At 62.2% G+C, this 222,510-nt stretch carries 225 protein-coding genes, 2 tRNA genes and 2 pseudogenes (1 of these 229 cut by a window edge); 109 read left to right on the plus strand and 120 right to left on the minus strand.

Annotated elements, in window-relative coordinates; all coding sequences use genetic code 11:
* The 6 genes in view from YH62_RS09410 to YH62_RS09435 are tightly spaced (at most 33 nt apart) and all read left to right on the plus strand, a layout consistent with a single transcriptional unit that may run on beyond the window.
* Positions 1–818: the 3' portion of a type II and III secretion system protein family protein gene (locus YH62_RS09410; protein WP_082118322.1), read on the plus strand. 703 nt of this gene lie to the left of the window's left edge; the window shows 818 of its 1,521 coding nt (coding positions 704–1,521); its start codon lies off the left edge, out of view; the stop codon is at positions 816–818.
* A gap of 19 nt (positions 819–837) precedes the next feature.
* On the plus strand, positions 838–1,494 hold the full coding sequence (locus YH62_RS09415; RefSeq protein WP_245282071.1) for a CpaD family pilus assembly protein: 657 nt from the start codon (positions 838–840) through the stop codon (positions 1,492–1,494).
* 24 nt (positions 1,495–1,518) lie between these two features.
* Positions 1,519–2,808, plus strand: a complete 1,290-nt coding sequence (locus tag YH62_RS09420) for a hypothetical protein (RefSeq protein ID WP_046793944.1) — start codon at positions 1,519–1,521, stop codon at positions 2,806–2,808.
* Between the two features lie 33 nt (positions 2,809–2,841).
* Positions 2,842–4,341, plus strand: coding sequence for a CpaF family protein (locus YH62_RS09425; RefSeq protein WP_046793945.1), 1,500 nt, complete (start codon positions 2,842–2,844; stop codon positions 4,339–4,341).
* A 13-nt stretch (positions 4,342–4,354) separates the two neighbouring features.
* Positions 4,355–5,368: a type II secretion system F family protein gene (locus YH62_RS09430; protein WP_046793946.1), complete on the plus strand. Its 1,014-nt coding sequence runs from the start codon at positions 4,355–4,357 to the stop codon at positions 5,366–5,368.
* A gap of 10 nt (positions 5,369–5,378) precedes the next feature.
* Positions 5,379–6,359 (plus strand): type II secretion system F family protein, encoded by a 981-nt coding sequence (locus YH62_RS09435; RefSeq protein WP_046793947.1) that lies wholly within the window; start codon positions 5,379–5,381, stop codon positions 6,357–6,359.
* Positions 6,360–6,372: 13 nt separating this feature from the next.
* Here the strand turns inward: YH62_RS09435 and YH62_RS09440 are convergent, their stop codons facing one another.
* Positions 6,373–6,930, minus strand: coding sequence for a dual specificity protein phosphatase family protein (locus tag YH62_RS09440; RefSeq protein ID WP_046794314.1), 558 nt, complete (start codon positions 6,928–6,930; stop codon positions 6,373–6,375).
* Between the two features lie 45 nt (positions 6,931–6,975).
* Positions 6,976–7,845, minus strand: a complete 870-nt coding sequence (locus tag YH62_RS09445) for a tetratricopeptide repeat protein (RefSeq protein ID WP_046793948.1) — start codon at positions 7,843–7,845, stop codon at positions 6,976–6,978.
* A 150-nt stretch (positions 7,846–7,995) separates the two neighbouring features.
* Here YH62_RS09445 and YH62_RS09450 point away from each other — a divergent pair, with 150 nt between their 5' ends.
* The 7 genes and pseudogenes from YH62_RS09450 to YH62_RS09480 all read left to right on the plus strand — a co-directional run bounded on the left by YH62_RS09450 (position 7,996) and on the right by YH62_RS09480 (position 15,862).
* Positions 7,996–9,387, plus strand: a complete 1,392-nt coding sequence (locus YH62_RS09450) for a leucyl aminopeptidase family protein (RefSeq protein WP_046793949.1) — start codon at positions 7,996–7,998, stop codon at positions 9,385–9,387.
* Positions 9,388–9,518: 131 nt separating this feature from the next.
* Positions 9,519–9,644, plus strand: a pseudogene (locus tag YH62_RS30455) (MarR family transcriptional regulator); the annotation flags it as partial.
* A gap of 6 nt (positions 9,645–9,650) precedes the next feature.
* A complete protein-coding gene (locus YH62_RS09460; RefSeq protein ID WP_046793950.1) occupies positions 9,651–10,502 on the plus strand; it encodes an NlpC/P60 family protein in 852 nt (283 codons plus the stop codon).
* A gap of 94 nt (positions 10,503–10,596) precedes the next feature.
* Positions 10,597–10,956, plus strand: a complete 360-nt coding sequence (locus tag YH62_RS09465) for a hypothetical protein (RefSeq protein ID WP_046793951.1) — start codon at positions 10,597–10,599, stop codon at positions 10,954–10,956.
* A gap of 145 nt (positions 10,957–11,101) precedes the next feature.
* Positions 11,102–12,250 (plus strand): isovaleryl-CoA dehydrogenase, encoded by a 1,149-nt coding sequence (locus YH62_RS09470; protein WP_046793952.1) that lies wholly within the window; start codon positions 11,102–11,104, stop codon positions 12,248–12,250.
* Entirely contained in the window at positions 12,250–13,857 is a 1,608-nt protein-coding gene (locus tag YH62_RS09475; RefSeq protein ID WP_046793953.1) for a carboxyl transferase domain-containing protein, read from the plus strand. The genes YH62_RS09470 and YH62_RS09475 overlap by 1 nt, the downstream gene beginning before the upstream one ends.
* 10 nt (positions 13,858–13,867) lie before the next feature.
* Complete coding sequence (locus YH62_RS09480) at positions 13,868–15,862, plus strand: acetyl/propionyl/methylcrotonyl-CoA carboxylase subunit alpha (RefSeq protein ID WP_046793954.1); 1,995 nt, start codon at positions 13,868–13,870, stop codon at positions 15,860–15,862.
* Here YH62_RS09480 and YH62_RS09485 read toward each other — a convergent pair whose 3' ends face one another.
* The 8 genes from YH62_RS09485 to YH62_RS09520 all read right to left on the minus strand — a co-directional run bounded on the left by YH62_RS09485 (position 15,863) and on the right by YH62_RS09520 (position 22,425).
* Positions 15,863–16,186 (minus strand): hypothetical protein, encoded by a 324-nt coding sequence (locus YH62_RS09485; protein WP_046793955.1) that lies wholly within the window; start codon positions 16,184–16,186, stop codon positions 15,863–15,865.
* 15 nt (positions 16,187–16,201) lie between these two features.
* Complete coding sequence (locus tag YH62_RS09490; RefSeq protein WP_082118323.1) at positions 16,202–17,107, minus strand: 2-hydroxyacid dehydrogenase; 906 nt, start codon at positions 17,105–17,107, stop codon at positions 16,202–16,204.
* Between the two features lie 69 nt (positions 17,108–17,176).
* Positions 17,177–17,890 (minus strand): amino acid ABC transporter ATP-binding protein, encoded by a 714-nt coding sequence (locus YH62_RS09495; RefSeq protein WP_046793957.1) that lies wholly within the window; start codon positions 17,888–17,890, stop codon positions 17,177–17,179.
* A 105-nt stretch (positions 17,891–17,995) separates the two neighbouring features.
* The gene (locus tag YH62_RS09500) at positions 17,996–18,799 is read right to left on the minus strand and encodes a transporter substrate-binding domain-containing protein (protein WP_046793958.1); all 804 of its coding nucleotides are present in this window, start codon (positions 18,797–18,799) and stop codon (positions 17,996–17,998) included.
* A 50-nt stretch (positions 18,800–18,849) separates the two neighbouring features.
* Positions 18,850–19,509: an amino acid ABC transporter permease gene (locus YH62_RS09505; protein WP_046793959.1), complete on the minus strand. Its 660-nt coding sequence runs from the start codon at positions 19,507–19,509 to the stop codon at positions 18,850–18,852.
* Positions 19,510–19,518: 9 nt separating this feature from the next.
* Positions 19,519–20,187 carry an amino acid ABC transporter permease gene (locus YH62_RS09510; RefSeq protein ID WP_046793960.1) on the minus strand — a complete coding sequence of 223 codons (669 nt, stop codon included), beginning with the start codon at positions 20,185–20,187 and terminating at the stop codon, positions 19,519–19,521.
* A gap of 113 nt (positions 20,188–20,300) precedes the next feature.
* The gene (locus YH62_RS09515) at positions 20,301–21,335 is read right to left on the minus strand and encodes a LacI family DNA-binding transcriptional regulator (RefSeq protein WP_046793961.1); all 1,035 of its coding nucleotides are present in this window, start codon (positions 21,333–21,335) and stop codon (positions 20,301–20,303) included.
* A gap of 112 nt (positions 21,336–21,447) precedes the next feature.
* Positions 21,448–22,425, minus strand: a complete 978-nt coding sequence (locus YH62_RS09520; RefSeq protein WP_046794316.1) for an AraC family transcriptional regulator — start codon at positions 22,423–22,425, stop codon at positions 21,448–21,450.
* A 111-nt stretch (positions 22,426–22,536) separates the two neighbouring features.
* Here YH62_RS09520 and YH62_RS09525 point away from each other — a divergent pair, with 111 nt between their 5' ends.
* Positions 22,537–23,736, plus strand: coding sequence for an MFS transporter (locus YH62_RS09525; protein WP_046794317.1), 1,200 nt, complete (start codon positions 22,537–22,539; stop codon positions 23,734–23,736).
* A 48-nt stretch (positions 23,737–23,784) separates the two neighbouring features.
* On the opposite strand, the gene YH62_RS09530 is transcribed toward YH62_RS09525, so the two are convergent.
* From YH62_RS09530 to YH62_RS09560, 7 genes are all read right to left on the minus strand, one after another.
* Positions 23,785–24,699: a TIM barrel protein gene (locus YH62_RS09530; RefSeq protein ID WP_046793962.1), complete on the minus strand. Its 915-nt coding sequence runs from the start codon at positions 24,697–24,699 to the stop codon at positions 23,785–23,787.
* Positions 24,700–24,722: 23 nt separating this feature from the next.
* Positions 24,723–25,805 carry a sn-glycerol-3-phosphate ABC transporter ATP-binding protein UgpC gene (ugpC, locus tag YH62_RS09535; RefSeq protein WP_046793963.1) on the minus strand — a complete coding sequence of 361 codons (1,083 nt, stop codon included), beginning with the start codon at positions 25,803–25,805 and terminating at the stop codon, positions 24,723–24,725.
* A gap of 12 nt (positions 25,806–25,817) precedes the next feature.
* Entirely contained in the window at positions 25,818–26,735 is a 918-nt protein-coding gene (locus YH62_RS09540) for an ABC transporter permease subunit (protein WP_046793964.1), read from the minus strand.
* A gap of 10 nt (positions 26,736–26,745) precedes the next feature.
* A complete protein-coding gene (locus tag YH62_RS09545) occupies positions 26,746–27,630 on the minus strand; it encodes a sugar ABC transporter permease (protein WP_046793965.1) in 885 nt (294 codons plus the stop codon).
* Positions 27,631–27,703: 73 nt separating this feature from the next.
* The gene (locus YH62_RS09550; protein ID WP_046793966.1) at positions 27,704–29,044 is read right to left on the minus strand and encodes an extracellular solute-binding protein; all 1,341 of its coding nucleotides are present in this window, start codon (positions 29,042–29,044) and stop codon (positions 27,704–27,706) included.
* 246 nt (positions 29,045–29,290) lie between these two features.
* Positions 29,291–29,377: transfer RNA gene (locus YH62_RS09555), tRNA-Leu, on the minus strand.
* Between the two features lie 104 nt (positions 29,378–29,481).
* Entirely contained in the window at positions 29,482–29,781 is a 300-nt protein-coding gene (locus YH62_RS09560) for a SelT/SelW/SelH family protein (protein WP_046793967.1), read from the minus strand.
* Positions 29,782–29,929: 148 nt separating this feature from the next.
* Between YH62_RS09560 and YH62_RS09565 the strand changes: the two genes are divergently transcribed.
* Positions 29,930–30,379: a DoxX family protein gene (locus tag YH62_RS09565; protein WP_046794318.1), complete on the plus strand. Its 450-nt coding sequence runs from the start codon at positions 29,930–29,932 to the stop codon at positions 30,377–30,379.
* A 47-nt stretch (positions 30,380–30,426) separates the two neighbouring features.
* Here YH62_RS09565 and YH62_RS09570 read toward each other — a convergent pair whose 3' ends face one another.
* Positions 30,427–32,367 (minus strand): FAD-binding monooxygenase, encoded by a 1,941-nt coding sequence (locus tag YH62_RS09570; RefSeq protein WP_046793968.1) that lies wholly within the window; start codon positions 32,365–32,367, stop codon positions 30,427–30,429.
* 205 nt (positions 32,368–32,572) lie between these two features.
* On the opposite strand from YH62_RS09570, the gene YH62_RS09575 reads away from it, so the two are divergent.
* Positions 32,573–33,055, plus strand: a complete 483-nt coding sequence (locus YH62_RS09575) for a MarR family transcriptional regulator (protein ID WP_046793969.1) — start codon at positions 32,573–32,575, stop codon at positions 33,053–33,055.
* Positions 33,056–33,180: 125 nt separating this feature from the next.
* Here the strand turns inward: YH62_RS09575 and YH62_RS09580 are convergent, their stop codons facing one another.
* The gene (locus YH62_RS09580) at positions 33,181–34,224 is read right to left on the minus strand and encodes a class I SAM-dependent methyltransferase (protein ID WP_046793970.1); all 1,044 of its coding nucleotides are present in this window, start codon (positions 34,222–34,224) and stop codon (positions 33,181–33,183) included.
* Between the two features lie 313 nt (positions 34,225–34,537).
* On the opposite strand from YH62_RS09580, the gene YH62_RS09585 reads away from it, so the two are divergent.
* Positions 34,538–36,526 carry an EAL domain-containing protein gene (locus tag YH62_RS09585; RefSeq protein ID WP_046793971.1) on the plus strand — a complete coding sequence of 663 codons (1,989 nt, stop codon included), beginning with the start codon at positions 34,538–34,540 and terminating at the stop codon, positions 36,524–36,526.
* A 36-nt stretch (positions 36,527–36,562) separates the two neighbouring features.
* Here YH62_RS09585 and lepA read toward each other — a convergent pair whose 3' ends face one another.
* Positions 36,563–38,386, minus strand: coding sequence for a translation elongation factor 4 (lepA, locus tag YH62_RS09590; RefSeq protein WP_046793972.1), 1,824 nt, complete (start codon positions 38,384–38,386; stop codon positions 36,563–36,565).
* A gap of 181 nt (positions 38,387–38,567) precedes the next feature.
* On the opposite strand from lepA, the gene YH62_RS09595 reads away from it, so the two are divergent.
* The 3 genes from YH62_RS09595 to YH62_RS09605 all read left to right on the plus strand — a co-directional run bounded on the left by YH62_RS09595 (position 38,568) and on the right by YH62_RS09605 (position 41,317).
* A complete protein-coding gene (locus tag YH62_RS09595) occupies positions 38,568–40,121 on the plus strand; it encodes a VOC family protein (RefSeq protein ID WP_046793973.1) in 1,554 nt (517 codons plus the stop codon).
* 88 nt (positions 40,122–40,209) lie between these two features.
* A complete protein-coding gene (locus YH62_RS09600) occupies positions 40,210–40,776 on the plus strand; it encodes an XRE family transcriptional regulator (RefSeq protein ID WP_046794319.1) in 567 nt (188 codons plus the stop codon).
* A gap of 22 nt (positions 40,777–40,798) precedes the next feature.
* Complete coding sequence (locus tag YH62_RS09605; RefSeq protein ID WP_046793974.1) at positions 40,799–41,317, plus strand: GNAT family N-acetyltransferase; 519 nt, start codon at positions 40,799–40,801, stop codon at positions 41,315–41,317.
* Between the two features lie 12 nt (positions 41,318–41,329).
* On the opposite strand, the gene YH62_RS09610 is transcribed toward YH62_RS09605, so the two are convergent.
* A complete protein-coding gene (locus tag YH62_RS09610) occupies positions 41,330–42,403 on the minus strand; it encodes an alpha/beta hydrolase (RefSeq protein ID WP_046794320.1) in 1,074 nt (357 codons plus the stop codon).
* Positions 42,404–42,613: 210 nt separating this feature from the next.
* Between YH62_RS09610 and YH62_RS09615 the strand changes: the two genes are divergently transcribed.
* Positions 42,614–43,129: an anthrone oxygenase family protein gene (locus tag YH62_RS09615; RefSeq protein WP_046793975.1), complete on the plus strand. Its 516-nt coding sequence runs from the start codon at positions 42,614–42,616 to the stop codon at positions 43,127–43,129.
* On the opposite strand, the gene YH62_RS09620 is transcribed toward YH62_RS09615, so the two are convergent.
* The 3 genes from YH62_RS09620 to YH62_RS09630 are packed head-to-tail and all read right to left on the minus strand — an operon-like array spanning position 43,110 to position 45,453.
* Entirely contained in the window at positions 43,110–43,529 is a 420-nt protein-coding gene (locus YH62_RS09620) for a GNAT family N-acetyltransferase (RefSeq protein ID WP_052760376.1), read from the minus strand. The two genes, YH62_RS09615 and YH62_RS09620, sit on opposite strands and share 20 nt — an antisense overlap.
* A 51-nt stretch (positions 43,530–43,580) precedes the next feature.
* Positions 43,581–44,783, minus strand: coding sequence for an MFS transporter (locus YH62_RS09625; RefSeq protein WP_046793976.1), 1,203 nt, complete (start codon positions 44,781–44,783; stop codon positions 43,581–43,583).
* 49 nt (positions 44,784–44,832) lie between these two features.
* Entirely contained in the window at positions 44,833–45,453 is a 621-nt protein-coding gene (locus YH62_RS09630) for a TetR/AcrR family transcriptional regulator (RefSeq protein ID WP_046794322.1), read from the minus strand.
* Between the two features lie 167 nt (positions 45,454–45,620).
* Here YH62_RS09630 and YH62_RS30460 point away from each other — a divergent pair, with 167 nt between their 5' ends.
* Complete coding sequence (locus YH62_RS30460) at positions 45,621–45,791, plus strand: hypothetical protein (protein WP_170986297.1); 171 nt, start codon at positions 45,621–45,623, stop codon at positions 45,789–45,791.
* Positions 45,792–45,825: 34 nt separating this feature from the next.
* Here YH62_RS30460 and YH62_RS09635 read toward each other — a convergent pair whose 3' ends face one another.
* Positions 45,826–46,638 carry a nucleotidyltransferase domain-containing protein gene (locus YH62_RS09635; protein ID WP_052760377.1) on the minus strand — a complete coding sequence of 271 codons (813 nt, stop codon included), beginning with the start codon at positions 46,636–46,638 and terminating at the stop codon, positions 45,826–45,828.
* Between the two features lie 250 nt (positions 46,639–46,888).
* Between YH62_RS09635 and YH62_RS09640 the strand changes: the two genes are divergently transcribed.
* A complete protein-coding gene (locus YH62_RS09640) occupies positions 46,889–48,097 on the plus strand; it encodes an MFS transporter (RefSeq protein ID WP_046793978.1) in 1,209 nt (402 codons plus the stop codon).
* 52 nt (positions 48,098–48,149) lie between these two features.
* Here the strand turns inward: YH62_RS09640 and YH62_RS09645 are convergent, their stop codons facing one another.
* From YH62_RS09645 to YH62_RS09665, 5 genes are all read right to left on the minus strand, one after another.
* Positions 48,150–48,371 (minus strand): hypothetical protein, encoded by a 222-nt coding sequence (locus YH62_RS09645; RefSeq protein ID WP_046793979.1) that lies wholly within the window; start codon positions 48,369–48,371, stop codon positions 48,150–48,152.
* A gap of 45 nt (positions 48,372–48,416) precedes the next feature.
* The gene (gene rpsU / locus YH62_RS09650; RefSeq protein WP_046793980.1) at positions 48,417–48,653 is read right to left on the minus strand and encodes a 30S ribosomal protein S21; all 237 of its coding nucleotides are present in this window, start codon (positions 48,651–48,653) and stop codon (positions 48,417–48,419) included.
* Between the two features lie 54 nt (positions 48,654–48,707).
* Positions 48,708–48,995, minus strand: a complete 288-nt coding sequence (locus YH62_RS09655) for a hypothetical protein (RefSeq protein WP_046794323.1) — start codon at positions 48,993–48,995, stop codon at positions 48,708–48,710.
* A 125-nt stretch (positions 48,996–49,120) separates the two neighbouring features.
* Complete coding sequence (locus tag YH62_RS09660; protein WP_046793981.1) at positions 49,121–49,330, minus strand: cold-shock protein; 210 nt, start codon at positions 49,328–49,330, stop codon at positions 49,121–49,123.
* Between the two features lie 364 nt (positions 49,331–49,694).
* On the minus strand, positions 49,695–50,801 hold the full coding sequence (locus tag YH62_RS09665) for a TRAP transporter substrate-binding protein (protein ID WP_046793982.1): 1,107 nt from the start codon (positions 50,799–50,801) through the stop codon (positions 49,695–49,697).
* A gap of 231 nt (positions 50,802–51,032) precedes the next feature.
* On the opposite strand from YH62_RS09665, the gene mbfA reads away from it, so the two are divergent.
* Positions 51,033–52,016 (plus strand): iron exporter MbfA, encoded by a 984-nt coding sequence (gene mbfA / locus YH62_RS09670; RefSeq protein WP_046793983.1) that lies wholly within the window; start codon positions 51,033–51,035, stop codon positions 52,014–52,016.
* A gap of 184 nt (positions 52,017–52,200) precedes the next feature.
* Here mbfA and YH62_RS09675 read toward each other — a convergent pair whose 3' ends face one another.
* Positions 52,201–52,815: a transglutaminase-like cysteine peptidase gene (locus YH62_RS09675; RefSeq protein WP_046793984.1), complete on the minus strand. Its 615-nt coding sequence runs from the start codon at positions 52,813–52,815 to the stop codon at positions 52,201–52,203.
* Positions 52,816–52,949: 134 nt separating this feature from the next.
* Positions 52,950–53,750: an alpha/beta hydrolase gene (locus tag YH62_RS09680; RefSeq protein WP_137326625.1), complete on the minus strand. Its 801-nt coding sequence runs from the start codon at positions 53,748–53,750 to the stop codon at positions 52,950–52,952.
* Between the two features lie 184 nt (positions 53,751–53,934).
* Between YH62_RS09680 and infC the strand changes: the two genes are divergently transcribed.
* The 6 genes from infC to YH62_RS09710 all read left to right on the plus strand — a co-directional run bounded on the left by infC (position 53,935) and on the right by YH62_RS09710 (position 59,702).
* The gene (gene infC / locus YH62_RS09685; protein ID WP_245282079.1) at positions 53,935–54,471 is read left to right on the plus strand and encodes a translation initiation factor IF-3; all 537 of its coding nucleotides are present in this window, start codon (positions 53,935–53,937) and stop codon (positions 54,469–54,471) included.
* Between the two features lie 198 nt (positions 54,472–54,669).
* The gene (gene rpmI / locus YH62_RS09690) at positions 54,670–54,873 is read left to right on the plus strand and encodes a 50S ribosomal protein L35 (protein WP_046793986.1); all 204 of its coding nucleotides are present in this window, start codon (positions 54,670–54,672) and stop codon (positions 54,871–54,873) included.
* A gap of 38 nt (positions 54,874–54,911) precedes the next feature.
* The gene (gene rplT, locus YH62_RS09695) at positions 54,912–55,316 is read left to right on the plus strand and encodes a 50S ribosomal protein L20 (protein ID WP_046793987.1); all 405 of its coding nucleotides are present in this window, start codon (positions 54,912–54,914) and stop codon (positions 55,314–55,316) included.
* 167 nt (positions 55,317–55,483) lie between these two features.
* Positions 55,484–56,566 carry a phenylalanine--tRNA ligase subunit alpha gene (gene pheS / locus YH62_RS09700; RefSeq protein ID WP_046793988.1) on the plus strand — a complete coding sequence of 361 codons (1,083 nt, stop codon included), beginning with the start codon at positions 55,484–55,486 and terminating at the stop codon, positions 56,564–56,566.
* A 16-nt stretch (positions 56,567–56,582) separates the two neighbouring features.
* Positions 56,583–59,006 carry a phenylalanine--tRNA ligase subunit beta gene (gene pheT, locus YH62_RS09705; RefSeq protein ID WP_046793989.1) on the plus strand — a complete coding sequence of 808 codons (2,424 nt, stop codon included), beginning with the start codon at positions 56,583–56,585 and terminating at the stop codon, positions 59,004–59,006.
* A gap of 78 nt (positions 59,007–59,084) precedes the next feature.
* The gene (locus YH62_RS09710) at positions 59,085–59,702 is read left to right on the plus strand and encodes a hypothetical protein (protein WP_046793990.1); all 618 of its coding nucleotides are present in this window, start codon (positions 59,085–59,087) and stop codon (positions 59,700–59,702) included.
* 12 nt (positions 59,703–59,714) lie between these two features.
* Here YH62_RS09710 and YH62_RS09715 read toward each other — a convergent pair whose 3' ends face one another.
* Genes YH62_RS09715 through YH62_RS09725 form a run of 3 tightly spaced genes read right to left on the minus strand, consistent with a single transcriptional unit; the run spans position 59,715 to position 62,122 of the window.
* Positions 59,715–60,074: a nuclear transport factor 2 family protein gene (locus tag YH62_RS09715; protein ID WP_046793991.1), complete on the minus strand. Its 360-nt coding sequence runs from the start codon at positions 60,072–60,074 to the stop codon at positions 59,715–59,717.
* Positions 60,075–60,134: 60 nt separating this feature from the next.
* Entirely contained in the window at positions 60,135–61,130 is a 996-nt protein-coding gene (locus YH62_RS09720) for an aldo/keto reductase (protein WP_046793992.1), read from the minus strand.
* A gap of 41 nt (positions 61,131–61,171) precedes the next feature.
* Complete coding sequence (locus YH62_RS09725; protein ID WP_046793993.1) at positions 61,172–62,122, minus strand: aldo/keto reductase; 951 nt, start codon at positions 62,120–62,122, stop codon at positions 61,172–61,174.
* Between the two features lie 193 nt (positions 62,123–62,315).
* Between YH62_RS09725 and YH62_RS09730 the strand changes: the two genes are divergently transcribed.
* Entirely contained in the window at positions 62,316–63,302 is a 987-nt protein-coding gene (locus YH62_RS09730) for a Gfo/Idh/MocA family oxidoreductase (protein ID WP_046793994.1), read from the plus strand.
* Between the two features lie 5 nt (positions 63,303–63,307).
* Here YH62_RS09730 and YH62_RS09735 read toward each other — a convergent pair whose 3' ends face one another.
* Positions 63,308–63,682, minus strand: a complete 375-nt coding sequence (locus YH62_RS09735; RefSeq protein WP_046793995.1) for a GtrA family protein — start codon at positions 63,680–63,682, stop codon at positions 63,308–63,310.
* Entirely contained in the window at positions 63,679–64,680 is a 1,002-nt protein-coding gene (locus YH62_RS09740) for a glycosyltransferase (RefSeq protein WP_046793996.1), read from the minus strand. Before YH62_RS09740 ends, YH62_RS09735 begins: the two co-directional genes overlap by 4 nt.
* Before the next feature lie 117 nt (positions 64,681–64,797).
* On the opposite strand from YH62_RS09740, the gene YH62_RS09745 reads away from it, so the two are divergent.
* Positions 64,798–66,636 (plus strand): hypothetical protein, encoded by a 1,839-nt coding sequence (locus tag YH62_RS09745; protein WP_137326626.1) that lies wholly within the window; start codon positions 64,798–64,800, stop codon positions 66,634–66,636.
* A gap of 11 nt (positions 66,637–66,647) precedes the next feature.
* On the opposite strand, the gene YH62_RS09750 is transcribed toward YH62_RS09745, so the two are convergent.
* Positions 66,648–66,878 carry a hypothetical protein gene (locus YH62_RS09750; RefSeq protein ID WP_046794326.1) on the minus strand — a complete coding sequence of 77 codons (231 nt, stop codon included), beginning with the start codon at positions 66,876–66,878 and terminating at the stop codon, positions 66,648–66,650.
* Between the two features lie 212 nt (positions 66,879–67,090).
* On the opposite strand from YH62_RS09750, the gene xseA reads away from it, so the two are divergent.
* Entirely contained in the window at positions 67,091–68,698 is a 1,608-nt protein-coding gene (gene xseA, locus YH62_RS09755) for an exodeoxyribonuclease VII large subunit (protein ID WP_046793997.1), read from the plus strand.
* A 24-nt stretch (positions 68,699–68,722) separates the two neighbouring features.
* Here xseA and YH62_RS09760 read toward each other — a convergent pair whose 3' ends face one another.
* The 5 genes and pseudogenes from YH62_RS09760 to YH62_RS09780 all read right to left on the minus strand — a co-directional run bounded on the left by YH62_RS09760 (position 68,723) and on the right by YH62_RS09780 (position 71,499).
* Complete coding sequence (locus YH62_RS09760) at positions 68,723–69,010, minus strand: addiction module antidote protein (protein WP_046794327.1); 288 nt, start codon at positions 69,008–69,010, stop codon at positions 68,723–68,725.
* Positions 69,010–69,298 (minus strand): annotated as a pseudogene (locus YH62_RS09765) (type II toxin-antitoxin system RelE/ParE family toxin). Before YH62_RS09765 ends, YH62_RS09760 begins: the two are co-directional and overlap by 1 nt.
* A gap of 51 nt (positions 69,299–69,349) precedes the next feature.
* A complete protein-coding gene (locus YH62_RS09770; protein ID WP_046793998.1) occupies positions 69,350–70,603 on the minus strand; it encodes an aminopeptidase in 1,254 nt (417 codons plus the stop codon).
* A 72-nt stretch (positions 70,604–70,675) separates the two neighbouring features.
* Positions 70,676–71,152 (minus strand): Cys-tRNA(Pro) deacylase, encoded by a 477-nt coding sequence (ybaK, locus tag YH62_RS09775; protein WP_046793999.1) that lies wholly within the window; start codon positions 71,150–71,152, stop codon positions 70,676–70,678.
* Entirely contained in the window at positions 71,152–71,499 is a 348-nt protein-coding gene (locus YH62_RS09780; RefSeq protein ID WP_046794000.1) for an ArsC family reductase, read from the minus strand. Before YH62_RS09780 ends, ybaK begins: the two co-directional genes overlap by 1 nt.
* A gap of 173 nt (positions 71,500–71,672) precedes the next feature.
* Here YH62_RS09780 and YH62_RS30465 point away from each other — a divergent pair, with 173 nt between their 5' ends.
* Positions 71,673–71,840, plus strand: coding sequence for a hypothetical protein (locus YH62_RS30465; RefSeq protein WP_170986298.1), 168 nt, complete (start codon positions 71,673–71,675; stop codon positions 71,838–71,840).
* A gap of 65 nt (positions 71,841–71,905) precedes the next feature.
* Here the strand turns inward: YH62_RS30465 and YH62_RS09785 are convergent, their stop codons facing one another.
* The 4 genes from YH62_RS09785 to YH62_RS09800 all read right to left on the minus strand — a co-directional run bounded on the left by YH62_RS09785 (position 71,906) and on the right by YH62_RS09800 (position 75,228).
* A complete protein-coding gene (locus YH62_RS09785) occupies positions 71,906–72,910 on the minus strand; it encodes a Gfo/Idh/MocA family oxidoreductase (protein WP_046794001.1) in 1,005 nt (334 codons plus the stop codon).
* Positions 72,911–72,932: 22 nt separating this feature from the next.
* Complete coding sequence (locus YH62_RS09790) at positions 72,933–73,496, minus strand: methylated-DNA--[protein]-cysteine S-methyltransferase (RefSeq protein WP_046794002.1); 564 nt, start codon at positions 73,494–73,496, stop codon at positions 72,933–72,935.
* Positions 73,497–73,579: 83 nt separating this feature from the next.
* Positions 73,580–74,584, minus strand: coding sequence for an inorganic phosphate transporter (locus YH62_RS09795; protein ID WP_046794003.1), 1,005 nt, complete (start codon positions 74,582–74,584; stop codon positions 73,580–73,582).
* Entirely contained in the window at positions 74,584–75,228 is a 645-nt protein-coding gene (locus YH62_RS09800) for a DUF47 domain-containing protein (RefSeq protein WP_046794004.1), read from the minus strand. The genes YH62_RS09795 and YH62_RS09800 overlap by 1 nt, the downstream gene beginning before the upstream one ends.
* Before the next feature lie 301 nt (positions 75,229–75,529).
* Between YH62_RS09800 and YH62_RS09805 the strand changes: the two genes are divergently transcribed.
* Positions 75,530–76,447: an arginase family protein gene (locus YH62_RS09805; RefSeq protein ID WP_046794005.1), complete on the plus strand. Its 918-nt coding sequence runs from the start codon at positions 75,530–75,532 to the stop codon at positions 76,445–76,447.
* Positions 76,444–76,959, plus strand: a complete 516-nt coding sequence (locus YH62_RS09810) for a hypothetical protein (protein WP_046794006.1) — start codon at positions 76,444–76,446, stop codon at positions 76,957–76,959. Before YH62_RS09805 ends, YH62_RS09810 begins: the two co-directional genes overlap by 4 nt.
* 71 nt (positions 76,960–77,030) lie before the next feature.
* Here the strand turns inward: YH62_RS09810 and YH62_RS09815 are convergent, their stop codons facing one another.
* Positions 77,031–77,927, minus strand: coding sequence for a LysR family transcriptional regulator (locus YH62_RS09815; RefSeq protein WP_046794007.1), 897 nt, complete (start codon positions 77,925–77,927; stop codon positions 77,031–77,033).
* A 268-nt stretch (positions 77,928–78,195) separates the two neighbouring features.
* Here YH62_RS09815 and YH62_RS09820 point away from each other — a divergent pair, with 268 nt between their 5' ends.
* Complete coding sequence (locus YH62_RS09820; RefSeq protein ID WP_046794008.1) at positions 78,196–78,930, plus strand: SDR family oxidoreductase; 735 nt, start codon at positions 78,196–78,198, stop codon at positions 78,928–78,930.
* A gap of 30 nt (positions 78,931–78,960) precedes the next feature.
* The gene (locus YH62_RS09825; RefSeq protein WP_046794009.1) at positions 78,961–79,563 is read left to right on the plus strand and encodes an NADPH-dependent F420 reductase; all 603 of its coding nucleotides are present in this window, start codon (positions 78,961–78,963) and stop codon (positions 79,561–79,563) included.
* 117 nt (positions 79,564–79,680) lie between these two features.
* On the opposite strand, the gene guaA is transcribed toward YH62_RS09825, so the two are convergent.
* The 12 genes from guaA to YH62_RS09885 all read right to left on the minus strand — a co-directional run bounded on the left by guaA (position 79,681) and on the right by YH62_RS09885 (position 92,521).
* On the minus strand, positions 79,681–81,258 hold the full coding sequence (gene guaA / locus YH62_RS09830) for a glutamine-hydrolyzing GMP synthase (protein ID WP_046794010.1): 1,578 nt from the start codon (positions 81,256–81,258) through the stop codon (positions 79,681–79,683).
* Positions 81,259–81,298: 40 nt separating this feature from the next.
* The gene (locus tag YH62_RS09835; RefSeq protein WP_046794011.1) at positions 81,299–81,952 is read right to left on the minus strand and encodes a 5'-methylthioadenosine/S-adenosylhomocysteine nucleosidase; all 654 of its coding nucleotides are present in this window, start codon (positions 81,950–81,952) and stop codon (positions 81,299–81,301) included.
* Positions 81,949–82,398: a PaaI family thioesterase gene (locus YH62_RS09840; RefSeq protein ID WP_046794012.1), complete on the minus strand. Its 450-nt coding sequence runs from the start codon at positions 82,396–82,398 to the stop codon at positions 81,949–81,951. Before YH62_RS09840 ends, YH62_RS09835 begins: the two co-directional genes overlap by 4 nt.
* A gap of 80 nt (positions 82,399–82,478) precedes the next feature.
* Positions 82,479–83,564, minus strand: coding sequence for a DUF1513 domain-containing protein (locus YH62_RS09845; protein WP_046794013.1), 1,086 nt, complete (start codon positions 83,562–83,564; stop codon positions 82,479–82,481).
* A gap of 6 nt (positions 83,565–83,570) precedes the next feature.
* Positions 83,571–84,674, minus strand: a complete 1,104-nt coding sequence (locus tag YH62_RS09850; protein WP_046794014.1) for an imelysin family protein — start codon at positions 84,672–84,674, stop codon at positions 83,571–83,573.
* Complete coding sequence (locus tag YH62_RS09855; RefSeq protein ID WP_046794015.1) at positions 84,674–86,215, minus strand: di-heme oxidoredictase family protein; 1,542 nt, start codon at positions 86,213–86,215, stop codon at positions 84,674–84,676. The genes YH62_RS09850 and YH62_RS09855 overlap by 1 nt, the downstream gene beginning before the upstream one ends.
* Before the next feature lie 46 nt (positions 86,216–86,261).
* Positions 86,262–87,539, minus strand: coding sequence for an imelysin family protein (locus YH62_RS09860; protein WP_046794016.1), 1,278 nt, complete (start codon positions 87,537–87,539; stop codon positions 86,262–86,264).
* Positions 87,540–87,670: 131 nt separating this feature from the next.
* Positions 87,671–88,960: an RsmB/NOP family class I SAM-dependent RNA methyltransferase gene (locus tag YH62_RS09865; protein ID WP_046794017.1), complete on the minus strand. Its 1,290-nt coding sequence runs from the start codon at positions 88,958–88,960 to the stop codon at positions 87,671–87,673.
* Positions 88,961–89,048: 88 nt separating this feature from the next.
* Positions 89,049–89,372: a septal ring lytic transglycosylase RlpA family protein gene (locus YH62_RS09870; RefSeq protein ID WP_245282080.1), complete on the minus strand. Its 324-nt coding sequence runs from the start codon at positions 89,370–89,372 to the stop codon at positions 89,049–89,051.
* A gap of 419 nt (positions 89,373–89,791) precedes the next feature.
* On the minus strand, positions 89,792–90,664 hold the full coding sequence (locus tag YH62_RS09875) for an SDR family oxidoreductase (protein ID WP_046794019.1): 873 nt from the start codon (positions 90,662–90,664) through the stop codon (positions 89,792–89,794).
* Positions 90,664–91,848, minus strand: a complete 1,185-nt coding sequence (gene queG, locus YH62_RS09880; protein WP_046794020.1) for a tRNA epoxyqueuosine(34) reductase QueG — start codon at positions 91,846–91,848, stop codon at positions 90,664–90,666. The genes YH62_RS09875 and queG overlap by 1 nt, the downstream gene beginning before the upstream one ends.
* Positions 91,829–92,521, minus strand: a complete 693-nt coding sequence (locus YH62_RS09885) for a glutathione S-transferase family protein (RefSeq protein ID WP_046794021.1) — start codon at positions 92,519–92,521, stop codon at positions 91,829–91,831. The genes queG and YH62_RS09885 overlap by 20 nt, the downstream gene beginning before the upstream one ends.
* A 143-nt stretch (positions 92,522–92,664) precedes the next feature.
* Here YH62_RS09885 and YH62_RS09890 point away from each other — a divergent pair, with 143 nt between their 5' ends.
* Complete coding sequence (locus YH62_RS09890) at positions 92,665–93,471, plus strand: undecaprenyl-diphosphate phosphatase (RefSeq protein ID WP_046794022.1); 807 nt, start codon at positions 92,665–92,667, stop codon at positions 93,469–93,471.
* 9 nt (positions 93,472–93,480) lie between these two features.
* On the opposite strand, the gene YH62_RS30470 is transcribed toward YH62_RS09890, so the two are convergent.
* The 11 genes from YH62_RS30470 to dnaN form a co-directional block, all read right to left on the minus strand.
* Positions 93,481–93,645: a hypothetical protein gene (locus YH62_RS30470; protein WP_170986299.1), complete on the minus strand. Its 165-nt coding sequence runs from the start codon at positions 93,643–93,645 to the stop codon at positions 93,481–93,483.
* 68 nt (positions 93,646–93,713) lie between these two features.
* A complete protein-coding gene (locus YH62_RS09895; protein ID WP_046794023.1) occupies positions 93,714–95,132 on the minus strand; it encodes a TRAP transporter large permease subunit in 1,419 nt (472 codons plus the stop codon).
* Positions 95,129–95,713 (minus strand): TRAP transporter small permease subunit, encoded by a 585-nt coding sequence (locus tag YH62_RS09900; RefSeq protein WP_046794328.1) that lies wholly within the window; start codon positions 95,711–95,713, stop codon positions 95,129–95,131. Before YH62_RS09900 ends, YH62_RS09895 begins: the two co-directional genes overlap by 4 nt.
* A 125-nt stretch (positions 95,714–95,838) precedes the next feature.
* Positions 95,839–96,975 carry a TRAP transporter substrate-binding protein gene (locus tag YH62_RS09905; protein WP_046794024.1) on the minus strand — a complete coding sequence of 379 codons (1,137 nt, stop codon included), beginning with the start codon at positions 96,973–96,975 and terminating at the stop codon, positions 95,839–95,841.
* A gap of 157 nt (positions 96,976–97,132) precedes the next feature.
* Positions 97,133–97,300 (minus strand): hypothetical protein, encoded by a 168-nt coding sequence (locus tag YH62_RS30475; protein ID WP_170986300.1) that lies wholly within the window; start codon positions 97,298–97,300, stop codon positions 97,133–97,135.
* A gap of 256 nt (positions 97,301–97,556) precedes the next feature.
* A complete protein-coding gene (locus YH62_RS09910; RefSeq protein WP_046794025.1) occupies positions 97,557–98,537 on the minus strand; it encodes a complex I NDUFA9 subunit family protein in 981 nt (326 codons plus the stop codon).
* Between the two features lie 111 nt (positions 98,538–98,648).
* A complete protein-coding gene (locus YH62_RS09915; RefSeq protein ID WP_046794026.1) occupies positions 98,649–98,936 on the minus strand; it encodes a DUF1330 domain-containing protein in 288 nt (95 codons plus the stop codon).
* Positions 98,937–98,963: 27 nt separating this feature from the next.
* The gene (gene pyrF, locus YH62_RS09920; RefSeq protein ID WP_046794027.1) at positions 98,964–99,656 is read right to left on the minus strand and encodes an orotidine-5'-phosphate decarboxylase; all 693 of its coding nucleotides are present in this window, start codon (positions 99,654–99,656) and stop codon (positions 98,964–98,966) included.
* Positions 99,643–100,242 carry a histidine phosphatase family protein gene (locus tag YH62_RS09925; RefSeq protein WP_046794028.1) on the minus strand — a complete coding sequence of 200 codons (600 nt, stop codon included), beginning with the start codon at positions 100,240–100,242 and terminating at the stop codon, positions 99,643–99,645. The genes pyrF and YH62_RS09925 overlap by 14 nt, the downstream gene beginning before the upstream one ends.
* Before the next feature lie 6 nt (positions 100,243–100,248).
* The gene (gene pmtA, locus YH62_RS09930) at positions 100,249–100,842 is read right to left on the minus strand and encodes a phospholipid N-methyltransferase PmtA (RefSeq protein ID WP_046794029.1); all 594 of its coding nucleotides are present in this window, start codon (positions 100,840–100,842) and stop codon (positions 100,249–100,251) included.
* A 127-nt stretch (positions 100,843–100,969) separates the two neighbouring features.
* A complete protein-coding gene (gene dnaN, locus YH62_RS09935) occupies positions 100,970–102,088 on the minus strand; it encodes a DNA polymerase III subunit beta (protein ID WP_046794030.1) in 1,119 nt (372 codons plus the stop codon).
* A gap of 93 nt (positions 102,089–102,181) precedes the next feature.
* On the opposite strand from dnaN, the gene YH62_RS09940 reads away from it, so the two are divergent.
* From YH62_RS09940 to YH62_RS09985, 10 genes are all read left to right on the plus strand, one after another.
* Positions 102,182–102,322, plus strand: a complete 141-nt coding sequence (locus YH62_RS09940; RefSeq protein WP_156176940.1) for a hypothetical protein — start codon at positions 102,182–102,184, stop codon at positions 102,320–102,322.
* Positions 102,323–102,347: 25 nt separating this feature from the next.
* Positions 102,348–103,262, plus strand: coding sequence for a 16S rRNA (cytidine(1402)-2'-O)-methyltransferase (rsmI, locus tag YH62_RS09945; protein WP_046794032.1), 915 nt, complete (start codon positions 102,348–102,350; stop codon positions 103,260–103,262).
* Positions 103,249–103,617, plus strand: coding sequence for a YraN family protein (locus YH62_RS09950; RefSeq protein ID WP_046794033.1), 369 nt, complete (start codon positions 103,249–103,251; stop codon positions 103,615–103,617). The genes rsmI and YH62_RS09950 overlap by 14 nt, the downstream gene beginning before the upstream one ends.
* Positions 103,618–103,755: 138 nt before the next feature.
* Positions 103,756–105,054 (plus strand): extracellular solute-binding protein, encoded by a 1,299-nt coding sequence (locus YH62_RS09955; protein WP_046794034.1) that lies wholly within the window; start codon positions 103,756–103,758, stop codon positions 105,052–105,054.
* A 175-nt stretch (positions 105,055–105,229) separates the two neighbouring features.
* Positions 105,230–106,111: a sugar ABC transporter permease gene (locus tag YH62_RS09960; protein ID WP_082118312.1), complete on the plus strand. Its 882-nt coding sequence runs from the start codon at positions 105,230–105,232 to the stop codon at positions 106,109–106,111.
* Positions 106,112–106,121: 10 nt separating this feature from the next.
* Positions 106,122–106,964, plus strand: coding sequence for a sn-glycerol-3-phosphate ABC transporter permease UgpE (gene ugpE / locus YH62_RS09965; RefSeq protein ID WP_046794035.1), 843 nt, complete (start codon positions 106,122–106,124; stop codon positions 106,962–106,964).
* Positions 106,965–106,975: 11 nt separating this feature from the next.
* Positions 106,976–108,079 carry a sn-glycerol-3-phosphate import ATP-binding protein UgpC gene (locus YH62_RS09970; RefSeq protein ID WP_046794036.1) on the plus strand — a complete coding sequence of 368 codons (1,104 nt, stop codon included), beginning with the start codon at positions 106,976–106,978 and terminating at the stop codon, positions 108,077–108,079.
* A gap of 117 nt (positions 108,080–108,196) precedes the next feature.
* On the plus strand, positions 108,197–108,700 hold the full coding sequence (locus tag YH62_RS09975; RefSeq protein WP_046794037.1) for a cupin domain-containing protein: 504 nt from the start codon (positions 108,197–108,199) through the stop codon (positions 108,698–108,700).
* Positions 108,701–108,769: 69 nt separating this feature from the next.
* Positions 108,770–109,720: a glutathione synthase gene (gshB, locus tag YH62_RS09980; protein WP_046794038.1), complete on the plus strand. Its 951-nt coding sequence runs from the start codon at positions 108,770–108,772 to the stop codon at positions 109,718–109,720.
* Between the two features lie 218 nt (positions 109,721–109,938).
* Positions 109,939–111,504, plus strand: coding sequence for a YifB family Mg chelatase-like AAA ATPase (locus tag YH62_RS09985; RefSeq protein ID WP_046794039.1), 1,566 nt, complete (start codon positions 109,939–109,941; stop codon positions 111,502–111,504).
* 90 nt (positions 111,505–111,594) lie between these two features.
* On the opposite strand, the gene cysK is transcribed toward YH62_RS09985, so the two are convergent.
* The gene (gene cysK / locus YH62_RS09990; RefSeq protein ID WP_046794040.1) at positions 111,595–112,563 is read right to left on the minus strand and encodes a cysteine synthase A; all 969 of its coding nucleotides are present in this window, start codon (positions 112,561–112,563) and stop codon (positions 111,595–111,597) included.
* Between the two features lie 99 nt (positions 112,564–112,662).
* Positions 112,663–113,127 carry a dUTP diphosphatase gene (dut, locus tag YH62_RS09995; protein WP_046794041.1) on the minus strand — a complete coding sequence of 155 codons (465 nt, stop codon included), beginning with the start codon at positions 113,125–113,127 and terminating at the stop codon, positions 112,663–112,665.
* A gap of 86 nt (positions 113,128–113,213) precedes the next feature.
* Between dut and YH62_RS10000 the strand changes: the two genes are divergently transcribed.
* Positions 113,214–114,797 carry a peptide chain release factor 3 gene (locus YH62_RS10000; RefSeq protein WP_046794042.1) on the plus strand — a complete coding sequence of 528 codons (1,584 nt, stop codon included), beginning with the start codon at positions 113,214–113,216 and terminating at the stop codon, positions 114,795–114,797.
* Positions 114,798–114,870: 73 nt separating this feature from the next.
* Here YH62_RS10000 and YH62_RS10005 read toward each other — a convergent pair whose 3' ends face one another.
* Together YH62_RS10005 and YH62_RS10010 are read right to left on the minus strand one after the other, a co-directional pair.
* Positions 114,871–115,818 (minus strand): threonine/serine dehydratase, encoded by a 948-nt coding sequence (locus tag YH62_RS10005; protein WP_046794043.1) that lies wholly within the window; start codon positions 115,816–115,818, stop codon positions 114,871–114,873.
* A gap of 45 nt (positions 115,819–115,863) precedes the next feature.
* Complete coding sequence (locus YH62_RS10010) at positions 115,864–116,760, minus strand: LysR substrate-binding domain-containing protein (protein WP_046794044.1); 897 nt, start codon at positions 116,758–116,760, stop codon at positions 115,864–115,866.
* Between the two features lie 116 nt (positions 116,761–116,876).
* Here YH62_RS10010 and YH62_RS10015 point away from each other — a divergent pair, with 116 nt between their 5' ends.
* Complete coding sequence (locus YH62_RS10015) at positions 116,877–117,584, plus strand: glutathione S-transferase family protein (RefSeq protein ID WP_046794045.1); 708 nt, start codon at positions 116,877–116,879, stop codon at positions 117,582–117,584.
* Between the two features lie 47 nt (positions 117,585–117,631).
* Here YH62_RS10015 and YH62_RS10020 read toward each other — a convergent pair whose 3' ends face one another.
* Positions 117,632–118,582, minus strand: coding sequence for a choline ABC transporter substrate-binding protein (locus YH62_RS10020; protein ID WP_046794046.1), 951 nt, complete (start codon positions 118,580–118,582; stop codon positions 117,632–117,634).
* 100 nt (positions 118,583–118,682) lie between these two features.
* Between YH62_RS10020 and YH62_RS10025 the strand changes: the two genes are divergently transcribed.
* Positions 118,683–119,585, plus strand: coding sequence for a LysR family transcriptional regulator (locus YH62_RS10025; RefSeq protein WP_046794047.1), 903 nt, complete (start codon positions 118,683–118,685; stop codon positions 119,583–119,585).
* A 19-nt stretch (positions 119,586–119,604) separates the two neighbouring features.
* Here YH62_RS10025 and otsA read toward each other — a convergent pair whose 3' ends face one another.
* Positions 119,605–120,981: an alpha,alpha-trehalose-phosphate synthase (UDP-forming) gene (gene otsA / locus YH62_RS10030; protein WP_046794048.1), complete on the minus strand. Its 1,377-nt coding sequence runs from the start codon at positions 120,979–120,981 to the stop codon at positions 119,605–119,607.
* Entirely contained in the window at positions 120,978–121,817 is an 840-nt protein-coding gene (otsB, locus tag YH62_RS10035) for a trehalose-phosphatase (RefSeq protein ID WP_046794330.1), read from the minus strand. Before otsB ends, otsA begins: the two co-directional genes overlap by 4 nt.
* Positions 121,818–122,005: 188 nt before the next feature.
* Between otsB and YH62_RS10040 the strand changes: the two genes are divergently transcribed.
* A complete protein-coding gene (locus YH62_RS10040) occupies positions 122,006–122,818 on the plus strand; it encodes a class II glutamine amidotransferase (RefSeq protein ID WP_046794049.1) in 813 nt (270 codons plus the stop codon).
* On the opposite strand, the gene YH62_RS10045 is transcribed toward YH62_RS10040, so the two are convergent.
* Positions 122,802–123,167 carry an MmcQ/YjbR family DNA-binding protein gene (locus YH62_RS10045; RefSeq protein WP_046794050.1) on the minus strand — a complete coding sequence of 122 codons (366 nt, stop codon included), beginning with the start codon at positions 123,165–123,167 and terminating at the stop codon, positions 122,802–122,804. The genes YH62_RS10040 and YH62_RS10045 overlap by 17 nt on opposite strands.
* Complete coding sequence (coaBC, locus tag YH62_RS10050; RefSeq protein ID WP_046794051.1) at positions 123,164–124,369, minus strand: bifunctional phosphopantothenoylcysteine decarboxylase/phosphopantothenate--cysteine ligase CoaBC; 1,206 nt, start codon at positions 124,367–124,369, stop codon at positions 123,164–123,166. Before coaBC ends, YH62_RS10045 begins: the two co-directional genes overlap by 4 nt.
* A 271-nt stretch (positions 124,370–124,640) precedes the next feature.
* On the opposite strand from coaBC, the gene YH62_RS10055 reads away from it, so the two are divergent.
* Positions 124,641–125,189 carry a glyoxalase superfamily protein gene (locus YH62_RS10055; protein ID WP_046794052.1) on the plus strand — a complete coding sequence of 183 codons (549 nt, stop codon included), beginning with the start codon at positions 124,641–124,643 and terminating at the stop codon, positions 125,187–125,189.
* Here the strand turns inward: YH62_RS10055 and YH62_RS10060 are convergent.
* The 9 genes from YH62_RS10060 to ubiE all read right to left on the minus strand — a co-directional run bounded on the left by YH62_RS10060 (position 125,186) and on the right by ubiE (position 136,960).
* Positions 125,186–125,917: a periplasmic protein gene (locus YH62_RS10060; RefSeq protein WP_046794331.1), complete on the minus strand. Its 732-nt coding sequence runs from the start codon at positions 125,915–125,917 to the stop codon at positions 125,186–125,188. The genes YH62_RS10055 and YH62_RS10060 overlap by 4 nt on opposite strands.
* A gap of 62 nt (positions 125,918–125,979) precedes the next feature.
* Positions 125,980–127,275 (minus strand): hypothetical protein, encoded by a 1,296-nt coding sequence (locus tag YH62_RS10065; protein WP_046794053.1) that lies wholly within the window; start codon positions 127,273–127,275, stop codon positions 125,980–125,982.
* Between the two features lie 66 nt (positions 127,276–127,341).
* Complete coding sequence (locus YH62_RS10070) at positions 127,342–129,003, minus strand: urocanate hydratase (protein ID WP_046794332.1); 1,662 nt, start codon at positions 129,001–129,003, stop codon at positions 127,342–127,344.
* Positions 129,004–129,142: 139 nt separating this feature from the next.
* Positions 129,143–130,252 (minus strand): DUF917 domain-containing protein, encoded by a 1,110-nt coding sequence (locus YH62_RS10075; RefSeq protein WP_046794054.1) that lies wholly within the window; start codon positions 130,250–130,252, stop codon positions 129,143–129,145.
* A 1-nt stretch (position 130,253) separates the two neighbouring features.
* Positions 130,254–131,501, minus strand: a complete 1,248-nt coding sequence (locus YH62_RS10080; protein ID WP_046794055.1) for a Zn-dependent hydrolase — start codon at positions 131,499–131,501, stop codon at positions 130,254–130,256.
* Entirely contained in the window at positions 131,498–132,880 is a 1,383-nt protein-coding gene (locus YH62_RS10085) for an amidohydrolase family protein (protein ID WP_046794056.1), read from the minus strand. Before YH62_RS10085 ends, YH62_RS10080 begins: the two co-directional genes overlap by 4 nt.
* A gap of 21 nt (positions 132,881–132,901) precedes the next feature.
* Complete coding sequence (locus YH62_RS10090) at positions 132,902–134,482, minus strand: aromatic amino acid lyase (protein ID WP_046794057.1); 1,581 nt, start codon at positions 134,480–134,482, stop codon at positions 132,902–132,904.
* A 97-nt stretch (positions 134,483–134,579) separates the two neighbouring features.
* Entirely contained in the window at positions 134,580–136,142 is a 1,563-nt protein-coding gene (ubiB, locus tag YH62_RS10095; protein WP_046794058.1) for a 2-polyprenylphenol 6-hydroxylase, read from the minus strand.
* Between the two features lie 41 nt (positions 136,143–136,183).
* Entirely contained in the window at positions 136,184–136,960 is a 777-nt protein-coding gene (ubiE, locus tag YH62_RS10100) for a bifunctional demethylmenaquinone methyltransferase/2-methoxy-6-polyprenyl-1,4-benzoquinol methylase UbiE (RefSeq protein WP_046794059.1), read from the minus strand.
* A 147-nt stretch (positions 136,961–137,107) separates the two neighbouring features.
* On the opposite strand from ubiE, the gene mutM reads away from it, so the two are divergent.
* The 5 genes from mutM to YH62_RS10125 all read left to right on the plus strand — a co-directional run bounded on the left by mutM (position 137,108) and on the right by YH62_RS10125 (position 142,167).
* Entirely contained in the window at positions 137,108–137,998 is an 891-nt protein-coding gene (mutM, locus tag YH62_RS10105) for a bifunctional DNA-formamidopyrimidine glycosylase/DNA-(apurinic or apyrimidinic site) lyase (RefSeq protein ID WP_046794060.1), read from the plus strand.
* A gap of 226 nt (positions 137,999–138,224) precedes the next feature.
* Positions 138,225–138,491: a 30S ribosomal protein S20 gene (gene rpsT / locus YH62_RS10110; protein ID WP_046794333.1), complete on the plus strand. Its 267-nt coding sequence runs from the start codon at positions 138,225–138,227 to the stop codon at positions 138,489–138,491.
* A gap of 855 nt (positions 138,492–139,346) precedes the next feature.
* A complete protein-coding gene (gene dnaA, locus YH62_RS10115; RefSeq protein WP_046794061.1) occupies positions 139,347–140,918 on the plus strand; it encodes a chromosomal replication initiator protein DnaA in 1,572 nt (523 codons plus the stop codon).
* A 16-nt stretch (positions 140,919–140,934) separates the two neighbouring features.
* A complete protein-coding gene (locus YH62_RS10120; RefSeq protein WP_046794062.1) occupies positions 140,935–141,552 on the plus strand; it encodes a LysE family translocator in 618 nt (205 codons plus the stop codon).
* A 12-nt stretch (positions 141,553–141,564) separates the two neighbouring features.
* The gene (locus tag YH62_RS10125) at positions 141,565–142,167 is read left to right on the plus strand and encodes a class I SAM-dependent methyltransferase (RefSeq protein WP_046794063.1); all 603 of its coding nucleotides are present in this window, start codon (positions 141,565–141,567) and stop codon (positions 142,165–142,167) included.
* A gap of 73 nt (positions 142,168–142,240) precedes the next feature.
* Here YH62_RS10125 and hemW read toward each other — a convergent pair whose 3' ends face one another.
* The 5 genes from hemW to rph form a co-directional block, all read right to left on the minus strand.
* Positions 142,241–143,431: a radical SAM family heme chaperone HemW gene (gene hemW, locus YH62_RS10130; protein WP_046794064.1), complete on the minus strand. Its 1,191-nt coding sequence runs from the start codon at positions 143,429–143,431 to the stop codon at positions 142,241–142,243.
* 4 nt (positions 143,432–143,435) lie between these two features.
* On the minus strand, positions 143,436–144,080 hold the full coding sequence (gene rdgB, locus YH62_RS10135) for an RdgB/HAM1 family non-canonical purine NTP pyrophosphatase (RefSeq protein WP_046794065.1): 645 nt from the start codon (positions 144,078–144,080) through the stop codon (positions 143,436–143,438).
* Positions 144,081–144,142: 62 nt separating this feature from the next.
* Positions 144,143–144,448, minus strand: a complete 306-nt coding sequence (locus YH62_RS10140) for an antibiotic biosynthesis monooxygenase (protein ID WP_046794066.1) — start codon at positions 144,446–144,448, stop codon at positions 144,143–144,145.
* Positions 144,449–144,528: 80 nt separating this feature from the next.
* Entirely contained in the window at positions 144,529–144,936 is a 408-nt protein-coding gene (locus YH62_RS10145; protein WP_046794067.1) for a VOC family protein, read from the minus strand.
* Positions 144,937–145,032: 96 nt separating this feature from the next.
* On the minus strand, positions 145,033–145,749 hold the full coding sequence (gene rph, locus YH62_RS10150) for a ribonuclease PH (protein WP_046794068.1): 717 nt from the start codon (positions 145,747–145,749) through the stop codon (positions 145,033–145,035).
* A 175-nt stretch (positions 145,750–145,924) separates the two neighbouring features.
* On the opposite strand from rph, the gene hrcA reads away from it, so the two are divergent.
* A complete protein-coding gene (gene hrcA, locus YH62_RS10155; RefSeq protein WP_046794334.1) occupies positions 145,925–147,013 on the plus strand; it encodes a heat-inducible transcriptional repressor HrcA in 1,089 nt (362 codons plus the stop codon).
* 93 nt (positions 147,014–147,106) lie between these two features.
* On the plus strand, positions 147,107–147,766 hold the full coding sequence (gene grpE, locus YH62_RS10160) for a nucleotide exchange factor GrpE (RefSeq protein ID WP_046794069.1): 660 nt from the start codon (positions 147,107–147,109) through the stop codon (positions 147,764–147,766).
* A 175-nt stretch (positions 147,767–147,941) separates the two neighbouring features.
* Here the strand turns inward: grpE and ptsN are convergent, their stop codons facing one another.
* The 6 genes from ptsN to lptC all read right to left on the minus strand — a co-directional run bounded on the left by ptsN (position 147,942) and on the right by lptC (position 153,078).
* Positions 147,942–148,406 (minus strand): PTS IIA-like nitrogen regulatory protein PtsN, encoded by a 465-nt coding sequence (gene ptsN, locus YH62_RS10165; RefSeq protein WP_046794070.1) that lies wholly within the window; start codon positions 148,404–148,406, stop codon positions 147,942–147,944.
* A gap of 67 nt (positions 148,407–148,473) precedes the next feature.
* A complete protein-coding gene (gene raiA, locus YH62_RS10170; protein ID WP_046794071.1) occupies positions 148,474–149,049 on the minus strand; it encodes a ribosome-associated translation inhibitor RaiA in 576 nt (191 codons plus the stop codon).
* A gap of 246 nt (positions 149,050–149,295) precedes the next feature.
* A complete protein-coding gene (gene rpoN, locus YH62_RS10175) occupies positions 149,296–150,861 on the minus strand; it encodes an RNA polymerase factor sigma-54 (RefSeq protein WP_046794335.1) in 1,566 nt (521 codons plus the stop codon).
* A gap of 157 nt (positions 150,862–151,018) precedes the next feature.
* On the minus strand, positions 151,019–151,813 hold the full coding sequence (gene lptB, locus YH62_RS10180) for an LPS export ABC transporter ATP-binding protein (RefSeq protein WP_046794336.1): 795 nt from the start codon (positions 151,811–151,813) through the stop codon (positions 151,019–151,021).
* Positions 151,814–151,833: 20 nt separating this feature from the next.
* Positions 151,834–152,397, minus strand: a complete 564-nt coding sequence (locus YH62_RS10185; RefSeq protein ID WP_046794072.1) for an LptA/OstA family protein — start codon at positions 152,395–152,397, stop codon at positions 151,834–151,836.
* Between the two features lie 12 nt (positions 152,398–152,409).
* Positions 152,410–153,078, minus strand: a complete 669-nt coding sequence (lptC, locus tag YH62_RS10190; RefSeq protein WP_046794073.1) for an LPS export ABC transporter periplasmic protein LptC — start codon at positions 153,076–153,078, stop codon at positions 152,410–152,412.
* A 203-nt stretch (positions 153,079–153,281) separates the two neighbouring features.
* Between lptC and sppA the strand changes: the two genes are divergently transcribed.
* From sppA to YH62_RS10205, 3 genes are all read left to right on the plus strand, one after another.
* Positions 153,282–154,238 (plus strand): signal peptide peptidase SppA, encoded by a 957-nt coding sequence (gene sppA, locus YH62_RS10195; protein ID WP_046794074.1) that lies wholly within the window; start codon positions 153,282–153,284, stop codon positions 154,236–154,238.
* A gap of 26 nt (positions 154,239–154,264) precedes the next feature.
* Positions 154,265–154,570 (plus strand): integration host factor subunit beta, encoded by a 306-nt coding sequence (locus tag YH62_RS10200; protein WP_046794075.1) that lies wholly within the window; start codon positions 154,265–154,267, stop codon positions 154,568–154,570.
* A gap of 122 nt (positions 154,571–154,692) precedes the next feature.
* Positions 154,693–155,037, plus strand: a complete 345-nt coding sequence (locus YH62_RS10205) for a lipopolysaccharide assembly protein LapA domain-containing protein (protein ID WP_046794076.1) — start codon at positions 154,693–154,695, stop codon at positions 155,035–155,037.
* An 18-nt stretch (positions 155,038–155,055) separates the two neighbouring features.
* Here YH62_RS10205 and YH62_RS10210 read toward each other — a convergent pair whose 3' ends face one another.
* The gene (locus YH62_RS10210) at positions 155,056–155,511 is read right to left on the minus strand and encodes a carbon monoxide dehydrogenase subunit G (protein ID WP_046794077.1); all 456 of its coding nucleotides are present in this window, start codon (positions 155,509–155,511) and stop codon (positions 155,056–155,058) included.
* Positions 155,512–155,620: 109 nt separating this feature from the next.
* Here YH62_RS10210 and YH62_RS10215 point away from each other — a divergent pair, with 109 nt between their 5' ends.
* The 5 genes from YH62_RS10215 to YH62_RS10235 all read left to right on the plus strand — a co-directional run bounded on the left by YH62_RS10215 (position 155,621) and on the right by YH62_RS10235 (position 160,837).
* Complete coding sequence (locus tag YH62_RS10215; RefSeq protein WP_046794078.1) at positions 155,621–156,712, plus strand: class I SAM-dependent methyltransferase; 1,092 nt, start codon at positions 155,621–155,623, stop codon at positions 156,710–156,712.
* On the plus strand, positions 156,709–157,569 hold the full coding sequence (locus YH62_RS10220) for an RNA methyltransferase (RefSeq protein ID WP_046794079.1): 861 nt from the start codon (positions 156,709–156,711) through the stop codon (positions 157,567–157,569). The genes YH62_RS10215 and YH62_RS10220 overlap by 4 nt, the downstream gene beginning before the upstream one ends.
* Positions 157,566–158,057, plus strand: a complete 492-nt coding sequence (lspA, locus tag YH62_RS10225; RefSeq protein WP_046794080.1) for a signal peptidase II — start codon at positions 157,566–157,568, stop codon at positions 158,055–158,057. The genes YH62_RS10220 and lspA overlap by 4 nt, the downstream gene beginning before the upstream one ends.
* Before the next feature lie 154 nt (positions 158,058–158,211).
* Positions 158,212–159,867, plus strand: a complete 1,656-nt coding sequence (locus YH62_RS10230) for an ATP-binding protein (protein ID WP_245282072.1) — start codon at positions 158,212–158,214, stop codon at positions 159,865–159,867.
* A gap of 97 nt (positions 159,868–159,964) precedes the next feature.
* Positions 159,965–160,837, plus strand: a complete 873-nt coding sequence (locus YH62_RS10235) for a GNAT family N-acetyltransferase (protein WP_245282081.1) — start codon at positions 159,965–159,967, stop codon at positions 160,835–160,837.
* 65 nt (positions 160,838–160,902) lie between these two features.
* Here the strand turns inward: YH62_RS10235 and YH62_RS10240 are convergent, their stop codons facing one another.
* Positions 160,903–163,200 (minus strand): NADP-dependent malic enzyme, encoded by a 2,298-nt coding sequence (locus YH62_RS10240; protein ID WP_046794082.1) that lies wholly within the window; start codon positions 163,198–163,200, stop codon positions 160,903–160,905.
* A gap of 213 nt (positions 163,201–163,413) precedes the next feature.
* Here YH62_RS10240 and mutS point away from each other — a divergent pair, with 213 nt between their 5' ends.
* From mutS to murJ, 6 genes are all read left to right on the plus strand, one after another.
* Positions 163,414–166,059, plus strand: a complete 2,646-nt coding sequence (gene mutS, locus YH62_RS10245) for a DNA mismatch repair protein MutS (RefSeq protein WP_245282082.1) — start codon at positions 163,414–163,416, stop codon at positions 166,057–166,059.
* 61 nt (positions 166,060–166,120) lie between these two features.
* A complete protein-coding gene (locus YH62_RS10250) occupies positions 166,121–166,414 on the plus strand; it encodes a type II toxin-antitoxin system ParD family antitoxin (protein WP_046794084.1) in 294 nt (97 codons plus the stop codon).
* 5 nt (positions 166,415–166,419) lie between these two features.
* The gene (locus YH62_RS29440) at positions 166,420–166,788 is read left to right on the plus strand and encodes a type II toxin-antitoxin system RelE/ParE family toxin (RefSeq protein ID WP_082118314.1); all 369 of its coding nucleotides are present in this window, start codon (positions 166,420–166,422) and stop codon (positions 166,786–166,788) included.
* A gap of 85 nt (positions 166,789–166,873) precedes the next feature.
* A complete protein-coding gene (locus YH62_RS10260; RefSeq protein ID WP_052760380.1) occupies positions 166,874–167,902 on the plus strand; it encodes an AraC family transcriptional regulator in 1,029 nt (342 codons plus the stop codon).
* A gap of 72 nt (positions 167,903–167,974) precedes the next feature.
* Positions 167,975–170,830, plus strand: coding sequence for a [protein-PII] uridylyltransferase (locus YH62_RS10265; RefSeq protein ID WP_280950053.1), 2,856 nt, complete (start codon positions 167,975–167,977; stop codon positions 170,828–170,830).
* Between the two features lie 190 nt (positions 170,831–171,020).
* Positions 171,021–172,601: a murein biosynthesis integral membrane protein MurJ gene (gene murJ, locus YH62_RS10270; protein WP_046794088.1), complete on the plus strand. Its 1,581-nt coding sequence runs from the start codon at positions 171,021–171,023 to the stop codon at positions 172,599–172,601.
* 13 nt (positions 172,602–172,614) lie between these two features.
* On the opposite strand, the gene YH62_RS10275 is transcribed toward murJ, so the two are convergent.
* Positions 172,615–173,058, minus strand: coding sequence for a DUF882 domain-containing protein (locus tag YH62_RS10275; protein WP_046794089.1), 444 nt, complete (start codon positions 173,056–173,058; stop codon positions 172,615–172,617).
* Between the two features lie 345 nt (positions 173,059–173,403).
* Here YH62_RS10275 and YH62_RS10280 point away from each other — a divergent pair, with 345 nt between their 5' ends.
* The 16 genes from YH62_RS10280 (at position 173,404) to YH62_RS10355 (ending at position 188,047) form a co-directional block, all read left to right on the plus strand.
* The gene (locus YH62_RS10280; RefSeq protein WP_046792615.1) at positions 173,404–173,691 is read left to right on the plus strand and encodes a GIY-YIG nuclease family protein; all 288 of its coding nucleotides are present in this window, start codon (positions 173,404–173,406) and stop codon (positions 173,689–173,691) included.
* 758 nt (positions 173,692–174,449) lie between these two features.
* Positions 174,450–175,514, plus strand: coding sequence for a tryptophan--tRNA ligase (gene trpS / locus YH62_RS10285; RefSeq protein ID WP_046794090.1), 1,065 nt, complete (start codon positions 174,450–174,452; stop codon positions 175,512–175,514).
* 126 nt (positions 175,515–175,640) lie between these two features.
* Positions 175,641–176,132: a universal stress protein gene (locus tag YH62_RS10290; protein WP_046794091.1), complete on the plus strand. Its 492-nt coding sequence runs from the start codon at positions 175,641–175,643 to the stop codon at positions 176,130–176,132.
* Between the two features lie 125 nt (positions 176,133–176,257).
* Positions 176,258–176,824 (plus strand): NifU family protein, encoded by a 567-nt coding sequence (locus tag YH62_RS10295; RefSeq protein ID WP_046794092.1) that lies wholly within the window; start codon positions 176,258–176,260, stop codon positions 176,822–176,824.
* Positions 176,825–176,842: 18 nt separating this feature from the next.
* On the plus strand, positions 176,843–177,487 hold the full coding sequence (gene tsaB, locus YH62_RS10300) for a tRNA (adenosine(37)-N6)-threonylcarbamoyltransferase complex dimerization subunit type 1 TsaB (protein WP_046794093.1): 645 nt from the start codon (positions 176,843–176,845) through the stop codon (positions 177,485–177,487).
* Between the two features lie 17 nt (positions 177,488–177,504).
* Positions 177,505–177,999 (plus strand): N-acetyltransferase, encoded by a 495-nt coding sequence (locus YH62_RS10305; RefSeq protein WP_046794094.1) that lies wholly within the window; start codon positions 177,505–177,507, stop codon positions 177,997–177,999.
* Positions 178,000–178,037: 38 nt separating this feature from the next.
* Positions 178,038–178,466 carry a Fur family transcriptional regulator gene (locus YH62_RS10310; RefSeq protein ID WP_046794095.1) on the plus strand — a complete coding sequence of 143 codons (429 nt, stop codon included), beginning with the start codon at positions 178,038–178,040 and terminating at the stop codon, positions 178,464–178,466.
* Complete coding sequence (locus YH62_RS10315) at positions 178,463–179,266, plus strand: lysophospholipid acyltransferase family protein (RefSeq protein ID WP_046794096.1); 804 nt, start codon at positions 178,463–178,465, stop codon at positions 179,264–179,266. Before YH62_RS10310 ends, YH62_RS10315 begins: the two co-directional genes overlap by 4 nt.
* Before the next feature lie 43 nt (positions 179,267–179,309).
* Positions 179,310–180,722, plus strand: coding sequence for a tRNA (N6-isopentenyl adenosine(37)-C2)-methylthiotransferase MiaB (gene miaB, locus YH62_RS10320; protein WP_046794097.1), 1,413 nt, complete (start codon positions 179,310–179,312; stop codon positions 180,720–180,722).
* Positions 180,723–180,743: 21 nt separating this feature from the next.
* Positions 180,744–181,799, plus strand: a complete 1,056-nt coding sequence (locus YH62_RS10325; protein ID WP_046794098.1) for a PhoH family protein — start codon at positions 180,744–180,746, stop codon at positions 181,797–181,799.
* A gap of 14 nt (positions 181,800–181,813) precedes the next feature.
* Positions 181,814–182,323, plus strand: a complete 510-nt coding sequence (gene ybeY, locus YH62_RS10330; protein WP_046794099.1) for an rRNA maturation RNase YbeY — start codon at positions 181,814–181,816, stop codon at positions 182,321–182,323.
* A 9-nt stretch (positions 182,324–182,332) separates the two neighbouring features.
* Complete coding sequence (locus YH62_RS10335; protein WP_046794100.1) at positions 182,333–183,496, plus strand: hemolysin family protein; 1,164 nt, start codon at positions 182,333–182,335, stop codon at positions 183,494–183,496.
* 157 nt (positions 183,497–183,653) lie between these two features.
* Positions 183,654–185,255 (plus strand): apolipoprotein N-acyltransferase, encoded by a 1,602-nt coding sequence (gene lnt, locus YH62_RS10340; RefSeq protein WP_046794101.1) that lies wholly within the window; start codon positions 183,654–183,656, stop codon positions 185,253–185,255.
* 146 nt (positions 185,256–185,401) lie between these two features.
* Positions 185,402–185,818 (plus strand): helix-turn-helix domain-containing protein, encoded by a 417-nt coding sequence (locus tag YH62_RS10345; RefSeq protein WP_046794102.1) that lies wholly within the window; start codon positions 185,402–185,404, stop codon positions 185,816–185,818.
* 184 nt (positions 185,819–186,002) lie between these two features.
* Positions 186,003–187,262: a methionine adenosyltransferase gene (gene metK / locus YH62_RS10350; protein ID WP_046794103.1), complete on the plus strand. Its 1,260-nt coding sequence runs from the start codon at positions 186,003–186,005 to the stop codon at positions 187,260–187,262.
* An 83-nt stretch (positions 187,263–187,345) separates the two neighbouring features.
* Complete coding sequence (locus YH62_RS10355; RefSeq protein ID WP_046794338.1) at positions 187,346–188,047, plus strand: tRNA (guanosine(46)-N(7))-methyltransferase TrmB; 702 nt, start codon at positions 187,346–187,348, stop codon at positions 188,045–188,047.
* Between the two features lie 13 nt (positions 188,048–188,060).
* Here YH62_RS10355 and YH62_RS10360 read toward each other — a convergent pair whose 3' ends face one another.
* Together YH62_RS10360 and YH62_RS10365 are read right to left on the minus strand one after the other, a co-directional pair.
* Complete coding sequence (locus YH62_RS10360) at positions 188,061–188,318, minus strand: DUF1150 family protein (protein ID WP_046794104.1); 258 nt, start codon at positions 188,316–188,318, stop codon at positions 188,061–188,063.
* Positions 188,319–188,363: 45 nt separating this feature from the next.
* Positions 188,364–188,792, minus strand: a complete 429-nt coding sequence (locus tag YH62_RS10365; protein WP_046794105.1) for an Hsp20 family protein — start codon at positions 188,790–188,792, stop codon at positions 188,364–188,366.
* A 205-nt stretch (positions 188,793–188,997) separates the two neighbouring features.
* On the opposite strand from YH62_RS10365, the gene YH62_RS10370 reads away from it, so the two are divergent.
* Positions 188,998–189,942, plus strand: coding sequence for a nucleoside hydrolase (locus tag YH62_RS10370; RefSeq protein WP_046794106.1), 945 nt, complete (start codon positions 188,998–189,000; stop codon positions 189,940–189,942).
* 79 nt (positions 189,943–190,021) lie between these two features.
* Here the strand turns inward: YH62_RS10370 and YH62_RS10375 are convergent, their stop codons facing one another.
* From YH62_RS10375 to rmuC, 3 genes are all read right to left on the minus strand, one after another.
* The gene (locus YH62_RS10375) at positions 190,022–192,364 is read right to left on the minus strand and encodes a methyl-accepting chemotaxis protein (protein ID WP_046794107.1); all 2,343 of its coding nucleotides are present in this window, start codon (positions 192,362–192,364) and stop codon (positions 190,022–190,024) included.
* Positions 192,365–192,553: 189 nt separating this feature from the next.
* Complete coding sequence (locus YH62_RS10380; protein WP_046794108.1) at positions 192,554–193,453, minus strand: ribokinase; 900 nt, start codon at positions 193,451–193,453, stop codon at positions 192,554–192,556.
* Positions 193,454–193,500: 47 nt separating this feature from the next.
* Entirely contained in the window at positions 193,501–194,661 is a 1,161-nt protein-coding gene (rmuC, locus tag YH62_RS10385; RefSeq protein ID WP_245282083.1) for a DNA recombination protein RmuC, read from the minus strand.
* Between the two features lie 166 nt (positions 194,662–194,827).
* On the opposite strand from rmuC, the gene def reads away from it, so the two are divergent.
* The 3 genes from def to truA are packed head-to-tail and all read left to right on the plus strand — an operon-like array spanning position 194,828 to position 197,071.
* Entirely contained in the window at positions 194,828–195,343 is a 516-nt protein-coding gene (gene def / locus YH62_RS10390) for a peptide deformylase (protein WP_046794110.1), read from the plus strand.
* A 37-nt stretch (positions 195,344–195,380) separates the two neighbouring features.
* Entirely contained in the window at positions 195,381–196,316 is a 936-nt protein-coding gene (gene fmt, locus YH62_RS10395) for a methionyl-tRNA formyltransferase (RefSeq protein ID WP_046794111.1), read from the plus strand.
* On the plus strand, positions 196,316–197,071 hold the full coding sequence (gene truA / locus YH62_RS10400) for a tRNA pseudouridine(38-40) synthase TruA (protein WP_046794112.1): 756 nt from the start codon (positions 196,316–196,318) through the stop codon (positions 197,069–197,071). Before fmt ends, truA begins: the two co-directional genes overlap by 1 nt.
* Before the next feature lie 3 nt (positions 197,072–197,074).
* Here the strand turns inward: truA and YH62_RS10405 are convergent, their stop codons facing one another.
* Genes YH62_RS10405 through dapD form a run of 3 tightly spaced genes read right to left on the minus strand, consistent with a single transcriptional unit; the run spans position 197,075 to position 199,715 of the window.
* Positions 197,075–197,671: a hypothetical protein gene (locus tag YH62_RS10405; protein WP_046794113.1), complete on the minus strand. Its 597-nt coding sequence runs from the start codon at positions 197,669–197,671 to the stop codon at positions 197,075–197,077.
* Positions 197,658–198,851 carry a succinyl-diaminopimelate desuccinylase gene (gene dapE / locus YH62_RS10410; RefSeq protein ID WP_046794114.1) on the minus strand — a complete coding sequence of 398 codons (1,194 nt, stop codon included), beginning with the start codon at positions 198,849–198,851 and terminating at the stop codon, positions 197,658–197,660. Before dapE ends, YH62_RS10405 begins: the two co-directional genes overlap by 14 nt.
* A gap of 9 nt (positions 198,852–198,860) precedes the next feature.
* On the minus strand, positions 198,861–199,715 hold the full coding sequence (gene dapD / locus YH62_RS10415; protein ID WP_046794115.1) for a 2,3,4,5-tetrahydropyridine-2,6-dicarboxylate N-succinyltransferase: 855 nt from the start codon (positions 199,713–199,715) through the stop codon (positions 198,861–198,863).
* A gap of 137 nt (positions 199,716–199,852) precedes the next feature.
* On the opposite strand from dapD, the gene YH62_RS10420 reads away from it, so the two are divergent.
* Positions 199,853–200,713: an LOG family protein gene (locus tag YH62_RS10420; protein ID WP_046794116.1), complete on the plus strand. Its 861-nt coding sequence runs from the start codon at positions 199,853–199,855 to the stop codon at positions 200,711–200,713.
* 85 nt (positions 200,714–200,798) lie between these two features.
* Here YH62_RS10420 and YH62_RS10425 read toward each other — a convergent pair whose 3' ends face one another.
* Both YH62_RS10425 and YH62_RS10430 read right to left on the minus strand, forming a co-directional pair.
* A complete protein-coding gene (locus YH62_RS10425) occupies positions 200,799–201,389 on the minus strand; it encodes an EF-hand domain-containing protein (RefSeq protein ID WP_046794117.1) in 591 nt (196 codons plus the stop codon).
* Between the two features lie 107 nt (positions 201,390–201,496).
* Positions 201,497–202,210: a pyrimidine 5'-nucleotidase gene (locus tag YH62_RS10430; RefSeq protein ID WP_046794118.1), complete on the minus strand. Its 714-nt coding sequence runs from the start codon at positions 202,208–202,210 to the stop codon at positions 201,497–201,499.
* 100 nt (positions 202,211–202,310) lie between these two features.
* On the opposite strand from YH62_RS10430, the gene YH62_RS10435 reads away from it, so the two are divergent.
* Together YH62_RS10435 and YH62_RS10440 are read left to right on the plus strand one after the other, a co-directional pair.
* Positions 202,311–203,213: an EamA family transporter gene (locus tag YH62_RS10435; RefSeq protein WP_046794119.1), complete on the plus strand. Its 903-nt coding sequence runs from the start codon at positions 202,311–202,313 to the stop codon at positions 203,211–203,213.
* Positions 203,214–203,314: 101 nt separating this feature from the next.
* Positions 203,315–204,088, plus strand: a complete 774-nt coding sequence (locus YH62_RS10440) for an isocitrate lyase/phosphoenolpyruvate mutase family protein (RefSeq protein ID WP_046794120.1) — start codon at positions 203,315–203,317, stop codon at positions 204,086–204,088.
* A gap of 12 nt (positions 204,089–204,100) precedes the next feature.
* Here the strand turns inward: YH62_RS10440 and argB are convergent, their stop codons facing one another.
* Positions 204,101–204,988, minus strand: coding sequence for an acetylglutamate kinase (gene argB, locus YH62_RS10445; protein ID WP_046794121.1), 888 nt, complete (start codon positions 204,986–204,988; stop codon positions 204,101–204,103).
* 171 nt (positions 204,989–205,159) lie between these two features.
* Here argB and YH62_RS10450 point away from each other — a divergent pair, with 171 nt between their 5' ends.
* On the plus strand, positions 205,160–205,519 hold the full coding sequence (locus YH62_RS10450; RefSeq protein ID WP_046794339.1) for a hypothetical protein: 360 nt from the start codon (positions 205,160–205,162) through the stop codon (positions 205,517–205,519).
* A 94-nt stretch (positions 205,520–205,613) separates the two neighbouring features.
* Here the strand turns inward: YH62_RS10450 and yihA are convergent, their stop codons facing one another.
* The 4 genes from yihA to rpmH all read right to left on the minus strand — a co-directional run bounded on the left by yihA (position 205,614) and on the right by rpmH (position 208,745).
* Positions 205,614–206,258 (minus strand): ribosome biogenesis GTP-binding protein YihA/YsxC, encoded by a 645-nt coding sequence (gene yihA / locus YH62_RS10455; RefSeq protein ID WP_137326726.1) that lies wholly within the window; start codon positions 206,256–206,258, stop codon positions 205,614–205,616.
* Positions 206,259–206,397: 139 nt separating this feature from the next.
* Positions 206,398–208,188 (minus strand): membrane protein insertase YidC, encoded by a 1,791-nt coding sequence (gene yidC / locus YH62_RS10460; RefSeq protein ID WP_046794122.1) that lies wholly within the window; start codon positions 208,186–208,188, stop codon positions 206,398–206,400.
* On the minus strand, positions 208,188–208,580 hold the full coding sequence (gene rnpA / locus YH62_RS10465) for a ribonuclease P protein component (protein WP_046794123.1): 393 nt from the start codon (positions 208,578–208,580) through the stop codon (positions 208,188–208,190). The genes yidC and rnpA overlap by 1 nt, the downstream gene beginning before the upstream one ends.
* A gap of 30 nt (positions 208,581–208,610) precedes the next feature.
* A complete protein-coding gene (gene rpmH, locus YH62_RS10470) occupies positions 208,611–208,745 on the minus strand; it encodes a 50S ribosomal protein L34 (protein WP_046794124.1) in 135 nt (44 codons plus the stop codon).
* Between the two features lie 512 nt (positions 208,746–209,257).
* Here rpmH and YH62_RS10475 point away from each other — a divergent pair.
* The 3 genes from YH62_RS10475 to YH62_RS10485 all read left to right on the plus strand — a co-directional run bounded on the left by YH62_RS10475 (position 209,258) and on the right by YH62_RS10485 (position 213,196).
* Positions 209,258–211,312: a methyl-accepting chemotaxis protein gene (locus YH62_RS10475; protein WP_046794125.1), complete on the plus strand. Its 2,055-nt coding sequence runs from the start codon at positions 209,258–209,260 to the stop codon at positions 211,310–211,312.
* 237 nt (positions 211,313–211,549) lie between these two features.
* Positions 211,550–212,980: a HAMP domain-containing sensor histidine kinase gene (locus tag YH62_RS10480; RefSeq protein ID WP_245282084.1), complete on the plus strand. Its 1,431-nt coding sequence runs from the start codon at positions 211,550–211,552 to the stop codon at positions 212,978–212,980.
* Between the two features lie 139 nt (positions 212,981–213,119).
* Positions 213,120–213,196 (plus strand) — tRNA-Arg (locus YH62_RS10485).
* A gap of 420 nt (positions 213,197–213,616) precedes the next feature.
* On the opposite strand, the gene YH62_RS10490 is transcribed toward YH62_RS10485, so the two are convergent.
* Positions 213,617–214,936 carry an O-antigen ligase gene (locus YH62_RS10490; RefSeq protein ID WP_170986328.1) on the minus strand — a complete coding sequence of 440 codons (1,320 nt, stop codon included), beginning with the start codon at positions 214,934–214,936 and terminating at the stop codon, positions 213,617–213,619.
* A 449-nt stretch (positions 214,937–215,385) separates the two neighbouring features.
* Here YH62_RS10490 and YH62_RS29085 point away from each other — a divergent pair, with 449 nt between their 5' ends.
* The 6 genes from YH62_RS29085 (at position 215,386) to YH62_RS10525 (ending at position 220,221) form a co-directional block, all read left to right on the plus strand.
* Complete coding sequence (locus YH62_RS29085; protein WP_052760381.1) at positions 215,386–216,087, plus strand: hypothetical protein; 702 nt, start codon at positions 215,386–215,388, stop codon at positions 216,085–216,087.
* Between the two features lie 82 nt (positions 216,088–216,169).
* Entirely contained in the window at positions 216,170–216,643 is a 474-nt protein-coding gene (locus tag YH62_RS10505) for a carboxymuconolactone decarboxylase family protein (RefSeq protein WP_046794129.1), read from the plus strand.
* Positions 216,643–217,500, plus strand: coding sequence for a sigma-70 family RNA polymerase sigma factor (locus tag YH62_RS10510; protein ID WP_046794130.1), 858 nt, complete (start codon positions 216,643–216,645; stop codon positions 217,498–217,500). Before YH62_RS10505 ends, YH62_RS10510 begins: the two co-directional genes overlap by 1 nt.
* Positions 217,501–217,601: 101 nt before the next feature.
* Positions 217,602–218,360, plus strand: coding sequence for a YbaY family lipoprotein (locus tag YH62_RS10515; protein ID WP_046794342.1), 759 nt, complete (start codon positions 217,602–217,604; stop codon positions 218,358–218,360).
* Between the two features lie 95 nt (positions 218,361–218,455).
* Complete coding sequence (locus YH62_RS10520; protein ID WP_046794131.1) at positions 218,456–219,169, plus strand: SDR family oxidoreductase; 714 nt, start codon at positions 218,456–218,458, stop codon at positions 219,167–219,169.
* A 14-nt stretch (positions 219,170–219,183) separates the two neighbouring features.
* Positions 219,184–220,221, plus strand: coding sequence for a proline racemase family protein (locus YH62_RS10525; protein WP_046794132.1), 1,038 nt, complete (start codon positions 219,184–219,186; stop codon positions 220,219–220,221).
* Between the two features lie 10 nt (positions 220,222–220,231).
* Here the strand turns inward: YH62_RS10525 and YH62_RS29090 are convergent, their stop codons facing one another.
* Positions 220,232–221,158, minus strand: a complete 927-nt coding sequence (locus tag YH62_RS29090; protein ID WP_052760383.1) for a tetratricopeptide repeat protein — start codon at positions 221,156–221,158, stop codon at positions 220,232–220,234.
* Positions 221,159–221,390: 232 nt separating this feature from the next.
* Between YH62_RS29090 and pyrC the strand changes: the two genes are divergently transcribed.
* Positions 221,391–222,431 carry a dihydroorotase gene (gene pyrC, locus YH62_RS10540; protein ID WP_046794134.1) on the plus strand — a complete coding sequence of 347 codons (1,041 nt, stop codon included), beginning with the start codon at positions 221,391–221,393 and terminating at the stop codon, positions 222,429–222,431.
* Positions 222,432–222,510: the final 79 nt, after the last annotated feature.

The following is a 222,510-nucleotide window of genomic DNA, read 5'->3' on the forward strand; positions in this document are numbered from 1 at the left end:
GGACCAGCGGCGACGGTGTGTCCTTCGCCAACCCGGCCAATCTCGGCAACATCATGGGATCGGTCGGCCGGATTGCCGGGACGATCGGTTCCGGCTCGATGAATTTCACGAGCTATCTCAATGCCATGGAACAGGCAGGCGTCATGCGGACGCTCGCGGAGCCCAGCCTGACGGCGATCTCCGGCGAGCAGGCGAATTTCTATGTCGGCGGAGACTTCCGCCTGGCCGCCGAGCAGGAAGTCTCGATCGACAAGGACACCAATGTCCCAGTCGTGACCAACAGTTTCGAGACCGTGGAATACGGCATCTCGTTGAACTTCAAGCCTGTCGTCCTGTCAGCCGGCCGCATAGCGCTTCGGATCGATACCAGCGTTTCCGAGCCCACATTCCAGGGCAGCGTGACGACCGGAAATTCTCCGGGTTCCATCCCGGGCAATACTTATCTCGGCATTCGCAAGAGAGAAGCCTCGACTTCGGTCGAGCTGCCGTCCGGCGGCTCCATCGTCATCGCAGGTCTCGTTCAGGATGATATCCGTCAGGCCATGTCCGGCTTTCCGGGCGCATCCAAGATACCGATTTTCGGCACGCTGTTCCGCAGCAAGGACTTCGTGCGCAACGAAACCGAACTGGTGATCATTGCGACGCCCTATCTGGTGCGCCCGGTTGCGCGAAATCAGATCGCCAGGCCGGACGACAACTTCAATCCGGAGAACGATGCGGCGACCTTCTTCCTGAACCGGGTCAACAAGATTTACGGCCGCAAGGAGACCGTCGATGCCGGGCAATACCATGGCGCCGTCGGGTTCATCTACAAATGAGGGGCCGGGGGCCAAGACCATGATGAGACAGATATCCTCCGCCGTCCTCGTCGCGTCTTTGACGCTGCTTGCGGGCTGCGGCTCGCGGGAGCTCACCACGGGCTCGATCCCCGACGACTATCGCACGCGCCATCCCATCACGCTTTCGGAGGCCGAGCACACGCTCGATATCCCCGTTTCCTCCGGTGACTACCGGCTATCCACGGGCATGAAGGACACGATCCGAGGCTTCGCGCAGAATTTCGCGGCCTCGCCCGCCGGCATCATCCAGATACAGATGCCGCATGGCTCCCATAACGCAGGAGCGGCGTCTCATCTGGGCGGCCAGATCCGCAAGGTGCTGACGGAGACCGGTATCCGTCCGGGCCAGATCGTGATGGGCAGCTATCAGGCCTATCCCAACGGTGATGCAGCACCGGTCCGCCTTGCCTATGTGGCGACCAAGGCCATGACGTCGGCGTGCGGAGAATGGCCGGAAGACCTCTCCGATGCCACCTTCGGGAACAGGAACTGGTACAATTTCGGCTGCGCCAGCCAGAACAATCTTGCCGCCCAGGTCGCCAATCCCACCGATCTCATCGCCCCGCGCGGGATGACGCCGATCGATGCTGCACAGCGCACGGCGGTTATCGAAGCTTATCGTAAGGCGCCGAGCGGCGACGGCGGCGATGATTGAGGCCGCGGCACCGGAGACAGACAGATGAGTGCGATCAACTACGAAATCCGCACTGGCGCTGAAGGCGGGCGATACGTGGAAGAGGCAGACCGCCTCGGCGACATCGAAGCGCTTCGCCCGTTGCCGCGCATATCCATTCATGCCTTCTGCGAAAGCGAGGCGATGCTGCGGCTGATGGATCGCATGTCGCGCGATCGCCGCATGGCCAAGGTCAACATGCGGATCACGAGCGGCGCCATCGATGCGGCCGCCAAGATGTTCACCTCCGCGCCGACGCCCAACCTCATCATCCTGGAAACGGATGCCGAACCGAAGAACCTGCTCGGCGAGCTGGCGCCGCTTGCGGAGGTCTGCGATCCCTCCACTCGGGTTATCGTCGTCGGGCGCTATAACGATATCGCACTCTATCGCGAACTGATCCGCAACGGCATTTCCGAATATCTGGTCGGCCCTGTGCAGATGGCCGATCTGCTCGCCTCGGTTTCGGCGATCTTCGTCGACCCGGATGCCGAACCGCTCGGCAAGTCGATAGCCTTTATCGGCGCCAAGGGTGGGGTGGGCGCGTCGACCATCGCGCATAACTGCGCGTTCGGTATTTCCAGCCTGTTTGCCACCGAAACCATTCTTGCCGATCTCGATCTGCCCTTCGGCACGGCCAATATCGATTTCGACCAGGACCCTGCCCAGGGGGTGGCGGAGGCCGTCTTCGCCCCCGAACGCCTGGACGAGGTCTTCCTCGACCGCCTGCTCACCAAATGCTCCGAGCATCTGTCGCTGCTCGCCGCGCCCTCCCTGCTCGATCGCGCCTATGACTACGATCGGTTCGCGTTCCAGCCGGTGATAGACATACTCCAGCGCAGCGCGCCCATGGCGGTGCTCGACATGCCGCACGGCTGGTCGGAATGGACGCGGGCGGTGCTCGCCGATGTCGATGAAGTGGTGATCTGCGCGGCCCCCGATCTCGCCAATCTCCGCAACACCAAGAACATGCTGGATGCCTTGAAGAAGCTCCGGCCGAACGATCGCCCGCCGCATCTGGTGCTGAACCAGATCGGCATGCCGAAACGTCCGGAGATCGCGCCCTCCGACTTTTTCGAGCCGCTGGAGCTGGAGCCGATCGCCATTCTGCCTTTCGACGCGCAGCTTTTCGGAAACGCCGCCAATAGCGGCCGGATGATCGCCGAGATCGACGCGAAATCGCCCGCTGCCGAAACCTTCTCGCAGATCGCCCATGTGGTGACGGGGCGCGTGGCAGCGAAGAAGGCAAAGCGGAGTGGCCTGGGCAAGGTGCTGGCAATGCTCGGGCGAAAGTGATCTCACCTCTCTCGGTGAAGACTGGATAGACCGATGTTTGGAAAACGTGGAACTGACGGATACGGAAAGAGCGGCACCGCCGCTCCTGCGCCGCCGCCTGCTGCGTCGGCTCCGGCATCCTCTTCGGGCAGGTCTGCCGCTCCCGAAATTTTTCCCGAACCTCTGCAGGAGCCGCATGGCCAGCGTCAGGCCGTGATGCCTCCGCCGTTAAGCCCATCCGCGAGTGCCGCGCGCAAGCGTCCGCCACGCAACGAGCAGTATTACGATACGAAAAGCCAGGTCTTTTCCGCGCTGATCGACACGATCGATCTCTCGCAGCTCGCAAAGCTCGACGCCGAAAGCGCGCGCGAGGAAATCCGCGACATCGTCAACGACATCATCACCATCAAGAATTTCGCGATGTCGATCTCCGAGCAGGAGGAACTGCTCGACGATATCTGCAATGACGTTCTGGGTTACGGACCGCTCGAGCCCCTGCTTGCAAGGGATGACATCGCCGATATCATGGTGAACGGCGCGGGCCAGACCTTCATCGAAGTCGGCGGCAAAACGATCGAGTCCGACATCCGCTTTCGCGACAACGCGCAACTGCTCTCCATATGCCAGCGGATCGTCAGCCAGGTCGGCCGCCGGGTGGATGAATCCTCGCCGATCTGTGATGCGCGCCTGCCCGACGGTTCACGCGTCAACGTGATCGCGCCGCCGCTGGCGCTCGATGGACCGGCGCTCACCATCCGCAAGTTCAAGAAGGATAAGCTCACCCTCGAACAGCTCGTGAAGCTCGGCGCCATTACGCCGGAAGGCGCGATCCTGCTGCAGATCATCGGCCGGGTGCGCTGCAATGTCGTGATCTCGGGCGGCACGGGCTCCGGCAAGACGACGCTGCTCAATTGCCTGACACGCTATATCGATACCGACGAACGCGTCATCACCTGCGAAGACACCGCCGAATTGCAGCTTCAGCAGCCGCATGTGGTGCGCCTCGAAACCCGTCCGCCGAACATCGAGGGCGAGGGCGAGATCACCATGCGTGATCTCGTGAGGAACTGCCTGCGCATGCGGCCCGAACGCATCGTCGTCGGCGAGGTGCGCGGACCGGAGGTCTTCGACCTTCTGCAGGCGATGAACACCGGCCACGACGGTTCGATGGGCACGATCCACGCCAACTCGCCGCGCGAATGTTTAAGCCGTATCGAATCGATGATCGCCATGGGCGGTTTCAGCCTGCCGGCCAAGACCGTGCGCGAGATCATCTCCGGCTCCGTCGACGTCATCATCCAGGCGGCACGCCTGCGCGATGGCTCGCGTCGAATCACCCAGGTCACCGAAGTGGTCGGTATGGAAGGCGACGTGATTCTCACCCAGGACCTGATGCGCTACGAGATCCACGGCGAAGACGCCAATGGGCGCCTCATCGGTCAGCACGTGTCCACCGGTATAGCCAAGCCGCATTTCTGGGAACGCGCTCGTTATTACAATGAGGAGCGTCGCCTGGCGTCCGCGCTGGATGCAATGGAAAAGTCCTCTGGCTAGGAGCTAACGGGAGATGTTCGGGCTCGACATGACGGTTCTCGCGATCATCGCACTGGTGGCGGTCTCCGCCAGTGCGATCTGCTATGGGCTGCTCTTTTCCCGTATCGAGGTGGAAAAGAAGACCGATGCGCGCTTGAGCCGCGTCAAGTCCGCCGAGACCGATCTCACCAAGGTGAAAGCGGCGCGCGATCGCGTCCAGGAACTCTCCAAGCGCCGCAAGTCGCTGCAGGATTCTCTCAAGGATCTGGAGAAGAAGCAGGAAGAGAAATCCCGCAAGCTGGGGGAAGGGAGCCTCAAGGCGAAGCTCGGCCAGACAGGCATCACGCTTTCGCTCGGCCGTTTCTATATGCTGAGCGTCTTTCTTGGCCTCGCATTATTCCTGCTGGCGCTATTGGCCGGCATGCCGCTGCTGGGCGCTCTTGGGGCGAGTTTCGCGGCCGCCGCCGGTCTGCCGCGCTGGATGGTGAATTTCCTGATCAAGAAACGGCAGAAGAAATTCCTCGAGGAATTTCCGAACGCCCTCGATGTCATGGTCCGGTCGATCAAATCCGGCCTGCCGCTCCACGACGCGCTCCGTCTGATCGCTTCCGATGGCCAGGAGCCGGTGAAGGGCGAATTCCGACGCGTGGTGGAATCCCAGCAGGTCGGCTTGAGCGTTCCGGAGGCCTGCGCGCGCATGATGCAGACCATGCCTCTGTCCGAAGTCAACTTCTTCTCGCTCGTCATCTCCATCCAGAGCCAGGCCGGCGGCAACCTCTCCGAGGCTCTCGGCAATCTGGCGAAGGTATTGCGCGAGCGCCGCAAGATGAAGGCCAAGGTCAGCGCGCTCTCCATGGAGGCGAAGGCTTCCGCGGTCATCATCGGCGCTCTGCCCTTCATCGTTTCGCTGCTCGTCTATCTCACGTCGCCCGATTACATGATGGTGCTGTTCACCGATCCGCGCGGCCACATCATCCTGTTGTTCTCCGCAATCTGGATGTCCATAGGCATTCTCGTCATGCGCAACATGATCAACTTCGAGATATGAGGGCGCCCGTATGACGAAGGATCTCGCCGCGACATTGACCGATCCGGCAATACTCCTGGCCGTGCTCGTGGCGGTGGCGGTGTTCGCTACGCTCTACACGCTGGCGAGCCCGCTTCTGGAACGGGGCAACCTGGAAAAACGCATGAGGGCGGTTTCCACCGAGCGCGAGCAGATCCGTGCGCGGGAGCGGGCGCGGATGAACGCGGAACAGTCCAGGGCCTCGCTGCGCACCCAGAACAACCGGTCGGCCCGCCAGATCGTGGAGCGCTTCAACCTGCGCCAGGCGCTGGTCGACGAGAACACGGTCAACCGGCTGAGAGCGGCGGGCCTGCGCTCGCAAAACGCGCTCAACATCTTTCTGGCCGCGCGCTTCCTTCTGCCTTTCCTGTTCCTGGCAATGGCGGTGGTCTGGATCTTCGTTCTCGGAAATCTCGAAGGGCGCCCTTTCCCCATTCGCCTGCTGGCGGCGATCGGCTTTGCCTATATCGGCTTCTACCTGCCGAACATCATCGTCACCAACCGGATGAACAAGCGCCAGCTTTCGATCAAGCGCGCCTGGCCGGATGCGCTGGACCTGATGCTGATCTGTGTCGAATCCGGCGTCTCGATGGAGGCGGCCATGCGCCGGGTGGCGGAGGAGATGGCGCATCAATCGCCGGCGCTTGCCGAGGAGATGGTGCTGACGACGGCCGAGCTTTCCTTTCTGCAGGATCGGCGCACGGCGCTCGAAAATCTGGGCAACCGCACCCAACTCGACATCGTGAAAAGCGTCACCCAGGCACTCATTCAGGCGGAGCGTTACGGCACGCCGATCGCCCAGGCGCTCAGGGTGCTGGCGCAGGAAGGGCGAGACGAGCGCATGAACGAGGCGGAAAAGAAGGCCGCCGCCTTGCCGCCTAAACTCACCGTGCCGATGATCCTGTTCTTCCTGCCGGTTCTCGTCGCCGTCATTCTCGGCCCGGCAGGCATCCAGGTCGCCGACCGGTTTTAAGGCCCGTACCCAATCAGCTCGGCAGGCCGAAGATCTTTTCAAGACCTTCCCAGGTCTCGTCCATCGCATAGACGCCGAGGAAGGGCAGGCCGACATGCCCGTATAGGAGCGACAACTGCCATTCGGCGGTCTCTTCGTCCACATTGGCGATCTGCTGGAGATAGATCACGGAAGCAAGTCCTGTGCGATCTGCTCCAGCCTGGCAATGGATGAGGATGGGTTTCGGCGCGTCGCGGAGCAGCGCGATCAGCCTTTCGCTTTGCTCCGTGGTGAGTTCGCGGCGGGCCGACATGCGGAAATCGATGTGCTGGACACCGAGGCGCTGGCTGACGGCAAGTTCGTCGCGATACCAATGCTGCCCGCTCTGGCCACGCAGGTTGATGACGGTCTTGATGCCGTAGTGCCTGATATAGCTATCGAGCTGGGCGGCCGTCGGCTGGGCCGAGCGATAAAGTTCGCCGGCAATGACCTCGTGGAAATTTCCGGTGGTATGCAGGAAGCCGAGATAGCAGCCGATCGAAATCAGGCTTGCGCCGGCCAGCTTTCCCGCCCGCTTGAAGAACCGACGCATGAGCTCCATTCCTTGCAGAGCATGTTGTTCGACGATCTTCTAAGCTCAATTGCGGCGAATTTCGAACGACCCGATACGATCGGCGCTTGATGGCTTCGACTTTTCCTTTTCGGCAAGCTTTGCCCATGAATTCTGCTGGGAGAGCATGCTGCGCAGATAGGTGATATTGGCATCGGCCTGCTGTTGAGAGAGCTCGTGCCGGGCGATCTGCTCGGCTTCGGCGAAGCGGCCCTGCAGCCCCACGACCAGGGCGAGGTTCTGCCGTACCCGGCTGTCGGCAGCCGGCTGCTGTGCGGCCGAGCGCATATAGGTTTCCGCCGTGCGGAGATCTCCGCTCAACACGTAGGACATGCCAAGGTTGGACATCACGCTCGGTTCGTTCGGCTGGGCATCGAGCGCCATGCGGTACTTCTGGCGCGCTTCGTCCGAACGGCCGAGCTGGTCGAGTACCGCACCCTCGGCGGAATAAAGCCGCCAGTCCGGGCGGTCCGGCGTCTGGGCACGGGTGATGGTCGCAAGCGCCTGTTCGAGCTGGCCGGCCGCCGCCTGCGCCTTGCCGTAGGCCGCCAGCACGTCGCGGTCGGCCGGATGCGCGATCGCGACCTGCTGCATCACAGCGAGCGCCTGGGCGTTCTTGCCGGTCATGCGCAGCACATTGGCATAGCGCAGGCCGGTCGCCTTGTCCTTGGGATTGCGATCGTAGGCAGCCCCGATCGCTTTCTCCGTACTGGCAAGCTCGGCGGCATTCATGGTTTCGAACGAGCCGGAGAATTGCGGGATGGAACCGGTCGTCACGTTGTCGGGATGCTGCTTCCTCGTGCTGGAGCAGCCGGCAAGTGCAATCGTCAGCAGGCCGATACAGGCAAGCTCCGCAAGCCGGACCTCGCGGAAGGCGGAATGGACTGAACCGGTCATGACGTGATCCCCGAAACCCCCGGCGCCGAAGCCTGCCGCCGCCGTCGGAAATCTTCGGAGGCATCTGGCGCAATCTTGCCCTCAGCAATAAACTGTTAACCCTAACAGACCGTTAAGCCACTCTTTCCAGATACCTTCCCGAAGGCTTCCATGACCCCCTATCAATATATCGAAAGACCCTCGCCATTCGCCGAAGCGGACAGTGCCGCTCGCACCATCCGCCTTGTCGCGCCCGCAGATATGGAGGAGGGGAAGATCGATCCGACGGTGCTCGCCTGGGTGCGGGCGGCTGGCTTCAAGGCGGAACAGGGCGTGCTTCTGCTCGTTCCCAATGAGGCGGGCGAGGTCGGCGGCGCCTTGTACGGGCTCGGTCCTGATCCTGCCGAAGCGCCCTTCATCGCCGGCAAGCTTTCGAAGCTCCTGCCCGCAGGCGATTGGCACATCGAAGGCGGCAAGCTCCCGGCTGAAAAGCTGGCCCTTGGCTTCGGGCTCGGAAGCTATGGCTTCAACCGCTATCGGTCGGACAAGGCGAAGGAGGTGCGGCTGGTCCTTCCGGAAGGTGTCGACCAGGATGATATCCTCCGCCAGCTTGCCGCGATCTTCCTTGTGCGCGATCTCATCAATACGCCGACCAACGATCTCGGTCCGGATGAGCTGGAGGCAGCGTTGCGCCGGCTTGCGGAGCACTATGGCGCGTCGGTGACCTCGATCGTCGGCGAGGATCTCCTTGCGCAGAATTTTCCGCTCGTTCATGCCGTCGGCCGCGCAAGCGACCGCAAGCCGCGGCTTGTCGAAATGCGCTGGGGCGAGAAGGGTAATCCCCGCGTCACCCTCGTCGGCAAGGGGGTTTGCTTCGATACCGGCGGTCTCGATATCAAGGGGGCCGCCAATATGGCACTGATGAAAAAGGACATGGGCGGCGCGGCCAATGTCCTGGCGCTGGCGTTGATGATCATGGATGCCGGATTGAAGATCGAGTTGCAGGTGCTCGTGCCGATGGTCGAGAACTCCATTTCCGGCAGTGCCTTCCGTCCCGGCGATATCTACAGGAGCCGCAAGGGCATCACGGTGCAGATCGACAACACCGATGCGGAGGGCCGGTTGATCCTGGCCGATGCGCTTGCCTATGCCGACGAAAACGCGCCGGACCTGATGATAGACATGGCGACCTTGACGGGTGCAGCCCGCACGGCGCTTGGGCCCGAACTCGCGCCGTTCTTCACCGATGACGAGGATTTGGCAGGCCGAATTGGCGCCGCCGGCAAGACGGAAGACGATCCGCTTTGGCGGCTGCCCTTGTGGATGGGCTACGACAAGGATCTGCGCTCGCGCGCGGCCGATATCACCAATGCGCCGGGCGGCGGCATGGCGGGCGCGATCACCGCGGCCCTTTTCCTGAAACGCTTCGTCACCGCCACCAAGAGCTGGGCGCATTTCGACGTCTATGGCTGGAATCCGGCGGAAAAACCCCATGCACCCGTGGGCGGCGAGGCCCACGCTATCCGCGCGCTCTATCGCTGCATTCAGGCAATGGTGAAATGATCTGGTAAGGCTTCCCGCATACCCTCCGTGTTTCGATCCGAAGAATTCGGAAATGATCGGCCGGGCGAAATTTCGGAGTAGGTATGCCGGTTGAACTGACGGCGACTGAGGCGCTGGGGCTATGGCATCGGGTGGAGCGGGTGCGCGACGAGCGCGACCGGCGTAATGTGGTGATCAAGAGAACAGTCGCCGGCGCGCTTTACCTGGAGAAGTTGGGCGATCTCATCATGCTCGAAGGCCGCGGCCGGCCACCATGAGGAAACATGACCAAGACACTGGATAGACGCCTTCATGCCTTCCGTCCGGACCTCGCGGACGAGACCCTGCGCGGCAGCATAGAGGCTGCGAACTTCGTGCGCGGCGAGCCGGCCCGTATCGCCGTTCCCGTTACCGCCTTGCGCCCCGCACCGGATCTTGCCCGCGGCATCGATACCGAGCTTCTGCTTGGCGAGACGGTGCGCGTCTTCGATCGCGCCGGCGGCTGGGCCTGGCTGCAGGCCGACGAGGACGGCTACGTGGGCTATCTGCCGGAGACGCATCTGGGCGAACCTGAAGAGCCCACCCACCGCATCGCCGTGCCACGCACCTTCCTCTATCCGGAGCCCGAACTCCGCAAGCCCCCGGTCGCGGCGCTCTCCATGGGAAGTCGTGTGACCGTGACGGGAGAGGCGGAAACCCGCGGCACGCGCTATTTCGTGCTGGCGGACGGCAGCGCCGTGATCGCCGGTCATTGCCTGCCCATCGGCGAAACGCTCGGCGACGACTACGTGTCGGTAGCCAGCAGGTTCATCGAAACGCCCTATCTCTGGGGTGGCCGCTCCGGCTTCGGGCTGGATTGCTCTTCCCTAGTCCAGCTCTCGCTGATGATGGTCGGAAGGCCGGCGCCGCGCGACTCCGATATGCAGGCGGCCTTCGGCACGGCGATTGCCCGCGAGGAATTGCGTCGCGGTGACCTCGTCTTCTGGAAAGGGCATGTCGGCATCATGGAAGATGCCGAAACGCTGCTGCATGCCAATGGCCACACAATGAGCGTCGCCCGCGAGAATTTCGAGGCGGCGGTCAGGCGGATCGGTTGGCTTTACGACATGCCGAACGGTTACCGGCGGATCGTGTGAGCGATCACGCAAATGTGCCGGACAGCTTATGGAAACGGCATCCTGCAGACCGTATCTAGAAATCATCCGCTGATTTGCGGCTGAGGAGTAGACGATGCTGAAAGGTGCCTGGCTGTTGCCCGTCGTGATGCTGATGGCGATCCTGCTGGCGGCGCTTGCGCCGGCGGCATCCTTCGCCGCGGACGACGAGTTCCGCCGGTCCCGCCCGATGGCATTCAAGGACCTGCCGGGCGTCGTGCCGGAGGAGGAGCGTGTCCAGCAACCCTCCTATACCTGCACCACCGATATCGTCGAGGTGCATCGGTGGCGGGGAAGGTACGACATTCTCTATGGCGATACGGCGCCGCGTCGGGTCTATCGTTGCAAGACCGAAGGCGGCCCCACCTATACCGGCACCAATGTGCCGAACACCCAGTGGGTGCCGGGTCTCAACCCGCATCATCTGCCCCGATAAGGAAATCTTTTTTCAAGCGGCGTGTCCGAAAGGACTGGATCTTGCGATCTTGTTCCGGGTCATTGACGAGACCGCGTGGCTGCCCCACAACCTTTCGATAGATAATCTTGGCGCACCGGGAGGAGACGAGGTGTTCCACGCATCCATGAAGTTCGCGCTCGGCGAGGAGGTCGAGGCCGTGCGCGAGACCGTTCACCGCTTCGCGCAGGAGCGGTTGGCCCCGCGTGCCAACGAGATCGACCGCAGCAACGAATTCGCCCGCGATCTCTGGCCGGAACTCGGAAATCTCGGCCTGCTCGGCATCACCGCCGATCCTGAGTTTGGCGGCTCCGGTTTGGGCTATCTCGCCCATGTCATCGCCGTCGAGGAACTGGCCCGCGCGTCGGCCTCCACCTCGCTCAGCTACGGCGCCCATTCCAATCTCTGCGTCAACCAGATCAACCGCAACGGCAATGCGCAGCAGAAGGCGCGATACCTGCCGAAGCTTTGCTCGGGCGAGCATGTCGGTGCGCTGGCCATGTCGGAGCCCGGAGCGGGGTCCGATGTGGTCTCCATGAAGTTGAAGGCGGAGAAACGCGACGATACCTATGTGCTGAACGGCAGCAAGATGTGGATCACCAACGGGCCGGACGCAGACGTACTGGTCGTCTACGCAAAGACGGACCCGGCTGCCGGCCCGAAAGGCATCACGGCCTTCCTGATCGAGAAGGGCTTCAAGGGCTTCTCGACCGCCCAGAAGCTGGACAAGCTCGGTATGCGCGGTTCCAACACCTGCGAACTGGTCTTTCACGATTGCGAAGTGCCGGCCGAAAACGTCATGGGTGCCGAAGGCGGTGGCGTGAAGGTCCTCATGTCGGGGTTGGATTATGAGCGCGTGGTTCTCGCCGGCATCGGCATCGGCATCATGCACGCCTGCCTCGACGTGGTGATGCCCTATGTGCATGAGCGTAAGCAGTTCGGGCAAGCGATCGGCGAATTCCAGCTCATCCAGGCGAAAGTGGCCGATATGTACACGGCGATGAACTCTGCCCGAGCCTATGTCTATGCGGTTGCCGGCGCCTGTGACCGGGGTGAGGTGACCCGGCAGGATGCCGCTGCCTGCTGCCTCTATTCTTCCGAACAGGCCACCCAGCAGGCATTGCAGGCGATCCAGGTGCTCGGCGGCAACGGTTACATCAACGACAATCCCACCGGCCGGCTGCTGCGTGACGCCAAGCTGATGGAAATCGGCGCCGGCACCTCCGAAATCCGCCGCATGCTGATCGGCCGCGAGCTTTTCAGGGAGACGGCCTGATGGCTGTCATCCGGTCTCAGGTCAATCTCAGAAGCGAGGCGGCGCAAGCGAACCGCGCCGCGATGCAGGCAAAACTCGCGGGGGTGGAAGCGGCCGTCGCATTGGCTGAAGCCGGCGGGGGCGAGGAAGCAAGGGCGCGGCATGTGGGCCGTGGCAAGCTCCTGCCGCGAGATCGTATTGGCCGGCTCCTGGATCACGGCTCGCCTTTTCTGGAAATCGGCGCTACGGCGGCGCATGGGCTTTACGGTGGCGCAAGCCCCTCGGCCGGCATCGTCACAGGCATCGGCAGGATAGAGGGCCGCGAGGTGATGATCGTCGCCAATGATGCGACCGTCAAAGGCGGCACCTATTACCCGATGACGGTGAAGAAGCATCTGCGCGCCCAAGAGATCGCGGAGGAAAACCGGCTGCCTTGCGTCTACCTCGTCGATTCCGGTGGCGCCAACCTGCCGAACCAGGACGAAGTGTTTCCCGACCGCGATCATTTCGGCCGCATCTTCTACAACCAGGCGCGCATGTCGGCGAAAGGCATTGCGCAGATCGCCGCTGTCATGGGCTCCTGTACTGCAGGCGGTGCCTATGTGCCAGCCATGTCCGATGAGGCGATCATCGTGAAGGATCAAGGCACGATCTTCCTCGCCGGTCCGCCGTTGGTGAAGGCGGCAACAGGCGAGGAGGTGAGCGCCGAAGATCTCGGCGGCGGTGATGTCCACACGCGCCTCTCCGGCGTTGCCGATCATCTCGCCCGCGACGACGCCCACGCGCTCGCATTGGTGCGCCGGGCCGTCGCCGGCCTCAACACCCGCAAGCCGGAAACGGTGGCGCTCGAAACGGCGGAAGAGCCGCTCTACGATCCGGAAGAAATTGCGGCGATCGTGCCGGCTTCGCTGACCACGCCTTATGACATTCGCGAAGTCATCGCTCGCGTGGTGGACGGTTCGCGGTTCGACGAGTTCAAGGCGCGCTACGGAACGACGCTGGTGTGCGGTTTCGCACATGTCTTCGGCATCCCTGTCGGCATCGTCGCCAATAACGGCGTGCTCTTTTCCGAGAGCGCCCAGAAGGGCGCGCATTTCATCGAACTCTGCTCGCAGCGGAAAATTCCGCTTGTCTTCCTGCAGAACATCACCGGTTTCATGGTCGGAAGGCGGTACGAGGCGGAGGGCATCGCCAAGCACGGGGCGAAGCTGGTGACCGCCGTGGCGACGACTTCCGTGCCGAAGATCACGATTCTCGTCGGCGGTTCCTTCGGCGCCGGCAATTACGGCATGGCGGGGCGGGCCTATTCGCCGCGCTTTCTCTGGACCTGGCCGAACAGCCGCATCTCGGTCATGGGAGGGCTACAAGCGGCCGGTGTGTTGGCCGCAGTGAGGCGGGACGCGGTTCATCGCAGCGGTAAGGTCTGGAGTGCTGAAGAGGAGAAAGCCTTCAGGCGGCCGATTCTCGAACAATTCGAGGAACAAAGCCACCCGCTTTATGCTTCAGCCCGGCTTTGGGACGACGGCATAATTCATCCGGCGAAAACGCGTCAAATTCTCGCTTTGAGCTTATCGGCGGCACTCAATGCGCCAATCGAAGATACGCGCTTCGGCGTGTTCCGGATGTAGAGGCCTGAAGATGCTGAAAAAGGTCCTCATAGCCAATCGCGGTGAAATTGCCTGCCGCATCATCCGCACTTGCCGCAGGCTGGGCGTCGCGACGGTTGCGGTCTATTCCGATGCCGATCGCGACGCGCTGCATGTGGAGCTTGCCGACGAGGCTGTGCATATCGGGCCGTCACCTGCCGCCGAAAGCTATCTACGGAGCGAGAAGATCATCGAAGCCGCGCTCAAGACCGGTGCCGATGCAATCCATCCCGGCTATGGCTTCCTCTCGGAAAATCCTGGCTTTGCCGAAGCGGTCGCTGCCGCCGGCCTTCGCTTCATCGGACCGCCGGCAGAAGCCATCCGCGCCATGGGCCTGAAGGACGCCGCCAAGGCATTGATGGAAGAGGCGGGCGTGCCTGTCGTGCCCGGCTATCACGGCATCGAGCAGGACGCGGATTTCCTCGCGAGCGAGGCGGAGCGTATCGGTTTCCCGGTGCTGATAAAGGCGCGCGCCGGCGGCGGCGGCAAGGGCATGCGGCGTGTGGAAAGCGCAGCCGCCTTCAAGGAGGCTTTAGCCTCCGCTCAACGTGAAGCCCTGGCTGCCTTCGGCGATGCCTCCTGCCTTGTCGAGAAATACATCACCCATCCACGCCATATCGAAATCCAGGTCTTCGGCGACGACCACGGCAATGTCGTGCATCTTTTCGAACGAGACTGCTCAGCCCAGCGCCGCCACCAGAAAGTCATCGAGGAGGCGCCGGCACCCGGCATGCCGGAGGAGATGCGCCACGCCATGGGCGAGGCTGCGGTGAGGGCCGCCGAGGCGATCGATTATTCCGGCGCCGGCACGATCGAATTCATCGCGGACGCCTCCGAAGGCCTGAAAGCCGATCGCTTCTGGTTCATGGAAATGAACACGCGCCTGCAGGTCGAGCATCCGGTGACGGAGGCGGTCACCGGCATCGATCTGGTCGAATGGCAGCTTCGGGTGGCGTCCGGCGAGCCGCTGCCGAAGGGGCAGGAGGAGCTTTCGATCGACGGCTGGGCCTTCGAGGCGCGGCTTTACGCAGAAGATGCGGAGCGTGGTTTCCTGCCCGCGACCGGCACACTTTCCCATCTTGCGCTGCCGGGAGGCGTGGCGCGCGTCGACAGCGGCGTGCGGGCTGGCGACCATATCTCGCCTTTCTATGATCCGATGATTGCCAAGGTCATCACCCACGGGTCGGATCGCGCCACCGCTCTCTCACGGCTCTCCACGGCCTTGGAAGAGGTTCGTGCCACCGGCCTCACGACCAATGCCGCATTCCTTTGCCGGCTAACAAAGCAGGCGGATTTCGTTGCTGGCAATCCGGATACCGGCCTTATCGACCGCCATTTGACAGAGCTGACGATGGCGCGGGAGGCTTCACCTGAGATCATCGCTCTCGCGGCCCTTGAGCTTTCCGGCGTGCTGGAGTCGAAAATCCCGAAAGACCCCTGGACCGCTCTGTCCGGCTTTCGCCTGTGGTCGGAAGCTTCCGATTTCGTCGAGCTGGAACATCGCGGCCGGCATGTGCCGGTATCGTTTCACTCGAAGGGGCAGGGCTCGTACCGGTTCACTGTCGAAGGTCGCGATATCGAGCTGCGCCTTTCCGGCTCAAAATGGGCCTACGATCTGGAGTTCGACGGTCGCAGGCACCCCGCGGAGGTCATTCGGGACGGTAACGGGGTGACGGTCTTCCAGAATGGTGAAAGCTGGCACTTCGGGCTCATCGATCCCCTTGCCGCCGAAGACGAGGCGGCGGCCGGTGGAGACCGCATCCTCGCGCCGATGCCGGGCCTCGTGAAACTCCTGCGCGCCGTACCGGGCGCGGCCGTCTCCCGTGGGGAGACGCTGGCTGTCATGGAGGCGATGAAAATGGAGCTTTCGCTTTCTGCCCCCAGAGACGGAACGATCGCCGAGGTTCTCATTGCCGAAGGCGAGCAGGTGCTCGAAGGCGCCGTGCTGCTGACGCTGGAGGCGGCCTCTCCCCCGCCTCTCGCTTGATCAGCCGTGGGCGAGATCGAAGACGTGATGGTGGATGCGGCCCTCGAACATTTCGAGCAGACCCTTGGTCATCTCGCGGCTCTCGTAACGCACCGGTGATTCCAGCGCGGCTGCCAGCGCCTCCCGGCTTTCGTACATGGTGGAAAGCACCATCGGATAAGATGGCGCGCCTTCGTCGCGCTCGACGGCATAGAGAACGCGTACTTCCTTGACGCCCGGAAAGGCGAGCCACATGGGCATCAGCTTCTCGGCCACATAGGATTTGAAGTCCGCCTCGCGGCCGGCATGGATCGTGCCCTCGAAGAGAGCCTGACGGATGATCATGGAACTGCTTTCGGTTCAGTTGACTGTGGTCGGCGGCTTTTCACCGGCGAAATGGGCGGCGATATTGGCCAGCACCATCTCACCCATGGCGATGCGGGTTTCGACCGTGGCGCTGCCCTGATGCGGCATTAAAACCGTGTTCGGAGCGGTGAAGAATTCCTGCCGGATGTTCGGCTCGTTGACGAAGACGTCGAGGCCGGCGGCCGCAATCGTTCCCTCATTCAATGCGGCAAGCAGCGCGTCCTCGTCGATCACGCTGCCGCGCGCGACGTTGACGATCACCCCCTGTGGCCCAAGTGCCTTCAGCACGTCCGCATTGACGATGTTCTGGGTTGCTCCGTTGGCGGCAATGCAGACGGCCAGCACGTCGCTGTCCTCGGCAAGCTCGAGCGGCGACGCGCAGGATTTCCAGTTCGTGTCGGTGATCGTGGAGCGGTTCCAGTAGCGCACCGACATGCCGAAGGCTTCGGCGCGGCGGGCAAAAGCCTTGCCGATCTGCCCCAGGCCAAGAACGCCGACGCGCTTGCCCTTGGGGCTATTGCCCAGCGGGAATGGTTCCTTGCCCCAGCGGCCTTCGCGCACGAAGTTGTCGCCCTTCACGACATGACGCAGTACGGCCAGCATGAGTGCGACCCCGGTGTCTGCCACATCGTCCGTCAGCACGCCCGGCGTGGTGGTCACGTCGATATTGCGGCTGCGGGCGAACGCCAGATCGACCTTGTCGGTGCCGACGCCGTTGATGGCGATCACGCCGAGTGCCGGCAGCTTCCCGATCCATTCGTTGGAAAGCCCGGTGGCCCCGCCGGTCGCGACCGCGCGAATGGAGCCCGCGGCGGCTTCGATCGTGGGAAACGCGGCAGGGTCATAGAGGCGATGAACCGTATAGGCTTCGTCGAGCCGGTCCTCGATAAGCTTCATCATCGGCTCGACGAGCAGGATATCTGGCTTCATGTGGGCAATTCCGTCTTGGCTGGACTTGGCGGGCAAGGTTCAGGAAATCTGGCCGAGGAAGTTCTTCAGGCGCTCGTTCTTCGGATTGCCGAAGAATTCGTCCGGAGTGTCCATTTCGAGGATTTCGCCGCGATCCATGAAGATCACCCGGTCGGCGACCTGCCGCGCGAAGCCCATTTCGTGGGTGACGCAGAGCATGGTCATCCCCTCCTTGGCGAGATCGATCATGGTATCGAGCACTTCCTTGACCATTTCCGGATCGAGCGCGGAAGTCGGCTCGTCGAAGAGCATGATCTTGGGGCTCATGCAGAGCGCCCGCGCGATCGCCACGCGCTGCTGCTGGCCGCCGGAAAGCTGCGCCGGATATTTCTCGGCCTGCTCGGGAATACGCACCCGCTCCAGGTATTTGCGCGCGGTCTTTTCCGCCTCCGCCCTGGAGATGCCACGCACCTTCATGGGCGCCAGCGTGCAGTTCTCGAGCACCGTCATGTGCGGAAAAAGATTGAACTGCTGGAAGACCATGCCGGTCTCCTGCCGCACGATGTCGATGTTCTTGCCGCCGGCGGTCAGGTCGTGTCCATCGACGACGATGCGGCCCTTCTGGATCGTTTCGAGCTGATTGATGCAGCGGATCAGCGTCGACTTGCCGGAACCGGAAGGTCCGCAGATAACGATGCGTTCGCCGCGGTTGACCGACAGCTCGATATCCTTGAGAGCGTGGAAGGCGCCGTACCACTTATTGACGCCTTCCATGTGTACGGCTGAAGGGGAAGTAGTGTCGGAAGCCCCCCGCACGTCCGCTGTCGATGCGTTTGCGTTAACCTCAGTCATTGCGAGGAACTCCTTCGATCTTGTCTCTTACTGCTTGGCTTCGCTGACGAATTCCGGCAGCGGCGAGCCGAGCCACTTTTCGTGGATCTTGTTCAGTTCGCCGTCGGCCTTCATCTTCTCAATGAACTGGTTGACGGCCGTGAGCAGTTCGGAAGAACCCTTGCGGACGGCGATGCCCTGCACCTGCTGGCTGAGCTCAAGCTTCTGGTCGAAACGGCCTGGAGCGGCCGTCTCGATCTGGGTGGCGACGACGTTCGAGACGCCGATCAGCTCGACCTGGCCGGAAAGCAGGGCCTGGACGGCGCTTGCGTCATCGTCGAAGCGCTGGATTCTGGCATCCTGCGGAGCGATCTTGGTGACCGCGGTATCCTGCGTGGAGGCGCGCGCGACGCCGATCGTCTTGCCGGAGAGGTCTTCGGGCTTGGAAACTTCCACGTCGGTCGCTCCGAAGACACTGATAGAGATGCCGGCATAGGGCTCGGAGAAATCCACGTTCTTGGCGCGCTCTTCCGTGATGCCGAGCGAGGCGACGAGCAGATCCACCTGGTTGCTCTGCAGGTAGGGAATGCGGTTCGGGCCGGTAACCGGCACGATCTGCAGTTCGACGCCGAATTCCTTGGCGAGCAGCTTGGCAACGTCCGCGTCGTAGCCGTCGGGCTCGTTGGAAGTGTTCATGATCCCGAAGGGCGGGAAATCGACCATCATGCCGATCTTCACCGTGCCTGCGGACTTGATGCTCTCGACAGTCTGAGCCGTTGCCGTGGAGGCCATCGCCCCCATCATCAGGCCGGCGCCGATCGCGGCCATAACCATGCGTCTGGAAATGTTCATGTTCCTACCCTTTCTGTTGCGCCGGTTTCCTCCCTCCGGCAGGGATCCCGTCAACGCGCCGTTGCCCGGGAGAATTTCAGTTCCATCCGTCGCGCCAGCACCGAAAGCGGCCAGCAGAGGATGAAGTAGACCGCCGCTACCGTTCCGAAGACGAGGAAGGGGCTGAAGGTTGCGTTGTTGATGATCTGCCCCTGGCGGGTGAGTTCGGTGAAGCCGATGATCGCCGCGAGCGAGGTGCCCTTGATGAGCTGCACCAGGAAGCCGACCGTCGGCGCGACTGCGATACGGGCGGCCTGCGGCAGGATCACGTAGCGCATGCGGTTGAAGTAGCGCAGACCCAGTGCGGTCGCCGCTTCCTTCTGGCCTGGCGGGATCGCCTCGATGCAGCCCCGCCAGATCTCGCCGAGGAAGGCGCTGGCATGCAGCGTCAGCGCGATCGTGGCGGCGATCCACGGATTGATCGCAAAGCCGAAGATGTTCATGCCGAAGAACACGAGGAAAAGCTGCATCAGCAGCGGCGTGCCCTGGAATATGCGGATGAAGCCGGTGGCAAGGAGGCGCGGCAGCTGCAGATCCGAGACGCGCGCAAGCGCGATCACGAGACCTCCGATGCCGCCGCCGATGAAGGCGATCGCCGAGAGCGCGATCGTCCAGCGCGCCGCATAGACGATGATCCAGAATTCAGGCCATCCGAAAGCTCTGATTAGCATGTCTCTACCTCACCGGCTCAGCGGATATTTGAAGGCTCTTTTCTCGATCACCGAGAAGAGAGCCGAGAAGCCAATGGACATCACGAGGTAGATCAGGGTGACGGTGATATAGACCTCGAAGCTTGCGAAGGTGGCCGATTGCAGGTCGTTGCCGGCCGCCGCCAGATCGTCGGCGGAAATGACCGAGACGACGCTGGTATTGAGCATCAGGTAGATGAACTGGCTGGTGAGCGCCGGATAGACGGTTCGCAGCGCCGGCTTCATGATGATGTAGCGGAAAATCTGCACCTTGGAGAGGCCAAGCGCAGTGCCAGCTTCGACCTGGCCTTTCTGCACGGATTCGATACCGGCGCGGATGATCTCGGTGCCGTAGGCGCCAAAATTGACCACCAGCGCGAAAAGAGCCGCGCTGTTGGGGGAAAGCCTCAAACCCAGCGAGGGCAGGCCGAAGAAGATGAAGAAGATCTGCACCAGAAAAGGCGTGTTGCGGATGATCTCGATATAGGCGTCGATCACCAAGCGCAGCGGTGTCGGGCCGGATGTCTTGCCCCAGGCGCAGAAGATCGACACCACGAGCCCGATCAGCATCGCGCCGACCGAAAGCTGGATCGTTAGCCATGCGCCGAGCAGAAGCTGATTGAAGCCCGCGAGCACCGGCTCGAAGTTGAAATTGTACAACTTGGGTCCTCCCCGATGTGGTTCGGGAGAGACGACGCTCCTCTGCGCGTCCCTTAATTTAGATCGATCTAAAAACTTTCAGCGAAGCCGTCAACGGGCAATCCGCAATTATTTTATAGGGCGAACTTGGGCACGGGCACACAAGACTGGCGTATATGCAGCTTGGGCTGCTTCACAATCTTGCGAGGTGAACGCGTGGGTTCTTCCAGTCTTTCGATCAGAAGCTTGGCGGCATTTTCGCCGATTGCCACCGGCGCCGTGGACACCGAGGTAAGCCGCGGGCGCATGGTTTCCGCATCCGTAACATCGTCGAAGCCGACCAGGGAGAAATTCTCGCCGACCTTGAAACCCAGATCGTGAAGCCCGGCGGAAAGACCGAGCGCGATCACATCGTTGAAGCAGATGACGGCCGTCGGCTTTTCGGTCTGCTCGAACAGGAGCTGCGCGGAACGGGGTATTTCGGCCGTCTGATAGGGAATGCGGACAATCCTTTCGGCGCTCAGGCCGCGCGAGCGCATGGCGTCGCAAAATCCCTCGATACGTTCGTTGTAAGCCGAATGGATCGGCCCGTGGACCGCGAAGGCAATTCTCTCGTGACCGAGGGAGGCGAGATAGTCGACCGCCTGGTGCATGCCGGCAGCATAGTCGACACCCGCGTAGTCGACCTCGTCGGTGATGTGGCGCAACGCCTGTACGAGCGGGAGGTCCCATTCCAGAAGCCGGGTCAGGAATTCGCGCTCCGTGCCGGCCGCCGGGCAAAGGATCACGCCGTCGACGCCGTGCTCTCGCATGCGGCGCATCACCATATCCTGCCGGTCGACGAGATCGCCGCTGTTGGCGAGGATGACCACCATACCGGCGGCATCGATCACCGCCTCTATGCCGCCGAGGAGTTCGGCGAAGAAGGGATTGGTGAGGTTCGGAACGATGACCCCGACGGTATGGCTGCGCTCGGCCCTGAGCCTTGCCGCACCCATGTTGTAGACATAGCCGAGCTCCCGCATCGCTTCCTCGACACGGCTGCGGGTCTCGGCGCCCACCAGCGGGCTCTTGCGGATGACGAGCGAGGCCGTCGCCCGCGAGACATTGGCTCGCCGGGCCACGTCGAGGAGCGTCACGCGGCTTTTCTTTCGGTCTTCGGAGGGCATGTTCGTCACTTGTCGAAGGCAGGGTGATCCCCGGAAATCTACCGGGGCGATTCTTCCCTATATTCGTGCCAGACCGCAGGGCGGATCAAGTGGGCTTCTTCGGATGACGACGTTACTCGGCCGCGATCGGCGGCACCAGTCCGGGCAGGATACGCAAATCCATCCCGCCCGGCGGGTGGTTCTTTTCCCGGAATTGGCTCGGCGGCGCTCCGACCACCCGCTTGAAGGCGCGGCTGAACGAGGCCTCGGAATCATAGCCGAGCCGTTCGGCGACCACGGCGACGCGCTGGCCCTCCCGAAGCCACAGGCGGGCCTGGTGCATGCGCATGCTGGCTACATATCGGGCGGGCGTTTCTCCCACCACCTCGGCAAACCGCTGGGCGAAACCGGAACGGGACGCACCCATCAGCCGGGCCATTTCCTCCACGGTCCAGTCATGCGCGGGATCGAGATGGATGGCCGCCAGCACGCGTCCGACCTCCGGGTTGCGCACAGCCGCGAGCCAGCCGGTGGAATCGCCGCAGCCATGCTCGACCCAGGTGCGGATGAGGGTTGCCGTCAGCACGTCCGCTAACCGCGCGAGGATGCCGCCGGCACCCACACGGTTCATTTCCACCTCCCGCGCCATGGCATCCAGCAGAGCTGGTATCGCAGGTTCGCTGGCCGCAAGATCGTCGGTGCGCATTACATCGGGCATGAGTTGCAGCAACGGATGCAGCCGGTCGACGTTGAATTTCATCAAGGCGAAGAACAACAGGTTCCGTCCGCCCGGGCGAGGGCATTCGAGATCGAAAATGCCTTCGCACACCTGTTTTCGGGCGATATCGTCAACCCGTCTCGGTGGGACGCCCGGTTCACTTGCCAGAACATGCGCATCGCCGCGCGGAAGCAAAAGCGCATCTCCGGCATTGAGCTTCATCCATTCGCCGGAAGGCGCCTGCAGCCAGCACTTGCCGGCGGCGACGAAATGGAACCGCGCCGCCTCCTGCGCGGGAAAGGCCGTCGCCCATGGCTCGCAGGGTTGGCAACGGCCGTATTCGACACCGTCGAGCCGCAGCCCCCGCAGCATTTCGCTAAGGGGATCGGCAATTGTGCTTCGCAACATTTTGGACGAATTGTCAAGCATTCTGGATTTCCTAGCATAGAAACTCCAGCCTGTCACGCGTAGTTTCCGCCTCCAATTTCAAGGAGACGAAGCATGATGGACTCTCTACCAAGTGATTCCGATAGTTTTGATGACGGCCGCCGCGATGCTGCCTGGGCTGCGGTGGTCTCTCTCGCGCTCGGCGTCTTCGGTCTGGTAACTGCGGAATTCCTGCCGGTCAGCCTCTTGACGCCGATGTCGCAGGATCTCGGCGTCAGCGTCGGCGCTGCGGGCCAATCCGTGACCATGACCGCCGTCGTGGGGGCGATCGCCGGGCCGGGCGTGGTGATCGGCATGCGCAACATAAACCGCCGCTGGACGCTGCTGGGCCTCACTTCGCTGCTGATCATTTCCAGCTTGCTTGCGGCTTTCGCCAATGGTCTTCCGATGCTGCTTCTCTCCCGCGTGCTTCTCGGCATCGGTCTCGGCGGTTTCTGGGCCATGTCGGCGGCACTTGCCATGCGTCTCGTACCGGGAAGGCTGATGCCGCGGGCCATGGCAGTCATCCTGACCGGCGTATCGGTCGCCACCGTCACTGCGGCGCCGGTCGGGGCATGGATCGGTGCGACGCTCGGATGGCGGGCCGCCTTCCTCATCGCAGCCGGCGTCGGCGCGTTCACGCTCGTGGTTCAGGCGCTGACTATCCCATCCCTGCCGCCGGCCGGAGCTCCAAGCATCAATACGCTTTTCGCGCTCCTGCGCCGCCCGCGGGTCAGGCTCGGACTTGCCACGACGCTGCTGGTCGTTGCCGGGCACTTCGCCGGGTTCACCTATGTCCGGCCGTTCCTCGAACAGATCCCGCGGTTCGGCGTCGAGGCGATCTCGCTTACGCTGCTCGCCTACGGCATCGGCGGCTTCTTCGGCAATCTCTTCGGCGGCTTCCTGGCCGAGCGCAACACCGGCCTCGCCGTGAGCATTGCGGCAGCCGGGATTGCGATCACCGCGTTCATCCTCGTCGCGGTGGGAATTTCGCCGATTGCGACCGTGCTGGCGGTGACCGCCTGGGGCTTTGCCTTCGGTGCTCTGCCGGTGAGCGTTCAGAGCTTCACCACCCGTGCAGCTTCCGATGAAGCCGAAAGCGCGGGTGCGCTGCTCCTGACGACCTTCCAGATCGCGATTTCCAGCGGCGCTATCTTCGGCGGGCTTCTGGTGGAATCTCAAGGGCCGCTCGGTGTCTTCGCCTTCGCCGGCATTGCCTCGCTTCTCGGCGCATCGCTGATGACCTTCAGTGGCCGTGCGCGACTGCAGCAGGCGTGACGGCAACCGGCCGGACCTGATCCCAGGTCCGGCCGGTTTTTTCAGTTCCTACTCGGCGGCGAGCGTCTGACGACCGCTGTTGATGTCGATGAGACGCCGTGCGCGCTCGAGGCTTGCAGGCTGTTCGTTACGGTGGCGCGAGCCGATTTCCATCATCAATACCGTATCGGGCAGGAAGGTGAGCTCGGAGAAGATCTCTTCCCAGGCGATGTCGCCCCAGCCGAGCGGCATATGCAGGTCGCCGAGCCCCATGGCGGTCAGTTCCTGCGGATGGAAGCCCTTGTAGAAGCCCTGCGGCCGGCCGAAGGAATCGTGCACATGCAGATGGCCGGTGACAGGCGCCATGGCGCGTAGCTCTTCCCGGAAATCCAGGCCCCGATAGGTGGATTCGATATAGGCGTGGCTGAAATCGATGAGCGCCACGAGGTTGGGATGGTTGACCGCCTTGACGGTCTCGGCGATCTGGGCCGGTGTCTGGCGATACTGGCCGAGCTCGGTGGTGAAGATGTTTTCGAGCGCGACCCGCACGCCGTAGCGCTTGGCGAACTCGGCGACCTCCACCAGCGCTTCGCGCTCGCGCTCGTCGGCTCCTGCGCGTTCGGCGATCTGGTCGGCCCTGAGGCAGCCGCCGTGCTGCACGATGACGCGGGCATCGATGCGGTCGCAGACCTCGATCAAGGCCTTGGCGGCGGCGATCTGATAGCCTTGAGTGACCGGGTCCATGAAATTCGAAGAGACGAGCCCGTGCACCGTGTAGCGGAAGGGAAACTGCTTCACGAGTTCCGCGAGCCTGTCTGCCCGTTCGGCGATGATGCGGCCGCCGCTGATGAGGTCGATGCTGGTCAGCCCGAGCTCGACCGTCTCAACACCCATGTCCGCGAGACGCCGCAGGTCTTCGGCAAGACTGTCCAGTTCGCCGTCGACGGAACCGGAATTGAAGCCGGTGGAAATGAGATTGCCCATGATATTCTCCGATCGTGGTTTGCTTAAGCCGGGTGAATGTCGATCCGCTTCCCGTCTTCAATGGAGAAGGCATGCAGCGCATCGTCGAAGGTGAAGTGAACGGGGGTGCCGGATGAAAGTTCTTCGGTATCGGTGTCGAGAGCGACGAGGCGGTTGCCGTTGACCTCCGCATGGATGAGGCGCGAACCGCCGAGTTCCTCCACGTAGTCCACGATGCCCGGAATGGTGCCGATCTGCGGGCCGATCGTCCGCTTGACGGCTTCGGGACGGATGCCGAGCACGATCTTGCGTCCCGGCACTCGATGGCCGTTGAGCGAGCTGACTGCGATCCTGCCGCCCTGGCCGTGTACGAAATGGCCTTCGGCGTCGAATTCGCCCTCCAGCAGGTTCATGGCCGGCGAACCGATGAAGTCGGCGACGAAACGGCTGACGGGGCGGTTGTAGATTTCCGCCGGTTTGCCGACTTGCTCCACATGTCCGCCATTCATGATCACGAGCCGGTCGGCCAATGTCATCGCTTCCGTTTGGTCGTGGGTGACGAAGATCGACGTGACGCCGAGTTGGCGGTGCAGTCGGCGCACCTCGCCGCGCATCGCTACCCTCAGCTTGGCGTCGAGGTTGGAGAACGGCTCGTCGAAGAGGAAGACCTTGGGCTCGCGAACCATGGCACGGGCCATGGCGACGCGCTGGCGCTGGCCACCCGAAAGTTCGCCTGGCCGGCGGGCGAGCAGGGCTTCCAGACCGACTGACTGTGCCACCTTCAGCACGCGTTCCTCGCGCTGGGGTTTCGCCATGCCGGCGACCTTCAGCGCATAGCCGATATTGCCCGCGACCGTCATGTGCGGGTAGAGCGCATAGTTCTGGAACACCATGGCGCAGCCGCGCTCGCGCGGCTCAAGCTGGTTGACCACGCGGTCTTCGATGGCGATCTCGCCGGCCGTGATCTCCTCCAGTCCCGCGATCATCCGCAACAGGGTCGACTTGCCGCAGCCGGAAGGGCCGAGAATGACGATGAACTCGCCGGCCTGGATTTCGAGATCGACGCCGTGAATGATGTCGGCCTTGCCGTATCGCTTCTTGACGTTTCTGATGCTGATGGCTGTCATGGGTTCATCCGATCACTTGTCTTTGGTGATGAGGCCGCGCACGAACCAGCGCTGCATGAATGCGACGACCAGGAGAGGGGGAAGCATCACGAGCAGCGCCCCGGCCATCGTTACGTTCCAATCGGGCGTGCCGTTCTGGGCGGGAATGAGCGCCTTCAGTTCCATCACCACCGTGCCGTAATTCGGCCGGTCGGTGGTGACCAGCAGCGGCCAGAGATACTGGTTCCACGACGAGACGAACATGATGGTGGCAAGCGCCAGCATGTTCGTGCGCGAAAGCGGGATGAGCACCTCGAAGAAGAAGCGCATCGGGCCGGAACCATCCATCTTCGAGGCTTCCACCAATTCGTCGGGGATCGTCATGAAGAACTGCCGGTAGAGGAAGGTTCCGGTCGCGGTGGCGATCAACGGCAGGATGAGGCCCGTATAGGAGTTGAGCAGGTTCCAGTTCAGCTCGATACGGATGCCCGCGATTGTCTCCACCAGCGAGGTGATGCCGGTCGCATCGAGTAACGCCTGGAAGGGCAGGAGCGCGTTGGCGGCGATCGAATAGGTCGGCACGATGCGGACTTCCAGAGGCAGCATGAGCGTCAGGAAGATCAGCCAGAAACACAGCATCCGGGCGCGGTAATTGAAGAACACGATCGAGAAGGCCGAGAGGGCGGCGATGGTGATCTTGCCGATCGTCACACCCCCCGCGACGACCAGCGTGTTGAGAAGTTTCGGGCCGAGGTCGGCGCGGCTCCAGGCGGCCGACAGATTTTCCATGAGATGGGAGCTCGGCCATAGCGTGAGCGGCACCCGCGCCACCTCGGGCAGCGACAGGGAGGCGGCAACCAGCACGATCCAGAAAGGAGTGATGATGATCACCAGGCCCAGCGCCATGACGGCGTAGGTGACGAAGTCGAAAAAGGAGGAACGCTCGATCATGAATGAAAACTCACGTGTAGTGGATACGGCGCTCGACCCATTTGAACTGCACGAAGGTCAGCGTGATCACGATCAGCATCAGAACGATCGATTGGGCGGCGGCGCCGGAATAATCGAGGCTTTTGAAGCCGTCGTAGTAGATCTTGTAGACCATCACCTCCGTGCTGCCGATCGGCCCGCCTTCCGTCATCGTGTCGATCAGCCCGAAGCTGTCGGTGAAGGTGGAGATGATGTTCATGATCAGCAGGAAGAAGGTGGTGGGCGCGATCAGCGGAAGCTGCAGGTCGAGCATGCGGCGGGCGGGCCGGGCGCCGTCCATGGCGCCCGCTTCGGCGATCGATCGCGGAATCATCTGCAGCGCGGCGAGAAAGAAGACGAAATTGTAGCCGATGCTGAGCCAGGCATGGGAAATGATCACCATGATCAGCGCGTGCAGGCCGTTCGTGGCAGGGTCCCATATGCCCGGCCAGATCCGGTTCAGCGAGCCGATCATGCCGGCTTGCGGCGAGAAGATGAATCGGAACGCCACGCCGACCACCGGCGCTGCTAGCGCATAGGGCCAGATGAAGACGGACTGAAAGATCTTGGTGCCCTTGAGCCCGCGATCGACGAACAGCGCCAGCACGAGCGCGATGCCCATGGAGATGCCGGTGGCTGCCGCGGCATAGACGGCACTCCGACCCACCGTGGACCAGTAGCGCCCGTCGCCGAAGACACCCATGAAATTGTCGAAGCCGACCCATTCATTGCCGCCGCCCCAGGCCTGTTCCAGGGTGAAGGCCCAGTAGAGAGCCTGCGAGGTAGGCCAGTAGAAGAAGACCAGGACCAGAATAAGCTGCGGGGCTATCAGCAGCCACGGCAGGACCCGGTTGCGATAATGGGCGCGTCGTTCCATCGATGATCAATCCGCAGTGACGTGAAGCACGAGCGCGGGCGGAACCGTAAGGTCCGCCCGCTCCGCAATCGCATCAGTTGAGGCTCGCGCCCTTGTAGGTCTTTTCGAAGCGGCGCAGGATTTCGTTGCTCCGTGCGGCCGCATCGTCGAGCGCCTGCTGCACCGGCTTGTCGTTGAAGAGGACCGCCTGCATCGCATCGCCGATTTCCTTGCGGATGGCGTTGAAATTGCCGAGCCGCACGCCGCGGGTATATTCGGTCGGCGGAGTGGCCGTCAGGCTTTCGATGGCCAGTTCGCGGCCCTTGTAGGGAGCGTTGTCGTAGAAGCCCTTGGCCTTCATGGCCTGGAAGCCCGTATTGGTGACCGGGATGTAGCCCGTGACCGTCGACCACCATTCTGCCTGGTCCGGCTGGGCGAGGAAGTTGAAGAATGCCGCAACACCCTTGTACTCTTCTTCCGACTTGCCCCTCAGCGTCCAGAGCGAGGCGCCTCCGACCAGCGAATTGGTGCGCGGGAAGCCGTCGAGCATCGGCAGCATGGCGACTTCCCAATGCATGTCCTTGATGGCCTGCTTGCCGAAAGTGCCATGGTCGGCGATCGAGGAGCTGGTGATCTGGCACTTGCCGTTGACGAAGGCGTCGTTGGCGGTTTCGCCGACTGCCTTGCTCTTGTTTACGAAGAGACCCTCGTCGTACATCTTCTTGATCCAGGTCAGCTGGTCGACGAACTTGGTCTTGTTGAAGGTCACTTCGGCATCAAGGCCTTCATAGCCGTTGCCCTTGGTGGCGATCGGCTGGTTGTGGATGGCGGAGAACTGCTCGAACCATTGCCATACGCCGGTCGGGTCGAAAGCGACCGGGCAATCATAGCCCTTCGCCTTCATGTCGCGCGCGACCTTTTCCACTTCGCTCCAGGTCTTCGGCAGACCCTCGAAGCCCACGGCCTTCAGCGCGTCCGTGTTGTAGTAGATCATTGCCGTGGAAGAGTTGAACGGCATGGAGAGCAGTTCGCCCTTCGGCGATGAATAATAGGACGCGATGCCGGAGAAATAGTTGTTCCAGTCGATCTGATAGCCGTTCTTTTCCATCAGCTCGCGAACGGGCAGGTAGGCACCGGACAGCATCAGGTCGAGCGTGCCGCCGTCGGAGATCTGCGTGACGGCCGGCTGCTTCTTGGCGCGGAACGCGGCGATCGTGTTCTGCAGGTTGTTCTCGTAGGTTTCCTGGCTGACGCAGACGATCTCGTAATCCTGCTGCGAGGCGTTGAAAGCCTTGCACATGTCCTGAATGCGCTCGCTGAGATCGCCGCTGAGGCCGTACCAGAATTCGAACTTTACAGGCGCGGCAAGGCTCGACGATGCGGTGAGGGCGAGCATGCTGGCGGTGAGGGTGGAAAGCAACCAGTTGCGTTTCATCGGATGTCTCCAGATTGGGTGCGAGCGACCGTTTGATCGGCGCAGGTACTAGGCCCAATCGATGACAGAGACGTGTAGTGGGCGTGAATATCTAATGACGCGAACGCCCAGGCATGGGCAAAAGATCAGCGCCCGCCGAAACGATCGTCGGCCCGAGGGCCGCTGAGGTCCACAATCTTCGGCCAAGCCGAAAACTCGAATTTTTTGAGAGGAAATTGTCTGATCCTGGTAGTGATCAAACTGGAATGGTGCCCAGAAGAGGACTCGAACCTCCACACCCTTTCGGGTACCAGCACCTGAAGCTGGCGCGTCTACCAATTCCGCCATCTGGGCGACGGAGATGGCATGTAAGGGGGCTAAACTTCCCTGTCAACCGACTTTTTGAAGTTTCTGTGTCAGGGATGAAAAAAGCCTCTCCCGCTCCTTCCGGTGCCGCCTCAGGCCTCGCCTTTTTCAGCCGATGTCCGATCGAGATGGCCGAGATCGCGCTCGGGATCGATCACGTCGCGCACCCGCTGCTTCAACTCCTTCGGCCCGGGAAAGCCGCCGTCGCGTTTGCGCTCCCAGATGAGCTCTCCATCGAGCCTAATCTCGAAATTGCCGCCGGCGCCGGGGATGAGCGCGATCTCGCCGAGACTGTCGGAAAAGGTCTGCAGCAGTTCCTGCGCCATCCAGCCGGCGCGGAGCAACCAGTTGCACTGGGTGCAGTAGAGAATGGTAATGCGCGGTTTTTCCATGGGAATCGTCTTTCCTCTATCCCGGTATTCGTCTCACGAAAATGTCACCTCGCAAAGTCAAGTTTTGAACATCGCGATCTCGACAGTTTCCGTTCTTCCGTCATTTTGCACCGCGATAACGCATCTCTGCAAATCCAAAGAGGCTCTCATGGCATTTGAAAACAGTTCACGTTCCCGTCTCATCGTCCCGGCTCTGGCGCCGGTCTACAGCTCCACCCATGAGATCGCCGAGACGATCCTGCGCGTGGCCGCCGGCGTACTGCTCGTCACCCATGGTTTCGGCAAGATCATGAACCCCTTCGGGGCTGTCGGGATGGTCGAGGGACTGGGCTTCTACCCAGGTGTCTTCTGGTCGCCGCTTCTTTCGGCCACCGAATTTTTCGGGGGTATCCTCGTGGCGATCGGCCTTTTCACCCGACCGGCGTCCTTCGCCGCCATGATCGTGCTGCTCGTCACGGTCTATTTCCACGGGGTGGTACGGGGAGAAGGCCTCGGTGGCGCGGAAAAATCCATCCTCTGGGCGGCGATCTTCCTGTTCTTCGCCGTGCGCGGCGGCAACAGCCATTCGGTGGACGCCAAGCTCGGCCGCACGTTCTGAACTTCGCTGGCTGGGCCGGGCGGATGCGCCCGGCCCAGTTTGGCAGTTCAGCCTTGCCGCGTCATGAAGCCATCGAAGAATGCGGCAAGCTCTCCAAATCCGTTAAGCGGGAGAACGTGCGCGACATACTGGTCCGGCCGCACGATGACCATACAGCCCTGCTGGCGGTCTATGCCGCGCATATTGAAAATGTCGCTGCCGCCTTTGAGGTCGGGGCAGAACATCTTTTCGTAATCGACAAGCCCGTGGCGGCCTTTTCGGGGTAGGAGAAAGGCGGGCATGCTTTCCACGGCAAGCTCGCGATGCCCTTGCTGGAAAACGGCGCGCACATCGATCGCCGAGTCGTCGTCTCCACCTGCCGGGATGTATCTTTTGACGGGAGATTCCTCGGCTTCGGCAAGGAATTCGCAAAGCGCCCGGACGCCGGAAGCGGGCGCGGCGGGATGCTCCGCACAGGCAAAGGCAAAAATGCGCCAGCGTCCGTCCGCCTTGATCGTATGACCGAGCTGAACCGGCTTGGCGTCCGCCAGCCGTATGACGGGCGCGGAGTGAAACCGCATGCCGATCGTAAACCCGGCGGCGAGGTGTTGGTGGGCCGGCTCTGCGGTGATGATCGAACTGCGGTAACGGGTTGCCGTCCCCGCCGTATAGCGCCCATGCCGGACGAAGTAGCTTTGCGTTTCGGCGGGATCGGCCGTCCTATCTTCTTTCGTCGACTTCGAGGAGGCGCTGAGGATTGCCGCGCATTCACGATCGAAATCGATCAACTCCCCGGCAATCGCCTGGCGCTCCGCGGAATAGGTATGCAGCAGAGACGGCGCGCATTGCTTTCGAAGGACCGAGGCCAGTTTCCAGCCGAGATTGAAGCTATCCTGCATGGAGACGTTCATGCCCTGGCCGGCTTTCGGGCTATGCGTATGGCAGGCGTCGCCGGCGATGAACACGCGGGGCAGGCGCTCCCCGGCTTCGTCTTCCGGCACGTCGTCGAACTTGTCGCAGAGGCGCTGGCCGATCTCGTAGACCGACCACCAGGCGATCTCCTTCACCTCCAGCGTATAGGGCTTGAGAATACGCTGGGCGGCAGCGATCAGGTAGTCGGAGGTTATGTTGCGGTTGGAGACCCTCTCGCCCTGATCGAGCTTGTCGAGTTCGACATAGATGCGGACGAGATAGCCGCCCTCGCGCGGGATGAGCACGATGCTTCCCTCGCCGGCGGATTGTATCAACGCCTTGAGGCGGATGTCGGGAAAATCGGTGACGGCAAGCACATCCATGACGCCCCAGGCATGATTGGCGGAATCGCCGCGCAGCGACTGCCCTATGGATTTGCGCACCGTGCTGCGCGCGCCGTCGCAGCCGACCACGTAGCGAGCCTTCACCGTTTCGATCTCGCCTTCGTGCGATGGATCCAGGCGTTCGAGCCGGACCGTCACCGGATAGCCCGCAGGATTTGAGGATGCCGCCGGGTCGATCTCGATATCGAGCAGGCGCCGCGCGTAATGCGGTTCGAGTTTTGCGGGCGACTTGCGCATGACGTCCAGGAAAAAATCGTGCACCCGCGCCTGGTTCAAAATGACATGCGGGAATTCGGAGAGCCCGTCCTCGGTGTCCTGGATCCTGCCGCTGCGGATGATCTTGTCATGCTGCCTATCGTCTGGCTTCCAGAAGGTCGTTTCGTTGACCCAATAGGCTTCCTTCAGCACGCGCTCGGCAAATCCAAAAGCTTCGAACATTTCCATCGTGCGGCAGGCGATGCCATCGGCCTGGCCGCGAAGCAGCCGCTCGGATTTCTGATCGATGATGCAGGTCTTGATTTCCGAAAAGGCGGATAGTTGCGCGGCAAGTGTCAGGCCCGCTGGCCCGCAGCCGACGATCAGCACATCGACTTCCCGGGGAAGGGGGCCCTCGGTCCCCGATTTGCCGTATCGCTCCGCCGGGTCGAAGATTTCAGGATCGCCGGGTTCATATCCATCGAGATGGAACTGCATGATTGTCTCCTCCACGTATGATCTTAAATGGGCGGCTGCGGCCGCTCCCAGGCCCCTCCTGGCTTCCGGGCGCCATATCGACGGCCCGACCTCCGGTATTCTAAGGTGATGCGCCACCGGCGAATGCATGAATGCCGGCGGTGATAATTGATCAGTATGCTGATTATCAGTATACTGTCAATGAATGTGGCGCGGGAGAACAAGCGTGAGAGACAACAACGACATGCCGGGTCACCTGGTCCGCCGGTTCCAGCAGATCGCGGTGGCGGTCTTTCGTGCGGAGGCCGAGGCTGCCGGCTACGATCTCACTCCGGTGCAATATGCCGCGCTTTCGGCGATCGGCATGAATCCGGGGATAGATCAGGTGACCCTTGCCGGATTGATCGCCTATGATCGCACGACCATCACCGGCGTGGTGGATCGGCTGGTGCAGAAGGGCCTGCTGGCACGCAACCCGAGCCGTAAAGACCGGCGGGCACGCGAACTTCAGATCACGGAGGAGGGGATGCGGACCCTTCAGGGGGTCACGCCGGCCGTGGAGGCGGCCCAAGGGGTCATGCTGCGAGGTCTGACGGAGGAGGAGAGGGAAGAGTTCATGCGGCTGTTGCGCAAGGCCATCACCGCCGGCAACGAGCTGAGCCGCGCTCCGCTGCGGGAGGTTTCGGCGGACGAGGCGAAAGGCAGCTAGCTGCGGAAACGGTAAGATGCGATCCGGGAATTGAAGCGGCCGGGAGGCGGCAACCCTACCCCTTGGGGTTCTGGTTGCGGCCTCCCGGCCTGGTTCACTGCCTGGCTGGTGATGTCGCCAGTCGCCTACGCGCGTTTACGCAAGGCTGCGTAGACGATGTATTTGTGCTTCCCGAAGAATACCTTGGATTCGAAGTCCCGCCCGTCCGTGCTGGCATGGATGATCTTCCACATATCCGCCTCCGAGCGCAGGAGAAGGGGCCAGTTCATGAAGGTTTCCATATAGCCGTCGACGGTGATGGGGTAGGCGAAGTTGGCGAACAGAAAGACGCCGTTGGGCTTCAGCATTTCCAGGCAGCGCTGTGTCAGCTTGATGGCGACCTTGTCTATCAGATAATCATAGAGACCCGAGGCATAGACGAGATCGAACTGGCCCGGCCGCTGGCGGCCCGCCAGAAGGGAACGCACCGAGCCGTCGATCGCCTCGACCGCGGTTCCCTGGAAATTGCGGGCGATCGTTCCGACGCTGAGCGGATCCTGGTCGAGGGCGACCCAGCGCTTGAGCGCCTTTTCCCGCAACGCGACGGATTGGGCAGCCTCGCGCAGGTGTCCCGCGGCGATGCTCAGAACCTCTGTTTCCGGCCCGTTTGCGGCGGCCACTTCGTCCACATGGCGCGCCAATATGTCTCTCCGGTCCCGGGCGGCGACTGAAGAGGGAGCGATGCTCGTATATTCGTAAAGCGCCTTGCCGAGCCTGGAAGCCTTGGCCACCTGATCGGCAACGCTTTCATGCTGGTAGATGAGGTCCATCAATGTCGCGTCGCCGGAATATCCCCTCGGCTTCTCGAACGACCAGCGGGTCAGCGGGTCTTCCAGGAAGAATGATGAGACAGGATGGTTCTGGACGAAGGGAACAAGCTCCTGCCAGACGCGGGGATGGAACCTGTTGCGGATTTCGTGAAGGGAAAAGGTGACGCGGTCGATGATCTTGACCGGGTCTTCGCCATGTTTGAACTGCTGGTCTGCCAACTCGAGCAGGAGCGCGAGCTCCCCTTTTCCGATGGCCAGATGATCTTCGAAATGTTCGCCCTTCGCCGCTCCCAGCTCGCTCGCAATCGCCGAAGGCGTGATGAGGCTATGGCCGTCGAATTCCACTTTCAATTGAGTCATGTGAAATACCCCCAGTTTCAATTGATACTTAAATGAACTGGGCGCACCGCGCTCTCTGCGCCTCAGTGGCCCATAAACTAAATCATATTGTTTAAACCTTTTGTTAACCATCGATTTCCTTAAACAGGATTAACGGCAAGCTTTCCGATTGAAATTTATCAAGATTTAACAGCCCTCCCCCTTACTTTCGCCGGGTAGTCCGGCCCGTCGCTTGGCTGATCCGAGGAGGGTCATCGACACACGGGCGCGTAACAGGATTCCCAAGGCGGGGCAGGTATGCCCGTCCCGTGGAATGCGAGCGGATGGGACGTGCATGAAGCACATATTTGCCGAGACGGTCGAAACCGATCTGCAAAAGACCTCGCCGAGGCCGACGGCCGGCGAGCTTCGTGACCTTTACAGGCGCGACGGCGAGCCGGCGCGCAGGACCGCGACTCGTCACGGCCTGTGGACCGCGATCATCATCTATGTGCTGTTCTGGGCCGCCGACATCGTGTTGACCCCCGATGTCGCTATCTACACCGTTGCCACGCGCCTGATGGTTGGAGGTCTCGCTCTCGCAGTGATCGAGGCGCAGGTCCGGTTCGGCGTCGGTATAACCTGGCTCAACCGCACCTGCGCGGTGGCCCTCGTCATGGGATATGCCGCCTGGGTCCTGCCGACGCTTCAAACCGCCTATACGGAAAGCCTCTCCTATTACATGATATTCGGCGCCATCTTCATGATGGGCGCGAACCTGTTCTTCAGCTTCAGGTTCAGCCTTTCCGTGGCAACCTCGGGCGCCGTGCTGGCCATCTTCCTGGCATCCCTGCCGGCGTTCTGGCCGTCGGATAATTACGCATTTGCCTTCGGCACGTTCTATGTCTCCTGCTTCATCTTCACCTCCTACGTGAACTGGAAGCTGAATGAGGAACGCTACAACGTGTTCCTGAATGCGCTGGAGGCGAAGACGCAGCAGAGAGAGGCCAATGAAAGAGGTGAAGCTCTGCTCAGGATGTCGAATACCGATTACCTGACGGGTCTGGAAAATCGCCGCGCGGTGGATCAGCGGCTCCGGTATTACTGGAATGAGTGGCAGGGCAATGGCCGCGGCTTTGCCGCCATCCTGGTCGATGTGGACTTCTTCAAGAAGTACAATGATGGTTATGGCCATCAAGAGGGCGATCGCTGCCTGGTCGATGTCGCCACCACGATAAAACAGGCGATCGAACCTTATGGCGGCTCGATCGGTCGTTACGGCGGCGAGGAGTTCATCGTGCTCGCGCAGATCGACAGCAGGGAGGAGGTCGCCGCGCTTGCCGAGGGAATCCGCTTCACCGTCGAGCAATTGAGGGTTCATCACAAGGAGCGGCGCGATGGCACCTCGGTCGTGACAGTGAGCGTCGGCGCGGCCTTCACCAGGGATCAGGCGGGAGCGAAGCTCGAGAAGATCATCCATGAGGCTGACCGGGCGCTTTACAGCGCCAAGGCGAGCGGTCGCAACTGCGTGCGCTTGTTCGATCCGAACGATCCCAATAACAGCGATGAAACCGAGAACATTGCGGCGCTTTTGAAAATCGCAGTCGACCAGGGGCTGGTGTCGCTCGTCTATCAGCCGATCGAGGACATGGTTTCAGGAAGGCGCGATGCGGTCGAGGCCCTTATGCGCCTCAAGACGCTCGATGGCGTTGCCGTTCCGCCAAGCCTTTTCATACCGATTGCCGAGCGAACCGGCCTGATCACAGACCTCGGCCGCTGGGTCATACGGACGGTTTGTCTTGATCTCCTTGCGGAAAATCATGTGGAAGTGGCAAGCGTCAATGTCTCGCCGATCCAGCTCAAGATGCCGGGCTTCGCCGCGAGCGTGGCAGCCATTCTCTATGAAACGGGGGTCTCCGGCAGCAGGCTCGCACTGGAGATTACCGAAGGTCTCGAGATGGAGATGCATTCCGACGTGCTGCGCTGCATCAGCGATCTGAAAACGCTGGGAATCCAGATATGGCTCGATGACTTCGGCACCGGCTTTGCAGGATTGTCTTGGTTACGGCTGATCGAGTTCGATATCGTAAAGATCGATCGCTCCTTCCTGCATGACGGCTCCGCGCCTCGGGGCAGGGCGATGCTTCAGGATATTGTCGATCTCGTCCGCAACCGCGGCCCGAAGATTCTCGTCGAAGGTGTCGAGACCGAAGGCCAGTTGGCACTGGTTCGCGAGCTGCGCATCGACTACGCGCAGGGCTATCACGTCGGCCATCCGGCGCCGGTTCAGGATTTCCGCAAGTCGGCGAAGGCAGCCCGCCCCCGCCATCGCAAGGCGAGCTGATATTACCAGCACATCACCGCGACTGCTGCCCGAAACTTACTCGTCCTTCATCTTCAACGCTGCGATGAAGGCTTCCTGCGGAATGTCGACCTTGCCGAACTGCCGCATGCGCTTCTTGCCTTCCTTCTGCTTGTCGAGCAGCTTGCGCTTGCGCGTGGCGTCGCCGCCGTAGCACTTGGCGGTCACGTCCTTGCGCATGGCCGAGATCGTCTCGCGGGCGATGACGTTGCCGCCAATCGCCGCCTGGATCGGGATCTTGAACATGTGCCGCGGGATCAGGTCCTTCAGCTTCTCGCACATGTCGCGGCCGCGCTTTTCGGCAGCCGAGCGATGGACCAGCATCGACAGCGCATCGACCGGCTCGCCATTCACCATGATCGACATCTTTACGAGGTTGCCCTCGCGATAGCCGTGCAGGTGATAATCGAACGATGCATAGCCCTTCGATATGGACTTCAGGCGGTCATAGAAATCGAACACGACTTCGTTGAGCGGCAGCTCGTAAGTGAGCATGGCGCGCTTGCCCACATAGGTGAGCTCGGTCTGGATGCCGCGCCGATCCTGGCAAAGCTTCAGGATGCCGCCAAGATAATCGTCCGGGGTCAGGATCGTCGCCTTGATCCACGGTTCACGGATTTCCGAGATCTTGACGACATCAGGCATGTCGGCCGGGTTGTGCAGCTCGCGTTCCGATCCGTCCGTCATCGTCAGCTTGTAGACGACCGAGGGAGCGGTGGCGATGAGATCGAGGTTGAACTCGCGCTCCAGCCGCTCCTGGATGATTTCTAGGTGCAGCAGGCCGAGGAAGCCGCAGCGGAAGCCGAAGCCGAGGGCGGCCGAGCTCTCCATTTCGAATGAGAAGCTGGCATCGTTGAGGCGAAGCTTGCCCATCGCCGCGCGCAGATCCTCGAAATCGGCCGCGTCGACCGGGAAGAGGCCGCAGAATACCACCGGCTGGGCCGGCTTGAAGCCCGGCAGGGCGGTCGCCGTCGGACGCTTGTCCTCGGTGATCGTATCGCCGACGCGGGTATCGGCCACTTCCTTGATTGAGCCGGTGATGAAGCCGATCTCGCCGGGGCCGAGACTGTCCACGGCCAGCATCTTCGGCGTCAGCACGCCGACGCGCTCGACCTGGTATTTGGCGTCCGTGCCCATCATGCGGATGGTCATGCCCTTGGTCAGCACACCGTCGATGACCCGCACCAGAACCATGACGCCGAGATAGGTGTCGTACCAGCTGTCGACCAGCAGCGCCTTGAGCGGACCCTTTTCGCCGATCTCGCTCTTGGGTGGAGGCAGCTTATGGACGATGGCTTCCAGCACGTCGGGAATGCCGAGGCCGGTCTTGGCCGAGATCAGCACCGCGTCGGAGGCGTCGATGCCGATCACTTCCTCGATCTGCTCCCTGATGCGGTCGGGTTCGGCGGCCGGCAGGTCGATCTTGTTGAGCACGGTGACGAGCTCGTGGTTGTTGTCGATCGCCTGGTAGACGTTGGCGAGCGTCTGGGCCTCCACGCCCTGGGAGGCGTCGACCACGAGCAGCGAGCCTTCGCATGCCGAGAGCGAGCGCGAGACTTCATAGGCGAAGTCCACATGGCCGGGTGTGTCGATGAGGTTCAGGATATAGGTCTCGCCGTTCTGCGCCTTGTAGTGCAGGCGCACGGTCTGGGCCTTGATGGTGATGCCGCGCTCGCGCTCGATATCCATCGAATCCAGCACCTGTTCCGACATCTCGCGTTCGGCGAGGCCGCCAGTGGACTGGATCAGCCGGTCAGCAAGGGTCGACTTGCCGTGGTCGATATGGGCCACGATCGAGAAGTTGCGGATATGGTCGAGGGGCGTGCGCGAAGTGGTGCTCATGGCTCGCGCATATAGCAGCGGTCAAGGGCCGCGCCTAGCCGGAACTTCGCGGCATTTGCGATAAATTGGCGGCTTTGCCGGGCAAATCGACCCGATCAATTTGCTGCGGGCTGCTTGACCTTTGCCCATCGATGACGGAAGCCGGTGTAACTTGCTCCCCACGCCGCCCGAGAGCCTTCTCATGAACGACGACCAGCAGACGACTTCCGCCACTGGCATCCACCATGTAACGCTGATCACGCGGCGGGTGCAGGATAATGTCGATTTCTATGTCGGCTTCCTCGGGCTCAACCTCGTGAAGCGTACCGGCGGCTTCGAAGATGCCGAGCAACTGCACCTCTTCTACGGCGACGAAAACGCGTCGCCGGGAACGCTCGTCACCTTCCTTGTCTGGGAGGACGGCGCACCAGGTCGGGTCGGCAACGGGCAGATTTCGGAGATCGCGTTCACGGTGGCGCAGGGTTCGATCGGCGAATGGCTGACGCGGGCGATCACGCACCGGGTACCCGTCGAGGGGCCGATGCACGAGTTCGGCGAAACGGTGCTGCGGCTGAAGGATCCCGATGGAGTCATCGTCAAGCTGGTTGGCGTCGGAGACGCGGCTTTTGCAGATAGCGGCCACGACCTCGCCGTGCTGCGGCTGCGGGCCGTGACGATTCTCACCGAGACGCCCGAAGAGACTGCCGCTTTCATACAGCGTTTCGGCTACAAGCCGGGGTCGGTTGCCGGCGCGGTGCAGCGGCTAGTCTCCGAGACCGATTCCGTCGATGTCCGTGACGCCTCGGGCTATGTACCCGGTATTCCTGGGACCGGCACGGCCGATCACGTGGCGTTTCGTGCGGCGGACATTGCCGCCGTGCGTGCCGCGAAGGCGGAGCTTTCGAAACGTAATGCCTCGCCCACGAATTTCCATGACCGGAAGTATTTCACCTCGCTCTATGTGCGGGAGCCGGGCGGCGCCCTGATCGAACTCGCAACGGAGGGGCCGGGCTTTGCGCTCGACGAGGAGCCGGGGCATCTCGGTGAAAGGCTCTTCGTCCCGCCGGGCAACGAGGAGCGCGCGCAGGATCTGCGGGTGCTGTTGCCGCAGTTTTCCATGCCTGGGGAGCCGCGCATGCCGCGTCGCGACCTGCCATTCGTTCATCGCTTCTTCGTGCCCGAGGAGCCGGGGGAAGAGACCATCGTGCTGCTGCATGGTAGCGGCGGCAGCGAAGCGGACTTGATGCCGCTCGCTCATAGGATCGCCCCACGTGCTACACTTCTTGGCGTTCGGGGGCGGGCAACCGAAGAGGGCGCGGCGCGTTGGTTCAGGCGGTTCTCGGCAACGAGCTTCGATCAGCAGGATATCCGTGCCGAGGCGGACGCGTTCGCGGCTTTCATCGAGGGCGCGATCGGCGGTTACAGGCTTGATCCGGAGCGGCTCACCTTCATGGGCCTATCGAACGGCGCCAACTTCATCGCTGCCTTCATGGCGCTTCATCCGGATGTTATTCGCCGCGCCGTGCTGTTCCGGGGCATGCTGGTCCTTGATGAAGCCCCAAAGGTCGATCTGGCCGATGCATCGGTGTTGATGGTCAACGGCAGGCAGGATCTCTCCGCGCCGGGAGGCCGCCGGTTGGAGCACTGGTTTAAGAAGAGCGGCACGGTGCTCACCAGCCATTTCATCGAGGCCGGCCATATGCTTTCCGATAAGGATGTGCCCTTGGCGCAGTCATGGATGCGAGAAACGCCGTAACCGGAAGACATTGCGTTAACCGGGAGACATCGCGCTGGTTTGGCTTGACTCCATTATAGGGGAATGCAAATCTCAAATAATGGATTCGATGGATGACGGCTTCGACAGATCGATGGGCGAGCGCATAAGGGCGCTGCGCAACCGGCATGACCTGACACTCGATGAGCTATCTCAGCGCTCCGGTGTCAGTCGTGCGATGATTTCGCGCATCGAGAGGGCGGAGGCGAGCCCGACGGCCGCCTTGCTGGCAAGACTTTGCGAAGCATTGGGCCTTTCGCTCTCAGCCTTCTTTGCCGATGACGAGGCGGCAGGTTCGCCCCTCGTCCGCAGGGCGGATCAGAAGCTCTGGCGTGATCCGCATACCGGCTATTTGCGCCGGTCCGTCTCTCCGCCAGGCACCCCGAGCCGGGTCGATATCGTCGAGGTGGAATTTCCGCCCCGTGCCCGCGTCAGCTTTCCGCCGCGCGAGGAAAGCCGGGTGATGACGCAGCATGTCTGGCTCTTCGAGGGCGCGCTCGAAATGATCATCGGCGAGACTGTGCATAGGCTTTATCCCGGCGACTGCCTCTACATGGATATCGGCGACGCGTTCGACTTCTACAATCCCTCCGACAAACCGGCCCGTTACGCGGTGATCCTCGATCGCGGCCGGTGAAACATTACCGAGAGAATTTCAAATGACGACCGTTCGTATCCTCAATGCCGAAGAAGCCCGCGCAGCGGTTTCCGACCTTGGCGAAGTCCTTTCGGATTGTATCCATGGGGGCGCTTCCTTGGGCTTCATGCTGCCCTTCTCGCCTGCCGACGCCACGCCCTATTGGACGGAGGTTGCTGAGAGCGTCGAGCGGGGTGCCACGATCCTCGCTGTTGCCGAGGTGGAGGGCCGCATCGTCGGCACAGTGCAGGTTGGCCTGGCTTCGAAACCGAACCAGCCTCACCGCGGCGATCTCATGAAGCTCCTCGTGCATCGCTCGGCTCGTGGTCTCGGATTGTCGCGATTGCTGATGGAGGCAGTGGAGGTGGAGGCCGCGCGACGCGGCCGCTCGCTCTTGGTATTGGACACGGCGACCGGCAGTGATGCGGAAAGGATCTATCCGCGCTTCGGCTGGGAACGTGTCGGCGTCATTCCCAATTATGCCATGTGGCCGCAGGGCGGTTTCTGCGGCACGACCCTGTTCTACAAGCGGCTTGCCTGACGCACTGCTTCTTCAGTTTCCGGGTTTGAGCGTTCGCTCGAAAGCCTGCCTTATGAGACTGGTGAGTTCCTCGTGAATATCGGCCCGCCGTCGGCCTGTGTTTTCACAGATCGGGTCTGGCTCGCCGACGGATTTCAGGAACTCGGCCGCACCCGTCTTGCAGACGGGCAGAAAGCTGAAATGGTCGGAATCGGCCACCTGCGCGTAGGTGGCGGTCGGCGCCTGTTTCGCCAGGACATCCGAAAGCACCGCGACCGGGATATGGCCGGCGCTGCCGAGATTGACGAGGGTCAGCGGGATATCGATGGCCTTCACGCTTTCTGGCTTGAAGACTGTGGCAAGACCGGGATCGATGATGACCGCCGAAACGATGCGCGGATCGCGGTTCGATTGTTCGAAGTGGGACTTGTCCAGGCTGTGGAGATCGAATTCGTCGACCTCGACCTCCTCTCCGTCGGCGAAGCCGCGCCCTCCCCGGAACCAGCGGCAATCCATCATCGACGGTTGGTCGTCGCAATAGCGGATATAGGCGTCGAGATCGGCGCGTGCCCCGGCAAGCTCCATCGCGGTGGCGCCGCCGAGCGAAAACCCGAGAACCCCGATACGCTCCTTGTCGATCAGCGTTTTCCAGCGGTCGTCGCGGGTCATTGCGGTGATGATATCCGAGATGTCCTGCGTGCGTTCCCATATTCTAGGCGTGGCGGCCGGCGTGGAATCGCCGCCCGTGGTGCCGGGATGGTTGGGGCCGGCAACGATGAAGCCCGCCTCGGCAAGCTTCGTGGCGATCCATGCCATGCCTTCCGCGCGGGAGCCGGAGCCATGCGAGAGCAGCACCAGGGGAAAGCGGCCGTTTCCAGCGGAGGCATTTTTCGATGCCGGCGATCCCTCGAAAACCCGGCTGTCGCCGACAAGCACGGGTGCGCCGTCGCCTTTCGATGGATACCAGACGGTCACGGCAAGCGCCCTGCCGTGATCGGGCGAAACCACGCTGAGCTTCCGGACGCCCACTGGTTCGGTTGCAAGGGCTGGGGAGCTGGCAGCAGCGCTGGCCAGCAATGCTATGAGAACAGAAAAAATCGACCGCATGAGAACCTCGTCATGGTTGAGAAGCGATGGCGGGATATTCCGCAAAAGCCGCGGCCTTCTCGACCTCGATCACGTTCGAGCACGTCCCCGAACACGATCCGGACCGTTCTGCCAGGCAGCACAGCGGCTGCGTATGGCCTTCATACTACTTTCACTTGGAAAGCGCCGCATTTCATGCCAGCTCTTCAATGTTTCGGTGGGAGGCTTGGCATGATGTCGCTGCTTTTCATTTTTGCCGGATTGTCGCTCATGTTGAGCGGTGCGATCTTCGGATTTTTCTATGCCTGGGTATGTTCCACGATGTGGGGCCTCGATGCGGCCGATCCCGTAGTGGCCATGGAGGCGATGAAGGCAATGAATGCCTCGGTGCGCAACGCAGTGTTCGCGCCGGCCTTCTTTGGAACCAGCCCTGTACTCCTCCTGACCGCCTTGCTGGCTTTCGTGAAAGGTCTGCGCGGCGCAGCGGCGGTTTTCGCGTTGGCCGCCTGCGTCTATCTCGTTGGAGGGCAAGTCCTCACCCTGAGCGTCAACGTTCCGATGAACGAGGCTCTGGCGGCTGCAAACACGCCGGCGGATCGTTCAGAGGCAGCGCGAATATGGCAGGAGTATTCGCAGCCTTGGCAATTCTGGAATGTCGTCCGGACAGTGGCGAGCGGTATCTGCCTTCTGCTGACCGGCTGGGGATTGGCCTTGCTTGCGCGTCGCCCTAGAACCGCTTCCGCATGAAGGCGCGGCGGTGGTGTTCGGGCAGCTCGCCTTCGCCGTTTTCGAGCTCTCCGAACAGGCTATAGCCATGTCGACGATAAAAGGTCTCGGCGGCGGGATTGGAAGTGTCCAGCCATGCGGCATGGCAGCCGAGCTCGCGTGCTTTGTTCTCGGCGATGGCGAGCAGCCGCGCTCCCAATCCCTGGCCCCGATGGTCTTCATGAACCCATAGGACCTTCACCAGCAGCCAGCCATAAGATGTGGCTCCGGAAATGCCCGCAACCAGCGTGCCTTTGTCATCCCGGACGGCATAGGTGACGGAAATGTTCTCCCCTTGCGGAAGGAGGGAACGCAAATCGCGCAACAGGTAGCTCTCGATTTCGATGCCGGCTTCGGGAGCCTCCCGCACCTCGTAATCCATCTGTTTTCCTTCTGATTTGCGATCCCACGCAGCTATGCTCGGCCGGAATGTTCAGCGCCGTTCCGTCAGGAAGTAGACAAGAGCGATGACGGGCAGCGCAAGCCCTATGGAGGAGGCGAGAAGCCAGTCGCCTTCCGCAAAAGCCCAGGCGCCGACCGCCGAGCCGATCGCTCCGCCACAGAAGAAGGTCGCCATGAAGATGCCGTTCAGCCGGCTGCGAAGCTCGGCGCCGATCCCGTAGATCGCCCTTTGGCCGATCACCAGCGTCATGGTGACGCCGAAATCGAGGAGGATCGCGGCGGCAGTCAGCAGAGCGAGCGCCAAAGTGGAACCTTCGGGAGCGATATGCGTGATGAGGAAGGCGGTCGCGACCGCGGCGATACCAAAGGCTGTCGCCGGCGTGCCGAGATCTCGATCGGCCAGTCGTCCCGCAATCGGTGAAGCGATGGCGCCTGCAACGCCGGCAAGTGCAAAAAGCGCAATTCCCGCCTGAGTGAGATTGAAGGCCGGGCCGGCAAGCAGCAGCGGGGTGACGGTCCAGAACAGGCTGAAAGCTGCGAACTGGCAGGCCTGATAGGCGGCTCGGCGACGCAGGATCGGCTGTGTGGCGGCAAGTTCGCCCATTGAAGCCAGAAGACCTCCGTAGCTGAGCTTCGTCTGCGGCATCCGTTTCGGCAGCCTGGCGGCCAGCACGAGACCGAGCAGGACCATGACCGCCGCTGAAATGAAGAAGACTGTATGCCAGGAAGAGAAGCGGGCGATGAAGCTCGCGACCGGACGGGCCATCATGATGCCGACCATGAGGCCGCTCATGACATTGCCCACGACCCGGCCCCGCATGGCATCCGGCGCCAGATTGGCGGCGAAGGGAACGATCATCTGCACGGCCGTGGAGGCGAGGCCGATCGCCAGCGAGGCAGCGAGGAAGGGCAGCGGCGTGGAGGAGATGCCGGCGGCCAGAAGCGCAATCGTCACGATCCCGATCATCGTCAGGATCAATCTTCGGTTTTCGAGGAGGTCGCCAAGCGGCACGATCAGCAGCAGGCCGAGCCCATAACCGATCTGGGTCAGTGTCACGATGAAACCGGTCGCATGGACGGGCAGGCCGATCGAGGCGGCGATCGGACCGGCGAGCGGCTGAGCATAATAGAGATTTGCGGCGATGAGGCCGCAGGCCGCCGCCATGAGAAAGGTCATGCCGGCCGACATGGCGGAGGTGGCCGGCGGGGCCATCGTTGCCGAATTGCTTGTCATGAAAAGCTCCTTAGGAGGAAGGATCGGGGGAGGAAGGAATAGGTTGAAATCAATCGAGAAGGTTCATGGCCGTTTCGGCCACGGAAAGAGCGCGGTCACGGTCTGTTCCCGCCTTTCCGAGCACCCTCAGTCCCTGTGTGATGGAGAGCAGAAGGCGGGCGGCGGCATCCGGGTCCAGCGAGGCGCGAATGGAGCCGTCGGCCTGGCCTTCGCGGATCATGGCTTTAAACAGCGCCTCGCTACGGGCCATCGAGCGGTTGACGCGCTCGGCGGCTTCCGCATCGAGGATTGCTAGTTCGATCGCGGTACCTACCACCAGGCAACCGCGCCGGCCGTACTCCCCATGAGAGGCTTCCGCATAGAAGCGCAGCATGCGGAACACCTTGTCGCGGCCGCTGCTGCCTTCGGCAAGCTCCTGTTCCAGAAGCCCGTTTCTCACCTGTTTGTAGCGATCGAAGGCGGCGAGAAAGATCGCCATCTTGTCTCCGAACGCCTTGTAGAGGCTGCCGGCCGTCAGCCCCATGGCCTCGGTGAGTTCCGATACCGAAGCGGCGTGATAGCCGCGTTCGGAAAAGACGATGATCGCCTTATCCAGCGCTTCCTCCATCTCGAATTCGCGGGGGCGTCCGGGCAGCCGAGGTGCGGGAATGGAGGTGGAGGTGTTGGTCATGGAGGACTCGAACAAAGAAGAATTAGGAAATGATCGTTTCCAAATATGAAATGGGAATCCTTTCGTCAAGCGCGAAGAGGCAGCTTCATTCCGCGACGTTTCGATGAGGAACCTATCGGCGCCTCTTCGGTTAAACCTTTGTCATCAATCTGAAACTGGAGGCAGATATGAGCAAGAGCGACGTGCGTGAAGCCGTGAAACGGGCCGAGCGGCAGGTGAAGAACACCAGCGCCGGCGGTCATCTGGGCGGTACCTATTACGGCCAGGCGCCGGACGGCAAGACGGTCTCGACCAATGTCAATGTCGGCAAGCCGCGGCCGAACGACGGCAGCAACTGACGTCACCAGCCGTTCGAACCCGCGAGCCTTGAACCTAGGAGTTCTGCGACAAAACGATATCCAATGCTTCGAGGTCCGAGGCGAGCGCGCGGGACATATCGAACTTGCCGTGCAGTTCCATGAGCTGGGCCCGATAAATCCCTGCCAATAGCCGGAGCGCGGTCAAAATCGCCTCCGCCTCGCAAGGGACGTAGGACGATTTGAGCGCCGCGAGAACTGCAGGGCTTGCGCGCCGTTCGAACTTCGCCATTACGGTGGTTTCAGACGTCCGGTCGTGAAGCCAATCGTCAGCGTGCATGATGTGCTGGCGCAGCTCGTCGAGCAGCGAGTGAGCATAGAACAGCTCGCCGCGCTCGGCGCGCCGATAGGTCTCGTGGGCGGCCGCCAACCCCTTGCTGATCGAAAAATCGAGATCATCCTCGGAAACGCTGAAGGGCAAGCCCTGCGAACGCTCCAAGAGTTCCGCAACAATCCCCTCGGGGTCGAGCAATATCCTGATCGGCAGTCGATACCAGGGTGAAGGGTTCAATGCGCGGGCATCGTAGTAGAAAATATCGATCTTCCCGAACGGCTGAAAATGCGAGACGCAATGCTGGGCGCCAGGCATCCACTCGTTGAACAGGAAGCCGGGCCAAGACTTTGGAAATTCCCGACGCCGATCGACATAATGCTTATGACGATCAGGCTTCACGACGATCCTCAGGTCGATGTCGGAAAATGCATCTGCGCTCCCCGCGGCTAGCGACCCGCCGAGAAATATTCCGATGATGGCCGGATCCCTGGAGAAGAACCGCACCGCGGTGTCAAGCAGCCGATCCCGGGCGGCGATCAGCGATTTTTCATTCAATGGCAATGCCTCGCTACTCCCTCGGAGAGGATCAGGATAGCTTAGTTTCAAGCGGCCTCACATGCTCTTGAGATGTCGGCCGGGCTTCCAGTCCCGTGGTTCGGTACCTCCCTTCTTTAGGTTTTCGTCAAAAATATAAAACGCACTGTCGGAATGCTGTCCCGTCAAACGTCCTGAAGGACGAGCGGCAACGGGAGGCGGAAAGAAAAGCCCCCGTTGCCGAAGGTTCCGTCACAATGGGAGAGCAGGCATGAGTATGTCTTATCGCTGGGTCATTGTCGCCGCCGGCGCGCTGATGGGTTGCGTGGCCGTCGGCACGATGTTTTCGCTGGCCATTTTTCTTGAACCGGTCGCCACGGATACGCAGTGGTCCCGGGCCGGAATTTCGAGTGCCATGACGCTGAACTTCATCGTCATGGGGTTGGGAGGGTTTTTCTGGGGCGCGATGAGCGACCGTTTCGGCGCGCGCATCGTCGTGCTGATCGGCTCGGTGCTGCTTGGACTGGCGCTCGTGCTGGCGAGCCGGGCCGAGAGCCTGCTGGCTTTCCAGCTTACCTACGGTGTTCTCGTGGGGCTTTCGGCGAGTGCTTTCTTCGCGCCGATGATCGCGATCACGATGTCCTGGTTCGATGAGCATCGAAGCCTCGCGGTATCGCTCGTTTCCGCCGGCATGGGCATGGCGCCCATGACCGTCTCACCCTTCGCCCGCTGGCTGATCAGCGCTTATGACGACTGGCGCGTCGCCATGCTTCTGATCGGTATCGGCGCTTGGGTTCTGCTGCTGCCCGCCGCAATGTTCGTGCGCAACCCACCCGCGGCCGTTGCGGAAAATGCAGCCGCCCGGCCGATCGCCCAGACGGAAGGCATGTCGCTGTCGCGGGTGTTGCGCTCACCGCAATTCCTGGTCCTTGGCTTTACCTTCTTTGCCTGTTGCGCAGCTCACTCCGGCCCCATCTTTCATATGGTGAGCTACGCCATGTTCTGTGGCATAGGGCCGATGGCTGCCGTCAGCATCTACAGCGTGGAGGGTGCGGCGGGCCTCGGCGGCCGCGTGCTCTTCGGCCTTCTTGCCGACAAGCTCGGCGTGAAGCCGGTTCTGATCACCGGGCTGTTGATTCAGGCTGCCGTCATCGCTGCCTATACGATGGTCAGCGAACTGACGCAGTTCTACGTGTTGGCGGTGATTTTCGGGGGCACCTATGGTGGGGTGATGCCGCTCTATGCCGTGCTGGCGGGGGAATATTTTGCAGCCCGCATATTGGGTACGGTGCTGGGGGCCGCCACGATGCTGTCGAGCATCGGCATGGCCTTCGGGCCGCTTGCGGGCGGTTGGGCTTTCGATAATTTTGCGAACTACAATTGGCTCTTTATCGGCTCCGCCCTTGTGGGGCTCGGTGCGGTAGCGATCGCGCTCGCCTTCCCGCCGTTGCCGCGTCCGCAGAGGCTCCAACCGGCCTGAGCGGCAAACCCATAGAAAGAAGAAAGCCTGGAGCGTCTCCAGGCTTTCGAATTCAGTGGCTCACAGGTGCTTTTCGCCCTTTTGGCCGAGCCGGAGCATCGGAAGACTGCGCGGCTTCGCGTTCGAGCCGAAGCAGTCTCAGCTTCTCCGTCTTCTTCTGCCGCTGCGAATCTTCCGCGGCAATGATGGCCCGGGCCGTACTGTCTGTGGCGGCTGCCTTGTCGCGCGCGGAAAGCTTGGCGGGATTGAAGAATTCGTCCTTGGTGGCGGTCATGATGTCTTCCTTCCTGGTGTGATGTCCGGGCGAGAAGCTGGAAGATTAGCGAGCGCGAACAGCTTTCTTCGGTGCGGGCAGCAAGCCTTCGCGCTGTGCCTTCTTGCGGGCGAGCTTTCGATAGCGCCGCACGGCTTCCGCCTTTTCACGCACACGCTTCTCGGACGGCTTTTCATAAGCGCTGCGCGCCTTCATCTCGCGGAAGATGCCCTCACGCTGCATCTTCTTCTTCAGCACACGAAGTGCCTGCTCGACATTGTTGTCTCTGACAAGAACTTGCAAACTTTATCCTTTCCATCGGGGGATTACCGATCCCTCGTCCATCAAGAGGTTTACTTACTTGCTCACACGGATGCTTCCCGGCCTCAGCCATGGGCCACCCGTGGTCGTGGAGGAGGTTTCCTCCTTCTCGGCGAGCGTCGTCGTTGCCGTCGTGTCGATGTCGCTCGCCAGAATCCGCCGTTCGAAGTTTTCGTTGCCGAAGCGAACGCGATACTGCCGCTCTCCGCTGTCGGCAGCCGGAAGAAGGCCGACGATCCGGCAGGTGCGGTCGCCATTGGCTGTCCGCATCAGGCTCGCCTTCAGCACGATGACATCATCGACGGCATGGAGATTTGCCTTCATCGTCTTCTCCTTGGGATCCCGGCTGACGCCGGTGCAAAACAAAAAGGCCGGGCGTTACCCCGACCTCTTCCTATCGTTCAAGCGCTCGCTGCCAGTACATCCGTGGTCAGCGGAGGCGAACGACATTATTCAGCCCGCAGATTGTCAGCCGAGCTCTTGCCGGATTTACGATCGCGAACGATCTCGTAAGAGATCTTCTGACCGTCCTTCAGGGAGGACATGCCGGCGCGCTCGACAGCCGAAATGTGAACGAAAACATCCGTCGTTCCATCATCGGGCTGAATGAAGCCGAAACCCTTGGTGCTGTTGAACCACTTTACAGTGCCAGTATTCATAACGATTTCCTTTCAATCGCTAGAGTTGGCGGGCAGTATATCGCCCGCTTGCATCGATATTTGAGAGGAAATCTGACTAAGCCCAAGGCTCGTGAACAAAGGTCGCACACAACTTCGATTTTGATGAATATAAGCTTTATCGGAGGATAATCAACGCCAAAGGCGGATTAAATTTTTCAAAGGCATTGAGGCCGCGAGATATTTCTAGGCCAAAGTGATGATTTTAAATCCGAATGTGGAGCGGAAAATCACCCCCCGGAGAGCGGAGCCTGCTGGGCGATCGCGAGCGGGCGGATAAAAAACGCCTCCTTCCGGTCGGGAAGGAGGCGGGAAGACATGAAGCCTCAGCTAATGGCAGAGCCCATCACAGCGTGCCGTTGCGCTGCTGGATCATCATGAACGTGTCGTAAGTATATTCGGCAATCTGGTTCCACAGGTAACCGTCCTTCTTGAAGGCCTGCTGGTGGTCGTAGATCTTCTTGAAGGCCGGATTGGCGGCGGAAATTTCCGCATAGGTCTGCTGGGCCGCCTTGTAGCAGACGTCCAGGATATCCTGATTGAACGCCTTCAGCACCGCGCCTTCCGCGACGAGCTGCTTCAGAGCCGTGGCGTTCTGCGCGTCATAGCGGGCGAGCATGTTCTGGTTGGCGCTGGCGCAGGCATCCTTCAGCATGCGCTGATAGCTCTTCGGAAGAGCGTTGAACTTCTCGAGATTGAAGAAGGCGTGGACCGTCGGGCCACCTTCCCACCAGGCGGGATAGTAATAGTATTTTGCCACTTTAACGAAGCCGAGCTTATGATCGTCATAGGGGCCGACGAACTCGGTCGCGTCGATCGTGCCCTTTTCAAGCGCGGCGTAGACGTCGCCGCCGGCGATCTGCTGCGGCGTCACGCCGACCTTCTGCATCACCTGGCCGGTCAGGCCGGCGATGCGCATCTTCAGGCCCTTGAGGTCGTCGATCGTATTGATCTCCTTGCGGAACCAGCCCCCCATCTGGGCACCGGTGTTGCCGGCCGGCAAGGCGTAGAGATTGTGACCGGCGAGGAATTCGTTAATCAGCTCGTTGCCGCCGCCCACCGAGAACCAGGAGTTGGTGAGGCGCGCATTGAGGCCGAAGGGAATGGCCGTGCCGAGCGCGAAGGTCGGGTCCTTGCCGACATAATAATATGAGCAGGTATGTGCCATCTCCACGGTCCCCGCGGACACCGCATCGGCTGCCTGCAGCGCAGGCACGATTTCTCCCGCCGCGAAGCTCTGGATGACGAAATTGCCGTCCGAGGCTTCCTTGACGCTTTCGGCGATCTCCGTCGCCGCACCGTAGATGATGTCCAGGCTCTTCGGGAACGAGGAAGTCAAGCGCCAGGTGATTTTCGGTTTTTCCTGCGCGATGGCCGGGGCAGCCAGAACGCTTGCGGCGGCGGCGCCCATGCCGGCCGTACCTGCCTGACGAATGAAATTTCTGCGGTTCATGACGGGTAAGCCTTTCTGGCTGCGAGAGCCCGGATTGCCAAATGCGCCGCTCTTAATCCCTTCGTTTCGCCGCGAGCAAGTAAAAAATTATAATTGTTGCGCTGCAAACGTCATTTCTTTGCGGAAATTGCGGAATGGCTGATTTTTTCATCCGACTTTCACCGCGCGCGGCTTTTGTCTTGAATTTTTGTTCCAGGGCTTTAATTTAGAATTATTCTAAAAGAGGTTTTCATGCTGCGCCACCTGTTGCCCAATTCCAAACGGTCTTTCGATTCCCTGAGCGAGGAGGAAATCCTGGCGCTTGCGATCGCCTCGGAAGAGGAGGATGCCCGCATCTATCTCGGCTATGCGGACGGATTGCGGGAAGGCTATCCGGCGTCGGCGAAGGTCTTCGAGGACATGGCCGAGGTGGAGCAAACGCACAAGAACATGCTGATCGAGATGTTCCGTGCCCGCTTCGGAGAGCGCATTCCGCTCATCCGGCGTGAGCATGTGCGTGGCTTCTACGAACGCAAGCCGGATTGGCTGAGAAAGAATCTGCCGCTGGAAACGGCGCGTACGCAGGCCGAGGCCATGGAGGTTCAGGCCGGCCGCTTCTACGCCGAAGCGGCAAAGCGCGTATCCGATGCCTCGACGCGGCAGCTGCTGGGGGATCTGGCGCTTGCCGAACAGGGGCATGAGGAGATCGCCCGCATGCTGGAGGAGAAGCATCTGCCGGGAGAGGTGCGGCAGGAGGAGGACGAGGCGGCACATCGCCAGTTCGTCCTCACCTATGTGCAGCCGGGCCTGGCGGGCTTGATGGACGGCTCGGTCTCGACGCTTGCTCCGATCTTTGCCGCCGCCTTCGCCACCCAGGACACCTGGTCCACCTTCCTCATCGGCCTGTCGGCATCTGTCGGCGCGGGAATTTCCATGGGCTTCACCGAGGCCGCGCATGACGACGGCAAGATTTCCGGCCGGGGCTCTCCGGTAAAACGGGGCTTTGCGTCCGGCATCATGACTGCAATCGGCGGTCTCGGCCATGCGCTACCGTATTTGATCCCGCATTTCTGGACGGCAACGGCAATCGCCGCGCTGGTCGTCTTCATCGAGCTTTGGGCGATCGCCTTCATCCAGAACCGCTATATGGAGACGCCTTTCATGCGCGCGGTCTTCCAGGTCGTGTTCGGCGGCTCGCTGGTTCTCGCCGCCGGCATCATCATCGGGAATGGGTAAGACCCGACCGAGCGCGGATGCGCTCGGAGAAATCGATCCAGTGAATCGATTTCAGCGTCGAACGCCCTGAGCCTGAGCGAAGGGCCGGGCGCCGGTGCGGCATATTCGAGCCCACAGCCATAAAAAAACGCCTGCGATCGGGTGGATCGCAGGCGGTCTTTCTTCCCGGTGATCGGGTACCGGCTTATCGCAGCGCACCGACCACGACATCACGGCCATTCTCGATGGTGACCCAGCGGCCGCTGTTGAAGGAAGCCTGGCGCTTCAGGAAAGTATAGGGCGTCTCGTACCAGGGGCGCACCCGGTTATCGAGATTATCGAGCACGAAATCGCCTTCGGCGGTCCGCACGGTCAGAACCGCATGGCCTTCCCCATCGGGCTTGCGCACCACGGTTATCAGGACGTCGGCGGGCGAAAAGCCCCGGCGCATTAGCTCACGGCGCTTCTGCAGGGCGTAGTCCTCGCAGTCGGCGGCATCCTTCGGATAAGCCCAGACCTCTTCGCGCCCGTACATTTCCATGTCGGTCATCGCGACATAGCGGGCGTTGACCGAGGAGTTGACGCTGCGCACCGTCGCCCAGCCTCGGGCGCTCAGCTTTGCCGGCGGTGTCGAGCGGCTGCGCTGATTGCACTCGCTGGGATATTGCTTGCAGAATTCGTAGTGACCGATCGGCTGTGAAGTATTGCCGCCGGTAATCATCGAGGCGCTTGCGCTCGATGCCGGAAGTGCAGCGCTCGTAGGCGCAAGAAGAGATGCTAGGATCACGGCAACATGCCGCGCCGACAAGGCTTTCATCATGGACCCGTCCCTCAAGTCTTAACGAAAAGTTAAAGAGCGGAACGGGCAGAGAGTCAATCGTTACAGAAGTATTAATGCGTACGGACCGGAATTATGGTTAAAGTGCTGCATTTTAGCGGCAGCTCAATTTCTCATCATTCATTAATGAGGGCCGTGGTCGCGGCGAGAATCTTTTCGATGTCCTGGGGGCGTGAGAGCCGGTGGTCGCCGTCGCGGATGAGCGTCAGCACCACGTCGTCGGCCGGCAGGAATTCCATGAGCTTCAGTGCGTGCTTGTAGGGCACGTCGGGGTCCTGCATGCCTTGCAGGATATGAACGGGGCAGCCGGTTTCGATGATGCCCGTCATTACCAGGTTTTTGCGGCCGTCCTCGATCAGGGCGCGGGTGTAGATATTGGGCTCGGGGCTGTAGGCGGAATGCTCCTCGAAATAGTCTCGCTCGTCGAGCGAGCGGCGTTCGGCTTCCGTGAGGTTGGGTTCGATGAGTTCGGCGGTGAAATCCGGAGCCGGTGCGATCAACACGATACCTTTGACGGCAGGCGCTCGTTTGCGCTTTTTCAGTTCCTGCACCAGGCGGAGCGCGATCCACGCGCCCATGGACGACCCCACCAGAAAGACGCGTTTCGGCTTGATATCCTCAAGAACGGCGATCGCCTCCTCGAGCCAGCGCGAGATCGTGCCGTCGCGGAATTCTCCTCCCGAGACACCGTGACCGGAATAGTCGAAGCGGATCGCGGCGAGACCAGCGCGCTCAGCCAGCGCATCGAGTTCGATCGCCTTCGTGCCGGACATGTCGGAGCGGTAGCCGCCGAGCCAGACGATCGCAGCCGCGCCCTTCCTGGTCGCCGGCCGGTGGAGAACGGCGATCTCCCGGGCTTCCGCTCCGGAACCGACGATGATCCTTTTCGGTATGGTCATGTCTGTGGCGTCTGTCATGGCGGGCTCCTCGGAACGAGTTTCCGGCGCTATAAAACAGATTCGCAGCGCGCGACAGCAGGTGATTTTTCTGTGGCGGTGTGCTATTGACTTCGTGCGAGCGATCACGACATTGCCGTCGGCCTTAAGGCCGGGCGAGCAAGAGGCGTTGCTTGCGTTCTGAAACAATATGGAGAATACGACCATTCGCAGACCATTCAAAGCCGATGCCCCCGTCAAGGAGGGGCCGCGCTCCAATAGGGAAATTCGCGTTCCCAAGGTCCAGCTTATCGATGCCGAAGGCCAGAATCTCGGTGCAGTACCGACCGACCAGGCCCTTCGCATGGCCGAGGAAGCGGGACTGGACCTCGTAGAAATCTCGCCGAACAATGATCCGCCGGTGTGCAAGATCCTCGATCTCGGCAAGCTGAAATATGCGAACCAGAAGAAGGCCGCCGAAGCCCGCAAGAAGCAGAAGATCGTCGAAGTCAAAGAAATCAAGATGCGCCCGAACATCGACACGCACGATTACGACGTGAAGATGAAGGCCATGAACCGCTTCTTCGAGGATGGCGACAAGGTCAAGGTGACGCTGAAGTTCCGCGGCCGTGAAATGGCCCACCAGGAACTCGGCATGAAGCTCCTGCTTCAGGTCAAGGACGACACCCAGGAAATTGCCAAGGTGGAAGCCGAGCCCAAGCTCGAAGGCCGCCAGATGATGATGGTGCTGGCGCCGAGATAAGCGCCGCACCAAGCGTCCTGCGGGGAGGCTGACCGGCGTTCGCACCGGTATTCCGCATGCTTTCTTTCCCATTGCGCTTTTGGCCGACTGCGGTTATAAGCGCGCGTCCGAACGGTCCGGCAGGGCATGCCGTGGCCGTTCTAAATGCTTGAAACTAGCCTCGTCTGCTGGTTTCGATTAGAAGAACGGAGTAGCAAAATGCCCAAGATGAAGACGAAATCGGCTGCCAAGAAGCGGTTCAAGGTCACCGCAACGGGCAAAGTCGTTGCAGCCGCCGCTGGCAAGCGCCACGGCATGATCAAGCGGTCCAACAAGTTCATCCGCGATGCACGCGGAACGATGATCCTTGCCGAACCCGATGGCAAGAAGGTTATCAAGAACTACCTGCCGAACGGTCTCTGAGACTAGTCGAGCGATTGGATCAATAAGGAGATCATGACATGGCACGCGTAAAACGGGGCGTAACTTCCCGCGCCAAGCACACCAAGACCCTCAAGGCAGCCAAGGGCTTCTACGGCCGCCGCAAGAACACGATCCGCGCAGCAAAGGCTGCCGTCGATCGTTCCAGGCAGTTTGCCACCCGCGACCGCAAGGTGAAGAAGCGGAATTTCCGCGCTCTGTGGATCCAGCGCATCAATGCCGCTGTCCGCGAATTCGGCCTGACCTATGGCCGCTTCATCGACGGCCTCAACAAGGCCGGCATCGAGGTTGACCGCAAGGTTCTGTCCGACATGGCGATCCATGAACCGGCAGCCTTCGGCGCTCTGGTCGAAGCTTCCAAGAAGGCTCTCGAGTACCTCAAGGAAGCCGGCACTGCCAACGAGTTTGAAAGCGCGGTTCGTTAACCAGCGCTTCCCAGGCTTTATTAGCTTCATCGATTTTGGGAAACCCGCGCTGGTTTGGGCTGGCGCGGGTTTTTCATTGCAGCACACATGTCTGTTTGACGAACGACACTGACAGACAAGCGTCACGACTTCCAAATAATCTCGCCGACCATCATACGGAAGAGAACATGTCCGATCTGCAAACACTGAAAAACTCGCTTCTGGCTGAGATCGCCGGAGCCGCCGACGAACCGGCGATCGAAGCGGTTCGCGTCGCCGCCCTCGGCAAGAAGGGTTCGGTTTCCGAGCTCCTGAAGACGCTCGGAACCATGTCGCCGGAAGAGCGCCAGCACCGCGGCGCGGCGATCAACGAGTTGAAGAACGAGATCGCCGATGCGATCGCCACCCGCAAGACGGTGCTGAAGGATGCGGCGATCGACGCGCGCCTCAAGGCCGAGACAGTGGACGTCTCGTTACCGGTGCGCTCTTCGCCCGCCGAGCGCGGTCGTATCCATCCGATCAGCCAGATCGTCGATGAGATCACCGCCATATTCGGGGACATGGGCTTCTCGATAGCCGAAGGTCCGGATGTCGAGACCGACTATTATAATTTCACGGCGCTGAATTTTCCCGAAGGCCATCCGGCCCGGGAGATGCACGACACCTTCTTCTTCCTTCCCGATGAGAAGGGCGAGCGCAAGGTGCTGCGCACGCACACCTCGCCTGTGCAGATCCGCACCATGGAAGCGCAGAAACCGCCGATCCGCATCATCATTCCCGGCAAGACCTACCGCCAGGACAGCGATGCCACCCACTCGCCGATGTTCCATCAGGTCGAGGGGTTGGTCGTGGACCGCAAGGCGCATGTGGGTAACATGCGCTGGGTCCTGGAAGAGTTCTGCAAATCCTTCTTCGAGGTGCCGTCGGTGACGATGCGCTTCCGCCCGTCGTTCTTTCCGTTCACCGAACCCAGCTTCGAGGTGGATATCCAGTGCGACCGCTCCGGCCCGATCGTTAAGTTCGGCGAGGGTAGCGACTGGATGGAAATCCTGGGCTGCGGCATGGTGCATCCGAACGTTCTGAGGGCCGGCGGACTTGATCCCGACGAATATCAGGGCTTTGCCTGGGGCATGGGCCTCGATCGCATCGCCATGCTGAAATACGGCATGCCGGACCTGCGTGATTTCTTCAACGCCGATGTCCGCTGGATGAACCACTACGGCTTCCGCCCTCTCGACATGCCGACGCTGTTCGGCGGCTTGAGCGCGTAACGGGGAGGATGAACCGATGAAATTCACGCTTTCCTGGTTGAAGGACCACCTGGAAACGGATGCAACGCTCGAGGAAATCTGCGAGCGCCTGACCGCGATCGGCCTTGAGGTCGAGGATGTCGATGACAAGGCGGCCTACAAGCCCTTCGTCATCGCCAAGGTGATCTCGGCGGAAAAGCACCCGTCGGCTGATCGCCTCAAGGTGCTCATGGTCGATGCCGGCGATGGCAAGCCCGTGCAGGTCGTCTGCGGGGCTCCGAATGCCCGTGCCGGCCTCGTTGGCGCGCTTGCGCGCCCCGGCACCTATGTTCCCGGCATCGATGTGACGCTCGCCGTCGGCAATATCCGCGGCGTCGAAAGCCACGGCATGATGTGCTCCGAAAAGGAGCTGAACATCTCCGACAGTCACGAGGGCATCATCGACCTTCCGGAGAATGCTCCGGTCGGGACGCCGTTTGCGAGCTATGCGGGCCTCGATGATCCGGTCATCGAGATCAATCTGACGCCGAACCGGCCTGATTGCACGTCGATCCATGGTATCGCTCGCGATCTCGCGGCCTCCGGTCTTGGGCGGCTGAAGACATTGGCCAAGCCAAGCTTCCGCGTGGAAGGTGAAACCTCGGTCGGCCTCAAGATCGTGCTTGATGACGAGCGGCTTTGCCCTGGTTTCGCGCTCCGCCTCGTGCGCGGCGTCAAGAACGGCCCGAGCCCCGCCTGGATGCAGCAGCGCCTGAAGGCGATAGGCCTGCGCCCCATCAATGCGCTGGTGGATATCACCAACTATATGACCTTCGACCAGGGCCGCCCGATGCACGTCTTCGACGCGGCCAAGGTGAAGGGAAGCCTGACCGTACGCCGCGCGCTTGCCGGCGAGACCGTGCTGGCGCTCGACACCCGCGAATACAAGCTGACGCCCAACAACGTGGTCATCGCCGATGACAACGGTGTCGAATCCATCGGCGGCATCATGGGCGGCGAGCATTCCGGCTGCGACGAGAACACTACGGATGTGCTGATCGAGTCGGCGCTTTGGGATCCGATCAACATCGCCAAGTCCGGCCGCTCGCTGGGCATCATCACCGATGCCCGCTATCGCTTCGAACGCGGCGTCGATCCGGAATACATGGTTCCGGGTCTTGAGCGCACGACCGAGCTGGTGCTGGAGCTTTGCGGCGGCACGGCAGCGGAGGCGAAGGTCGTCGGCTACAAGGGATACACGCCGAAGGTGGTTGATTTCCCCTATTCGGAAGTGAAGCGGCTGACCGGCCTCGAAGTCTCCACCGAAGAGAGCCGCTCCATTCTCACCCGTCTCGGGTTCGAGGTTGAGGGGACCGGCGAGAGCGTCGCGGTGAAGGTCCCCTCCTGGCGGCCGGATATCGACGGCAAGGCGGATCTCGTGGAAGAGGTGATGCGCGTCCATGGCGTCGACCAGATCAAGCCGGAGCCGCTGGAAAGCCATGCGGCGGTCAACGGCAGGATATTGACGACGCTGCAGATCCGCTCTCGTACGGCACGGCGCGCGCTTGCCTCGCGCGGCATGCTCGAGGCTGTCACGTGGTCCTTTATTCCGGAAGAACAGGCCAAGCTCTTCGGCGGAGGAAGGCGCGAGCTGAAGCTTGCGAACCCGATCGCGTCGGACATGTCGGATATGCGCCCCTCGCTGCTGCCCGGCCTGCTGACGGCCGCGCAGCGCAATGCCGACAAGGGCTTTGGCGATGTGGCGATCTTCGAGGTATCGGGCACCTATGAGACCGATACGCCGGAAGGCCAGCGTCGCGTTGCCGGCGGCATTCGCCGCGGCACGGCATCGCTCAACGGCGCCGGCCGGCTCTGGTCGAACAATGCAAAAGGCGGCGGCAAGCCGGTCGATGTCTTCGATGCCAAGGCCGATGTGCTTGCCGTAATCGAAGCCTGCGGCCTTCCCATGGCCAACGTGCAGATCGAGAAGGGTGCGCCGTCATGGTACCATCCCGGCCGCTCGGGCACGATCAAGATGGGTCCGAAGGTCGTGCTCGGCCATTTCGGCGAGTTCCATCCGAAAACACTCGGCGCGCTCGATGTCTCCGGTGCGCTCTGCGGCTTCGAGGTCTTCCTCGATGCCATGCCGGAACCGAAGAGGAAGGCGACCCGCACCAAGCCGCCGCTGGAGCTCTCTCCCTTCCAGGTGGTCAAGCGCGATTTCGCCTTCGTGGTGGGAAGCGAAGTGGAGGCCGGCGCGATCATCAAGGCTGCATCGAGTGCCGACCGCAAGCTGATCTCCGGGGTCAATGTTTTCGATGTCTTCGAGGGCGCCTCGCTCGGCGAAGGCCGGAAGTCGGTGGCGATCGAGGTCCTTATTCAGCCGGCTGAGCGGACGCTCACGGATGAGGATTTCGAGGCTCTGACCGCCAAGATCGTCGCCAATGTCGAGAAGACGACGGGCGGGGTCCTGCGAGCCTGAAAACGGGTGGCGTGAATCACCGCCCAAAGATAGCCTGCTCTGCTGAATGTGGGGCAGGCTTTTTCTTTGGGAGGTAGGATGCGCTCACCGGGATCGATGAAGGGATTGGAAGAGCTTGGCCGTGTCCGGCTCTCGAGGAACTTCTTTTTCCGTGATTTCCTGTTTTCCGAAATATCGAGCTTCTACGGCATACCCAATATTCCCGAGGATCCTGATCTGGCGATCGAGGCGGGCCGTCATCTCTGCGAGGAACTGCTCGAGCCGATGCAGGCCACCTTCGGGCGGCTGCATCTCCGCTCAGGCTATCGTTCGGCTAAGGTCAACGAGTTCGGCAACAGGAATAACCTGAACTGCGCTTCGAATGCGAACACGGCGGCCGATCACATCTGGGACCGGCGGGATGCGCAGGGCTTCATGGGTGCGACGGCCTGCGTCGTCGTGCCATGGCTCATCGACCACCATCATGAGGAGGGCGATTGGCGAAAGCTCGCCTGGTGGATTCACGACCATCTGCCCTACGGTTCGCTCTGCTTCTTTCCGAAGCTATGGGCCGTCAACATCCAGTGGCACGAGAGGCCGGCGCGACGCATCCGCAGTTTCGCCGAGCCGCGCGGCATATTGACGAAGCCTGGAATGGCCAATCATGAGGGCGACCATTCGAAGTTCTACGAGGGCTTTCCCGCATTGGCCCGATGAGGCCCCCACCGATCAGGAGTGCAGGTGATAGAGCTTGCTGACGATCATCCAGCGTCCATTGGTCTTCAGAAGCGAGAGATAATCCGAAAACCGCATTCCGGCGAACTCGTCCACCACCTTGACGGTTGCCGCGTCGCCGGTCACGTCGAGAGCTTCGATATCGATGGGAGGCTGCGTGCCGGCCGGCGCCGCCCCCTCCGAGACGACGGCGCTGATGAACTCGTCGAGGGAGAGCCATTCAACTTTTCCGCTGAAGTTGCCGATGATGCAGGCCTTCGGGTGGAAGGCCTTTCGAAGCGCAGCCTCATGCGCAAAGGTCATCCCGTCGACATAGAGATGGACGACTGCCTGGATTGCCTGCTCCTCCGACATGGTTTCCTCCTGTTTCCGTTGGCGGATGTAGAGCAGTCAATCCGGATTTGTAGCCGCAAATCACCGGTTCGTTAGTGACATGGCTGCATCGCCATACCGTCTGCCGGCGAATTTCTCCGGCGCCAGCATGTCGCCGAGCGTCTTCAGTTCCTCCGGCGAAAGGCTGATCTCGGCGGCCGCGACGTTCTGTTCCAGATGGCCGATCTTTCTTGCTCCGGGGATCGGCACGATGAAATCGTCCTGATTGATGACCCAGGCGAGTGCGAGCTGGGCGGCCGTGACGCCCTTGGCCGCGGCCATATTCTCGAGCATTTTCACGAGCGCGGCATTGGCAGCCATGTTCTCTTCGCTGAAACGGGGCAGCGTCCGGCGGAAATCGTTATCGCCGAAATCCTCCGGCTTCTGGATCTTGCCGGTGAGAAAGCCTCGGCCGAGCGGGCTGAAGGGCACGAAGCCGATGCCGAGTTCGCGGCAGGTATCGAGGATCTCGCCTTCCGGATCGCGGGTCCAGAGCGAGTATTCGCTTTGCAGTGCCGAAATCGGGTGAACGGCATGCGCCCGGCGGATGATATCGGCGCCGGCTTCCGACAATCCCAGCGTTCTGACCTTGCCCTCCTTCACGAGCTCGGCCATGGCCCCGACCGTGTCTTCGATCGGCACCTGCGGATCGACGCGATGCTGGTAGAAGAGGTCGATCACCTCGACGCCGAGCCGCTTGAGCGATGCCTCCGCGACTTCGCGGACATGTTCCGGCCGGCTATCGACGCCGGACATCGCGTTGGCGCCCGTTTTGCTCGTATCGATCCTGAAACCGAACTTCGTGGCGATCACCACCTTATCCCGGTGAGATTTCAGCGCCTTGCCAACCAGGATCTCGTTCTCGAACGGGCCGTAGACCTCTGCCGTGTCGAAGAAGGTGACGCCGAGTTCCACGGCACGGTGAAGCGTGCGGATGGATTCGCTCTCGTCCTGTCCGCCATAGGCATGGCTCATGCCCATGCAGCCGAGCCCGACTGCTGAAACCGTGAGCTGCGATCCGAGCTTGCGTGTCTTCATGGTCTTCGTCCTTCTTTCTGAATATGAGCGGGCAGCAGGGACTATGCCCCGGCCTCATCGAGCAGCGCCATCTGATCGTCGGAAAGTTCGAGATTTCCGGCGGCGATCATGGTCTCGAGCTGGGAAAGGCTGGTGGCGCTGGCGATCGGCGCAGTGACGCCGCGCTTGCGGATCAGCCAGGCGAGCGCGATGCTCGCGGGTGCCGCATTGGTCTCGACGGCCACTTCATCGAGCGCGGCGAGAACGCGCATGCCCTTGTCGTCGAAATATCCGGAGACACGGCCTTCGCGCGCCCGGCCTCCCGCATCCTCCTTGGAGCGATACTTGCCGGTGAGAAATCCGGCGCCGAGGCTGAAATAGGTGATGACGCCGATATCCTCCTTCACGCAGAGATCGGCCAACGGCCCCTCGAAACTGTCGCGGGTGTAGAGATTGTATTCAGGCTGAATGACGTCGTAGCGCGGCAGGTTCTTGGCGGCGGAAACCTCGAGCGCGTCTTTGAGCTGCCCGGCATCGAGATTGGAACAGCCAATCGAACGGACCTTGCCCTGATCCAAAAGCTTCGCATAGGCGGCGAGTGTTTCCTCGTACGGTGTATCCGGGTCCGGCCAATGGGAGAGGTAGAGATCGATATAATCGGTCTGCAGGCGAGAGAGAGAATCTTCAACTGCCTGCATGATCCACTTGGCGGACAAGTCCTTCTTGCCCTGACCCATGTCTGAGCCGACCTTGGTGACGATGACGGCCTTGTCGCGGGAAATGCCGCCGCGCTTCAGCCATTTGCCGATAATCGTCTCGGATTCACCGCCCTGATGGCCCGGCACCCAGCGCGAATAAGCATCAGCCGTATCGATCGCATTGAAGCCTGCGTCGAAGAAACGATCGAGCAGGTTGAAAGATGTCTTCTCGTCGGCGGTCCAGCCGAAGACATTGCCGCCGAAGACGATGGGAGCGATGGAAAGGCCGGTCCGTCCGAGTGCGCGCAGCTCCATGGGAGTTCTCCAGATTTTTTGCGATGGGTGGTGAGGCGGAAGAATGGTGGGAGATTATCGCATGTTCCGCCGCTGACCAGTTTCATTTGGAGCGGATCGGTGGTTTTTCAACGAGGCTTGATTGCCTCGCGGCCGTTGCATCGCTGCCGGCCCGCCAATATGGTGCGGCCGTATCAAGCCCGGAGGGAAAGACATGCTGCGTTTCGGAATCCTGTCGACGGCCAGAATTGCGCGGGAACTCGTCATGCCCGCCATTCAGGATGCGGAAAACTGCGTGATCACGGCGGTCGCAAGCCGCGATCCTGCCAAGGCAAGAGCGCTGGCCGATCGTTTCAGCGTGCCGCACGCCTTCGGGTCCTATGAGGAGATGCTGGCTTCGGACGTTATCGATGCCGTCTATATCCCCCTGCCGACCAGCCAGCATGTGGAATGGTCGCTGAAAGCCGCCGAAGCGGGAAAGCATGTGCTTTGCGAGAAGCCGATTTCGTTGAAGGCCGATGAGATCGACCGGCTGATCGAGGCGCGTGATCGCTACAAGGTCCTGATCTGCGAAGCCTTCATGGTCACCTATGCGCCGGTATGGCTGAAGGTGCGTGAATTGATCGCCGATGGCGCGATCGGACGCCTGCGGCATGTCCAGGGTGCCTTTACCTATTTCAACCGCGATCCAGGCAATATGCGCAATATTCCGGAACTCGGTGGCGGGGCGCTTCCCGATATCGGCGTCTACCCGACGATCACCACCCGTTTTTCGACCGGCAGGGAGCCCCTGCGGGTACAGGCGGTGACCGAGCGCGATCCGGAATTCGGCACCGATATCTATTCCAGCGTCAAGGCCGACTTCGGGGACTTCGAGATGAGCTTCTACATCGCGACCCAGCTCGCCAACCGCCAGATCATGGTCTTCCACGGTACCGAGGGCTATATCGAGGTGAAGTCACCCTTCAACGCTGACCGGTGGGGCGCGGAAGAGATCGAGCTCGCCAACCAGAAGCACAACGTCTCCCAGATCTTCCGCTTCCAGGACAGCCGCCAGTATCGCCGGCAGGCGGAAAGCTTTGCGCGCGCGGCGAAAGGCGAGGCGGCGGAAGTGGTGACGCTCGAAAGCTCGCTCCTGAACCAGAAGTTCATCGATGCGATCTATCGCGCCAGCACCCATGACGGCTGGGAGAAGGTCTGAACCGGTTACCTGCGGAACACGAAGCGCGAATAGCCGAAAAAGCTGTAGGCCATTCCTGCAAGCGAGGCGAAGACGATCGCCACGAGCGGCTGCAGTACCGGCGCGCGATATAGAAGCGCGGAATAGACCACGTAGTTGACCAGCGCCGCTGTGATGCCGACCGCCCAGTAGCGGATGCCCTCGATAGCGAGGGAATGACTGGAGCGGCCAAAAGTGTAGCTGCGGTTCAAGAACCAGGTGAAGCCCATGGCAACGAAGATCGCGATTGCACGGGCGATGTAAGGCCCGGCAGGCGTCCACGCGATCAGCGCCAGGGTCACCCCCGCGTCGATGAGGAAGCCGCTGCCGCCGGCGACCATGAACCAGAGGAGCCGCTTCATGCGGCGTCGATCTTTCTGGCGTGCCCAGCAGGCGGCGAGTGCCTTCCGATTTCCCGTCTCTGCGATTGCTCCGATATGTTCATATAGTGGATGCGCAACTGTTCGGAGCGTGCCCTGGAGAGGGAATCCAGGATGAGGCCGGCCGTGAAGATCAGGAAGGAAATCAGCATCAGTACCAGTGAGAAGACCCATGTCGGCATGCGTTCCACGAGCCCGGTCTGGAAATAAGCCAGGAGCACCGGCGCCATGAAGGCGAGGCTTGCGGCCATGAAGGCGCCGCTGATGGCGCCGAAGAAGGCGAAGGGGCGGGTCTCTTTCATCAGCATGGCGAACATCCAGAGGATTTTGGCGCCGTCCCGGAAGGTTGAGAGCTTCGAATGCGAGCCTTCCGGCCGGCGGCCGTAGTCGAGCTCGATTTCGCTCACCGGCAGCTTCAGCCGCGAGGCATGCACCGAGATTTCCGTTTCGATCTCGAAACCGGCTGAAACGGCGGGGAAACTTTTCACGAAGCGGCGAGAAAAGGCGCGGTAGCCGGAAAAGATATCGGTGAAATCGCGGGCGAAGATCGAGCGGTAGAGAAGATTGAAGAGCCGGTTGCCCGCCGCATGCCCTTGCCTGCCGGCATCGGCCTGTACGCCCCGCCGCGTTCCGACCACCATGTCGGCCCGTTCGGTCATGAGCGTGCGGACAAGCTCTTCGGCATCCTGGGGCGAATAGGTGCCGTCGCCATCGGCCATGATGTAGATGTCGGCATCGATATCCGCGAACATGCGGCGCACCACATGGCCCTTGCCCTGTCGCCGCTCGCGCATGACGAGGGCGCCCGCAAGCATGGCCTGCAACGCCGTGCCGTCGGTGGAATTGTTGTCGTAGACATAGACGCGCGCCTGCGGCAAGGCCTCGCGGAAATCACGTACGACGGTGCCGATGGTTGCCGCTTCATTGTAGCAGGGCAGCAGAATGGCGATGTCATACTGGCTGGAAACGGCGTCGGTCATGATTTCCACTCGGAGAACGCAAGAAAATCGGAACGCGGGACCCGCCAGCGCTGCAGGTTTTACTATTTCTTGGGAAGGTTAAATCTAAGTTTCGCGCATTCCGGGAAGGGCACGAAAATGGCGGGCATGATGGCTGAAGCGGGATCGGCGGAACGGATCGGGAGACCGCTGACGACAAGGCCCGTGTCGATGGCGCTTGCCTATTCCGTCGTCACGGTCGGGCTGATCCTTCTGATGGCTCTGCCGGCAGCCGAGGACTATGTCGGTCGCGACAACGACGATGTCATGCGTCTTGTTCAGGTGCGCGATCTCCTCGCGGGGCAGGGCTGGTTCGATCTGATGCAGTATCGTCTCGGCCTTGCCGGCGGCACACCGATGCACTGGTCGCGCCTCGTCGATCTGCCGATCGCGCTTCTGATCCGTCTTTTCTCATTATTTCTGCCGGCCCTTGAGGCCGAAGCCGCAGCGCTCGCGATATGGCCGCTTCTATTGGTGCCGCTGCTGCTGATCCCGCTGGGAATTGCCGCGCGGCGGATCGGCGGTAGCCAGATGATGCATATTGCGCTCGGCCTGGGATCGATTTTCCTGCTCACCTGCATTCGTTTCGCACCCGGCGCCATCGATCATCATAATGTCCAGCTCGTGCTTGCCATGTGGATCGCCGCCATGCTGGCCGATCCGGAAAGGCGGATCTCGAGTTACGCGATCGCCGGCACTGCCGCGGCCCTCGCCATCGCCATCGGTGCGGAAACCATGCCCTTCGTTGCGGTCGCCTGCCTTTGCGTCGTGCTGCAATGGGCCTGGCATGGACCTGCCTTCGCGGCATCGGCCCGAGCTTTTGGCCTCGGGCTGGCGCTTGCCGTTTCGGCATGCTTCTTCCTCACCGTCCCGCCCGCCCGGTATACGGCCGTCACCTGCGACAGCCTCTCGTTCGGCTTCTATGCGCTGAGTGCGCTTGGAGGCGTCTCATTAGCCCTGCTGGCGTGTCTGCCGGCCAGGCTGCCACGAACGGCGAGGTTCGGCCTCATCGGAAGTGTCGGCATCATGCTGCTCGGCGTCGCCAGGCTGGTTGCGCCAGAATGCCTGGGCGATCCGCTCGGCAGCCTCGACCCTATGCTGGTGGAACTCTGGCTGAATTCGGTCACCGAAGCGCAATCGCTGCTTTCGGAAATGAGGTCGGATGCCGCCGTGGTCGGCGGCTTCTATGCGGTGGGTCTTTTTGCGATGGCCGCCTGCCTTTTCCGGGCGGCCCAGGGGGAGCGGGTGGAATTCCATCTCGTGTTCTTCGCGCTCCTTCTCGTCTCCTGGGGTGTGGCGGCGATCCAGGTGCGCGGCGCCTTTTTCGCAAACTTGATGAGCATTCTGCCGCTCTCCCTGCTGATCGCCGATCTTCGCCGCCAAACACAGGCCGATCCGGAGAACATGAGCCTGGCGCTTCCCTATGTTTTGACGGTGCTTGCCTCGGTGCCTGTGGTCTGGGGGCTTGCCGGTGCGCTCGCGGTCAAAGGGGTGGACAGTATCGAGATAAAGATGCTCTCCTCTCAGGGCACCAATACGGACGAGGTGGGCGATTGCCGCAGCGCGGCCGATATGGAGGCGCTGGCAGAGCTTCCGCCTGGTGTCGTTGCAGCCCCCTCAAACAGCGGCGCCTCCATCTTGCGCTATACGCCGCACCGGGTGCTCGCAGCACCGTATCACCGCAACCAGGGCGGCATGCTGGCAGAATTGCATATCGGCCTTGCTACGCCGCAGAAAGCCGAGGCACTTTTACATCAGGCTGGCGTGACCCTGCTCGCCTTCTGCGCCGCCGATCCGCAGACGCAGAACCTGATGAAACTGAAGCCGGGCGGTCTCTATGCCGCTCTCGCGCGCGGCGAGGTGCCTGCCTATCTCCAGCCGATCGGCGGGGAGGGGCAAGGCGAGTTCCGGTTGTTTCGGGTTTTGCCCGCTCAGTAGGGGCGAATGGCTTATGCCGAGCGCAGCCGATCGATCAGCACCATGCCGGCAAGTAGATTGATGATGCCGAGATTATAGCCGAGGATCGCGATCAAGAGATTGCCGAAGATCCAGGGACCATCGGAGAGGATCGAGGCTGCCGCGAAGGTGAGGACGACCAGCATCGCGCTCAATGCGACGGCAAAGGCCGATCGCATCAATCCGGCACAGAAGCCGATCGCTGTAGCGGTCAAGAGTAGCAAGTACATATCCTCCCAATTGGGATAATAGCATCACCTTTAAAGAAAGATGCTAAGAAAAAGTTGCATGAACCACCGGAAAAACTGCGGGCATAATCTGGTAGAGGAGCCTGGATCTGCCCCGTGTGCCCTCTCGTCCGGCGCGTGAGGCGATATCGGTTTCTGCTTCCCACTCCGCTGGTGAATTCGCCGCGTTCTTCCGATAAACAAGGGTGATGAACACGTTTCCTGCGAATGATTCGCCCACTAACCTGACCGAATTCTCGGTCTCGGAACTCTCCGGTTCGATCAAGCGGACCGTCGAGACGGCCTTCGACCATGTGCGGGTGCGCGGGGAGATTTCCGGCTATCGCGGCCAGCATTCTTCCGGTCATGCTTACTTCTCTCTTAAGGATGACCGCGCCCGTATCGATGCGGTAATCTGGAAGGGCACGTTTCCGCGCATCAAGTTCCGGCCGGAAGAGGGCATGGAAGTGATCGCGACCGGCAAGGTGACGACCTTCCCCGGCTCCTCGAAATACCAGATCGTCATCGATCATCTGGAGCCGGCGGGCGCCGGCGCGCTGATGGCGCTCTTGGAGGAGAGGCGGCGCAAGCTCGCCGCCGAGGGCCTTTTCGACCAGAACCGCAAGCGGCGTTTGCCTTATCTGCCGCGTGTGATCGGCGTGGTGACCTCCCCGACCGGCGCCGTCATCCGCGATATCCTCCACCGCATTTCGGACCGCTTCCCGGTGCACGTCATCGTCTGGCCGGTGAAAGTGCAGGGGGAGGGCTCCGGCGATGAGGTGGCGGCCGCGATCCGCGGCTTCAACGCGATCGAGCCGGGCGGTCCGATGAAACGGCCGGACGTGCTGATCGTCGCGCGCGGTGGCGGCAGCCTCGAAGATCTCTGGAGTTTCAACGACGAGGCCGTGGTGCGCGCCGCCGCGGCAAGCGAAATTCCGTTGATCTCGGCGGTCGGCCACGAAACGGATTGGACGCTTATCGATCACGCGGCGGATATGCGCGCGCCGACGCCCACGGGCGCCGCCGAAATGGCCGTGCCGGTGAAGGCGGAACTGGATGCGCAGGTGGCAAGCCTCGCCGCAAGGCTTCGGGGGGCCGCAAGCCGGCAGATGGATATCCGTCGGCAGTCCGTCCGTGCGCTCGTCCGCGCTCTACCTTCGCTCGACCAGCTGCTGGCCCTGCCGCGCCGCCGCTTCGATGAGGCGGCCGCCAATCTTGGCCGCGCCTTGGAGCGGACGACGGTGGTCAAGCGCCGCAGTTTCGAAAGGGCATCCAGCGGCCTGCGTCTTGAACTTCTCACGAACCGTCTTGCCCAGCACCGCCAACTGCTTGCCGATCGGCTGCTGCGAAGCGAACGCTGCCTGGAGCGCCATCTCTTGAAGGAGCGCGGTCGTGTGGCGAGGGCCGAAGCCTCGTTAGGAGCGCTCCCGGCCCGGCTGACCGGCCACCTGCAAAGAGAACGGCAGCACCTTTCCGCTCTCGCCCGTCATGCGGATACCGCGATTTCGCATACGCTCATCCGCAGCCGGTCGGCGATCACCGCGCAGGATCGCGTTTTGCAATCGCTTTCCTATAAGAACGTGCTGAATCGCGGCTATGCCGTGGTGCGCGGCGAGGACGACAAGCCCTTGACGCGCGCCGCTGGCATCGGCGAAGGGCTTGCCGTCGCGATCGAGTTCGCTGACGGCCGAATAGCCGCCATCACCAGTGAGCCGGGCGCGGCTGGGGAAAAACCTCTCCCGCCGCAGCCTAAGAAGCGAGCATCAAAGTCGGAATCGGCTGGCGATGATGCCCCGAAGCAGGGCAGCCTTTTCTGACCGGGGTTCGATTGTCGCCTGATATCAGGAATGCACCCTTGCTGTGAGTTCTATTCCAAGTGATTTCATGACCGCGATTGTTGTCTTGAGCGTCGGATTGCCGGTCGCACTGAAAGACCGGTAGAGTTGCTCGCGCGAGAGGCCGGTATCCTTGGCGATCTGCGTCATACCCTTGGCCCGGGCAACGACGCCGAGTGCATGTGCGATATAGGCGGCATCTTCCGTTTCAAAGGCTTCAGCCATGAAGATGGCGATTGCTTCATCCGAGCTGAGATCCTCGGCAGGATCGTAGTTTGAAAGTTTCTCGGCCATCATTCACTCCATTCCTGGGAAAGCTTCTTCGCAAGCTTGATATCCCGAGCCTGGCTGCTTTTGTCGCCACCACAGAGAAGAACGATCAGCACGTCGCTCGAAGTACACGCGGTAGCCAGGACCATAGTGAATCCGTAACTCGCTGATACCGTCTCCGACCGGAGCAGCGTCACCTGCATGCCCGAAAGCCAGCCGGTCCAATCGCGAAGCGATCATCGCGCGTGCGCGCTCGTCCTTGAGGCGCATGCGCCATTTGCGAAATATTTCCGTTTGTTTGAGCTCGAACACGGACGGGATGTAGTTTATAAACTACATTCCGTCAATCGTGACGAAAGCTGATCAGGCCCATTCGCCCTTGCGCATGACCGGCACTTTCGAGCCGTCAGCACGGATGCCGTCGATATCGACCTGATCGGAGCCGATCATCCAGTCGATATGGATGAGGCTGGAATTGCCGCCCTGCGCCTTGATTTGCTCTTGGTTCAGCGAAGCGCCGTCCAGGAAGCATTTCGAATAGCATTGGCCGAGCGCGATATGGCAGGAGGCGTTCTCATCGAAGAGGGTGTTGTAGAAGAGGATGCCGCTCTTCGAGATCGGTGAGGAATGCGGCACCAGCGCCACTTCGCCCAGCCGGCGCGCGCCCTCGTCCGTATCGAGCACCTTGTTCAGCACTTCCTCGCCCTTGGAGGCTTTGGCCTCGACGATGCGGCCGCCCTCGAACTTCACCTGGATGTTGTCGATCAGCGTTCCCTGGTGCGACAGCGGCTTGGTGCTCGAAACGTGACCTTCCACCTTCAGAGCATGCGGCGTGGTGAAGACCTCTTCCGTCGGGATGTTCGGGTTGCAGGTAATGCCGTTCTTGGCAGTCGAGGCCCCGCCATGCCATTCGTGCCCATCCGCGAGGCCGACGATCAGGTCCGTACCCGGACCGGTGAAATGCAGCGACGCAAAGCGCTCGGTATTCAGCCAGCTCGACCGCTTCTTGAGGTTTGCATTGTGCTCCTTCCAGGCTGCGACCGGATCGTCCAGATCGACGCGCGAGGCCGCGAAGATCGCGTCGGCCAGCTTTCGCACGGCCTCTTCCTCGGAAAGCTCGGGAAACACCTGTTTCGCCCAGGAGGGGTTCGGATAGGAGATGATGTTCCAGTTGATGTCGAAGTTGGAGATCTTCTCCAGCGCCGGCTTGTAGGCCATGGAATTCGCCTTGTTGGCGCGCGCTACCTTGGCCGGGTCCTGACCCGCCAGCATCATCGGATTGTCGCCGGCGATCGCCAGCCGCGCGGCACCCCCTTCATAAGCCTTGGCCATGCCGTCGTAGAGCCATCCCGAGGCCTTGTCGAAGCTCGCATCGGGAGCATGGGCGTAGCGGGCAAGCGTGGTTTCCTCATCGGAATAGAAGGTGGTGACGAGGCCGGCGCCGGCCATGTAGGCGTGTTTGGTGATGAGGCGCACCAGCGGCAGGGCCGCCAGCGGCGCGGTGATGACGAGATCCTGGTTCCGCTGCAGCTGCAGGCCGACTTGAATGGCCACCTCCGCCAGTTTTTCCAGTTTGCGTGGGTCGACTGCTGTCTTGACGTCGGCGTGAATGTTCATGATCGGCCTGCTCTCGAGTTTGGTGATCCGGAAAACTTAGTGCGCTTTGCGGCGTAATTGAAGCGCAGAACCTCAGTCGGCAATAAGCGGTGCTGCGATGGCCTTCAGGATGTCGCGTGCGGCTCGCGGATCGAGCCGGACCTGCAATCCGCGCTGTCCGCCATTGATATAGACATGCGTCTCTTCGAGCGCGGTAACTTCAATGGCTGTCGGTACCTGCTTCTTCTGGCCGAAGGGACTGATGCCGCCGACGTGATAGCCGGTCGCGCGTTCTGCGTCGGCCGGCTTCATCATGCTGGCGGACTTGCCGCCGAAGGCAGCGGCCAGCTTCTTCATCGACACCTCCCGGTCCGAAGGCACGACGACGCAGACCGGCTTTCCGTCCACCATGGCCATCAATGTCTTCAGAACCCGGCGCGGCTCCTCACCGATCGCTTCGGCCGCCTGCAGCCCGATCCGTTCGGCATCGGGATCATAGTCGTAGGTAACAGTCTCGAAGGCGATGCCGGCCTTGGAAAGAACCTGCGTAGCGCGGGTCGACCTGGACATCAGGCGAAGAGGCCTTCGTAAATTTCCGGCTTGAAGCCGACGATGAGCTTGCCGCTAGCCTCCAGCACCGGGCGCTTGATCATGGATGGCTGTTCCAGCATCAGTGCGATCGCCTTCTCACGATCGAGACCGGCCTTCTTCGCCTCATCCAATGCACGGAAGGTCGTGCCGGCCCGGTTGAGCACGGTCTCCCACCCGGCTTCCTCCGTCCATTTATCGAGATGGGCGCGGTCGATACCCTCGGCCTTGTAGTCGTGAAACCGGTAGGCGAGACCCTTCGCATCGAGCCAGTTCCGCGCCTTCTTCATCGTGTCGCAGTTCTTGATGCCGTAGATGGTGATCGTCACGCTTTCTCTCCCTCGGTGAACAACAGAGGGATAGCAACATGCCTGCTCGATAGGCAAGTGCCGACCGGGCACGCCATGGCCATGCCGCAGTTGCATGGCTCCCTTGTTCAGTTGTGCGTTGCACAAAGCCGCCGCCGGCCACATATACAGGGCAACGAAGAAAGGAAACTTCCATGCCCGTACAGAATTACAATGTCCGTGGCGGCTTCCTCGGCCGCGCCATCGCCGTCTTCGGCGCTGCGGTCTCTGTTTCCGCTGCTGTCGAAGGTCGCCGTACCCCGAAGAGGCACGATCTCGAAACCCTCGGCATCGACCCGAAGGCCTTCGCGAAGATCGGCTGAAGACGTCAGCCGGGCCTTCCCGGCTTGTGAGCGCACCGTTTTTGCTCTGGTGAAACGGTGCCGGCTCAAGATTTCGAGGCGCGAAGAATAGCCTCGATGAAGCGATGCGCCTTCAGCGCATCCTCGCCCGTCACTTTCGGCGGACGGTTTCCCCGTATGGCGGACGCGAAGTCCGCTATTAGTGCTCGGTGCAGCCCATGCCCGAAAGCCATGGGATCGGCCCCGCTGCCGGAACCCGTCTCATCCTCCCCTTTCTTCAGCGTCGTGCCGTCCATAAATGCGGCCTCGAGCCTGTTGCCCGAAAAGACGGCCGTCCCCTTCGTCCCAATCAGTTCTATGCGATCAGGCAGGCCCGGATAGGCGCAAGTTGTGGCGTTCAGCGTCCCGATCGCACCGTTTGCATAAGTGAAGGTGGCCGTTACGAGATCCTCCGTCTCCATCCTATGGATCGGGCTCGTGCGCACGAAGGAGGCGACCTCCTTCGGGGTGCCCGCAAGGCTCAGCAGAAGATCGATCGTATGGATGCCTTGGGTCAAGAGTACGCCGCCGCCGTCACGTGCCTTCGTGCCGCGTCCCGGCTCATCGTAATAGCTCTGCGGGCGCCAGTTCCGGATCGCGGCCGAAGCCTCCACGATCTCTCCGAGCCTGCCTGAGGCGACGGCTTCGGCAAGTGCGAGTATGCCGGGACGGAAGCGGTTCTGCAGCACTACCCCCAGCGTCACGCCGGCATTGCGCGCTGTCTCTACGATCGCTTCGGACCGCTCGAGCGTGATATCCAGCGGCTTCTCCAGAAGAATATGCTTTCCTGCCGACGCCGCGCGTCGCACGAGTTCCAGATGCGTGTTGGGGGGCGTGATGATCATGATCGCGTCGATGCTCGGATCGGCGAACATGCCGTCGAGATCGGCGGTGACCGGCAGGCCGTATTTCTCGGTGAATGCCTCCCGGCGCGCTGCGGTGGGACTATAACCCGCCACGCATTCGATCTCGTCGGAAAGGTCTTTCAGGCTGCGGGCATGGTGCCCCGCGCCCATGCCGAGCCCTATCATCCCCACCCGCAATTTTGCCATCCGCACTCCTCCCGAGGATTGGCTAGAAGCCCAGCGATTGCTGTGCCGGTTCCGGCGGCCCGAGCCGTACTCCTTCCAGCTCCAGCATGCGCATTTTCGCACCGGAGCCGCCCGGTGCCGAAAAGCCGCCGATTTTGCCGCCGGCCGCCAGCACCCTATGGCAAGGAATGATGAGCGCAACCGGATTTTTCGCCATGGCCTGGCCGACATCGCGCGCGACCTCCGGTCCTGCGCCGATCTCTTTTGCGAGCGCGCCATAGGTGGTGGTGTGGCCCCAGCCGACACGCCGGGCTGCCGCATAGATGGTACGGAAGAACTCGTCCTGTCCTTCGAGATCGAGCGCCACAGCGGAGAAATCCATTTGCTCGCCCTGGAAGTAGCGTCTCACTGCCGCGATGGCCTGCTCCACCGGCGGCGTCGGCCGGCTGGGGCGGCCTCCCGAAAGCCGGCGCAGCAACAGGCGCTCGGTGGATTGCGCGCTACTCGTCGGAAGCTGAAAGCGCGTGATGCCGGCCTCGCTCCAGGCGATGCCGCAATAGCCGCCGGCGGTTTCGAAGATATGGTAATGGTGTGCCTTATCGCTCATGACATGGCCTCCCTTGCATGACCGGCAGGATCACGCGTGGGAGACTTCAAATCAACCCGTTTCTTGCCGGAACAGCGACTTCGTCAGCTCAACGCGCTTGCGATGAAGTAGAAGCAGGCGGAGATCAGCGCCGCGGAGGGAAGGGTGACGATCCAGGCGATGACGATGTTGCCGGCCAGCCCCCAGCGAACTGCCGAAACGCGCCGTGCCGCGCCGACCCCGATGATCGCACCGGTGATAGTGTGGGTCGTCGAGACGGGAATGCCGAGCCAGGTCGCGCCGAAGAGCGTCAACGCGCCGCCGGTTTCGGCGCAGAAGCCCTGCATCGGATTGAGCTTGGTGATCTTCGATCCCATCGTGTGCACGATGCGCCAGCCGCCGAAGAGCGTACCGAGCGCCATGGCTGCCTGGCAGGTGATGACCACCCAGAAGGGCACGTGGAATTCGGAGCCCAGATATCCTTGCGAAAACAGGAGCACAGCGATGATGCCCATGGTCTTCTGGGCGTCGTTGCCGCCGTGTCCGAGCGAATACATCGAGGCGGAGACGAATTGCAGCACCCGGAAGGTGCTGTCCACCGCGAACGGCGTCTGCCGCACGAAGAGCCAGGAGACCGCGAGGATCAACATCAGCGCCAGGAAAAAGCCGATCGCCGGAGACATGAAGATCGCCGCCACGGTCTTCAGAAGGCCGGCCCAGACGATCGAGCTGAAGCCGACCTTGGCGAGCCCTGCACCGACAAGACCGCCGATCAGCGCATGCGATGAACTCGAGGGAATGCCGAAGACCCAGGTTATGATGTTCCAGAGGATCGCGCCCATCAGCGCCGCGAAGATCACCTGGGGCGAGACGATGCCCGGATCGATGATACCGGTGCCGAGCGTTTCTGCCACATGCAGGCCGAAGAACAGGAAGGCGATGAAATTGAAGAAAGCCGCCCATAAGACCGCATATTGCGGCCTCAGCACCCGCGTCGAGACGATGGTGGCGATGGAATTCGCCGCGTCATGCAGCCCGTTCAGGAAATCGAAGAAGAGCGCGATGCCGATAAGGCCGACGAGCAGGGGAAAGGCGAGCGTCGCATCCATCAGACGTTCTCGATCACGATGCCGCTGATCTCGTTGGCGACGTCCTCGAAGCGGTCGACGACCTTTTCCAGCTCACCATAGATTTCGCTGCCGATCATATAAGCCATGGCATTGCCCGTCGCCCCATAGCGATGGAAGAGGTCTTTGAGGCCGTGGTCGTGAAGATCGTCGGAACGGCCCTCCACCCGCGTCACGTCCTCGGCAATCGTGCTGAGGCGCTGGGCATTGGTGCCGACCCTGTCGAGCAGGGGTATCGCCTCCGCGATCAGGTGAGCGGCCTCGACCACCGCCTTGCCCATTTCCTGCATGCCGGGATCGAAGCTCGTCTGCTCGTAGAGCCGGATCGTCTTCACGGTCTTGTGCATCATATCGATGGCATCATCCATGGACTGGATGAGATCCTTGATGTCGCCTCGATCGAAGGGCGTAATGAAGCTGCGGCGCACGGCGAGCAGCACTTGACGGGTGATCTCGTCCGCCTCGTCCTCGAGTTTGACGATCCGAGCGCAATTGCCCTCGATATCCGTGCCGGACAGTAGCTGGTTCAAAGCTTCGGCAGCGCTTACGACCATGCGCGCATGCTGCTCGAAGAGGTCGAAGAAGCGATCCTCGCGCGGCAAAAGCTTTCTGAACAGGCTCAGCATCTTCGTTCCTTCTGGGTCGTGTCCGGGTTGTCACAAAACTGTCATAAATGACGGGCCGGGCGAAGGAAACTCCTGTAGACTCAAAAGCTCGGAAGGGTAAACGGCCTCGTCGGCCGGGAAGCATGCTCTCCACAGGGATGTCCAAGGTCATCGCGCCGATCCTTACAAATGTCTTGGAACAGCACGGGTCCTTCTCCGTTCCGCGTGTGATTTCTCACGGGCAATATGGGTTTCCCTCTCTATATATGTGCGGACTACGCCCAAGCTCGAATCTTTGTCCCGGAGAAGGCCGGTGCGGACCATGAGCAATCGCCTAGCCCTCATTGGAGCGCCTACAAGCGCCGGGGCCTATGCTCCCGGCCAGGAGAAGGCGCCCGAAGCGTTTCGACGTCATGGATTGGTGCCGGCCTTGGAGCGGACCGGATGGCAGGTTACCGATCTGGCCGATATACCCCATTTTCGTTGGCGTCCCGATCCTGATAACCCAAATGCGATGAACCTGGCGGCTGTTCGCGACGCGGCGGAGGCGGTGTCCCGTGAGGTGTCCCGCGCCATGGCGAATGGCGGGGCGGTGCTCGTCCTAGGCGGCGATTGCACGATCGGGCTGGGGGTCGTTGCCGGAGCCTTGGCTGACGGCGCCTCGGTCGGACTGATCTACATCGATGGCGATGCGGACCTCAACGTGCCGGAAACCGCCGAAGGCGCTCTCGACTGGACGGGGATCGCGCATATGCTCGATCTGCCCGGCGCACTCGCGGACCTCAGCGGTCTCGCATCGAGGCGGCCGATGCTGCACCCCTCCGATGTGCTGCTCTTCGGCCCTCACGAGATCACGGCGCCGGAGGCAAGGACCATTGCTGCCAATGACATTCAGCACATTGCCCTGGCTGAAATAAAGGCGGACCCCACGGCCGCGGCCGAACGGGCAAAAGCCTGGGGGCATCGGTTTGATCGCCTGCTCGTTCATATCGATATCGATATACTCGCGTTTACGTCCTTCCCGATTGCCGAGAACGTTCGCTATGGCGCGCGCGATACCGGGCTCGAACTCTTTGAGCTCGGAAAGGTTCTCACTGTCCTGCTGAAGGCACCGAACTGGCATGCGCTCGCGCTGACGGAATTGAATCCGGATCATGCGCCGGATGAGCGCGCCGCGTTCGCCAGCCTCATTGCCATGTTGACCCAGGCGCTCGCCGCATCACCAAGGCCGCATCAATGAGTTCTTCCGCAGGAAAAGAGCTTCATGAAACCGTCGATGACGATCCGCGGCTTGCATTCGTGTACCAGGAGGCCGTGCGTGGCCTCCAGCATCAACAGCAGGTCGTCGAATCGCTGAATGCCAGAGGCGGCAATCTGATCTTCGCGGCCGCATTCGCGACTTCGCTCCTCGGCACGGCCGCGCTGAGAGACGGCGTCGGCCCGTGGGACTGGATGGCGCTGATCCTGTTGTTCCTCATCGGATGCTTCGCCGCGTTCATCCTGTGGCCCTATTACAATTACACGTTCCGATTCGATCCGGGAGATTTGCTGGCCCGGTATATCGACCAGGACAGCAAGGCGAGCATGTCCGTAATCCATCGCTCGCTTGCTCTGCAGATCAAGGCGGACATGAGCAGCAACTGGCGCATCATCCAGCGTATCCGTATCGCGCTTGAGATTGGCCTGGTGGTTCTCGTGCTCGAAATCCTGGCCTGGCTCATCTCGATCGGAGTTACGTCCCAGGCGCCATGACGCCACTTCAAGCGATCGCAGCTCGGCTTTCGACCGGATTACGGCAAGCGTCGACGGCGACCTGCCGGCCGTCAGTCGCGCGATAGGGACAGCCCCGCGAGAAGCGGAGCGTACGCGGCGAGCCTGCCGGATGCGAACTCCGTGAAGAGCCGCACGCGCTTCGTCTTGCGTGTCTCCCCCTGTGTGAGAAGCCAGAGCGTTCCATACATGTGCGGGTCGGTGCCCGGCACCCTCACCAGTAGTGGGTCGGCATCTCCGACGAAGCACGGCAGCGTCGTCATTCCGATCCCTTGCCGTGCCGCAACGATCTGCGCCTCGGCGTCCGGGGTCCTGAATGAAACCCCCGTGGTACGAACCTCACCCCCGCGGGCCCAGTCCGGGATTCTGCGGGTATTTATGACGATCCGCCGGATGGGATCGGGCGCGCCCGCACGCCACGCGGCCAGTCGGTCGCGGGATATGTAGACGCCGCCGAACAGCTCCGGTCCCTTCAGCCCGTGAAGATTGAGCGGCAGGGTCCTGCGGTCGGAGACTATGCGGATCGCCACGTCGGCCTCCCGATTGGTGAGGTTCGCCACCTCGCCCGACGGCAGGATTTCCATCTCGATGTCCGGATGCATACGCGCGAAATCGGCGAAGTCCGGCATGAGCAGATGTGTTGCGAGAAACGGTGGCAGCGTCACCCGTAGAAGTCCGCGCGCGCTCTGGTCGCGCCCGAAGACGCGCGTCTCCAGCTGGTGCGACGACGCTTCCATCTGGTTGGCGAGTTCGAGGACCTCCTCGCCCGCAGCCGTCAGGCGGTAGCCCGAAGGCAGCTTTTCGAACATCTGCGCCCCGAGCCGTTCCTCCAGTTGTGCGATGCGTCGCAGCACGGTCGAGTGATACACCCCGAGGCCCTCTGCGGCAGAACGCACTGAACCTCCGCGCGCCACGGCAAGAAAATAGCGAATGTCATCCCAGTCGATCATGGTGCAATCCGGCACCACATGGTGCGCCTTCCAAAGCCGTATCTGACGCATCGTACAGTAAGCAGTATGGGCGGTCATCATAACTTGTGTCGACGAGCGCGGCCCAATTCCGAATGGCGGACGCGGCTGGGCGTCAGTCGTCCAGCCGGATCGATTTTGCACCACCGATGTGCGTGCTTCCGCACTCAACGCCTGACTCCGGCGGACCTACTTGGAGGTTCTCGGGGCGTTGTCCCCGAACAACCAAAGACGGAGCAAAAGAGAAATCATGGGAAAGCTTGAAGGTAAGGTTGCAGTCGTCACGGGTGGATCGAGCGGCATGGCGCTGGCGAGCGCCAAGCGGTTCGTTGAAGAAGGTGCCTATGTTTTCATCACGGGCCGGCGGCAGGAGGCGCTCGACCAGGCCGTCAAGCTGATCGGCCGGAACGTAACCGGCGTGCGCGGCGACGCGTCCAATCTCGACGACCTTGATCGCCTGTTCGATATAGTCAAACGGGAAAAGGGCAAGATCGATATCCTGTACGCGAGCGCCGGCTGGGGCGAAGCCGTCCCGCTGGGCGAGATAACCGAGCAGCATTTCGATACGACCTTCGGCCTGAATACGCGCGGCACGCTGTTCACGGTGCAAAAGGCGCTGCCGCTGTTCAACGATGGCGGATCGATCTTCATGACCGGGTCGGTTGCTTCGCTGAAAGGTTTTCCCGGTTACAGCGTGTATGCGGCGAGCAAGGCGGCGTTGCACGCATTCGCACGCGGGTGGCTTAACGAATTGAAGGGCAGGAATATCCGGGTGAACGTGCTGCACCCGGGGCCGATCGCCACACCGATGCAGGACCAGGTTCTCACCGAGGAGGCCAAGCTGATGTTCGAATCCCTGATCCCGCGGGGAACGATGGGTCGTCCCGAGGAAATCGCGGCGGTCGCGCTGTTTCTTGCTTCAGACGATTCGAGCTTCGTGAATGGGATGGAGTTGAACGTCGACGGCGGCTTCTCGGCCATCTGAATTCACGCAAACACGGATCGGAGAATTATTATGAGCTATGCGATTATTGGATTCGGTAAGATAGGGCAGGCCCTCGCCCACGCCTTCGCCCGTAGGAACATCGACGTGACTGTCGCGAGCCGCCGTCCGCCCGAGGCGTTGGCGCCGCAGGCTCGGGCGATTGGACCCATGGTCGTCGCCAGGTCGCTGCGGGACGCACTCGAGGCCGACACAATCATCCTGGCGGTCCCGTTCTGGGAACATCGCGAGGTTGCGAAGGCGCTGCCGAACTGGGAAGGCAAGACAATCATCGACGCGATGAACACGTATGGCGTTCCCCCTGAAGAGCTGGACGGCCTCCCGTCCTCCGCCTTCGTCGCAAAGTCGTTCACCGGCGCCAAGTTCGTGAAAGGTTTCAATCACCTGGTTGCGGCCACCCTGGCTGCCGATCCCCTCGTCGAGGGCGGGCACCGGGTCGTATTCCTGTCGAGCGACGACGAGGACGCGATCGCTCCCGTGGCGGACTTGGCCAAACAACTCGGGTTCGCACCCGTCAAGCTGGGAAAGCTCGACGAGGGTGGCGCGCTGGTGCACGCACGCGGCCGCACGTGGGGCCAGCTCATCTTCCAGGATTTGTTCAAGAAGGAGCAGTAATCGATCTACGGCTGTGTGATCGACGCCGAGAACTGGTCGCGCGCTAACGTCTTCGAGCAGCGCGCGACCGAATAGGCCACAAAGTCGCGAAGGTTGGGATGGGCCTGACGGCCGCTTTCACTCCCACTCGATCGTGCCGGGCGGCTTGGAGGTCACGTCGTAGACGACGCGGTTGATGCCGCGCACCTCATTGATGATGCGGGTCGCGGTCCGGCCGAGGAAGTTCATGTCGTACGGATAGAAATCCGCCGTCATGCCATCGACCGAAGTGACCGCGCGTAGCGCGCAGACGAAATCGTATGTGCGGTAGTCGCCCATGACGCCGACGGTCTGCACCGGCAGAAGCACGGCGAAGGCCTGCCAGATCGTGTCATAGAGGCCTGCCTTGCGGATTTCGTCCAGATAGATCGCGTCCGCCTTGCGCAGGATGTCGAGCTTCTCGCGCGTCACGCCGCCGGGGCAGCGGATCGCAAGCCCCGGACCCGGGAAGGGGTGGCGGCCGATGAACTGGTCGGGAAGGCCGAGCTCGCGGCCGAGCGCGCGCACCTCGTCCTTGAAGAGCTCGCGAAGCGGCTCGACGAGCTTCATGTTCATGCGCTCGGGCAGGCCGCCGACATTGTGGTGGCTCTTGATCGTGACCGAAGGTCCGCCGGAGAAGGAGACGCTTTCGATCACATCCGGATAGAGCGTGCCCTGGGCGAGGAAGGCGGGTGCCCCCTTGCCGTCCTCGGCGATCTTGCTGGCTTCCGCTTCGAAGACCTCGATGAACAGGCGGCCGATCGTCTTGCGCTTCAGTTCCGGGTCGGAGACACCGGCAAGCTCGGTGAGGAACAGGTCGGACGCATCCACATGCACGAGCGGGATGTTGTAGTTGTCGCGGAACATCTTCACGACTTCTTCCGCTTCGTTCATCCGCAACAGGCCGTGATCGACGAAGATGCAGGTGAGCTGGTCGCCGATCGCCTCGTGGATGAGCACGGCCGCAACGGAAGAATCGACACCGCCGGAAAGACCGCAGATCACCCGCCCCTTGCCGACCTGTTCGCGGATCTTGCGGATCATCTCGGCGCGGTAGGCGGACATCGTCCAGTCCGACTTCAACCCGACGATCTTGTGCACGAAATTGGAGAGAAGCTTCGCGCCATCCGGCGTATGCACCACTTCCGGATGGAACATGGTGGAATAGTAATGACGGCTCTCGTCCGCGGCGATCGCGAACGGCGCGTTTTCCGAGGTCGCGATAACCTCGAAGCCCTCAGGAAGCTTGGTGACACGGTCGCCATGGCTCATCCAGACGGGATAGCGCTTTCCGGATTCCCAGAAGCCATCGAACAGCGGGCTTGCCGCCCTGATCTCCACGTCGGCGCGGCCGAACTCCGCCGCATGTCCGCCTTCCACCTCGCCGCCGAGCTGCAGGCAAAGCGTCTGTTGGCCGTAGCAGATGCCGAGGATCGGCACGCCGCTGTCGAATACCGCCTGTGGCGCCCTCGGGCTGCCTTCGGCTGTCACCGAGGCGGGGCCGCCGGAAAAGATCACGCCTTTCGGCTGCAGCTTTTCGAAGGCTTCGGCCGCGTTCTGAAACGGATGGATCTCGCAGTAGACGCCGGATTCGCGGATGCGGCGCGCAATCAGCTGCGTCACCTGGCTGCCGAAATCGATGATGAGGATGCTGTCGGGATGGGCTATCTGGGTCATGGCGAGCCTTTAAAGAAAACTTGCATTTCTTGCAACTGTCTCAGAAGGCCAAATCGCCGCTTTCCAGCGCCTCCGTCAGGCGATCGACGGCTTCTGCCAGTTTCCCGTCTATCACATGCAGGTATTCGGTCCAGTCGCCGACATGCTTCAGCTCTTCCTTCCCATCGGAAATGCCGCGAAGGCCGATGAGTGGCAGGTTGAAAAGCTGGCAGCAGCGCAGCACCGCAAAGGTTTCCATATCCACCATGTCGGCATCGACGAGATCGTAGGCGGCGCCCGAGACGATGTTCGCACCCGTCGAAAGGGAGGCTTCCGGAATACCGGGAATGCGTATCGGCAGCGGGACGGTTGCGGGTTGATCGAGGAACGGCGTGCAGCCCTTCTCGAAGCCGAGCGGCGAGGCGTCCATGTCGCGATAGGCGACGGAGGTAACCTGGTAGATTTCGGTCTGTTCGAGGTTGCGCGAGCCGGCGGAGCCGAGCGAGACGACGAGATCGGGAAGCCTTGCCGCCGCCTCCAGCTTCGTCAGCGCATGGGAGAGCACCACGGCGGCTTCAACTGGCCCGACGCCGGTCATCAGCGGCTTGATGCGGGCCTTGAGCGCGGGACCGTATTCCGCGTCCACCGCCATAACGAAGAGGATGGAACGGTCGCCGACCCGTTTCAGCACGCTTGGGGAAGAGGGAAATGTCATCCGATGAGATCCTGTCTGCCGCGGATCGCCATCATCGTGCCCGTCATGGAGGCGATCAGCTTGGCCGGGCCGTCGCTGATTGCATAGGCCCGTCCGTCGGCGACGATGATGGTGGAGCCCGGCTTGGTGATTTCGCCGCGGAAAAGGAAGCGCTCGCCGCGCCCTGGCGACATCAGGTTCACCTTGAACTCGATGGTAAGGATCGAGACATCGGGTGCGATCGTCGTATAGGCGGCATAGGTGCAGGCGGCATCGAGAGCGGCCGAAATCACGCCCGCATGCAGCAGGCCATGCTGTTGCGTGAGCTTGGGATCGAAAGGTAGCTCGATCTCGACCATCGCAGGTTCGACGCGTGTCAGTTCCGCGCCGAGCATCGCCATCGCTCCCTGGCGGCCAAAACTCTGCTGCACGCGCTCGCGGAAATCGCCGGTATCCGTTCCGTCCATCTCTCATCCTTTCGCAGGCGCGAAAACTGGCATGTCGAAAAGGCTTCGGCAAGCGGTTAAAAAACCGGTTTGGAAGAAGATCAGGAGCTTATCCGCACGATATGCTGATCCCAGGCGACTTCGCTGCGGGTCTCGTTGAACCGGCCATCATAGGAGGAGACCGCGATACCATGCGCGGCAGGAGCGACACCGGCGGCATCCTGCACGATTTCCTCCTTCAGCACCCTGCCGGTGCGGGCATCGAGCGTCACGGCGGCGCCTCCGACGGGCGAGGTGAGGCCGACGAGGCCTTCGCGGCGATTGACTGCGATCGCCCCCACATAATTGCCGAGCCGCATCGTCGTTTCCTCCGGCAGGGAAATGAAGGAAAGGTCTTCGCCCTTGGCGAACCAGCCGGCAAGTGGCGGCAGCTCGTTGCGCGCGCCCTCCCATTGGCAGGCGAACCAGATGTGGCCGTCGTCGGCGATATCGAGATGGCGGGTTGAAAGCTGGCGAAGCGGGGCGGGTAGGCCGTGTCGCTGGATGAGCGCGCCGGTCCTGGCGTCGAGCAGTACCAGGGAAGGCTCCATGCGGTCGAGGTTGAGCTTGGTGCGCCCGAAATCCGGATGCGTTTCGATCCCGCCATTGGCGATGACCAGCATCGTGCCGTCGTCGGAAACGGTCATGTCGTGGGTGCCGATGCCATGGGCGTCGAACTCGCCGATGCGGCGGAAGCCGTCGTGGGCATCATGGATGCCGATCATGCCGCGATTGCCGTCGAAATCGTTCTCGCTTGTGTAGAGGAGCGCGCCGTCCGGTGAAAAATGCCCGTGACCATAGAAGTGCCGACCTTCCGGCGAACTGATGATGACGGGCTCCGCTTGCCGCGATGGATCGAATATCATGGCGAAGGTGCCGGGCCGGCGGGCAAAGGCCACCACTCGGCCGGCCGCAGCGCTGTAGGCCATTCCATGGGCGCGCGCGGGAAGAGCCACCCGGTCGATGATCTCGCCCCGTTCGGAAACCGTCGCGATGCCGAAGGAACCGTCAGGCGCCTTGAAACCGGCGGCATAGACCGCATCGGCGCGTTCGAGCGCCATCAGGGAGCGTGGTGAAAGCGCGGCGGTGAAGGCAAGACCCGCCGCTTTCAGAAAACCACGCCGATCCAGGGCCTCCCCGCGCCACATGGTTTTCTAGTCCCCATCCGAAAAGGAAAAGCCGGAGGTAAGGCCGATCGCGCTGCCGTAGCCATTGTTGAGACGGGTGATGAGATCGCGGCCGTTCAACAGCAGGAAATCCAGCTTCTGACGTTCGGTCTGGTCAGCAACAGCCTTTTCGACATCCGGATCGATGGTGCCGGCCACCCGGATCATCGACTTCATGACGAAGTCGATCGAAGAGATGATGGAGCGCTCGTCTTCGTTGAGCAGGTTGACCATGCCGGAACTCTTCATCAGGGCATCCAGTCCTTCCAGATTGCCTTTGACCATGGTCCAGGTATTTGCGGATCGCCAGAAGAGCGCCTGTCGCGGAAATTTGGCGCTGTCGGGGCCCTTGTAGAAGGTCTCGATGCGCTGGTCCCGCACGGTCTCGGCGCCGTGGACGAGAATGCCGAGAAGCGCGGTGATCGCCTCGCGCCTGTCGCGGAAAACGGGATTGTCCGGCCCCGGATGTTTCCAGGCCTGCTGGATGCCGTCCGGCCGGTCCCAAAGATAGGCAAGCTCGGCGGCGATGCTCTCGATATTTCCCGCGACTGCAGCACCATAACGGCAACGGAACGCGTTCTTCTCCGCCCCCAGTGTTTCCGAACCCGTCCCGAAAAGCAGGTATTCCAGCGCGCCGAGCCCTTGCATGGCGACGCTCTTGTCGGCCAGCGTTTCGGCCGAGGTGGCGCTTTCGTCCGGCTTCGCAAGGATTGCCTGCACCTGCTTGAGGCCGGTGCTCTTGCGGTCGGGATAGAAGAGGATGCGTTCGAAACGGTTCTGCTCGATCACCGGTCCCACCCGCACGACCTCGATGTGCGCCCAGCGTCCTGCCGTTTCGACGAAAGCCGATTTCGCCGCTTCATAGGTTTCGGGGGAGGGGGAGCTGCAAAGCGCGCTCATCGCCGTCGACAGTCGTCCGGAGGCCGCGTGAAAATCCCGGTAGCCGGGGCGGATGAAACCATCGACCGCCGCGGCCATCACCGCGCCGACCCCCTCGTCGGTCAGCACGACGGCACCGGAAGGATTGGCATCCTGCGCAAGAGTGCCGAAAGGAAGGAGTGCCACGAGACCAGCGGCAAGCAGTTTACGCATCAGAGCGACTCCAGGAATTTAATGAGGGCTGCGCGATCATCCTTGGGAAGTGCGGCAAAGGCATCCCGCGCTTTTGTCGCTTCCCCGCCATGCCAGAGAATGGCCTCGGTAAGGTTTCGCGCCCGCCCGTCATGCAGGAAGAAGGTATGGCCGTTGACGGTTTGCGTAAGCCCGATGCCCCAGAGCGGCTGGGTGCGCCACTCGCGGCCGTCTGCCACGCCCACCTGCTGGCCATCGGCAAGGCCGTCGCCCATGTCGTGCAGCAGGAAATCCGAATAGGGCCAGACGAGCTGGAAGGAATGCGCTTTGTTTCCCGCGTCGCGGCGGGTCACGAATTTCGGCGTATGGCAGGAGGTGCAGCCCGCCTGATAGAACATTTCCTTGCCATGCAGCACGGTCGGATCATCGAGATCCCGCCGGAGGGGAACTGCAAGGTTCTCCGAATAGAAGCTGACCAGGTCGAGCACCGGATCGGGTGCCTCCGTATCGCCGAGACGTGGCTGTACCCCAGTTGGCATGGCGAGGCATGCGGTTTGTGCTTCGGTGCAGTCGCCATGGCTCACGGGCCTGTCCGGCGTGGAAATGCCGAGATCGCCTGCAAAGGCGGAAGCGGTCTGGTCGCGGATCGAGGCATTCTGGGCCTTGAAGCCGAAGCGGCCGAGCTTCAACCCGCCAGTGCGGTGATCGCGGACGAAAGCCGGCCTGCCGGAAATGCCGTCATGGTCGATATCGTCCGGATCGGCTTTTGCGAGAATATCGGCTTCGTGGATGGCCTGGATGAGACCCATGCCGATCATCGGCGGTGAAACGCGCGGCGAAAGCGTCACATCGGCCTCGAGCGGCCCATAGGCGAGATCGGAAACCGAATAGGTCGGTTTGCGCAGGGAAACCACCTCGCCGTCGCCGAGCGTGACGGGAGTTTCCTCATAGGTAATCTGCATGCGGCCTTCGGATTTCAGGCCGGGAACCGCAGCATCCTGGAGCTGCTCGCCATAGGTCGCATCCGCGAAATTGAGCTTTTCATGATTGGCGATTGCCCGTTTCTCTTCCTCGGTTCGCGCCGGCCGGGCCAGCCTCAGGAACATCGAGGTCGCATCCGTCGAGCCTTCCGGCGGGTGCCCGCGCCCGTCCTTCAGGTGGCAGCTCTGACAGGCCCGCGCGTTGAAGAGTGGCCCCAGGCCGTCGGAGGCCTGGGTGGAAGACGGAGAGGAAACCCAGAGCTTGGTGAAGAGCGCATTGCCGAGCTTGAAAGTCTCTTCCTCGGCAAAGGTGAGATTGGCGGAGAAATGCGAGAAGGCGTCGCCGTTGACGATCGCCTTGCTGGTCGCAGCACCCGCCGGCATCCGCTCGAATTGTTCTGGTTTGGAAAAGTCCGAGGCGGGACGCGTCACGCTCTCGACCCGTTTGCGGTCCTTCGGGTTGAGATCGGTACGTTCGGTGGGAAAAAGCGCCTCTCCGCCGCCGGCGACAAGCGGCGCAAGGAAGAGAACGCCCGAAAGAACGGGCAACAGGAACAGTGCGGCTTTGGGCGTTCTCATCATTCATCGGGTCGCGGTAGTTGAGGATACCGCGACCGGCCTCTTCATCTCATTGGAAAACAGCGTCGGGATTGTCGAGGCTGTCGGAGCCTTCGAGGGTGACCGTACCGAGATCCAGCGATGCGATGACGCGCTCGATCGACCGGGTCTGGTCGATCAATCCGTCGATCGCCTTTTGCACGACGGCGTTGCCCTCGGCATTCCCTTCGCCGATCATCTGGTCATAGGCCTCGATCTTCTGGGCGCGGTCGGCCATGGCGTTCATGGCGTCAAGCGTGGCGTCGAGCTTGCCCTTCACCTCGGTGTCGAGCGCGGCATCCTTGGCCGCAACGAGCTCCGAAAGCGAGGGACCGGTGAGCTTCGTGCCGTCGATCCGGACATATTCGCCCGTGTAGGCCGACTTGATGCCGATCGCGTCATTGAGGTGCGAGGCGTAGGTATTGTCGGAGAAGCAGTCATGCTCCTCTTCCGGATCGTGCAGCAGCAGGCCGAGCTTCATGCGTTCGCCGGCAAGCTCGCCATAGGAGAGGGAGCCCATGCCGGTCAGGATCGCGGTGAGGCCGGCCTTGGGATCGGCTTCCACTTCCTTCGTGGCCTCGCCGTCCGGGGCCCAGGCCGCGGCCATCTCCTCCAGGTCGGAGACGAGCAGCGTGGAGGCAGCCTTCAGATAGGCGGCGCGGCGGTCGCAATTACCGTTCGTGCAATTGGCCTTGTCGTAGTCGGTATAGGCCCGGTTGCCCGCGCCCGGCCCGGTGCCGTTAAGGTCCTGCCCCCACAGCAGGAACTCGACGGCGTGATAGCCGGTCGCGACATTGGCCTCGATCTCGCCCGCCTCGTGCAGGCTGCGGATGAGCTCGGGCGTGATATTGGTCGCGTCGATCTCTTCCCCGTTGATCGTCACCTTCGGATTGGCGATGACATTGGCGGTATAAAGGGTGTTCTCGTCACTTTCGGTGCCGTAGGAGGCATCGACATAATCGATCAGGCCCTCGTCGAGCGGCCAGGCGTTCACCTTGCCTTCCCACTCGTCGACCATCGGATTGCCGAAGCGGTAGACTTCCGTCTGCTGGTAGGGAACGCGCGCGACGATCCAGGCGGCTCGCGCCGCCTTCAGCGTCTCTTCGCTCGGCTTTGCCAGGAAGGCATCGATCGCAGCATCGAGGGCCTTGGCGGTCGTCAGCGAATCTTCGTATTTCGCATGCGCCAGTTCGGTGTAGTGCTTCACGACGGCGGCGGCATCGGTCGCCGCCTGCGCGGGCGCGACGGTGAACGCCGCCGAGGCGGCGAGCAGCGCCATGGCGGCGCCGAGAACGGTCTTGCGGATCATTGTCCCTCTCCTTCGCAACGGGAAATTTCGCGCTGCCCGGCGTGTCATCGCGCAAATGCAAACTGGTGTCAAACTATCTAGTTTAGAATACTTTGAAAGAGTGAAGTATACTTGATCCGCTTCAAGGCGGATCAAACCTTGCGTTGCATGCGGCAGAAGAAAAAGCCGTCCGTATCGGTACTTGCGGGAGTGAGTGTTACGGTGCGCTCGTCTTTCGAGCGTGGCTTAGGGGCATCCTTGCCGAAGACTTCCTCCCAGGTTTCGAGCGCCGGCATGATGGAGAATTCCGGGTTCTCGGCACAGAAGCGGGCGGCCTGCGTGTCGTTTTCCTCGGGCAATATGGAACAGGTGACGTAGAGAAGCGCGCCGCCCGGCTTCACGAAGGCTGCTGCCTCCGAGAGCGCCTCCTGCTGCTGGGCGATGCGCTCTTCGAGGTTCTTCGCCGTCAGCCGCCATTTCGTGTCCGGCCGGCGCCGCCAGGTGCCCGTGCCCGTGCAAGGCGCGTCGACGAGAACCGCATGCAGCTTGCCCTTCAAGGCTTCGAGCTGTCGCGGATCGTCATGTACCTGCACATTGCGGGTACCCGCCCGCCGCAGCCGCTCGATGATCGGCGCAAGTCGCTTGCGGTCGGCATCATAGGCATGGATCTGGCCCTTGTTGCCCATGGCGGCCGAGAGCGCCAAGGTCTTGCCGCCACCGCCGGCGCAATAATCCAGCACTTGGTCGTGCTCACCGGGATGCACCAGGTCGGCAACGATCTGCGAGCCCTCGTCCTGAACCTCGAACCAGCCTTTCTGGAACGAAAGCTCGGCGGTCACGTTCGGCAGGCGGGATGCGCCTTCGCCGGCGGCGATCCGGATGCCGTTTCGGGCGATGCGCGAAGGTTTTGCACCGGCGCGTTCCAGCGCCTTCACGACCTTCTCACGGGATGCCTTCAGGGTATTGGCCCGGAGATCGAGGGTGGGGCGTTCGGCCAGCGCCTTGGCCTCCGCCAGCCAGTCCTCGCCGAAATTGGCTTCGAGAGAAGGCTGAATCCAGTCGGGGATGTCGCCCTGCACATGGAGGGGGGCGTCTTCGAGCTTGCGAGAGGCGAGGGCCGAGAGGTTCGCTTCGGCAAGTGTCGGCGGCGCGAAGCGGTCATCGGTAAACTCGGCGGCCAGGATTTCCGGCGTCAGACCCCACTGACGGATGAGGACCGCATAGGCAAGCGCGACAGGGCCGTCATCATCCATAAGCCAGGCATGCGAAAGCCGCATCCGGAGCGCGTCGTAAACAATGTTGCCGATAGCGGCGCGATCGCCGGAACCGGCAAAACGATGCGCCAGGCCCCAATCCTTGAGCGCGTCGGCGACCGGCCGTTTGCGCGCTTCTATGTCTGCCAGAACCTCGATGGCTCCGGCCATTCGCCCGCCCAGTCGCATGTCGCTCTCCGTCTCGGTTGCACCCGTATGGTGAGGGTCCTAACCGTGATCGGGCTGCCGGGCAAGGGCCAAGCCGGTTTTGGCCGGATCAGCCGATGATCTGGTAGCAGACCTGTGCCGTGCCGGAGCTCACCATGCCGATGTTCTGGGCAGCAGCCTTGGAAACATCGATGACCCGGCCGCGAATGAACGGGCCGCGATCGTTGATGCGCACCACGACGCTCTTGCCATTGCGCTTGTTAGTGACCTTGAGCTTGGTCCCGAAAGGCAGCGAGCGATGCGCCGCCGTCAGCTTGGCGGGGTTCATCCGCTCGCCCGACGCGGTCTTGGAGGTGAGGGCATACCAGGAAGCGTGCCCGCATCCGGGCGTAGGCTTTGCCTGTGCGGAGCCATGAAGCGAGAATGCAGCAATGGCGGCCGCAGCGAAAATCCAGCGTGGAGTTGTATTCACGTTTGTCGTCCCGTCCGATCGTCCCTGCACGTTGCGTGCAATTGGCTGGAATCCGGCCAAAGATGGCAAAAAAGAGGGATAAGCGATCACGCAATGTTACAACATGTAACATTTGTGACTCAATCGCTGGCTGTATTTCGACGGAAGCCGGCTAAGCATTAAGGAAAGAAAACATTTAAAAACAGGAGGAAAGCGGAAAAGCATTCCCTCTCTTCGGCCTGCGCGGCAATGTTCACGAAATCGGAAGAAAAAAATTTTTGCAGAGCGCCAAGGCACTGCCAAAATCAGGGCATTTTCCGGATCGCTTGCCCCAGATATTAAGAAAAAATGACCGGATGACACTGGATGGAAGGAAATTCCATCCAGTTGACGCTAGGAATTTATCCCTTCCAACGACCTGAATCCCACATTTCGGCGAGCGACATTCGATAGTTTGGGAAGCGGAATTCGAACCCTGTCGCGCGGAGCTTCGTATTCGAGACCCGCTTGTTGGCCCCGTAGAAGGAACGGGCCATCGGTGTCATCTCGGCGGTCTCGAAATCCTGCTCCGGCGGAGGCTCCACACCCATCAGCCGGGCGGCTTCGACGATCACGTCCTGCGGCGGCCCCGGCTCGTCGTCGGTGACGTTATAGATGCCGCCGAGCTTGCGCTCGGCGAGGAGGAGCGCGGCCCCGGCAATATCCTCGACCCGGATGCGGTTGAAAACCTGGTCCTTCTTGATGATCCGCCGGGCCGTGCCGCGCGCCAGATTGACAAAGGCGTTACGGCCCGGCCCGTAGATACCGGCGAGCCGAAGGCGGGCCACAGGCACGTGGACCGCGTCCCCTTCCGCCGTCCAGGCTTCTTCGGTATCGACCCGCTCAATCGACCGGCCCTGGATGGGGCTGCCGGGCGTTTCCTCCGTCACCCAGCCACCACCATGGTCGCCATAGACCCCGACGGTCGAGAGATAGCCGATCCACTGGAGTTTGGGGCAAACCTGTTGAAGCCGCCCGGCCACAAGTTTCAGCAGCGGATCGCCCGTGCCGCCGGGCGGGATGGACTGCACCAGGTGCGTTACCTCGGCGAGTTCCTCCGCAAGCTCGTCGCCAAATGCGCTGCCGTCGAAGATGAAAGGCTTGATGCCTTGTTTTGCAAGTTTCTCGGCACTCTCTGGTGTGCGGACGGTTCCCGAAGCCGCGAAGCCGGCGGATTTGAAGGCTTCCGCGATTGCCTGTCCCGAATAGCCGCAGCCGAAGATCATCACTCGCATTACGCCACTCCCGCCATTCGCCATTCTTCTTGCACCTCCGCGTCCGTCTCGCCCGCACGCATCTCCGCGAAGCGTGCGAATTCCTCAAGGGTCATCAGCTGCTTCAGCGCCCAGATAGCCATGCCGCGAACGGTCGCCGAAGGATCGCTGGCCAGCATCCGGCATTGATCGATCAGGCTCCGGTCACCGGAATTGCCGGCCGCGATCAGCACATTGCGGATAAACCGATCGCGGCCGATGCGTTTCACCGGCGAACCGCTGAAGAAGCTGCGGAAGGCGGCTTCGTCCAGCGTCAGCAGAAAGGCGATCGACGGCTCCTTCAGGTCCTCGCGCGCCTTCAGCTTCATTTCGGAAGCGCTTGCCGCGAACTTGTTCCATGGGCAGGCCGCGAGGCAATCGTCGCAGCCATAGATGCGGTTGCCGATGAGAGGCCGGAATTCGGGATCGATCGGCCCTTTGTGCTCGATCGTGAGATAGGAAATGCAGCGCCGCGCATCCAGCCGATAAGGCGCCGGAAATGCGGCTGTCGGGCAGGCGTCGAGACAGGCGCGGCAGGAGCCGCAATGGTCGATCTCCGGCGCATCGATGTCGAGATCGGCTGTGGTGAAGAGGCTGCCGAGGAATATCCAGGAGCCATGCGTGCGGCTGACGAGGTTGGTATGCCTACCCTGCCAGCCGAGCCCGGCAGCTTCCGCCAGCGGCTTTTCCATGACCGGCGCCGTATCGACGAAGACCTTCACGTCCTCGCCTGCCCGCGCTGCAAAGCGGGTGGCGATCTCCTTCAGCCGCCCCTTGATCACGTCGTGATAATCGCGGTTGCGGGCATAGACGGAAATCGCTGCCTTTTCCGGTTTGTCGAGTAGCTCTCGCGGGTCCTCGTCCGGGCCGTAGTTGAGGCCGAACACGACGACGGAGCGCACCTCCGGCCACAGCACCTTCGGGTCGCCGCGGCGCTCGCGCGTTTCGGCCATCCATTCCATCGTGCCGTGATGGCCGTCGTTCAGAAAGGTCCGCAGACGGCCAGGCGCCTGCGGAATGCTGTCCGGATGCGTGATGCGACAGAGATCGAAGCCCTGCGCGGCGGCTTCCGCCCTGATGAAGGCGGTCAGCTTCTCGCGTCTGCGGGCTTCCTTTTCCGGTGCCTGCTCGCCCGGTCTTGTCCTATCAGAAATCGAGGTCCGCATAATGGGATACCGGCGTTAGGCCGCGGATGCGCTCGGCAAGCAGCGGCCGGAAGGATGGGCGGGATTTGAGCCGCTGATACCATTCCTTGACGATTGGCGTCTCCGACCAGTCGATCTCGCCCATATAGTCTAGCACGGAAATCGAGGCTGCCGCTGCAAGATCGGCATAGCTCAGCCGGTCGCCCGCAAGCCATGGCCGCGATCCCGCAAGCCAGGAGAGATATTTCATGTGCTGACGGATATTGGCGCGCGAGGTGCGCAGCACTTTCGAATCCGGCGCGCCTCCGCCCTGCGCCGCCGTCATCTGCAGCTTGTAGACCCGTTCGCGGGTGAGTGGCCGGGTAACGTCGCTCTCCATCTTCTGCAGGAACCATTCGGTCAGCCGGCGGATTTCGGCGCGCTGCCAGGGATCTTCGGCCAGCAGCCGCCGGTCGCGTTTCAGAACGCCGTGGGTCTCGTCCAGGAATTCCATCAGCACGGCCGGCCCGCAAAGAACCCGCATGCTGTCGTCCACATAGACGGGCAGCGTGGCGGCCGGGTTGAGCGTCAGGAACTCGCGGCGTCGTTCCCAGGGCTGCTCCTCGATCAGGTCCACCTGGAAGCCGTATTCCGACAAAATCAGCCGGACGAACCGGGAAGCGGAAGACATGGGATGGTGATAGAGCGTGGGCATCGTTACTGGCGCTTTGCGATTATTGTACTAAAAGACGGCATGGCTGCGTCGCGCACCCGCTGACATATTGCAGCTATATGGGTTTGATAGGGGCGAGGCAAGCAAGCGAGATTTGCCCGCGTTTCCTAAGCAAAGGATTAAGAATGCCCGACCAGTCGATCATCAGCGCCCTCGTTCTTGGATTGATCGAGGGGTTGACCGAATTCATACCGGTTTCCTCCACCGCTCATGTGCTTCTTGCAGGTCATTTCCTCGGTTTCCAGTCTCCAGGCAACACGTTCGCGGTGTTGATCCAGCTTGGGGCGATACTCGCGATCCTGCTCGTCTATTTCCAGAAGCTCATGTCGATCGCACTCTCCTTGCCGACGAGCACGCAATCTCGCCGCTTCGTGGCGACGGTTCTTGCCGGGTTCCTGCCGGCTGCCGTAATCGGCGCCCTCGCGCATGATTTCATCAAGACCGTGCTTTTCGAAACCCCGATATTGATCTGCGTCGTGCTGATCCTCGGCGGCTTCGTGCTGCTCGCCGTCGACCGCATGAAGTTCCAGCCGAAATATCACAACGTGATGGATTATCCGGTCTCGCTCGCCTTGAAGATCGGTCTTTGCCAATGCGTCGCGATGATCCCTGGTACATCGCGTTCGGGCGCGACCATCGTCGGCGCGCTGCTGCTCGGCGCCGACAAGCGTTCAGCGGCCGAGTTCTCCTTCTTCCTGGCCATGCCCACCATGCTCGGGGCCTTCACGCTGGACCTCTACAAGAACCGTTCGGCGCTGAGCTTCGATGACACCGCGGTAATCGCGATCGGCTTCATAGCCGCTTTCGTCACCGCGCTTCTCGTGGTGCGCTCTCTCCTCGATTTCGTCTCCAGCCGTGGTTACGCACCCTTCGCATGGTGGCGTATTCTGATCGGCATGGTCGGGCTCGCCGCCCTCCTGCTGTACCGCTAGTCCGATAGCTCAGTGGTGATCGCCGCCGCGATAGAAGAAGAAGTCGTATCCCGCCATGGCGACGGTGACCGCAAACAGGACCGCAAGGTCGGCGCGCGGCACCCGCCACAGGAAAACGGCGAGGAAGCCGCAGAGCAGCAGGAATGCGAGAAGGGCAAGTAATCGGTCCTGCATATCAATCTCCCATAGCATCGAGGTAGGTCGATGAGGCGCCGTTCCCCGGCGCCTCCATCTCTTGGCTCTTATCGTCCATAAACCTGGTCCGGCAGGTAGAAGACGAGGCCGGGGAACGCGTAGATGATAGCCATGGCCACGAAGACTAGGCCGACAAAGGGCAGCATGCCCCAGAATATCTCCGTCAGGCGGACCTGTGGAGGCGCGATCCCCTTCAGGTAATAGGCCGACATTGCCATCGGCGGTGTCAGGAATGCCGTTTGCAGGTTTAGCGCTACCAGAATCCCGAAAAACAGCGGGTCGATCCCGAATATCGGCAGAAGCGGCAGGAAGATCGGCACGAAGATGATGATGATCTCCGACCATTCGAGCGGCCAGCCAAGCAGGAAGATGATGAGCTGCGCCAGGATCAGGAACTGGAAGGGCGTGAGGTCCAGGCTCTGCACGAACTGCGAGATGACCTGCTCGCCGCCGAGATAGGCGAAGACCGAGGCGAAGGTATAGGAGCCGACGAAGAGCCAGCACACCATCGCGGTGGTGCGAAGCGTGAGATAGACGCTCTGTCGGATCCGGTCCCAGGTCAGTGCCCGGTATGCGACCGCAAGCACCAGGCCGCCGAGCGCGCCGATGGAGGCTGCCTCCGAAGGTGTCGCAAGCCCGAAGAGGATTGAGCCGAGCACGGCCAGGATCAGGAAGGCGAGCGGAAAGAACGAGGTCAGCAGCATGATGACGATGCGGCCGAAGGGCACTTCCGGCACCTCTCCAGGCGCGGGTCTCGGCGCCACGTTCGGCTGCAGCATGGCCCGAACGACCACATAGACCAGATAAAGCCCGACCAGCAGGAAGCCGGGAATGAGTGCGCCCGCATAGAGCCGGACGATGGAGACGCCCGAGGTGGCGGCATAGACGATCAGCATGATCGAGGGCGGGATCAGGATGCCGAGCGTGCCGCCGGCGCATATGATCCCCGTCGCGAAGGCATGGTTGTAACGGGCCTTCAGCATCGGCGGCAGCGCGAGAAGTCCGAGCAGCGTGACAACCGCGCCGACGATCCCCGTGGCGGTGGCGAAGAGGGCGCAGGTAATGAGTGCGGCGACGCCAAGCGATCCCGGCACGTTTCTGGAGGCGATGTTGAGGGTCGTGAAGAGCCGGTCGACGATATTGGCCCGCTCGATGATATATCCCATGAACAGGAAGAGCGGGATCGCCGTCAGCACGTCGTTCGACATCACCGAATAGGTCTGGTTGATGAAGAGATCGAAGATGCGGTTGTTGAAGAAGCCCTCGACCCAGAGGCTGATACTGTCCCACCAGCCGGCATTCTCGTCGAGCCGATTATAGGCGCGCCACATGCGGCCGGGCTCGAAATAGGCGTAGTAGCCGAAGATGATGCCGAGCGCCATCAGGTTGAAGGCGATCGGAAAACCCAGAAAGACGATGAAGACGAAAAGTCCGAGCATGAACAGGGCGACTTGGGGATCGGTCATGCCTTGTCCCCGGAAAGTTCGGCCTGTTTTTCCTTGATCAGCAGCATCTCGGTTTCCTCGACCTCCGCTTCCGCCTCGATCCAGCGGCCGGTGCGGATGCAGTTGATGCAGCGGAACACCTGCGCGATGCCCTGGATGAAAAGCAGAACACCGGCTGCCGCCAGCACCGTCTTGAACTGGTAGATCGGAATGCCGGCCGGGCTGTTGATGCTGACCTCGCCATAGCCCCACGAGCGGAAGGCATATTTCCACCCCGTTACGACCAGCGCCGTAACGCCGGGAAAGAAGAAGATGAGATAAAGTATGAGATCGACCGTGGCTTGGGTCCGCGGCTTCCAGAGGCGATAGATGAAATCGCCCCGCACATGCCCGCCTTGCGAAAGGGTATAGGCACCGCCCATCATGAAGAGGGTGCCGTACATGATGAAGGACATATCGAGCGCCCAGGGCGTCGGCCGTCCGAGGACGTAGCGGACGAAAACCTCGAAACTGGTGCCGAATGTCATCAGAATGATGAGCCAGGCGAATGCCTTGCCGAACCATGCCGACATCGCATCGGCGAAACGAATGAATGCCACCATCGAACGGACGTCTTTCTGTTCCAAGGATATCCCGGCAGGAGAGGTCTCCTGCCGGATAGACATGCGATGGGTCTGAAAAAATGCCCGGTACCTATGGCCGGTTAGGCTGGGGCTGGCGCTAGTTTCTAGAGCTTGAGCTTGTTCGGAAAATAATGGTCATAGGCCGCGGCATAGTCCGGTGATGCCATCAGCTCGAAATAGGTGACCCGCTCCACCCAGGCGCGCTGGCTGTCGAGCACTTTTTTCATGAAGGCATCCTTTTCCAGTTCGACGATCAGATCGTCCCAGGCGCCGATCTGCGCATCGAGGATTTCCTTCGGCGTACGGTGGACATTGACGCCTGCCTCGTTCTGAAGCTTGAGGAGGTCGGCGGAATAATTGTCCATTGCCGCTGCCGTGTTGGCGGTCGAAGCCGATTCCACGGTGTAGCGCAGGATCGCCTGCAGGTCCGGATCCAGATCGTCGTAGAAGTCCTTGTTGAAGAGGAATTCGAAGCTTTCCGAGGCCTGGTGATACGAAGAAAGATAATAGTGCTTGGCGACGTCCTGGGCTCCGAAGCGAAGGTCGGAGGAAGGATTGTTGAACTCGAAGGCGTCGATGACGCCACGCTCCATTGCCGGAACGATCTCTCCGCCGGGAAGCTGCGCCACCGACATGCCCATCGCCTGCATAAGGTCCGCCGCCAGGCCGACGGTGCGGTACTTGAAGCCGTTGATGTCCGCGACAGTGCTGACTTCTCCCTTGAACCAGCCGAAGGGCTGGGCGAACATCGGGAAGCCCAGGAAACCGACCACGTTCAGGCCGAGGATGTCCTGCTGCAGTTCGCGGAAATATTCCGCCCCGCCGCCGCTGTAGAACCATGAGAGCATGGTGGTGGCCGAACCGCCGAAAACCGGGCCGGTGCCGAAAAGCGATGCTCCCTTGTGCTTGCCGTACCAGTAGGCGCAGACCGAATGGGCAGCGTCGATGACCCCGTCATGGCAGGCATCGAGCACCTGAAAGGCGCCGACGACGGAGCCGGCCGGCAGGAGATCCACCTTGATCCGATTGCCGGACATTGCTTCTACGCGCTGGGTATACTGCCGCGCGAAATCCATCCAGATGTCGGACGCCGGCCAGGACGTCTGCATCTTCATGGTGATCGGGGCTTGTGCGAGAACGGCTGGGGTTGCGAGTGTGCTTGCTGCGACGGCGCCACTGGTGGTTGCGCCCATTTTCAGGAATGAACGGCGCGTCGGCGCCTTCTTATCAGGCGTTGCCATAACTTCTCCTCCCGGTATGGGCGGGCTGTTGCCCTTCTCCCGGAGGGAAGTATTCAGGAAAACAAGAGGAAACTCAAATGCGAGCGTCTACGACTTTCGTATCAAACGAAAGTTGAAAATCGCCTGGAATTTGGGGGCTGTTTTAAGGAATACAACCTTACTGGTCGACGCTGTCCGTCGTGATGGAGGCGGTCTTGCAGGGGTCCACGCCATAGGCGGGGGCGCATCCCGGCTTGCTGGCCACGCCGATCTCCGGAGCGATCAGGGAACCGGCGAGAATGATCAGTGCCGCACACGCAAAAAAGAGTGCGATGGGCTTGCCCATGGAGGAACGCCTTTCGAAGAAAATGGGAACGTCACAGTCGAGGTTCGTCTGCGCGGTGCGGTTTATTGGCCAAAACTCGCAAGTTCAATAGCCGAATTTGTTGAACTGCGGGTTAACGCAAGCATGTCGCCGACTGCGGCCTTTGTGCCACAGAAGATGCTCGTCGGATGTGCGGTCGAGCATGCCTGCCCGTTTTCTGGGCGCATGAAAAAGCCGGCCGTGTGGGCCGGCTTCGTCCGAAAGGAGAGAAACTTCCTCAGGCAGCCCTGCCGGACCCGGTGAACTGGCCCTGCGGGCGATACTGCACCAGATAGGAAGAAAGGATCGATGTGAGCAGTGTCGGGCGAATACCCATGCCTTCGAGCGTCCGGCCTTCCTTCGCCGCGCCCTCGGAAACTATGTTGTCGCTCTTCAGAAGCTGCACCTGATCGGCCGTAATCGGCGGCTGGATGAACGGGATGAGCGAAGCGAGGCTGCCGATGAATGAGGCGATCGAGAAGGGCAGCGAGACGAGCGGACGCTCGCGATTGGTGATGCGAAGCATGGTCTGGAGACATTCGCGGAAGGTCAGCACTTCCGGACCGCCCAGTTCATAAGTCCGGCCGGCGGCGATCGTGCCGTCCACAGAGCGGCCCACCACCTCGGCGACATCCTCGACATAGACCGGCTGGAACTTGGTCTTGCCGCCGCCGACCAGCGGCAGAGCCGGATAGACGCGGGCCATGGCGGCGAACTTGTTGAAGAAGCTGTCTTCCGGCCCGAACATGATGGAGGGGCGCAGGATCACCGCGTCAGGCAGAAGCGAGTTGATCGCGGCCTCGCCCCGCGCCTTGCTGCGGGCGTAGGAGGAGGCCGAATCCGGATCGACGCCGAGCGCGGAGATATGGGTCAGCTTGGCGCCGGCTGCGCGGGCGGCCTCGGCGACTGCGCGAGCGCCGAAATCCTGCACCGCATCGAAGGAATTGCGTCCGCTCTCGAACATGATGCCGACGCAGTTGACCACATGGGACGCGCCCTCGACCGCGCGGTCGATCGAATTGCGGTAGCGCAGGTTGGCCTGCACCAGCGAAATCTGGCCGACATAGCCGTAGGGCAGCAGGAAGCCGGCGAGGTCCGGACGCCGCACGGCGACGCGGATGCGGTACCCGCGCTTCGCGAGCGTGCGCACCACATGCCTCCCGACAAAGCCCGATCCTCCGAATACGGTGACGAGAGGGGGAAGATTGGTCAGGGTCATAGTTTGCTCCGGGAGCCGACAAGGAGGGATGGTTTTCCGTCCTCATAACCGAATTGCGGCAGCGCGTGAAGCCTTTCCGCTGCCGCACCCGCACACCCGCTGATTATAGGCTCAAATACCCTCGACGACTACCATTTCGGCATCCGCGACTTCCTGGCGGATCTTCGCCGCCACCTGATATTCCGGTGAATTGTAGCAGTCGACGGCGGCCTGCAGCGAGGGAAACTCGATCACTACGTTTCGCCCACGCGCCTTGCCTTCGAGTTCGGTAAACGCGCCGCCACGCGCGAGGAACTTCGCGCCATAGCGTTCGAAGGCGGGCTTCGCTGCCGCGACATAGTCCTTGTAGCGCTGGGGATCGCGCACATCGACCCGGGCGATCCAGTATCCCTTTGCCATAAAATCTCCTCCGGTTGGCGATTGAGCCTAAAGCGCGCCCTGCATCTCGGCAAGGATCGCCTGCGCGGCTGCCTTCGGGTCCGGCGCCTTGACGATCGGACGGGCGACGACGAGATGGCTGGAGCCGGCGCGGATCGCGTCCGCAGGCGTCACCACCCGCTTCTGGTCGCCGGCTTCGGCGCCCGCGGGGCGGATGCCGGGAGTCACTACGGCCATGTCGGGGCCGACGATCTTGCGGACGGCGGAAGATTCTGCCGCCGAGCAGACGATGCCGCCCATGCCGGCCGCCCGCGCCTGCTCGGCACGGCGCAGCACCAGCGTATGCGGGTCGTATTCGTAGCCGGCATCGATCAGGTCCGCCTCGTCCATGGACGTCAGGACCGTCACGCCGAGCAGGCAGAGATCGGAGCCCCTGGCGGCCTCGACCGCGGCACGCATCGCCTTCGGATAGGCATGCAGGGTGAGCATGGAGACGCCCATCTTGACGATGTTCTCGACGCCTTTCGCCACCGTGTTGTCGATGTCGAGCAGCTTCATGTCCAGGAAGATCTTTTTGCCGTCCGCGACGAGGTCGCGGGCGAGTTCCAGGCCCCCGGCGAAAGCGAGCTGATAGCCGATCTTGTAGAAGGAGATTTCTTCGCCGAGCGTTTTGACGATCGCTCTCGCTTCGGAAACGGTGGGAATGTCGAGGCCAACGATAAGACGGTCACGTGCGTCCATGTTCGAATCCCTTCCAGACTTCCATCGGCGTCCAGTCGCACGATAATGCCCGGTCCGCAAGGGTGAAGCAGAAGAGATTTCCGCCGCCGCCGGGCTGATCCCGGTCGCGGGATATGGACCGGCCGGCGAAATGACATTTGAGCAGCGTACCGACGCCGCCATGGCCGACGAAGGCGATCGGCACGGTCCGGTCATGCGCGTCGAGCGCGCGCGTGACGGCCGAGACGATGCGCGCCTGTGCGTCGGCCGCCGTCTCCCAGCCTTTGAAGCTTTCGTGCGGGTGGGCAAAAAACCAATCCGCAGCCTCCTCGAACTGCGGCGGCGGCAGGAAGCCGGTGGCGGAGCGGTCGTTTTCGTGAGTGTCCTCGGCGATCTCGAAGGAAATGCCGGCCGCGGCTGCCAGCACCTGCGCTGTCTCGATCGCCTTGGCCTCGCCGCTCGAAACGATCCGCCCGAGCCCTTTCGCCCAAGCCGACCGGGCCGCCTGTTCGGCGCGGGCGCGACCTATCTCGGAAAGGCCCCAGTCCGGCACCGGCACGTTCGGGTCGATGCGGACCTGCGGGTGGGTGATGTAGAGCCCGTACATGGAATGTCAGCCGCGGCTGTATATCCAGAGCTGCGCCGGCGGAATGTTGCGGACGACGAAATCGAAATGCTTGATCTGATAGCGGTCGGGCCGTGCGACGATCGGCGAGACGGGGCCGTAAGTGATCTGCACAAACGGTCTGCCGGCCGGCATCCGTCCGAGCAGGTCCTCCAGAAGCGCGATGCGTTTTTCCATCGGGAAGCTGAGCAGCGGTATGGCGGAAATCACGCTGTCGAACGTCTTGTCCTTCCACTCCCCGAGCGTGCGCTCCAGATCGAAGGCATCCCCGTTGATGAAGTTCGCGCCGGGAAACGTCTTCACCAGATGCTGATAGAAGTCCGTCGAATATTCGATGGAAACCAGGTTCTCGGGCCGCACCCCGCGTTCCAGGATCGCCTTGGTGATGATGCCGGTGCCGGGACCCAGCTCCAGCACCGGAAGGCCGGAGGACGTGTCGATCACGCTTGCCATGCGCCTCGCGGTCACGGAGGAAGTCGGCAGGATCGCCCCCACCCGCTTCGGGCCGTCCATCCAGCCCTTGAAGAAACGGATTTCTTCATCGAACTTGCGGCCGAGCCGCTCTTTCAGGCGCAGTTCCATCATCCTCTCCCATCCGGTTCCGCCGAGGTCCTATCTGGAGTCTTCTGGCGCAAAAGCAAGATAAAATGTCGCTCCGAGAAAATGCGACAAAAAAAGCGGCGAATTCGAGATCGCCGCTTTCTATGGGTTAAACGCGCATCGGCATCAGCACGTAGAGCGCGTCGTCTCCGGCCGTATCGCGCACCAGCGTCGGCGAGCCGGCATCGGCCAGCATGAAGATCGCGTCCTCGCCGGAAAGCTGGGCGGTGATGTCGAGCAGATATTTGGCGTTGAAGCCGATTTCCATCGGATCGTGCTCGTAGCTGACGGCGACCTCTTCCGTCGCGCTGCCGGAATCGGGATTGTTGACCGTCAGCATGAGCTGGCCTTCGGAAAGCGACAGCTTCACCGCGCGCCCGCGCTCGGAGGAAATGGTCGAGACGCGGTCCACCGCCTTGGTGAAGCTCTGGCAATCGACGCGCATTTCTTTGTCGTTGCCGGTCGGAATGACGCGCTGATAATCCGGGAAGGTGCCGTCGATCAGCTTGGAGGTCATCACGATGCTGCCGATCGTCAGGCGGATCTTGGCGTCGGAGACTTCGACGGTGACCAGGGCTTCCGGATCGTCCACGAGCTTCTGGAGTTCGCCCACGGTCTTGCGCGGAATGATGATGCCCGGCATGCCTTCCGAGCCCGACGGCGCCTCCACGTCGGCGCGGGCCAGACGGTGCCCGTCCGTTGCCACGGCGCGAAGTTTCAGGTCTCCGTTGGCCTCGATCGTATGGAAGAAGATGCCGTTGAGATAATAGCGGGTCTCCTCGGTGGAGATCGCGAACTGCGTGCGGTCGATCAGCATCTTCAGATCGGCCGCCTTCAGCTTGAAGGTATGCGAGAAACTGCCGGCCGTGAGATCCGGAAAATCCGATTCCGGCAGGCATTGCAGCGAGAACTTCGAGCGGCCGGATTGCACGGTCATCGAGCCGCCGTCGGGATTGGTGGCGAGCAGCACTTCCGAGCCGTCCGGCAGCTTGCGGACGATTTCGTAGAGGAGATGCGCCGGCACGGTCGTCGCGCCTGCCTGCTCCACCATGGCCGGTGCCGCTTCGGTGACTTCGAGATCGAGGTCGGTCGCCTTCAGGTCCAGGTTCGCGCCGGAAGCGCGCAGCAGCACGTTGGAGAGGATCGGGATCGTGTTCCGCCGCTCGACGACCCGGTGCACGTGGTTCAGCGACTTTAGAAGATTTGACCGCTCAAGAGTAATACGCATGGACGCTATCGCTTTCGACCGTGGCGATCCGGCATGGGCCGGACCCCTGATATTCTGCCACCGGAAGGCGGCTGGTGGATGTGGACGGGCAAAATGGCAGAGATTTTCATGGGAATGCAAGAGGAGAACGAAGGTGCCATGCGGCATTTCCCCATTCGCGCACGCACTGCACACAGAAAACATGGGCTTGCTTTACTTGCCGAAGGGCGCGGCCTTGCCCATAAAGGGGCATGAGCATCCTCGTTTTTCGTGAAATCCCGTGACGGACGAACAAAAGACCGCTGCGCGCGGCTACCGCGTCGCAAACACTTTCGTGCAGGCGCGCCCGCTGGAGCCGGCGCTCTATCTCGTCGCCACGCCGATCGGCAATCTCGGCGATATCACGCTGCGGGCGCTCGAGACGCTGGCGGGGGCGGACGTGCTCGCCTGCGAGGATACCCGCGTCACCCGCGTGCTGCTCGACCGTTACGGCATCGTCAACCGGCCCTTCTCCTATCACGAGCACAATGCGGATGAGGCCGGGCCGCGTCTCATGGCCGCGCTGGGGGAGGGGAAATCGGTGGCGCTCGTCTCCGATGCCGGTACGCCGCTGGTCTCCGATCCCGGATACAGGCTGGGGCAGATGGCGATCGAGGCCGGGCACCGGGTGGTGCCGATCCCCGGCGCGTCGGCGCCGCTTGCGGCACTCGTCGGCTCTGGAATGCCGTCCGATGCTTTTCTCTTTGCCGGGTTCCTGCCGGTCAAGGACAAGGGCAAGCGCGATCGGCTGGCCGAGCTTTCCAGAGTGCCGGCAACGCTGATCTTCTTCGAGTCTCCCCATCGCATCGGCGCGAGTCTCGCGACCGCCGCGGATGTCCTCGGCCCGAACCGCCACGCCACCGTCTGCCGGGAGCTGACGAAGACCTTCGAGGAGTTCAGGCGCGGCCCGCTTGGGGAACTCGCCGCCTATTACGGTGAGGACCGGGTCGTGAAGGGCGAGATCGTGCTCCTCGTGGCACCTCCCGAAATCGACGACGTGCCGGGCGCGGTCGAGGTCGATGTCCTCTTGCGGGAACTCGCCGCCTCGATGCCCACCGCCAAGGCGGCTGCGGAAGCCGCAAGGCTCACCGGCCTTTCCCGTAAGGACCTTTACCAGCGGCTTCTCGGCCTGAAGGGCGAAGATGGCGCAGGATGACTGGAGCCTGAAGCGCAGGAAAGCCGTGCGCCGGGGGCATTTCTCGGAATATCTCGCGGCATTTTTCCTGTTCGCGAAGGGCTACCGCATTCTCGCCATCCGCTATCGAACCAGGCTCGGAGAGATCGATATCATCGCCAGGAAGGGTGATCTCGCTGTCTTCGTCGAGGTGAAGGCGCGCCGGGTCGAGCAGGAGGCGATCGACGCGGTGGGCTTTGCCGCGCAGAGGCGCATCCGGGCCGCGAGCGATCTGTGGCTCGCAAGGCGGGCCGATGCCGCCCGCCTGTCGCAACGCTATGACATCGTGACCGTTTTGCCGGGCCGCCTGCCGCGGCATTTTCCCGACGCTTTCTAGGTCATTTTCTCAGCTTTTTGCACGGCTGTGCACAGCACCGTTCCATTTGTAATCATTCCGACATGAAACTGTGACGATGGCGTCACATGAGCGCTCTATTGCGGCTCTTATCCATTACACGCTGGAGAGGGTCGAAGCATGTTCCGGAAATTTTCGATGGCCGCGACCGCGGTCGCACTGTCTGCGTCGCACACGCTTGCGGCGACTGAAATCACCTGGTGGCACGGCATGGGTGGCCGCAATGGCGAGGTCATCAACGAGGTCTCTCAGAAATTCAATGCCTCGCAGACGGCTTGCAACCTGACGCCGATCTCGAAGGGTACCTACGAAGAGGCCCTCGCTGGTGGCATCGCTGCCTTCCGCTCGGGCGAGCAGCCGAACATTCTGCAGGTTTTTGATGCCGGCGCTGCCACCATCATCAACGCCAAGGGCGCAACCGTCGCCGCTGAAGACCTAATCAACAACGCCGGCTACAAGTTTGACCGCGAAGCCTTCATCGAAGGCGTCCGTTACTTCTACGCTGATTCCGACGGCAAGTTCGTGGGCATGCCGTTCAATTCTTCCGCGCCGATCATGTACGTCAATACGCAGGCTTTCGAAAAGGCAGGCGTAGCGGTTCCGAAGACCTGGGAAGAATTCGAGGCCGCGGCTCCGAAGCTTAAGGAAGCCGGCTATATCGCGCTGACGGCATCGCAGCTGACATGGCAGTTCACCGAGAACTTCTTCTCGCGCCATAACATCCAGTTTGCGACGAACAACAATGGCTACGACAGCGTTGTCGATACCAAAATGAACCTGACGGACGAGCATCTCGTCAAGATGTTCGAAAAGCTCAAGGAATGGGCTGACGCTGGCTATTACGGTTTCTACGGCGCGGGCTGGAACGACAACCAGAAACCTTTCGAAGAGGGCAAGGTTGCGCTGTGGATCGGCTCGTCGGGTTCGTTCGGCGGCCTCCAGAAGACCGCCACCATGCCGTTCTCGGCCGATTTCCTGCCTTACTGGTTCGACGTTAAGGGCGCCGGCACGAACACCTTCATCGGTGGCGCGGCCCTCTTTGCAATGGCCGGCAAGCCGGAAGCCGAGAACAAGTGCGTCGCGGATTTCTTCCAGTTCCTCACGTCCCCGGAAATCCAGAAGTTCTACCACCAGGCCACCGGCTACGTCGCCATCACCCAGGCGGCCTACGAACTGGCCAAGAAGGAAGGCTATTACGAAAAGCAGCCGGTTGCCGAAGTCGGCATCAAGCAGCTCATGCTTCCCTCCGGTGAATGGTCCAAGGGTTATCGTCTCGGCTTCTATCCGCAGATCCGCTCCATCATGGAGCGCGAATACAACAAGATCTTTGCGGGCGAGACCACGGTGAAGCAGGCTTTCGAAACGATCGAGAAGGAAGGCAACGACCTCCTCGCCCGCTTCGCCAAGACCGCCGGCTGATTCAGGATCGCTAGGAAGTCCGCTCACCCGTCGGTGAGCGGACTTCCTCTATGATGAAGAGGGGAAAGTTGCCGTGACCTATACGACGTCACCATCGGGTGCCGGTCGTCTCCTTCCCTGGCTGGGCGGAGGCCGCAGGGTTCGCAGCGCACGGGCGCGCGAAACTGCGACGGAGATGAAACGCGTACAGTTTTCCTCTCCCGTGTTGCCCTATCTGTTTCTCTTCCCGCAGCTTGCGGTCATTTTCGTCTTCTTCTATTGGCCGTCGGTCCAGGCCATTCAGTCCTCCTTCTATCTCGAGGACCCCTTCGGCTTCGGTTCCACCTTCGTGGGACTGAGCAATTATGCCGATGCGGTGTTCAGCCCGGAATATCAGTCGATCGCCCTTTTCACGGCGGTCTTCACAGCCCTGGTCACTCTGTTTTCGCTTTCGATCGGCCTGCTGCTCGCGGTCAAGGCCGACAAGGTCATTCGCGGCAGTTCGGCATACAAGACCCTGCTGATTTCCGTCTACGCCATCGCCGCGCCGGTCGCGGGCCTTATCGGAATGATGCTTTTCGATCAGCATATCGGGCCCTTCGTGGAAATGGCATCCTGGTTCGGCTGGAACATGCGCGTGGGCTTGAGCTATTTCGACACCGCCTTTGCGATGATCGTCGTCGCGGTGTGGAAGCAGGTGCCCTATAATTTCATCTTCTTCCTGTCGGGGTTGCAGAACGTTCCGATGTCCGTCCGCGAGGCCGCCACCATCGATTGCCGATCGGGCTTCCGGCGGTTCTGGACGGTGGTCCTGCCGCTGCTTGCGCCGACGGCTTTCTTCCTGCTGATCATCAACGTCACCTATTCCCTGTTCGACACTTTCGGCCTGATCGACGTGATGGTGAAGGACAAGCCGGCGAACAACCCGATCACCCTCGTCTACAAGGTCTATAACGACGGCTTCCGCGGCAACGATATCGGCGGTTCGTCGGCCCAGTCTGTCATCCTGATGATCGTGGTGTTCGCGCTGACCGTCATCCAGTTCCGCTTGATCGAGCGGCGTATCCACTACACTTGAGGGGACGGTCATGCACCGCACGAACCTGTCGGATCATCTTGTCCTCATCTTCGGCTCGCTCTTCCTGTTTCTTCCGGTCATCGTCGCTTTCATGACGTCGACGCATACCGCGGCCGACATCCACAGCAACGGCATCGCCATTACCCCGGGCGGACATTTCTTCGAGACCTATGAAAAGGTGCTGACGCAAAAAGGCGGCTTCACCGGCGAAATTACCGGCGCGCGGATGGTGATGAATTCGCTGATCCTCGGCGTCGGCTTTGCGGCCGGCAAGATCGTTCTTTCGATGATGGCTGCCTATGCCATCGTCTATTTCAGGTTTCCCATGGCGACGCTCGCCTTCTGGGTGATCTTCACGACGCTGCTTCTGCCGCTGGAAGTCCGCATCATGCCCTCCTACCAGGTCATGTCGAGCCTCGGTCTGCTCAACTCCTATACCGGGCTCATCGTGCCTCTTCTGGCGTCCGCCACCGGCACTTTCTATTTCCGGCAATTCTTCAAGTCGGTGCCGGAGGAACTTCTCGAAGCAGCGCGAATGGATGGTGCAGGTCCGTTCAAGTTCTTCTTCGATATTCTGGTACCGCTATCGCGTACGATGATCGCGGCGATCTTCATCATCATGTTCGTCTACGGCTGGAACCAGTATCTTTGGCCGATGCTGATGACGACGGATGAGAAGTTCTTCACCCTGATGCGCGGCATCAAATCGATCCTGCAGGTTTGGATCGGCTCGCAAATTCCGGATTACAACGAAGCTTTCGCGCTCGCGGTGCTCGCCATGGTGCCGCCGCTGCTGATCGTGGTGATTTTCCAGAGATGGTTCATCAAAGGCCTGACCGAAAGCGATAAATAAAGGAGAAGGCAGTGGCAGCGATCGACATCAACAACGTTCACAAGGTCTATGCCGGCGGCGTTACGGCGGTATCCGACGTTCAGCTTCAGATCGCCGATGGTGAGTTCATCGTCCTGGTCGGTCCGTCCGGCTGCGGCAAGTCCACGCTCCTGCGCATGGTCGCGGGACTGGAGACGATATCGGAAGGCGAGGTGAAGATCGGCAGCCGCGTGGTGAACGAGACGGAGCCGGCCGACCGGGATATCGCCATGGTCTTCCAGAACTATGCGCTCTATCCGCATATGACGGTCTATAACAACCTCGCCTATGGCCTGAAGAACCGCGGCACGCCGAAAGCGGAGATCGAGGCCCGCGTGGCCGAGGCCGCCCGCATGCTGGAGATCACCCAGTTCCTCGACCGCCGGCCGAAGCAGCTTTCCGGCGGCCAGCGCCAGCGCGTCGCCATGGGACGCGCGATCGTGCGCAAGCCGGCCGCCTTCCTGTTCGATGAGCCTCTGTCCAATCTGGATGCGAAGCTGCGCGTTTCCATGCGCGGCGAGATCAAGCGCCTGCAGCGCCGGCTGGGCACCACCTCCATCTATGTCACGCATGACCAGCTCGAAGCCATGACGCTCGCCGACCGTCTTGTCGTGCTGAACGGCGGCAGGGTGGAGCAGATCGGCGCGCCGCTCGAGGTCTACCATGCGCCGGCCTCCACCTTCGTCGCAAGTTTCATCGGCTCGCCGGCCATGAATCTCATGCAGGGCGAATTGCATGGTGACCGGCTGGCGATCGGGCCGGCGATCCTTGGCCTCAATGGTTTCGCGCCGATCTCCGGACCGGTCACGGTGGGGATACGCGCGGAGGACCTGCGCCTTGCCCGCGTGGAGGAAGAGGCAATGCCCTTCCGGCTCGATTACGTCGAGGAACTCGGCTCTCAACGCCTGGTTCACGGTTCGGTTGGGGACCAGACATTGACCGCAGCCGTGCCGGCCGAGACCGAACTGGTCTCCGAGATGCGCCTTGCGATCAACCCGCGCCGGCTGCATTTCTTTGCGCCGGAAACGGGCAAGCGCATCGCCTCGGCTGCTCCGGCCGCGGCAGCGTCGGTTTCGGTTGCGCAGCCGGTTGCCTGAGCCATCCGGATGTGGTGCGAAATCGGCAATCGTTAAAATTGCGATGGCGTCTTGAACCGGCCGCTTACCTCTTGCCCCTATCTTCCCCCGGCCTGACGGTGAAAAAGGGGGAAGAAAATGACTTGGCAAATATGGGCGGCGACAGCGGCCGCCGCTGCAATCCGCTACAAGCCCTATGTGCCGGAAAACTCGGCAGTAAAGCCTTTTGTCGGGGCGTGTCCGCATTCGCTGGAGATGCAGCCATTGCCGATCGAGCCGAGTTGGGTCCTGGCCGGCAATCCGCAGGCGCGTGCGGCTTCCCATTCCAAAGCGGAGGACCAATGCGCGGCGACCGGCGTATGGGATTGTACCGCAGGCACCTTCCGCTGGTTTTTCGGCTGGGACGAGACCGTGGTCATCCTCGAGGGCGAGGTGCATGTGACGGCGGAGGATGGCACGGAACGCACCCTTCATCGCGGCGATGTCGCCTATTTCAAGGGCGGCACCTGGGCCACCTGGCGCATCGACAGCTACGTCAAGAAGATCGCCTTCCTGCGCAAGCCCTTCCCGGCGCCGCTGGCCTTCCTTTATCGCCTGCGCAATATGTTGCGCCCGAAGCAGGCGATCGGTCTCGCCGGTTGATGCCTGACCGGTTGCCTTTGGAGGCCCGCCGTCCTACATCAGGCGGGCATTTCTCGAGGGGCTTCAGTCATGGCGAAAATCCGCAAAGTCGCATTCCAGATGGATCATGTGTCCGGCATCAATATCGCCGGGGATTCCACCTTCGCAATGGCGCTGGAAGCGCAGGCGCGCGGCTTCGAGCTCTTCCATTATACTCCCGACCGGCTGACCATGCGCGACGGCAAGGTCTATGCTGCCGTGGAGCCGATGCAGCTGCGCGACGCCAAGGGCGATCATTTCACCCTCGGTGAGAAGGAGCGCGTCGATCTCTCGACCATGGACGTCGTCCATCTGCGCCAGGACCCTCCCTTCGACATGGGCTATATCACCTCCACGCACCTCTTGGAGCGCATCCATCCGAAGACGCTGGTGGTCAACGATCCCGCCTGGGTTCGCAATTCGCCGGAAAAGATCTTCGTCACCGAATTCGCCGACCTGATGCCGGCAACGCTGATTTCCCGTGATCCCGCCGAGATCGCCCGTTTCCGCGAGGAGATGGGCGATATCATCCTGAAGCCGCTTTACGGCAATGGCGGCGCCGGCGTCTTCCATTCGGCGCGCGATGACCGTAACTTTACCTCGCTGCTCGAGATGTTCGGTCAGATGTATCGCGGCGAACCCTATATCGCGCAAGCCTACCTGCCGGCTGTTCGCAAGGGCGACAAGCGTATCCTGCTGGTCAACGGCGAGCCGGTGGGCGCCATCAACCGCGTCCCGGCCGAGCATGACAGCCGCTCCAACATGCATGTCGGCGGCCGCGCCGAAGCGACCGAGATCACGCCGCGGGAGAAGGAAATCTGCGCCCGCATCGGCCCGGCGCTGCGCGAACGGGGCTTCCTCTTCGTCGGCATCGACGTCATCGGCGATTACATGACCGAGATCAACGTCACCTCGCCCACCGGTATCCGTGAAGTGAAGAAGTTTGGCGGCGCCGACGTCGCAAGCCTTTTGTGGGATGCGATCGAAGAAAAACGCGCCTGAGCTTGGGCGATGATCTCTCTTTGTTCCACCAGTACAACCGCTTGCAACCAGGTTGCATCGGGCGCGTGAGAACGTTCGATAAACGTTCTTGTTTTATTCCTTGTTCCATGCAAGATTGCAGTCGTCGAGGCGTTTAGCGTATCCCGCTAGCTGCTCCGGACATGCGGCGAATTCATTGTCGAGGGCGCGTCTCACGCGCCTGATGGGGCGGGGTGGACATGGTTGCGCGGGTTAGCACGGTTGCATTTCTGGGAATTGAGGGCGTTCCGGTCGAAGTTCAGGTCATGGTCGGGCCGGGCAAGATGCTGATGCCCATCGTCGGCCTTCCGGATAAGGCTGTGGCCGAAAGCCGGGAACGGGTGCAGGCCGCACTTCATGCCTCCGGTCTCGCATTGCCGCCGAAGAAGGTGACGGTCAATCTGGCGCCTGCGGACCTGCCCAAGGAGGGCTCGCATTTCGATCTGCCGATCGCGCTCGGGCTGATGGCGGTGCTCGGAGCCATTCCGGCGGATGCGCTGTCGGATTATATGGTCATCGGTGAATTGAACCTTGACGGAACCTTGGCGCCGGTGGCCGGCGCGCTTCCTGCCGCGATTGCCGCAAGCGCCATGGGCAAGGGGTTCATCTGCCCGGCAGACAGCGGTGCGGAAGCTGCATGGGCCAGTCCCGATTTAGATATTCTTGCGCCCCGCAGTCTCATCGCGCTTGCCAATCATTTTCGTGGTACGCAGGTGCTTTCGCGCCCGCAGCCGGCGATCCGCGCGGCACCCGCCAATCTTCCCGATCTGGCGGATATCAAAGGGCAGGAGAGCGCCAAGCGGGCGCTGGAAGTCGCGGCCGCTGGCGGGCATAACCTGCTGATGGTAGGTCCTCCCGGTTCCGGCAAGTCGATGCTGGCTGCCCGCCTTCCCTCGATCCTGCCGCCGCTTTCGGCTGCCGAACTGCTCGAAGTCTCGATGATACATTCGATCGCCGGCCAGCTTTCGGGCGGCAAACTGTCGGACCGCCGGCCCTATCGCACGCCGCATCATTCGGCCACCATGGCGGCGCTTGTGGGCGGCGGCTTGCGTGCCAAGCCGGGCGAGGCGTCGCTCGCGCACCATGGTATTCTCTTCCTGGATGAGTTTCCGGAGTTTTCGCCGCAGGCGCTGGATGCACTGCGCCAGCCGCTGGAAACCGGAGAATGTGTGATCGCCAGAGCCAATCACCGCGTTTCCTATCCCGCGAGCATCCAGCTTGTGGCCGCGATGAACCCCTGCCGATGCGGCATGGCGGGCGAGCCCGGCCACACCTGCGCTCGCGGCCCGAAATGCATGTCTGACTATCAGGCCCGCATTTCGGGACCTCTCATGGACCGCATCGATATCCGCATCGACGTGCCGGCCGTTTCCGCAGCGGATCTCATCCGGCCGGCGCCGGCCGAGGCGAGCGCCGATGTCGCAAGACGCGTGGCCGCGGCGCGGGAGCGGCAACGCGAACGCTTCGTCTGGGCCGGCGCGCCGCAGGTTTCCACCAATGCCCGCTGCTCGACCGCGCTGATCGAGAAGATCGCTGAACCCGATCCGAGCGGGCTGCAGTTGCTGCGCGATGCGGCCGAAAAGCTGAAATTCTCGGCGCGGGGCTATCACCGTGTGCTGAAGGTGGCGCGCACGCTGGCTGACCTCGACGGAAAGGATACGGTCGGCCGCATCCATCTCGCCGAAGCGATCTCCTATCGCATGGCCGGCGAGCGGTTGGCGGTGACGGCGGGGGGATTTGAGAAGCGAATAGTAATTGGCGAATAGCGAATAGAATTTTCCCGCCGCTTGCGCGTGATAGTTTCTTGAGAAATCCTATTCGCTATTCGCTATTCGCTATTCGCTATTCGCTATTCGCTACCCACCCAACCCGTCGAACAATGCGGTCGAAAGATAGCGTTCCGCAAACGAGGGGATAATGATGACGACGTTCTTGCCGGCATTTTCCTTCCGGCTGCCGACCTTGACGGCCGCCACGAGTGCTGCGCCCGATGAGATGCCGACCGGAACACCCTCGATCCTGGCGACCAGGCGTGCCATCTCCATGGCCTCCGCGCTGGTGACGGTGACGATCTCGTCATAGATCGTCGTATCGAGGATTTTCGGCGCAAATCCTGCCCCGATCCCCTGGATCTTGTGAGGGCCCGGCTGGCCGCCTGAAAGTACCGGTGATTCCTCCGGTTCGACGGCGATCACCTTGAGGTTCGGGTTGCGGTCTTTGAGAACCTGGCCGGCGCCGGTTATCGTACCGCCCGTCCCGATGCCGGAAACGAGGATGTCTATCTTGCCTTCGGTATCGTTCCAGATCTCTTCCGCCGTCGTCCTGCGGTGGATGTCCGGGTTCGCCGGATTTTCGAACTGCTGCGGGATGATGGCGTCCGGCAGCGAGGAAACCAGCTCCTCGGCTTTCGCGATTGCGCCCTTCATGCCTTTGGCGCCCTCGGTCAGCACCAGTTCGGCGCCCAGCAGTGCCAGCATCTTGCGCCGTTCGATCGACATGGTTTCCGGCATCGTCAGGATGAGCTTGTAGCCTTTGGCGGCGGCCGTGAAGGCAAGCGCGATGCCGGTATTGCCGGAGGTCGGCTCGATCAGCGTCGTGCGGCCGGGTGCGATCCGGCCCTCGGCCTCCAGGCTCTCGATCATCGCCACGCCGATGCGGTCCTTCACCGAGGCGATCGGATTGAAGAATTCGAGCTTCGCCAAAAGATGGGCCTTGACGCCCTTTTCCTTCGCCAGCTTGTCGAGCCGCACGATCGGCGTGTCGCCGATGGTTTCGGTAATGGAGGAATAGATGCGGCCGCGGCCCGGCTTCCTGGTCTCTGTCATGACGGTCTCCCTCAGCTTCGTCGAAGAAACTAGAGCGTCTCATCGCTGAATGCCAGCGGGTCATCTGCCGCATGGAAACTGGGAAGATGGAAAACTCGGCTAGACGCCGGTCGAGCCGAAACCGCCGGCACCGCGTGTCGTCGTGCTCGCTTCGGTGGTCTCGGCAATGCGGGCCTGCACCACGGGCGCGATCACCATCTGCGCAATGCGCATGCCGCGCGTGATGGTGAAATCCTCCTCGCCCAGATTGACGAGCAGCACCTTCACCTCGCCGCGATAATCGCTGTCGATCGTGCCGGGCGTGTTGAGGCAGGTGATGCCGTGCTTGAAGGCAAGTCCGGAGCGGGGCCGCACCTGGGCCTCGAAACCGTCCGGAATCTCGAAGATGAAGCCGGTCGGCACCAGCGCCCGCTTCCCCGGCGGGATGATGGTCGGCCGGTCTTCGGCAACCGCCGCGCGCAGGTCCATGCCCGCGGCTCCCTTGGTCTCGTAGGAGGGGAGGTCGAGCCCCGCTCCATGCGGCAGACGGATGAGGTTGAGCGTGGGGCCGATGATATCGCGCATGGAATCTCCCTGGTCTTCGGCAATCTCATTTGCATATCGGGCTTCAAATCGCTAGATACGCCGCGACCTAAAGGATTTTTATCGACATGGCCGAAAGTCTCGCCGAGGCGGTATCCCGCCGCCGCACATTCGCGATTATTGCCCATCCGGACGCGGGCAAGACCACGCTCACCGAAAAGCTGCTGCTGTTCGGCGGGGCGATCCAGCTCGCCGGCGAGGTGAAGGCGAAGAAAGACCGCATGCAGACCCGCTCCGACTGGATGAAGATCGAGCGGGAGCGCGGCATCTCGGTGGTGACCTCGGTCATGACGTTCGAATATGACGGCAATGTCTTCAACATTCTCGATACGCCCGGCCACGAAGACTTCGCGGACGATACCTACCGCACGCTGACGGCAGTGGATGCGGCGGTGATGGTGATTGACGCGGCAAAAGGCATCGAACCGCGCACGCTGAAGCTGTTCGAAGTCTGCCGCATGCGCGATATCCCGATCATCACCTTCATCAACAAGATGGACCGCGAAAGCCGCGATCCTTTCGAAATCCTGGATGAGGTGGAAGAAAAGCTGGCGCTCGATACGGCGCCGCTCACCTGGCCGATCGGCCGCTCGAAAACCTTCTGCGGTTCCTACCACCTGGCGGACAACACCGTGCGGGGCTCGGATACCGAGGTGGAGGTCACCAAGGTCAACGGCCCGCAGAGCGTTGCGGACCGTCTTCCGGAAAACGAAAGGGCCGCCTTTATCGAGGAGGTGGAACTTGCGATGGAAGCCTGCCGGCCGTTCGATCGCCAGGCCTTCCTGGAAGGGCACATGACGCCGGTCTTCTTCGGCTCGGCGCTGCGCAATTTCGGCGTCCGCGATCTCATCAACGCGCTTGGCGATTTCGCTCCGCCGCCGCGCGATCAGGTGGCGGATATCCGCAAGGTTCATGCGTCCGAAGACAAGATGACGGCCTTCGTCTTCAAGATCCAGGCGAACATGGATCCGAACCACCGCGACCGCATCGCCTTTGCGCGCGTCTGCTCCGGCAAGCTGGAACGCGGTATGAAGGCGAGGCTTTCACGCACCGGCAAGCAGCTGGGTCTCACCGCGCCGCAATTCTTCTTCGCTTCGCAACGCCAGTTGGCGGACACGGCCTATGCGGGGGATGTGGTCGGCATCCCGAACCACGGAACGCTCCGGATCGGCGACACGCTGACCGAAGGCGAGCCGCTGGTCTTCCAGGGCGTGCCGAACTTCTCGCCGGAAATCCTGCGCCGCGTGCGGCTGGAGGATGCCATGAAGGCGAAGAAGCTCAAGGAAGCCCTGCAGCAGATGGCGGAGGAGGGGGTCGTGCAGCTCTTCTCTCCGGAAGATGGCTCGCCCGCAATCGTCGGCGTCGTCGGCGCTCTGCAGCTGGACGTGTTGAAGGAACGCCTGATGGCCGAATACGGCCTGCCGGTCTCCTTCGAAATGTCGCGCTTCTCCATCTGCCGCTGGATTTCGGCCGACCAGCCGGCCGAGCTCGAAAAGTTCCTGACCGTCAAGCGTGGCGATATCGCCCGTGATCTCGATGGCGATCCGGTGTTCCTGGCGCAGGATAGTTTCTCGCTGCGCTATGAGGCCGAGCGCTACCCGGCGATCAGAATGGCCGCCATCAAGGAATATCACGTCGCCAAGGCGGCTTAGCGTCACGATAACATCAATCCCCTCCCAAACCCCTCCCCTTTGTGGGGTTTGGGAGGGGTTCTTTCCGCCACTTTCAATCGAACTTGACTGCCGTCGTATTGGCGCCGCAGACGAGCACGCACACGCGCTCATCCGTGCCGGGCACGTACTTGCCCGAAAGCAGCGCAGCGAAAGCCGTGGCCCCGCCGGGCTCCGCGACGATGCGCGCGCCGGCCCAGAGCGCCTTCTGGGCGGCGAGGATCTCATCGTCCGTCACCAGCACCGGCGGCTGAACGTATTTCTGCGCCAGCGGAAACATCAATTGGCCGATCTGCCTGGGAGCCAGCGAATCCGCCGCGATGCTGCCCGCCGGCGCATCCACGGGGCTGCCCGCCTTGAACGCCTCGTGAAGCGTCGGCGCGCCGTCGGGTTCTACGGCCACGATCTTCACGCGTCCGCGGAACCAGGCGGCAATGCCGCCGATCAGCCCGCCGCCGCCGACCGCGACCAGCAGCGTCGTCATATGCGGCAGATCGTCTTCGATTTCCTTGCCGAGCGTGCCTTGGCCGACGAGCGTTTCCACCTGGTCATAGGCATGGATGGCAAGCGCACCGCTTGTCGCCACATAAGTCTCGCTCGCCGCCAGCGCATCCGCATAACGGTCGCCGCCGATCACCAGATCCGCGCCATAGGAGCGGATGCGCTCCGCCTTGGCGGGTGAGGTGACGCTCGGCACGAAGATTTTCGCCGGCACGTCGAGCCGCATGGCAGCATAGGCAACCGCAGCGCCATGGTTGCCGCCCGATGCGGCGACCACGCCCGCCTCGGGAATCTCTCGGGTGAGCAGGCTCGTGAAGGCGCCGCGCGCCTTGAACGAGCCGGAATGCTGCATGAACTCGAGCTTCAAATCGACCTCGCGGGGCGCCGCCGCACCGAAATCCCGCATGTCGATGCGCATGATCGGCGTGTGGCGGATATGCGGGCGGATCAGCGTCTCGGCTTCGGCGATGCGTTCGGGGGAAAGGCTGGGGTCGATGGTCATAGGGCCTCGCGGCTATGAGTGGGATGCGATGAAGGATTTCTAGCTTTAGCCCTTGTCGAGCTTCTCGCAAAGGAATTCCACGACGGCTCTCACCGCGGGCAGTTGCCCCCGCCGATGCGGCATCAGAATGGTCGTCGTGATGCTTCCCGCAGTCCAGCCGGGCAGCAGTTGCGTAAGCTCCCCGGCGGCGATCGCATCGCAGCAAACCGATGTCGGCAGGCAGGCGATGCCAAGCCCGGCCGCGGCCGCCTTCAGCATCACGAAAGGCTCGTCCGCGCCCATGACCGGTTTCGGGGCGATCCGAACCTCTTCGCCATCCGCCGATGTAAGACGCCACCCTAGGTCAGACAGGCCGCTGGTGATGGCGTCATGCTCTCCCAGCTCCTGCGGATGGGCAGGCGCCGCATGTCGCCGGAGATAATCCGGCGAGGCCACGACGAAGAAGGGATGAACCGCCAGCCTGCGCTGCACCAGCGTGGAGTCCGGCAGCGGAGCTTGATGGCTGCGAAGGGCGATGTCGAAGCCCTCCTGCACGATATCGACGAAGCGGTCCGTCACATGGATGAAAAGCTGCAGCTTCGGATAACGCCGCGCAAGTTCCGGCAGGTGAGGGGCGATCACGAACTGCGCCGTCGGCACGGCGGCCGTCATCCGCACGGTGCCGCTCGGCTCGGCGAGATGCGTGCGCACCAGGCTCTCCGCCATTTCCGCCTCGATCATCGCCGCGCGTGCATGCTGGAAGAAATCCCGGCCGAGCTCCGTCAGTGAGAAGCTGCGGGAGGTGCGGTGGATCAGCCTTACTCCAAGTCGGCCCTCCAGTTCCGCCACGCGTTTGCTCACCGTCGATTTCGGAACGCCGAGCAGCCGCGCGGCGGCGGAAAAGCTACCGTTCTCCACTGCCTGGACGAAGAAGTGCAGGTCGTTGAGGTTGAGGCCGTACATTCACCAGCTTCCATAAATGTAGACTTTGCAATGCAAATTCTCTGTCTAGCGATTTATCGTCCACGGAAACATATTCCCGGTGTCACCGCAGTTCAATATTGAAAGGAACGAAGACAATGACACCGATCCTGTTTTATGGCGTGCCGGAAGGCTGCTCCTTCGGATCCATCGTCGCGCTGGAATGGTCCGGCCTGCCCTACAGGCTGAACCGCATCGGCATGCCGGATGTGGTTTCGAGCGACGTTTACCGCCCCATCAACCCGGTGGGCGAGACGCCGTCCCTGATGCTGCCGGATGGTCGCCTGATGAGCGAGAGCATGGCGATCCTCAACCATATCGCCGCCCGTTCGGTCGAAAAGGGTTTCGGTTTCGCGCCGGGAACGGAGAAGTTCGACCGGCTGAACCAGATGCTCGCCTTCCTCAACACGAGCTTCTTCGGCGCCTTCAGCCCGCTCTGGTACACGGCCGAGCACGAGATGGAGCCGGCTCGCAAACAGGCCCTGCGGGACTACGGCATCGCCAATGTCGAAAAGGTGCATGCGACGCTCGAACGGCTGCTCTCCGGACGCCAATGGCTGCTCGGAGACGGCAAAAGCTTTGCGGATGCCTATTTCGCGGGGATCGCCCGCTGGAATGATTTCCACCAGGTCGTCGATCGGCGGAAGTTCCCGGCCCTCAACGCTCTCTACGAGCGCCTACAGGAAGATCCCGCGGTTCGTTTCGCCTGGGCCATTGAGCATCAGGAAGAGGCGAAGACCACCGGCGGGTTCCTCGGCCATGTAAGCCTTGATGAGGCGCTTGGCCAGGTGAAAAGCGCGGCCTGATGATTGCGGCGATGCGCCCTCGCGTGGGGGCGCATCGCGATATGTGGTTAAAGGCCGAGAGAAGCCTTCACGGCATCGGCTGCCGGCTTGCCGTCGAGAGTGGTGACGCCGGCAAGCCACGGTTCGATCGCCTGCGGATTGGCTTTCAGCCAGGCGGTCGCGGCAGCCTTGGCATCCTCGCCGCCGAGAATGGAGCCCATCAGCGCGTTTTCCATGCTGATATCGAATTTCAGGTTCTTGAACAGCGTCGCGGCATTGGGGCACTTCTCCGGCCAGCCGGTGCGCGCCAGCGTGAACACTTCCGCGCCGCCGAAATTCGGACCGAAATAGGCGTCTCCGCCGGAGAGATATTCGATCTGGAACTGCTCGTTCATCGGGTGCGGCGCCCAGGCGAGGAAGACCACGAACTCCCCGCTCTTCTCGGCACGCCCGACCTGCGCCAGCATCGCCTGCTCGCCCGATTCCACGAGTTCCCAGTCCTTCAGTCCGAAGTCGTTGGCGTCGATCATTTTCTGGATATTCGAGTTCGCCGGCGCGCCGGGCTCGATGCCGTAGATCTTGCTGCCGAACTCGTCGGCATGCTTCTGAAGATCGGCGAAATCCTTCACGCCCTTTTCCGCGACATAGGAGGGCACCGCGAGCGTGAACTTCGCGCCTTCGAGGTTCTTGGCAAGCACCTCGGCCGCCTTGGCGGCATTCAGGTCGTCGATGAACGCTTTCTGAGCCGGCATCCAGTTGCCGAGGAAGACGTCGATCTCCCCGTTCTTCATCGATTGGTAGCCGATCGGGACGGAGAGCGTCTTGACGTCCGGCTCGTAGCCGAGCGCGGTCAGGATGACGCTGGTCACGCCATTCGTGGCGGTGATGTCGGTCCAGCCGGGATCGGAAAGGCGAATGGTCTTGCAGGATGCGTCATCTGCCGCCGCGGCGGAGCCGATCGTCAAGGCGGAGAAGACAATCCCGGCGGCAAGACGCCGGATTGCGGAAATTCCTGTCATCGTATTTTCCCCTTCTTTGGCATTTGATGGCTTTATTGAACATCATTATCCTTTGCCATGTGAAGCTGGCTTTTTTCGATAGTTGCTCAAAGGATTCTTTATGGCAGAGCCCGCCCTTGATCTTGGATGGATGCGCATCTTCGCTGAGGTCGGGCGCACTGGCAGCCTTTCGGCGGCAGCGGGGCTTCTCGGCCTGACGCAGCCTGCCGTCAGCTATCAGATACGCCGCATCGAGGAGCAGATGGGAGTGCGTCTGTTCAGGCGTCAGCATCGCGGCGTGGAAATGACGCCGGAGGGCGAGCGACTTTTCGATGTCGTCTCGCGCAGCGTCGGCGAGATCGATCAGCTTGCGCGCCGCTTCCGCAGCGAGACCGACCGTCCGGCGATCCGCCTGAGGACGGATTACGCCTTCTCCTCCCTCTGGCTCATCCCCCGCATGCACGGTTTTCGCCTGCTCTATCCGGATATGGATATCCAGATCGTCGCCACCCAGCGCATGGAGCGCGACCTTTCCGAGGATGGAGAGGTGGCCGTCGTCTTCGGCACGCGCGCGGATTACGGAAGGAACGGCATTCTCCTGCTGCCGGAAAAGGTCGTGCCGGTCTGCACGCGCGGATTTCTGGAGCGTCACGGCCCCTTCGACGGCGTGGCGGATCTCGCTCACGCTCGCCTCGTCCATCTCGATACCGCGTTTCCATCGCCCTGGCATGACTGGCGCAGCTATTTTGCGGCCCACGGCATCGACCGCGGCGTCCATGGCGGGCAGGGGGATATAAGCTTCAACACCTATTCGCTCGTCATTCAGGCGGCGATGGGAGAACAGGGGCTGGCGCTTGGCTGGATGGGCCTTGTCGATGCCCTTCTCGCCACCGGCATGCTGGCGAGGGCCGGTCCCGAGCTTGAGGCCGCAGATCGCGGCTATTGGCTGTTGCGTCCCGAGCGGCAGAACGTCCTGGGATCCTGGCTGAGCGGCTGGCTGATGACGGAAGCCGGCGTCGGTTGAGCCTCTTTGCCGATTGGTCCTAAGGCGCGGTCAGATCCTTCAGGAAGTCGTCGCACCAGCGCATCACATCGTGTTCGAGAAGATGGTCCATCATCCGCTTCCAGCGCGCCTGCCGCTCCTCGAGCGGCATATTGAGCCCGCGGGCGATGGCATGGGCGGTTCCCTCGATGTCGTAGGGGTTGACCAGCAATGCGCCCGTCAGCTCGCGTGCCGCGCCTGCAAAGCGTGAAAGAACCAGCACGCCGGGGTTTTCCGGGTCCTGGGCCGCGACATATTCCTTCGCCACCAGGTTCATCCCGTCGCGCAGCGGCGTCACCAGACCGACTTTCGCCATCCGGTAGAGCCCTGCCAGCACGGGCCTGCTGATCGAGCGGTTGATGTAGCGGATCGGCACCCAGTCGACGGCGCTGATGGCGCCGTTCACGCGGCCTGCCTGTTCGGCGACCGTGCGCTGCATCTGCTCGTATTCGGGCACCTCGGAGCGGGATTTGGGCGTGATCTGCAGATAGGTGACGCGATGCTGATGGGCGGGATTGGCCCTGATGAAGCGCTCGAAGGCATCGATGCGCTGCGTTATGCCCTTGGAATAGTCGAGCCGATCCACGCCGATGATGAGATCGCGCCCCTCGATGCTCTGGCGCGCCCGGCGAACCAGTGCATTGTTGGCAGCCCTGCGGGCATAGTCCGCGAAGGCCGCCGTCTCTATGCTGATCGGATAGAAGCCGCCCCGGAAGGTTCGGCCGAAGGAGGATATCCTCCCGTCGCCGAGGGATTCGGCGATGCCTTCCCGCACCAGTCCCCCTTCGAAATTGGCAAGGTCGTGATCGGTCTGGAAACCGACGAGATCGTAACGGGAAAGCCCGCGCATGATCTCCTCGTGCACCGGCATGGTGAACAGCACGTCCGCCGGCGGCCAGGGGATGTGCAGGAAGAAGCCGATGCGATTCTTGAATCCCATCTGCCTGAGCTCGGCGGCGAGCGGGATCATGTGGTAGTCATGCACCCAGATGACGTCGTCTTCCTTGAGCATAGGGGCAAGCCGCTGCGCGAAGAAACGGTTGACCCGGAAATAGCCCGCCATCTCCTTGCGCCCGTATTCGGCGAGATCCAGCCGGTAATGGCATATCGGCCAGAGCACGCGGTTGGCGAAACCGTGGTAATATTCCTCGACATCCGTATCGGTGAGGTCGGTCAGCGCGTAGGTGATGTTGCCGTGGGTCTGAAGCGACAGGGCTTCGGGTTCCCTGTCGCCGCTGGATTTTCCGGACCATCCCATCCATATGCCGCCGCGTTCCCCGAGCGCCGCCTTCAGCGCCACGGCAAGCCCGCCGGCGGGCGCCGCGCCGCTCTTGTCGGGAACGGTGACCCGGTTGGAAACGACGATCAGGCGGCTCAAAGGCTCTTTCCTTTTGTCTCTGGCCGGGCTCGGCGGCCGCATTCGGCAAGCTCGGCGAGGAGGCGGCGCAAGGCGGCCGCGGAAGGAAGATGGTATTGCGCGGCGGTGTCGCTTCCCGGCTCGCCGATGCGGATCGACAGCCCGCCGAGCGCGTTGGCCTCGCGGAACATGGCCTCGTCGGTAACGTCGTCGCCGATCGCGATCGGCAACCGGCCGGTAAACGGCGGCTCGTCCAGGAAGGCTTTGAGCGCGCTGCCCTTGTTGGCATGCGAGGGGCGGATTTCCACCACCATCTTGCCGTTCTGAAGCGTGAAATCCGGCCCCGCCTGTTTCAGATAGCGGGCCATGACGGCTTCCAACTCCTCCCGCCGCTCGGGCGCCTGCCGGTAGTGGGCGGCGATCGCCGCGCCCTTGTCCTCGATCAGCACGCCCGGCCAGGAGAGGGCCTCGTGCGTCAGGTCCGCCTTGATGAGATCGAAATCGGCGGTGATTTCGATCCGGTCTACGCCGCCGTCGGCGCGCCGCCGCTCCGTGCCGTGCAGGCCGGCGATCGGGAAGCGATGGGGCGAAAACAGCTTGTCGGCATAGACGAGCGCCCGGCCGGTCACCAGGGCCATCGCGCCGCCGAAAAATTCCGAAACCAGGTGTAGATGTTCCGGCAGATCGGGTGGTACGGCGACTGCATTCGGTCTCTCTGCGAGATCGATGAGCGTGCCGTCTATATCCATGAACAGAGCCCATGCGCCAGGCTCAAGGGCAATCTTCGAGACGAACTGTTCGAGAGGCCGCTCGGGATCGACGCCTCCGGCCTGACTGGACTGTTCTTCATGCGACATGATGGGCAATGTAGGCCATGTGTCCCGCTTGGCAACCCTTCCAATCTGACGTTCTGTTGCAAAACGTGATTGGGGGAAGGGCCGGAAAGCGGTCATGAAGAGCACTGGTTTACCTTTCATTATCCATTTGGCCTAAGCCTTGTCTCCTGTCTCCCAAGTCGTTCTTGCTCTAATGGAGTCGATCGAACATGTGCCGTTGGGCAGCCTATCGCGGCGCTCCCCTCTATCTCGAAGAGCTTGTATCCTCGCCTGCCCACTCGCTGATCGAGCAGTCCCATTGCGCCACGCGCGCCAAGACGGCCACCAATGGCGATGGCTTCGGCATCGCGTGGTATGGTGATCGGTCCGAGCCAGGGCGCTATCGGGATATCCTGCCGGCATGGTCGGATTGCAATCTGAAGAGCCTTGCGCGGCAGATACGCTCGCCGCTCTTTCTCGCCCATGTGCGGGCAGCCACCAACGGCGGCACGCGGCGCGACAACTGCCATCCTTTCGTGCACGGCTCATGGTCCTTCATGCATAACGGCCAGATCTCCGGTTTCGAGCGCATCCGCCGGCGCATGGAGGCGATGCTCTCAGACGAGCTTTTCGATGCCCGCACCGGCACGACCGATTCGGAATTGCTTTTCCTGCTTTCGCTGGAATTCGGCCTGGAACACGATCCTCTGGGTGCTACGGCGCGGGCGATCGCTGCGGTCGAAGCCCTTTCGCGCGAACATCTGGATCATGCCCTCGTGCGCTTCACGGCTGCTTTTTCGGATGGCAGGCAGCTTTACGCCGTGCGCTATGCCACCGACCGCAAGCCGCCGACGCTCTATGCTGCCCCGATCGGTGGAAAGTCCGGCTATTGCCTCGTTTCCGAGCCCTTGAACGATGAGGCCGATACCTGGATGGAGATTCCGGACGGCAGCGCGATCATGGTGAGCGACGAAGGCGTAGAGGTCTCGGCCTTCGAGCCGGATAGAGCGGGGCTTGCCTCCGACGTCAGGAAGATAGCCTGATCCCCAGCTCCTGCCTCAGCTTTTTGGTGAGACCGGCTGCCACCAACTCGTAGGAGCGGGTGAGATAGTGCCTCAGTTCATCCTCTGAAAGTGGCGAGGAACTGGCGATCTCCACCCATTTCCGTTTGGCGAAATAAGGGGCCTGGCGGATACCGTCGAGGGCGGTCAATATCTCGAAGCTTTCCTCGGGGCATTTCGCCACCACTCGTGCATCGGCGCCCTCGCCGGAAAGAAGGGTGAAGACCTTGTCGCCCACCTTGGCGACATGGCTGTCCCACTGGTCGACAAACGACGTGCCGGGAAGGCTGGTCACGAAGGCGTCGAAGCCTTTGCGCTCGAAGAGGTTCATTTCAGCCGCTCCGCGATGAGCCGGGCGAGCCTTTCGGCCACCTCGTCCTTGGAAAGATCGGGCCATTCCTCGATCCCCGCAGCGCTGATGATCTTCACCCGGTTCCGGTCTCCCCCCATGATGCCTGTTCCGGGAGAAACGTCGTTGGCGACGATCAGGTCCGCGCCCTTGCGGGTAAGCTTGGCGCGCCCGTTTTTCTCGACATCCTGGGTCTCCGCCGCGAAGCCGACCACCAGTTTCGGGCGCTCCTCGTGATGGCCGACGGTCTTGAGGATATCAGGGTTTTCCGCGAGTTGAAGCGGCGCCGGGGCTTCGCCCGCCTGTTTCTTGATCTTCTGTCCGGAGGAGGAGGCCACTCGCCAGTCCGCGACCGCGGCCACCATGACGGCGATATCGGCTGGCAGGCGGGAGACCACGGCATCGCGCATCTCCTCCGCGCGCTCCACATGCACCGTCGTCACGCCTGCCGGGTCGGGAATGGTGACAGGTCCGGAAACCAGCGTCACGTCGGCGCCGAGCCTTGCGAGCGCCGCTGCGATCGCATGTCCCTGCCGGCCGGAGGAACGGTTGGCGATGTAGCGCACCGGGTCGATGGGCTCGTGGGTGGGGCCGGAGGTGACGATGGCGGTCCTGCCGGCAAGCGGCCGCTCTCCCTCTCCGAGCAACGCGATGGCCGCTGCCACTATGTCCAGTGGCTCGGCCATCCGGCCAAGGCCAGCCTCGTTGCCTTCGGCCATCTCGCCGGAGGTTGGGCCGACGAAATGCACGCCATCGGCCTTCAGCGTTTTGACATTGCGCTGCGTGGCGGCAGCCGTCCACATCTTCGGGTTCATCGCAGGCGCTATCAGCACCGGCCGGTCGGTCGCAAGCAGCACGGCGCTGGCAAGATCGTCCGCCAGGCCATGCGCCATCTTCGCCATCAGGTCGGCGGTCGCCGGCGCCACGAGCACCAGGTCGCAGTCGCGCGCAAGCCTGATATGGCCGACGTCCTGCTCGTCCTCGCGGGAAAAGAGGTCCGTATAGACATGGTCGGAGGCCAGTGCCCCGACGGCAAGCGGCGTGATGAATTCCTGCGCCGCGGCCGTCATCGCCGGGCGAACGGTTGCGCCGCGTTCGCGCAGCCGCCGGATGAGATCAAGGCTCTTATAGGCGGCGATCCCGCCCGAGATGATCAGAAGAATGCGTTTTCCCGAAAGATCCATGTCTCACCCGCCATTGGCGCTCTGTTGCGCCGGAAGCTAAGCCTTTGGCGAAGGACATGCAATCGCGATCCGCAACCGCGCCGAACCGGCTTGTCTGCCGCGCCCGTTTGGGATAGCTTGCCGGCCGGCCGGATGCAGCCAGCCGCCCGCGGCTTCGAGCTCAGGTGAATGCATCTCAACCGCCTCTCGTCCTTGCCTTTGGCGAACGATGACGAACGGATCGGCAATACGGGCACTGATTTTGCCGTTCGTCCGTCGAAAGGATGAAGAGATGCGCGATTTCCGCGATGCGAAGCTTATGGCCAAATCCCTCCGCGAGGCACTTGCCGAGCGTAACCTGTCGGTTACGCATAGCCAGGCGCTGGAGCTTGTGGCCACCCAGTTCGGCTATGACGATTGGAATATTCTCTCGGCAAAGATCGATGCCGCCGACGAGCGGAAACCGGAGGCGGTAACCATACAGCCGGCGATCTCTATCTTCCGGATTTTCTCCGTCGAAAAGGCGATGGAATTCTACTGTGATTTCCTAGGCTTCCAGGTGGATTGGGAGCATCGGTTCGGTGAGAATTTCCCGCTCTACTGCCAGATATCCAGAAGCGGCATGCTGATGCACTTGAGTGAGCATGCGGGCGATGCCTCGCCCGGCGCCCGCGTCTTCGTGCCCATGACGGGAGCCCGCGCCTTCCAGAAGGAACTGACTGGCAAGAATTACCCCTATATGAAGCCGGGTCTCGAACAGGCGCCGTGGGGACTGGAGGTTTCCGTCACGGACCCGTTCAGCAACCGCATCACCTTTTGCGAGCGCGAGGAAAAGGGCTAATCCGTCTTCTCGGCCGTCGCGACCGGCTCGGTCGTCAGCTTGAATTCCGCCATTTCGGCGGGCGTCAGGTAGTAGAGCCGGTCGGGCGGCGTTTCCAGCGCGTTGATCCAGAGCTGCGCCCCGATCCCCATCTCGTCGAGGTGCCGGGCGACCCTTGCCGTGGTTGCCTGCGCGCTCGCCATCGCCTGCTCGGGAGAGGGGCGCTCCGTGCCGCCGTTGAAGACCTGGTGCACGCCGATCACCGCGTCTTTTTCCGCCATGCGGGAAACGCCGCCCGCGAAAACGATAGGGCAGGACGAGGCGCAGAGCGCCTCGGAAGCGACCCGCGTGCCGAGCTGCCTTTCCCGGATCAGTTTCGACATGGCGATCGCATCGTCCACCGAACCGCCGGGAGAGTTGAGCGAAACCATCTTCACATATTCGCCGCGCGCCTCGATCTCCTTGGCGAAACGGTCCGCAGCACCAGGCTCGATGGAGCCTTCGGCCAGCAGCACGCCGCCGGAAAGGAGCTCGAACCGTATCGGCTGGCGCAACACCTCCGGCGCGCTTGCCGGCTGCACCGGCGGTGCGTTCGGCACGCCCTCGGTCAAGGCGGGTGGCAGCACGGGCTGGCCGGTCCGCATCGGGTCATGGCCGGGAAGGGCGGCATTCATGACGCTGATCTCGCGGAAATCGATCACCACGAAGATGGCCGAAGCGCCGAGCAGCGTCAGGAAGGCATGGCGCATCAGCGTCCCGTCGTCGGTCGAAAGAAACGCGGCCTTGAGGCGGGCGAGGGCGGTGAGCGGCCTCACGCGGGCGGACCCGCTCTAGGCGATTTCAGGTCGAGGCTGGTGATGTTGTTGACCCCGTGGGGTTCGCCATTCTCCAGGCCGGCAATTGCTTCCTTCAGGTCGATATCGTTGCGTCCGAGCGCCCGCTGGACCTCCAGAGCCTCCAGAAGTTCCGCGGCGGTGATCCGCTGGGCGAAGGGAAGCCGCTCTTCCTGCCGGCGGATCGCGCCATGCACGACCGCGAGGATGAAGACCAGCACGGCGGGCAGGAGGTCGATCGAAATCGCGCCGGCCCAGGCGGGAATGAAATCGGCCGCATAGCGCAGCACGGCCTCGGCCGAGGAAAGCGGCACGAAGCGGCGTTCCGCCACCGGCTCCTGCGCCAGGATCTCGTCGGCGGCCTGCGAGAGAACCCTGGATTGCGCGGCCACAGAGGCGCGGATCGTCTCCATCACCTGGTCCTGCCGGTTGGCGAGATCGGCCTCGCGCCCGTCCGCCACCGGGGCGATGAAGCCGAGCGAAAGGTCCTCTGCCGCCCGCTTCACGGAAGGCGCGATCGAGGTCTGCTGCAGCGAGCCGATGACGCCGGTCAGCGTTACCACCTCGGCGGAAAACTGGTCGGCCCGCGGTGCGATCGCGCCCGGCGCGGAAACCAGGGTGCGCATGGTTTCCAGATGCTTGCGGCCCTGATCGAACAGCGTCGTCACGCGCTCGCGGGAAGCGGCAATGCCGGTTTCCAGCTCGCGAAGTTGGGAGGACATCTGCGAGAGAAGCTGCACCACGCTTCCCGAGCCGGTGGTGCCCGTCAGCGCGCCGGACTGCCGTTCATCCTCGGCAAGCCGGGCAAAGCGTTCGGAAGTGCGCTGAATGTCCGGCAGCAGGCTTTGTGCGGCAAGCGCGTTCTGATGCGCCTTGTCGAGATCGGCCGTGTAATCTTCCAGCGTTTCGGCAAGATGCTGTTCGAGCGCCGCCGAGCCCGCGAGTGCGGCCGCGTTCAGCCAGCTCGACATGGCGATGATCATCGCGCAGCCGAGCGCCATGACGCCGAGCATGGCCCCGCGCGCCGCCGGCCCCGTCACATGCGGGTAGAAGCGCGCCATGTAGGACCAGAAGGCGTAGATCGCCACCGAGACCGAGGCGGAATAGATGATCGCCGCGAAGAAGACCGCCATCGGCGATCCGTCGAGGAGGCTGCGCACCCCGAGATAGGTGTAGACGCCGGATGCGAGCGCCAGGACGGCGAGCGCAAAACGCGTCATGGTCTCGACGGCGGCAACACCGTCGTGCAAGCGATGCGAAGCGCCAAGCGCCATGGCAACTCTCCGGAAGGAATGTATTCCTTAACAGAGAATTAAGAACAGGGCGAAATGAAGGCCGCGTCAAGAGGGGCGGATATAGGGAACGTCCTTCTTTGCAACCTCGTCCAGCGCCTCCTCGTATCCGGCATCGGCATAGCGGATGACGCCGAGCGCGGTGTCGTTGGTAAGCGCGTGGTCGAGCCGCTCGTCCGCTTGCCGGGTGCCATCCGCCACCACCGTCACGCCGCAGCTCGTCATGTAGCCGGCGTAGCCGCCGCCGCCGGAATGCACCACCACGAGATCGGCCATGGAAGAGCAGAGCATCATCGCGTCGAGCAGCGGCCAGTCGGCGATCGCATCCGACCCGTCCTTCATCCGCTCGGTCATGATGTTGGGATGCGCCATCGCACCGGCATCGAGATGATCGCGCGAAAAGGCGATCGATCCCTTGATCTCGCCGCTTGCAACCAGCTCGTTGACGCGCCGCGCCAGAGCCGTCCGCTCGCCATGCCCGAGCCATGCGATGCGCGCCGGCAGGCCCTCGAAAGGTATGTTATCCCGCGCCAGCCGCACCCAGTTGGTGATGATCCGGTTGTCCGGGAACATCTCGATCAGCAGATCGTCGATCCGGGCGATGTCGCTTTCCTCGCCCGAAAGCGCCATCCAGCGGAAGGGACCGATGGCGCGGGCAAAGAGCGGCCTGAGATAGGCTTCGGTGAAGATCGGGATGTCGAAAGCGTTCTCCACGCCCCCTTGCCTGGCCTGGGTGCGGATCAGGTTGCCGTTGTCGAACACTTCCGAGCCGGCTTGCTGGAAATCGAGCATCGCCTGCACGTGATCCACGATCGAGGCGCGGCTTGCGGCCATGAGCTGGCCTTGTCCGTCTTTCCGGAGGCTGCGCACCGTCTCGAGGCTCATGCCCTTCGGCACATAGCCGTAGACGAGGTCGTGCGCCGAGGTCTGGTCGGTGACGATATCCGGCACGATGCCGCGGCGCACGATCTCGGGATAAATGTCGGCGGCATTGCCGACAAGCCCGACTGAAAGCGCCCGCTTACCTTTTGTCGCCTCGGCAATGGCGGCGAGGGCGGCGTCGAGGTTGGACGCGATTTCGTCCAGATAGCCGATCTCCTTGCGCTTTTTCGCCCGCTCCGGGTCGATGTCGATGCAGAGGATCGCCGCGCCCGCCATTCGGCCGGCGAGTGGCTGCGCCCCGCCCATGCCGCCGAGCCCGGCGGTCAGGATGAAACGGCCGGCGAGATCGCCGCCGAAGCGTTTCTCGGCGATCCGCATGAAGATCTCGTAGGTGCCCTGGATGACGCCCTGGCTGCCGATATACTGCCAGGCGCCCGCAGTCAGCCCACCCCAGCAGATCAGCCCTTTCCGCTCCAGCTCGTAGAAATATTCCGCCTTCGCCCATTGGCCGACGATGTTGCAGTTGGCCATGATGACGAGCGGCGCCTTCGCATGCGTCCTGACGAGTCCCACCGGCTTGCCGGATTGGATCAGCAGCGTCTGGTCTTCCTCCATCGTGGCCAGCGCCTCGACGATGCCCTTGTGCGCCGCCCAGTTGCGCGCCGCCTTGCCGAGCGCTGCATAGACCACGAGATTGTCCGGGTCTTCGCCGACAGCCAGCACGTTCTCGAGCAGCCTCAGCAGCGCCTCCTGCCGCCAGCCCTTGGCGCGCAGTTCGGGACCGCCGGGAATGGGGAAGTTGGGATGACGCGGATTCGGTTTCGGCATGGTCTTCCTCCAGAAATTGCCCCTCATCCGGCTGCCGCCACCTTCTCCCCGCGCGCGGGGAGAAGGAATATGCCGTTCCGGCCTGCCATCTTCGACGTTCCGCGGGGTAGGTCCCCTCTCCCCGTAGGCGGGGAGAGGGCTAGGGTGAGGGGCTCTTGTTATTACCGAGAGCATACCTTGCGATCTCGATGCCCATGGCCTTCTCCACCGAAGGATAGACGGTCGGGTCGAGGACGCTCGCCGAAAGCGGGATGATCTCCTTCGGCACGTGCAGGATATGGACCTTCATGCCCGCCGAAAGCTGGCCGACGCTCAAAGGTTCGCCTTCCGGCGATAGCGTGGTGATGACGGAGGGGAAGGTGGCAAGGCGGTTTCCGCCCGCATCGTCCACCGCCATGTATTCGTTCATCACATGCATGGTCACGGCCTTGTCGCCGGAGCCGACGGTGATCGTGCCGATATCGAAGGCTTCGCTCGTATAAACGACATCCTTGGCGGCGATTTCGCCCTCTGCGAGAATGTGACCGCCGGTCGTTTCGCAGATGGCGTCGATCACGGCATGGCCGTTCTTCTTTTCGGCTTCGATGATCGCCTCGCCGAGTGCTAGCGCAAGGGAAATCCCGCCGAGCGCCGCATGGGTGCGTACATAGGAGGCGCGCAGCGGGTTGCGGCAGGAAGCGATGAAGCCGCCCGACTGGTCTGCCGCCGCGCGCAGCACCGGCGAGATCTTGGCCGTCGCGCCGCGGATCACCAACTCGATATAGCGGTTCTCCGAGCGGTTGCCGCCGACGGCGGTCTGGATCATCGGTTCCGGCGATCCCGCCATGCCGATCGAGCCCATGTCTCCGGTCGGGTGCGCGCGCACGTCTCCCACGGCATCCACCACCTTCATGCCCAAAACGGCCGCGGGCAGCCAGCCGTTCAGCGTCGAAGAGCGGCCGTTCTGGCCGATCATCAAACCGGAAAGCTTCTCGCTGAGCGTCTCCTGCAGGATCTGCACCGCACGGACGTAATCGACGCCGCGCATTTCCCAGGGCGTGGTCGAGGCAGGCGCGCCGATCGCCGCGGCGGTAGCGATCCAGTCGTCGTCCTTCAGTTCCTCCACGGCCACCAGTTCCGGTTTGCCGATCGAGACGGCGGCATAGCCCAGCATCCGGCCGTGATCGGCCCATCCGCCGCCGCCGGCGGCATAGACCGAGCCGCCCTTCACTGCGGCCTCCACATCCTTCTCCACCAGTATGCGTCCCATGTCAGCTCTCCTGGCCTTTATCCATCCGCAGCACCGCTTCGAACAGCACGGCGGCACCGAGCGCGATGTCGTCTATCTCCGCCCATTCCTCGGCGCAGTGGCTTCGCCCTTCCTTGCAGGGCACGAAGATCATCGCGGCGGGAGCAACCTTGGCGATCCATGCCGTGTCGTGTCCGGCGCCCGAGGCCATGCGCCGATGGCTGATGCCGCACTCGTCGGCGGCTGCCTCGAGGATATCGATCAACCGCTCGTCGCAAGGGCTCGCGGCGACGTCGGAGATGCGCACCGGAGCGGCGATCGTCACGCCCCATTTCTCGGCCGCGCGCTCTGCGGTATCGTCGATAAACGCGCAGAAGCTTTCCATGTCCTCGCGGATTTCGGCGCGCGCGTCGATCAGCATCCTCACCCTGGAGGGAACGACATTGGCGGCGTTCGGCTCGATCTGGAATTCGCCGACCGTCGCGGTAAAATGTCCCGGCGATCGCGACATGGAAAGTGCGGCCTGCTGCACGTCCAGCACGATCTCGGAGGCCGCCACCAGCGCATCCGCCCGGTTGGTCATCGGCGTTGTGCCGGCATGGTCGGCGCGCCCTTCCACGATGATCTCGATGCGCGTGATGCCGGAAATGGCGGTAACCACGCCGATATCGATGGCTTCCCGTTCCAGCACCGGCCCCTGCTCGATATGCAGTTCGAGAAAACCTCTGAGATCGGTGCGCACTTCGGTAACGGAAGCATCGCCGCCCACCTGGCTGATTCCGCCCGCAAGGCTTCGCCCCTCCGCCGTCCGGGAAAGCCAGGCCTCCGGCCGTTGCCCGGTCATGCCGCGGCTGCCGATGCAGGAAACGCCGAAAATGCTCACTTCTTCCGCAAGGAAATCGATGATCTCGAGGTCGTGGTCGAGCTCGATTCCCCTGTCGGAAAGCGCGCGCGCGACCTCCAGCGCGGCGGCCATCCCCGCAATGCCGTCGAAGCGGCCGCCGTCCGGAACCGTATCGGAATGGGAGCCGAGCATCAGCGTGCCCTTGCCCGAGACCCGACCCTCCCGCCGTCCGATGAGATTGCCGGCGGGGTCGATGCGCGTCGTAAGGCCGGCCGCCTTCATCTGCCGTTCGAGATAGGCCCGGCCTTCAAGGAAGAGCGGCGAGAAGGCGCGGCGCGTCCAGGGGCGCGCGGGTTCGGTGATCCTTGCGAGCGCATCGATGTCGGCGCCGATCCGCGCGGCCTCTACGGGCAGGTTCCTGCTCAAGCTGTTTCTCCTGTCAGAATATGTTGGCGCGGCGGCCGCTGGAAACGCCCGCTGCCGGGTTTGGCAAGCACTTTCCCGTCCTCGCAGACGAGCTTGCCGCGCAGATAGGTCGCCGCGACCGTAAAGGGCAGGACTATGCCGTTATAGGGGCTCCATCCGACGACATTGTTGCCGCTGGCCGCCGCATCATAAATCTTTTCCCTGGGCAGGAGTACGACGATATCCGCATCGCGCCCGACGGTGAGCGCCCCCTTCACATGATCGAGGCGAAAGTGCCTCGCCGGGTTCTCCGCCATCAGCCTCGCCGCCCAGGTGAGCGGAATGCCGCGTTCCAGAGCGCCTTTCACGAAGAGCGGCACCATGGCTTCGAGCCCCGGCACGCCGGAGGCGTTCTTCAGCATGTCGGGATCGTTCTTGCGGTTCTCCGACCAGCTCACATGGTCGGTGGAGACCAGCCAGACCTTGCCCTCGGAAATCTTGCGCCACAGCGTCTCCACCTCGGCGCGCGGCCGGATGGGCGGATTGATCTTCGCCTTGCCGCCCAATCGCTGAACGTCGTTTTCCTCGTCCAGCGTCAGGTAGTGGATGCAGCATTCCACCGTGGCGGCAAAGCCGTCGCGGCGGTAGGCGGCGGCGATGTCATAGCCGCGCCCGAGCGAACAATGCACCACATGCGCCGGGCACCCGGTCTCGGCACCCGTTTCGAAGATGGTGTGCATGGCCAGAAGCTCGGTGATCGGCGGACGGGAAAGGCCATGCGCCCGCCAATCGGTGATCCCGCTTGCCTTCACGGTCGCCATATAGGCGCGGACGGCTTCGTCATCCTCGTTGTGCACGCCGGCCGTCAGGCCCGTTGGCGCGATCGTCGTGAAGCAGGCGTCGAGCAGGGCGGGCGGAATGCGCGGAAACCGCTTCGGATCGGTGCCGAATGTGGAGAACTTGAAGGCTGCGACGCCCGCCTCCACCATCTCCTGAATGCGGATAGGCCCTTCTTCGGGATCGATCGTGCCGTAGAGGGCGAAATCGACCCGAGCCTGCGCGCCCGCATGGGCGATCTTCCGCTTGACCGCGTCGGCCGAGCAGACGAGGTCGCCTTCGTCATAGGGCATGTCGACGATCGTGGTGACGCCGCCCGCTGCCGCCGAGCGGGTGGACCAGATGAAATCCTCCTGGTCCTTCTGCGAGAGCGAATGCACCTGGGCGTCGATCGCGCCCGGCAGGATCAGCGCTCTGCCGAGCAGGTGGCGGTCGCGGGCAGCCGGCGGCACGCCTAAGCCGATCTGGGCCACCTTGCCGTCGCTGACTGCCACATAGCCAGCTTCGACGATCCGATCGGGAAGGACCACGGTTCCCTGCAGCACGAGATCGAAATCGGCCATGTCCTTCTCCCTTTTCCGGCCTCAGGCCCTCATCGGCTGCCGCTCGCGCGTCTCGCTCCGGCCGAAGCTGCCGAGCGCGAAGAAACCGTCGATGGCGTGGATGGGCGAAATGGCGATCAGCCGGGCGAGGAACGCCTCGGAGGAAAGTTCCGCCTCGATCGCCTCGACCTCCGTCGAAAGCGGCCGGTCGACCGTATAGTATTCCGCGTGCCGGCGAACGGCGTCGTAGACCAGTTGCACCGCTCCGCCGGGGCGGTCGCCGTGAATGTCCATGGCTTGCGCGGCAAGCAGGGCCTCGATCGCCGCAAGGCGCTTGAGCGCCTCCACCTGCCGTTCGAAGCGCTCGATGACCAGCGGCAGGAAGGCCGCCTCGTCCTCCATGCCCCCCGCCACGACGAGCGATTGCGCCGATACGGGATTGGTCATCGAAAGCACGCGCGAGAAGATCTCGCCGGCAAGCTTGATGATAGGGCCGAAACCCGTGGCGATCGCGCCTTCCGGCACGAGGTTCACCGGCAACCCGCGCCGCTGGCCGTTGCCGAGCAGGACGCAGCGGTTGAAGGCGTTGCGGGCGGCATGCGCCATGCAGATTGACGCCGCCTCGAGAAGCACGGTGACGTCCAGCGGCAGCGAGCCGCCGGAGGTAAGCACGCGGCCCTCCGCGATGACCGGATTGTCGTCGGAGCGGCCAGTGGCGGCCAGGATCTTGTGTCCCGCCATCAGCAGGCTCTCGAACACCGAGCCCAGCACCTGGGCGATCATGCGCAGGCTGAGAGGGTCCTGGATATGGGTGGCACTCGGCCAGTCGCAGTCTTCGGAAGCGGTGAGGAGCCAATTGCCGATCATCGCTTCGCGAGCCGTCCCGACATGGGTGACCGCAATCCACGGATCGCGGGAAGCGCCCATTGCGCATGCCGCGGTCATGCCGGTGGCAAGCAGGGTCCGGATCGCGCCCGCGGCTCCGCGGGTGGCTTCGGCGGCGGCCGCGAAGCTCACCGCATTGATGCTGAGCGAGGCGAGGCTGTCGCGCGGCGCCATGCGGAAAGGTTTCAGCCCGGCCTCCGCGAAAGCCTGCGCGGCCGGCAGGCGCCGGCCCTTGTAGATCGCTTCGCCCACGCCTGTCAGCACGGCGCCGATCTGGCCCATGAGGCCGATATCGGCGCAGCCGATCGAACCCGTGCGGCGGACGACCGGAATAAGGTCGGCTTCGAGCAGGCCGAGATAGGCATGCACGAGTTCGACCGAGCAGCCGACATAGCCGGTGAGCGCGGTATTGACGCGCAGCGCCATCGCATTGCGCACCACCGAGATCGGGAAGGGAACTCCCGTGCCGAAATGGTGGGCGCGGACCAGGCCGAGATTGAACGTATCCCACTCGTCCGGCGACCACTCGACATCCTTCATGGCGCCGACGCCCGTGGTCGAGCCGTAGACGGGCTGCCCTTGCGCAATCGCGCGATCCACCACGTCGCGGGCGGCCTGCACGCGCACAAGCCCCGCCGGCTCGGCCACGGGGCGGATGCGTCCTTCTCCGATATGCAGGAGCTCGGCGAAACCGAGCGGCTGCCCGGTCAGCTCGATCACGGCTCTGGTTTCCGTCATGCTGTCTCCTTCGATTGCTCCTAGGAGATTAGCGGAGAGGCCGGCGAATGGAATATCCCAAGGCCGGCGGAAGTCGCCGTGGTCGGGAAGGTCCGGTTCAGCCGAGCGAAAAGGCGAGATAGAGTGCCGAAAGCGCGATGACCCAGAGCGCGACCCGTCCGGAGCGGCTGTAGCGCGCCTCCGCCTTGCCGATCGCGTCGGCCGTTTCCGGGTCGAAGCGCAGGCCGTGTTCGCTCATGCGCACGATATCCTCGTGGAACTTCTCCGTCCTGACCGCGATTTCCGGCAGGGCTTCCGCAAGCTTCACCGCCGCCTTCACGCCGTCGCGAAGGTCGGACATGACCCGCTTCGGGCCGAGATTGTCGCGGATCCATTCGCCGACCACCGGCTCGGATGCCTTCCACATGTTGAAGCGGGGGTTGAGGATGCGCGATACGCCTTCCACCACCACCATTGTCTTCTGCAGCAGAATGAGTTCCGGCCGGGTCTGCATCTCGAAGAGATCGGTCACTTCGAAAAGCAGGGCCAAGAGCCGCGCCATGGAGATCGTCTCGGCCGGCTGGCCGTGGATCGGCTCGCCGATCGCGCGGATGGCCTGGGCGAAGCTCGAAACGTCGTGGTGAGCCGGCACGTAGCCCGCCTCGAAATGCACTTCGGCGACCCGCATGTAGTCACGGGTGATGAAGCCGTACAGGATTTCGGCGAGGAAGCGGCGTTCCTTTTTGCCGAGGCGTCCGACGATGCCCATGTCGACGGCCACGATCATGCCGGTCCGATCGACGAAGAGGTTGCCGGGATGCATGTCGGCATGGAAGAAGCCGTCGCGCAACGTGTGGCGCAGGAAGGATTGGATGAGCGTTTCGGCGAGTCGGTCGAGATCGTGCCCGGCGGCGCGAAGCTCCTCGACGTTCGACATCTTGATGCCGTCGATCCACTCCATGGTCACCACGTCGCGGCCGGTGCGCTCCCAATCGACCGTGGGCACTCGGAAGCCCGGATCGTTCTTGGTGTTTTCGGCGATTTCGGAAAGGGCCGCAGCCTCGAGGCGCAGGTCCATCTCCACCTTGGTCGTCTGTTCGAGCGTCCGCGTCACCTCGACCGGCCTCAGCCGCCGGCTGGAGGGCATGAGACGCTCCTGCATGCGCGCCAGCAAATACATGCTTTCGATATCGTGCGCGAAGCGCTGCCGCACGCCCGGCCGCACCACTTTCACGGCGACCTTCCTGTCTCCCACCATCGCGGGATGAACCTGGGCGATGGAGGCGGCGGCGATGGGCTCGCCGAAATCGGAATAGAGATCTCCCACCGGCCGGCCGAGCGAGGCTTCGATCGCGGCTTCGGCGGTTTCGGTCGGGAAGAAGGCCATGCGGTCCTGGAGAAGGGCGAGATCCAGGGCCCAGTCGACGCCCACGACATCCGGGCGTGTGGCCAGGAACTGGCCGATCTTCACATAGGAAGGACCGAGCCTGTCCACGGCGCGGGTCAGCCTTATGCTGCGCGCCTGCTGCTTGGATCGGAAACGCGCGAGCGGCTCGACAAGCGATTTGACGAGACCGACGGAAGGCGGCAGGTCCCGTGTCGGCAGCGCCGAGACCACGCCCTCGCGCACTAGGACCCAGGCCACCCGGACCAGGCGGAAATAGGCGCCAATCGTGCTCATGATGCGCCCTTATGCTTCTTTACGGATTGGCTCTGCATCGATCAGAGCTTCCATCCGGAATGCAGGGCGGCGATCCCTCCGGAATAACTCGTATAGGTCACGCGCGAGAAGCCTGCCGCACGGATCATGGTGGCGAAATTCTCCTGGTTGGGGAATTTGCGGATCGATTCCACCAGATACTGATAGGGTTCGGCATCGCCGGTCACCAGCCTGCCGATCTGCGGAATGGCCTTGAACGACCACTGGTCGTAGAAGCGTTCCAGCAGCGGCATCTCCACTTCGGAAAACTCCAGCACCAGCAGCCGCCCGCCGCGCCTCAGCACGCGAAAAGCCTCCTTCAGCGCCACGTCGATATGCGGCACGTTGCGGATGCCGAAGGCGATCGTATAGGCATCGAAAGTGCCCGCTTCGAACGGCAGGTCCTCGGCATTCGCCTCCACGAAGGTGAGATTGTCGGAAAGCTTGCGCTTGGCGGCCCGCTCGGCGCCGACGCCCAGCATGGAGCCGTTGATGTCGAGCACGGTCGCATGCGCCTTGCGGTCCGATGCCTCCACGATCCGGAAGGCGATGTCGCCGGTGCCGCCGGCCACGTCGAGCACCTTGTAGGAAGGGTCCTTGCGCGGATTGAGCGCGTTGATCATCGCATCTTTCCAGATCCGGTGCATGCCGGCCGACATCATATCGTTCATGATGTCGTAGCGCTTGGCCACCTTGTGGAAGACGTCGTTGACGAGACCCTGCTTTTCGCCGTCCGCAACCTCGCGGAAGCCGTAGGATGTTGCCATGCTGCCATCGCTACTCGTGCGGGCTTCGGTCATCGGAAGAACTCCATGCTCATCATTCGGTCGCGACCATAGCGAAATCGCATCCGGCACGCTATCTGTGCCGCGCGTCTTCAAAGAGAATGCGGGCTGGCGGTTCTATAGATCAGGAACCCGGCCGTTGGAACGGGAAGTTAGGAAATCATGCCTGAATTGCCAGAGGTGGAAACCGTTCGGCGCGGCCTGCAGCCGGCGATGGAAGGGGCCCGGATCGAGCGTCTGGAGCTCAGAAGGCCCGATCTGCGCTTTCCCTTGCCGGAAAATTTCGCCGAAGCGGTCGGGGGGCGGCGGATCGTCGCGCTCGGGCGTCGGGCGAAATACCTGCTCATCGATCTGGAGGACGATCTGACGATCATTTCCCATCTCGGCATGTCGGGATCGTTCAGGATATCGGAGGGGCGGCAGGACGCCGTTCAGGGAGAGTTCCACCATCCCCGCTCGAAGGACGGGAAGCACGACCACGTGATCTTTCATCTGGAGGGGGCGAAAGGTCCTGCCCAGGTCATTTATAATGATCCGCGCCGTTTCGGCTTCATGCACCTTTGGAAGCGCAGCGAGCTCGATCTCTATCCGGCCTTCGCCGAACTGGGACCGGAACCGACCGGCAATGCGCTCGACGCCGATTATCTCGCGGCGCGCTTCTCCGGCAAGGCCCAGCCGCTGAAGGGTGCGCTTCTCGACCAGACGGTGATTGCCGGGCTCGGCAATATATATGTGTGCGAGGCGCTCTGGCGGGCGCATCTGTCCCCCAAGCGCGCCGCCGGGACGGTGGTCACGAAGACAGGCCGGCCGAAGAAGGAGCTGGATCTCCTGACCGAGGCGATCCGCGCGGTGATCGCCGATGCCGTCGCCGCCGGCGGCTCCTCTTTGCGGGATCATATCCGGACAGACGGATCGCTCGGATATTTCCAGCATTCCTTTTCTGTCTATGACAGGGAGAGCAAGGAATGCCGCACGCCGGGCTGCGGCGGAACGATCGCCCGCATCACCCAGGCCGGGCGTTCGACCTTCTATTGCCCGACCTGCCAGAAATGACCGCCACCCGTGGGTGGCGCGGCCCTGGGCCCGTGAAACCGGCATCTTCCTGTCCTGGCGAGAGAAATTGCGCGTTGACTGGCAGGCCCATTCCGGTTATATGCCCGCCCACAGTTGAGAAAGCCATTGGACGGCTTCCTCTATTGCTCCCGAATTGCTGAAGATGAGGTCGCGAGACCGGCGCGGCGACGGTGGAGTTTGGTTCGAATTCGTAGAGAGGCATGAGATGGCCAATACAACTTCGGCGAAAAAGGCGACCCGCAAGATCGCTCGCCGTACCGCAGTCAACAAGACTCGCCGTTCGCGCGTCCGCAGCTTCATCCGCAAGGTCGAGGAAGCCATCGCGTCCGGTGATGCCGCCGTTGCTGCCGAAGCACTCAAGGCTGCCCAGCCGGAAATCCAGCGGGCCGCTTCCAAGGGTGTGGTTCACAGCAACACCGCATCCCGCAAGGTCTCGCGTCTTGCGCAGCGCGTGAAGGCTCTGTCGGCCTAATCCCGACAAAATTCTGTCAAGATTGAAAGCCTGGTCTCGCGACCGGGCTTTTCGTGATTCTCCACGTTATCCACATCCTTACCCGGCTCATTGACAGTTCAGTGTCAGAGCCGTGACAGAATTTCTCTTTAAATAACAATGGGTTGTGAGAGGTTGTGCAACTTGATGCCTCTCCCGCGGGCATCCTGAGCCCGACAATCCGAGTCAAGAAGATTTTTATTTTTTCTCGTGGAGAAGGCTGCCACGCCGCTGTCATTTTTGAATCTCATTGATTCAACAGCGATTCTCCATCGAGCCGCCGGCGGCATTCAAAGCACGCTGTGAGAGTCAACGCCCGGCTCTTAATTTTGCGTAAAATTCATCATTGATCTTGGCATTTGATCCTGCCTAAATGCGTTCCAGCAAGGGGTGCGGGGATCACTTCAGGATTGTTTCCGGCGGCTGCCCGACGAGGGTGGCAGTGAGATTTTCTGACCTTTTGTTACGGACGATCTGTCTTCCGTTTTCACGTAACTGTCGGTTGTTCGCCGGGAATCCGTCTGGATTCCGGAGGCGGCCGATTGTGCTCAAAGCAGAGGTCTTGGCCGATCCCTGCAAGAACGAGAGAGAAGGAATATTGAGCGGCTCATGACGAGGATGGGCTCTCGGACGGGTAAAGCAAACCCGTAAACGCAAGGCCGCTTTCCGAGGCGGTCGATGACGGCCCGGCCGGCTGAAAAGCGCGGCGGGGATTTGCCATGAAAAGGACGGCGGCGGTTCTCATGAGGGGAAGACGTTGCTGTGTCCGGAAACGAGGTTTGTCCTGGCGGAAACACGAAAACCGCCCGGCAGAAAAAATTTGGAAGGCGGCGCATAATGCAAATGAATTCCGTATCGGCACGTGCAGAAGGCAAAGGGGACCCTGCACGGCAGGCACTCGATACACTTCATTCCCAGGCGGCGGGAGAAAACTCGGAAATGAAGCATGATGCTCTTTTTGAGCGGTTCAGCGCCCGTTTGAAGGCGCAGGTCGGCCAGGATGTCTATGCAAGCTGGTTCGGACGTTTGAAGCTTCACACCATTTCCAAGAGCGTGGTGCGGTTGACGGTTCCGACCACTTTTCTCAAATCCTGGATCAACAACCGTTATCTTGATCTCATCACCAGCATCTTCCAGGCGGAAGATCCGGAAATCCTGAAGGTGGAAATCCTGGTGCGCAGCGCAAGCCGCAGCACCCGTCAGCCGGCGGCCGAAGAGCGCGCGCTTTCAGCCGAGGCTGCTCCGGTGGTCAGCTCCCATTCCGCCCGTCAGCCGGCTGCCAGGGAAATCGGCAGGATTGCCCAGTTTCCGCAGCCCGCCGCGGCACAGCAATCCCGCCCGGCCCACGCCGGTCCGCTGTTCGGCTCGCCGCTCGACAGCCGCTTCACCTTCGATACCTTCGTTGAGGGGTCTTCCAATCGCGTGGCGCTGGCCGCGGCAAAGACCATCGCGGAGGCCGGTGCGGGCGCGGTTCGCTTCAATCCGCTGTTCATCCATTCGGGTGTCGGTCTCGGCAAGACCCACCTCCTGCAGGCGATCGCCAACGCAGCGATCGGCAGCCCACGGACCCCGCGCGTGGTCTATCTGACCGCCGAATATTTCATGTGGCGCTTCGCCACTGCAATTCGCGACAACGATGCCCTGACGCTGAAGGATTCGCTGCGCAATATCGACCTGCTCATCATCGACGACATGCAGTTCCTGCAGGGCAAGATGATCCAGAACGAGTTCTGCCATCTGCTCAACACGCTGCTCGATAGCGCCCGCCAGGTGGTGGTCGCGGCCGATCGCGCGCCCTGGGAGCTGGAATCACTCGATCCCCGCGTTCGTTCCCGCCTGCAGGGCGGTGTCGCGATCGAGGTGGAGGCTCCGGATTACGAAATGCGCCTTGAAATGCTGAAGGGCCGCTTGCAGGCCGCGCGGCAGGATGATCCGGCGCTCGAAATTCCCATGGAAATCCTTTCCCATGTGGCGCGCAGCGTGACCGCCAGCGGCCGCGAGCTCGAAGGTGCTTTCAACCAACTCGTTTTCCGTCGCTCGTTCGAGCCGTCTCTTTCGCTCGACCGGGTGGAGGAACTGCTTGCCCATCTCGTCGGCGCCGGCGAAGCCAAGCGTGTCCGCATCGAGGATATTCAGCGCATCGTCGCAAGGCACTATAATGTGTCGCGCCAGGAGCTCGTCTCGAACCGACGGACCCGCGTCATCGTCAAGCCGCGCCAGATCGCCATGTATCTGTCGAAAACGCTGACGCCGCGGTCCTTCCCGGAGATCGGGCGGCGTTTCGGCGGACGCGATCATACCACCGTGCTGCATGCGGTGCGCAAGATCGAGGAACTGATCTCGGCCGATACCAAGCTCAGCCACGAGATCGAGCTTCTGAAGCGGCTGATCAACGAAAACAACGCTTGAGGTCTGACGGGCATTGATGTTCCTGCTTTCCGTCGCGATGATCTGGGCTGTGGCGGCCATTACGCCGGGGCCCAACACGCTGCTCATCATGCGCTATGCGCTGATGGCCTCGCGGCGGGTGACGATCGTGGCGGCGATGGGAACGATCACGGGCACGGTCTGCTGGGGCCTGGCCGGCTGGCTCGGCATCAACGTGCTGTTTCAGGCGGCTCCCTTTGCCTATCTGGCGCTCAAGATCGTCGGCGGGCTCTATCTCGTCTGGTTGGGCTTGCGCATCTTCTGGAGCTTCCGCAAGCCGGCTGAGACGGAGGGACCTGCGGCGTCGCCTCAGGCGGTCTCGTTGAAGAGCGCCTACCGCATGGGTCTTGCCACCAATCTTGCAAACCCCAAGTCGGCACTGTTCGTCGCGAGCCTTTTCGCGGCGACGATGCCGGTCGGAACGCCTTGGATATACGGGCTTGCCGCCATCGCCGTAATGGTGGCGGTCTCAACCGTCTATTACGCGATATTGATTGCTCTCATCACCCACAGGAAGGTCGCCGCCGCCTATCTGAGGGCGCGCCGGAAGATCGACCTTGCCGTCGGCATGGTCTTCGTCGGCTTCGGCGCGAGGCTCCTGCTGTCTCAGAAATAAAGGACGGTCGGCATGGAAAGCGATCCGACTTCCCGCTTCTATGCCGATAACGCCGCCGTCTATGCGGCCAGTTCATCGAGCCCGAACCATCTCAGGCTCGGAGCTTTCCTTGAAAAGCTGGAACCTGGCGTAGAAATCCTCGAACTCGGCTGCGGCAACGGCCGCGACAGTGCGGAGATGCTGAAGCGCGGCTTCCGCGTGATGCCGACGGACGGCACCTTGGAAATGGCGCGCCAGGCGGAACAGCGCCTCGGCATTCCGGTGCGGGTCCTCCGCTTCGGGGAGATCGAAGCCGCCTCGGCTTTCGATGGTATCTGGGCCAGTGCCTGCCTTCTGCATGTGCCACGAGCCGATCTTGGAGATGTTCTTGCCCGCATCCACCGGGCGCTGAAGCCGGGCGGTGTCTTTTACGCCAGCTTCAAGGCGGGGAAGGCGGAGGGCCATGACGGCCTCGGCCGGTACTACAATTACCCCTCGGAAAAGTGGCTGCGGACGGTTTATGCAGCCATGCCCTGGGCTTCGATCGAGATCGATGAGAACAAGGGCAGCGGTTACGACAACCAGCCGACCGACTGGCTGCATGTGCTGGCCGTGAAACGCCCACCCTCCCTTTGAGGGGGAGGGTCGAACCGAAGGTTCAGGGTGGGGTGATCGCTGCCTCAAGGAAAGCGAAACCGCCCCCCAAAAATCAACAGGCGAGATCGGCGACCACGGCGTCGAGGATGAGCATGCCGGACGGCGTGCAGCGCAGGCGGGAATTGCCGAGCCGCTCGATGAAGCCGTGCTCCAGCAGCCGTTCCTCGCGGATCGGGTCCGGATCGCGGCCGGAAAGCTCCTGCCAGCGGGCGAGATCGACGCCCTCCGTGAGCCGTAGGCCCATCAGCAACAGCTCGTCCGCCTGTTCCTCGTAACCGAGGATTTCCTCCTCGATCATGCCGTGGCCGCGGCCCTCCACGAGTTCGAGCCAGGTTTCCGGCCTGCGCTCGGTCGATGTCGCGATCTTCTGCCTGCCGCGTGTCAGCCTGCCATGCGCGCCGGGTCCGATGCCGGCATAATCGCCATAGCGCCAGTAGGTGAGGTTATGGCGGCTTTCCGCACCCGGCCGGGCATGGTTGGAAACCTCGTAGGCCGGCAGGCCGTGGCGGGCGGTGATTTCCTGAGTGGCTTCATAGAGCAGCGCTGACTGGTCGCCATCCGGCACGATCAGCTTGCCGGCCTTGTGCAGGCCATAGAAGGGTGTGCCTTCCTCTATGGTGAGCTGGTAAAGCGAAAGGTGATCCACCGCATAGGAAATCGCTTCCTGCAGCTCCGCCTCCCAGGCCTCCACCGTCTGCCTGGGGCGGGCATAGATGAGATCGAAGCTCATGCGCGGAAATATCTCGCGCGCCAGCCGGATCGCCTTCAGCGCGTCCGCAACGTCATGCAGCCGCCCGAGGAATTTGAGATCGGCATCGTTGAGCGCCTGCACTCCGAGCGACACCCGGTTCACGCCGGCGGCGCGGTAGCCGCGGAACCGCTCCGCCTCCACGCTCGAAGGATTGGCTTCCATGGTGATTTCGATACCGTCCGGCACATGCCAATGCCTGGCGATCCCGTCGAGAATGGCGGAAACCGTTGCCGGGTCCATCAGCGAGGGCGTGCCGCCGCCGAGGAAGATGCTGGTCACGGTCTTCGGGCCGCCCAAGCGCCGCATGGTTTCCATTTCCGTCAGAAATGCGGCGGTGAAACGCGGCTGATCCACCGGCTGGTGGCGCACATGGCTGTTGAAGTCGCAGTAAGGACATTTGGCCGCGCAGAATGGCCAATGGATGTAGACCCCGAAGCCCGGCTCCCCGGTATCGGGCAGCAGGCCCGGTGCGAGGGCGGGGGCGAGGTTCATTCCGTCATGCCTCCAGGCAGGTTTCGACGAAGCGCTTGAAGGCGCGGGCGCGATGCGAGAGCGCTTGCGCGTCGCCCGGCTTCCAGCCGTGCTTCTCCTCGGCGCTCATTTCGCCGAATGTAGTGTCGTAGCCCTCCGGCTGAAAGACCGGGTCATAGCCGAAACCCTGGCTTCCGCGCGGCGGCCACACGACCTTTCCTTCCACCTCGCCACGGAAGAGCTCGGTATGCCCGTCCGGCCAGGCAAGGCAGAGCACGCTCACGAAACGGGCGGTGCGCTGTTCCGGCTTCGTGGCCCCGCGCTCGGAAAGCGCCTTCTCCACCTTTTCCATCGCCATCTTGAAATCGCGCGTGCCGTCCTCGCGCTCCGCCCAGTTGGCGGTATAGACGCCCGGCGCTCCGTCGAGCGCGTCGATGACGAGGCCGGAATCATCCGAAAGAGCGGGCAGGCCGGAGGCCTTGGCCGAGGCGAGCGCCTTGATCGCGGCATTCTCCTCGAAGGTCGTGCCCGTCTCGTCCGGCTCTATGAAATTCAGATCCGCGGCGGATTTCGCCGAAAAGCCGAATGGACCGATGAGATCGGCGATCTCGCGGATCTTTCCGGCATTATGGCTGGCGACGACGATGGTGCGGGTATCGAGCTTGCGCATGTTCCTGGTCTTGATGAAACTGATGATGGGGTTGGGTTGACCCGGCCGTTCTCTGGAATGATCTAGATTTCCTCGACGACTTCGTAATGTTCGACGAAATCGTCAAACTCGATAAGAGCTGCGACCGCGCCCGGTTCGACGACCGCTTTGCCGACCATATCGCCGGCGAAACCGCGGATGGCATCCATATCCTTCCAGCGGGTCAGCACGACGAATTCGATCCGGTCGTCCAGCGTCCGACGGCTGAGATGTGCGCCTATGAAGCCCGTAAGCGCCTGCAGTTCCGGAACCACATGGTTTCGGAAATGCGTGGGATAGGCATCCGCGCTGGAAGGGAAGGCGCGGCCCCGCCATTCACGTATGATCATGGGAGAAATTCCTGAACGCTGGTTGCCCTGTCTATATCGGAGTTTTGCTGCCGATACCAAGCCTCTTGTCGGCAGGGGCCTCAGTCGAGGTCCCAAAGCTTCGCCTCCGCGCATTCGAGGCTGTTGCCGGCCGGATCGCGGAAGTAGATCGAGCGCGCGCCGTTCGGCCAGTGGAAATCGCTTTCGATGGCGATGCCGGCCGCTCGGAGGCGCAACACCATCGCATCGAGGTTTTCGGGCGAGAGCCGGAAGCAGGCGTGCCCCGCTCCCCTTGCGCCATGGGGCGGCACCGGTAGCGAACCCTTTTCCGGCGGCTTTGCGGTCTCGACGGGATTGAAGATCAGAAGAACGCCCGGCCCGCAGCGGAAGAAGATATGCCGGTTGGCGATGCGGGTGATCTTTTCGAGCCCGAGCACTCCGCCGTAGAAGGCCTCCGCCGCATCGAGGTCCTCGGCATAGAGCGCGGTTTCGAGAATGCCTTCGATCATGACATCTGTCCTGTTTTGCCCCTCACCCTCACCCCGTCCATACGGGAAGAAAGTGGCCGGCAGGCCGGATGAGGGGCAGTCCCAGTGATTATGATCTCACCCGATCGTCTGTTTCTGCAGCGCCACCAGTTCCTGCGTACCGGCCTGGGCGAGCGCCAGCAGTTTCAGGAATTCCTCCTGGCTGAAGGGCGCGCCTTCCGCCGTTCCCTGCACTTCGACGATCCCGCCGGAGCCGGTCATCACGAAATTCGCGTCCGTTTCGGCTGCCGAATCCTCCAGGTAATCCAGGTCGATTACCGGCTGGCTGGCAAAGATGCCGCAGGAGATCGCCGCCACGTGATCCTTCAGCACCTTCTCCACCTTCACCATGGAGCGGGCCTCCATCCATTTCAGGCAGTCGTAGAGCGCCACCCAGCCGCCGGTGATGGCGGCCGTGCGGGTCCCGCCATCGGCCTGGATGACGTCGCAATCGATGGTGATCTGCTTTTCGCCGAGCGCTTCGAGATCGACGACGGCGCGCAGCGAGCGGCCGATCAGGCGCTGGATCTCCTGGGTGCGCCCGCCCTGCTTGCCGGATGCGGCCTCGCGCTTCATGCGCTCGCCGGTGGCGCGCGGCAGCATGCCGTATTCGGCCGTCACCCAGCCCTTGCCGCTGTTACGCAGCCAAGGCGGCGTCTTCTCCTCGAGGCTTGCCGTACAAAGCACATGGGTATCGCCGAATTTGACAAGGCAGGAGCCTTCCGCATGTTTCGAGAAGTTGCGCTCGAAGGAAATCTTGCGCATCTGGTCGGTTTTTCTGCCTGAAGGCCGCATTCGTTGCTCCTGAAAGAGTGGGTATCGCCTTCTACGGCCCATAACCGCATTTTGCAAAGAAAAAGCCGTGGGCGGTACATTCCCGGCGAGTAGAAGTCCGCCGATTTCCCTTTTGCGGACCCGCTTGAATGATTATATTTTCCGGTATCGAACCAAGGATATGGTGGAACCGCTTATGGGTTTTTCGGCACCGATGGCCAGGGACAATGCCTCAGCGCTCGACGACCGCTCGCGGGAAATCTTCCGTCGCATCGTCGAAAGCTATCTGGAAACCGGCGAGCCGCTCGGCTCCCGCAATCTTTCCCGCCTGCTGCCGATCTCGCTCTCGCCGGCCTCGGTCCGCAACGTCATGAGCGATCTGGAGGCGCTGGGCCTCATCTATTCGCCGCATATCAGCGCCGGCCGCCTGCCCACCCAGTCGGGCCTGCGCTTCTTCGTCGATGCCTTCATGCAGATCGGCGATCTTTCCGAGGAGGAAAGGGGCAATATCGAGCGGCAGATCAGGCCGGATGATCGCGATCAGCCGATCGAAAGTCTGATGAGCGAGGCGAGCCGCATGCTTTCCGGCGTCTCGCGCGGCGCAGGCATCGTCATCACGTCCAAGAGCGACCCGGTGTTGAAGCATGTCGAGTTCATTCGCCTGGAGCCGACAAAGGCGCTGGCCATCCTGGTCGGCGAGCATAATCAGGTCGAAAACCGCATCATCGATCTGCCGGCCGGCGTGACGTCTTCCCAGCTCACCGAGGCGGCGAACTTCTTGAATGCGCATCTGACGGGCCAGACCCTGCCGGAACTGCGCACCCAGTTGCAGGACCTGAAGGCAGAGGTGCAGACCGAGCTGCATGCGCTCTCACACGATCTGGTGGAGCGGGGCTTGGCCGTCTGGTCGGGCGATAACCAGGACGGCAAGCCCATGCAACTCATCGTCCGCGGCCGCGGCAACCTTTTGGAAGGCTTGGCCGGCGTGGATGATCTCGACCGGCTGCGTCTGCTCTTCGATGATCTGGAAAAGAAGGAAAGCCTTCTCGATATCCTTGATCTCGCCGAAAGCGGACCGGGCGTGCGGATCTTCATCGGCTCGGAAAACAAGCTCTTTTCGCTTTCCGGCTCCTCGCTCATCGTCGCGCCCTATCGCGATGGCGAGGATCGCATCGTCGGTGCCGTCGGGGTAATCGGCCCCACGCGGCTCAACTATTCCCGCATCGTGCCGATGGTCGACTATACCGCCCAGCTTCTTGCCCGGCTTTCACGCAATCCCCTCTGACGAAATGTCCAACCTGCCCGCAAAGCCTTGATTTTTTCACGGCAAACCTCGATATCGGGCTCGAAATCAAGATAAGAACAACCGGAGTACGTCATGACCGACGAAACCAAGAAGCACGGACCTGACGCAACCGCCGCCGAAAACTCGGCGGAAGCTGTGGCGTCCGCCCTGGAGGACGCGGCCAATGCGAATGCCGAGAGCGAAGCCATGGCCGAAGTGCCGGCCGAGCCCGATCCGTTGGAAGTGTTGAAGGCCGAGAATGCGGAGCTGCGTGATCGCTTTCTGCGTCTCGCCGCGGACATGGACAACCTGCGTCGCCGCACCGAGCGGGAGATCAAGGATGCCAAGTCCTATTCCGTCGCCGGCTTTGCGCGCGATATGCTGGCCGTTTCCGACAACCTGCGCCGTGCGCTGGATGCCGTTCCGACGGAAATGCGTGCGGCAGCCGACGCGGGCTTGACCACGCTCCTCGAAGGCGTGGAGATGACCGAGCGCTCGATGCTTTCGGCGCTGGAACGTCACGGCGTGAAGAAGATCGAGGCGGAAGGCGAAAAGTTCGATCCGCATTTCCATCAGGCCATGTTCGAGATTCCGAATGCCGAGGTGCCGAACAACACCGTCATGCAGGTCGTGCAGGCGGGCTATACGATCGGCGAGCGCGTGCTGCGCCCCGCACTTGTCGGCGTCGCCAAGGGCGGCCCGAAGGCAGAGGCGCCGGTTTCCGAAGCCGCATCCGGTCAGAAGAACGACTGATACGACTCAGGCGGTCTCGAAACATCTGATAGGCCGTGGCGCCCGATTGGCGCCGCGGCCTATATTTTTTACAGGTTATCCGGCTCGCGCATAATCAAAAAACTGCCGAAAAAAGAAATCGCCCCGACGCTCATGGGAGCCGGGGCGATGTCTTGTCTTGCGTTTGAAATAGCCGTCAGGCCGCGTTGGAAGCCTGTTCCTCGTTGAGGAAGGCATAGATGGCGGTCGCGGAATCGGTCTTGCGCAGCTTGGCCACCAGATCCTGGTCGCGCAGCACGCGGGCGATGCGCGACAGGGCCTTCAGGTGATCGGCGCCGGCGCCTTCCGGAGCCAGCAGCAGGAAGACCAGGTCGACCGGCTCGTCGTCGAGCGCCTCGAAGTCGACCGGCGTGTCCAGCCGTGCGAAAATTCCCTTGATGGAGGAGATGCTGCCGAGCTTGCCGTGCGGGATGGCAATGCCATGGCCGACGCCGGTGGAGCCCAGTCTCTCCCGCTGCAGGATGACGTCGAATATTTCCCTTTCGGGTACGCCTGTAAGTTTGGCCGCCTTCACGGCCAGTTCCTGCAGCAGCTGCTTCTTGGAATTCACTTTCAGGGCAGGGATAATCGCATCTTGTTGCAGCAAATCTGCCAATGCCATTCTTTTCATCCTTCGTGCCGCCAGAGGGCGAAGGAGCGCGTCGGACCCGACGCTCTCCCGGGGATTGTTATCCTTTAATCTTGGTGGAATCGATCCAGCCAATATTGCCGTCGTTGCGGCGATAAACGATGTTGAGTTGCTCCTTGCCGGGGCTGCGGAAAAGAAGAATCGGTTCATCTGTCATGTCCAGTGCCATCACGGCGGTTGCTACCGACATGGTCTTTATCGGTTTTGAGCTTTCCGCAACGATGGTCGGCGCGAAATCCTCAGGAATTTCATCCTCCGCTTCCGATACGGCATCCATGACCGTATAGGCGATCTCGGCATGGCCGTTCGTGTAGTTACCGGCGTGGTGATCCTTCAGCCGCCGCTTGTAGCGGCGCAGGCGCTTCTCGATCCGCTCTGCCGCGGCGTCGAAACTACCTTGCGGGTCGTTGGCCTCGCCGGCCGCATGCAGCACTATCCCGGTATCGAGATGGATCTTGCAATCGGCTGAAAAACGAGAACCGGATTTCTCTACGATGACCTGGCCGGCATACCCCCCATCGAAGTACTTTGTGACCGCATCTCCGATCTGGCTTTCGATCTTTTGACGGAACGAGTCGCCAATTTCCATATGCTTACCGGATACACGCACACTCATGGAGTTCTTCCTTCTTGTCGTGACTTGCGTGTTCCAGTCTACGCCAAGCCGTCCCCTCATCCAAGCGATTCACACAGGCCAAGACCAATTTGCGCCTAAAAGCCTATGGCTATGGGGATAACCTACGGGATGCCCCGTAGCGATTGCGGCGGGCTCTTAAACCCCTCCCAGGCAAATGTCAACCGCAGCCTGGATGATGGCGAACTCCGGGCTTTCTCGAGGCGCTCGATCCTGGGATCGGCCTGCTCAATAGGCCGCCACCTTGGCAAGCGCCCGCTTTTCCCGGCGCCGCTGCACGGAGGAGGGGATGTTCATCGCCTCCCGGTATTTGGCGACCGTCCGGCGGGCGAGTTCCACACCGCCCCGCCTCAGGCTGATGACGATATCGTCGTCGGAGAGCACCGCCTCAGGCGTCTCCTGGGAGATCAGGGCGCGAATGCGGTGGCGCACGGCTTCCGCCGAATGCGTGTCGCCGCCTTCTTCCGCCGAGCCGATGGAAACGGTGAAGAAATATTTGAGTTCGAACATTCCGCGTGGCGTCAGCATGTATTTGTTGGAGGTGACGCGGCTCACGGTCGACTCGTGCATCTTGATGGCTTCCGCCACCGTCTTGAGGTTCAGCGGGCGCATATGATCGACGCCGTGGGTCAGGAAGGCATCCTGCTGCCGGACGATCTCGCTCGCCACCTTCATGATGGTCCGGGCCCGCTGGTCGAGGCTGCGCGTCAGCCAGCTCGCGTTCTGCAGGCATTCCGAAAGGAAATTCTGGTCGTCGCTTTTCCTGGCGCAAGTCTTTGAAACGGTTCGGTAATAAGCCTGGTTGACGAGAACGCGCGGCAGCGTGTCCGGATTGAGTTCCACCAGCCATCCGCCGTCCGGCGCGTCGCGCACGATGATGTCCGGCGCGATCGCCTCGAAGGCGCCGCGCTCGAAGCCGGTGCCCGGTTTCGGGTTCAGCTTGCGGATTTCCGCCAGCATGTCGATGAGGTCTTCCTCGTCGACGCCGCAGAGCCGCTTGAGCGTAGCGAAATCCCGTTTGGCGAGGAGTTCCAGATGCCCGGTAAGCGCCTCCATGGCGGGATCGAGCCGGTCCTTCTGCCTGAGCTGGATAGCCAGGCATTCGCTCAAGGAACGGGCGAAGATGCCCGGCGGATCGAGCGTCTGCAGCGATTTGAGGAGGGCTTCCAGTTCCCTCGGCTCCTTGCCGAGGCGTTGGGCGATTTCGTCGAGATCGCCGCAAAAATAGCCGGCCTCGTCCAGTTGCTCGACCAGGTGCTGGGCGATCAGCCGGTCGGTCGCGTTGTCGAGCGCGAACGGGATCTGCTGGTTGAGGTGATCCCTGAGCGTGACCTGGCCGGCGACGAAGTCGTCGAGATCGTAGTCGTCCCCGGTCTCTCCGCCTGGCATGGACTTCCATTGGCTCAGGAGTTCCGGCGCGTCGGCCCTTCGCGGCGGCCCGTCGTCGGGAAAGACGTTTTCGAAACCGGCATCGAGATCGCCGAGCGGCTCGGCCGCCGTGCCTGGCGCGCGCTCGTACCAAGCCTCGCTTGCATCCGCCTCCACCGATCCCCTCGCTTCGTCGCTGCCCGTTTCGGCTGACGCGAAGGTATCTTCGCCCGCAAAGGCGCTTTCCGTGTCCGTATCGCCATCACCTGATGCAATTTCGAGCAGCGGATTCTTCTCAACCTCCTGCGCGATGAACTGAACCAGCTCGAAATGCGTCATCTGCAGCAGCTGAATCGACTGCATCAGTTGCGGCGTCATCACGAGCGACTGGGTCTGGCGCAGCAAAAGACTGGCGGACAAGGCCATGATGGACGCGAAACTCCCGTTCAACCCCTTGAAATGGGCCTGCATAGATGCTGGTTGCAGTTATACTCAGCCCTTCTGTGGGGGCTGGAATATACTTGGCACGAGAATTGCTTTTTTGAAAGATTTGGTCAAGCGCCCGCCGGGCGAATCTTGAACTCTACAGGCTGAACTTGTCGCCCAGATAGAGGCGGCGGACATCGGGATTGTTGACGATGTCGTCGGCCCGTCCATGGGTCAGCACTTCGCCCGCGTGGATGATATAGGCACGGTCGATGAGGCCCAGCGTCTCGCGGACGTTGTGGTCGGTTATCAGCACGCCGATGCCGCGCGCCGTCAGATGCCGCACGAGGTTCTGGATGTCGGCGACCGAGATCGGATCGACGCCGGCAAAGGGTTCGTCGAGCAGCATGAAGGCCGGGTCCGTCGCCAGCGCGCGGGCGATTTCCAGGCGCCGCCGCTCGCCGCCGGAAAGCGCCACCGCCACCGACTTGCGAAGTTTGCTGATATGGAATTCTTCCAGAAGCTCGTCGAGCTTGCGCTCCCGCTTGTCGCGGTCCGGTTCGTGGACCTCGAGCACCGCGCGGATGTTCTGCTCCACCGTCAATCCGCGAAAGATCGAGGCTTCCTGCGGCAGGTAGCCGACGCCGAGGCGGGCGCGCCGATACATCGGCATGCGCGTCACGTCGTTGCCGTTGATGGCGATCATGCCCTGGTCCACCGGAACCAGGCCGGTGATCATGTAGAAACAGGTGGTCTTGCCTGCCCCGTTCGGCCCGAGCAGCCCCACGGCCTCCCCGCGCCGGACGACGAGCGAGACGCCGTTGACGACGCGCCGCGAGTCGTAGCTCTTCGAGAGCCCATGGGCCACGAGCGTTCCCTCGTAGCGCGTCTTGTCGCGTACGTTGAAAAGTTCGGGGGGGCGCGGCTTGCGCGCCGTCAGTTTGGATAGCAGGGGTATTTTCACGACAGGCCTTAGCGTTGCTGCTGTCGGGATTTCGGATCGAGCAGGATCTCGACGCGTCCGCCGCAGCTATCGAGCTTGGCTTCGCCCGTCTGCATCCGCACGGTGAGCTTGCAACCCTTGAAGACATTCGGCCCGTCCGACAGGACCACCTGCTTGCCGGAAAGCACGAAGACCTGGCTGGCCATGTCGAACTCACCCTTCTCGGCCGATGCCTGCTGGGTGCCCGAGGTCAGGAGCACGGTTTGCTCCAGGAATATCTTGTCGATATCGGCGTTGCCTGCGGTCATCGCGGCACTTCCCTCGCCGCGATAGAGCACGGTCATCTTGCCGGCGCGCATGGTGGTGGTGCCCTGAACGACCTTCACATTGCCGGTGAAATAGGCCTTCTTTTCCTGCTCCTTGATCTCGAGCTGGTCGCTCGCGATCTGGATCGGCTGGTCGTTGGAAAGCTTCAGGCCCTCCATCTGGCTGGTGGTTGCCTGCGCATGAGCGGAAACCGAAAGCGAGCAGGCGATGAAACCCGCCGCGATCGCGACCGCGGTGTTCTGGGTAAGGAAGCGGCGATAGCTCATGGCGGCCGGGCCCTAGTTGTCTTTGTTGCGAATCGCGACCGGGTCGACGTTGACGAGAACCTGACCCGCGAAGGTGATGTTACGTCCCTTATCCGTTATCTTCAGCGACTGTGCAACAATCGAAGATTTATCACTCTGGATGGAGACGCGATCGGAGGTCTCCATTGTTCCGGAGTGGATGTCAAGGAAGGCTGACTGGAAATGCGCCGTGACGCCGTTGCTGAGGTCCACGTCGAAGGGATGGGTCATCTGCAGCTTGTCCGTCCCGCGGTCGAAGATGCCGCCTGCGGCGGTCACGCGGGCGATCACGTCCTCGCGCATCGGCACCGCCGCCTTGACGTTTTCCAGCGTGATCATGTTGGGGTTCGCGATATCCTGCAAAGCGCGTGTCGCCGTCATCGAATAGCTGATGCCGTCGCCGTTCCGCCCTGCGATCGCCGGCCGCTCCATCACGATCATGCCGTTCTCGATGGTGGCGCTCGCAATCGAGACGTCGTCCGGCAGATAGGCGCGCACGATCGCAACCGCGATGAAGGCAGCGGAAATCACGCCGGCTGCAACCGGCAGCAGCACTTTCATCTTGCGGACGCGTTCGGAATGGGCAAGCGCCGCCTCATAGGCGTCGCCATACATTCCGAGGGCCGCCGAGAGGCCCGTTGCTCTTCGAAGTATCTGCAGCATATATGCGAATGTCGTCCTTTTCGCGCGCAACTCTCCCCTGCATCGGGAGATGCGGGTGGGAACTGGGGTCAGCGCTTTCGCCTGTCAATATGGTTTAAATTCATCAACAAACAATAATGGCCGACACAAAATCGTGATATCACCCGACGAAGCGGGCGGCCAGATACCTATTTGGGCATGGTCGCAAAGGAAGGACAGGTTTTATGGATCAAATGGCAATCGCGGACCGGCGGCAGTTGCGCCGGAAACTGAGCTTCTGGCGCGTCGCCGCACTCCTTCTTCTCGTCGGTATCGGTTTTTCGCTTTACCGCTACGGCTTTGCCGATGAGGCGAGTTCGGCGCGACCGCATGTCGCGCGCATCAAGATCACCGGCCTCATACAGGATAGCGACGAGCTTCTGGAGCGTCTCGACCGAATCGCCGAAAGCGATAGCGCCAAGGCGTTGATCGTCTCGATCTCGTCGCCCGGCGGCACGACCTATGGCGGCGAACGCATCTTCAAGGCGATTCGCGAGGTGGCGGAAAAGAAGCCGGTCGTCTCCGATATCCGTACGCTTGCGGCCTCCGCGGGCTATATGATCGCGACCGCCGGCGATACCATCGTCGCGGGCGAAAGCTCCATCACCGGCTCGATCGGCGTGATTTTCCAGTATCCGCAGGTCTCCGGAATGATGGAGAAGCTCGGGATTTCGCTTGAGGAGATCAAGTCGGCGCCGTTGAAGGCCGAGCCCTCTCCGTTCCACGAGGCGAGCCCTGAGGCGCAGGCGATGATCCGCTCCATGATCATGGACAGCTACGGCTGGTTCGTCGATCTCGTCGCCGATCGCCGCAAGCTGCCGCGCGAGGAGGCCTTGCGTCTGTCGGACGGCTCAATCCTCACCGGGCGCCAGGCCCTTTCGGCCAAGCTGGTGGATACGCTCGGGGGCGAGCGGGAGATTCGCGCCTATCTGGAAACTCGGGGCGTTTCGGAGGATCTTCCGATCGTCGAGTGGAAGGAGAAGGGCTCCTCGTCATCCTTCTGGTTCGCGAGCGCCATGGCCGAGTTCCTGCGCATGACCGGACTGGGGGAAGCGCTCGGGGCGACACGGTTCGGCACCTGGGGCACTGATAAGTTGTTTCTTGACGGTCTTGTCTCGGTTTGGCAGGTTGGTCGGGGTTGAAAATCTAATTCTTTCAGGGGGCAACCGTGATCAAGTCCGAATTGGTGCAGATCGTTGCGGCACGAAATCCGCACCTCTATCACCGCGACGTCGAGAACATCGTGAATGCCGTGCTCGATGAGATCACCGATGCCTTGGCTGCAGGAAACCGCGTCGAGCTGCGCGGCTTCGGAGCCTTCTCTGTGAAGAATCGTCCATCGCGCTCGGGCCGCAATCCGCGTACGGGGGAAACCGTCTTCGTCGAGGAGAAATGGGTACCGTTCTTCAAGACCGGCAAGGAACTCCGCGAGCGTCTTAATCCCGATCTCGCCGATGATGGCGACGCCGATTGAGCCGATAGCGGCCATCCGCCGCTCTTGAAAGGCGGCGCTGGATCCCTATCCTGCATCCAACGTGTTTTGCGAGGGTGCCGGGCGCCCCATGTCGGCGCCCCATGCCGTTCGGCGGAGGTTTGATGGACAAGGTCAGGAAAATCGTCAATCTCGCGGTGTTCGTGCCGCTCGGCATCGTGCTGATCGTGCTTGCGGTCGCAAACCGGCAGGTGGTCACGCTGGCGCTGAACCCGTTCCGTCCGGAGGATGGAATGCTTGCGGTCAGCGCGCCGTTCTTCCTGTTCCTGTTCGTCGCCCTCCTGTTCGGAATGCTGATCGGCTCGGCCGCCACCTGGTGGGCGCAGGGCAAATACCGCAAGCAGGCGCGCAAGGAAGCGCGTGAGGTCATCCGCTGGCAGGCGGAGGCGGATCGTCACAAGGCTGCCGCGGTCCAGGCGACGAGTTCTCCGCAACTGCCGTCCCCGTAGGAAACCGGATTGCGGAGATCAGACCGTCGCCGGTTCCGCCCCGACGGCCGAGTTGAAGTCGGCGAAGAATTGCGAGGCGAGCTTCTGCGAGGCGGAGCCGATAAGGCGCGAGCCGAGCTGCGCAAGCTTTCCGCCCACCTGCGCCGTGGCGGTGTAGCGCAACAGGGTCTCGCCTCCGTCCTCCGTCAGCGTCACGTCCGCAGAGCCCTTGGCGAAGCCGGCGATTCCGCCCTTGCCTTCGCCGGTGATCGTGTAGCTTTCCGGCGCGTTGACATTGCTGAGTGTCACCTCTCCGTTGAAGCTCGCCGAGACCGGTCCGATCTTGACCCGCACGACGGCGGCAAGTTCCGTTGGCGTTTTTTGCTCCAGGCTCTGGCAGCCGGGAATGCACTGGCGCAGGATTTCGGGGTCGTTCAGCGCCCTCCACACGACATCGCGGGGTGCCGATATGCGCTCTTCGCCGGTAATCTCCATGAAACCCTCCCTGTGTTCCCGGAAAGATTAGGGCAGGTGAAAGCGCTTTGCCAAGGTGGGCCTAGGTGCTATTTGCTCCAGCGGATACGAACATGAGCGGACCGAGGCATTGAAGAACAGGCAAAGACAGCCGGGGGCGAAAGCCGGAGGCGGCGATACGAGGCGCCCGATAAGGAAGGATGCTCCGGCCGCGAAGGCCCGCGCCGGAACTCCGGAAAAGGCCGTGAAGGTTTCCGCACCCGTCGAACAGCGCCCTCTCATCGTCCGCAGCGGCGAGCGGCCGGCCGAACGCGTGCCGGTCATTCTCGAATCCTCCGGTGCCGGTGATTTTCACCTGATCGACAGCGGTAATGGCTTGAAGCTCGAGCAATACGGCCCTTACCGCATCGTCAGGCCGGAAGCCCAGGCGCTCTGGCGGCCCTCGCTGCCTGCTCATGCCTGGGAAAAGGCCGATGCCGTCTTTACCGGAGATACCGACGAGGACGGCATGGGCCGTTGGCGTTTCCCGAAGGAAGCGCTTGGCGAAACCTGGCCGCTTTCGCTGCTCGGCGTCGATTTTCTCGGCCGCTTCACCTCTTTCCGGCATGTCGGCGTCTTCCCCGAGCAGATCGTCCATTGGGAGTGGATGAAGAGCCGCATCGAGGAAACCCGAGGGGAAAGGGAGCGCCCGGTGAAGGTGCTAAACCTCTTCGGCTACACCGGCGTGGCCTCGCTCGTCGCGGCTGCCGCTGGCGCGGAAGTCACGCATGTCGATGCTTCGAAAAAGGCGATCGGTTGGGCGCGGGAGAACCAGGCGCTTTCCGGGCTCGAGCGCGCGCCGATTCGCTGGATCTGCGAGGATGCCATGAAGTTCGTCCTGCGCGAGGAACGCCGCGGCAACCGCTATGATATCATTCTCACCGATCCGCCGAAATTCGGCCGTGGTCCCAATGGCGAGGTCTGGCAACTCTTCGATCACCTGCCGCTGATGCTGGATGTCTGCCGCGAACTCCTGGACCGGCAGGCGATCGGCCTGGTGCTGACCGCCTATTCCATCCGGGCGAGCTTCTATTCCATCCATGAGCTGATGCGCGAAACCATGCGCGGCGCGAGTGGTGTGGTGGAATCGGGCGAGCTCGTCATTCGGGAAACCGGCCTGGACCGCAAGAGCCCGGGCCGCGCGCTTTCCACCTCTCTCTTCAGTCGCTGGGTACCGGAATGACCGACGATATTCGCAATGCCGGACCGCGCCGGGTCGGCCAGGTGAAGGAAATCACCTCGCTGGCAAATCCCATCATCAAGGATATCAAGGCGCTTTCGAACAAGAAGGATCGGGAAGAGACGGGCACCTTCATGGCCGAGGGCCTGAAGCTCGTCATCGATGCGCTGGAGCTCGACTGGAATATCCGCACGCTCGTCTATTCCAAGGCTGCCAAGGGCAAGCCGCTGGTGGAACAGGTGGCCGCCAGGACCGTCGCACATGGTGGGCTGGTGCTGGAGGTCAGCGAAAAAGTGCTGTCCGCCATCACCCGGCGCGATAATCCGCAGATGGTCGTCGGCATTTTCGAGCAGCGATGGAAGCCGCTTGCCGATCTCAGACCCGGCCGCGACGATACTTTCGTTGCGCTCGACAGGGTGCGCGATCCGGGCAATCTCGGCACGATCATCCGCACGGCAGATGCTGCCGGCGCGTCAGCCGTCATCCTCGTCGGCGAATGCACCGATCCGTTCTCGCTCGAAACCGTGCGCGCCACCATGGGTTCGGTCTTCGCCGTGCCGGTCGTCAGATGCACGGCGGAAGATTTCCTCGCCTGGCAAAAGAGGTCCGGTGCCCAGGTGGTGGCGACGCACCTTGCCGGAGCGGTGGATTACAGAACGGTGGATTACGCGAAGAAGCCCGTCGTGCTCCTGATGGGCAACGAACAGTCCGGCCTGCCGGAAAATCTCGCGGGCGCCGCAGACCGAACCGTGCGCATTCCCCAAGAGGGCAGGGCGGATTCGCTCAATCTCGCCGTCGCGACCGCGGTGATGCTCTTCGAGGCTCGGCGCCATCTTCTTTCCCTGGACGGTGCAAAATGAACGGACGTCCCGCCTTGCTCTCACGGCCGCTCATCGCCGTGGCCCTCATCGTGCTCGCCGTCCTCCTCGACCAGGCGATCAAGGTGGCCGTCGAAAACTATCTGCCGCTGGAGGAGCCGGTTCGCCTGCTTCCCTTCCTGGCTCTCTACCGGACCTATAATCTCGGTGTCGCCTTCTCGCTGCTCTCGGGCCTCGAACGGGAATTCATCGTCGGCATGCGCATCGTCATCGTCGCCTTCGTGCTCTGGCTCTGGCGCCGCACGCCGAAGGACCGCCCGCTCGCCCATCTCGGTTTTGCGCTCATCATCGCCGGCGCCATCGGCAATCTGATCGATGGTTTCCTATGGGGCCACGTGATCGATTACATCCTCTTCCACACGCGGACCTGGTCCTTCGCGGTCTTCAATCTGGCCGACAGCTTCATCTCCATCGGCGCATTTCTGGTGATTCTCGACGAAATCTTCGGCCCGAAGAAGGTGAATCCATAAAATCTTAGGTATTCGCCGAAAATATTGGGAAGAAACCTTCGCTAGTTTTCTTTCCATGCGCAGCATTGCCGACTTACATGATCGTATCGCCAAGGCGTTCGCATTTACCGTCGCAAGAGGCGGCGATGAACCGTCTGCGCAGGAGCGGCTTCCAGTGAGTCCATCGTCGGATGGCAAGGCCGGCGTCAGCGGCAGGTTCGAAAACCTCCTTTCCCGTCTTCGCGGCTGGCGGTCTTCCGGTGGACTGGAGGAAGCGAAGGCGCAAAACGCGGCCAAGTCCCGGCAGATCGCCACCGTCGTCCACGAAATCCGCACGCCGCTCAACGGCATTCTCGGCATGGCGCATCTGCTCGGCCAGACGAAGCTGACGGCCGAGCAGCAGAACTATCTGAGCGGCATCCGCCAGTCCGGCTATGCGCTGGCGCAGCTCGTCGAGGATCTTCTCGACCATGCCACGATGGAGGCCGGCCGTTTCCGGCTTAACAACCGCGCCGAAAACCTCCGCCAGTTGATCGAGAGCGTCGTGGAAATGCTGGCCCACCGTGCGCACGAGAAGCGTATAGAGGTCGCCGCGACCTTTGCCGCCGACCTGCCGGAGCTCCTGGATTTCGATCCCGCCCGCATCCGCCAGGTCCTGTTCAACGTCATCGGCAACGCGGTGAAGTTCACCTCGGAAGGCGGAGTGCTGGTGCAGGTGCGCACCGAGGAGGGCGATGTCGTGATCGCCGTTGTCGATACCGGCCCCGGCATGACGGCTGAGGAGCAGGGCCGCATCTTCCGTGAATTCGAGCAGGCGGGTGCTGCGGAAGCGAGGAGCGGCGGCACGGGCCTCGGCCTTGCGATTTCGGCGCGCATCCTGGCCGAATTCGGCGGCGCACTCTCCGTTTCCAGCGTAAAGGGCAGGGGCAGCACCTTCACCATACGTTTTCCGATGCGTCTTGCCGAAGATGCCCCAGCCGGCAGCGGCGTGCGCGGCCTGCTCCTTTCCCGCTCCCGCGTGCTGCTCCTGGCGCCCGACGGGCCTGCCGCCAGGGCGACCGTTTCGACCATCGAAACGCTGGGCGGCGGCTGCCGGCATGTAACCGAGGCCGGGGAGGTGCAGATGCTGATCGACCGGTCCGGGGCGGAGGGCAAGCCCTTCACCGATCTCATCGTCGATCATCGGCTGGCCTCGAGTTTTGGAGCCGAGCTCACCCCCTCCTCGCCGCATCGCATCCTGCTGGTGAACCCGGAAGAGCGGGCATCCCAGCCGCAGGATCTCTACGATGCCTGGCTCGTCCGCCCGTTGCGCGAAAAATCCCTGATCGACGTCCTCAGCGGGCGCCTGCGCGGCTTCGGCACGCGCGATACTCAAGTCGATGGCCAGCCGAAGGCGTCGGTAACGGCTGAACGCGCGGATTCGGGCGGGCTCGACGTGCTGCTCGGGGAAGACGATCCGGTGAACGCGCTGCTCGTCCGCGCTGTGCTGGCGAAGGCGGGGCATCGGGTGCGGCTGGTCGAGGATTTCGAAGGCCTTCTCGCCGAAGCCTTGTCGAGTGAGGCTCGTCCCGACCTGGTGCTTACGGATATGCACATGCCCGGCGGCTCCATGCTGGAGGCGCTTTCCGCCCTGCGCGAGGGGGAGCGGAGCCTCGGCGTTTCGCCCGTCCCCGTCCTCGTGCTGACGGGGGAGGGGAGCGATGAGGCGCGCAGAAAACTGCTTGCGAACGGCGTGAGCCGCGTGCTCGAAAAGCCGGTCGAACCCCAGCGTCTGCTGGAAGAAGTGCGGCTTCTCGGTGCCCTGGCAACCACTAGCCTTGAGCCCCGTTGACGCGCCTTGCGGGCGCACCTATTGTGACACTCGGTGTCACGTTCCTGTCGCAGAGTCATGGTTTATGGCGGTGATCTCAACCGGGACGGGGCGAATCATCATGACTATCGAACTCCTGAACCGTGAATTGACGCTGGATACCCAGGCTCCGGCCCTGACGCCGACCGACACCGATATCCTGGGCCGCATAGGCTCTCTGGAAACCCGGCTCGCACGCAATGCGCGCGAGATCGATGCCGCGCAGGCCGTGCGTTACAGGGTCTTTTCCGAGGAAATGCATGCGCAGCTCGGCGCGGAGGCGGACCGCCGCCGCCGCGATGTCGATGCCTATGATGCCATCTGCGATCACCTCCTCGTCATCGATCGCGCGATCGAAGGGGATGTGGAGGATCAGATCGTCGGCACCTATCGCCTGCTGCGGCAGGAGGTGGCACTCGCCCATGGCGGCTTCTATTCGGCTTCCGAATTCGATATCGAGCCGCTTCTGACCCGCCATCCGGACAAGCAGTTCATGGAGCTCGGCCGTTCCTGCGTGCTGCCGGCTTATCGCACCAAGCGCACGGTGGAGCTTCTCTGGCAGGGCAATTGGGCCTATGCCCTGAAGCACGGCATGGGCGCCATGTTCGGCTGCGCCTCCTTCCCCGGCACGCGTCCGGAAGAGCATGCGCTGGCGCTCTCCTTCCTGCACCATAATGTGGCCGCGAAGGGCGAATGGGCGGTGTCTGCCCTTCCCGAGCTTCACCGGGAGATGGACCTGATGCCGATCGAAGGGGTGAACGCCCGCAAGGCCCTTTCGGCCATGCCGCCGCTCGTCAAGGGTTACCTGCGCCTCGGCGCCATGATCGGCAACGGCGCGGTCGTCGATCAGGCCTTCAACACCACGGATGTTCTTGTGGTGCTGCCGATCGCCTCGATCTCCGATCGCTACATCAACTACTACGGCGCCGATGCCGGCAGGTTCGCGAGCTGAAAAGCTGATATTCTGAAAGAGTTTTGAAAGGCCGAGGCGGCTTGCCGCTTCGGCCTTTTTTAATCTCACGTCCCGGCGTTATACGCCGCAATCGCCGCCATGTTGACGATGTCGCTATCCTTGGCGCCCATGGAGGTGATCTGCACGGACTTGTCGAGGCCGACGAGCAGCGGGCCGATCAGGGTGGCGCCGCCGAGTTCCTGCAGCATGCGGGTGGCGATCGAGGCCGAATGGATCGCCGGCATGACGAGCACGTTGGCGGTCCCGGAAAGCCGGCAGAAGGGATACTGCTCCATCCGGTGCGGGTTGAGCGCCACGTCCGCGGCCATCTCGCCATCATATTCGAAATCGACGCGCCGCTGGTCGAGGATCTTCACCGCCTCGCGCACCCGTTCGGAGCGCTCGCCGGTCGGCTGGCCGAAGGTCGAGTAGGCCAGCAGCGCGACGCGCGGCTCATAGCCCATCCGCCTGGCAACGCGTGCCGCCTCCACGGCGATATCGGCGATATCCTCGGCGTTCGGCATGTCGTGCACGGCGGTATCGGCGACGAAGACGGTGCGCCCGCGCGAGATCATCAGCGAGATCCCGATCACCTTGTGGCCCGGCTTGTCGTCGATGCAGCGGCGCACGTCCTGGAGGGCCGTCGCATAATTGCGCGTCGCACCCGTCACCATGGCGTCTGCATCCCCCACCGCCACCATGGTGGCCGCGAAGTGGTTGCGGTCGTTATGGATCAGCCGCTGCACGTCGCGCAACAGAAAGCCCTTGCGCTGCAGGCGGGCGTAGAGATGGTCCACATAGGTATCCACCCGGTCGGAGAGGCGGGCGTTGACGATCTCGATGCCGGGTCGCTCGAGGTCGATGCCGGCCTTTTCGGCGGTCGTGCGGATCACGTCGTCGCGGCCGAGCAGGATCGCGGTGCCGAGCCCCTGGTGGCAGAAGGAGATCGCCGCGCGCATGACCTGCTCTTCCTCGGCCTCGGCGAAGACGACGCGCTTCGGGAAGCGGCGCACCCGCTCGTAGATGCCCTGCGTTGTTGCGGCCATCGGGTCGCGGCGGGCCGAAAGCTCGTGCGCATAGGCTGCCAGATCGGCGATGTTCTTTTGGGCGACGCCGCTTTCCATGGCGGCCTGAGCCACGGCCACCGGGATCGCCGAGATGAGCCGCGGGTCGAAGGGCACGGGAATGATGTATTGCGCGCCGAAGCGCGGCCGGTTGCCCTGGTAGGCGGCGGCAACGTCGTCCGGCACGTCCTCGCGCGCCAGGTTGGCGAGCGCCCGCACCGCGGCGATCTTCATCGCGTCGTTGATCTGGGTCGCGCGCACGTCGAGCGCGCCACGGAAGATATAGGGGAAGCCGAGAACGTTGTTGACCTGGTTCGGATAGTCCGAGCGGCCGGTCGCCATGATGGCGTCGTCGCGGATGCGGGCGACCTCTTCCGGGGTGATCTCCGGATCGGGATTGGCCATCGCGAAGATGATTGGCCGCTCGGCCATGGAACGGATCATCTCTTCGGTGAAGGCGCCCTTCTGCGAAAGGCCGAACACCACGTCGGCGCCCTTCATGGCCTCGGCGAGCGTCCGGTGGGCCGTCTTCACCGCATGCGCCGATTTCCACTGGTTCATGCCTTCGGCCCGACCCTGGTAGATCACGCCCTTGGTGTCGCAGAGGATGATGTTGTCGGGATTGAAGCCCATCGCCTTGATGAGCTCGATGCAGGCGATCGCCGCCGCACCCGCCCCGTTGCAGACGAGCTTGGTCGTCTTGAAATCGCGGCCGGTGAGTTCGAGCGCGTTGATGAGGCCGGCGGCGGCGATGATCGCCGTGCCATGCTGGTCGTCATGGAAGACCGGGATGTCCATCAGTTCGCGCAGGCGGCTTTCGATGATGAAGCAGTCCGGCGCCTTGATGTCTTCCAGGTTGATGCCGCCGAAGGAGGGGCCGAGATAGCGCACGCAGTTGACGAACTCGTCGACATTCTCGGTATCGACCTCGAGGTCGATGGAGTCCACGTCGGCAAAGCGCTTGAAGAGCACCGACTTGCCCTCCATCACCGGCTTGGAGGCGAGCGCGCCGAGGTTACCGAGCCCCAGGATCGCAGTGCCGTTGGAAATCACCGCCACCATGTTGCCGCGCGTCGTATAGTCGTAGGCGGTCGCCGGATCGGCGGCGATCGCCTTCACCGGCACCGCCACGCCCGGCGAATAGGCCAGCGAAAGGTCGCGCTGCGTCGCCATCGGCTTGGTGGGGTTGATCTCCAGCTTCCCAGGCCGGCCTTCCGCGTGGAAGTCCAGCGCTTCCTGCTCCGTCACCGAAGCGCGCGCGCGGACGTCCTTCTCCGTGGCCTTCTCTTTCGCGGGCATGAACTCCTCCAGCTTTTTGTGGGCAGCCGTCTTCGAGAGCGTAGCGGCTGTTGTCTTTCAGGGGTCAACATCGATAGTGTCGCCAATTCCCTTGCGCAACAAAAAATCGATTCCGTGACTCAATTCGAAAGATTCTCCCCCCGGTCTCAAAATGGCGAAGCCTTGAATACCGCCGAGCTCGCCTCGGAGGAGAGCCGTGCCTCGGCCACGCCGATGATGGAGCAGTATATCGAGATCAAGGCGAACAATCCCGGTTCGCTGCTTTTCTATCGCATGGGCGATTTCTACGAATTGTTCTTCGAAGATGCGGTGGAGGCCTCCCGCGCGCTCGGCATCACGCTGACGAAGCGCGGCCAGCATATGGGGCAGGATATTCCCATGTGCGGCGTGCCCGTACATGCGGCGGACGATTATCTCCAGAAGTTGATCGGTCTCGGCTTCCGCGTCGCGGTCTGCGAGCAGGTGGAAGATCCGGCCGAAGCCAAGAAGCGTGGTTCGAAATCCGTGGTGAAGCGGGATGTCGTGCGCCTCGTCACGCCCGGCACGATTACCGAGGAGAAGCTCCTTTCTCCCTCGGAATCGAATTACCTGATGGCGCTTGCCCGCATCCGCGGCGGCTCCGAGCCGCAGTTCGCGCTTGCCTGGATCGATATTTCCACCGGCGTTTTCCGCCTCGCTGAAACCGATCCGTCGCGGCTGCTCGCCGATATCCTGCGCATCGATCCGCGCGAACTCGTCGTTGCGGACACGATCTTCCATGATGCGGAACTCAAGCCTGTTTTCGATGTGCTGGGCAGGGTGGCCGTGCCGCAGCCGGCGGTCCTGTTCGATAGCGCCAGTGCGGAAGGCCGCATAACGCGCTATTTCGGCGTCGGTACGCTGGATGGCTTCGGCACCTTCTCGCGCGCCGAGCTTGCAGCCGCTGCGGCCGCGGTCGCCTATGTCGAGAAGACCCAGATTGCCGAGCGCCCGCCGCTTGGATACCCCGAGCGCGAAAGCGGCGCTTCCACGCTTTTCATCGACCCTGCCACGCGCGGCAATCTGGAACTCACCCGCACGCTTTCCGGCGATCGCGACGGCACGCTCCTGAAGGCGATCGACCGGACGGTGACCGGGGGAGGCGCGCGGCTTCTTGCGGAGCGGCTGATGTCGCCGCTCACCGATCCGGATCGCATCAACCGTCGGCTCGATTCCATCTCCTTCCTGCTCGATGAGCCCTCGCTGTGTTCGGAACTTCGCGCTGCGCTGAAGCATGTGCCGGATATGCCGCGCGCACTCTCCCGCTTGGCGCTCGATCGTGGCGGCCCGCGGGATCTCGGTTCCATCCTTCAGGGCCTTGAAGCCGCGCGCAGCGTCGCGGCGTTTCTTTCCCGCGCCATGCTGCCGGAAGAGCTAGGCGATGCACTGGCGGATCTGAAAGCCCTGCCGCTTTCTTTGGAAACCATGCTCGGCAGCATGTTGGCGCAGGACCTACCGCTTCTGAAACGCGACGGCGGTTTCCTGGCGGAAGGCGCCCATTCGGAACTGGACGAAGTAAGGGCGCTGCGCGATCAGTCCCGCAAGGTGATCGCCGGCCTGCAGCTTCAATATGCCGAGGAGACCGGCATCAAGTCGCTGAAGATCAAGCACAACAACGTGCTCGGCTATTTCATCGAGGTCACCGCCGGCAATTCGGGCACGATGACGGATACGCCGGAAGGAAAGGCGCGCTTTATCCATCGCCAGACCATGGCGAACGCCATGCGCTTCACCACCACCGAACTTGCAGATCTCGAAAGCCGCATCGCCAACGCCGCCGACCGGGCGCTGACGATCGAGCTGGAAGCCTTCGAGAAGATGGTTGCGGCAGTCACCTCCGAGGCCGAGGCGATCAAGGCGGGTGCCCGCGCGCTCGCTGTCATCGATGTGGTGGCCGGTCTTGCCATGCTCGCCGAGGAATGGAACTACCGCCGGCCCGTGGTGGATGCTTCACGCATGTTCGCCATTGAAGGCGGCCGCCATCCGGTGGTCGAACAGGCGCTCCGCCGCCAGTCCTCCGGCCCCTTCATCGCAAACGATTGCGATCTCTCGCCCAATGGTACGGGCGATTTCGGTGCCCTCTGGCTGCTCACCGGTCCGAACATGGGCGGTAAGTCGACCTTCCTGCGTCAGAACGCGCTGATCGCCATCCTCGCGCAGATGGGCTCTTTCGTGCCGGCGGCGTCCGCCCATATCGGCATCGTCGATCGGCTCTTTTCGCGCGTCGGCGCATCCGACGATCTCGCCCGCGGTCGCTCCACCTTCATGGTCGAGATGGTCGAGACGGCGGCAATCCTCAATCAGGCGACCGACCGCTCGCTGGTCATTCTGGATGAGATCGGGCGCGGCACGGCCACTTTCGACGGCCTGTCGATCGCCTGGGCGGCGGTCGAGCACCTGCATGAGGCCAACCAGTGCCGCGGCCTCTTCGCCACCCATTTCCATGAGCTGACCGTGCTTTCCGAAAAGCTCGGCCGGCTTTCCAACGCCACCATGCGGGTAAAGGAATGGGATGGCGAGGTGATCTTCCTTCACGAGGTCGGGCCGGGTGCGGCCGACCGCTCCTACGGTATCCAGGTCGCCCGTCTCGCCGGCCTTCCCGATAGCGTCGTGGCCCGCGCCCGCGATGTACTGACGAAACTGGAGGATTCCGATCGCAAGAACCCGGCGAGCCAGTTGATCGACGATCTGCCGCTCTTCCAGGTCGCCGTCCGCCGCGAGGAGGTCAAGCGCGCAGGCCCCTCCAAGGTCGAGGAGGCCCTGAAAGCCCTCAACCCGGACGACATGACGCCGCGTGACGCTCTGGACGCGCTTTATGCGCTGAAAAAGGAGCTTCAGTAGGTCCTATTGGCATAATATGCCAATAATGATAATTTTGTCGCGGCAGTTAGGAATTACCACAATGCCGACACGTAACGTTGTACTGACCGGACATCACGAAGAGATCATCGAGAGGCTCGTCACTTCGGGCCGCTATCAGAATGCCAGCGAGGTTCTACGTGAGGGGTTGCGTCTGATCGAGCAACGCGAAGATCGCGAGGCAGCCAAGCTGGCGGCATTGCAGGAAGCGGCGCGAGTTGGCTTTAGCGATCTGGATGAAGGCCGTTTCGTCAATATCACGGATGATGGACTGGAAGATTTTATCGCCGGTCTTGGCCGTGATGCCGAGGCCCGGGTGCGCAAGACCAATCCCTGAAGCCAATGGCCGATTTCCGTCTCTCCGCAGTGGCAGAAGCTGATCTTGTCGAGCTTCTGGCTTGGACACAGGAGCGCTTCGGCACCCAGGCCCGGTTACGTTACGAGCGATTGCTGGTGGTGGCGTTGCACGACATCGCCGTAGAGCCACAACGGCCGGGAAGCACTCTCCGTCCGGAGTTGGGCGAAGATATCCGCAGCTATCATCTTCGCCATAGCCGTGATCGGGCGCGTAATGAAAGCGGTGTGGTCCGCCGCCCGCGGCATCTCCTGCTTTATCGCATCGCTCACCCTGGTCTGGTCGGTGTGGGACGCGTGCTCCATGATGCCATGGAAATCGAACGGCATCTGCCAACTGACTACGGCGGGGAATGACGACGCCCGCTTGAGCGCCCGTCGATCCGTGCCTTTTACCCGCAGACGTGATAAAGGCCGTACTCGAATTTAATCAGGTGTCAGCTTGCTCTCCGTCCCGCTGCCGTTTCTTGCCGGCCTTGTCTTCGCGCTGACGCTCTATCGCAGCCTGAAGGGCGTCGAGACACCCGGCTCCCGGCGGTATTTCCACGCCTTCCTCATCCTCTATGCCTTGCAGGGTATCGGCATCGGCCTGCGCTTCGGCTACGGCGTCAGCCAGCTCATCCCTTTCCTGCCGATCTCGGCCGCGGCCATGCCGCCGCTCGCCTTTCTTGCCTTTCGCGGCCTGACGGCGAAACCCTTGATAAAGCCCTGGCTTCACCTGTTGCCGCCGCTGGTCGTCGCCCTCGCCGTCGCCTTCTTCCGCGATCTGGTCGATCTGCTGCTGCTCCTGATCTTCCTGTCCTATGGCTTGGCTCTCTGGCGCCTGACGATGAGCGATGGAGACGAGGTGATGGCGGAAACCTCGCTGCAGCGCATGCGTCCGGCACTTCGCGCCGCTCGGCTGACGGCCTGCCTGATGCTCTTCTTTGCCTTCAGCGATGCGGCACTCGCGCTCTACACCAGTCTCTATGGTCCGAACGATGTGCCGCTCGCGGTCGGGATCATGAACCTCGCGGCGATCTTCGCCGTATTGGCCTATTATTTCGCGCCGGATATTCCGCCTGCAGACGTGGCCGAAAGGCCCGTCTTGCGGGCAACCGGGGAGGATCGCGCAATCCTCGCCAAGGTGGAAGGTGCGCTCGACCGCGATGCGCTCTACCGGAACGAGGATCTGAGCCTCGCCAAACTCGCCCGCCGGGCGGGCGTTCCCGCCCGCGATCTATCGGCCGCCGTCAACCGCGCCACCGGCCTTAACGTTTCGCAATTCGTCAACAACCGGCGGATCGCCGAGGCTTGCCGGCTTCTGAAGGATACGGAAAAGCCCTTGATGGAAGTGATGTTCGAGGCGGGTTTTGGCACCAAATCCAATTTCAACCGCGAGTTCCGCCGCGTGACGGGTGCGAGCCCCTCGCAATATCGCGCGCGGATGAAGGCTGAAGGCGGCGTTTCGGGAAAGGGCGCAAAGCCTTGACCTTGACGCGCCGTGGAGCCAACTTTGAAACATCGGGGTTGATATTTCTTGGCCAGTTTGCCCAAAAGGACTATAGCCTCCCAGGCGGCCCGGCATCGACAGGATAACATGGCCAGAGACGATATCGATTTTTCCGAACTCCTCGATGTGGAGCGGCTGAGCGCCGAATGCCGGCGGGTCGCCGAAGGCAAGGATCGCCCGCTTCTCGAGCTGCGCTCCGCACTTCTGCCGCTGCTGAAAAAGGCAAGCGCCGAAGGCCGCGCGAAGGCCCGCGAGCTTCTCGCCAAGGATGGCAGCGGCCTCAATTGCGCCCAGCGCATCTCATGGCTTCAGGATCAGCTGATCCGCGTCTTGCACGAGGTGATCGCCGAAAGCATCTACAAGGATGCGAACCGCATCGCGATCGCCGCGGTCGGCGGTTACGGCCGCGATACGCTCGCGCCGGGTTCGGATATCGATCTTCTCTTCCTGCTTCCGGAGAAGAATTCCGAGGACATGCGCAAGGCCGTGGAATTCCTGCTCTATCTCCTGTGGGACATGGGCCTCAAGGTTGGCCACGCGACCCGCACGGTGGAGGAATGTATCCGCCTGTCGAAGACGGACATGACCATCCGCACGGCGATCCTGGAAACGCGCTATATCTGCGGTGCCGAGCCGCTGGTGAGCGAGTTGGAGACCCGTTTCGACAGGGAGATCGTTGCCGATACCGGGCCGGAATTCATCGCCGCCAAGCTTGCCGAGCGCGACCAGCGCCACCAGAAGGCCGGCGATACCCGCTACTTGGTCGAGCCGAACGTCAAGGAGGGCAAGGGAGGCCTGCGCGACCTCCACACGCTCTTCTGGATTGCCAAATATTATTACCGCGTCCGCGATACGGCCGAGCTCGTCAAGCTCGGCGTCCTCTCACGGCATGAATTGCGTCTTTTCCTGAAATCCGAGGATTTCCTCTGGGCGGTGCGCTGCCACATGCATTTCCTCACCGGAAAGGCGGAGGAGAGGCTGTCCTTCGACATCCAGCGCGAGATCGCCGAAAGCCTGGATTATCATACGCGCCCAGGCCTTTCCGCGGTCGAGCGCTTCATGAAGCATTACTTCCTCGTCGCCAAGGATGTGGGGGATCTCACCCGCATCTTCTGTGCTGCGCTCGAAGATCAGCAGGCCAAGGCTGCGCCCGGCATCAAGCGGGTCATCTCCCGCTTCACCAAAAGGGTACGCAAGATCCCCGGCACGGTGGATTTCGTCGAGGACCGCGGCCGCATCACGCTCGCCGATCGCGATGTCTTCAAGCGCGATCCGGTCAATCTCATCCGCTTCTTCCATGTCGCCGATATCAACGGCCTGGAACTGCATCCCGATGCGTTGAAGCAGATGACGCGCTCGCTTTCCTTGATCGACCACGCTCTGCGTGAGAACGAGGAGGCGAACCGGCTCTTCCTGGCGATCCTCACATCCAGGCGCGATCCGGCGCTGATGCTGAGGCGCATGAACGAGGCCGGCGTGCTCGGCCGCTTCATCCCGGAGTTCGGCAAGGTCGTCGCGATGATGCAGTTCAACATGTATCATCACTATACCGTCGATGAGCACCTGATCCGCTCGGTCGAAGCGCTTTCGGAGGTGGACAAGGGCGAGGCCGCCGATATCCATCCGCTCGCCAACAAGGTCATGCCCGGCATCGAGGAGCGCGAGGCGCTCTATGTCGCCGTCCTGCTGCATGATGTCGCCAAGGGCCGCCAGGAGGATCATTCGATCGCCGGCGCCCGCATCGCCCGCAAGCTCTGCCCGCGCCTCGGCCTCAGCCCGAAGCAGACGGAGCTGGTCGTCTGGCTGATCGAGGAGCACCTCGTGATGTCGATGACCGCCCAGACCCGCGACCTTCACGACCGCAAGACCATCACCGATTTCGCCGAGAAGGTGCAGTCGATGGACCGGCTGAAGCTTCTCCTGATCCTGACGATCTGCGATATCCGCGCCGTCGGCCCCGGCGTCTGGAACGGCTGGAAGGGGCAGTTGCTGCGCACGCTCTACTATGAGACCGAACTCCTCTTGACCGGAGGCTTCTCCGAGGCCTCCTCCCGCAAGGAGCGGGCGAAGGAGGCGGAGGCCGCGCTCTTCGAGGCGCTGGCCGACTGGAGCCAGAAGGACCGCCGCACCTATGCGAGGCTCCACTACCAACCCTATCTGCTCTCGGTGCCGCTGGAGGATCAGGTCCGTCACGCGCATTTCATCCGTGAGGCGGACAAGGCCGGCAAGGCGCTCGTCTCCATGGTGCGCACCCATTCCTTCCATGCCATCACCGAGATCACCGTGCTCGCGCCGGACCATCCGCGGCTTCTGTCCGTCATCGCCGGTGCCTGTGCCGCGGCCGGCGCCAATATCGCTGACGCGCAGATCTTCACGACCACCGATGGCCGCGCGCTCGATACCATCCTCATCAACCGGGAATTTCCGGTGGACGAGGACGAGCTGCGCCGCGCCGCCACCATCGGCCGCATGATCGAGGACGTGCTTTCGGGCAGGAAGCGCCTGCCGGAAGTCATCGCCACGCGCGCCAAGGCCAAGAAGCGCAACAAGACCTTTACGATCCCGCCCTCGGTCATCATCTCCAACGGGCTGTCGAACAAGTTCACCGTCATCGATGTGGAATGCCTCGACCGCACCGGCCTGCTTGCGGATATCACCGCGGTTCTCGCCGATCTCTCGCTCGATATCCATTCGGCCCGCATCACCACCTTCGGGGAGAAGGTGATCGACACGTTCTACGTGACCGATCTCGTCGGCCACAAGGTCACCAACGAGAACCGCCAGGGCAACATCGTCGCCCGGCTGAAGGCGGTGATGACCGACGAGGACGAGCCGAAGAGCGTTGCACCCGCCGAAGCAGCACCTCCCCCTTCCGCTCAGCCCCGCAAGACCAGGGCCAGCGCGTGAACTCCCGCCCGATGAGCCGTGCTCGCATCATGCCCCTCATCCCCCTGCCGGGACCTTCTCCCCGCTTGCGGGGAGAAGGGGTGTGCCGCGCCGTCTCCGGTCCCCCTCGCCCCGTTTACGGGGAGAGGGTGCGCCGAGCGAAGCGGAGGCGGGGTGAGGGGCTTCCACGCAATTCAGTGAGCCCCGCCCGATGAGCCTCGTCCGAAAATTCGCAACCGTCGGCGGCGCCACGCTCGGCAGCCGCATCTTCGGCTTCGCCCGCGAGACGCTGATGGCCGCGGCGCTTGGCACCGGGCCGATGGCGGACGTCTTCTATGCCGCCTTCCGCTTTCCGAACCTCTTCCGTAGGCTTTTCGCGGAAGGGGCCTTCAACGCCGCCTTCGTGCCGCTCTTCTCCAAGGAGATCGAGGCGAACGGCGTGGAAGGCGCAAAGCGCTTTTCGGAAGAGGTCTTCGGCGTCCTCTTTTCCGCGCTGCTCGCCATCACCATCCTGATGGAACTCGCCATGCCCTGGCTGGTTCAGTGGATCATCGCTCCGGGCTTTGCCGATGATCCGGAAAAGACTTCGATCACCATCCGGCTGGCGGCCGTGATGTTCCCTTATCTCATGTGCATGTCGCTGACGGCGATGATGAGCGGCATGCTCAATTCGCTGCATCACTTCTTCGCGGCCGCCATCGCGCCCGTCTTCCTGAACGTGGTGATGATCGCCGCCCTCTTCTACGCGCTCTGGACGGGCGCCGATCCGCTCTCCACCGCCTGGTATCTTTCCTGGAGCGTGCTCGTCGCCGGCGTCCTTCAGCTCGCCGTCGTCTATATCGGCGTGCGCCATGCCGGCATCAATATCGGCTTCCGCCTTCCGAAGATGACGCCGAACGTCAAGCGGCTTCTGGTGCTCGCCGTACCGGCGGCGATCACCGGCGGCATCACCCAGATCAACCAGATCATCGGCCAGGCGATCGCTTCCGGAAAGGAAGGCGCGATCGCGGCCCTCCAATATGCCGACCGCATATATCAGCTTCCGCTCGGCGTCGTCGGCGTGGCGGTCGGCGTGGTGCTGCTGCCGGAACTGTCGCGCGCCTTGAAGGGCGGCTACAGGCAGGAGGCCGCCAATATCCAGAACCGCTCGATCGAGTTCGTGCTGTTCCTTACCCTGCCGGCTGCCGCCGGTCTCTGGGTGCTGTCGGATGCCATCATCCGCGTGCTTTACGAGCGCGGTGCCTTCTCCGCCGAAAACACCGCCGTCGTCGCCTCCATCCTTGCGATCTACGGCATCGGCCTGCCGGGCTTCGTGCTCATCAAGGCATTGCAGCCGGGCTTCTATGCCCGCGAGGATACCAGGACGCCGATGCGCTTCACCATCATCTCGGTGGTGGTCAATTCGGGCCTGGCGATCTCGCTCTTCCCGCTGCTGGCCGAGCGGGGCATCGCCACGGCGGAAGCCGCCGCCGGCTGGATCAACACGATCCTGCTCTTCTCGACGCTCCTCTGGCGGGGCGATCTCAAATGGGAATGGGCGCTTGCGAAGCGGACCGCGCTGCTGCTGGTGTCGGCGGGCGTCATGACGGCGGTGCTCATCTACGCGCTGCCTTACGCCTCGCCGTGGCTCGCTCCGGAAACGTCGCTGCTCTATCAGGTGGCCGCACTTGGCGTGCTTCTGGCGCTGGCCATGGTCGTCTACTTCGCGGTCGCATTCCTTATCGGCGGCGCCGATATCGGCATGATCCGCCGAAACTTGAAGCGGAAGGCGAAAAGCCAGCCGGAATCCTAGGCTACCTTAGGGCTTAAGACCGTCTTCCGCGCTTGCCGCAATGGGCCCAGCGCCGCTTCGGACCGATATCGACATGCACGATGCCATTGCAGTATCGGCCGATCCCGCCAACCCCCGGCGCGCTCGCTGCGGCCGCAAGGATCTTCCGCTCGGAAACCCCCGGCACGCGTATATCGGCCGCGTAACAGTGGCTGTGCTGGGACCGGCCTGAACGCGGTCTGTGTCCCGAGGTCACGACCGGTTTCTTGCCGGTCTGCACGGCGATATGGGCGAGGATCGCCCTCAGCTTGGTTGGAAAACAGCTCGCGCGAACGCTGACCCGCTGCAGGGTATAGGCGGCGGAATAATCGTGTTTGAACAGATTTCCGCGACGTTTCTGACTGCTCTGCGCATCGGCAGCCGCGGCAAATGAGAATGTCACCAGGCTGGCAAGCGCGACAAGAAAAAAGCTGCGCATGGGTATCCCCCGAGTAGCGCCTGACCTCATGACAGGCGGACTTGGCTTGGCGGGGCATTTCATTCCAAAAAGTGGCGCTATTAAGGAGATATTTGCTATAATTTAAGGTAAATGCTGCCGCATAGGTTAAATGGGGTTAACCATTACCGCTTTTGGCTGAGTGAAGCGGTTTGCTCCTACCTCTTTTGGTGGACAACCTACTCCCGTCATTCCTGTGCTTGTCACAGGAATCCAGCCGCCGTGCGTCTGCACGGCGAGAGGATTCTTTGAGTCACGAGGCTTCTGCCAGATGGAAACATGTGATAAACCTTTGCGTGTATGTCTCCGTTATGCAATCATCACCTCATGCGCTGTGGCTATGTCTACATCCTGGCATCGAAACGGAACGGCACGCTCTATACCGGCGTGACCAGCGATCTGCCGGGGCGGCTCTATGAACATCAGAATGAGCTGACGCCGGGCTTCACCAGCCGCTATGGCGTCAAGACGCTCGTCTGGTTCGAAATCCATGATCTGGTGGTGGATGCCATCCGGCGGGAAAAGACCATCAAGAAATGGCCGAGAGCGTGGAAGCTCAATCTGATCGAAAGCGTCAATCCGGAATGGGAGGACATTTCTCCCTGGCTTCTCTGAATGGCAAACTGTCTTTTGCGCCCAAGGACTTGGGCGCGCTGGATCCCTGTGACAAGCACAGGGATGACGGAGAAAACAGCCGCCCGCGAAGAAATTTTCATCCTCCTTCATCCCCGCTCTCCAACTTTGCCTCATACTGTCCCTGTCCTGTTTCGGCTGCACCGGTTAAGCATCGCCGGCGAGATGGGGCCGGTGCCCTTTCGATCCGCCGTTGATGCAGGCGGGGCGTCAGGGGCTGCGCAGAAAATGGTCTCCCTCTCGCCTGAGAAATGGCGGGGCGTGCGTGTGTCGCACACAACCCGGCCCGGCTAATAATCAACAACATATGGGCCGCCGCAGAGGGACCGGAGTTGCGCGGAAAAACACGCCGAACGGGACACGTCGCGTGTCACCTATAAAATTCAATACGAGGCACACGACGTGTCCCGGCCGATCCTCGGGTCAAGCCCGAGGATGACGAAAGCAAAATGCTCGTCCTCCTCGGGCGAGCGAAGTGAAGACCCGAGGATCGCCAAGGGACGAGTCTGCCCACTCGTCATCCAGGGTCTTCGAGGAAACCGTTCAAGACTCGAGTCGCCACCCTCGGGCGAGCGGAGCGAGACCCGAGGAGACCCCGTCCCTGCGGCAACACCTGGGATTTCATTGAGCCTGCGCATCGCGGAACTCTTGATCCCGCCCCACCGCCCGTGCATAAGCCCGCCCGTTAGCAACATGGCCCTTCGGGCCTGGGGCCCTCCACCAGCCTGATCGAGGACGATATGAATACCTTCAAGCCGCTTGTCTTTTCCGGCGTTCAGCCGACCGGCAATCTCCATCTCGGCAATTATCTCGGCGCGATCCGCAAGTTCGTCGCGCTCCAGGAAAACAACGATTGCATTTATTGCGTCGTTGATCTGCATGCCATCACCGCCCAGCTCGTCCATGAGGACCTGCGTGGCCAGATCCGCTCGATCGCCGCTGCCTTCATCGCGTCTGGCATCGATCCGGTAAAGCACATCGTCTTCAACCAGTCGGCCGTGCCGCAGCATGCGGAACTCGCCTGGGTCTTCAACTGCGTCGCCCGCATCGGCTGGATGAACCGCATGACCCAGTTCAAGGACAAGGCCGGCAAGGACCGCGAGAACGCCTCGCTCGGCCTGCTCGCTTATCCGAGCCTGATGGCCGCCGACATCCTGGTCTATCGCGCCACCCATGTTCCGGTCGGCGATGACCAGAAACAGCATCTGGAGCTTGCGCGCGATATCGCCATGAAGTTCAATCTGGATTTCAAGGACAAGATCCGGGCGACGGGCACGGGGGTTGATATCACGGTCGGCGACGAGCCGGTGCATGCCTATTTCCCGATGGTCGAGCCGCTGATCGAGGGGCCGGCGCCGCGCGTCATGTCGCTGCGCGACGGCACCAAGAAGATGTCGAAATCCGATCCCTCGGACCTCTCGCGCATCAATCTCATGGACAGCGCCGACGACATCGCCAAGAAGATCCGCAAGGCGAAGACCGACCCGGAAGGTCTGCCGAGCGAAATCGAAGGGCTTGCCGGCCGCCCCGAGGCCGACAATCTCGTCGGCATCTATGCTGCACTTGCCGACAGGTCCAAGGCCGATGTGCTTGCCGAATATGGCGGCCAGCAGTTCTCGGTCTTCAAGCCGGCGCTTGCCGATCTCGCCGTCCATGTTCTCTCCCCGATCACCGGCGAAATGCGCCGCCTGATGGACGATACGACCCATATCGACGCCATCCTGCGCGATGGCGGCGAGCGCGCCCGCGCCCGTGCCGAAAAGGTGATGGCGGAAGTCTTCGATATCGTCGGCTTCCTGCGCTGACCGTCAGCTGGGTTGAAAGGACTTGCCCGCCATGCATTCGCGTGGCGGGTTTTCATTTCGGGCCGAAGGCTCTAAATTCCGCAACACGACTGCTTCGGTCGAGTACGTGCGAAATAGGGGTAAGGGATGGTTTCGAAACGGCTTTCACGGCTCGAAGGGCACCGCCGCAAGTTCATGGCCGTCATCGACGGCACGCCGGAATGCGAGAAGGCCGTCCACTATGCGGGGCGCCGCGCCAAGAATTCCAACGGTGGCCTCGTGCTGCTTTTCGTCATCCCGGAAGGCGATTTCCAGCAATGGCTGGGTGTCGAGCAGATCATGCGCGCCGAAGCGATGGAAGAGGCGGAGGCCGTGATGGCGAAGGCCGCGCAGAAGGTGCGTGAGACGATCAGCATCGATCCGGAAATCGTCATTCGCGAAGGCAGCGCCACCGAGCAGATCAATGCGCTCGTGGAGGAGGATCGCGATATCGCCATCCTCGTGCTCGCCGCCGGTTCCGCGAAGGAAGGTCCGGGACCGCTGGTTTCGGCCGTTGCCGGCAGGGCGGCTGCCTTTCCCATCCCCGTCACCGTGCTGCCCGATACCCTGACGGCGGAAGAAATCGACGCCCTTTGTTGAAGATGGGCTTGACCTTGGAACAGGGAAGCCGCACTTGAACGGAAACCTGATTAGGCTTATCTTCTTTGGAAGAATTCTAAATTTTAGGCTCGGAGATAGCAAACGTTCCGGCCAGGAGAGATGAGATGTTCATTCAGACGGAAGCCACGCCCAATCCGGCGACCCTGAAATTCCTGCCCGGCAAGGTGGTGATGGAAAAAGGCACCGCCGAGTTCCGTAACGCGGAAGACGCGCAAACCTCTCCGCTGGCCTCGCGTCTTTTCACCGTTCCGGGCGTCACGGGCGTCTATTTCGGTTACGATTTCATCGCCGTCACCAAGGATAGCGCCGAGTGGCAACACCTGAAGCCGGCGATCCTCGGCTCCATCATGGAACATTTCATGTCCGGCCAGCCGGTTATGGGCGGGGCTTCCACGCTTGCCGAGGCATTTGACGAGGAAGGCGAGTTCTTCGACGAGGACGACGAAACCATCGTCGCGACGATCAAGGAACTGCTCGAAACCCGCGTCCGCCCGGCAGTGGCGCAGGATGGCGGCGACATCACCTTCAAGGGCTACAAGGACGGCACCGTCTATCTCAACATGAAGGGCGCATGCTCCGGATGCCCGTCTTCGACGGCCACGCTGAAGCACGGGGTGCAGAACCTGCTGCGCCATTTCGTTCCCGAAGTGCAGGCGGTCGAGGCGCTTTGAGCCTCGGAGCATCATCCGATGATCGTGCTCGCTATCGATACCGCCGGGGTGGATTGCTCCGCCGCGCTCTATGACGGCGCGGCCGGACGGCTGCTTGCGGAAATCACCGAGACTATCGGCAAAGGCCATGCCGAGCGGCTGATGGCGGTTGTCGACGAGGCGCTGGAAAAGGCCGGGCTGCGGCTCGATGCCGTCGGACGGATCGCCGTGGTGACCGGCCCCGGCTCGTTCACCGGCATCCGGGTGGGCGTTGCGGCTGCTCGCGGTCTCGCTCTCGCGCTCGGCGTGGAGGCGGTGGGCGTCACCACGCTGGAAGTGCTGGCGCGCGGTCATCTTGCCGCAAATCCGGGACACCCGGTCGTCGTTGCCATGGATGCCAAGCGCAATGAGATCTACGCCCAGGCCTTCGGCGCAGACGGCTTGCCGCTGACCGGGCCTGCCGCCCTTTCTGCGGACGAGGTTGCCGAATTGGCGAAGTCGCAGGGCGCGGGGATGACCGGGTCCTGGGCGGATGGAACCGCAGCCGGCAGCGATCGCTTCGATATAGCCATGGTCGCGCACCTCGGCGCGGAAAAGCTCGCGGGCCAGGAAAGGCCGAAACCGCTTTACCTTCGCGGGCCTGATGCTAAACCGCAAAGCGGATTCGCTCTTGCCCGTGCATGATGACTGCGTGATGACAGATGCTGGATGATTATCTCACCTGGAAGCCCTATTTCGAAGTCGTCGCCCTGGAAAACGACGATTGTCCCGAAATATCCAATCTCCATGGTCAGCGTTTCGCGCGGCAATGGAGCGATGGCGAGTTCCTGAACCTGCTTTTGCAGCCGAATGTCTTCGGCTTCGTGGCGCGCCAGACCAATGCCTTCTTCTCCAAGCCGCTCGGCGGCTTCGTGCTTGCGCGCGAGGTGGCGGGCGAGGCGGAGATCCTCACCATCGCCGTGGCGGAAAAATTCGCCCGTGCCGGGCTGGGCTGGCGGCTGATGCAGGCGGCCATGCGGGAAGCGGCGAACAGGGGCGGCGAGGGCATGTTCCTGGAGGTCGAAGGCGGCAACCAGGCGGCGGTCGGGCTCTACCGCAAGCTTGGCTTCCAACAGGTCGGCGAGCGGCCTGCCTACTATTCCGGAGCCGATGGCCAGCGGTCCACGGCGCTTGTCATGAAGCGCGTTCTTCGCTAATCGCGGTCTTTTAGAACATCTGATCGAGGCCTGACGTCATGACAGACCTTCCCAAGTCCCTGGAGGAGCTGTGCGCCGAACGGGGCATGCGCATGACGGAGCAGCGGCGCATCATTGCCCGCATTCTCCAGGAGTCCGACGACCATCCCGATGTCGAGGAACTTTATCGCCGTTCCTCGAAGATCGATCCGCGCATCTCGATCTCCACGGTCTACCGCACCGTGAAGCTTTTCGAGGATGCCGGCATTATCGAAAAGCATGATTTTCGCGATGGACGCTCGCGCTACGAGACGGTGCCGGAGGAACATCACGATCACATGATCGATCTGAAGACCGGAACGGTCATCGAATTCCATTCGCCGGAGATCGAAGCCCTGCAGGAGCGGATCGCTCGCGAACACGGTTTCCGCCTGGTTGGCCACAGGCTCGAACTTTACGGCATCCCGCTCGACAAGGACGACAATTGATCACCTGGTTGCGGATCGGCCTCATCGTCGTCGTCCTTTTTGCCGTCACGCTGATCCTTCTGCCGTTGCAGCTCCTCGGGCTGGCCTTCGATCTGAAGATCCGCCGCTACATTCCCCGCTACTGGCATCGTATCGCCTGCCGCCTTCTCGGCATCCGCATCCATGTCCATGGCCGGCTGGAGCCTCGCCGACCGCTGATGCTGGCAGCCAATCACGTCTCCTGGAAGGATATCCTCGTCCTGGGCGCGATTGCCGATGTCGCCTTCATCGCCAAGAACGAAGTGGCGGACTGGCCGGTCTTCGGCACGCTCGCGAAGCTGCAGAAGAGCATCTTCGTCGCCCGCGACCAGAAGCGGCGCACCGGCGAGCAGGTGAACGAGATCGCCACCCGCATGGCGGCGGGCGAGATCGTCGTGCTGTTTCCGGAAGGGACGACGTCCGACGGCAACCGCGTTCTGGAGGTGAAGTCGTCGCTCTTCGGCGCCGCGGCGGCGGCCGTGCCGAACGTGCCGGGCGGCGTGGTCCATGTGCAGCCGGTGGCGATCGCCTATACCCGCGTCCACGGCATGGCGATGGGGCGCTATCACCGTCCGATCGCCGCATGGCCGGGAGATATCGACCTCGCGCCGCATCTTCTGGGCGTCTTGAAGGAAGGGGCTATCGACGTGGACGTCGCTTTCGGCGAAACGATCGATTTCCGCCAGGGAGACAACCGCAAGCATCTCAGCCAGGCCGTGGTCGGCAGGCTGCGTCGCATGCTGGCCCGCCATCTGCGTGGCCGCGAATACGAGGAGCTTTAGGAAACGCTTCAAATCCTGGGCTTCTTGCGGTATTGAGCCTCGCATGAACGAGCACGTTTCCCTTCCCGTGGCGGGCGAAGACGCCGCCAAGCGCCAGAACAGCCGCAAGGTCTTCATCAAGACCTATGGCTGTCAGATGAACGTCTATGATTCCGGCCGCATGAGCGATGCGCTGGCGGGCGAAGGCTATGTGCCGACCGAGGAGATGGGCGAGGCCGATCTCATCCTGCTCAATACCTGTCATATCCGCGAGAAGGCGGCCGAAAAGGTCTATTCCGCGCTCGGTCGGCTGCGCGACATGAAGAACGAGCGCGCCGCCGACGGCAAGGAGCTGATGATCGGCGTCGCAGGCTGCGTCGCCCAGGCCGAGGGCGAGGAAATCCTCCGCCGCGCGCCAGCCGTGGATATGGTCATCGGCCCGCAGACCTATCATCGCCTGCCGGAAGCGCTGAAACGCGCCCGCGACGGGCAGCGGGTGGTGGATACCGAATATGCGGTCGAGGACAAGTTCGAGCATCTGCCCGCGACCGACAAGGCCAGGATCCGCGCCCGCGGCGTAACCGCGTTTCTTACGGTGCAGGAAGGCTGCGACAAGTTCTGCACCTTCTGCGTGGTGCCCTATACGCGCGGCGCGGAAGTTTCCCGCCCGTTTTCCCAGATCGTGGACGAGGCGCAGCGGCTCGTCGATGGCGGCGTGCGCGAGATCACGCTCCTCGGCCAGAACGTCAATGCCTGGCGAAGCGTAGGCCCCGATGGGCGCGAATGGAGCCTCGGCAACCTGCTCTATCGGCTGGCCGAGATCCCGGGGCTGGCCCGCCTGCGTTACACCACCAGCCATCCGCGTGACATGGACGACGGGCTGATCGAGGCGCATCGCGACCTGCGGGCCCTAATGCCCTATCTGCATCTGCCGGTGCAGGCGGGCTCGGACCGTATCCTGAAGGCCATGAACCGTCGCCACACCGCCGCGGAATATCTCCGCCTTATCGAGCGCATCCGGAAAGCGCGACCCGATATCGCGATGTCGGGCGATTTCATCGTCGGCTTCCCCGGCGAGACGGATGCCGATTTCGAGGATACGCTGAGGATCGTCGAGGAAGTGAACTACGCCCAGGCCTTCTCGTTCAAATATTCGACGCGGCCGGGCACGCCCGGCGCTGAATTGTCCGACCAGGTCCCGGAAGAAATAAAGGCCGAACGGCTGGAAAGATTGCAGGCCCTGCTCTTGAAACAGCAGGCGGCCTTCGCCAAATCCTGTGTGGGCAAGGTGATAGACTTGCTGCTGGAGAAGCCGGGGCGCATGCCTGGGCAACTTATTGGGCGGTCTCCCTGGCTTCAATCCGTGAATGTTGATGCAAAAGCATCGCAAATCGGTGACATTATCAAAGTACGAATCACGGGAACCGGCCCGAACAGCTTGTTTGCCGAACCGGCAGAGGGTTTAATAGGTGCCTGATTATTTGGGGAGCTTGCCTGCTTGAACGGACGCGAACTGGTTTCTTCTTCCCCGCGACAGCCACAAACCGCCGCCACCGACGCAAATCACTTCGTCCTGACGTTCGAGAACAACAGGTTCGCCAGCGAACTCTTCGGTCAATTCGATCAGAACCTGAAGCTTCTGGAAGAGCGCCTCAACATCGATGCGCGGGCGCGGGGCAATTCGGTCACCATCTCGGGTGACGTGATCACCACCAACCAGGCACGCCGCGCGCTCGACTTCCTCTATGAGCGGGTGCAGAAGGGCGGTTCCGTCGAGGCATCCGACGTGGAAGGCGCCATCCGCATGGCGCAGGCCGCCGACGACCAGTTGACGCTGCCGACGCTGGAGCGCAAAGCAAAGCTTTCCATGGCTCAGATTTCCACGCGCAAGAAGACGATCGCCGCCCGCACGCCGAACCAGGACGCTTATATGCGGGCCCTGGAACGCGCCGAGCTGGTCTTCGGCGTTGGGCCCGCGGGCACCGGCAAGACCTATCTCGCCGTCGCCCACGCCGCCCAGCTTCTGGAGCGCGGCGCGGTGGACCGCATTATCCTGTCGCGTCCGGCTGTGGAAGCCGGCGAGCGCCTGGGCTTCTTGCCCGGCGACATGAAGGAGAAGGTCGATCCCTATCTCCGGCCGCTCTATGACGCGCTCTATGACATGATCCCGGGCGACAAGGTGGAGCGGGCGATCACCGCCGGCGTCATCGAAATCGCGCCGCTCGCCTTCATGCGCGGCCGCACGCTTGCCAACGCCGCCGTCATTCTGGACGAGGCTCAGAACACCACATCGATGCAGATGAAGATGTTCCTGACCCGCCTCGGTGAGAATTCGCGGATGATCATCACCGGCGATCCGAGCCAGGTCGACCTGCCGCGCGGCGTGAAATCCGGCCTTGTCGAGGCGCTGCATATCTTGAACGGCGTCGAGGGCATATCGGTGATCCGCTTCAAGGACACCGATGTCGTGCGCCACCCGCTGGTCGGCCGCATCGTCCGGGCCTATGACGCGCAATACGCCGTTCACGAAGAAAGCGAGGACGGAGACCGCTAGCGGTCTCCGTGGCCATGCCGAAACTCGACATTCAGATCAGCGTGGAAGACGACGGCTGGCCCGATGAACAGGTGCTGGCCGCCTTGAGCGAGCGGACGCTTGCCGCCGCCGTCGATTTGCTAGTGCGCGAGGAAGGCCAGCCCTTTCCCGAAATGGCGCCGGAACTCTCGCTGGTCTTCACCGGCGACGAGGAAATCCAGCAAATCAATGCCGAATGGCGGGGCAAGGACAAGCCCACCAACGTGCTTTCCTTTCCCGCTTTCCCGCTGACGCCGGGCAAAAAGCCGGGCCCGATGCTCGGCGATATCGTCATCGCCCGCCAAACCGTCGAGCGCGAGGCGGCTGAACTGGAGAAGACCTTCGAGGAACATCTGACCCATCTCCTCGTCCATGGATTCCTCCATTTGTTCGGCTACGATCACATGGAAGCGGACGAGGCGGAAAAAATGGAGGGGCTGGAGACTCGCATTTTGGGAGTGCTGGGCCTATCTGACCCCTATGCGGGACAGGGTCCCTTGGTATAGAATGAGCCTATGAACGATCTATCGAACAATGTTGCCCCTGAGGGCAGGGACAGTTCGGACGCTTCCTCCTCGGACGAGGGCAGTAGTCACTCGCGAGCCGAACAACCCACCAAATCCTACAATACATTCTGGTCTCGGGTGCTGAGACTGCTGCGCCCTTCGCAAGGCGAAAAGCTGCGCGAGGATCTCGCCGACGCGTTGATGACCGATACCAATGTCAGCAACGCGTTCTCGCCCGAAGAGCGGGCGATGCTGCACAATATCCTGCGCTTCCGCGAGGTGCGTGTCGAGGACATCATGGTGCCGCGCGCCGATATCGAGGCGGTCGACATGGATATGACGCTCGGCGAGCTGATGATCCATTTCGACAAGACCGGCCGCTCGCGCATGCCGGTCTATAGCGACAATCTCGACGATGCGCGCGGCTTCGTCCACATCCGTGATCTTCTCTCCTATCTGGCCAAGGAAGCGCGCAACAAGCGCCGCAGCGGCTCGAAAACCGTGGCTCCTACGAGCAATGGAGAAAAGCCGGCGCGTACGGCCCGGCCTGCTTTCGATCTCGGCCGCGTCGATCTTGGAAAGACGGTCGCCGAGGCGGGCCTTGTGCGCAAGATCCTGTTCGTACCGCCTTCCATGCTCGCTTCGGACCTTTTGCAGAGCATGCAGGCGGCGCGCACCCAGATGGCGCTCGTCATCGATGAATACGGCGGCACCGATGGTCTCGTATCGCACGAGGATATCGTCGAGATGGTGATCGGCGATGTCGAGGATGAGCACGACGACGAAGAGGTGATGTTCTCCCGCACGGCCGACGACGCCTTCATCGCCGATGCGCGTGTCGAACTGGAGGATATCGCCGAGGCGATCGGTCCGGATTTCGATATTCGCGACCGGCTCGAGGATGTCGACACGCTCGGCGGCCTCATCTTCTCCGCGCTTGGACGCATCCCGGTCCGGGGCGAAATGGTGCAGGCGGTGCCCGGTTTCGAGTTCCAGATTCTCGATGCCGATCCGCGCCGCATCAAGCGGGTCCGCATCATCCGCAAGCGCGCGCTCGCGCGCCGGCGGCATGCGAAGGGCGAGGGGGAGGGCGCTTTGCCCGACCAGACGCCTTCGACCCTCCTGCCGCCGCCTTCCGCCCGGAACGGAGAGCAGGCCAATCCGCAGCAATAATCCCCAGAAAGCCTAAACCACCAGGCAGAGCGTGAGAGGCGTATCCGAAAGCTTCCGATACGCCTCGACTGTCGCTGGCCGTCGCTGCGGGCGGGCGACAAGCGCGGCGTTTTTTGAAAGACTGCGGCGGCTGATTCGGGGCAACAGGGGAAATTCCATGGAGCGGCTGGCGGGCAGGATCATGCTTCTGTGGGGCTGGCCCCGTGCTCTTCTGGCCATCGCCGCGGGAGCGTTCGGCGCGCTCGCCCTGCCGCCCTTCGGGTTTTTCGCCGCCCTCTTCGTTTCCTTCACGCTGTTCGTCTGGCTGATGGATGGGACGACCGGCAATCCGGACGGCGGCTATCTTTCCCGCCTCCGGTCCGCCTTCGTGCTCGGCTGGCTGTTCGGCCTCGGATATTTCGTGGCCGGGCTCTGGTGGCTCGGCAATGCGCTGCTGATCGAGGCGGATCAGTTCGCCTGGGCGCTGCCGCTCGCCATCCTGGGGCTGCCGGCGTTCCTCGCGCTTTTTTACGGCCTGGCGGCGGCGCTCGCCCGCCTTCTCTGGTCGGACGGCATGGGCCGCATCGCAGCCCTTGCGGCCGCTTTCGGCATCGCCGAATGGCTGCGCAGCTTCCTCGCCACCGGCTTTCCGTGGAACGCCGTCGGCTACGGAGCCATGCCGATGCCGCTGATGATGCAATCGGCGGGCGTCATCGGCATTTTCGGCGTCACGGCGCTTTCGGTTTTCGTCTTCTCCGCGCCCGCACTGATCGGAACACGCAAGGGCATGCGCATCGGGCTTGCGCTCGCAGCGCTGCTCCTGTGCGCCCATCTCGGTTACGGCGCCTGGCGTCTCATGGGGACGGACGCCGCCGCTTCGGTTCCGCCGGAAGGGCGGACGGTGGTCCGCCTGGTGCAGCCGGTGATCGATCAGTCCCGCAAGCTCGAGAATGGCGATCGGGCCGCGATTTTCGAGGAGCATCTGGCGCTCTCGGCCCTGCCGCCCGAAAATGGCGGCAAGCGTCCGGACATCATCGTCTGGCCGGAAACCTCGGTGCCCTTCCTCCTCACCCGCAGCCAGGATGCGCTGGCCCGCATCGCAGACGTGCTGCAGGACGGCCAGATCCTGATCGCCGGCGCCGTGCGGGCGGAGGATGCGGGCGGGGGGCTGACGCCGCGTTTCTACAATTCCGTCTATGTGATCGACAGCAACGGCCAGATCATCGCCGCCTCCGACAAGGTGCATCTCACCCCCTTCGGGGAATACGTGCCTTACGAAAATATCCTGCGCGATTTCGGCATCGACAATCTGGTTGCCCTGCCCGGCGGCTTCACCGCCGCCTCCCAGCGTTCGCTGCTGACGCTGCCGGACGGCCAGGCCTTCTACCCGCTGATCTGTTACGAGGCGATCTTTCCCGACGAGATAGGCCCCGACATCCAGCGCGCCAATGCCCTTCTCAACATCACCAACGATGCCTGGTTCGGAGAGACGCCGGGTCCCTACCAGCACTTTCAGCAGGCGCGCATCCGGGCGATCGAGACGGGATTGCCCCTCATCCGGGCGGCCAATAGCGGCATTTCCGCCGTCGTCGACCCTTTCGGACGGGTTGTCGACGGGCTGGATTTCAATCACAAGGGTGTGATAGATGCAACCATTGCACGCGAAATACGTTCAGATCAGCGAAACTTCACGCGTCAGGATTACTTTTGGTTGATCTCGCTGGTTCTGGCACTGATTGCAGTTTTTTCGCGTGTTGGTTTTAATTTTAGTAAGAATTGACCGAAAAACCCTAAAAATGCATAGTGGAAAAACCTTCCGTCCGGCCTAGGCTGAAAACGGAGGTGTCTGTAGTGACGCCGCAAGAAATACATCTTCCACACGCAGACCGGGTTGGGGATTAACAAGCAACTTCGCAGGACATCGAGATGATTGAGAACAAGAAGAAGCCGAACCCGATCGACATTCATGTCGGTAGCCGGATCCGTCTTCGTCGTACCATGCTCGGAATGAGTCAGGAAAAGCTGGGTGAAAGCCTGGGCATCACCTTCCAGCAGATTCAGAAGTACGAGAAGGGCACCAACCGCGTGGGTGCCAGCCGGCTGCAGAACATCTCCAGCATACTGAACGTTCCGGTCTCCTTCTTCTTCGAGGATGCTCCGGGCGACCAGTCAACGCCGGGCGGCATGGCGGAGGCTTCGAGTTCGAACTACGTCGTGGATTTTCTCTCCTCCGCCGAGGGGCTGCAGCTCAACCGCGCCTTCGTGAAGATTTCGGATCCGAAGGTCCGGCGTCGCGTGGTCGACCTCGTGAAGGCGCTCGCAGCGGACGCCGACGTGGAGTGATTTTTCCGGCTCCTTCGGGATCTTGGACAGAAAGCGGCCTCCGGGCCGCTTTTTTGTTGCGTGCCGACGGGCGAATATAGCAGGCGTTTCTAGGCATAAAGATATATTTATGTCGTTGTACGCTTGTCTTTGAGGCGCGAACTTACTACACAGGGGCGGCTTATTCTTTGAGGGGAATCCCGCAATGCGCCCAAGCTACCTGTTCACCAGCGAGTCCGTTGCCGAAGGCCATCCGGACAAGGTTTGTGACCGTATCTCCGATGAAATCGTCGATCTGGTTTACCGCGAAGCGGCAAAGACCGGCATCGATCCATGGACCGTCCGCATCGCCTGCGAAACGCTTGCCACCACCAACCGTGTCGTCATCGCCGGCGAGGTTCGTCTTCCGCCGAGCCTGATGAAGAAGGACAAGAACGGCAAGGACGTCATCAATCCCGCCAAGTTCAAGTCCGCGGCGCGCAAGGCGATCCGCGACATCGGCTACGAACAGGATGGCTTCCACTGGAAGACGGCGAAGATCGACGTTCTCCTGCATTCACAGTCGGCCGATATCGCGCAGGGCGTGGACAGCGCCGCCGACAGGCAGGGCGACGAGGGTGCCGGCGACCAGGGCATCATGTTCGGCTACGCCTGCAAGGAGACGCCGGACCTCATGCCGGCGCCGATCTACTATTCCCACAAGATCCTTCAGCTGCTCGCCGCCGCCCGCAAGAAGGGCGAGGGGGATGCTGGCAAGCTCGGTCCGGACGCCAAGAGCCAGGTGACGGTCCGCTACGAAAAGGGCGAACCTTCTTGCGTGGATTCGATCGTGCTTTCGACCCAGCATCTCGACGAGAGCTGGGATTCGAAGAAGGTCCGCTCCGTCGTCGAACCTTATATCCGCGAAGCGCTCGGCGATCTCCCGATCGACAAGGACTGCAAGTGGTACATCAATCCGACCGGCAAGTTCGTGATCGGCGGTCCTGACGGCGATGCCGGCCTCACCGGCCGCAAGATCATCGTCGATACCTATGGTGGCGCGGCCCCGCATGGCGGCGGCGCTTTCTCCGGCAAGGACACGACCAAGGTGGATCGTTCGGCCGCCTATGCCGCCCGCTACCTGGCCAAGAACGTCGTTGCCGCCGGTCTCGCCGACCGCTGCACGATCCAGCTTTCCTATGCGATCGGCATCGCCCAGCCGCTGTCGGTCTATGTCGATCTGCACGGCACCGGCAAGGGCGTGACCGAGGACCAGGTTGAAGCCGCGATCCGCAAGGTCATGGACCTTTCGCCGTCGGGCATCCGCCGTCACCTCGACCTCAACAAGCCGATCTACGCCAAGACCTCCGCTTACGGCCACTTCGGACGCAAGGCCGGCCGCGACGGTTCCTTCTCCTGGGAGAAGACAGACCTCGTGAAGCCGCTCAAGGATGCTCTGAAGGACGAGACGCTCAAGGCTGCCTGATCGCCCTTTACGGACGAGCCAATAAAACTGTAAAGCGGGTGCCTCTGATCGAGACGCCCGCTTTTGTCATGAAAGAACCGCCGATGACCGAACAGCCGCACCCGAGCCGCTCGACCGAAGCCTTCTTCGGACGCCGCAAGGGCAAACCGCTGCGCGAGCGCCAGGCCGAATATCTCGCCTCGCTGCTTCCGGCGCTGAAACTCGATCTCAAGGCACCGGCGCCGGTAAGGCTCGAGGAGCTGTTTCCTATCTCGGTGGAGGAGGTACGGCTCGAAATCGGCTTCGGGGGAGGCGAGCACCTGATCCACCGCGCGTCCGAGAGCCGCAACACGGGCTTCATCGGGGTGGAGCCATTCGTCAACTCGATGGCCAAGCTGCTGTCGCGTGTCGATGATCTCGGATTGAAGAACGTCCGCCTCTATGACGACGATGCGACGCAAGTTTTGGACTGGCTGCCGGAAGGTTCGCTGGACCGGATCGACCTGCTTTATCCCGATCCCTGGCCGAAGCGGAAACACTGGAAGCGGCGGTTCGTCTCGCAGGTCAATCTGGATCGCTTCCATCGGGTCCTGAAGCCCGGCGGTCTATTCCTGTTCGCGTCCGATATCGACACTTACGTCAATTGGACGCTCATCCATTGCTGCGATCACGGTGGCTTCGAATGGACGGCCGAGCAGGCTTCCGACTGGCTGACGCCGTTCGCAGGCTGGCCCGGAACCCGCTACGAGGCAAAGGCCCGGCGCGAAGGTCGCTCCTCCGCCTACCTGACCTTCCGCAAGGTTTGAGCGAAGGTTTCCGTCAGTGCAGGCTGACGGTCTTCAGCTCGTCTTCCGCCGCCTTGAAAAAGGTGCTGGAGCGGTTGTCGGTCAAAAGGATCGGAGTGCCATCGGCGCCGAACAGGGCCCAGAGGTCGAGATTCGGGTCGATTTCGGGTGCTTCGGGAAAGCAACGGGAGACATCTTCCGACCGTATCTTGCGGATATATCCGACTTCCCCGGTGCCGAGATGAGCAAGTTCGGACTGCGTCAAACGCGAGGTCGCTTCTTTCAGGAGCATTCCAGCCTCCAGTATTGAGGGCGCAACGGCATTCACGCCGTTGGCCTACTTTGAGACGGAAATGTTAATTTTTCGCACCATCCGCGCCGGTTCCGGTCGAGTAAGATCGACGGAGAGAAGACCGTTTCTAAGCCGCGCGCCGGAGACCTGCATGCCATCCGCCAGCACGAAAACGCGCTGGAACTGACGGGCGGCGATGCCGCGATAGAGATAGTCCCGTTCCGGCTGCTCGGTCTGGCGCCCGCGGATGAGGAGCTGGTTTTCCTCCACCGTCACATCGAGCTCGTCCTCGGAGAAGCCGGCCACGGCAAGGGTGATGCGCAGCCGCTCCGGCTCGCCCGAGCTGTCCGCATGGATGCGCTCGATATTGTAGGGAGGATAGCCGTCGTTGGCTTTGGCGAGACGCTCCAAGGTCTTTTCCATGGCGTCGAAGCCCAGGAGCAGCGGGCTCGCGAACGGCGTCATTCGGCTCATCGTCAGTCCTTGTATTCAAGCGACCATGTCCGCGCCCTTAAAAGGCGCGCGAACTTTTCCTGTATATGGGAGTTGGGCGGCCGATCGCAAGAAGCCCGCCGCGCCCGCAGCCTACCCGGCGTTGCGTCATGCCGACGCGGGCGCGCACTTGACAAGCGGTGCGGCGAGGCCCCAACAAGCCAGCGGAGAAATGAGGGGCTGACGGATGGCAGAGCGTAGGAAAATCATCATCGATACCGATCCGGGGCAGGACGATGCGGCGGCCATCATGCTCGCCTTCGCAAGTCCGGACGAACTGGAAGTGCTCGGCCTGACAGCGGTCGCCGGCAATGTTCCCTTGAGCTTCACGAGCCGCAACCTGCGCATCGTCTGCGAACTCTGCGGGCGCCCCGATGCCGCGGTCTACGAGGGGGCTGAAAAGCCCATCGCGCGGCCGCAGGTGACCGCCGAACACGTCCACGGCAGGACCGGCCTCGACGGCGCCGAACTGCCCGAGCCCACGATGACGGTTCGGAAGACCCATGCGGTGGACTTCATCATCGAGACTTTGCGGCGGGAGCCGGAAGGCGCGGTGACGCTCTGCACGCTCGGCCCGCTCACCAATCTGGCGCTCGCGCTCGAAAAGGCGCCGGACATCGCACCGCGCATTCGTGAACTGGTGATGATGGGCGGCGGCTTCTTCGAGGGCGGCAACATCACGCCGGCCGCCGAGTTCAACGTCTATGTCGATCCGGAAGCGGCCAAGATCGTCTTCGCCTCCGGCATTCCGATCGTGATGATGCCGCTCGACGTGACCCATCAATTGCTGACCAAGAAGGACCGGGTCGCGAAGATCGCCGCACTCGGCACCCGGCCGGCCCAGGTTCTGGTCGATTGGCTCGCCTTCTTCGAGCGCTTCGACGTGGAGAAATACGGCTCGGACGGCGGGCCGCTTCACGACCCGAGTGTGATCGCCTACCTCCTGAAGCCGGAGCTTTTCTCCGGCCGCGAATGCAATGTGGAAATCGAGACCCGATCGGAGCTGACGGCCGGCATGACGGTGGTCGACTGGTGGCGCGTTTCCGGCCGCAAGGCCAATGCCCGCGTCATGCGGGATGTCGATGCCGATGGCTTTTTCGAATTGCTGACGGAGCGCGTCGGCAGGCTGTAAGGCCACCGAGGGAACCATGCCATCCATGAAAAAAGCCGCCGGGAGACCGGCGGCTTTTTCGGTTGATCGGTGAAAAGTATCAGAATTCTTGCCAATCGTCGGCGGAAAGTGCGTTCGCACCCTGCACGGCCGCTTGCGCGGGCTTGGCGCGGGGCGCCCTGGCCGGGGCGGGGCCCGGCGAGCGCATGGTCTCGGCCATGCGCCGCAGCCCTTGCACATCCGTCTGCGCTGGCCCCGCCTGTCCGGAAATGCGGAAGCGCGCCACCAGTGACTTCAGGGTTTCCGCTTCGCTGCGCAGCACCGTGCTGGCGGCGGTGGTTTCCTCCACCATGGCGGCGTTCTGCTGCGTGACCTGGTCCATCTGGTTGACGGCGGAGTTGATCTCCTTGAGGCCCGTCGCCTGCTCGCTCGCGGAGGCCGAAATCTGGCGGATTAGACCGTTGATCTGCATGACCTGAACGGCGATCTTCTGCAGCGTGTCGCCCGATTTGCCGACCAGTTCCACACCCTCGTTGACCTGGCTTGCGGACGTGTTGATGAGCCCCTTGATCTCCTTGGCGGCATTGGCGGAGCGCTGTGCGAGTTCGCGTACCTCCTGGGCGACCACGGCGAAGCCCTTGCCCGCCTCGCCGGCGCGGGCGGCTTCCACGCCTGCGTTGAGCGCCAGGAGGTTGGTCTGGAAGGCGATGTCGTCGATGACGCCGATAATGCGGGAAATCTCCTGCGAGGATTGGGCGATCCCCTGCATCGAGGCGACGGCCTTCTGCACCACTTCGCCCGACTTTTCCGCATCTCCGCAGGCCAGATTGACTGTGGAGGCCGCGGAGCGGGCGTTTTCGGCGCTCGAATTGACCTGGGCCGTCAGCTCGTTGAGGGCAGCGGCGGTCTCTTCCAGGCTCGCCGCCTGCTGTTCGGTGCGGCGGGAGAGATCTTCGGCGCTGCCGGTGATCTCCGCGGTGCCGTTGCCGATGCTGTGCACCGTGGCGCTGACGGTCGCGATGGTCTCCTCGAGGCTCGTAAGCGCCTGGTTGAAATCCACCTTCAGCTTGGCGTATTCGCCGGGGAAGTCATCTTCGATGCGATAGCGGAGATTGCCGTTGGAAAGCTCTGCGAGGCCATTGGCCAAGACGGCGACGATATGCGCCTGCTGATGGGCAACCGCCTCGCGTTCCGCCTCGGAGCGGCTCCGTTCGCTCTCCGCGGTATGGCGCTGAGTCTCGGCCTCGGCTTCCAGCCGCCGGGTATCAGCCAGCGCAAAACGGAAGCCTTCCAATGCCTTTGCGACGGCGCCTAGTTCGTCGGCGCGATCCTGGCCCTGCACCGGCGTCTTGTAATCGCCGTCGCTCAGCTGTTTCACGCAGGTCACCAGGCTGGAAATCGGCTTGGCGACGAAGCTTCTCGTCGCGAAGTAAAGCGCCATGACGACCGCAGCCAGCACGGCAAGCCCGCCGAGGACCATGACATAGGTCTGCTCGTTGACCGGCACGTTGATCGCGGAATGGGGAATATCGACGAGGACGATCCAGTTGGTGTTCAGATCAGGAAGAGTGAACGGATAGACCAGCCTGTCGAAAGGGGGGTGTCCGTCGAAAGTGAGGTCTTTGATGATGCCGGGCTTGAGGCTGGAGAGCGTCGATTTGATGACGTCGGAGCCCTCGCCGTCATAGGGCTTCATCAGGATGTCTTCGATCGGCGAAACAAGCCAGCTGCCATCCTGCGAAAGAAGCGTTACCCGTCCTTCGCCGAAGGGACGCAGGGCTATCAGCTTCTGCGACAGCGTTGTGAGCGAGATGTCGATACCCGTGACGCCGACCAGTTCACCCTTCGACTTGACGGGATAGGCGATCGACGTCATCGCGTTGTTTTCGCCCGTCGAATTTTCGATATAGGGGCGCGTCAGCGCTCCCTTCATCGAAGTGGCGGCAAGCTTGCACCACTCCGCCTCCGGATCGTGCTCGAACGTGGTGAGGCTGATCTCGCCGGCCTTGTTCCTCGTCCAGTACGGGGCGAACTCGCCTTTCTTGTTCCCGCCGAAATCCGTCCTGCCTACCAGGTCGTCGTTGAGGCGATCGAAAGCCCTCGGCTTTTCGCCAAACCAGCTACCGAAGGCAAAGCTGTTCTGCTCCAGATTTGCCTTCAGAATGTCCATATAGCCCTTGCGATCGAGCCGCTTGCCCTCATGCGCCCTGCCGATCATTCCCGCCATCGAACGGGCCGACCCGGCGATCTGGCCGATTTCCGCGGCGATGTCGTTCGCAATCGCCTGCGCTTCGGCCTTGGCCTGATCGAGCGTCAGCGCCGCGATGCGCTCGCGGGTCTGGAGAATGAGGTAGAGGTTGGAAACGATCAGGAGAAAGGCGATGGCAACGCCGGTCACCAGGATGAGTTTCGTGGAAAGGGATCTGATCTGCAACGGAAACATCGTCGCCTCATGAAAGGGCTGCGGGAAAATGCCGGAAACGGCGGGGGAAATGCCGCCCCTTCATGGAGCCGGTGCCGCGGCGGGAACGATGGCGTGAGCAGCCGCGGCGGTCGACGGCGACGCTAGCGAGGATGTCTTAAATTTGGATAAAATCTAAAAAACCGGAGGGCCAGCCCCGGATTTCCGGGCCTAAATCCGGGCCGCGACGTCTCCCGCAAGCGGGATCGAGGGCTGTGCGCCGCGCGTGAGGCAGGCGAGAGAGCCGGCAACCGCCGCCCGGCGCAGCGCCGCGGCGAAATCGAGCCCCTGTTCGAGGCTGGCCGCGAGATAGCCGCAGAAGGTATCGCCGGCCCCGACGGTGTCGACCGGCTCGATCGCAAGCCCTTCGGCTGTGAAAATGCGGCCATCGCGGATGGCGACGACCCCTTCGGCGCCGAGCGTTACCACCAGGGTCTGTCCGGTTTCCGCGGCAAGTGCGCGGAGTGCTGCCTCCCGTGCCTCCCGCTCGACGACCGGCTTGCCGGTCAGGAGCTCGAATTCGGTCTCGTTGGCGATGACGATATCGGCAAGGCGCGCGAGCCGTGCCGCGTCGGCCGTGAGCGGCGCCGTGTTGATGACCGTGAGAATGCCCTTCGACCGGGCTGCTTTGAGCACCGCCTCCACGGCCGCAGCCGGGATTTCGAGCTGCAGCATCAGGATATCGCCCTTCCGCATGGCGTCGACCGCGGCAATGGCCTGCTCCTCGCCGACCGTGCCGTTGGCGCCCGGCACCACCGCGATCATGTTCTCGCCCGTTCTGCCGACGAGGATGAGTGCGGTACCGGTGGGTTCCTCCGTGCGGCGGACGGAGGAGAGATCGACGCCTGCTTCATCGAGAAGGGCAAGGGCGGGGTCGGCGAAGGTATCCTTGCCCACGGCGCCGGCCATCGCCACCTGGCTGCCGGCGCGGCGGGCTGCCAGCGCCTGATTGGCGCCCTTACCGCCGGCGGCGGTGGAGAAATTCGACCCGGCGACCGTTTCACCCGGCTTCGGCAGGCGTTCGGTGGAAGCGATGAGATCCATGTTGATGGAGCCGAGGACGGTAATCATGAGAGGCCTGCCTGCTGTTGAAGTGCGCGAGACACTGCCCGAGAGCATCACTCCTCGTCAACCACCCGCAGCTTCAAGAGCCCGGTCCTGCTCTCGACGGCGCGCATCGACGGCTTTTCGGTCGCCTTCTCCGGTTCGGGCGGAGGCTCGAGTTCCAGCATGCCGATCTTGGCCCCGCGCCGGTTGAGCTTTTCGGTGGAGGTCAGGATCTGCTCGACATCCTTCTGCGCGGCGAAAAAATGCCCCTGGAGCTTCCGGGTGCGCTCGTCGAGCCGGCCAAGGTCTTCCATCAAGAGCGCGACTTCGCCCTGGATGAGATGGGCCTGCTCGCGCATGCGCTGGTCCTTCAGCACCGCCTGGATCACCTGGATCGACAGCATCAGCAGCGAAGGCGAGACGATGACCACGCGGGAGCGTTGCGCCTTCTGCACGACGGCCTCGAAATGCTCGTGGATCTCCGCGAAGATCGATTCCGAGGGCACGAAGAGAAAGGCCATTTCCTGCGTTTCGCCGGGGAGCAGGTATTTTTCGGCGATATCGCGGATATGCACTTCGAGATCGCGCCGGAACTGCTGTGAGGCCGCGCGTCGCGCCTCTGGGGCGGCGGCCTCACGGAAGGCGTTCCACGCTTCGAGAGGAAATTTGGCGTCGATGACGAGTGGCGGCGCGCCATTCGGCATCTTGATGGTGCAGTCCGGCCGCGTTCCGTTGGAAAGCGAGGTCTGGAAGCTGTAGGCGCCCAAGGGAAGGCCATCGGCGACGATCGCCTCCATGCGCCCCTGCCCGAAAGCACCGCGCGTCTGCTTGTTGGAAAGGATTGCCTGCAGGCCGACGACATCCTTGGCGAGCGACTGGATATTGTTCTGCGCGGCGTCGATCACCGCAAGCCGCTCCTGCAGCCTGCGCAGGTTCTCATGGGTCGATTTCGTCTGTTCCGTGATGGTCGCGCCGAGCCGGTGGCTCATGCCGTCGAGCCTCTGGCTCACCGCCTGGTTCAGTTCGGACTGGCGGGCCGACAGGGCTTCGGCCATGGCCGAAAGCCGCCCCTGCGTTTCCGATTGCAGCCGCATGAGTTCGCCGAGCCGGGCCTCTGATTCCGCCGCGCGAAACGCGGCTTCCTCGCGTTCCCGCCGCGACGCGCCTCTCAGATGAAGCGCGAGGATAATGGCGACCATCGCGACGAGTCCGGCCGCAGCAAGCGGAATCATGTTCGCGGGGAGGCTGGCCGATGCTGCCAGAATGCGGTCGAGGAATGTTTCCATGCCAGGAGACTAGCAGAATTTTGCCGGAGGAAAAGATCAAAACGTGAACATTTCTGCTCAAACCATGGCGATCCCTGTTCCATCGGGAAAAAAGATGCGCTAAGGGGAGGCCATGACGATCAAGCCTCTTATTATTCTGCCGGACCCGTTGCTTCGCCAAGTCTCCAAGCCTGTTGAACAGGTGGATGACGACGTGCTGCGGCTTGCCGACGACATGCTGGAAACCATGTATGACGCGCCGGGCATCGGCCTGGCGGCGATCCAGATCGGCGTTCCGCGCCGTCTTCTGGTGATCGACGTGTCGCGTGAGGACGAGGAGAAGCAGCCGCTGGTCTTCATCAATCCTGAGATCGTGAAGTCCTCCGACGAACGCTCGGTCTACGAGGAAGGCTGCCTGTCGATCCCGGATTATTACGCCGAGGTGGAACGTCCCGCCATCGTGACCGTCAAGCATATCGGGCGTGACGGCAAGGAGCATCTGGTGGAGGCCGACGGCTTGCTCGCGACCTGCCTGCAGCACGAGATCGACCATCTGAACGGCGTGCTCTTCATCGACCATATCTCGCGGCTCAAGCGCGAGATGGTCATCAAGAAGTTCACCAAGGCCGCCAAGGCCAAGGCTGTCTAACATTCGTTAAAGCCATACGTTTCGCGGGAGCGCTGGAATGTCTCTTCGCATCATCTTCATGGGTACGCCGGAATTTTCCGTGCCCACGCTTCGGGCGCTGAAGGAAGCCGGGCACGAGATCGTGGCGGTCTATACGCAGCCGCCGCGGCCGGCCGGCCGGCGGGGGCTCGATCTCACGAAATCGCCTGTCCACCAGGCGGCAGAATTGCTCGGCATTCCGGTTTTCACGCCGGTGAACTTCAAGGAGCCGGAGGAGCGGGAGAAATTCCGTGCGCTGAATGCCGACGTGGCGGTCGTGGTGGCCTATGGCCTCCTGCTGCCCGAGGCGATCCTCACCGGCACGCGGCTCGGCTGCTATAACGGTCACGCCTCGCTTTTGCCGCGCTGGCGGGGTGCGGCCCCGATCCAGCGCGCGATCATGGCCGGTGACGAGAAGACCGGCATGATGGTGATGAAGATGGAAAAGGGCCTGGATACCGGCCCGGTCGCTCTCACCCGCGAGGTCGAAATCGATGAGAACATGACCGCCGGAGAACTGCACGACAAGCTGATGCTGGCCGGTGCAAAGGCGATGGCGGAGGCGATGGAGAAGCTTGAAGCGGACGATCTGCCACTGACGCCGCAAGCCGAAGAAGGCGTGCTCTATGCCGCCAAGATCGACAAGGGCGAGACGCGGATCGATTTTTCGAAGCCTGCCGGCGAGGTTCACAATCATATCCGTGGCCTGTCGCCTTTTCCGGGTGCGTGGTTCGAGGCCGAGATCGGCGGAAAGCCGGAGCGCATCAAGGTGCTGGCATCCGAGCGGGCAGAGGGGCAGGGGCCTTCGGGCGAGGTTCTGGACGATGCCCTGACCGTTGCATGCGGCGAGGGCGCCGTGCGGCTCAGGAAGCTGCAGAAGGCCGGCGGCAAGCCGCTGCCCGCGGAGGATTTCCTGCGCGGCACGCCGCTCGCTCGCGGCACGAGGCTTTCCTGATGCCGCGCTATCGCATGTCCGTCGAATATGACGGCACTTCCTATGTCGGCTGGCAGCGGCAGGAAAACGGCCATTCCGTGCAGGCTGCACTCGAGGGCGGCGTTCTCTCGCTTACCGGCGAGAGGGTCTCTATCAGGGGCGCCGGACGAACCGATTCCGGCGTCCATGCGCTGGGGCAGGTGATCCATGTCGATCTCTCGCGGCAATGGGCGCCCTACAAGTTGCGCAATGCGCTCAATGCGCATCTGATGATGGCCCGCGAGAAGGTTTCGGTGCTCGAGGTGCAGGCGGTGGGCGACGATTTCGACGCCCGTTTTTCCGCGATCCGCCGGCATTATCTCTACCGTATCCTCAACCGTCCGTCGCCGCTTGCGCTGGAAGCGAACCGTGCCTGGTGGGTGCCGAAGGATCTGGACCACGAGGCGATGCATGCCGCCGCCCAGATGCTGGTCGGCCATCACGATTTCACCACCTTCCGCTCCGTCCATTGCCAGGCGACGAGCCCGGTACGCACGCTCGACCGGCTGGATGTGACGCGAACCGGCGATCTCGTGGAGATTCGTGCGACCGCCCAGAGCTTCCTGCACAACCAGATCCGCTCTTTCGCTGGCACGCTGAAGCTCGCGGGCGACGGCAAGATGACGCCGGAAGATGTGCGCGCCGCGCTCGAAGCCCGCGATCGCAAGGAATGCGGTCCGGTCGCTCCGCCGGAAGGCCTCTATTTCGTGAAGGTCGATTATCCCGAGGGTGTCTAGGCACTAAAAAGGATAGACGCCCAGGAAGCGCTCCAGGATATCCGAGATCAGCATGGCGGGCACGATGAGCGCCGTTGCGAGCGCGGCCACCATCAGTGGCTGGGGGCCGCAGATCATCCGGAGAATGCGCGAGATCGAGACGATCAGGGCCAGCATCAGCACGAGCCAGATGACCGCAAGGCCGCCCTTGAGGCCCGGCAGCAGCATCACGCAGAGGCTGAGCAGGCCATAGGCATAGGCGAAGGGAACCGACAGCCAGTTCACCGTGACGACGATTGCCGGGAAACGGCGCTGGATGCCGAGCATCAGGCAGAGGACCGCGGCCAGGATGAGCGGCACGAACCAGTTGAAGACTTCCAGCATAGCCAGCCGGAAAAAGAACATGCCGCCGAGGCGCGTGCCTGCCGGCATGCCATCGAGATAGAGCGATCGCCACCAGAACCAGGAAAGCGCGCTGGCGGGCAGGCACCAGAGGATCGCCCAGAAGGACCGCATGACGCCGCGATCCGAGATATCGAGGAAGCGGAAGCCCTGCGGGTCCCCGCGTACGAGCAGCCACAATCCGTCGAGATAGAGCCTGACTTCGCTATAGGTGGGCATTCTCGAACCAGCGGGTGATGAAGGTGCCGTAAATCTGTGTCAGCGTATCGAGATCGGCAACCGCCACGCGTTCGTCGACCATGTGCATCGTCTGCCCGACGAGCCCGAATTCGACGACCGGGCAGAAGTCCTTGATGAACCGGGCATCCGAGGTGCCGCCGGTTGTCGAAAGCTTGGGCGTGCGCCCGGTGACTGTCTCGACCGCTTCCGAAAGCGAGGCGATCAGCGCATTGTTGCGCGTCAGGAAGACATGGCTCGGGCGCTCGCCCCAGGCGATATGGTATCCGGTGGGTTCCCGGTCCGGCCTGAGCGTTGCGTCGGCGGCCGCGGCATCGAGGCGGCGCATGATTTCCGCCTGCAGCGTCTCGGCGCTCCAAGTATCGTTGAAGCGGATGTTGAAGGCGAAGCTTGCCTTTGCCGGAATGACGTTGGTGGCCGGATTGCCCGTGTCGATCGACGTCACCTCGAGATTGGACGGCGGAAAATCGGCCGTGCCCCCGTCGAAGGGCGGGTCCATCAGCGCATGGGCGAGCGGCAGCAAGCCGCGCAGCGGATTGTCGGCGAGATGCGGATAGGCCGCATGGCCCTGCACGCCGGAAACGATGACCTTGCCGGAAAGCGAGCCGCGCCGGCCGATCTTGATCATGTCGCCGATGAGGTCCGGATTGGTGGGCTCGCCGACCAGGCAGGCGTCCCAGCTTTCGCCCTTTGCCGCGGCCCATTTCAGGAGCTTTTCCGTGCCGTTGACCGAGGGGCCTTCCTCGTCGCCGGTGATGAGGAAGGAGATCGAGCCCTTCGGCGGGCCGTGCTTTTCGATATGCCTTGCGACAGCGGCGACGAAGCAGGCGATGCCGCCCTTCATGTCCACGGCTCCGCGGCCGAACATTTCGCCGCCGGCGATCTCGGCGGCGAAGGGCGGATGACTCCAGGAGGCCTCGTCGCCCGGCGGCACCACGTCCGTATGGCCGGCGAACATCAGGTGCGGTCCCCCCGTGCCGATCCGGGCATAGAGGTTTTCAACGTCCGCCATGCCGGGTTCGCTCGCCACCATTCGCTCAACCCTGAAGCCGAGCGGCTCCAGCATTGCTTGCAGGGCCGTCAGCGCGCCGCCTTCGGCGGGCGTCACCGAAGGGCAGCGGATGAGGGTTTGCAGGTTGGCGACGGGATCGGAGACGGACATTTCAAACGGTCAATCGCGAAGAAGTTCGTTGATGCCGGTCTTGGAGCGGGTCTTCTCGTCGACACGCTTGACGATCACGGCGCAGTAGAGGCCGGGGCCGGGTTCGCCGTTCGGGAACGGCTTGCCCGGCAGCGAGCCGGCGACGACGACGGAGTAGGGGGGCACTTCGCCATAGGTGATCTCGCCGGTGGCGCGATCGACGATCTTGGTCGACTTGCCGATGAAGACGCCCATGCCGAGCACCGAGCCCTCGCGGACGATGCAGCCTTCCACCACTTCGGAGCGGGCGCCGATGAAGCAATTGTCCTCGATGATGGTCGGGCCGGCCTGCATGGGCTCCAGCACGCCGCCGATGCCGACGCCGCCGGAAAGATGCACATGCTTGCCGATCTGCGCGCAGGAGCCGACGGTTGCCCAGGTGTCGACCATCGTGCCTTCGCCCACATAAGCGCCGAGGTTGACGAAGGAGGGCATCAGGATGGCGTTCGGCGCGATATAGGCCGAGTGGCGGACGACGGCGTTCGGCACGGCGCGGAAGCCGGCGGCGCGGAACTGGTTCTCGCCCCAGTTCTCGAACTTCGAGGGCACCTTGTCCCACCAGGTGGCGTTGCCCGGCCCGCCCTTGACGACTTCCATATCGTTGAGGCGGAAGGAGAGGAGCACGGCCTTCTTCAGCCACTGATGCACGGTCCAGTTGCCGTCATCCCCGCGGCTGGCGACGCGGACTTCGCCGCCGTCGAGAAGCTTGAGCGCGGTTTCAACCGCGTCGCGGACCTCGCCTTTCGTGGAGACGGTCACGCTGTCTCGGTTTTCGAAGGCTGCCTCGATCGTCTTTTCGAGGGAGGAGAGATCCGTGCTGCTCATGGGAAATCCTTAAACGTCACTCGCTATCGTGATGGTGGGAGGGTCTCTTCAACTGGCCAAATGGCATCATTTGCTCTAAGCGACCCTCACTCGGGCGTCAATGTGATTTGACGACCAGCGAATGCGAGGAGCAGGAAATGGTGAAGGTGAAGAACAACGGGCCGAGGCGCAAGGACGGCATCTGGGACCCGCTGAAGGACAGTTCAGCCGATAAGCGCGCCGCCGCGGTCCAGCCGAGGACGCCCCAGACCGAATCGCCCTCCTACCGCCTTGCCTATACCGATGACGATTTCCTTTGCAGCGAGGAATTGCGGCCCGTGCGGCTGCAGCTCGAGCTCTTGAAGGCGGAAACGATACTGACCGAGCGCGGCATCAAGTCGACGGTCGTGCTGTTCGGCGGTGCGCGCATTCCGGCACCTGGCCAGGCTCCCTGGGCGGCGCATAACGAGGTCCAGCGCAACAACCTGCAGGCGGCGTCGGTCTATTACGAGGAGGCGCGGAAATTCGCCGCTCTCTGCGGCGAGCAGTCGGCGCGCTACAATCACCAGGAGTATGTCGTCGTCACCGGCGGCGGGCCGGGGGTCATGGAAGCGGGCAACCGTGGCGCCACCGAGGTCGGCGCACCCACCATCGGCCTCAACATCATGCTGCCGCACGAGCAGGCGCCGAACCCGTTCGTGACGCCGGAGCTGAGCTTCAATTTCCACTATTTCGCGATCCGCAAGATGCACTTCATGATGCGCGCGAAGGCGGTCGCGGTGTTCCCTGGCGGGTTCGGCACGCTCGACGAGATGTTCGAGGCGCTGACGCTGATCCAGACCAAACGGATGGAGCGCATCCCGCTGATCCTCTTCAGCGAGAAGTTCTGGCGCGGGATCATCAATTTCGAGGCGCTTGCCGAATTCGGCACGATCGCGCCGGGTGATCTCGATCTCATAAGCTTCGTGGAGACGGCCGACGAGGCCTGGAAGATCATTTCCGAGTTCTACGAGCACTGAACAAGGCCGAAAATCAAGAAACCCGCCTCCTTGGGAGGCGGGTTTCTTTCGACGATGCCGAAGCTAGTCCTGCGGGGGGCGGAGACTAGAGGGGGCGGTCCGGCATGTCGTCGATCGTGATTGCGCCATCCTTGTTGCGGTCCATGCGCGCAAAGAGCTTGTCCACGGCGGCGGATACCTCCGCCTTGCTGAACTGGCCGTTCTCGTCGCTGTCCGCCATGCGCACGAGACGCAGGCCCATCATCGGGCCGCCATGGCGCATTTCGCCACGATGCCAGCCGGGGCCACGATCCCGCCGATCGTCGCCGTCGCGTTCGGCCATCCGCTGTTCGCGGCGTTCCTCGCGGTTTTCGGCGCGTTCCGGGCGCGGATTGTTCTTGCGGAATTCCTCGATGCTGGCCTTGCGGAAGGTGCGCAGCTCGCCGGGAGTGAGAATGTCGTCCTTGTTGGCGTCGATTTGGGTAAAGAGCGCATCCTGGCGCGCCGTTACCTCTTCCTTGGATATTTTGCCGTCCTTGTTCGTATCGGCGGTCTTGAGAAGCCGTACGAACGTCAGCTCGCGCATGACGCCGCGCTCTCCCGGGCGGTGGAAACCGGGTGCGGCAAGGGCGGGCACGGCGGCCGTCGCGACCAGGGCTGTCGCGAGAGTGGCCAGGACGATCTTCTTGGAGGTCATGGAGAGGGTCCTTTTCCGATTGCCTTCGATAGCTTGAAGCTACGGCCGGCCGGCGGTCAGAACCACTTAAACATCCGTAATGTGGATGAATTTTCCGTAAGATTGGCTCAATCGAACCTGAGCCCGGAAAGAAAGCCGGCAAGGTCATCGGTCACGTAGTCGATGTGATCGTCCTCGTCGGAAAGCACTTCCCAGCGCTCCATCAGCACTTCATCGAGATTGCGGGGCACCAGCAGGATGGTGCGCATGCCGAGCGCTTTCGGAACTTCGAGATTGCGCGGAAGATCCTCGAACATGGCGGCGTTCTTCGTATCGACCCGGTGAAGGCTTGCGAACTTGTCATAGGTCGCGCCCGCGGGTTTCGGCACGTAATCGGCCGCCACGATATCGAAGATGTCGTCGAAATTGTCGAGAATGCCGAGCGCACCCGCCGCGGCTTCGGCATGTTTCACGCTGCCGTTCGTGAAGATGAACTTGCGGCCGGGGAGCGCCTTGATCGCCTCGCCGAGCTCCGGATGCGGCAGAAGCGCCGAATAGTCGATCGCATGCGCCCGTTCCAGGAAGGTGTTCGGATCTATGCCGTAATGAAGCATCAGGCCTTGAAGCGTCGTGCCGTGCTCATGATAATAGCGCTTCTGCAGCGCTCTCGCCTCGACCGGATCGAGCTGCAGCAGCTCCGAGACGTAGGCCGTCATGTTCTTGTCGATCTGCGCGAAGAGGTTGACCCGGTGCGGGTAGAGCGTGTTGTCGAGATCGAAGACCCAGTCCTTGATATGGGCGAAGTCTCGGGTGTCGGGGGCGGTCCTGGGGCTCTTTTCCATGGGGCGGTTATGCACCGCGCCGTGGCCAAAGAAAAGGGGAAGTCGATTTTACCGGAAACCGGCCTTGGCGATATCCCGGACCTGGTGATATCGCCGCAATATGGAACTCTGGATCCCTATCACCATCGCGGCCGCCTTCCTGCAGAACCTGCGCTCCGCGCTGCAGAAGCACCTGCAGGGTTCGCTCGGTACGCGGGGCGCGAGCTTCGTGCGCTTCGGCTACGGCTTTCCGGTGGCGATCCTCTATGTTCTCCTGCTGCGCTATGGCTTCGGCTACCCGTTTCCCGCGTTCAACTGGACCTTCGCCTTCTGGTGTGTGATCGGCGGGCTTTCGCAGATCTATGCCACCATCATGCTGGTGCATCTCTTCTCGCTTCGGAATTTCGCGGTCGGGACGGCCTATTCCAAGACGGAACCGGTGCAGGCCGCGCTCTTCGGCTTCATCCTTCTCGGGGAACGGCTGACGCCCGGCTCGATCGCCGCGATCATGGTCGGCGTCATCGGCGTGATGATGATTTCGATGGCGCGAATGCCGCTCTCGGTGCGAAACACCGTATCGGCGCTGACCAGCCGCACGGCGCTGATCGGGATCGCTTCCGGCGCCGTCTTCGGAATTTCGGCAGTCTCATACCGGACTGCTGCCCTTTCGCTCGGCGGGCCGGGGCCGGTCATGGAGGCCGCCGTGACGCTTGCCTGCGTCACCACGTTCCAGACCGTCTTCATGCTGATCTGGATGATATCGAAGGACAGAAACGAGATCGTGCAGGTGGTGCGTTCCTGGCGTTCTTCGGCGCTGGTGGGCCTTGCCGGAGTGCTGGGTTCGGCCTGCTGGTTCACGGCCATGACCCTGCAGCAGGTCGCCTATGTCAGGGCGCTTGGCCAGATCGAGCTCGTCTTCACCTTCATGGCGTCCTTCTTCCTTTTCCACGAGCGGGTGAACCGCATGGAAGTGCTCGGCTGCCTGCTGATCGTCTGCGGCATTTTGGGCCTGTTGTTCTGGTGACTGTGCGGGTGTAGCCATTTGAAGATCGGTGCCCGATTTACGGCGGCAACGGTTTTCGCGATGAGCTACAGGAGCGGCATTTGGCCAGGGAGGAAGAGGCAATGGACCAGAACGGCAGGGCGGAAGCTTTCGGCGCACTTCACCGGAAGGGAAATCCCGTCATTCTCTATAACATCTGGGATGCGGGAACGGCGAAGGCCGTGGCGGAGGCAGGCGCAAGCGCGCTTGCGACCGGAAGCTGGTCGGTCGCAGCCGCCCACGGCTATGCCGACGGAGAGAATCTGCCGTTCGACGCCCTGCTCGCCACGGTTCGCGAGATCACGGTGGCGGTTGATCTGCCTCTCTCCGTTGATTTCGAGGGTGGCTATACGGAAGATCCGGCCGCACTCGCCGATAACGTCGCGAAGGTCATCGAGGCCGGCGCGATCGGCATCAACTTCGAGGACCAGGTGGTCGGCGGCAGCGGCATCTACCCCGTCGAAAAACAGGCCGAGCGCATCCGCGCCATCCGGGCGCGTGCCGAACGGCAAGGCATCCCATTCTTCATCAACGCCCGCACGGACCTTTTCCTGAAGGAAAGCGATCGCGGCAGGCATACGGCCTTGCTGGAGGAGGCGGTCGAACGGGCGAAAGCCTTTGCCGAGGCCGGTGCAAGCGGCTTCTTCGCGCCCGCGCTGGCGGATGAGGAGCTGATCCGCAGACTTTGCGAGGCCGTGGCCCTGCCGGTGAACATCATGATGATGCCGGGCGTTCCGGCCCCGAAGCGGCTCGGCGAGCTTGGCGTCGCCCGCGTGAGCTATGGTCCCGGCCCTTACAGGGCGATGATGGCCAGGCTGAAAGAGGATGCCGCGGCGGTCTATGCCGCCGCCGGCTGATCCTGCTCGGCATTAGGGAACGATCAGCGTTCCGGCCCCGCGCTCGGTGAAGATTTCGAGCAGCACGGAGTGGGGGGTCTTGCCGTTCAGGATGACGACGCCCTGAACGCCGGCCTTGATCGCGTCGATACAGGTCTCGACCTTGGGGATCATGCCGCCGGAGATCGTGCCGTCCTTGATCAGCGCCTGCGCCTGCGCCACCGTCAGTTCCTTGATGAGTTCCTTGTTCTTGTCGAGAACGCCGGGAACATCGGTGAGGAAGAGGAGACGGGTGGCGTTGAGCGCGCCGGCGATCGCGCCGGCAAAGGTATCGGCATTGATGTTGTAGGTCGCGCCGTCGCGGCCGGGCGCCACCGGCGCAATGACCGGGATCATCTCGGATTTCGCGAGAAGGTCGAGCAGGGTGCGGTCGACTTCGACCACCTCGCCGACATAGCCGAGGTCCAGCACGCGCTCGATATTGCTGTCGGGATCGACCACGGTCTTCTTCGCCTTCTCGGCGAAGACCATGTTTCCGTCCTTGCCGCAAAGGCCGATCGCCCATTCGCCGGTCTGGTTGATGAGCGCGACGATCTCCTTGTTGATCGAGCCGGCGAGCACCATTTCGACGATCTCGACCGTCTTGCGGTCCGTGACGCGCAGGCCGCCCTCGAATTTGGATTCGATACCCATCTTGGTCAGCATCGCGCCGATCTGCGGTCCGCCGCCATGGACGACGATGGGGTTGACGCCCGATTGCTTGAGGAGTGCGATATCGGCAGCGAAAGCCTTGCCGAGTTCCGCGTCGCCCATGGCATGGCCGCCATACTTCACGACGATCGTCTTGTTTTCATATCGCTGCATATAGGGCAGCGCCTGCGCCAGAAGTTTTGCCTGAAGCTCGCCGTCGGTACCGCTCATCGAAGACCCCTCAAGAGTAAGTGGGGCCTTGTAACGCATGTTTTTGACGGAGGAAACAATGCTCGCTTCAACTTTCGGCCTCTTGGGCTGTAAAGTTCATTTTGAAGTGACATCGGAGAAAAAGCGTGGTCCGATAGAAACTGCGAAGGGTTGAGAGGAGAAGACCCGGAGATGACGTTACCGAAGCAAAGCAGGGGAGACCGCTCGCGCGATCAGCTATTGGCGGGGGAATATGTGCTGGGCGTCCTTTCGCCGGAAGCGCGAAGGGTCGTCGAGGAGCGCATCGGCCGCGATCGCGGCTTTGCGCAGATGGTGATCCAGTGGCAGCGTAACCTCGCCACTCTGGAGGAGGATTACCCGCTGGAGCGCCTGCCGCCCGCGATTTCGCAGTCGTTCCTTCATCCGCCTTCGCGACGGCTTTATAGAGGTTCCTTCCGCCAGTTGGCGGCTCAGATCTGGGGGTCGCTTTTCCTGTGGCGCTCGGTGGCGCTCATCTCGCTTGCCGCGCTGTTGACCACGCTCTCGGCGTAAAGCATGTCGCGCAAAAGTGTGAAGCGGTTTTGCGATAACGACATGGGCCAAGCGGAGGAAGCAAATCTGAAAGTTTGCGAAGCGCTTTAGGTCGTCAGACCGGCTGGCCCACGGTTTCGGAGATCGCCTGGCGCAGGTCGTCGAGCCCCTTGCCCTTTTCGGAAGAGGTGGCGAGCACGAAAGGATAGGCCGCGGGCCGCTTGCGGATCTTTTCCGTCGTTTCGGAAATCAGCCTGTCGACGCCCGCTTCCTTGATCTTGTCGGTCTTGGTGAGCACGATCTGGTAGGAGACGGCGGCCTTGTCGAGCAGGTCGAGCACTTCCTCATCGTTCTTCTTGACGCCGTGGCGGCTGTCGATCAGCACATAGACGCGCTTCAGCGTCGCGCGGCCGCGCAGATAGTCGAAGACGAGCTTCGTCCAGGTGTCGACCTGTTCCTTCGGCGCCTGCGCATAGCCGTAGCCGGGCATGTCGACAATCGCCATCGGCGGCAGGTCGCCGCCTTCGCCGGAATAGCCCTCCGGCACGAAATAGTTGAGCTCCTGGGTGCGGCCGGGCGTGTTGGAGGTGCGGGCAAGCCCCTTCCGGCCGACCAGCGCGTTGATCAGCGATGACTTGCCGACATTCGAACGGCCGGCGAAAGCCACTTCCAGCGGCCCTTCCGGCGGCAGGAATTTCATCGACGGCACGCCGCGGATGAAGATCCAGGGGCGTCCGAAAAGCGGCCTGTCGTTATTCATGTCTTCTGCCGGCATCGGTGCCACCTGTCTGTCGCTTGTCTGTCCGTGTAGGACACGGCTTCCGTATTTTGGCCGACAAAGTCAAGCACGCGAGGGATCGCGCAAAAGAAAAACCCCGCCGAAGCGGGGCTTTCCGTGCTTATTTGGTCGGTTCCGGTTTTCGTCGGAAGACGCCCTTCAGATTGTCGAAGAGCTCGATCTTGGCGCCGTGGCGCTTCATGATGGCCGCCTGCTGCATGATCGACAGCGTGTTGTTCCACGCCCAGTAGATGACGAGACCGGCCGGGAAGGTCGCCAGCATGAAGGTGAAGATCAGCGGCATCCAGGTGAAGATCATTGCCTGGGTCGGGTCCGGCGGCGTCGGGTTCATGCGCATCTGCAGGAACATCGTGATGCCCATGATGATCGGCCACACGCCGATCATGAGGAAGTGCGGCACGTCGTAGGGAAGCAGGCCGAACAGGTTGAAGAGCGAGGTCGGATCGGGCGCGGAAAGATCCTGAATCCAGCCGAAGAAGGGCGCGTGCCGCATCTCGATGGTGACGTAGATGACCTTGTAGAGCGCGAAGAAGACCGGGATCTGCAACAGTACCGGCCAGCAGCCAGCGATCGGGTTGATCTTCTCTTCCTTGTAGAGCTGCATCATGGCCTGCTGCATGGCCATGCGGTCGTCGCCATGCTTGGCCTTCAGCTCCTCCATCTTCGGCTGCACGCGCTTCATGTTGGCCATGGAGGCATACTGCTTGCTGGCGAGCGGGAAGAAGATCGCCTTCACCACGATGGTGGTGAGCAGGATCGCGAGGCCGAAATTGCCCACATGACGGAAGAAGAAGTCCATCAGTTTGAACATCGGCTTGGTGATGAAGTAGAACCAGCCCCAGTCGATCAGGAGGTCGAAGCGCGGAATGGAATATTCCGCCTCGTAGCGATCGACGAGCGGCACTTCCTTGGCGCCCGCGAAGATCAGGTTCTTGAGCTCGGCGGACTGGCCGGGCTGGATGGTCAACGCATCAGTCTTGTAGTCCGCCTGATAGCGCGGCTGGCCGTCGGTGAAATGCGAGAAGCGTGATTCATATGCCAGAGCCTGCGGCGGAACGATCGCGGCGGCCCAGTATTTGTCGGTAATGCCGAGCCATCCGGTGGTCGCCTTCGGGTTGGTGACTGCAGCTTCCTCGATGTTGTGATAGCTCTCTTCCACGAGGCCGGTATCCTGGCCGATCACGCCGAGGAAGCCTTCGTGGATGACATAGACGGAGGGCGTCGCCGGCTTGTTATAGCGGATGACGCGGCCGTAGGTCGCGAGCGATACCGGCTCGCCGGTGACGTTGTCGACCTTGTCGGCGACAGTGATCATGTAATGGTCGTCGACCGAGATGGTGCGGGTGAACGTGATGCCCTTCTCGTTGGTGAAGGTCAGCGTTACCGGCGTCCCGTGCGTCAGCTTCTCGCCGCTGGTGAGCGTCCACTGCGTGGCCGGACCGGGCACGGCGCCGGAGGCCTCGCTCTGAATATAGCCGATTTCGGTGAAATAGCCGTCGCGGGTGTCGGCCGGGGAGAAGAGGGTGATGATCGGGCTCGAGTCGTCGACCGTCTCATGATATTCGCGCAGCTTCAGATCGTCGAAACGGGCGCCGGCGAGATTGATGGAGCCGGAAAGGGCCGGCGTATCGATTTCGATGCGGGGCGTCTTCGCAAGAGCCTGATCGCGGGTTGCGTTGGCCTGGGCCTGCGCCTGTCCCGGAAGCGCGCCGCTGACCGTGGCGCCGGGGCTTTCCGGCGTGATCGTCTGCGTCTGCTGCTGTTGGGCGCGTGCGGCCTCTTCGGCGCGCCGCTGGGCTTCCAACCGGGGGCCCATGTAGAAGAACTGCCAGGCAAGGACGATCGCCACCGAAAGCGCGATCGCGATGAAGTAGTTGCGGTTTTTTTCCATCATGCTTTCCTGGAACGGGTCTCCTCGGACCGCTTCGGTTTCGGCCGTGCTTCGATGCGCTCGGCAAGCTGGGCCGTCAGTTCGGCGAAGGGTGTCTTCAGCACCTCGCGGCGCGCGACAATGACATAGTCGTGTCCGGCCTTCATTGCAAACCCGGCAGATTGCCTCACCGCCTCTTTGAGGCGTCGCCGCATGCGGTTGCGTTCCACCGCGTTGCCGTGTTTCTTCGTAACGGTGAACCCGACACGCGGCGCCTCTTCGGGCGCCTTGCGGTCAAGAACCTCCAGAAGGAAAGTACGGCCCCTGCGGCTTTCTCCCTCCCGGACAGCAAGAAACTGCGGCCGGCTTTTCAGCCGCCCGACAGCCTTTTTCGCATTTTTCTCGTTCGTCATCGCCCGGATACTTGTCGGGCTTGCCCGGCCTTAAGCCGAGAGACGCTTGCGGCCACGTGCGCGGCGGGCGGAAAGAACCTTGCGGCCGCCGGCGGTAGCCATGCGGGCACGGAAGCCGTGACGACGCTTGCGAACAAGCTTGGACGGTTGATAGGTACGCTTCATTTTTTTGATACCGCGGTGTGCGGCCCTTCTTGAGTTTGCTTTAAAAAAGCAAGAGCGTTTCGGAAACGTCCGGCGCAATAGGCTGCGTACGCGCGAGCCTGCTGGAGCTGAACGTGCGCGGCTTATAAGAGGACTCCGCTCCGAAAGTCAATCGTCCAGCCGGTACCAAGCCGGCGCGCGTGCGGATTGCATCCGGAATGTCGACGTTTAAAAGAACATCCTGAAATGGTAAAATTTGAAGAAGCCTATTAACGATTGCAATTCGTTCGATAATCTGCCCGATGCCTGAAATGTAGAAAATAATTTCCCAATCTATACGTTAGTGCCGGGAGTTATGGCGTAGATGCTTACTAAGTGAAGTTGTGTTTAAGTAAATTTTCTCTTTGCTGCGTTCTTTTAGCCACTCAAACTTTATTAATTTCTAATTGCTAGTTTTAGCATCAGGGGATGGGGGAGCACCGGTATCGATGCCGTTCTCCACGTTCAACATTTCGTGGGCATAGGAGCCGGCATTGAAAATCAGGGCAAAGATCAATCTTCTCGTCGGGCTGATGAGCCTCGTCGCCTTCTTGATCGGCGGCATTTCGCTCTTCGCGATCGGCGAGTATCGCAAGCAGATGCAGGAATATTCGGACGTGGCGGACCGCGTCTATAAGGGCGAGCACCTGAACCGGCTGGTGACCGCCGTGGTGATGGATGCCCGCGGCATCTATGCGGCCAAGGATAAGGAAGCCGCCAAGCAGTTCGGCGAGGGCATGCTGAAATCGCTGGGCAAGATGGACGCGCTTGTCGCCGAATGGCGGCCGAAGGTGCCGGCAGAGCAGAAGGATGCCTTCGAGAAGCTCGTTGCCCGTTCCGCGGAGTTCAAGAGCTTCAGAAGCGAGACGGCTCGGCTCAGCCAGGCGGAAGGGCCGCAGGCGGCCAACCTTCAGGGCAATAACGAAGCCAATCGCGCCAACCGCAAGGCCTATCAGGCTGAAATCGACGCCATCGTCAAGGCGGATCAGGATCAGCTTGCCAGGCTGAGCGACGGGATGGATGCCTTCAACAACACCGTCTTCTATGCCGTTCTGGCAACGACCCTTATCGGTGTCGGCGCGGGCGCGGGTTTCGGCCTCTATCTCGGGCGCCGTCAGCTCAGCCAGCCGATCACGGAGCTTACTGTGATCATGAAGCGGATCGCTTCGGGCGATTTCGATGCGCCGGTGGGTTCCGCCGGTCGTGCGGATGAAATCGGCGACATGGCGACCGCGATCGAGGTCTTCCGCAGGAACGGCATAGAGGTCGCCCGCATGAATGCCCAGGAAGCGGGCACGCGCGCCAGGAGCGACGAGCTCAGGACCCGTATGGGGGCGGTCGTCGCCGCAGCGGCCATGGGTGATTTCACCCGGCGCATCGACAAGCAGTTCGATGACGAAAGCCTCGATCTCTTCGCCCGCGATGTGGATCAGCTCATGGCGAGCGTCGATGCCGGCATTTCGGAGACGCGCCGCGTGGTGAAGAGCCTCGCCGAAGGCGACCTCACCGATACCATGGAAGGCGATTTCAAGGGCGCGTTCGCGGAACTCCAGCAGAATGTCAACGGCACGATGGAGACGCTGCGCGGCACCATGCAGAACGTACGCGCTGCCACCGGCTCCATCAACGGCAGCGCCGCCGAGCTCAGCAACGCCACCAACGACCTTTCAAGGCGCACCGAGCAGCAGGCGGCCGCACTCGAGGAAACTTCCGCGGCGCTCGAAGAGATCACCTCCGTCGTGCGCAATTCCACTGAGCGGGCGCAGGAGGCGACCGTCATGGTGGGCGAGGCCAAGGAGGCGGCGGTGCAATCGGGCGATGTCGTGCGCAGCGCGGTGGAGGCCATGGGGCGCATCGAGCAGGCATCGCGGGAGATCGCCCAGATCACCAATGTCATCGACGAGATCGCCTTCCAGACCAATCTCCTGGCGCTGAACGCCGGCGTCGAGGCGGCCCGCGCGGGCGAAGCCGGCAAGGGCTTCGCCGTGGTTGCCCAGGAAGTGCGTGAGCTGGCGCAGCGTTCCGCAAGTGCTGCAAAGGATATCAAGGCGCTGATCAGCAAATCCGGCGGGGAAGTCGCCGGCGGCGTCAAGCTGGTACAGAAGACCGGCGAGGCGCTTTCGGAAATCGAAGCCCGGGTGCTCCGTATCAACGATCATATCCATTCGATCGCAGTCGCTTCGAAGGAGCAGGCGACGGGGCTGGCCGAGGTCAACACCGCCGTCAATGAAATGGACCAGGTGACCCAGAAGAATGCCGCTATGGTGGAGGAAACGTCGGCTGCGACCCAGAAGCTCTCTTCCGATGCCGACGAATTGTTCGCGCTCGTTTCCGGTTTCAGGATCGGCGAGGGGGCTCAATCGGTCGTCTCGCCGAAGCCGCGGCAGGCGGCGCCTGTAAATGCCACTCCTCGTATGGTGGCCGCGACGCCGAGCCACCGTCCCAAGCTGTCGCCTGTCCGGGCGATGACGGGCGCTCTTTCGAGAGCTTTCGGCGGCGGCGGCGCCGCGCCGGCGGCTCAGGCGGCGGGCGACTGGGAAGAGTTTTGATCTGACGTTGCTATCGCATGGAAGGCGGGGAGAGGCAGGCCTCTCCCCGCTGCTTTTTTGCCGCTGCGGCACGCACTGGTAAAACTGCCATAATGTTCTAAAATATCGACCACGATCCACGGCCGCCACGATTCCTCGTGGCGCTTGAGCCTTGAAACGGAGATCCGCATGAAGGACGAGGCGGAGACCTCGGGCCAAGCCGCAGTTGAGAAGACGGAAGGCACCGGCCCCGAGCCGATGCCGCGGCTTTTCAGCGGCCTTTCCGGCCGGTTGCTCTGGCTCACCGTCGTCTTCGTCATGCTCGCCGAAATCCTGATCTTCATGCCGTCGGTGGCGGGCATGCGCATGAACTGGCTGCGGGATCGGCTGGATACGGCCGCCGCCGCCGGCATCGTCATCGACGGGCTTCAGCCGGCCGAGCTGCCGCGCGCGGTCCAGGACGATACGCTTCTTGCGACCGGCACCAAGCTTATCGCGCTGAAGAAGGATGGCACCTCCCGGCTGCTTGCCGCCGTCGACGTGCCGCCCCAGGTGGACGACCAGTACGATCTTGCCGATATCTCGATGCCCACTTCGATGAAGGATGCGTTGAACACGCTCTTCTTCGGCGGCGGGCGCGTGATGCGCGTCTATGGCCCGATCGGCGAAAGCGAGATGATCATCGAACTGGTGATGACCGACGATGCGCTGCGCAAGGACATGCTGCGCTATTCCAAGATGATGTTCGTGCTGTCGCTGGTTATCTCGCTGATCACCGCCATACTGATCTTCCTGGCCATCAATCGCATGATGATCCTGCCGATCCGCCGCCTCACCCTTTCCATGCGAAAGTTTTCCGAGCAGCCGGACGATCCCTCGCGGGTATTCACCGCAGACAAGTCGAGAGGCGAGCTTGCGGTTGCGGGACGGTTTCTGACCAATATGCAGGTGGAGCTGCAGCGGACGCTGAGGCAGCAGAAGAATCTGGCCGATCTCGGGCTCGCGGTTTCCAAGATCAATCACGACATGCGCAATATCCTGGCCTCGGCGCAGCTCATGTCGGACCGCCTTGTCGATGTGGAAGACCCGATGGTTCGCAGCTTCGCCCCGAAGCTGTTGCGCACCATCGACCGCGCGGTCGGATACACCAGCGAGGTTCTGGCCTACGGGCAGGCCTCCGAAGCGGCGCCCAGGCGGCGGCGCATCCGCCTTGCGGATCTCTGTCAGGAAGTACGCGATATCCTGGCGATCGATCCTGAAGCGGGAATAGAATTCGTGGAACAGATCGCCGCCGATCTCGAGGTCGAAGCCGACAGCGAGCAGCTGTTCCGGGTGATCCACAATCTCTGCCGCAACGCCGTCCAGGCGCTCGCCAATCTCGATCCGGAGGATGCGACCGTCGTCCGCCGCATGACGATCTCGGCGCAGCGCATCGGCAGCGTCGTCAGCATCACGATCGACGATACCGGCCCCGGCATGCCCCGCAAGGCGCGGGAGAACCTGTTCTCGGCCTTTCGCGGTTCCGCCCGCTCGGGCGGTACGGGGCTCGGCCTCGTCATCGCCCGCGAGCTTGTGCTTGCCCATAGCGGCACCATTGCGCTTGTGGAAAAGCCCGGTCCGGGAACGCAGTTCCGCATCGAAATTCCCGACCGGCCGGTCTCCCTTGAGGATTACCGCGCCCGCGCGTGATCCAAGAAAAACGTGTTGTTCCAACATGTTGATGACAAGTTGACAGTAAAATGACGCTTCTTGCGGTAAAATCGCTTGCAATCGCGAGAAGGACGTTTTAGAGGATCGCCACGCAAGCGGCACCGCGCCGCTTCGGTACGCACCCGTAGCTCAGCTGGATAGAGCACCAGACTACGAATCTGGGGGTCAGGAGTTCGAATCTCTTCGGGTGCGCCATTTTCTCCCTTCCCTCTTTGTCGATTGCCCTCGCTAGTTGACCTTTGTGGGCCACTATGTTGCTCTTGGGACAACGATGCTGCCTTTTCCCAACGATTCAGCTTCATTCGACCGAAAAGAATTGCCGCAGGTGTCGGATTTTTTGCGACGAACGCCGCAAAAGGCACAGTATGATTCTGAGTAGAAATCGGGGCATTCACGATATCGGTTAAGAGGTGGACATGAAACAGATTTTGCCTGCCCTCCTTGGTGGGCTCCTTGCTGGACTTTCTGCTTGGGCCGCTCAGTCTCTAGGATCACCTAATTGGGGTGCCGCCATATCAGCAGCCGTAGGAGGCTTTCTCGGCGCTGCCGTTGGGCAGAAATTGTCGCAATGAAGGTCCTCGGCTGCCGATCTGTGGCCGACCTTTGACCGCATGCTCACCGAAGCGCCGTCTTCATCGGGAGTGCGGCGTTCATTCGGTCATTCGCCCTGTACTCGCCGGAATATGGCTCAATGACCTGTGGCATTCTCGCATGCAGGCGCAAACCGAATACCGCAGCCAACAGTGTGAACCAAACCTGTCCTCGGCCCACGAAGAAGGGGGACTCGAGGTTGGCGTAAAGAAGCATGAAGAGCCAAATTCGCAAAAAGAGCAGCGCGAGGCGCGGATCATTGTCGGAATTCTGACATTTGTTGAAATCCCATAGTGGGTTGAGAAAGACCCACCATAGGGTGAGGACCACGCCGACAAGACCGCTGGACATCGCCACATTGAGCAAGCCGTTATGGGCGTGGCCGGCTGCATTGGCCCATGTCTCGTGAAAAGCATTCCGTAGCTCGGATGTTGCCCAGAACGTCTCGAAGCCATAGCCCGCAAATAGGTGCCCCTGAAGCTGGTCGATCGCGAAGCGCCAAACATCCGTCCTGTTCGTGAAGGTCGGATCAGAAACCAGCATTGCGACCAGCTCGCCCATGGGCTCGAACATGACCGATCCGACGGTCAGCAGCGCCATGAAACCGACCGGCACGAATGCCAATGCCATCTGCAATGGCAAGAACTTTGTGCGCTGGATGAGAGCCGCCAGCAGAAACACCACCGCCAGAAGGCCGATCGAGGTCTTGTTGTTGCTCTGATAGAGGAAAATCAGCGAAAGCAGGGCAAGCAGACAATAGGCGATCTTTGCGGTGTTCCTTTCGCTCGTACTTGCGAGATAGAGCCAGAACAGCATCAGGACCACCATGGCCGGGCCGGCGATGTTCTTATGGGCGAAATGTCCCCGCCAAGACCCGGCATTGGCAAGTTCCAGCACCTCGCTGGTATTGTGGATGGAAACCTCCGGCCAAACCATGACCCCGAAATAGGCAAGCGCGAGGACAAAGGCTGATCCCCATCGCAGCAGGCGACGGAACTGCGCGGTATCCTGAGGCGCCAAAATCCAGGCAAGCGTTATGATCGTGACCGCGACATTGAGGATGTAACGGCGGAGAGAGATATCGGGATGATTGGAGGTGACGACCGTAACGAACTGCCACAGGAGCACGCAGATCATCGCGGGTGAAATGGCTGAAAGCGCGGCGCTCCGGTTTTGCCACAGTATCCCGATCGACATCGCCAGCAGCAGGAGGACAGCGATTTGATTGCTGGCGTCTCCAGCTTCCTGGCCAAGCAGCACATCCGGATTTCTAAGATCGATGAAGGGGGTGGTGGTAACCCAGAACAGGGCGAAGATCGCCAGGAAGAAGATATTTCGGCCCATTCTGTCGCCCAGCTTCATTCGGGCGGAGGTTGATCTCAACCGCCGGAAGTTGAAGCCGGTTTTAAATCACTCGCGTCGATCAATGGTTAACGCCAGTGAAGTCCGGAGCGGACAGGTTGGCGCGGTTGCCCGTCCCAGATGCATGTCCGCCAAGTGCTCATTTTGGATGCGCCCGAATTCCTCACCGGCGTGGAATTCAATGTCGATGGTGCAGAAGTTGGCATAAGGCATAACAATTTGATTGTACTGCATCTTCAGATGCAACCCGAGCATTGACTTCGTTCAGCTTCGCGTTCAGTTTCGGATGGGGGAATTCAATTCGGGGGCAGGATGAATATCCAGCTATTCGCGATAGCGTCGAGCACGTGTGCCGGGCGTCAGGCAATCGTGCCTTCAGCTTTCTTATCTCCCCGCGTATCCGTGAAGCCGTGGAGACCAGAGGGCATCTGATGTTCGCTCAATCGCTTTCGTTGATTACCAGAAATTTTTGGATGTTCGCCGTGGTAGTCTCAATCATGGCTGGGTTTTTCGTGTTCGAAGATGTTAGCGGAAGTGAGCCCAATAAGGGGGCTTACGCCATGTGGCTATTTTTATCATTTTGGATGCAGCAAGCAGTCATATCGGGAAAAGAGAAAATCGCCGGTCAAGTTGGATGGCCTAACGGGCTGTGGTCCTTTCTTTGGAAGAACCTCGTATTGTTTTTCTCCAGCGTGATTTTGCCGTCATTATTGCTGGCGTTGTCAGGTTTCGATAACTTGGGTTTCATCATCTTGGTGGCGCTTTTACTCGCGGCTGGTGCTTTCGCGACCCTCGGTACATGGCCTGTGTCAAACGCGGCTCGGGGGGACACGTCTCTCGCGGCCGCGTGGCGTCGCGGTGCCACCGGCTTTTGGTCTCGTTTTTTTCGCTTGGTCGCCGGCTACGTGGTTCCCGCCTTTGTTTCCGTTCTATTAGTGGGCCTACTGCACCCGGGCGCGGTCGGCAGTAATGTCGGGATGACTGATCCGGTCGTTGTTCGCCTCCTCCTCTTCTACCTGCTTGCAGTTTCCATCAATCTCATTGGCACGGTGTATGTTTCGGTGGTCATCGCAAGAAGCTATTTGGCCGATGATCAAAAATCGGGGCAGCAGGCGGTAAGCCCGGCGGAATAATCTGCCAAAAAAATCCCCCCGCATGTCACATCCGCAAAACCTGGCTCGTCATGGTGTCGTAACCAACAGAAGGAAGCGAACCATGACTGCCAAACTTGATCCATTCACCGCCGCCCCCGCTCTGATGAAGAAGTGGATGAGCGTATCGATCGATGTCGCGGCGAGCCTCGAGCCGAGCCTCATCGAACTCGTCAAGATCCGCGCCTCGCAGATCAACGGCTGCGCCAACTGCATCAACATGCACACCGCCGAAGCGCGGGCGAAGGGCGAGACCGAGCAGCGCATCTACCTCCTGTCCGCCTGGCGCGAAGCCCCTTGCTATTCCGATCGCGAACGGGCAGCACTTGGCTGGACCGAAGCCCTGACCCGGCTTTCGGAAGGCCATGCGCGGGAAAGCGCCTATGAAGCCCTTTGGGCGAACTTCACGGCGGAGGAACAGGTGAAGCTCACATTGATGATCAACGTCATCAACGGATGGAACCGCCTCGCGGTCGGCTTCGGCCTCTGGGTCGAGCCGGCGGCCGCGAAGGCCGTCCAGGCGGAAGTGGCCGCCTGATGGCGGGCGCCATCCATGAGGACGCAGCGGCGACCTTCGATCCGCTGCGTCCGAAGCTCATGCGCGTCGCCTACCGGATGCTCGGTTCGGTAGCCGATGCGGAGGATATGGTGCAGGAGGCCTTCATCCGCTGGATGAAGGCCGACCGCGACCAGGTGCGCGAGCCGGAAGCCTTCCTGCGCCGCACGGTGACGCGGCTTTGTCTCGATCAAATGAAGTCGGCGCGGCGCCAGCGCGAGACCTATGTCGGCCCCTGGCTTCCCGATCCTGTCGTCGAGGAGGAAGAGGAGGAAGACGTCACCTTGCCTTTGATGCTCGCATTGGAGCGCCTTTCGCCGCTCGAACGGGCCGCCTTCCTGCTGCATGATGTGTTCGGCCTCGGCTTCGAAGAGGTCGCGTCCACCATCGAGCGCGATCCGGCCGCCTGCCGTCAGCTTGCCGCCCGTGCTCGCACCCACGTCCGCGAGGCGAGAGCCCGGTTTCAGGTGGACAGGCAGCGCGGTGTCGAGCTTGCGGAGGCTTTCTTCGCCGCCTCGCGCAGCGGCGACATGAAGGCGCTCGGCTCGATGCTTGCGGCCGATGTCAGCGTCCATGCCGATGGCGGCGGCAAGCGTTCGGCGGCCATGGAGCCGATCTTCGGCTTCGATGCGGTGATGAAGGTGCATGAAAACCTGGCGGCATTGTTCCGGAAACATGGCTCGAAGCTCGTGCGCGCGGGCTTCGTCAACGGCCTGCCCGGCTTCATCACGCTGGAGGCGGACGGCGAACTCCAGACGACCGCGCTCGATATCGAGGACGGAAAGATCGCCGCCATTTATGTGGTTCGCAATCCCGACAAGCTGCGGCATCTGCACTGATCGTCTTGCGGGATCGGGAAGTCCGGCCTCGTTTGAAGAGCCGCTTCCACCTGTGATAGAAGGCTGCCATGACGGAAACGGCAACGGATTGGAGCGGACCGATGGCACCTGCGATTTTGAAATCTCTCTCGGCCGGCCTTGCCCTGCTGGCGGCGGTGATCGCCGCCGCACCCGCACTGGCCGAGATCAGGACGCTGGAGGGCACGGTGGCCTACCGGGAGCGCATGGCGCTGCCGCCCGGCGCATCCGTCGAGGTTAAGCTTGTCGACGTCTCGCTGGCGGATGCTCCTTCCAAAACGCTCGCCGAGGTCAGCTTCACGCCCGAGGGCCAGGTTCCGGTGCCGTACCGCCTGCAATATGACGATGCCGAAATCCAGCCCGGCCGGAGCTATGCGCTGCAGGCGCGGATCACGCTCGGCGACCGCCTGATGTTCATCACCACGACGCGCCACGCGGTCTTTACGGGCGAAACGGGAAAAGCCGGGGAGACGGATATCATGGTCGAACGGGTAGTGGCCGCCCCGGCGTCCCCGGCGGGACGCTGGCTTGCGGAGGACATTCGCGGCAGGGGCGTTATCGATAACCTGCAGACGGTTCTGGAAATCGCCGAAGACGGAAAGGTCTCGGGCTCGGGTGGCTGCAACCGGATGAGCACCAAGGCGACGCTCACCGGCGAGGAGATCGCCTTCGGGCCGATCGCTTCCACCAAGATGGCCTGCGCCCCCGCCGTGATGGACCAGGAAATGAAGTTCTTCGCGGCTCTCTCGGAAGTCCGCACCTGGCGGGCCGATCCCTCTCGCGGAAAGCTCTCGCTTCTCGGCAAGGGCGGAGAAGTCCTCATCGTGCTTTCGCGGATGTAGGCCGTTCTAAGTGATAGGCAAAAGCCTTGCTCCGTTATATCTCTCTCCATGAGAGCCCGCATCTGTGCGGCGGGCGATGAGAAATGGAGAGGTTCATGACGGAGGCAGAGGAAAGACCGGTGGCGCTGATCACCGGCGGCGGGCGCGGCATGGGCGAGGCGATCGCCCGCGAGCTCCACGAGGAGGGCTACCGGCTGGCGCTCATGTCGCCCTCCGATAGCTGCGAAAAGCTCGCGGCCGAACTCGGCGGCGTCGCCTCGCGCGGCGTGGCGGAGAAAGCCGCCGACATCCAGGCCATCTTCGACCTTGCCATGAAGTCTTATGGCCGCATCGATGCCGTCGTGAACCATACCGGCCATCCGCCGAAGGGCGATCTTCTCGACATCAAGGACGAGGATTGGACGCTCGGTTCCGACATGATGATCCTGTCGTTGGTGCGCATGGCGCGGCTCGTCACGCCCGTCATGCTGAGGCAGGGCAGGGGCGCCTTCGTCAATATCACCACCTTCGCGGCCTATGAGCCCTCGCTCGTCTTCCCGGTCTCCTGCACCTATCGCGCCGCGGCCGGCGCCTTCACCAAGCTCTATGCGGACCGTTATGCCGCGAGCAACATCCGTATGAACTGCATCCTGCCCGGTTATATCGATAGCCTGAACCATAAGCCGGAAACGGCGGAAAAGGTGCCGATGAAGCGTATCGGCCATGTGGAGGAGATCGCCAAGACTGCGGCTTTCCTGCTGTCCGATGGCGCGGGCTACATCACCGGCCAGAACATCCGTGTCGATGGCGGCATAACCCGGCACGTCTGAGCGGAGTTGTCGAGATGAGATGGAAACGCACGATCCAGCTTCTGGATGTCCATGCCGAGGGCGAAATCGGCCGGGTGGCGATCGGCGGCGTGCCGAAAATCCCGGGTGATAGCGTCGCCGGGCAGCTCCATTGGCTGAACACCGACCCCAAGGGCCAGGAGCTTCGCCGTTTCCTCTGCCTGGAACCGCGCGGCGCGCCGATAGGTTCGGTCAACCTCCTGCTGCCGCCGAAGCATCCGGAGGCCGACGCAGCCTTCGTCATCCTCCAGCCGGATCAGGCGCATGCAAGCTCGGGCTCCAACTCGATCTGCGTGACCACGGCTCTGCTGGAGGCTGGAATCGTCGAAATGCGGGAGCCGGAGACGGTGGTGACGCTCGAAACCGCGGCCGGTCTCGTGAAGGCGGTCGCCACCTGCCGTGACGGCCGCTGCGAGAAGGTGAGGCTCACCATGGTGCCCTCCTTCGTGCACGAGCTGGACATAAAGCTCGAGACGCCGCATTGGGGCACGGTGACGCTCGATCTCTGCTTCGGCGGGGTCTTCTATGCGCTGGTGGATGTCGGCCAGATCAATCTGACGATCGAGAAGGGCAATGCCGCCTCGCTGGTGCAGGCGGGAATGATCCTGAAGGAACTGGTGAACGCCAAAATCCCGGTGGCGCACCCTGAAATTCCGGCGATTTCCGGCGTCGCCTATGTGATGTTCCGCGATACCGAGGCCGATGGCACGGTAAGGACCTGCACCACCATGTGGCCGGGCAGGGCCGACCGGTCGCCCTGCGGCACGGGCAATTCCGCCAACCTCGCAGCACTCCATGCGCGCGGCAAGGCGAAGGTGGGGGACGTCTTCAAGTCGCGCTCCATCATCGGCACGGAATTCGAGGTCGGACTGCTTCGGGAAACGCAAGTTGCCGGAAGGCAGGCGATCGTGCCGACCATTGCCGGACGCGGCTTCACCTTCGGCCTGACGCAGGTCGCCCTTGATCCCTTCGATCCGCTGGCCGAGGGTTTCGCAATGACGGATGTGTGGGGGCCATCGGCCGGAGATATCTGACGCGTCAGCCTCAGATGCCCTTTGCCATCGAGGAGGGCATTTCCATATCGCCTTCCTTCAGCACCAGCCCTTCCAGATCGTCGCTCAGCTCCTGGCCGGAAGGGGGAGGAAAAGTGCCCGCCTGCTGCATCTGCATGAGCTTATAGGCTCCGAAGACGTCGCCACGCTCAGCGGCCGAGGCATACATTTCGGCAGCTTTCGTGGGATTGGCGGCAATACCTTCGCCGGTCTCGTACATGATGCCGAGATTGATCATGGCATCGGCATTGCCGCGCTGCGCGGCAATATCGTACCAGGCGATCGCAGTCTGGTCGTCCTGCGGCAGGAGATTGCCCTCGTCATAGATGACGCCGATGTTGAAGGCGGCGGTGTCGTCGCCGGCGCTGGCGGCCGTTTCAAACCAGCGTAGCGCCTGGGCCACGTCCTGCTTCGTCCCGAGACCGTCACGATAGGCGACGCCGAGATTGTAGGCGGCCAGCACGTTGCCGCTTTCGGCGGCTTCCTTGTAGAGCCGGAATTCGGAAGCCTCGTCTCCAAGGCGTCCCATCAGCATGCCGAGATGCACCTTGGCGGCGGGGTAGCCGGCCTGGACAGCGGTATCGAAAGCGGCAACGGACTCGCCCATGCGTTGGGCGGTGTTGAGCGCCCGGCCAAGCTGGAAGGCGAAGCGGGGATTATCGGTCGCATCATGGGCCGTACGGCAGGCATCGATCGCGGCCGCATCGATCTTCTCGGCGTCCACCGGGGTGTGGGCGCTGTTCCGTTGGTTGTCGGTGGGGCTGCCAGCGAGCCGATCGCAATCGTTCACGGCTGTCATGACAATGGCGGGGCCGATGCTCTCTCCCGCGGCGGGCAGGATGGTGAGCGTGCAGAGCGCGGTCGCAGCACCGGCGGCCACGGCGAAAACTTTATTGACATTCGGGAAGCGGGATTTCATCCTTCGCTCCTCTGATTCGCCGGATTGCCATATTGAACGCGGGAACCATTCGGGAGTTCCGCGCCACAACCCATCCGCGATCATCTTTCGCTCAACATTTTTCACGCCCCGGTGAATGCCGGGTTGTGCGCCCTTGCGCCCGGTCTTTCTTTCGTGATGCCCTCCGTCATCATTGTTTTGCGCGGTGGAACGATGTTATGCGGAGCGGAACGATAGAATACGGAAGCCGCCCATGAAGACGCTCACCATCCGCCGCCCCGACGACTGGCATCTGCACCTGCGTGACGACGAGGTGCTGAAAGGGGTCATCGGTGATACGAGCCGGCATTTCGCACGCGCCATCATCATGCCCAACCTGGTGCCGCCGGTGGTGCCCACCGCCGATGCGGAAGCCTATCGCCAGCGTATCCTGACCGCGCTGCCCGGCGGCCACCGCTTCGAACCGCTGATGACGCTCTACCTGACGGAGCGCACCGATCCGGACGATGTCGAGGCGGGAAAGCGCAGCGGTCTCATTTCAGCGGTCAAGCTCTACCCGGCCGGCGCCACCACTAATTCCCATGGCGGCGTACGCGATATCGAGAAGGCGATGCCGGTACTGGAGCGCATGGCGAAGATCGGCCTGCCGCTCTGCGTGCATGGGGAAGTGACGACGCCGGAGGTGGATATCTTCGACCGTGAGGCCGTCTTCATCGAGACGGTGCTCGACCCGCTTCGCAAGCGGCTGCCGGAGCTTAAGATCACCATGGAGCACGTAACGACCGCGGACGGCATCGACTACATCAAGTCCTCCTCGGGCAATCTCGGCGGCACGATCACCACCCATCACCTGATCATCAACCGCAATGCCATCCTGGTGGGCGGCATCCGCCCGCATTATTACTGCCTTCCGGTCGCCAAGCGTGAGAACCACCGGCAGGCGCTTCGCGCGGCGGCGACCTCCGGTGACGCCCGTTTCTTCCTGGGCACCGATTCCGCTCCGCATATCGATCCGTTGAAGGAATGCTCCTGCGGCTGCGCCGGTATCTATACCTCGCTCAACACCATGAGCTGCCTGGCGCATGTGTTCGAGGAGGAAGGCGCGCTCGACAGGCTCGAAGCCTTCGCCTCGCTGAACGGTCCCGCCTGGTATGGTCTTATGCCGAACGAGGAGACGATCACGCTCACGCGGGATGAGGCGCCGGTGGAATACCCCGCGAAGCGGGAAACGGCAGCCGGCCCCATCACGGTTTTCGATCCGATGTTCCCTCTCCACTGGCGGGTTGCTGATTGAGGGGGAAACCCCTCAAGTTCGCGCAAAGATAGTAACGGTTTGGAGAGGAACCACGGTTAGCTTGATGCCATAATTCGCG

The sequence above is a fragment of the Rhizobium sp. LC145 genome, assembly GCF_001005825.1.
GTDB lineage: Bacteria > Pseudomonadota > Alphaproteobacteria > Rhizobiales > Rhizobiaceae > Neorhizobium.

What these genes read in the sequence shown, in the direction of transcription:
- YH62_RS10125 (WP_046794063.1), top strand. Translation starts at nt 141,565, where the DNA reads ATGGAAAGCGATCCGACTTCCCGCTTCTATGCCGATAACGCCGCCGTC.
- argB (WP_046794121.1), bottom strand. Translation starts at nt 204,988, where the DNA reads ATGAGCGGTACCGACGGCGAGCTTCAGGCAAAACTTCTGGCGCAGGCG.
- YH62_RS09630 (WP_046794322.1), bottom strand. Translation starts at nt 45,453, where the DNA reads ATGACCAACACCTCCACCTCCATTCCCGCACCTCGGCTGCCCGGACGC.
- coaBC (WP_046794051.1), bottom strand. Translation starts at nt 124,369, where the DNA reads ATGGATCTTTCGGGAAAACGCATTCTTCTGATCATCTCGGGCGGGATC.
- YH62_RS10375 (WP_046794107.1), bottom strand. Translation starts at nt 192,364, where the DNA reads ATGTTTCCGTTGCAGATCAGATCCCTTTCCACGAAACTCATCCTGGTG.
- YH62_RS10010 (WP_046794044.1), bottom strand. Translation starts at nt 116,760, where the DNA reads ATGTACGGCCTCAACCTCAACGACCTGCACTTCTTCGTCCAGGCAGTG.
- YH62_RS09660 (WP_046793981.1), bottom strand. Translation starts at nt 49,330, where the DNA reads ATGAATACTGGCACTGTAAAGTGGTTCAACAGCACCAAGGGTTTCGGC.
- YH62_RS10210 (WP_046794077.1), bottom strand. Translation starts at nt 155,511, where the DNA reads ATGGAGATTACCGGCGAAGAGCGCATATCGGCACCCCGCGATGTCGTG.
- YH62_RS10085 (WP_046794056.1), bottom strand. Translation starts at nt 132,880, where the DNA reads ATGGCCGATTTCGATCTCGTGCTGCAGGGAACCGTGGTCCTTCCCGAT.
- dapD (WP_046794115.1), bottom strand. Translation starts at nt 199,715, where the DNA reads ATGAGCAGCACGGATCTCTCCTCCCTCGAAAAGACGATCGAGGCAGCC.
- lepA (WP_046793972.1), bottom strand. Translation starts at nt 38,386, where the DNA reads ATGAGCACCACTTCGCGCACGCCCCTCGACCATATCCGCAACTTCTCG.
- YH62_RS09550 (WP_046793966.1), bottom strand. Translation starts at nt 29,044, where the DNA reads ATGAAACGCAACTGGTTGCTTTCCACCCTCACCGCCAGCATGCTCGCC.
- YH62_RS10515 (WP_046794342.1), top strand. Translation starts at nt 217,602, where the DNA reads ATGGCACCTGCGATTTTGAAATCTCTCTCGGCCGGCCTTGCCCTGCTG.
- YH62_RS10060 (WP_046794331.1), bottom strand. Translation starts at nt 125,917, where the DNA reads ATGCGCCATGCCTTCCTGACGCTGCTCGGCGCTTCGGCCATCTTCGTG.
- YH62_RS09795 (WP_046794003.1), bottom strand. Translation starts at nt 74,584, where the DNA reads ATGGATGCGACGCTCGCCTTTCCCCTGCTCGTCGGCCTTATCGGCATC.
- YH62_RS09815 (WP_046794007.1), bottom strand. Translation starts at nt 77,927, where the DNA reads ATGATCGACTGGGATGACATTCGCTATTTTCTTGCCGTGGCGCGCGGA.
- ubiB (WP_046794058.1), bottom strand. Translation starts at nt 136,142, where the DNA reads ATGAGCACGATTGGCGCCTATTTCCGCCTGGTCCGGGTGGCCTGGGTC.
- YH62_RS10480 (WP_245282084.1), top strand. Translation starts at nt 211,550, where the DNA reads ATGCCGCGGCTTTTCAGCGGCCTTTCCGGCCGGTTGCTCTGGCTCACC.
- YH62_RS09430 (WP_046793946.1), top strand. Translation starts at nt 4,355, where the DNA reads ATGTTCGGGCTCGACATGACGGTTCTCGCGATCATCGCACTGGTGGCG.
- YH62_RS10295 (WP_046794092.1), top strand. Translation starts at nt 176,258, where the DNA reads ATGTTCATTCAGACGGAAGCCACGCCCAATCCGGCGACCCTGAAATTC.
- YH62_RS09760 (WP_046794327.1), bottom strand. Translation starts at nt 69,010, where the DNA reads ATGGCCGAGAAACTTTCAAACTACGATCCTGCCGAGGATCTCAGCTCG.
- YH62_RS10290 (WP_046794091.1), top strand. Translation starts at nt 175,641, where the DNA reads ATGGTTTCGAAACGGCTTTCACGGCTCGAAGGGCACCGCCGCAAGTTC.
- YH62_RS09845 (WP_046794013.1), bottom strand. Translation starts at nt 83,564, where the DNA reads ATGTGGCGCGGGGAGGCCCTGGATCGGCGTGGTTTTCTGAAAGCGGCG.
- ubiE (WP_046794059.1), bottom strand. Translation starts at nt 136,960, where the DNA reads ATGACCGAAGCCCGCACGAGTAGCGATGGCAGCATGGCAACATCCTAC.
- YH62_RS09865 (WP_046794017.1), bottom strand. Translation starts at nt 88,960, where the DNA reads ATGCGACTGGGCGGGCGAATGGCCGGAGCCATCGAGGTTCTGGCAGAC.
- YH62_RS09825 (WP_046794009.1), top strand. Translation starts at nt 78,961, where the DNA reads ATGAGCTATGCGATTATTGGATTCGGTAAGATAGGGCAGGCCCTCGCC.
- YH62_RS10185 (WP_046794072.1), bottom strand. Translation starts at nt 152,397, where the DNA reads ATGAGCTATCGCCGCTTCCTTACCCAGAACACCGCGGTCGCGATCGCG.
- pmtA (WP_046794029.1), bottom strand. Translation starts at nt 100,842, where the DNA reads ATGGAACTGCGCCTGAAAGAGCGGCTCGGCCGCAAGTTCGATGAAGAA.
- YH62_RS10405 (WP_046794113.1), bottom strand. Translation starts at nt 197,671, where the DNA reads ATGCCCACCTATAGCGAAGTCAGGCTCTATCTCGACGGATTGTGGCTG.
- YH62_RS10360 (WP_046794104.1), bottom strand. Translation starts at nt 188,318, where the DNA reads ATGCTCCTGAAAGAAGCGACCTCGCGTTTGACGCAGTCCGAACTTGCT.
- YH62_RS09480 (WP_046793954.1), top strand. Translation starts at nt 13,868, where the DNA reads ATGCTGAAAAAGGTCCTCATAGCCAATCGCGGTGAAATTGCCTGCCGC.
- YH62_RS10525 (WP_046794132.1), top strand. Translation starts at nt 219,184, where the DNA reads ATGAGATGGAAACGCACGATCCAGCTTCTGGATGTCCATGCCGAGGGC.
- YH62_RS10045 (WP_046794050.1), bottom strand. Translation starts at nt 123,167, where the DNA reads ATGAACCTCTTCGAGCGCAAAGGCTTCGACGCCTTCGTGACCAGCCTT.
- YH62_RS10145 (WP_046794067.1), bottom strand. Translation starts at nt 144,936, where the DNA reads ATGATCGAAGGCATTCTCGAAACCGCGCTCTATGCCGAGGACCTCGAT.
- guaA (WP_046794010.1), bottom strand. Translation starts at nt 81,258, where the DNA reads ATGACCCAGATAGCCCATCCCGACAGCATCCTCATCATCGATTTCGGC.
- hemW (WP_046794064.1), bottom strand. Translation starts at nt 143,431, where the DNA reads ATGAACCTCGCCCCCGCCCTCGCACCGGGCCTGCTGCCCGATACCGGG.
- pheT (WP_046793989.1), top strand. Translation starts at nt 56,583, where the DNA reads ATGAAATTCACGCTTTCCTGGTTGAAGGACCACCTGGAAACGGATGCA.
- YH62_RS09460 (WP_046793950.1), top strand. Translation starts at nt 9,651, where the DNA reads ATGACCAAGACACTGGATAGACGCCTTCATGCCTTCCGTCCGGACCTC.
- YH62_RS09800 (WP_046794004.1), bottom strand. Translation starts at nt 75,228, where the DNA reads ATGCTGAGCCTGTTCAGAAAGCTTTTGCCGCGCGAGGATCGCTTCTTC.
- YH62_RS09565 (WP_046794318.1), top strand. Translation starts at nt 29,930, where the DNA reads ATGGCATTTGAAAACAGTTCACGTTCCCGTCTCATCGTCCCGGCTCTG.
- pyrF (WP_046794027.1), bottom strand. Translation starts at nt 99,656, where the DNA reads ATGGACGCACGTGACCGTCTTATCGTTGGCCTCGACATTCCCACCGTT.
- YH62_RS09790 (WP_046794002.1), bottom strand. Translation starts at nt 73,496, where the DNA reads ATGAGCGATAAGGCACACCATTACCATATCTTCGAAACCGCCGGCGGC.
- YH62_RS09680 (WP_137326625.1), bottom strand. Translation starts at nt 53,750, where the DNA reads ATGACAGACGCCACAGACATGACCATACCGAAAAGGATCATCGTCGGT.
- truA (WP_046794112.1), top strand. Translation starts at nt 196,316, where the DNA reads ATGCCGCGCTATCGCATGTCCGTCGAATATGACGGCACTTCCTATGTC.
- otsB (WP_046794330.1), bottom strand. Translation starts at nt 121,817, where the DNA reads ATGTCGCATGAAGAACAGTCCAGTCAGGCCGGAGGCGTCGATCCCGAG.
- YH62_RS10015 (WP_046794045.1), top strand. Translation starts at nt 116,877, where the DNA reads ATGACACCGATCCTGTTTTATGGCGTGCCGGAAGGCTGCTCCTTCGGA.
- murJ (WP_046794088.1), top strand. Translation starts at nt 171,021, where the DNA reads ATGAGCCTCGTCCGAAAATTCGCAACCGTCGGCGGCGCCACGCTCGGC.
- metK (WP_046794103.1), top strand. Translation starts at nt 186,003, where the DNA reads ATGCGCCCAAGCTACCTGTTCACCAGCGAGTCCGTTGCCGAAGGCCAT.
- YH62_RS10490 (WP_170986328.1), bottom strand. Translation starts at nt 214,936, where the DNA reads ATGGGCCGAAATATCTTCTTCCTGGCGATCTTCGCCCTGTTCTGGGTT.
- YH62_RS09710 (WP_046793990.1), top strand. Translation starts at nt 59,085, where the DNA reads ATGCGCTCACCGGGATCGATGAAGGGATTGGAAGAGCTTGGCCGTGTC.
- YH62_RS30465 (WP_170986298.1), top strand. Translation starts at nt 71,673, where the DNA reads ATGCCCGTACAGAATTACAATGTCCGTGGCGGCTTCCTCGGCCGCGCC.
- YH62_RS10005 (WP_046794043.1), bottom strand. Translation starts at nt 115,818, where the DNA reads ATGACCATCGACCCCAGCCTTTCCCCCGAACGCATCGCCGAAGCCGAG.
- YH62_RS09490 (WP_082118323.1), bottom strand. Translation starts at nt 17,107, where the DNA reads ATGATGAAGCTTATCGAGGACCGGCTCGACGAAGCCTATACGGTTCAT.
- YH62_RS09955 (WP_046794034.1), top strand. Translation starts at nt 103,756, where the DNA reads ATGTTCCGGAAATTTTCGATGGCCGCGACCGCGGTCGCACTGTCTGCG.
- YH62_RS10040 (WP_046794049.1), top strand. Translation starts at nt 122,006, where the DNA reads ATGTGCCGTTGGGCAGCCTATCGCGGCGCTCCCCTCTATCTCGAAGAG.
- YH62_RS10310 (WP_046794095.1), top strand. Translation starts at nt 178,038, where the DNA reads ATGACAGACCTTCCCAAGTCCCTGGAGGAGCTGTGCGCCGAACGGGGC.
- YH62_RS09505 (WP_046793959.1), bottom strand. Translation starts at nt 19,509, where the DNA reads ATGCTAATCAGAGCTTTCGGATGGCCTGAATTCTGGATCATCGTCTAT.
- YH62_RS10335 (WP_046794100.1), top strand. Translation starts at nt 182,333, where the DNA reads ATGAACGATCTATCGAACAATGTTGCCCCTGAGGGCAGGGACAGTTCG.
- YH62_RS09900 (WP_046794328.1), bottom strand. Translation starts at nt 95,713, where the DNA reads ATGGTGGCATTCATTCGTTTCGCCGATGCGATGTCGGCATGGTTCGGC.
- YH62_RS09925 (WP_046794028.1), bottom strand. Translation starts at nt 100,242, where the DNA reads ATGTACGGGCTCTACATCACCCACCCGCAGGTCCGCATCGACCCGAAC.
- YH62_RS10220 (WP_046794079.1), top strand. Translation starts at nt 156,709, where the DNA reads ATGACCGACGATATTCGCAATGCCGGACCGCGCCGGGTCGGCCAGGTG.
- YH62_RS09525 (WP_046794317.1), top strand. Translation starts at nt 22,537, where the DNA reads ATGGACTCTCTACCAAGTGATTCCGATAGTTTTGATGACGGCCGCCGC.
- YH62_RS09860 (WP_046794016.1), bottom strand. Translation starts at nt 87,539, where the DNA reads ATGATCCGCAAGACCGTTCTCGGCGCCGCCATGGCGCTGCTCGCCGCC.
- hrcA (WP_046794334.1), top strand. Translation starts at nt 145,925, where the DNA reads ATGGGTTTTTCGGCACCGATGGCCAGGGACAATGCCTCAGCGCTCGAC.
- dapE (WP_046794114.1), bottom strand. Translation starts at nt 198,851, where the DNA reads ATGTCCGTCTCCGATCCCGTCGCCAACCTGCAAACCCTCATCCGCTGC.
- YH62_RS10205 (WP_046794076.1), top strand. Translation starts at nt 154,693, where the DNA reads ATGGACAAGGTCAGGAAAATCGTCAATCTCGCGGTGTTCGTGCCGCTC.
- YH62_RS09645 (WP_046793979.1), bottom strand. Translation starts at nt 48,371, where the DNA reads ATGACCGCCACCAAGGACGAATTCTTCAATCCCGCCAAGCTTTCCGCG.
- YH62_RS09435 (WP_046793947.1), top strand. Translation starts at nt 5,379, where the DNA reads ATGACGAAGGATCTCGCCGCGACATTGACCGATCCGGCAATACTCCTG.
- YH62_RS09475 (WP_046793953.1), top strand. Translation starts at nt 12,250, where the DNA reads ATGGCTGTCATCCGGTCTCAGGTCAATCTCAGAAGCGAGGCGGCGCAA.
- YH62_RS09440 (WP_046794314.1), bottom strand. Translation starts at nt 6,930, where the DNA reads ATGCGTCGGTTCTTCAAGCGGGCGGGAAAGCTGGCCGGCGCAAGCCTG.
- YH62_RS10425 (WP_046794117.1), bottom strand. Translation starts at nt 201,389, where the DNA reads ATGACCTCCAAGAAGATCGTCCTGGCCACTCTCGCGACAGCCCTGGTC.
- YH62_RS09810 (WP_046794006.1), top strand. Translation starts at nt 76,444, where the DNA reads ATGAGTTCTTCCGCAGGAAAAGAGCTTCATGAAACCGTCGATGACGAT.
- YH62_RS09465 (WP_046793951.1), top strand. Translation starts at nt 10,597, where the DNA reads ATGCTGAAAGGTGCCTGGCTGTTGCCCGTCGTGATGCTGATGGCGATC.
- YH62_RS09940 (WP_156176940.1), top strand. Translation starts at nt 102,182, where the DNA reads ATGGCAGAGATTTTCATGGGAATGCAAGAGGAGAACGAAGGTGCCATG.
- YH62_RS10000 (WP_046794042.1), top strand. Translation starts at nt 113,214, where the DNA reads ATGGCCGAAAGTCTCGCCGAGGCGGTATCCCGCCGCCGCACATTCGCG.
- dnaN (WP_046794030.1), bottom strand. Translation starts at nt 102,088, where the DNA reads ATGCGTATTACTCTTGAGCGGTCAAATCTTCTAAAGTCGCTGAACCAC.
- YH62_RS09665 (WP_046793982.1), bottom strand. Translation starts at nt 50,801, where the DNA reads ATGAACCGCAGAAATTTCATTCGTCAGGCAGGTACGGCCGGCATGGGC.
- YH62_RS09805 (WP_046794005.1), top strand. Translation starts at nt 75,530, where the DNA reads ATGAGCAATCGCCTAGCCCTCATTGGAGCGCCTACAAGCGCCGGGGCC.
- ybeY (WP_046794099.1), top strand. Translation starts at nt 181,814, where the DNA reads ATGCCGAAACTCGACATTCAGATCAGCGTGGAAGACGACGGCTGGCCC.
- rpmH (WP_046794124.1), bottom strand. Translation starts at nt 208,745, where the DNA reads ATGAAGCGTACCTATCAACCGTCCAAGCTTGTTCGCAAGCGTCGTCAC.
- ybaK (WP_046793999.1), bottom strand. Translation starts at nt 71,152, where the DNA reads ATGTCCAGGTCGACCCGCGCTACGCAGGTTCTTTCCAAGGCCGGCATC.
- YH62_RS09545 (WP_046793965.1), bottom strand. Translation starts at nt 27,630, where the DNA reads ATGGAACGACGCGCCCATTATCGCAACCGGGTCCTGCCGTGGCTGCTG.
- YH62_RS09495 (WP_046793957.1), bottom strand. Translation starts at nt 17,890, where the DNA reads ATGGAAGGCGTCAATAAGTGGTACGGCGCCTTCCACGCTCTCAAGGAT.
- cysK (WP_046794040.1), bottom strand. Translation starts at nt 112,563, where the DNA reads ATGACAGAGACCAGGAAGCCGGGCCGCGGCCGCATCTATTCCTCCATT.
- rpmI (WP_046793986.1), top strand. Translation starts at nt 54,670, where the DNA reads ATGCCCAAGATGAAGACGAAATCGGCTGCCAAGAAGCGGTTCAAGGTC.
- YH62_RS09605 (WP_046793974.1), top strand. Translation starts at nt 40,799, where the DNA reads ATGACGACCGTTCGTATCCTCAATGCCGAAGAAGCCCGCGCAGCGGTT.
- rpsT (WP_046794333.1), top strand. Translation starts at nt 138,225, where the DNA reads ATGGCCAATACAACTTCGGCGAAAAAGGCGACCCGCAAGATCGCTCGC.
- YH62_RS09745 (WP_137326626.1), top strand. Translation starts at nt 64,798, where the DNA reads ATGGCGGGCATGATGGCTGAAGCGGGATCGGCGGAACGGATCGGGAGA.
- YH62_RS09625 (WP_046793976.1), bottom strand. Translation starts at nt 44,783, where the DNA reads ATGACAAGCAATTCGGCAACGATGGCCCCGCCGGCCACCTCCGCCATG.
- pyrC (WP_046794134.1), top strand. Translation starts at nt 221,391, where the DNA reads ATGAAGACGCTCACCATCCGCCGCCCCGACGACTGGCATCTGCACCTG.
- YH62_RS10435 (WP_046794119.1), top strand. Translation starts at nt 202,311, where the DNA reads ATGGAACTCTGGATCCCTATCACCATCGCGGCCGCCTTCCTGCAGAAC.
- YH62_RS10120 (WP_046794062.1), top strand. Translation starts at nt 140,935, where the DNA reads ATGTTCCTGCTTTCCGTCGCGATGATCTGGGCTGTGGCGGCCATTACG.
- YH62_RS30460 (WP_170986297.1), top strand. Translation starts at nt 45,621, where the DNA reads ATGAGCAAGAGCGACGTGCGTGAAGCCGTGAAACGGGCCGAGCGGCAG.
- YH62_RS10365 (WP_046794105.1), bottom strand. Translation starts at nt 188,792, where the DNA reads ATGAGCCGAATGACGCCGTTCGCGAGCCCGCTGCTCCTGGGCTTCGAC.
- fmt (WP_046794111.1), top strand. Translation starts at nt 195,381, where the DNA reads ATGTCTCTTCGCATCATCTTCATGGGTACGCCGGAATTTTCCGTGCCC.
- YH62_RS09890 (WP_046794022.1), top strand. Translation starts at nt 92,665, where the DNA reads ATGCCCGACCAGTCGATCATCAGCGCCCTCGTTCTTGGATTGATCGAG.
- YH62_RS09950 (WP_046794033.1), top strand. Translation starts at nt 103,249, where the DNA reads ATGGCGCAGGATGACTGGAGCCTGAAGCGCAGGAAAGCCGTGCGCCGG.
- YH62_RS10250 (WP_046794084.1), top strand. Translation starts at nt 166,121, where the DNA reads ATGCCGACACGTAACGTTGTACTGACCGGACATCACGAAGAGATCATC.
- YH62_RS09675 (WP_046793984.1), bottom strand. Translation starts at nt 52,815, where the DNA reads ATGATGAAAGCCTTGTCGGCGCGGCATGTTGCCGTGATCCTAGCATCT.
- YH62_RS09895 (WP_046794023.1), bottom strand. Translation starts at nt 95,132, where the DNA reads ATGACCGATCCCCAAGTCGCCCTGTTCATGCTCGGACTTTTCGTCTTC.
- YH62_RS29440 (WP_082118314.1), top strand. Translation starts at nt 166,420, where the DNA reads ATGGCCGATTTCCGTCTCTCCGCAGTGGCAGAAGCTGATCTTGTCGAG.
- YH62_RS10345 (WP_046794102.1), top strand. Translation starts at nt 185,402, where the DNA reads ATGATTGAGAACAAGAAGAAGCCGAACCCGATCGACATTCATGTCGGT.
- ptsN (WP_046794070.1), bottom strand. Translation starts at nt 148,406, where the DNA reads ATGGCATTGGCAGATTTGCTGCAACAAGATGCGATTATCCCTGCCCTG.
- mutM (WP_046794060.1), top strand. Translation starts at nt 137,108, where the DNA reads ATGCCTGAATTGCCAGAGGTGGAAACCGTTCGGCGCGGCCTGCAGCCG.
- rplT (WP_046793987.1), top strand. Translation starts at nt 54,912, where the DNA reads ATGGCACGCGTAAAACGGGGCGTAACTTCCCGCGCCAAGCACACCAAG.
- YH62_RS09715 (WP_046793991.1), bottom strand. Translation starts at nt 60,074, where the DNA reads ATGTCGGAGGAGCAGGCAATCCAGGCAGTCGTCCATCTCTATGTCGAC.
- YH62_RS09445 (WP_046793948.1), bottom strand. Translation starts at nt 7,845, where the DNA reads ATGACCGGTTCAGTCCATTCCGCCTTCCGCGAGGTCCGGCTTGCGGAG.
- yidC (WP_046794122.1), bottom strand. Translation starts at nt 208,188, where the DNA reads ATGGAAAAAAACCGCAACTACTTCATCGCGATCGCGCTTTCGGTGGCG.
- YH62_RS10450 (WP_046794339.1), top strand. Translation starts at nt 205,160, where the DNA reads ATGACGTTACCGAAGCAAAGCAGGGGAGACCGCTCGCGCGATCAGCTA.
- YH62_RS09835 (WP_046794011.1), bottom strand. Translation starts at nt 81,952, where the DNA reads ATGACATTTCCCTCTTCCCCAAGCGTGCTGAAACGGGTCGGCGACCGT.
- YH62_RS09855 (WP_046794015.1), bottom strand. Translation starts at nt 86,215, where the DNA reads ATGATGAGAACGCCCAAAGCCGCACTGTTCCTGTTGCCCGTTCTTTCG.
- YH62_RS09470 (WP_046793952.1), top strand. Translation starts at nt 11,102, where the DNA reads ATGAAGTTCGCGCTCGGCGAGGAGGTCGAGGCCGTGCGCGAGACCGTT.
- YH62_RS10380 (WP_046794108.1), bottom strand. Translation starts at nt 193,453, where the DNA reads ATGATTACCGTCCTCGGCTCCATCAACATGGATCTCATCGCTTCCACC.
- YH62_RS09530 (WP_046793962.1), bottom strand. Translation starts at nt 24,699, where the DNA reads ATGGGCAATCTCATTTCCACCGGCTTCAATTCCGGTTCCGTCGACGGC.
- YH62_RS09740 (WP_046793996.1), bottom strand. Translation starts at nt 64,680, where the DNA reads ATGACCGACGCCGTTTCCAGCCAGTATGACATCGCCATTCTGCTGCCC.
- YH62_RS09560 (WP_046793967.1), bottom strand. Translation starts at nt 29,781, where the DNA reads ATGGAAAAACCGCGCATTACCATTCTCTACTGCACCCAGTGCAACTGG.
- lnt (WP_046794101.1), top strand. Translation starts at nt 183,654, where the DNA reads ATGGAGCGGCTGGCGGGCAGGATCATGCTTCTGTGGGGCTGGCCCCGT.
- YH62_RS10510 (WP_046794130.1), top strand. Translation starts at nt 216,643, where the DNA reads ATGGCGGGCGCCATCCATGAGGACGCAGCGGCGACCTTCGATCCGCTG.
- trpS (WP_046794090.1), top strand. Translation starts at nt 174,450, where the DNA reads ATGAATACCTTCAAGCCGCTTGTCTTTTCCGGCGTTCAGCCGACCGGC.
- tsaB (WP_046794093.1), top strand. Translation starts at nt 176,843, where the DNA reads ATGATCGTGCTCGCTATCGATACCGCCGGGGTGGATTGCTCCGCCGCG.
- YH62_RS09425 (WP_046793945.1), top strand. Translation starts at nt 2,842, where the DNA reads ATGTTTGGAAAACGTGGAACTGACGGATACGGAAAGAGCGGCACCGCC.
- YH62_RS10520 (WP_046794131.1), top strand. Translation starts at nt 218,456, where the DNA reads ATGACGGAGGCAGAGGAAAGACCGGTGGCGCTGATCACCGGCGGCGGG.
- YH62_RS29090 (WP_052760383.1), bottom strand. Translation starts at nt 221,158, where the DNA reads ATGAAATCCCGCTTCCCGAATGTCAATAAAGTTTTCGCCGTGGCCGCC.
- YH62_RS30475 (WP_170986300.1), bottom strand. Translation starts at nt 97,300, where the DNA reads ATGGGCAAGCCCATCGCACTCTTTTTTGCGTGTGCGGCACTGATCATT.
- YH62_RS10275 (WP_046794089.1), bottom strand. Translation starts at nt 173,058, where the DNA reads ATGCGCAGCTTTTTTCTTGTCGCGCTTGCCAGCCTGGTGACATTCTCA.
- YH62_RS10505 (WP_046794129.1), top strand. Translation starts at nt 216,170, where the DNA reads ATGACTGCCAAACTTGATCCATTCACCGCCGCCCCCGCTCTGATGAAG.
- YH62_RS09585 (WP_046793971.1), top strand. Translation starts at nt 34,538, where the DNA reads ATGAAGCACATATTTGCCGAGACGGTCGAAACCGATCTGCAAAAGACC.
- dnaA (WP_046794061.1), top strand. Translation starts at nt 139,347, where the DNA reads ATGCAAATGAATTCCGTATCGGCACGTGCAGAAGGCAAAGGGGACCCT.
- sppA (WP_046794074.1), top strand. Translation starts at nt 153,282, where the DNA reads ATGGATCAAATGGCAATCGCGGACCGGCGGCAGTTGCGCCGGAAACTG.
- YH62_RS09730 (WP_046793994.1), top strand. Translation starts at nt 62,316, where the DNA reads ATGCTGCGTTTCGGAATCCTGTCGACGGCCAGAATTGCGCGGGAACTC.
- YH62_RS09850 (WP_046794014.1), bottom strand. Translation starts at nt 84,674, where the DNA reads ATGCGTAAACTGCTTGCCGCTGGTCTCGTGGCACTCCTTCCTTTCGGC.
- pheS (WP_046793988.1), top strand. Translation starts at nt 55,484, where the DNA reads ATGTCCGATCTGCAAACACTGAAAAACTCGCTTCTGGCTGAGATCGCC.
- YH62_RS10305 (WP_046794094.1), top strand. Translation starts at nt 177,505, where the DNA reads ATGCTGGATGATTATCTCACCTGGAAGCCCTATTTCGAAGTCGTCGCC.
- YH62_RS09515 (WP_046793961.1), bottom strand. Translation starts at nt 21,335, where the DNA reads ATGCCCTCCGAAGACCGAAAGAAAAGCCGCGTGACGCTCCTCGACGTG.
- YH62_RS09640 (WP_046793978.1), top strand. Translation starts at nt 46,889, where the DNA reads ATGAGTATGTCTTATCGCTGGGTCATTGTCGCCGCCGGCGCGCTGATG.
- YH62_RS09735 (WP_046793995.1), bottom strand. Translation starts at nt 63,682, where the DNA reads ATGAAGCGGCTCCTCTGGTTCATGGTCGCCGGCGGCAGCGGCTTCCTC.
- YH62_RS09540 (WP_046793964.1), bottom strand. Translation starts at nt 26,735, where the DNA reads ATGATCGAGCGTTCCTCCTTTTTCGACTTCGTCACCTACGCCGTCATG.
- YH62_RS09785 (WP_046794001.1), bottom strand. Translation starts at nt 72,910, where the DNA reads ATGGCAAAATTGCGGGTGGGGATGATAGGGCTCGGCATGGGCGCGGGG.
- lspA (WP_046794080.1), top strand. Translation starts at nt 157,566, where the DNA reads ATGAACGGACGTCCCGCCTTGCTCTCACGGCCGCTCATCGCCGTGGCC.
- YH62_RS09975 (WP_046794037.1), top strand. Translation starts at nt 108,197, where the DNA reads ATGACTTGGCAAATATGGGCGGCGACAGCGGCCGCCGCTGCAATCCGC.
- YH62_RS09415 (WP_245282071.1), top strand. Translation starts at nt 838, where the DNA reads ATGATGAGACAGATATCCTCCGCCGTCCTCGTCGCGTCTTTGACGCTG.
- YH62_RS10370 (WP_046794106.1), top strand. Translation starts at nt 188,998, where the DNA reads ATGGCAGAGCGTAGGAAAATCATCATCGATACCGATCCGGGGCAGGAC.
- YH62_RS10430 (WP_046794118.1), bottom strand. Translation starts at nt 202,210, where the DNA reads ATGGAAAAGAGCCCCAGGACCGCCCCCGACACCCGAGACTTCGCCCAT.
- YH62_RS09600 (WP_046794319.1), top strand. Translation starts at nt 40,210, where the DNA reads ATGGATGACGGCTTCGACAGATCGATGGGCGAGCGCATAAGGGCGCTG.
- rpoN (WP_046794335.1), bottom strand. Translation starts at nt 150,861, where the DNA reads ATGGCCTTGTCCGCCAGTCTTTTGCTGCGCCAGACCCAGTCGCTCGTG.
- ugpE (WP_046794035.1), top strand. Translation starts at nt 106,122, where the DNA reads ATGCACCGCACGAACCTGTCGGATCATCTTGTCCTCATCTTCGGCTCG.
- YH62_RS09620 (WP_052760376.1), bottom strand. Translation starts at nt 43,529, where the DNA reads ATGGATTACGAGGTGCGGGAGGCTCCCGAAGCCGGCATCGAAATCGAG.
- YH62_RS10280 (WP_046792615.1), top strand. Translation starts at nt 173,404, where the DNA reads ATGCGCTGTGGCTATGTCTACATCCTGGCATCGAAACGGAACGGCACG.
- rdgB (WP_046794065.1), bottom strand. Translation starts at nt 144,080, where the DNA reads ATGCGCAAGCTCGATACCCGCACCATCGTCGTCGCCAGCCATAATGCC.
- queG (WP_046794020.1), bottom strand. Translation starts at nt 91,848, where the DNA reads ATGCGGACCTCGATTTCTGATAGGACAAGACCGGGCGAGCAGGCACCG.
- YH62_RS09915 (WP_046794026.1), bottom strand. Translation starts at nt 98,936, where the DNA reads ATGGCAAAGGGATACTGGATCGCCCGGGTCGATGTGCGCGATCCCCAG.
- YH62_RS09570 (WP_046793968.1), bottom strand. Translation starts at nt 32,367, where the DNA reads ATGCAGTTCCATCTCGATGGATATGAACCCGGCGATCCTGAAATCTTC.
- YH62_RS09875 (WP_046794019.1), bottom strand. Translation starts at nt 90,664, where the DNA reads ATGCGAGTGATGATCTTCGGCTGCGGCTATTCGGGACAGGCAATCGCG.
- YH62_RS29085 (WP_052760381.1), top strand. Translation starts at nt 215,386, where the DNA reads ATGTTCGCTCAATCGCTTTCGTTGATTACCAGAAATTTTTGGATGTTC.
- gshB (WP_046794038.1), top strand. Translation starts at nt 108,770, where the DNA reads ATGGCGAAAATCCGCAAAGTCGCATTCCAGATGGATCATGTGTCCGGC.
- YH62_RS10055 (WP_046794052.1), top strand. Translation starts at nt 124,641, where the DNA reads ATGCGCGATTTCCGCGATGCGAAGCTTATGGCCAAATCCCTCCGCGAG.
- YH62_RS10355 (WP_046794338.1), top strand. Translation starts at nt 187,346, where the DNA reads ATGACCGAACAGCCGCACCCGAGCCGCTCGACCGAAGCCTTCTTCGGA.
- YH62_RS09820 (WP_046794008.1), top strand. Translation starts at nt 78,196, where the DNA reads ATGGGAAAGCTTGAAGGTAAGGTTGCAGTCGTCACGGGTGGATCGAGC.
- YH62_RS10025 (WP_046794047.1), top strand. Translation starts at nt 118,683, where the DNA reads ATGGCAGAGCCCGCCCTTGATCTTGGATGGATGCGCATCTTCGCTGAG.
- YH62_RS09450 (WP_046793949.1), top strand. Translation starts at nt 7,996, where the DNA reads ATGACCCCCTATCAATATATCGAAAGACCCTCGCCATTCGCCGAAGCG.
- xseA (WP_046793997.1), top strand. Translation starts at nt 67,091, where the DNA reads ATGAACACGTTTCCTGCGAATGATTCGCCCACTAACCTGACCGAATTC.
- YH62_RS09725 (WP_046793993.1), bottom strand. Translation starts at nt 62,122, where the DNA reads ATGGAGCTGCGCGCACTCGGACGGACCGGCCTTTCCATCGCTCCCATC.
- YH62_RS09720 (WP_046793992.1), bottom strand. Translation starts at nt 61,130, where the DNA reads ATGAAGACACGCAAGCTCGGATCGCAGCTCACGGTTTCAGCAGTCGGG.
- mutS (WP_245282082.1), top strand. Translation starts at nt 163,414, where the DNA reads ATGATGGAGCAGTATATCGAGATCAAGGCGAACAATCCCGGTTCGCTG.
- YH62_RS10070 (WP_046794332.1), bottom strand. Translation starts at nt 129,003, where the DNA reads ATGCCGAAACCGAATCCGCGTCATCCCAACTTCCCCATTCCCGGCGGT.
- rph (WP_046794068.1), bottom strand. Translation starts at nt 145,749, where the DNA reads ATGCGGCCTTCAGGCAGAAAAACCGACCAGATGCGCAAGATTTCCTTC.
- YH62_RS10240 (WP_046794082.1), bottom strand. Translation starts at nt 163,200, where the DNA reads ATGCCCGCGAAAGAGAAGGCCACGGAGAAGGACGTCCGCGCGCGCGCT.
- lptC (WP_046794073.1), bottom strand. Translation starts at nt 153,078, where the DNA reads ATGCTGCAGATACTTCGAAGAGCAACGGGCCTCTCGGCGGCCCTCGGA.
- YH62_RS09595 (WP_046793973.1), top strand. Translation starts at nt 38,568, where the DNA reads ATGAACGACGACCAGCAGACGACTTCCGCCACTGGCATCCACCATGTA.
- YH62_RS09985 (WP_046794039.1), top strand. Translation starts at nt 109,939, where the DNA reads ATGGTTGCGCGGGTTAGCACGGTTGCATTTCTGGGAATTGAGGGCGTT.
- YH62_RS09885 (WP_046794021.1), bottom strand. Translation starts at nt 92,521, where the DNA reads ATGCCCACGCTCTATCACCATCCCATGTCTTCCGCTTCCCGGTTCGTC.
- ugpC (WP_046793963.1), bottom strand. Translation starts at nt 25,805, where the DNA reads ATGACAGCCATCAGCATCAGAAACGTCAAGAAGCGATACGGCAAGGCC.
- YH62_RS10140 (WP_046794066.1), bottom strand. Translation starts at nt 144,448, where the DNA reads ATGATCATACGTGAATGGCGGGGCCGCGCCTTCCCTTCCAGCGCGGAT.
- grpE (WP_046794069.1), top strand. Translation starts at nt 147,107, where the DNA reads ATGACCGACGAAACCAAGAAGCACGGACCTGACGCAACCGCCGCCGAA.
- YH62_RS09420 (WP_046793944.1), top strand. Translation starts at nt 1,519, where the DNA reads ATGAGTGCGATCAACTACGAAATCCGCACTGGCGCTGAAGGCGGGCGA.
- raiA (WP_046794071.1), bottom strand. Translation starts at nt 149,049, where the DNA reads ATGAGTGTGCGTGTATCCGGTAAGCATATGGAAATTGGCGACTCGTTC.
- YH62_RS10090 (WP_046794057.1), bottom strand. Translation starts at nt 134,482, where the DNA reads ATGACGGAAACCAGAGCCGTGATCGAGCTGACCGGGCAGCCGCTCGGT.
- YH62_RS09905 (WP_046794024.1), bottom strand. Translation starts at nt 96,975, where the DNA reads ATGGCAACGCCTGATAAGAAGGCGCCGACGCGCCGTTCATTCCTGAAA.
- miaB (WP_046794097.1), top strand. Translation starts at nt 179,310, where the DNA reads ATGAACGAGCACGTTTCCCTTCCCGTGGCGGGCGAAGACGCCGCCAAG.
- YH62_RS09770 (WP_046793998.1), bottom strand. Translation starts at nt 70,603, where the DNA reads ATGAACATTCACGCCGACGTCAAGACAGCAGTCGACCCACGCAAACTG.
- rmuC (WP_245282083.1), bottom strand. Translation starts at nt 194,661, where the DNA reads ATGATTCCGCTTGCTGCGGCCGGACTCGTCGCGATGGTCGCCATTATC.
- YH62_RS09610 (WP_046794320.1), bottom strand. Translation starts at nt 42,403, where the DNA reads ATGCGGTCGATTTTTTCTGTTCTCATAGCATTGCTGGCCAGCGCTGCT.
- YH62_RS09615 (WP_046793975.1), top strand. Translation starts at nt 42,614, where the DNA reads ATGATGTCGCTGCTTTTCATTTTTGCCGGATTGTCGCTCATGTTGAGC.
- dut (WP_046794041.1), bottom strand. Translation starts at nt 113,127, where the DNA reads ATGCGCGATATCATCGGCCCCACGCTCAACCTCATCCGTCTGCCGCAT.
- YH62_RS09500 (WP_046793958.1), bottom strand. Translation starts at nt 18,799, where the DNA reads ATGAACATTTCCAGACGCATGGTTATGGCCGCGATCGGCGCCGGCCTG.
- YH62_RS09655 (WP_046794323.1), bottom strand. Translation starts at nt 48,995, where the DNA reads ATGAAGGCAAATCTCCATGCCGTCGATGATGTCATCGTGCTGAAGGCG.
- YH62_RS09580 (WP_046793970.1), bottom strand. Translation starts at nt 34,224, where the DNA reads ATGACTCAATTGAAAGTGGAATTCGACGGCCATAGCCTCATCACGCCT.
- YH62_RS09840 (WP_046794012.1), bottom strand. Translation starts at nt 82,398, where the DNA reads ATGGACGGAACGGATACCGGCGATTTCCGCGAGCGCGTGCAGCAGAGT.
- YH62_RS10020 (WP_046794046.1), bottom strand. Translation starts at nt 118,582, where the DNA reads ATGACAGGAATTTCCGCAATCCGGCGTCTTGCCGCCGGGATTGTCTTC.
- def (WP_046794110.1), top strand. Translation starts at nt 194,828, where the DNA reads ATGACGATCAAGCCTCTTATTATTCTGCCGGACCCGTTGCTTCGCCAA.
- YH62_RS09485 (WP_046793955.1), bottom strand. Translation starts at nt 16,186, where the DNA reads ATGATCATCCGTCAGGCTCTCTTCGAGGGCACGATCCATGCCGGCCGC.
- YH62_RS10420 (WP_046794116.1), top strand. Translation starts at nt 199,853, where the DNA reads ATGGTGAAGGTGAAGAACAACGGGCCGAGGCGCAAGGACGGCATCTGG.
- YH62_RS10440 (WP_046794120.1), top strand. Translation starts at nt 203,315, where the DNA reads ATGGACCAGAACGGCAGGGCGGAAGCTTTCGGCGCACTTCACCGGAAG.
- mbfA (WP_046793983.1), top strand. Translation starts at nt 51,033, where the DNA reads ATGCTGCGCCACCTGTTGCCCAATTCCAAACGGTCTTTCGATTCCCTG.
- YH62_RS30470 (WP_170986299.1), bottom strand. Translation starts at nt 93,645, where the DNA reads ATGCAGGACCGATTACTTGCCCTTCTCGCATTCCTGCTGCTCTGCGGC.
- YH62_RS10065 (WP_046794053.1), bottom strand. Translation starts at nt 127,275, where the DNA reads ATGGCGCTTGGCGCTTCGCATCGCTTGCACGACGGTGTTGCCGCCGTC.
- YH62_RS10075 (WP_046794054.1), bottom strand. Translation starts at nt 130,252, where the DNA reads ATGGGACGCATACTGGTGGAGAAGGATGTGGAGGCCGCAGTGAAGGGC.
- rnpA (WP_046794123.1), bottom strand. Translation starts at nt 208,580, where the DNA reads ATGACGAACGAGAAAAATGCGAAAAAGGCTGTCGGGCGGCTGAAAAGC.
- YH62_RS09910 (WP_046794025.1), bottom strand. Translation starts at nt 98,537, where the DNA reads ATGACCCTGACCAATCTTCCCCCTCTCGTCACCGTATTCGGAGGATCG.
- YH62_RS09960 (WP_082118312.1), top strand. Translation starts at nt 105,230, where the DNA reads ATGAAACGCGTACAGTTTTCCTCTCCCGTGTTGCCCTATCTGTTTCTC.
- yihA (WP_137326726.1), bottom strand. Translation starts at nt 206,258, where the DNA reads ATGAATAACGACAGGCCGCTTTTCGGACGCCCCTGGATCTTCATCCGC.